Origin of the sequence: Actinomadura rudentiformis, assembly GCF_008923185.1 — a bacterium.
GTDB lineage: Bacteria > Actinomycetota > Actinomycetes > Streptosporangiales > Streptosporangiaceae > Spirillospora > Spirillospora rudentiformis.
Window position 1 is genome coordinate 1 of the sequence record NZ_WBMT01000007.1, and the last position, 230,686, is coordinate 230,686.

Sequence of the window (230,686 nt, forward strand, 5' to 3'; positions counted from 1 at the left end):
ACGGTCTTGGTGATCCCGGCCAGCAGCCCATCCGGCCCGACCAGCGACACTCCTTCAGCCTTGGCCCGCTCGATCAGCTCAGCCGCGAGCTGGACATCCAACCCGCTACCTGTCTCGTCCTCATCGTCGTTGGTCACGCATGATCCTTCCCGGCCGGGGCCTCAGCCCCAGCCTTCCGGATCACCACCCCACCCACACGATCTTTCAGACAGTCCCACGTCGGGAGGAGTAGCAGCAGACTCGGCCGCCATCGCAAGCGGACGGTCATGGTTTCTTGGAGTTACTACGTTGCGGCGGCTGGCGTCGAGGTGGCTGAGGCGACAGCTGGCGACTCGCTAGTGTCCTGAGTCGTTAATTCGTTAGCAGTATGCGGTGAGGGTTTCGAGGATCTCGTTGGCTGTCTTGGTCCACACGAATGGCTTGGGGTCCTTGTTCCATTCGTTGGTCCAGCCTCGAATGTCGCGTTCCAGTTCGACCACGCTGTGGTGGGTGGAGCGGCGCAGTTTCCGGGTGGTGAGTTCGGCGAACCAGCGCTCGACGAGGTTGAGCCAGGAGGCGGAGGTGGGGTGAAGTGCAGGTGGAAGCGGGGATGGCGTAGCAGCCACTTCTTGACCGGTTCGGTCTTGTGGGTGGCGTGGTTGTCCAGCAGCAAGTGAAGGTCCAGGTCCTTGGGCACGGCTGTGTCGATGAGCTTGAGGAACCGTAGGAACTCCTGGTGGCGGTGGCGGCGGTAGTGCTGGGCGATGACCGAGCCAGAGACGATGTCCAGGGCGGCGAACAGACTGGTGGTGCCGTGACGGACGTAGTCGTGCGTCATCCTCGCGGGCACGGTGGGTGCCAGCGGCAACATGGGCTGCGTGCGGTCCAGGGCCTGTATCTGCGACTTCTCGTCCACCGCCAGCACCAGGGCGTTCTCGGGCGAGAGGTAGATGCCCACCACGTCACGCACCTTGTTCACGAACTGCGGATCGGTGGATGGCTTCCAGGTCTGCACGATGTGGGGCTTGAGCCCGAAAGCCCGCCAGATCCGGGAGACGGCCGACTGTGACATGCCGGCAGCCTGAGCCATCGAGCGCGTTGACCAGTGCGTGTCCCCTTCGGCGGCGCTTGATCGAGAGTCTTCGCGATCATCGCTTCGGCCTGTTCATCGGTGATCTTCCGCGGTGCCCCCGAACGCGGCCGGTCCACCAGCCCCTTTAGCCGGTGCGCGGCGAACTGCGCCCGCCACTTGCGCACCGTCTCCCGCAAGACGCCCAGCATCTGTGCGACGTGCGAGTTCGACGCGCCCTCTGCACACGCCAGCACGATCTTCGAGCGCAGCACCAGCGATGCAGGCGCCGTCGGCCGCCGCGACCAGCCCTGCAACACCCGGCGCTCCTGATCGGACAACTCCAGCGGCAACGGCTTTGGACTCGGCATCCACCCACCCCATCAACCAGCCGGACACTTCCAAGTCACAGCATTAGAACGCCTGCTGGTAGTCCTCCAGCATGACGTCGAGACGTTCTCGGAACAGAGGGCGGTCGAGATCGTCGTAAGCGCGTGCCCACAATGGGTGGAGGTCCGGGAGGCGGTGTGCATCCTCGTGGTAGGCGGCGGTGAGTCCCAGAAGAGCGCTCGCCGGGTGGCCCGCGTCGAGCATCCGGCAGGTGTCGGCCAGGATGGTGTCTATCTCCCCGGTGAAGGAGGGGTACTCCTCGCCAAAGGCATCGTTCGGTGCGAGAACGCCGATTCCGATGCCGGACGGATCGGGCTCGTGGCGCCAACCGGCCGGCGGCGCGAGATCGAGCGGGATCTCCACATCGCCGCCGTCGGGGTTCACCCCGTACTCCGGGGTGGGGCGGATGCCGAGTTCGGCGGACAGGCGTGCCACCTGGGTGCGGCGGCGCTCTCCTCCACTGCGCAGAGCGAGGGCGAGTAGAAAGGTGAGGCCATCCAAGGTGTTCCGGCCGATGACGCCCGGCTTTTTGTGGCCGAAGGAAACAACGGGATGGTCGGTGCGCCCGAGTTCCGGCGCTGGGACCGCCCATCCGACGCAGGTGCCGGAGCCAAGGTCCGCGAAGGGCAGGAGTTCGGGTACGGACATGAACGGCACGTAGTGTCGGCGGGACACTTCCCCCGCGTAGCAGTACTCCCACCCCTGAGGCGCGAGGGGTACCGCACACAGATCGAACGGCAAGGCAAAGCTGCCCTGCACGCGGGGAGCGTCGTACAGGCCCTCCTCGTACAGGTCCGTCGTGAGGAATCCCTCCTCCCAGGCAATGTCGACCACTTTGGCGAGTGCGGGCGGGGTGGGGAACGGGAACAGATCGTCGGTCCAGCGTGGTGGCGTCGTCATGGGCGAAGAGTGTCGCAGCCGCGTGTGCCAGTCGGAGAAGCGTACGGCTGAAGCTTCCTCGGAACGACAGCACTGACGCAGGCTACGCAGGACGTGACGCCGAATGCAGCACAACTGAACCGGACAACTCTCGCTGAGAGACCCTCACTGTCTACTGCCAACGAATTAACGACTCAGGACACTAGCTTCTGAGGTGAGCTGCAACCTCGCTGAGGAAGTGGCGGGTGTCTTCGGCGCGTAGGGCTTGGACGCTTAGGGTGTCGATTTCTGCTTTGTAGGCCTCTACGTCGTCCGGTCTGTCTATGAAAGCCGAGCTTGTGAGTCGTTCGAGGTGGACTAGGTCGGAGAGGTGCGGGTTGGCGAATCGGAGGTAGGTGAAGGAGCCGACCTGTTTGGGGTGGGGGACGCTGAAGGGGATTACCTGGAGTTGGACGTTCGGGAGCCGGCTCAACTCGATTAGGTGCTCTAGTTGGGCGTGCATGGTCTTTTCACCGCCGAGCGGGCGGCGGATGACTGCCTCGTCCAGCACGAACCACAGGGTTGGGCCGCCTTGTTCTCTTAGCAGCTCTTGGCGTCTTAGCTTGAGGGCTACCTGGCGTTCGATGTTGTTGGGATCGGCATCTGGATCCTTGGCGGTCTCGACTGCGCGAGCGTAGTCCGGAGTCTGGAGGAGGTCTGGGATGTGGCTTGCCTCGAACCTGCGAATGAGGGAGGCGGCTTCTTCCAGGCCGATATAGGAGTCGAGGCCTGGGGGCAGGATGTCGGCGTACTGATGCCACCAGCCCGGTTTGTTGGATTGGCGGGCGATCGCGAGCAGGGACTTCCGTTCGGACTCGTCGGTGACGCCGTAGAGGGTGAGCAGGTCGGCTACGTCGCGTTCCTTGAAGCTCAGGCGGCCTAGCTCCATGCGACTGATCTTGGAGTGGCTGCCGCGGATCTCGTAACCGGCCTCTTCGGCGTTGATGCCTCGGGCCTCGCGAAGCTGTCGTAGGCGAGTGCCGAGCAGGATGCGCTGGACGGTCGGCCCACCTCGTAGAGGTGACGCCGACTCAACCGGCTGCCCCATGGACTCTCCTGTCGTCGGCCCCAGTGTCTCGCGGACTCACCCAGTTCGGCAGTCATCTTACGATCTGGTGACAGGTGATCGGCGCCTGTGCATTTTTCCCAGGACCTGAATAGGCATGGTGCGGGCCATAATGGTTTCTCTGCCCGCATGGCAATCCGATCGAGTGGTCGAACGATAACCGGACTGTGCGCCTGGGTCCGTGCGGCTGCTCAGCACACCGGCCTCATCATCCTGGTCGCGGTGCTGATCGGAGTTGTGGTGGCGGTCAAGCCGGAACTGGCGTCAGCGTGGCTGTGGTGACGCTGTTGATGAAGATTCTGGGCGAATAGCTACGGGCGGGCCCTAGGGCCCGCCCGTGTTTTGGTCTGGCGCTATGACCTGGTGGCGAGGGTGTCGAGGTAGTGCTGGTTGTACATGATGCCCAGGACGTTGCCGAACGGGTCGACTACGGAGGCGGTGACGAAGCCTTCCCCGTGCTCGGTGATGGGCTGGTATTCGGTGGCGCCCATGGAGAGCAGTTTGGCGAGGGTGCCCTCGAGGTCATCCACGTGCCAGTGCATGACGCTGCCGCCGGGGCCCTTGGCGTCGGGCGGGCCGAAGCGGCTGTCGATCAGGCCCAGCTCGGCCTGGTAGTCGCCGATGCGGAATTCGATGTAGGCCGGGCGGCCGTCGGGGCCTGAACGGTTGAAGTACGGCTTGATGCCCAGTAGCTCGGCGTACCAGTCGGCCGCGGCCTCGATGTCGTCGACCCAGAAGTTGATGGTGGCGAATCCTCGCAACATTTCTTGCTCCCCTCGTTCCTGCTGGTACTCCGTACGTTACGGAGCCTTGTGGAACGTGCGGTTCCTCAAGGGGAAGAGAGTTTTGGTTACGTACGACGCCCAGAAAGTGCGGAGTGGTGGAGGCCCTGGGCTGCGGTGGTGGTGGTCTGGTCGGCTCTGGTGGCCTGGAAAATCTGAGATCGTGAGGGTTCTGGTGCCGGAGCGGGGCGCAATCAACCTGGTCCGGTGCAGTGCGCTGTGAAGTGGACGGTTGCGGCCGGGTTGTTTGATCGCGGCGCTGGCTTTGCCATGGGTGCAGGTAGGCGAGGCGATGGTGCCGTTTGGAGGCGTTGGCGCGACGGTCGGCCGAGTCCGGCAGCGGATCGCTGAGCTTCGCGTGCATTGGCAGCGGTGCAGGTGCGGCGGGAGGCCAAGAGATCGAAGGTCTCGGTTGGAGAACACCCGGAGAAGGGGAAGGAATGTCGGTTGGCGTCTCTCGGGGGTGCGGCCAGCGGAATTCGGGCGGGCTTCGAGGTCGGCGGCGTTAACGACGGTGGTGCGGACGCCCTGACGACCGGCCGTGGCGCTGGGCTGTCGGAGGGCGTTGGCGTTCCCGCACTTGCCGATGCCCTGGGCTGTCCCGGCCGCCTGGACGTCCGTGTCCCGGTCTGTCCGGGCCGGGCGGCAGGCTTCCGGGCCGGGCAGCGGGCTGGCTCCACTGGTCATCGACGGGCCGTCGGGCTGATGCGCGACGGCGAACCCCCTGGAAGGGAGTCTCGATGAGGCCTGTGGTGAAGGCGCTGGTTCCGCTGGCGGTGGCCGGCGTCACGCTGGTGTCGGGCACGGTGGCGTCTGCCTCGATCTCGGCGGCCGACGCGCGTGGGTCTGCGCCGGATCGGCTGGTGGAGGTCGGGCTGGTCGAGGTCGACTCGATCGAGGTCGCCGAGTCCGGTGCCGTGACGCCGATGAACGTCGTCCGCGGCAACTGCGGGAAGGCGTGGCTGTGGATGAGCGATGTGGGCCGGCGCAAGTACAAGGTCAGGACCGGCTTCGAACTGGCCGGAGCTCGCAGGGCCGTCTCCTACAGCTGGCGAGTCCAGGTCAACGGCCCCCGGCGCTGGAGCAAGCGGCACACGTGGGACAGCGGACTGTGGTTCCGTAAGAAGTGGGAAGGCTCGCGGGAAAGCAACGTTCCGCGGGGAGGCATCTACAGCGGCACCGTGGTGGCCGGGGCAGTCGCGCTGTCCAACGGGCGCGCCTGCGCGGCACTGCCCGCATCCGACCCGGCTCGCATCACCTGATCCGCCAACCGCGTAAACCCGACGGCAGGCCGCGCGGCCGCATCGCCTACCGCGTGGTCTGCCGCCGACAAGCGGCTGGCAGCGGCGATCGGCTGCGGCGATCGCCTGCCGCGTGGCTCTCGGCAGGCGCGACGCCCGACGGGAACTGACTCCCGTGGACGCTCAGTCCCACCAGATCCACCAAGTTGGGGCGTCGATCAGGCTGGTCGCGTAGTCGTCGAAGTCTTCATATTCCTGCCTCAGCTTGCTGCAGAAGGCGTAGTGGTCCGCCGCCTTGACGGGCGTGATGAAGGGATCCTCGGACGCGTGTCTCGAAGTGAGGCGCGTAGCGGCGGGATCTCGCGGCGTAGGCGGGCGTTCGGGCCCACTTCGCGGCGCGGGCGGGGCCGTTCGGGCCCACTTCGCGGTGTTGGCGGACCATCGCCGGTGTCGCTTCCACAGCCAGGGCACGGTTCCGTACCTGCCCAGCGCGAGATGATCGTTTTCGCGGCGCGGTGTCGGACCGGGCTCCTACGCTGAGGGTCCATGACCGATCGCTCCCCGCTGCTCCCCGACGAAGACACGCTGGTCGTACCGAACGGCTGGCGGCGCCGCATCCATCCGCGCCGCGGCGGTTCCCCCGGCCCGAAGATCACGCCCGATCCGGCGGCGGAGCAGACCGTCGCCGGGTTCCTCCAGTCTGCCGATGAGGACATCGAGCGCGTGCTCGGCGCCGAGGGCACCGCCCCGGATCTGGCCGCAGCGGCGCGCGCCCAGCTCGCCGGTGAGCCCGATCCGCGCGGCGCCGCCGTCTTGGCTTTGGTCGTTCTGACCAAAGCCAGCTATCCCGGGAACCAGGACGACCTCGTGGACGCGTGGGTCTCCGCGCACGGCGTGGTGTTCGCGGCGTGCGCCCTCGCCGAGTTGTGCGGATTGCAGGAGTCGTACGAGCCGGGGCGCGGCGGGAGGCGGATCGGGAGCGTCCGTCTGGTCGAGCCGGGCAAGCGCGGCGGCTGGCTGCTGCCGGACGGCGCGCTGCGCGTGCGTACGCTGCTGGCCGCCGCAGGCGACGAGGAGTACGCCGAGACGGTCGAGCGCCTCGCCGAGCGCCGTGATGGGTTCATGCAGCGCGCCCTGACCGCCTACCTGGTGCCGACGCGGCAGGACTGGGTGGACGAGCTCTGCCAGGACCACGACGAGGTCGCGCGCGGGTTGATGCTCAGCTCCCTCGGCTCGGCGCACCAGCTCGAAATGCTCGGGGCCGCGGCGCAGCTGACGGTTTCCGACTGCTACTACCCGGAAGTCCTGCGCTCGATGGCGGAGGGCGTCGGCGCGGCGGTCGCGCCGCTGATGGCCGACGCGCTGGACCGGTGGATGAAGTCCGCGCCCCGTCGCAAGGGGCTGCTGGAGGTGCTGGGCGTACTGCCCTCGGACGAGGCGTTCCGGGCGCTGGTCGAGCGCCGCGCGAACAAGCATGTCAGCGCCGAGCTCACCAAGGCGATGAAGCGGTTCCCTGTCCGCGCGATGCGGGAGCTGGCCGCCGCCGGGGCGACCGACCTGCTGGAGGAGCACGTCATCGGCCACCGCGAGCTGGCCGAGGCCGCACTGCCGACGCTGCCCGCTCCCGTCCGGGAAGCGGTCGAAGCCGTGATCGGCGGCTCTGCGTTCATGGCGGAGGCAGCTCCTGGTGACCTTCCGGACCTTCTCGTCGAGCCGCCATGGGCGCGTCCCGAGAAGAAGACCGCCCAGACCGTCGTCAGGGGCCTGACCGTCCCCGGCCAAAGGTCCGTCCGGTGGGACAAGGACGAGCAGTACGGGTGGGCGAACGGCAGAGTGTCGTATCCGACCGCATTGGTCCAAGGAGGCATGGACAACAGCGATACCTGGGGGTTCCCTCCGGTATGTGAACGCGGTCCGCGCTGGGAGAAGCACGTCGAGGACTTCAAGGCCGGGCGACTGAACGGAAGGCTCGAGCTCGGCGTACTGATGGTGGGACCGGACGAGTTGACCCGCCCCCTCCTCTCCGGCTGGACGCTGAACGACCCGAACAGGCACAGCAGCTGTGACATCAAGAACTGGGGCAAGCTCCTGGCGGCCCGGTACGAGCTTGACGCGCTGCCGATCCTGTTCCCCTACGCGAAGGGCGATCCGCAGGCGTGCGGGGGTCTGCTCGTTCCGTTCCTGACCGCCGAGGTGGCGGCGCTGATGGCCAGCTGGCTCATACGGCTCAAGAAAGCCCGAACCCACTCGGAGGCCTGGTTCGCCCGGCACGGGAACGACGCGGTCCCGTTCCTGGTCCCGGATGCCCTCGGCAAGGCGGGGCCGAAGCGGCGCGCCGCGGAAGGCGCCCTGCGCCACTTGGCCGGGGCGAACGGCCGTTCCACTGTCGTCGAAGCGGCCCGAAGCCACGGGAACGAAGCCGCGCAGGCGATCGACACCATGCTCGCTGCCGAGCAGGAGGACCTCCCCAAGCCGCCGCGGCTCCCGGCCTGGGCGGACCCGGCGGTGCTGCCGCAACTCCTCCTGAACGGCGAGCGCAAGGCGCTTCCGGTCTCGTCCGTACGGCACGTACTGGACATCCTGGCGCTGTCCACGCCCGACGAGCCGCACGCCGGTGTGGCCGCCATCAAGGACACCTGCGACACCGCGTCACTGGCCGCCTTCGCGTGGAACATGTTCGAGCGCTGGCGCCAGCACGGCGAACGCTCCGCCGACAAGTGGGCGGTCACCGCCGTCGGGCTGCTCGGCGACGACGCGGCCGCCCGGAGCCTGACCCCACTCATCCACGCGTGGCCGGGTCAGAACGGCCATACCAACGCGGTCGCGGGCGTGGACGCGCTCGCCCTCATCGGCTCGGAAACGGCGCTGATGCTGCTCGACTCCATCGCGCGAAAGGCGAAGTTCGGCGCGATCAAGGAGTACGCGCAGGGGAAGATGGAGGCGGTCGCCGACCGGCTCGGCCTCAGCGGCGAGCAGCTCGCCGACCGGCTCGTGCCCTCCTTCGGCCTCGACGCCGACGGTGGCATGACGCTCGACTACGGGCCGCGCCGGTTCCGCGTGGGCTTCGACGAGGCGCTGCGGCCGTATGTGACCGACGAGGACGGCGCCTGGCGCAAGGACCTCCCCAAGCCGGGCGTGAAGGACGACGCCGCACTCGCCCCCGCCGCGTACCGCGCCTTCGGCGAGCTGAAGAAGGGCGTGCGCACCGTCGCAGCTGACCAGATCAAGCGCCTCGAACGGGCGATGGTCGCGGGCCGCACCTGGACGCAGGACGAGTTCGGCGAGCTGTTCGTCCGGCACCCGCTGGTCTGGCACATCGCCCGGCGGCTGGTGTGGACGTGCGGCGGCGTGCCGTTCCGCCTGGCCGAGGACCGCACGTTCGCCGACGTCGAGGACCGGACGCTCGTGCCCGCTGCCGAGGCCGTGATCGGGCTGGCGCATCCGGCCACCCTGGGTGCGGCGCGGGACGCCTGGATGGAGATCTTCGCCGACTACGAGCTCATCCAGCCGTTCCCGCAACTCGCCCGGCCCGTGTACGAGCTGACCGCCGAGGAGCGCAAGGCCGTGCGGCTGTTCCACTTCGAGGGCGTGAGCGTGCCGTTCGGCAAGGTGCTCGGGCTGACCCGGCGAGGTTGGGAGCGCGGGGAGGTCATCAGCGACGGCGTCGAAGAGTGGATCTCCCGTCCGCTGCCGGACGGCCGCCATCTCGTCGTCAACCTGTATCCGGGCTTCTACAAGGGCGGCATCGACTACAACCCCGAGCAGCGCCTGGATGTGGTGTGGCTGGCCGGGGCGCCCGGCAACTTCCGCGACCGCGACGCGGGCACGTTCGGGGACCTGAATCCGGTGATCGCCTCGGAGATCCTCGCCGACCTCTCCACCGTCACCGAGGACGTCTCTTAGTCGGCTAGGTTCCCCCGTCGCTGGCAAAGGCTCCACGGGCCCCGGGCCCCGGGTCCCGCGTCTGCGGGTCCGGGCCCACCGTCCGCAGGCCCAGCGTCTGCAGGTCCCGGGCCCAGCATCTGCAGGTCCCAGGCCCAGCGGCACCGGGCAGATGGCTGGTGCGTTGGGCTGCGGCGGTCAGTGGTGGTGAGTTAGGGAGCGGCGGGAGACTGGGAAGTCGAAGTAGGTGTTGGGGAAGAGTTCCGGCTTGTACGTGAAGTGCCACCACTCTTCAGGAAGGTTGACGTAGCCCAGGCTTTCGAGGGTGTTCTTCAGGAGGAGGCGGTTGGCGCGCTGCCGGCCCTTGATACGGGGGTTCAGGGTGTGCGACAGGGTGTCGAAGCAGTCGAAGCCGGTGCCCATGTCGACTGAGTTGTCCGGGAAGCGCTTGTCCTTCGGGAAGTAGCACGGGACCAGGCGCTCGCCCGGGCGGTACGGGCGGGTGTGGCGGGCTGGGAGCTTCACGATCGTCAGGTCTACGGTGCTGCCTCGGCTGTGGCCGGACTTCTCGGCGATGTAGCCGTCGATGAAGAGCCGCGACTTGTCGACTCGCGGGTAGAACTCCCGCTTCATGGCCTGGTCGTTCAGGTCCTTGGCCCAGCGCACGAAGTGGTCCACGGCGCGCTGCGGGCGATAGCAGTCGTACACCTTGAGCGTGTAGCCCTTGCGCAAGAGCTGGCGCTGGGCTTTGCGCAGGGCGACGGCCGCTGGACGGGTGAGGATGCAGACGGGCTGGCGGTAGCCGTCGATGCGCTTGCCGATGAAGTTGTGGCGGGTCGTGTAGCGCATCTCCTGGATGATCGTCGGGTCGATGTCTCGCAGGGCGACGAATTCCTTGGGCGCTTTCGGCTCCGGCTTCGCGACGGAAGCCGAGGCGGTCGGGGCTGCGGTGCCCAGGGCCAGCACTGCCACTACGGACGCGGTCACACCACGGAGCTTCGGCATGGCATCTGGATCTATCACGGGGCCATGCCGGGTGACCAGGCCCATCACGTTCTCGATCTTGAAACTTGATCATTTGTCTGGTCTGCTGGCGCGTGGGCGCGATCTTGGCTTACCTCCCGGGAGCATTGATGAGCCGACCTGTCCTCCGCCGAGTCGCCGTGGTGTTCGCGGCTTTGAGCGTGACGTTGCCGATCGCGCCCGCCGTCCAGGCGGCTGATCCACCGGCCGCTCGCGGGGTGGTCGAGGCGCAACACCCCAACGCCAAAGTGGCGACTGCTGCTAAGGAACGGCCGGTCTCCGCTGAACGTGGGGGTGCTCATCGGCGCGCGAGTACGGCGGGCAAGAAGGCTGCCGCCGATCCCACGTACGGCGACGATCAGCTGCTTACGTCACAGACCAACTGGTGGACGCTGAACGGCGCCACGGCTGCCCAGATCCAGTCGTTCATGGACAGCAATGGCGCACGGCCCACCGACATCGTGGCGGAGGGCACCAATTCGAGTGGGGCGCCTACGTTCACCGTGACCATGGTCGCCAACAGCGGCGACTACCGGACCTCGAGTTGGGCCTGGTACTACGGCCTGACGATGGACGGCGTCCATCAGCGCCTGCAGGAGTGGAACGCGCGGCCCGTCTCGGTGCACCGCTACTGGACGACGGACGGCTGGCGCTTCGTGGTCGCCATGGTCGACAACTCCGGCGCCCAAGCGCGGCCTTGGTGGTGGTGGGCGGGTGACCTCTCGTTCATCCAGTCAAAGGTCGCGAGCACAGGCGCTCGGATCACGCGCGTTCGGGAATGGCAGAGCGACACGGGGCCACAGTACGACGTGCTGATGACGCCTGGCAACGTCGGCTGGTGGTACTGGATCGGCGGCAGTCCCAGTCAGATCAACGACCTCGCCAACAGGAACGCCGCGCGGCTCATCGACGTCGATCGCAACGCGGACGGCTCGTTCAACGCCGTCATGGTCGCCGACCCCGGTGGCCGTACGCCCGGCTGGTGGTACGGCTTCAGCCACGCAGAGCTCACCAACAAGGCGCTCCGTACAGGCGGGCGGTTGCTCAGCGCGCAGCGTTACAACGACTCTGGCACTTACCGCTTTGTGGGTGTCATCAACCGCAACGTCAACAGCGCGGATCTGCCTGGCGAGGTCGTCCGCAACACGCTCTCCCAGACGGTGGCTGCCCGCGGCAGCGGTGGCGTGGCGGAGTTCAGGGATTCGAGCAGGGGTACGTTCACGGCCACAGCGGGCAACTCCCCTGGCACGAACGCGCGCTTCCGTACGGCCAGTATCTCCAAGACGTTCGTCGCGACAGAGCTTCTCAAGCAGGTCGCGGCCGGCCGGGTGAGCTTGAACGCTACGGTCGCGCAATATCTGCCGGGCGCGGTGAACGGCGGCGACAAGGTCACGATCCGGATGTTGCTGCACCACACCAGCGGTCTCTACAACTTCACCAACGACCAGGGCGACTTCGCGTCGACGATGACCAAGGCCTGGACGCCGCAGGAACTGCTGGCCATCGTCAACCGGCACGATCCCGTCTTCGCGCCCGGGGCCAAGTACGGCTACTCCAACACCAACTACCTGCTCGCCGCGATGGTGATCGAGAAGGTCACCGGGCTGTCGTACGGCGAGGCCATCCGGCGGGACATCATCGAGCCGCTCGGGCTCAGCGGCACCTCCGTACCGGCCACGACGGTCATGCCGGCACCGGCGCTGCGCGGCTTCTGGACCAATCCCACCAGCGGCTCGCTGATCGAGACCACCGGTCAGAACCCGACCAGGTGGTTCGGCGCGGGCCAGCTCGTGTCGACGGCGGCGGACGAGAACACCTTCTTCCGCTCGCTGCTGCAGGGCACGGTGCTCCCGGCGGCTCAGTTGAGCGAGTTCAAGAGCGGCCTCGTGCACACGGGCAACGGCACGTTGTACGCAGGCAAGGGCATCTTCCGGACCACGCTGTCGTGCGGCGTCAATGTGTGGTGGCATGACGGCCGCATCCCCGGCTACAGGAGCTTCTCCGCCCATACAGAGAACGGCAGCCGCAGCATGACCTGGGCCTACTCCGAACGGGACTACAACTACAACCCGCTGGACGACGAGCTGTTCAACACCGCGTTCTGCTACATCTGAAAGACAAGGCGGCGGAGGGCGCGGGCGTTCTCACGCGGCGGAGGGCGTTCGCCCCTCCCGAAGGGGATGCCCCCAGAGGCGCGCCCTAGCGGCTCCCAAGAAGAGGCTTCCCCTCCGCGGCGCCCTCCGCCGCTGGGCTTCCCCGACCGGGGGCATCGCGAAAGCCCTGGCCCATGGATAAGAGCGGCAGAGCGCGGTGGCAAGCGGATGCGTTCGGCCAGTGGACAACCCATTCGCTGTGCGGACAACTGGACGGCACCCGACCAAGCGGTCAATCTACGGGAAGGGATGCAAGTTGGGTCGGGAGGTGGCCCGCATGGCCGTGTCTTCGACGGTGCCCATGGCGCATACCGAGTTCGCGACCGGTGACGTGGACATGGCGCACGACTACCTGTGCTCGACCTATGCCGACCACGCGCCGCATCTGTCCGGCGACCGCGATCACTTCCGCTTCCGGGCCAGTTCCACTCGTGAGGAACGGTTCGGCGTCGAGTTCATCGCGCAGTCGATGGAGTTGCGGACGGTGGCCGAACCCGTCGGCGACCTGCTGGTTCCGCATGTGCTCAAGGGCAGGCTGGCCGTTTCCACCCGTAACGACGACGTACGCGCCGAGCCCGGAGAAGAGCTCCTCGTCCCGCCGGACACCCGGCTCGCAGTGCGATGGCAAGGGAAAGGACTAGGTGTCCTCCGTCTCAACACCGCCGCAGTGATCAAGTACGCGGGCGAACTCACCGAGAGCCGCGTCCGGTTCCCGCTCTCCCGGCCGGTATCGGCTACGCGGGCGCGGTACTGGCGGTCCGTGGTCAAGCACGTGACCCGGGAGTTCCTCGCCGACCAGGACGCGCTGGCCAGCCCGCTGATCCGTGCGGAGATCTTCCGGCTGCTCACGGCCACCCTCCTCGAGACGTTCCCGGTCGTCATGGAGGAGACGTCGCTGCGCGGGACGGTCGAGCCCGGGGCGGTACGCCGCGCCATCGCGTTCATCGACGCTCACGCGGACACCGACATCAGCGTCACCGAAATCGCCGCGGCCGCACGAGTCGGTCCGCGTGCTTTGCAGGCCGCGTTCCAGAGGCATTTGGGCATCACGCCGACCGCGTACCTGCGCCAAGTCCGCCTTGACCGCGCCCATCTGGACCTGCAGATGAGCGATCCCACCAAGGGCGACACTGTCGCCGCCATCGCCAACACCTGGGGCTTCGCACACCACGGCCGCTTCGCCGTCGCCTACCGAAATCGCTACGGCCGCTCCCCACGCGACACCCTCTTCTCCTGAACGAGCCGCACGCACCTCGCTCAGTCCCTGCACTCACGCGCCGGAGGCTTCTTGGCTGGTCGATGCCCGAAAAATCACGTGCGCGTTGCGGTCCTGATCCGGGTGGCGGCTTAGTGCTCGCTGGAGGCGGACCAGATGTTGATGCCTGAGTCGACCGCGTCCTTGTCGATGGCTTGGAGTTCCTCGTCGCTGAAGGCGAGGTTGTCGACGCAGGCGAGGCTGTCTTCGAGTTGGGCGACGCTGCTGGCTCCGATGAGGACCGACGTGACGCGCTGGTCACGGAGGGCCCAGGCCAGGGCCATCTGCGCCAACGACTGCCCGCGCGAGGCGGCGAGGTCGTTCAGTCTGCGGATGTGCCCGAGGACCTCGTCGGTGAGCATGTCGCCGCTCAGTGATCTGTCGAGGCTGGCTCGTGATCCGGCGGGGATGCCGTTCAGGTACTTGTCGGTGAGCATGCCCTGGGCCAGTGGCGAGAACGCGATGCAGCCGACGCCCTCGTCCTCCAGCGTGTCCAGGAGATCGTCCTCGATCCAGCGGTTGAGCATCGAGTACGACGGCTGGTGGATGAGCAGCGGCGTGCCCATGTCGCGCAGGATGGTCGCCGCCTCTGCCGTCCGTTCCGGTGAGTACGAGGAGATGCCCGCGTACAGCGCCTTGCCCGAACGTACGGCCTGGTCCAGCGCGCCCATCGTCTCTTCGAGCGGCGTCTCGGGGTCGAAACGGTGGCTGTAGAAGATGTCGACGTAGTCCAGGCCCATCCGCTTGAGCGACTGGTCGAGGCTGCTCAGCATGTACTTGCGCGAGCCCCATTCGCCGTACGGGCCAGGCCACATGTCGTAGCCCGCCTTTGTGGAGATGACCAGTTCGTCGCGGTACGCGGCGAAGTCGTCGCGGAAGATGTGGCCGAAGTTGAGCTCGGCGGAGCCGTACGGCGGGCCGTAGTTGTTGGCAAGGTCGAAGTGCGTGACGCCCAGGTCGAACGCCCGGCGCAGGATGGCCCGCTGGGTGTCGAGCGGCCGGTCGTCGCCGAAGTTGTGCCACAGACCCAGCGACACAGCCGGGAGTTTGAGCCCGCTGCGTCCGGTGCGGCGGTACGGGATCCGGTCGTAACGGTCCTCTGCGGCGGCATATGTCATGGTCACGAGTCTGCCACGTGGGCGGTGGTGTGCAGGTGATCGGCCATGTGCTCGCACTGCGCCAGCACTCGTTCGGCAGGGTAGGTGTCCGGATCGCGGAGGTGCAGGCGGAGCAGCTCGTCACCGACCATGTGCAGCAGGTGGATGGTCAGCTCGGGGTCGGGCCCGGTGGGTACGGGGTTCCCGTCGTCCGCGCCCTTGACCAGTTCGATGATGCGGGCACGGCCGACCGCGCGGCCTTGCTCGATGCGTTCGTACAGCTCGGGCGGCCCGCCTTCGGAGGGCATGAGGAACATCCGCCAGGTCGCCGGGTCGGCCGAGGCCGCCTCGATGAGCCCGGCGAGCGCGGCGGTGAACGGATCACGGTCGCCGGACGGGCGCTGCGCGATCACCTTGCTCAGTCCCGCCATGGCCCGTTCGGCCTCGCGGTCGACCAGCGCGGTGAGCAGGCCGGGCAAGCCCTGGAACTGGTGGTAGACCAGGGTGCGGGTGATCCCGGCGGCCTCGGCCACCCGGCCGATGGTGACCGCGGCGAACCCCTCCGCGTCCACGATCGCCCTGGTGGCGTCCAGGATCTGGTCCCGTCGCTGCTCGGCGCTCATCCTTGCCATGAGGTCAGTGCACCACAGGCTCAACGGCCCGACGAACCCGCCGCCGACCTGGGGCGTACGTCGCGCAGGACCTCGACGGCGCGGGCCGCGCTCTGCGCCGCGCCCTCCATCGTGGTCGGCCAGTCGTTGCGGGTCCAGTCGCCGGCGAGCGCCAGCCCTTCGACCTCGGTGCGCTGGCCGGGGCGGATCGTGCCGGTGCCGGGACGGGAGGAGAAGGTGGCGCGCCGCCAGGGCACCACGTGTGCGTGCACGACGTTCGCCTCCCGTGCCTCCGGATAGACCGAACGGAGCGAGGCCATGCAGCGTTCGACCACCTCGGGCCTGCGGAGTTCGATCAGGTCGTACGAGGCGCAGGTGGTCAGGGCGTACAGCCAGCCCGCCTCGCTGCGCCGGCCGTGCATGAGCGTCCGGTCGAAGACCCAGTGCACGTCGGTGTCGAGCAGGGTCTCCCAGGGATGCTCGGTGCCGATCGGACGGTCGAGATAGAGGTTGACCGACATGATCGGGATCGGCACCAGCTCGCGGGTGGCGGCGACGATCGGCTCCGCGCCCGGCACGTCGTCGAGCAGGCCGCCGACGTCCCAGGCCGGGACCGCCATCACGACGGCGTCCGCTTCGATCAGCCCGCCGTCGGCCATTCGCACGCCGTGCACGCGCCGACCGGTCATCCCGGGCACGTGCTGGTCGGTCACCCCGGGCACTTGCCGGTCGGTCATCCCGCGCACTTGCCGGTCGGTCATCCCGCGCACTTGTTGTTCGGTCACCTCGATGCGGGTGGCCTTCGCGCGGAGCCGCACGTCCACGCCGTGCTTGGCGAACGCCTTCTCCGCACCCGCGAGATACAGGGTGTGGAGGTCGACCGTGGGCCACCCGATGCTCATGGCACGCCTCCGATACTTCCGGGTGTTGCGCATGCCCGTCTGGATGGCCGAGGCGAGCGCATGGGCCGAGGCGAGGTGCGGAAGTTCGTTGAGCACGCCGATGGTGACCGGGTGCCAGAGGACCCGGCGCACGGAAGCCGGCATGCCGACGCGGTCGAGCCATTCGTCGACGGTGATCTGGTCCAGTTCGCCGGCCGGGCGGCGGGAGGCGGCGAACAGCTTCGCCTGTGCGGGGATGCTCTTGAACACGTCGCGGACGCTGATCCCGGGTGCCTTGCCCGCAAGGACCTTCAGCTGGTCGCGCGCACGGATGCCGAGGCTGCCCGCCGTGCCGTCCGGCGCACGGACACCCCATTGGTCGGGGAACCGGACGAACTCCCGGGTGCCCACCGAGTCGAGGTACCGGAAGATGTTCGTGTACGAACCCGCGATCACGTGCTGCCCGTTGTCGACCATCTCGCCGCCGGCCGCGTCGAGCGGGAAGCCGAGCGTCCGGCCACCGAGGCGCCCTCGCCGTTCCAGCAGCGTCACCTGGTCGCCCGCTTCGGCGAGCCAGACCGCCGAGGCGAGTCCGGCCAGGCCACCGCCGATCACGACAATTCTGCGTCCACTGCGCTCGGCCATGACGCTCCCTCGCCGGATAAAGTTACAGTTTGTAAGTTTCATACTGTAACTTCGATGGAGCCTTAAGCAAGAGGGTCAGGCAGACTTCTCCCGGCCGCTGTGGCCGTCGCGACCGACGGGGCATCCGCGGGGTACGAGGACCGGATTGACGTTGTCGAGGACGGTCTCCCGGGTGATCACAACGCGCGCGACGTCGTTCCGGCTCGGCACCTCGTACATCATCTGGAGCAGGACCTCTTCGAGGATCGCCCGGGTGGCGCGGGCTCCGGTACGGCGCAGCAGTGCCTGGTCGGCGATCGCCTCGATCGCGCCGGCCGTGAACTCCAACTCGACGCCGTCCAGCGCGAAGAGCCTCTGGTACTGCTTGATCAGCGCGTTCCGGGGTTCGGTGAGGATCCGCGCCAGCGCCGCCCGGTCGAGCGGCCGGAAGGTCGTCACCACCGGGAGCCGGCCGATCAGCTCGGGGATCAGCCCGAACGTCCGGAGGTCCGCCGGCATGACCGCGGTGAGCAAGCCGGCGTCCTTGGCGGCCGGGAGAGCGGCACCGAAACCCGCGCCGCGCCGGTGGGTCCGCCCCTCGATGATCTGTGCCAGCCCGCTGAACGCGCCGCCGGCGATGAACAGCACGTTGGCGGTGTCGATCCGGATGAACTCCTGGCCGGGATGCTTGCGCCCGCCCTGCGGAGGCACGTTGGCGACGGTGCCTTCAAGGATCTTCAACAGCGCCTGCTGGACACCCTCACCGGAGACATCACGAGTGATCGACGTGCTCTCGCCCTTACGGCCAAGCTTGTCGATCTCGTCGATGTAGACGATGCCGGTCTCGGCTCTCGCCACGTCGTACTCGGCGGCCTGGAGCAGCTTGAGCAGAACGTTCTCGACGTCCTCCCCCACGTAACCGGCCTCGGTGAGGGAGGTCGCATCGACGATGGCGAACGGGACGTCGAGCACCCGTGCGAGCGTCTGGACGAGATAGGTCTTGCCAGTGCCGGTCGGGCCGATGAGCAGGAGGTTGGACTTGCCCAGCTCGACGTCTCCCCCGGCACCTCCGGCACCTCCGGCGCTCTTGGCTCGGACGCGCTTGTAGTGGTTGTAGACCGCGACCGAAAGCGTCTGCTTGGCGTGCTCCTGGCCGACGACGTACTGATCGAGATAGCTGCGGATCTCTCTCGGTTTAGGGAGGTTGCGCGGGGTGGCGCCGGACGTGGAGTCGCTGAGCTCTTCCTCAAGGAGTTCCTTGCAGAGCCCCACGCACTCGTCACAAATGAAGAGCTGGCCGGGGCCTGCGATGAGCCGCCTTACCTGTTCCTGGCTCTTGCCGCAGAACGTGCATCTCAGCGGACCACTCCCGCCCCCATTCGTACGCGCCACTCCGGGCCCCTCCTTGATGAACGTGGTCAGAGCGACACAGGGAGCGCTGTTACGCGCCAAGTGCCCGGATCGAGGGCACGAAGCTCTGCCGGATCGGTGCCGGGTGCCAGCGCCAGATCGGGGAAACGTCGCAGGAGCGCGGTGAGGGCCACCTGCGTTTGAACGCGTCCGATGGACGCGCCGAGGCAGAAGTGCGGCCCGTGCGCGAAGCCCAGATGTGCCGGTGTTCCCTGAGGTCGCGTGATGTCCAGGCGTTCCGGATCGGCGAAGACGCGAGGATCCCGGTTGGTGGCCGCCACCGAGACGGTCACCGCGTCGCCCTTGCGTACCGGCACGCCGGAGATCTCGGTGTCCTCGTTCGCGTACCGAGGGATGGTCAGGAGCGTCGAGCCGCACCAACGTGTGAGTTCTTCGACGGCGAGTGGCATGAGGTTGTCGGAGTCCGCCCGCAGCGCGGCGAGCTGCTCGGGATGGGCGAGCAAGGCCGTCATGGCGTTGGCAATGAGGTTGATGGGCGTCTGACCTGCCATGACGAGATGCCAGATCAGCGTGACGAGCTCGGTGTCGGTGAGCCGGTCGCCGCCTTCGGCCTGGGCGTTGATGAGGCCGGAGATCAGGTCGTCGGCGGGCTCGGCCCGGCGCCGCGCGATCGCGGCCTTGGCGCCCTCCATGATCCCGGGGATGGCCTTGGCGAAATCTTCCCCTGCGGCCGCCGCGACGGTCGCCCCGTACGCCCGCCACATCAGCCGGTCGGATTCGGGGATGCCGACCAGGTCGCAGATCACGTCCATCGGCAACGGGCGGGCGAAGTGCGGCAGGAGGTCCAGGACGCCGTCGTCGGCATGCTCTGCCGCCTCGTCGATGAGCCTCTCGACGATCGCCTCGATCCGTGGCCGGAACGCGGCGGCGCGGCGCGGGCTGAAGGCCGGTGAGACGAGCTTGCGCAGCCGGGCGTGCTCCTGCCCGTTCATCTCGGACATCGTGCGCATGTAGGGCACGCAGTCGTCGGGCACGTCGGGCCGCATGAAGCTGGCCTCGTTGATCTCGAACCGCGGGTCGCTCAGCATCGCCCGCGCCTGCTCGTACCGCGTCACCACCCACCACGGCTCCTGCCCCGGCATCAGAAGGCGCGCGAGCGGCGAGCGTTCCCGGGCGCGCCCGTACGCGGCGAACGGGTCGCGGATCACCTCGACATCGGTGAGGTCGATCTCGGGGAGCTCGGCAAGTTCAGGAACGTCCGTACCTGTCACGTACCCTCCTCGGAAATTCAGATGATTTCATCACATGATCTCATCATCTGAATGGTGACGTTATCTTGGATCGCACAGTGCGGCAAACGAGTGCGGCAACAACCGGCGGCAGACAGGGCTGCCATCCGAGCGGGGGACGATGGGACGGCTGACGCGGGCGCAGACGCAGGAGCGCAACCGCACCAAGGTGCTGGTGGCCGCGCGCAAGGAGTTCGCCGAACGGGGATTCCGCGACGCCAAGATCGACAGCATCGCCGATCGTGCGGGGCTGACCCGGGGCGCCGTGTACTCCAACTTCCCCGGCAAGCGGGCCCTCTATTTCTCCGTGCTCGCCGACCTCGCCAACCAGGTCCCGCCGTCGCTCTCCACCGCCGGCCCTTCGGGCTCCGACGCCCCCGCAGCCCTCGGCGCGCCGGGCGTCCGGGATGTCCGGGGCGTCCCGGGTGTCCGGGGCGTCCCGGGTACGGATGGCACGGCGCGCGAGGCGTTGGGCGCGTTCGCTCGTGCCTGGGTCGCCCGTCTGCCACTCACCACCGATGACGCGCACGGGACCGCCAGGCTCGGCAAGGACCTCATGCCGGAGATCGCCGCCGAGGAACGCCTGCAACTGCCGTTCGCGCAGCTCATGAAGCTGAACGCCATCCTGCTCGGGCTCTCCGTGGAAGCACTCGCCCGCACCGACCGCCGCATGGTCAAGATCGCCGAGTCCGTCCTGACGACCCTGCACGGGGTGAGCCAGATGGTCGCCACCGCACCCGGTTTCGTCGAGCCGTTCGACGCGATCAGCGTGTGCGAGCAGCTCGCGGACCTGGAGCTGAGCGGTGGATGGCCGCCTCCGCATATGCCCTGGATCGCTCCGGCGCGCCCCGTGGACGAGCCACTGCCCTGGGTTCCCCAGCCTGCGACGAACGCGACAGACCTGACGTCCGTGGTGGACGCCGTCCGGGCCGAACCCGCGCGGCTTACCGGTGACGGCGTGGTGGCGGTGCTCGGGCTCCACCGCCTGGAGGCCATCGAGGAGGCGCTACGCGCCGTCCCGCCCGGTGTCGAAGTCACGGCCGTCCTGGTGACGAGCGATCCCGACGAGCTCGGGGCACTCGCCCGCTTGGCCGTCGCTGACCTCCGCAGTTGCCTGTGGCAGGCTTTTCCGCCCTCAGCCTGGCCCCGGCTCCAGATCGTGCACGACCCGTCCGGATCCCTGGCCGCTGCGGTCGGCGTGGCGGCCGTCAGTGAAGCGACCGAGGTCGCCGCACGCGTCGAATCCGGCCGGATCATCGCCCAGGCGGACGGCCGGGGCGCCTGCCATGCCGCCGCCTCGTTCGTCCAAGAAAACCGCAGGTCACCCCGCCTTCCGGCGCCTCCGCCGCGGCAGTGACAATGGACCATGGCCCCGTGGGTGCTCCACGTCGACCTCGACCAGTTCGTGGCCGCGGTCGAGGTCCTGCGGCGCCCGGAGTTGCGCGGTCTGCCCGTCGTGGTGGGCGGTGACGGTGATCCGACCGCGCGGCGGGCGGTGGTCAGCACGGCGTCCTACGAGGCGCGTGCGTTCGGCGTCCATTCCGGTCTGCCACTCCGGACGGCCGCCAGGCGATGTCCGCAAGCGGTGTTCCTGCCCGTTGACGCCCCCGCGTACGAGGCCGCGTCGGCGCGGGTGATGGCCACCCTCCGGACCTTCGACGCGGTGGTCGAGGTCTGGGGCTGGGACGAGGCGTTCCTCGCCGCCGAGACCGGCGACCCGGAGGCCATGGCCCGTGAGATCCAGCGCCGCGTACGTGAGGCCACCGATCTCGAGTGCACCGTAGGCATCGGCGAGAACAAGCTGCAAGCCAAACTCGCCGCAGGCTACGGCAAGCCCGCGGGCGTCTTCCGGCTGACCGGCGAGACATGGTTCGGGCTGCTCGGGGACCGGCCCGTGGACGCTCTCTGGGGCATCGGCGGCAAGACCGCCAAGCGGCTCGCGGAGCTGGGCATCACGACCGTTCGGGAACTCGCCGGCACCGATCCCCAGGTCCTCGCCACCGCGTTCGGCCCGACCATCGGCCCCCGGCTCGTCCAGGTCGGCCAAGGCCACGACGACTCCGCCGTAGTCGGCGAACCCTACGTTCCTCGGTCTCGCGGTCGCGAAACGACGTTCCAGAACGACCTGGACGACTGGGCGGACGTGCGGCGCGAGGTAGCCAGGCTGGCGCGTGAGCTGGCGACCGAAGTCGCAGCCGAGCAACGCGTTACTCAGCGGGTCGCCGTCAAGGTGCGCTTCGTCCCGTTCAACACTTACACCCGGCAGTACAAGCTGAAGGCGCCCACCGCCGACCCGGCCGAGATCGAACGCGCCGCCCTGGCCGCCCTCGACCGCTTCACCGAACGTCGAGCCGTGCGTCTTCTCGGCGTTCGGACCGAGTTCGTGCACGATCCTGAATCGGAGCGGCCGTGACACCACGACGGATCTCGGTGGCGCGCCAGACCATGAAGACGAGGAACGCCAGCCCCGCCACCAGATAGCAGTTGGCGACCAGCGTCATCAGCCCATGGAACCCGTACTCCCGCGGGCCGCCGTCGTGCGGCGTCCACCAGAACGGCGCCAGCACAAAGATCACGTAGGCGGCACCGGCGGCGATCCGCGCCTTGCGGCCGCCACGGACGAGCAGCACGAGAGCGGGCATGATCCAGACCCAGTGGTGCGCCCAGGAGATCGGCGAGACCAGGAGCCCGGTCGTGCCGGTCACCGCCGCCGCGCCCAGCCAGTCGTCGTGCCGGGCCAGCACCGCCGCCGCGCCCAGCCCGATCACCGCGAGCGCGACCTGGAGGACGGGATACCAGGCGCCGACGTTGTCGACCCCATTGAGCATCCGGGCGAACGCGCCGTTCGGAGACTGGTTCGAAATGTAGGGAACGCCGACGCGACTGGTGTCGTAAAAAGTCTCCGTCCAGTAGAGCCACGAGGCCCCGGGAGCGACGACGAAACCCAACGCCGTGCAGCAGACAAAGGTCATGCCCGCCGTTATGGCCGCCTTGGTCCGCCCGGCCACCAGAAAGAAGACGATGAAAATACCCGGAGTCAATTTCATGGCGGCGGCCACCCCGACGCCGACGCCCACCCAGCGCGCGCCGCCGTCCCGAGAAGCCCGAAGGACATCGGTCAGCACGAGAGCAAGCAGGATCAGGTTGACCTGGCCCTGGAAGAAGGTCTGGTACATGGGCTGGAGGGCGAGCCCGGCCGCCACGACTCCTCCAACGGTGGCGCGGGAGGCCCGCCAGCCCGCGAGCTTCATGGCGGCGACGCAAGCGACCACGAACGCCGCGACCGAGCTCAACTGCCACAACACCCGGGCGACGACCAAGGGCAGCGTGGCCAACGGCGCGAACGTGACGGCCGCGAAAGGCGTATTGGTGAACCAATGCGCGAGCCCCTGCTCGCGATACAGCCGCTCGTCGTCGAGTACGGCTTCACCGCCCCACATATAGATGTGGAAATCCAGCGAGTCGTACATCACGGAGAAGCACACGATCGCCGCCAACTCGATCGCGAGCACGGCGAATACGAGCCGCCCGTTCCATTTGGCTTCAGTCACGCTGACAACGGTGCGATGAACGACCCGCGTTCCGCGTCGTACCAGTGATCACATTTGGAGCCGTTCCCGCAGCCCACAGGCTTACCGCCACGGAACTAAGCCCACGGGCGTACGACCACAGACCAATGCCGGTACCGGCGACCGCGCGGCTACGATCAGGCCATGTTCGCCGCGTCACGCCCCCTGCTGCCGCGCCGCGTGCCACGCCGTGTGCCACCGCGTGTCCGGGAGACGCTGACCTGGTGCCTCGTCCTCCCGTATCCCGTGGTCATGTACGCCGCGATGGCCAGCGGCCACAACGGCTTCACCTCCGTGGAGATCCTCGCGATCGTCGTTTCCACCGCGGTGGCCGCCGGCCTGCTGCGGCGCAGGCCTCTGTTCGCCCTCGCGCTCCTCCTCGCGGGCTGGTCCCTCGCGTTGGCCGTGATGCAGAACGTGGAGGTCGGCTATCTGGAGCTGCTGATCACCGACCTCGCCGTCGGGTTCGTCGCGGCGACCCGTCCACCCCGCGTGTCGCTCATCGCCGCCGCCATGGCTCTCACGACGCAGACGGCCTCCGCCGCCCTTCTGGCGCCCGAGTCCACGGTCATCGTCCTCGTCACCGTGGCGGTCGTCGCCGTCTGGGCCGCCGGCAATTCGATCCGCGAACGCCGCGCCCACGCCGAGGAGCTCGCCGCCCAGGCCACCGACCAGGCCGTCACCGCCGAACGGCTCCGCATCGCCCGCGAGCTGCATGACATGGTCGCGCACAGCATCGGGGTCATCGCCATCCAGGCCGGCGTGGGCAACCGGGTGATCGACACCCAGCCCGCCGAGGCCCGCAACGCCCTCGCCGCCATCGAGGCCACCAGCCGGGAGACCCTGACCGGCCTGCGCGGCATGCTCGTGGCCCTCCGCCGGGCCGACTCCGGGGCGGCCCCGCTGGCGCCCACCCCTGGCCTGGCCGACCTCGACCGCCTGGCCGCGACGACACTCGACGCCGGTGTCCGGGTCGACGTCCAGCGGCTCGGCAGCCCCCGCCCACTCCCGCCGGACCTCGACCTCTCCGCGTTCCGCATCATCCAGGAGGCCGTCACCAACGTGGTGCGTCACGCGGACACCCCCAGCTGCCAGGTGGTCGTCGACTACCTGGACGGCGCGCTGGCCATCGAGATCACCGACGACGGCCCCGGCCGCGCCGCACCAGGCACCGGCTACGGGATCACCGGCATGCGCGAACGTGTCAGCCTGCTGAACGGCCACTTCGCCGCGGGCCCCCGCCCCGAAGGCGGCTTCCGCGTCGCGGCCCGTCTCCCGGCATGACGATCACCGTCGTCCTCGCCGACGACCAGCCCCTCATCCGCGCCGGGCTCCGCGTGCTCATCGCCGACACCCCTGACCTCACCATCGTCGGCGAGGCCGGCACGGGCGCCGAGGCGGTCGACCTCGCCCGCGCGACACGGCCGGACGTGGCCGTCATGGACATCCGCATGCCCGGCATGGACGGCATCGAGGCCACGCGGGCGATCTCCAAGGACACCCGCGTCCTCATGCTCACCACGTTCGACGACGACGAGTACGTCTACGGCTCGCTCCGCGCCGGCGCGAGCGGCTTCCTCGTCAAGGACATGGCGCTGGAGGAGATCCTCAACGCCATCCGCGTCGTGGCCGCCGGCGACGCGCTGATCGCGCCGAGCGTCACCCGCCGCCTGATCGAGGAGTTCGCCGACCGCCCCGAGCCCACCCCTCGGCATCGTCCCCTGGACGGCATCACCGACCGCGAACACGAGGTCCTCACCCTGGTCGGACGCGGCCTGGCCAACGCCGAGATAGCCGCCGAGCTCTCCATCAGCATGGCCACCGTCAAGGCCCACGTGGCCCGTCTCTTCACCAAGCTGGACGCCCGCGACCGGGTCCACCTGGTCATCATCGCCTACGAAGCAGGCCTGGTCTCCCCACCCCGCGCTTGACCCTCCTGCCCCCTGTCGCCGTCGCCCCTGGCGGTCCACCACTTCCGGAACCGGGAGTCTGACCAGGTGAGGACGTCGCGGGCCGCTTCCGTAATGCCCTGCGCCGTCATGTCCAGGCTGCGTTCGGTGCAGCGGCGGGTGGCCGGGAGGCAGCAGTACAGCGGCGCGTCGTCCAGGGCATGCCAGCCCTTGCGGGCCAGTGCTTGCACCTCCGGAAGCTCCTCGGGCTTGGCGAAAGGCCAGCGCTCACCAGGTTCGATGGCCCGCTTGCCGGTCAGGGCGGCCAACTCGGCGAGGCGTGGCGGGAGCGGCTCGACAGGCTCGCCGTCGTTCGCTGCCGGTGTCTCCATGCCCCAGGGGTCGTTCATGGTTGTCACCTTTCCACCGTTCCGTCCTTGGCCGCTCGCTGGTTCTCGGGGAATGGCGGATGTGAGCAGGCCTTTCGTCCTTGAGGAGGGCTGGTCTAGCCTGACCACCAGGCCAAACGGGAGGATTGCGCATGAACAAGAGCGAACTGATCGAGGCAGTGGCGGCTCGCGCCGGGAGCGACCCGGCCGCCGCACGCCGTCATGTGGACGCGATCTTCGAGACCATCATGGAGAACGTGGCGGCCGGCGAACGCGTGCTGGTCACGGGATTCGGCACGTTCGACAGCCTTGACCGGCCCGCACGCCAGGCGCGCAATCCTCGCACCGGTCTGCCAGTCGAGGTCGCGGCCGCGCAGGTGCCGCGGTTCCGCATCGGGCAGACGTTCAAGAACCGCGTCGCCAACGGCTCTGCGGCCGAGGTCGAGGCCGAGGTGGTCGACGTGCCCAAGAGCTCCAAGGCGAAGAAGGACAAGAAGGCGAAGAAGTCCAAGGACACCGACGGCAAGAAGGCTTCTGCGAAGAAGGCCACGGACACCAAGAAGGCCTCCGCGAAGAAGGCGAAGAAGTCCAAGAAGTCATAGAGCTCGGATGGGAACGCCCGGGGACGAGTCCGGTCATACTCGCCCGCCGGGCGCGGCAGGTCCTTAGAGCTCTTTCAGGTCGACGGCGGCCGCGATGGCCTTGGCACCGGCGTCGTTCGGGTGGATGTGGTCACCCGAGTCGTAGGCGGGACGCAGGGCGTCGGGGTCATCTGGGTTGGAGAGCGCCTTGTCGGCGTCCACCACGGCGTCGAACTCGCCGCTCGTACGGATCCAGTGGTTCACGGCGTCGCGGATGCGCTCGTTCTCGACGGTGTCGAAGTACTCGGCGCCCTTGAACGGGCCCAGTGTGGTGCCGATGATCGTGACGCCGCGGGCGTGCGCCGCCTGGATCAGGGTCCGGTAGCCCTTGATGAGGGAATGCTCGTCCACCACGGGGAACTTGCCGCACGGCCCCATGTCCAGCTCGCGGGTGACGATGTCGTTGACGCCCTCGAACACGATCGCCGTCCGTACACCGGGTTCGTCCAGCACCTCGCGCTTGAAGCGCTTCACGCCCGCCTCGCCGCCCCAGCAGGGATGGTCGGTGTTGAGCAGGTTCCCGCCGATCCCGGAGTTGAGGACGCTCAGCCGCCGGTGCGAAGCCAGGAGCCGTTCGGCGAGTTCGTCCGGGTACCGGATGTTCGTGTGCGGCGTTGTCCCATAGCCGTCGGTCAGCGAGTCACCGAAGGCCACCACCCGTGCCTTTGGCTCGGCCGCCCGACGTGTCCACGCCGCTCAGGAAGTACCAGGCGGTGGTCTTCTCCTCATAGGCCCGGCCTCCCCGGTCGAAGCGCCGGTCGCCAGCCGCACGGTAGGACGTGGTCATCGCGTTCTCGTGGAACGTCGCGGGCCCAGTGGGTTCCGCGAAATACAGCGTGACCGTCACCGATTCCAACGGAGCGGTCCGCAGTCTCGCAGCATCGGACACGGTCTCGCGTCCAGCAGGGATCGTGGTCGCCGTCCGTCCGTCGAACGTCAGCGGACGCAGGGTGCCGGGCCGTACTGCTGCGCCGTTGCCCGCCTTCCCGATCGTGGCCCCGGCGATGCGCAACGGTTTCGTCCCGTAGCGGTTGGACAGCGTGATCCGCACGCGCGAACCACCGGCGGTCAACCGAACAACCTGCCGGACCGACTGACCGTCGAAGCCTTCCGTCGACCAGCCGCCCCCGTCCCTCGGCCACTGTTGACCCGCCTGCCAAGACCCGATCCATTTCTCTGCGGCAGCAGCTTTTCCTGCGGCAGCGGCTGGTTCCGCTGGGAGTGCGAACGTCGCGAACAAGGTTGTCGCAGCGACCAAAGTTGCCAGAGCCTTCATCGTGGTCTCCCATGCTCAGCCCGCTTCGGTTCCTGCGGGCCTCCCTTCCGCTGTCGCGGTTCATGGGGTCAGACCGGGCACGGCGGGAAAAGTCATCGGCGTGCGCCCGGTGCTAACAGGTGATCCGTTGACGATCAAGGATTGACCTTTCGGCTCCCACGATTCACGCTGGGCTCAGCCGACCGGTTGGCTTTCCTGTTCCTCTCTTTCCCCTGCCTCCCCTCAACAGTCCCCCGCATCACAGGAGACCGGATGCTGCCGCGGCGAACCGCCCGCGTGCTGGCCGCCGTGTTGACCATCGGAGTGCTCGTCGGTGTGCCTTTGCACGCCGACGCGTCCCGGGCGGTCGGTACGGCTGTGCGCACGGCGCAGGGCAAGACGATCCCAGCTCCCAAGGACTACTTCGGCTTCGCGATGGGCACGACCGGCAGGCTCGCCGGATTCAACAAGATCAAGCAGTACTTCCGGCTGATCGGTGATCGGTCGGACCGGGTCGACTACCAGATCGCCGACCGGACCACGATGGGCAACGAATATCCGGTGATGTTCGTCAGCTCGCCCAGGAACCTCCGGAACCTCGGCCAGATCGTGCGGGACAACCAGCGGCTGGCCGAGCCGCGCGGCATCTCCGAGCAGGAGGCGCGCAGGCTGGCGCACCGGAGCAAGCCGATCTACCTGATCGAGGGCACGCTCCACGCGACCGAGGTCGGCAACACGCAGGCGCTCGTCGACATCGTGCACCGGTTCGCGACGGAGGACTCGGACTACACCGACGCGGTGCTCGACAACGCCGTGCTGATGGTGATCCCGTCGGCGAACCCGGACGGCCAGCACCTGGTGGTCGACCACTTCGACAAGACGGCGGGCACCGCGTACAACCGCGTCTATCCCGACCTCTACCACCGCTACGTCGGGCACGACAACAACCGCGACTGGTTCATGTTCACGCAGCGGGAGACGCGGACGCGGGTCAGGCTGGAACAGACGTACCGGCCGGTCGTCGGGCACTACATGCACCAGGCCGGGACGGGCGGGCCGCGGCTGTGGGCTCCTCCGTACGACGAGCCGCTGGGCCACGGGGTCGACCCGATCACGCTGCAGTCGGCGACGCTTCAGGGCGCGCATGCCGTCCGGGCGCTGACGGCCGAGGGCAAGAAGGGCATCGGGACGGACGACGCGTACGGGATCTTCTGGAACGCCGACGTCATGGGCTTCTCGACGTTCCTCGGCACGTCGTTGTTCCTGACCGAGATCGCCTCCGCCAAGGACCTCGCGTACCCGTTCACCAGCCCGGATGGCAAACCCCTCGGCCCGCAGAACATGACGGTGCGCATGATGCAGCCGTACGACCAGTCGACGTGGACGCTGGAGCAGATCGTGGCGTACGCGAAGACCGCCGCGTACGCGGGCATCGAGAACGTCGCGAAGAACGGCGAGTCGTGGCTGTTCAACAACCTGTACCAGGTCGCGCGCAATGGCGTGGCGCTGCCGGACGTGGTGCCGGGTGCTCCGTACGCGTACGTCGTGCCGGCGGGTCAGCGTGACCCGTTCGCGGTGCTGGAGATGATGCGGCTGTTCGAGTTCGGGCGGGTCGAGATCGAGCAGGCGGCGGCGCCGTTCACGGCGGGCGGCAAGAGCTATGCGGCCGGCTCGTACGTGCTGCGGACGCGGCAGCCGCTGGGCCGATGGATCGACCAGCTGCTCAAGGTCGACAGGTATCCGGAGAAGGCGGCGCGCAAGTGCGCCGACTGCCCGCTGATCATGCCGTACAGCGAGACGACCGACAATGTCGGGCTGCTGCTCGGCGTGGACGTCGACGCAGTGGACAAGGCGTTCACGGCGCAGCTGCGACGCGTGCAGCGGATCGTCCCGCAGGCTGTGCGGATGCCGAACGTGCCGCGCGGGGCCTATCTGGTCCCACCGGAGTCGTATGGCGTGGCTCACGTGTTGTCGCGGCTGCAGAAGGCGAACGTGCCGGTTTTCCGGACGGCCGAGAAGTTCGAGGCCGGCGGGCGTTCGTTCGCGCCGGGCACCGTGATGGTGCCGCCGTCTGCGGCAGCGCGCCAGACGCTGGAGGCGATCTCGGCCACCACCGGACTCCAGGTGTACGGGACGGACGCGCTGCCGAAGGTGGAGGGCTTCAAGCTGAAGGCGGGAACGCGCGTCGGGCTCGTCCGCGGGGCGAACAACATGCCCGGTGGCTGGATGATGTGGATGCTCGACCAGTACGGCATCAACTACAAGGTCGTGAGCGCCGACGACTACGCGGACCTGCCGGGGCGGTACGACACGATCGTGCTGGCCGACGGGGTATCCAAGACCACGATCGTCAACGGCCTCGATCCCGCCAAGAACCCGCCGGAGTTCGCGTGGGCGCGCGGCGTGGGCGAGAAGGGCTGGTCCGCGCTGGCGGACTTCGTCTCCGGCGGAGGCAACCTGGTCGCGATCGGCAGCTCCTCGCTCACCGCGCGCGAACTGCTCGATCTGCCAGTGGAGAACGCCGCTCCCGCCTCGGTCAACGCCCCGGGCGCCCTCCTGCGCGCCTCGTACAAGCCGACGATCCCGGCCGCCTGGGGCATGCCGGAGAGCTGGCCGGTCTGGTTCAACCGGGACGCCGCGTTCAGGATCCAGGGCAAGGCCGACGTCGCCTCCACGTATCCGGACGACGGGGACCTGCTGGCCAGCGGGTACGCCGCCGGCACGTCGGCGCTGGGCGGCCTGGCCAACATCGCGACCTTCGAGGTCGGCAAGGGCCACGCCACCATCGCCGGAAGCGAGATCACCTTCCGCAGCTGGCCACGTGTGACCTGGCCGATCGTCGTCAACTCCATCTACCACGGCCCGTCCACGCCCGGCCGACCGTAACTAGACAAGCGGTCCAATTGTGATGGAGCCCACATACATGCAGGCTTGCCTGCATGTATGTGGGCTCTTAGCGTCAAGGTGTCTCCGGACCCCACTGGAGGGCACCATGAGCAAGGCTGCCTCCCGTCCACGGCCTGCGGTGACACGGCCTGCGATAAAGCCCCGCAACGTGCGGACGCGCCGGATCGCGTTCGAGTATCCGCCCGAGAAGCTGCCCCGCCACTACGTGAACGGTGACCTGGTGATGAGCCACATCGTCACGGTCCTGTCCTCCCTCTTCCCCGAAGGTGAGGACTACTTCGTCCGGACGGTGCGCAACTACCGCGACCAGATCGACGACCCCGAGCTCAAGAGCCAGGTGGCCGGCTTCATCGGCCAGGAGGTGACGCATGGGCGCGAGCACCGCCAGTTCAACGAGCGGCTCGCCTCGTACGGCTATCCGACCCGGCTCATCGACCGCTTGACCAAATACGGCCTCAGCTTCAACGAGAAGGTCCTGCCCAAGAGCGTCCAGCTTGCCAACACCGCGGCACTGGAGCACTACACCGCGACGCTGGCGGAGGTCCTGCTCAGGGACTCCGAGGCGCAGGCGATGTTCGACGTGGACGAGGTCCGCTCGATGTTCCAGTGGCACGCGCTGGAGGAGAACGAGCACAAGTCCGTGGCGTTCGACGTGTACGAGACCGTCAGCGGCAATCACCGGATCCGCACATGGGTCATGCGCTTCACGACTCTCGGACTGCTGGGCACGCTCATCGCCGGCACCGTCCTGTCGCTGCTGCTCGACCGCTCGACCTACAACCCGCTCCGTCTCTTCCCGAGCCTGCGCAAGCTGCCGCGGTCGCCGTGGCTGCGGCGCGAGGTCATCCGGCAACTTCGCGACTACAACCGGCGCGGCTTCCACCCCGACGACCACGACACCTCCGAGCTGATCGCCGAATGGAAGACCCGGCTCTTCGGAACGGACGGAGCCCTGGCCGACCGCATGAAGGGAGCCGTCTGACCGGCGCTTTCAAGAAAATCACCGCGGAGCGATGAGTTGAGGCGGAGCGCTGTCTCTCTTCCTACCGACAGAACACCTCTGAACGGGAGGCAAGGAAGATGCGCAAGCTGATCGTCTGCAACCTGATCTCGCTCGACGGCTGCTACACGGGTCCGGGCGACGACGTCATGGCGATGCCGTTCGACCATGGCTTCGACGACTACAACGCCGAGCGCCTCCGCGCCGCCGACACGATGTTGCTGGGACGCACGACCTTCGAGGGTTTCCGTGACTACTGGCCGCCGGTCGCCGACAACACCGACGCAGCGCCGGTGGAACGTGAGATCTCGCGCCTCACCAGCGACATCGACAAGGTCGTGGTGTCCGACGCCCTGACCGCCGACCAGACCGGCGCATGGCACAACACCCAGATCGTTCCTCGCGCCGACGCCCACAAGCACCTCACCGAACTCAAGAACGGGCCGGGCCGCGACATCCTGGTCTTCGGCAGCCACATCCTGTGGAAAGACCTCCTGGCCCACGGCCTGGTCGACGAACTCCACCTGATGATCGGCCCCGGCATCGTGGGCGACGGCGTTCGCATGTTCGAGACCCGTCCGCCAGCCTCGTTCCAGCTCGTGGAAACCCGAACCTGGGAGGGCTCCAGCCTCCTCCTCACCCGCTACGCCGTTTCCTCCTGACGGGCGTCGTTCTCCCGGCTGCCAGGTCCCGATCAGCCACATTCTGGCCAAGGACCTGGCAGCCGGGAGACCGTCGGCCAGGCAGCCGCCAGTGCAGCCAGAACCTCAGCGAAGGACGGAGCCGCTCCCCCGACGACCCGGATCGCGCCGGAAGTTTGGCGTGCCGAGCCGAAGCCGATAGGCGTGGCGCCAAGCCGAAGCCCTGAGGCGTGGCGCCGAGCCGAAGCCCTGAGGCATGGTGCCGAGCCGAAGTCCTGGGTGGCGCTGATCGTGCGGCTCAGCTGAGTGCCATGTCGGCGAGGAGGCCGGCGATGCTCTCACCTTCGTCCAGCTCGTCATCGATCTTCACGACAGTACGATCACGACGGTGTTGAGATCGATCTCGGAACTGCTCGTCTAGGTGTCCTTGGCCAGGCCACGTTCCCGCAGCTCGGCCAGGGAGTCGACGTACTTGATCATCAGCCGGGCGAACTCCAGCCGCTCCTGCTCGGGCCAGTCGGCCGTGATGTATTCGAACGCCGAACGCTGGTGCTTGCGGAAGCGGTCCATGAGTTCGGCGCCCTGGGGACTGAGCTGGAGAACCGTACGCCGGCCGTCCTGCTGGGATGCGGCACGAATGAGGTAGCCGGCCTTGATGTTGTCGGTGACCATGCGGCTGGCGACCGAGGGGTCCACGGCCAGAAGCTCGGCGACCGCACCGACGGTGATCTCCTTGTCCGAGTCCCTCGTGTGCTCCAGAACGAGGTTGAGGACGAGGGACCGGCTGAGGTCCTTGGCCGATATCGGATTCTCGACCTCCAGCAACGCGGTGCGCCGGAGCTTGGAGAACGCCGGGCCGACAGCGTCCAGGAGCTCGTCTGCCGTCCTTGGCTCACTCGTCATGTGCTCATCGTATATCCGTGGCCTCCAGAAGACATGTGTTGACTCGAAGATATATGCATGCAAGCATGCACATGTATACGAGCAACTAGGAGACCTCCATGACCATCCTGGTCACCGGCGCCCGCGGCAAGATCGGCCAAGGCGTGATCGATCGCCTCAAGGCCGCCGGGCACCCCGTGCGCGTCGCGAGTGCCGAGCCTTCCGGCGCCGGCGTGATCGAGCTCAAGCTCACCCGACCCGAGACGTTCGAGGCTGCGCTGCGCGGAGTCGACCAGGTGTTCCTCTACCCCGAGCCGGACGGCATCGACGCGTTCGTCAAGACCGCCGAGGCCGCGGGCGTCAGTCACATCGTCCTTCTGTCGTCATCCTCGGTGCTCGGTCCCGACGCCGAAACCGACCCGTTGGCCTTCCACAGCCTCGCCGTAGAGCGCGCCCTGAAAGCGTCCAACCTCAGCTGCACGTTCCTGCGACCCGACGCGTTCGCCAGCAATGCCCTCGGCTGGGCCTACTTCATCGGCCAGAACATGCCGATCCAGCTCGCCTACCCGGACGCGAACATCGCGCCCATCCACCCCGACGACATCGCGGACATCGCCGTCGCCGCCCTGACCGGCGACGCGCTCAGGGGTCGTTCCGTCACCCTCACCGGCGCGCACTCGCTCACCTTCCGCGAGCAACTCGCCGTCCTGTCGAACGTCCTCGACCGCGAGATCCCGGTCGAGAAGATCAGCCACGCCGAGGCCGAGCGGCAGATGAGCCGCTACATGCCCGCCCCGGTGGTCAACTCCCTGCTCGCCCTCTGGGCCGCCGCCACCGAACCCGCCGTCATCGCCGACACCACCGAGACCCTCCTGGGCAAGCCTGCCCGCACGTTCGAGCAATGGGCCCGGGAGAACGCCGCCGCCTTCTGAGGAAAAAATGAAACCCATCGGATACTGGCTCAATCGCACCGACAGCGCGATCACCCGGTACATGGACGACATGCTGGACGACTTCGGCCTCACCCGAGTCGTCTGGCAGGTCCTCAACTCCATCAAGGACGAGACCTCCGACACCGAACTCTTCTCGCTCCTCCAAGCGAACGCCGACGTCCAGACCCTGCAGGCCGCCATCGACACCACGCTGGCCAATCATTGGGCGACACGCCCCAGCCCGGACCGGCTGAGCCTCACCCCCAATGGCCGTGCCCACCTGGCGCAGGTCGCTGAGCACGTCGACGCTTTCCGTGAACGCTCCATGGCAGGCATCTCTCAAGCCGACTACCGCACCACGATCAGCGTCCTAGAACGAATGACACACAACCTAGAATCAGAAGCTCCCAATAAGCCCGCACCATGACCGGCCCGCGGCCTCAATCACCGATCTATGTCACTTCCAGCCGCTCCACGCTTGCTCAGTCTTGAGACCGAGCCAAACGTCCATCCAGAGCTTGGTGCGACCACTGACCGGCTGAAGCCTCCAGGCCCGGTGGAACTCGTGTGACTTGCCACTCCCGCAGACCGAATTGACGATAAGGTCACGCCGCTGGCCACCCACGACGGGCTCCTCGAACCGGTCCGGAAAGCCGCCCTTGTTGGTGCCGTGCGAGCGTCCCTGGCCGAGCAAGACCTCCTCATAGTGCAGTCTCGCCTGGACACAGCCCCTTCCCGTGCTGGTCACCGCGCCCCACACCTTCAACGACGACTCACCAGTGAACCTGTAGTCCCACTCGATCACGCCACGCAACGTGCCGCCCTTGACTTGCACATCCACGTTCCGGCGACCAGCGTAAGGCGCGACCCCGCCGCCCTGGTCCTTGACCGGCGCCTCTCTTCGCGGTGCCCCCTCAGCCCCTGCCGTCAACAACGCCCCAGTGATGATCGCCACCGCTGCCGCACCACACATCGTGAGCTTCTTCATCCATTCCGTCCACAAATCATCATGGTCCGGAAAGTTAATCGGCATGAAGAATGGCGGGCCAGGGTCCAACGGCCCCAAATGGGACCCCAGCCGGAGTGAGGCCCCCATCGCCGCCCGCCTGGGCCCTAGTGTCTCGTGATTCCGCCAGCGTTACTTGATCTTGTGTGGTTCGATCTATCGGCATGGAGATCTCGGTGGAACGGGCCGCCGAGCTGCGGGAGTTGGTGAACAGCCGGGACGTGCCCGCTGACATCGCGACGCGGGCTCGTATCGTCCTGTGGTCCGGCGATGGCCGTCGGCGCAAAGACATTGCCGAGTTGCTCGGGGTCTCGCTGCCGACGGTCGACGGTTGGAAAACTCGGTATGCCGAGCGTGGCGTGGCCGGGCTGGAAGGCGACCGGCCCGGTGGGCCCCGGGAACAAGTACCGGCCCGAGTGCGGGCCCGCGTCATCGCGCTGACACGTATGACGCCACCGGACGGCACGGGTCTTTCGCACTGGTCCACGCGGGAGTTGGCGAAGTATCTGAAGCGGACCGAGAACATCTCGGTGTCCTGGCATTACATCGCGCGCATCTGGCGGGAGCAGAGCCTGAAGCCGCACCGGTCCGGCACTTTCAAGATTTCCAAAGATCCCGCGTTCGCGGCGAAGGTGGCCGATGTGATCGGCCTGTATCTGGCCCCGCCGGGCGGCGCGGTGGTCCTCTCCATCGACGAGAAGACGCGGATCCAGGCACTGGACCGCACCCAGCCGGTGCTGCCGGTCGCCTTCGCGGCGAGCGAGAAACGCACCGCCGACTACGTCCGGCACGGCACCACAAACCTGTTCGCCGCCCTGAACGTGGCCACCGGCGAAGTGCTTGGCGAGTGCAAGCCGACCCGGAACGGCAAGGACTTCCTGGCCTTCCTCAAGAAGGCAGTGAAACCGCACGCTGGGAAGGAGATCCATGTCGTCCTGGACAACCTCTCGACACACACCACTCCGGCGGTCAAGGAGTGGCTGGTCAAGAACCCGCACGTCCACTTCCACTTCACTCCCATCGGCTCGTCGTGGCTGAACCAGATCGAGATCTGGCTCGGAATCCTCACCCGGCAGTCGATCCGCCGCAGCACGTCCTCCAGCGTCAACGTCCTGATCAAGCAGATCCGCGACTACATCAACTCCTGGAACGAGAACGCGAAACCGTTCACCTGGACCGCGACCGCCGGCGAGGTCCTCGCGAAGGTCCGTCTCGTCGCCACCAACGTGCGAAAACTCGTCAATAACAACTCGAACTGACACTAGATCGCATTGGTTTAGCGCGATCAAATTTAGAAAGCGAGGTGCGCCGATGGCCGTTCTCACCGAGTGCGAGACCCGCCTGCTGGCGATGCACGGACAGCTGACGGAAAATCCGCACGTGCAGATTTTCTCTGCCAAGCCGGGTCAGATTATCGAAGAATATGGCGACGTCCGGGAGGCTTTTGAAAAGATCTCCATATGGCACGGAATCTCCCTGGATCATTCTCTCCAGCGATGCTTCGTCCGATTTAATTGGTTCTCCAGTCATTGGCGGATCGAGCGCCCAGGGATCCAGTTGACAGGCGAGTTCACCATTCGCCATATCCTCACATCCATGAACGCCAACGCGCCGGACATCGATTGGGGAGAAACCCCGTTTGAGCGGCAACTCTATTCCGAGCTCCGCGTCATCGATCACCACCCCGGGAGCGGGACGGGAACATTTGCAGCGCTACGCATAAAACCCGATATGCCACTACCGGAGGTCTGGTTTCACGACTTCCGCATTGGGGCATTCAAAATGGACATCGATTACTGCGATTACCTGGCCGCACTGACCATCACCAAGGGAACCTCCGGCTGGCACTACCTTTTCTGTGATGTTTCACTCGGTGACCGTGAATTCAGGCACATTGCCAGTAAACTCGAAGACATGCTTACCGTGTTCTCAGAACTGTTTCCTGAGTATGAATACGCACCCCTAAGAGAACGTCTGGACGAACGGCTCCGCTAGTGTCTCGTGATTCCGTCAGCGGAATCACGAGACACTAGGGCCCACCGCAGCCAAATTCCGCCTTTCAAGTAATCGGCGACCATATCAACCCGCCAGGCGATCACTGACACAACCCTGGCCGCGTCCACCGAACGAAAGGCGAACCCTTCACTTCCAGCCCGCCAACCACGTATGTGCTATCGATACTTTTCCGCCAACCAAACGACTCGGAAACCGGCTGCTACGCAGAGAACCTCGCGATACCGCAATGGGCAGCGGATCCCTCCTGCCGACCATCGCCGACAGCTCACCCGCCATGCTGGAAACGACACGCTACGAGGTGTGGATGAGTATTGGCGGCCACGGTCACCCCCTTTGGCTGGTGCAGTCACCCAACTGCAGATTGGCGCATCATCGCTTCAAACATCGGCGGCAAAGAAGAAGTGGCAGAAACTTGGGGCCTGCGCCTGCCTGGCGGTTATGTGCATCTGTGGGTTACTGCTGTGCCGCTTCGCGGTTGTTCGGCAGCGGTCACCCCTCTGGCTCGGCATCCCCGCCCGAAAACCGGCAGGAACGGGCTAAAGGCCTAAAAGCGGCAGCGATAAGAAGGTAGTCGGGCGGACAAGGCACCTTCGAAAGGCGCAGGTCTCCTGGGGGGCTGATGTTCGGACCTTAAGCCGCGAGGAGCGCGGAGATTTGCGCGACCCCGGCGGTCGCTGGCTATGTCACCGAGAGGCGACCGCGTTTGTCGGTGAGTTGTGACCGCAGGGTGGGTGATGTCGATGAGTTCTGACACCACGCTGGTGGCTACGGTGCGATGATTCGGGTGCTACTCCGCGTGAGGAGGGCGTCGTGACGTCGCAGGCAGACAAGGCCGCGTTGTATGCGGCGATCCGTCGTGACGCTGCCGCGGGGATGTCGGGCCGGGCTCTGGAGCACAAGTACGGCGTTGGTCGGCGGACGGTTGCCAAGGCGCTGAGGTCGGCGTGACACGGGCCGCGCAAGAAGATGATGCCCCGCAAGACCCGGCTGGATCCCTACAAGCCGCTGGTGAATCAGATGTTGCGGGCTGATCTGGATGCGCCGCGCAAGCAGCGGCACACCGTGAAACGGATCTTCGACCGGCTGGTCGACGAGCACGAAGTGGTGGATGTGTCCTACGCGATGGTCCGCGACCATGTCGCGACCCGGCGGAGGGAGATCCGCATTGAGACCGGCCGGGGCCCTTCTCAGGCGTTCGTGCCGCAGTCGCACCAGCCCGGAGTGGAGGCCGAGGTCGACTTCGGGGACGTGACCGTCCGGCTGGCCGGAGAGAGGGTCAAGCTCTGCTTGTTCGCGTTGCGGTTGTCGTATTCGGGCAAGGCGGTGCGCCGCGTGTTCGCCTGCGGTGGGCAGGAGGCGTTCTTCGAGGGGCACGGGTGCTGCCGGTGAAGGCGTATGCGCATGATCTGCGGGAAGAACCTGCTCGCCATCATCTCCGGCCTCACCGCTTGCTCCACCAACAGCGGCACGAACTGTTCGTCATCGTGTCGCTGCTCGACTGCAACGCCGCACGATCTGGAGGACAGCGATGCCGTCTGACCGCGCCGGTCGGCTGGCCGAACACGCCCGAGCCCGCCACGAGCAGGCCCCCAGCGAGCTCAGACGGCGCTGACCGACATGATCAAGACCGGTGAACCCATCACGATCGCCCGCCTGGCTGGCAAGGCTGCAGTGTCGCGGTCATGGATCTACACCCAGCCGGACCTTCGGGCCCAGATCGACCAGGCCCAACAGCACACCCGTCGACCCGTTTCACGAACCTCGACGACCGACAGCCGGGCCGGCGTCGAATCCCTGAGACGTCGACTCGAGCTGGCCCATCAGACACTCACTCGGCTGCGAGCGGAAAATCTGCAGCTCAGACAGGACCTTGCACGTGCTCATGGGCACCTCCGCCAAGCCACAAAGAGCTCTGCGGCACAGCCGTTCTGAACCCTTCGCCGACACACTCGCCGACGGCGGCTATGCGTCGGACAACAACTCTCTGACCAGGGACGTTTTCGCCGCCGTATACGCCTGACGATCATCGGCATACTTCACGGCAAGCTGGCGCTTGAGCTGGGCATAGGCCCGATGCGCAGCCGAATCGGAACCAAGCCGATCCCGGAACGCCAGATACTCCCGCCATTGCAGGCCACCATGCCGCACCGCATGAACGTGCGCGACACGATAATGCGGTCGAGGCTCCAGAACGAACAACCGCCCGATCTCTTCGCCCTTATCGCCACGGAATTCATAACCCAGCGCGGTCACGGCGTCCACAACGTCGACAAGCTGCGCACCTGCAGCCAAGCCGACCGCGATGTCCACGATCGGCTTGGCCGGAAGCCCTGGCACCGAGGTCGACCCGACGTGCTCAACAGCGATCGCCAGAACACCCAGAGCAGGACGCAGTGCCGACGCAAGCTGCTCATACACCTCCGACCAGCCGGGCTGACTCTCCATCACCCGAACCGATCCCTTGGTCAACCCCAGCCAGGCCTCGTCCCACTCGGCAAGCACACGACCATTCTGCCGAACCACGAACACACCGACTCGCCACACCTAGACAGGCCTGCGGCTGTCATGGACACCTGTCCACGACTCACCTCCCCTCCTGCCAGGGAGCCCCCACCACTGCCGGTCGAGATAACCGCCGCCATCGTCGACCGCCTCACCTTCAACGGCACCATCATCGAAACCGGCACCGACTCCTACCGCCTCGCCCAGAGCCGCGCACGCGCCGAACAGAACACGAACTGACCCCCACCACACGCGATCTTCGGTGCTGAATCTCATCGACATTTCGCCCTGTTGATCACCAACTAGAGCCCGAACCCAACGACATCTGCTGCTGGTTCTCGGTGACAGAGCCACGAGGGTGAGTTTCGTCGACGAGGTCAGCGAGACCGTCCAGCTGCCCCGGACGTCGCATCGCTTCTTCGATCCGCCCGACAGGAATCCAGGCCATCGAGGTCGTCGACGACGAACTGGGACGCGGGGCATGCGTCTCGTGAGTCGTCGTTCAGCACCGTGTGCGTATCAGGTGACGGATGCTCAGCGATGGCTGGGCCCGCCGGTCAGTCGATGCCTTCGATGATGCGGAAGTCGCGCTCGACGCCGTCGGGGAAGGCCACCAGCGCCTTCTGGTATGCCTCGCTCTCGTACGCCGCGACGGCCTGTTCAAAGCTGTCGAACTCGATCAGAACGACGCGTTGCGGGATTCCGGCCTCGTGGGCGACGACTCGACCGCCAAGGGACGGGAGGAGGGACAGGACGCGCCCGCCCCCAGCCTGGACAGCCGGACCGGCCAGCTTGTCGTAGGCAGCCAGCCTCTCACGGTCGGAAATGGCGGGGTAGACACTGACCCAGTAGCCCTTAGCCATGGAAACCTCCAGTGTTCGGCCGGACACGTCCGACTTCGAATTGACACTCAGATCGATCGATCCCGCCGACGGGTACTTCGGTCAGTTGAATCGTCATATGCGCAGGTTAGGGCTTGATGTGCGGTCGGGGGAAAGACCGGTACGGGATAGCCTCAGAACGGATCGTTATCAATCGGCGGGGAGGGCACGTGGCGCCGGATACGGTGAGCCTGCGGTACTTCCTGGTGCTAGCGCAGGAGTTGAACTTCACCCGCGCGGCCGCACGGATCGGTATCGCACAGCCCGCTCTCAGCGCCCGGATGCGCCGATTGGAGGCGGAACTCGGTACGGCCCTGCTGGTCCGCAACACGCGTAGCGTCGTACTGACCACGGCCGGTGCGGCTTTGGCGGAGTCCGCGCCGCCCGCGCTGGCGGCGCTGGACCGGGCATGGGGCGCCGCCCGGAGCGCGGCGGCCGGTGAACTGGGCACGCTGCGCATCGGATACAGCCTCAGCGCCGGGGCCGAGACGGCACCGGCCCTGGTGGACAGGCTGATTCGCGGCAACAGCGGACTCGAAGTCGGCGCGGTCCCGATGGCGACACCGGAGATCTCCCCTGCGGTCGCCGACGGCCGCATCGATGCCGGGATCACCCGTGGTGAACAGCCGGGCCGTGGCGTGCGCCGATTCCTGCTGCGGCGTGCGCGCATCGGGGTCCAGCTGGCGCAGCACCATCCGCTGGCCGAACACCCGGAGATCGAGATCGCCGACGCGGCCGCGTATCCGCTGCGACTCCCGGACCGTGCGGCCAATCCCGTGATCCACGATCAGCTGTCCGCACTGTTCCGAGACACCCGACCACACCCCCGATTCCACACGCCCGCAGTCTCTTTCGACATGTCTCAGCGCGACCTGCGCGACGGGGTCACCCTCGCCCCGGCCGGAGAAGCCGCGGCCACGGCACAACCGGCCGGTCTCACCTGGCGACCGCTGCGGGGCGCGCCCAGCATGACGATCCACCTGGTCCTCCCCCGCGAGCAGTCGCCGCTACACCGCCGCATCCGTGCCGTCGCCAAAACCCTGGCGCACGAGTTGCACTGGCTGCCGGACTGACGCGCAAGAGGTCAAGCGAGACGGACGCCCGCGGTGGCGAGGCCGAAAACCTTGCGCCCGGCGGACTTCGCGGTGATGACGACGGCGGTCTTGCTGAATGTCCGACACGACCTCGCTACGCCGGCGGATCAGCATCCGATGATGGCCCCGGGTCCGAGTCGTACACCGCGGCGACGTCCTCGCCCAGCCCGAGATCTCGGCGGATACCGCGCCTTCGCCGACGCCGAACCGGACAAGCACGGGTAACCGGCGGGAACGCCCGCCGTCAACGGCGTCCATGGCGTCGGTCAATGCATAACGCCAACCACTGTTCCATTGCTCCCCGAGGCCGGAACAGAACACGAACTGACCCCCACCACACGCGATCTTCGGCCCGGGCTTCGCCCGGGCCGAATTGAATCTCATCGACATTTTCGCCCTGTTAATCACCAGCTGGTGCCCGAACCCAACGACATCTGGTGCTGGTTCTCGGTGACAGAGCCAGGTCGCCCACCCTCACCCTTCGCGCCTGGCTTAAGCTTCCGCAACCGCAACCGCAACCAACGCGACAGCAAACACACCAAACCCGCAGACGCCCACCAACGGGTCAATTCGGCACCGCTCAACCGCCCACCTCGCTCAGCCGGCTTAACCCCCGACTCATCCGCCCTCAACCACGCACCAACCGGGGGACGGCAATTCAGCCGATCAACCATCAACAACGACTACGGAGACACACTTATCCGGGGCGATGATATCGGCTCGGCCTCCAATTCACCCGTCGCTGAGCAACAAAGCCCCTTGCACAAAACCCCTCAAATCGACATCGGCAAATCGTTGGCCAGATACGGCCGTCAATAACCATCCAACACCTTGCCATATGACTGAACGTGACGATAAAATAACAGCATGGATTCGATTGTGGATCTTTCTACCGCTTCCACCGAGCAACTGGTGGAAGCGTCAGCCACGATCGCCACCCACCTCGCGCAACGAGCCGCTCCGGATTCGGGATCGGCATGCATGGAACTGGCCGAGCAATTGGCCACCGCCATCGACCAAACCGAATACGCACTCGCCGGGTTAATCACGGTGGTGGAGCAGACCGGTGAAATGAAGCACTGGGGTTTCGCCTCCACTCAGGCGTGGTTGCGGTGCCGCATGGGCATGCGCGAAGGCCGCGCCAAAGAACGCATCACCCTGGCCCGGCAACTCCCCCGCCTGCACCGGGTGACCGCGCGAATGGCCACTGGTGGTCTGTCGTATGGGTATGCCGCGACCATCGCCGACGCCGTCCACCGCCTGAGCGATGAGAACTGCGCGACGGCCGAGGACATCCTGCTGCAGGCGACAAGCGAGGGGTTGTCGGCGGGGAAGGTCGCGCGGCTCGGTAACAAGATTCATGACCTGGTGACCGAACGGAACGGTGACGATGGGCCGCCGGAGGATGTGCGGCGTGGGTATGAGCGGTCGTGGCTGGCGGTGAGCCGGTCGTTGGATGGTGGCTGCTATGTCAAGGGCTGGCTCAATCCCGAAGACACCGCCCTCCTGGATGGCACCCTGGCGCCGTTGGCCAAGCCCGCCGGCAGCGACGACCGCCGCGATCTGGCCGAACGCACCGCCGCCGCCCTGACCACCGTGCTGTCGGGCGGGCACCGCAACACCCGCATCACCGTCATCGCCCGCCTGGACACCCTGACCGGGGACGACCAGCCGGGGTGGCTGCGTGATGGCACGCCGATCCCGGCCGCGCAGGTGCGGCGCCTAGCACTGGCCGCCAGGATCTCACCCCTGATCCTGGGCCCGGACCACGAGCCGCTCTACCTCGGCCACGCGGTCCGCATCGCCAGCGCAGGACAGCGCCGCGTCCTGGAAACCCTGTACGACACCTGCGCCGTCCAGGGCTGCGAGGTCCCCGGCTTCTTGTGCGAAGTCGACCACGTCAACGGATGGGCACTCGGCGACAGTCCCACCGACATCGACAAGCTGACCTTGTGCTGCGGGTGGCACAACCGGTGGAAACACACCCACCCCGGCCAAATGCAGATCACCAAGACCGACGGACGCTACCGGTACCGGGCGCTACCACCCGACGGGATCGCCAGATCCAGACAGGGGCCCCCACCGGGCAGAGGCAGCCGGTCACCCGATCCCGACGCCGACCCTTGGCACGACGATCACCTCGCTGCTTGACCACCGCCACACACCTAGCCTGCAGCCCGGCGCACCGCCGCATCGGGCCTACAGGCATGTCCACACCCGCACAATCGCTCTACGGCCCATCGGCTCCTGGAGCGACCCATGTTGGCAAACAGCAACAGGCGTGGCAGCTAACGCACAACCCGACAAGGGCGGCAACCGGTCACCCGATCCCGGCGACAACCCCCGACACGACCCCCTCGCAGCCTGGCCATCCCACATCACAGCCTGCAGCCCGGCGCACCACCACGCCGGGCCTACAGGGACGCCCCCGCCCCGGCACGATCGCTACCAATCAGGTCCGAACCCTCAGCCGCGCTGGCAGCCCTGCCAGCACATCACCCACCTGCGCCACCGCCCAGCAGCAGCACACCATGGCCATCGTCTGCCGTCCCGCGGTCACGAATCGCCCCACTCCGTCAATTCATCCACCGCAAGCTCGGATCTGGCACACATTTCGCGACGGATACTGATCCGTAGTCGAGTGGGCAAGCACGATCATGATCAGGCGCGTAGATCATGGTCTGGGTGTGTTGCTCCCTCATATGGTGGGGTTGAGGTCGAGCTATTCGAGCAGGTGGCTGACCAGGCGAGGATCTGGGCACGGCGGTGGTGGCCTGCTCGAGCTGCGGGATCTCCTCGTTCCGGGTGCACAGCCCTACCGGCGACGGTTGGCCGACACCGCCGTCGGCGGCCGGCGTACGCTGAGCCGGTCCGGCGGCCATTGCGCGATGAGCCGTCCTGCGGCGGACGTTCGGCCGGTCACGGCCGCAGGACCACGCTGCTGGTGGAAATCCTGCGCGACATCGCGGTGGCGCTGGCCGGGCGGGCTGCGCCTGGCCCGCGCACTACAGGTCGACGCTGCTACGGCTGGTCATGGCGATCCCAGACCCTCCCGCGTCCAGCCCGGCGGGTGCTCGGGGTGGACGATCAAGCGCGGTCAAAAGTGCGGCACCGTGGCTCATGACCGGTGTCCCGCTGGAGCTGATTAAGGCGCCATCTCATTTGGTGTGACGGCGGTAGCCTGCCGGTCGTGGAGATGGTCGAACGCTTGGTGCCCGAGGAGTTGTGGGAGTTGTTTCAGCGGGTGGTGCCACCTGCTCCGACGCGGCCGCAGGGTGGTGGTCGGCGTCGGTATGGGGATCGTGAGGTGCTGGCGGCGATCATCTTTGTGGCCACCACCGGCTGCACGTGGCAGCAATTGCCGCTGGTGTTCGGCCCGTCGGGGCCGACGGCGCACCGGCGTTTCACCGAGTGGAGCGCGGCGCGGGTGTGGGCCAAGCTGCACCGGCTGATGCTGGATGAGCTGGGCGCGCGTGGTGAGCTGGACTGGTCTCGGTGCGCGATCGACTCGGTCAGCGTCCGGGCGGCCAAAGGGGGGAGCTGACGGGCCCGAATCGGCTCGATCGCGGCAAGAAAGGGTCGAAGATCCATCTGCTGGTCAACCGTGCCGGACTGCCCTTGTCTGCCGGAATCTCGGCGGCCAACACCCACGACAAGCTCGCCTTGGAACCGCTGTTGCAAGGCATCCCTCCGATCCGCTCATGGCGCGGCCCATGATGGCGCCGGCCAGACGAGCTGCACGGCGACAAGGGCTATGACTTCGCCGACCTGCGGTACTGGCTGCGGCAACGCGGCATCACGCCACACATCGCCCGTCGCGGCATCGAATCCTCGGCCCGGCTGGGCCGACACCGCTGGGTGGTCGAACGTACAGTGTCGTGGCTGAACGGCTGCCGCCGCCTGCACCGCCGCTACGAACGCAAACCAACACTTCCTGACCTTCGTCGGCATCGCCGCCGCACTCATCTGCCACCGCCAACTCACCAAATGAGACAGTGTCTAAGGGCCGCGATGCCGAGCCCTTGGCGGTCTGGCTGATTGCCCATCCTGATGTCGAGGTGATCTGCCGGGGGCCGTTCGGGTGCCTATGCTGACGGCGCCCGCGCCGGAGCACCGGATGCGGTCCAGATCGCCGACCGCTTCCACCCTGGCAGAATCTCGCCAAGGCCGCCGAACGACGCGTCCGCTTCGGCCTGCGCGAACAAGATCCCGCGCCCTCGCCGAAGGGGCCATCAAGCTAAAGTCCGAACCGCCCGAAGCGCCAGAGCCGTGGTTCGCCGAGCAAACCGGCTGGCACCACGCCATGGTGCATGAACTGCTGGCCGGAGGGCATCCGATCCGGGCGATCGTCCGGCATCTGGGGACGGCACACCGTGCAACGCTACGCCCGCGCGATCACCTGGCAAGAGCTGGTCGACGGCCCTGGCAGGCACCGCACGTCAGCATGCTGGACCCGTTCAAACTCCACCTACACCGGAGCGTCGACTCCGGTTGCGGAACTTCGCCGAGCTCTTCCGGGAGATCAGTGCGCTCGGCTACACCGTTCGCCACTACCTGCGAGCAGCGCCCCGCCAAGGCGCCGCTCATCCCGCCCCCGCCGACCGGCTGGCTCACCCGCCATCCCGATTCCCTGACCGAGGCCGAACAGCCCCAGCTCAAGGCCATACTGGCCCGCTGTGTCGGGCTCCAGGCCGCCTCCTCCTTCGCCAAAGGGCTCGAGCAGGACCTCGATGCCGTCATCCAGGCTGCCGTTGGAACTCAGGACCGGCCGAAGGACGCGTCAACCACATCAGAACGATCAAGAGGCAGATGTTCGGGCGGGCTGGCCTGACACTGGTGCGAAAAGGGGTCCTGCTCACTGCCCATGGTGGTTGATTGGGTCAACAAAGGGGGTGCAACCATTCGAGCCGCGCGGGGTTCACCGGACATCAGAGACTTCGATGAACGGGAGCTGGCCGTGATCGCAACGAGTCCAACGGAACCGCTGGGCGCGGATCGACGAGCTCCAGCCGACGCCTGGTCGGTCATGGAGAAGTTCTATGCGGCAGAGGCCGCTTACATCGCCAGCGGTGGATACGGCAAGGCCAACTACGCCGAAGTCGCCGCCTACCTGGATCCCGAGGTCGTTCTGCACCAGGCTCCGGGGTTGCCATTCAGCGGAACGGGGACATGGCGGGGTCACGAGGGCATGGAGCGATTCCTCGCCGCCTTCAGCCAGACCTGGGAATCAATGGAATTCTTGGAACAGCATCACTGGGGCGATGCAGACACCGTGGTGGTGCACAACCGGGTTCGCTTCCGCGCCCGGGCCACCGGCCGCGAAGTGGAAACCCTGATCTTGCAGCTCATCACCGTCAAAGACGGGCGCATGCTCGAATGCCGCCCCTTCTACTGGGACGCCGGCGCCATCACCGATGCCTGCACCCCCACCTGATCCCCAGCGATGAAAGCAAGCGGCGATCAACCACTGTCGATGCATCCCAGCCAGGCCACAACACTCGCAGACCTCGCATCCGTCACGAAATGTGTGCTGGATCCGCAAACTCACACCCACAGGTGGCCGACCATCCCAACAGCCACCACCGCACGTGAGCTCTATCGGGAGGCGGCAGCGCCGGCCTCGCGCACAGCGCGGCAAGCCGTTTCTCCACCACCAAGCGCCACGTCAGCGCGTAGCCCCACCCCTCACCTCGCTGCCGAGTCTGTGCCGCGGCCCTGGCGCACCTGGTTAACGAGCACCTTCCGGGACTGTTGACCTTCCACGACCTCCTGCGCTCCCATGCCACCGAACACATTCACGCCGACCCCGAACGGCCCGCCGCGTTCTGGATCATTACCTGTACACCGCCACCCTGCGCACCGGCATCCATCGGTGGGGGTGACACTCGAAAAGCCAACCATGCGACGGCGTGGGCCTGGTTCGCGAACGAATACCCCGCCTGCTGGCCAGTGAGCGGATGCACGGGTCGCCACCCACGCCTCGTAACTCCAGGGGTTCATCGAACGACGAGGTCACTGGCGCAGCTGGGCCGCCAGCCGGCACAGCGACGATCGGTTCGGACAGGCACCACCCCTTGGCTGCGCATCCCCTCGCTGGGCTGCTTCGAAGAGGCCGCCTCCACTGGACCTGTTCGAGCAGCTTGGTGACCTCGCGGGCCGAGCCACCGTTCACCTGGACTTCGGCCGCTGGCATACCCGTCGTGGGCGCATTCCGGAAAGCCGCGATCACGACCGGCGGGCGCTGGACCTGGTCGTGCCGCCGGATACCGGCTCGGGGAGATCGAGCGCTCAATGATCTGTCAGTACGAGCAGACCCTCGCGTACTCGCGATCAGGAGGGAGAGCGGTGATTGAGGCGAGCGCGCTCCGGTCTGATCCAGGCAACTACCGGCTCTCGCCAAGGTTCCGGCCGGAAAGTGGGCGCGGGCACGGCGTCTGGGTGTCGTCAGAGGTAGTCGGCTATCAGGGTGGCGAACTCTTCGGGGGTTTTGATCTGTACTTCCAGCTTTTCGGCTTTGGCCTTCTTGGAGCCTGCCTTGTCGCCGGCTACCAGGAGGGAGGTGCGGGCGGAGACTGAGGAGGAGGCCTTGCCGCCGGCGCGTTCGATGAGCTCGTTCATCTCGTTGCGGGAGAGATCGGCCAGCGGGCCGGACATGGCGCCGGTCACGACGACGGACATGCCGGCCAGGGGGAGGCCGGCCGATGGTTCCTCGGTGGGGGCGGTGGCGCCGGGTTCGGTCATGGTGAGGCCTGCGGCGATGAGCTTGTCGATAAGGGGTGCCAGCTCGGCGATCTCTTCGACCAGGACGGGGGCCTTTTCGGGGCCGATGCCGTCGACCTGCTGGAAGGCCTCGGCATCGGCGGCGCGGATGGCTTCCATGGTGGCGAAGTGGCGGGCTATGCGGCGGGACATGGAACGGCCTGTGCCGCGGACGCCCAGGGCGCAGAAGACCTTGTTGAGGGGTTCGGCCTTGGCCTGCTCGATGGCGGCCAGGAGGTTGTCGGTGCTGATCTCGCCCATGCGGTCGAGCGCGAGGAGTTGGTCGCGGGTGACGGAGAAGAGGTCGCCGAAGTCGGTGATCAGGCCGGCTTCGACGAGCTGGTCGATGCGGTTTTCGCCGAGGCCCTCGATGTCGAGCTGGTCGCGGCCCACGGCGTAGCGGACGGAGGCGATGGCGTGGCAGGTGCGGCCGCGGACGCAGCGCCAGCGTTTTTGGGAGTCATCGATCGCGTCGCCGCAGCGTGGGCACGTTGAGGGGATGTGGATGGGCGTCTCGTCGCCGGTGCGGAGGTGCGTGACGGGGGCCTCCACGCGGGGGATGACGTCGCCGGCCTTGTAGACGGTCACGTGGTCGCCGACCATCAGGTCGCGGCGGGCGATGTCGCCGGCGTTGTGGAGGGTGGCGTAGGTGATGACCGAGCCGTCGACCTCGACGGGCTCCAGGACGGCGCGGGGGGCGATGATGCCGGTGCGGCCCACGTTCCACTCGACGGAGAGGAGCTTGGTGATCTTTTCGACGGCGGGGAGTTTGTAGGCGACCGCCCAGCGGGGGGCTCGGGAGGACAGACCGGCCTTCTCCTGGTCGGCGGCGAGGTCGGCCTTGATGACGATGCCGTCGATGCCGAAGGCGAGCTCGGCGCGGAGGGCGGCGATCTTGTCTACGTGTTCCCGGACCTGGGTGATGGTCGTGCAGGTGATGGCCCCGGCGGGGGTGGCCGCGCTGGTCTGCACGCCGAGCCCGGCGGCGAGCTCCATGATCTGACTGTGGGGCAGCGTGCCGAGGCGCTCGGTCAGGTCGGCCGGCGAGGTGGGGAGCGGGAGGGCGCCGTAGGCGAAGAAGGTCATCTCGACCTGGTACGGACGGTCCTTGGCGCGGAGGGAGCCCGCCGCGGCACTGCGGGGGTTGGCGAACTCGGGGCCGCCGTGCACGACCCGGGAGGCGTTGGCGGCCTCGAACTGCTCGCGGGTCATCAGCACCTCGCCGCGGAACTCCACGGTCAGCGGCTCGTTCAGCCGGGAAGGGAGGCCGAGGATCGTGCCGATCGCGTGCGAGACGTCCTCACCGGCGGCGCCGTCCCCGCGGGTGACGAGCTGGACGAGGCGGCCGTCGCGGTAGCGAGCCGAGATCGCCAGGCCGTCCAGCTTGGGCTCGACGCTCCATACGGCGACCGGGCGGTCCAGCCTGCGTTCCAGCCCTGCGGCCCAGGAGGTGAGGTCGTCGGCGCCGAAGACGTTGTCCAGGCTGAGCATCGGGATCGTGTGCGGCACGTCGCCGATCACCGCGCCGCCCGCGACCTTGCCGGTGGGAGAGTCGGGCAGCACGTGCTCAGGATGCGCCTGCTCGTAGGCGGCGATGCCGCGCACCAACCGGTCGAACGCGTCGTCGTCCAATGGGGAGTCGCCCTCGCCGTAGTAGGCGGCCGCGGCGGTGATCGCGGTCTGCACGGCGGCGGCGTAGGCAGCCTGATCGTCGATCTCGGTGAACCCCGGAGCGTTCGTCATGACCACATCATGCCGGTTGGGTACGACAATTTGCCCAGGTCGGAGGCCATGCTCAACGTCCCTGGCGGCTGGTGTCCAGACCCGCCCGATCACGCGAATGCGCTGGCCGGCGAAAGGTCGGCAGTACGGTCGTGGCGCAGGGGGACTCATCATGGCCGCTTACCATCGGCGACGGTTTCTGGCTTGTGCGGCGGGGGCGGCGCTTGCCGGGCTCGGTCCGGCGAAGGCCCCGGAGTTGGTCAGTGCGCGCACGCTCTTCCGCTGGGTCGAAGAGATGTCCGACCTCGGCCCGCGCTTCACCGGGAGCCAGGCCCACCGCCGCTATCTTCGCCAGGTTGAGCGGCAGCTGGAGTCGTACGGGTTGAACGTGCGGCGCCATCCCGTTCCCCTCGACCAGTGGGAAGCGCGATCGTGGTCCCTCAAGGTGACCGACGCCGGCGGCCTCACTCACCAGGTCCCGGTGGCCTACTACCGCCCGTACTCCGGGGAGACGCCGGCAGGTGGCGTACGAGGTGGGCTGGTCGATGTCAAAGCCGGTCAGGCGGCCGACTATCAGGGGAAGGACGTTCGCGGCCGGATCGTGGTGGCCGACTATCCGATCACGCCGGGCGGCGCGATCTCCGCTCTCGCGGGCCACCTCAAGCTGGCGCCGGAGCTCAGCGCCGAGAACTACACGCGGGTCTGGCAGGCGACACCGGCGCAGCTCAGCCTCGACCTCGCCAGGCGGAACGGCGCGATCGCGATGGTCGACATCATGGATCTGGCGCCCGAACACGCCCGCGGGCAGTACTCGCCCCATCAGCAGCCGCAGACCGGCCTGCCCACGCTCCACCTCGACCGTGTCCAGGGGCGCCGCCTCCGCGATCTCATGAACGCGGGTCCCGTCACCGCCACCCTCACGCTCAGGGCGTCCAGGAAGAACAGCACGATCGACTACCTGACCGCCGAGCTCAAGGGCGGCGGCGCGCTGCCGGGAGCCATCATGGTCGGGACGCATACCGACGGGCAGAACGCGATCGAGGAGAACGGCGTGCCCGCCATCCTGGCGCTCGCGGGGTATTTCGCGCGCGTGGCCCGGGCCGAGCGACCGCGCGACATCATCTTCGTCTTCTCGCCCAACCACATGAACTCGCACCAGGACACGCCCGATCTGAGCGCGTGGCTGAAGCGGAACGGCGAGATCCGGAGCCGGATCGCGGCGTCCCTCGTTCCCGAGCACCTCGGCGCGCTCGGCTGGGCAGAGGATCCGGCGACCGGAGCGTACGGCCCGACCGGACGATCCGAGCCAGCCGTGATCGGCACCGGCAACAGCGCCGCCCTGACGGCCCTCGCCATCGACCAGGTCAAGCGGGACGGCTTGGAGCGGACGGCGGTGCTCAAACCGTTCAACAACGGTCTCTACGGCGAGGCCACGTACCCGTACCGGCTCGGCATCCCCACTGCGACGCTGATCAGCGGCCCGGCCTACCTCGTCCAGGTCGCCCGCGACGGCCATCTCGACAAGATCGATCCCGGTCTCATGCACCGCCAGACGGTCTTCCTTTCCCGGCTGCTGGCCAGGATGCTCGCGCTCCCCGCCTATTGAGCGCCTGCCTGCCGGGCCTATTGAGCGCCTGCCTGCCGGGCCTATTGAGCGCCTGCCTGCCGGCCTACTGAGGGCCTGCCTGCCGGTGGAACGACGAGAGCACCTCGGCCGCGCCCGTGAGCTCGGGGATGCGGTGCCGGTAGCGCTCCAGCAGGCCACGGTTGACCGCGTCGCCGCCGGGCACGTTGGCGCTGACCCAGCGCGGCGGCTCGACACCGCGTTCGGCAGCGAGATCGTCGAGGTCGGCCAGCAGCCGCGACCAGGCGTACGACGCCAAGATCGTGGACACCGCGGCGGTCCTCGGGGCACCCGCGGGATGGACGACGTCGCCCGGTGGCACGGTCGTGTCGATCACGACCGTGGCGTGGTCAGCGAGCATGGTCTCCGTACGGGCGGCGGCTCGTATCGACGCCTTGGGCGACGTCACCGCGATCACCGGCACGCCCAGCGCCGCGCACTCCTGGGCGATCTCGACCGGGTAGGGGTTGCGGCCGCTCGTCGAGAAGACCACGGCGACGTCCGGCGGGGCGGGCGACGCGGCCTGGACGACCGTGCGGCCGAGCCCCTCCTGCCGTTCGGCGCGGGTGCTGCGCAGGGCGTCCGGCAGCGGGAGCACCGCCGGGTCCCACATCGGCCGCACCAGGGCCAGCCCGCCAGCCCGGTAGAACGTCTCGAAGACGAGCGCGAGTGAATGCCCGGAGCCGGCCACGTGCACGATGCCGTCGGCCTCGACGGTGTCGAGGAGCAGGGCCGCCGCCGTGGAGATCGCCTTCGCGGACCGCGCGTCGAGCTCGTCGAGCAGCGCACGGACCCGCTCAGGGAAGATCTCAGGCATCGGGAAGGGCCCCCTTCAGCTCACCGGCCAGGGCGTCGTGGTCGGCCGCCGCGCGGAGCCGGTCGGCCAGCCCGCCCGAAAGCGCCCGGGCCAGGCGGGAAAGCGAGGCGACGTGCGCGTCCGGGCCGGGGGTGCAGAACGCGAGCAGCAGATCGACCGGGTCGTTGTCCCGATGGCCGAACTCCACCGGCGTGGCCAGCCGCGTCACCGCGACGCCCACTCCCAGCCCGCCGTCCTCGGGACGGGCGTGCACCAGCGCCAGCCCCTTGGTGAGCACGATGTACGGGCCGTTCTGCTCGACGACTTTGACGCATGCGTCCGGATAGTCCGGTCCCGCGACGCCCAGCTCGACCAGCGCGACGGCTGCCTCGCGGACCGCGGCCCGCCAGTCGGCGGCCACCACGGCGTCGCGTGCCCCGACCTCCGTCATACCAGCCATCCCTTCTCGCTGAGCGCCACCCGCAGCTGCTCCTCCAGGCCCTCCTTGTCGAGGAAGTCGCTGATCGTGATGACGATGGGGGCCAGGTCGGCGATCTCGCCGGTGTGCATGCCCTGGCCGATGATGACGTCGGCGGTCATGCCGCGCGCGGTCGAGACGTCGGTGTTCTCCACGCGGGCGTCCACGCCGAGCGCGCTCAGCGCGTCCTCCGCCGTCATCTTCAGCATGAGGCTGGACCCCATGCCGACGCCACAGACGGCGAGCACGTCGAGTCTCCGGTCCAGTGCCATTCTTCACTCCTGTGTGTACGGAGGTGGGTGTACGGAGGCAGGTGTACGGAGGGCCGCTTGATCAGCACGTGCACCGGCAGACTGAGACAAGAATGGTTAATACCTCTTCGCGGGGCAGGTGCCGACGACTGCGAGGGTACGCAGCCATTCCCAAACTGGTCAATACCACTTTCACCGGGGCGGCCGCCTCGCCGGCCACCGGCCCCTCGGGCACCCCTGATCAGATCAGCGATCATCGGGTAGACCGGTATACGTGGTGCAGAACACCGGGAACGTCCGATGAGCAGATACGTCCGATGAGCAGCGTGGATGAGCAGAGTGGATGAGCAGCGTGAACGTCTGATGGGTTCATGGACTGCGCTCAGTCCCCGGCGACGCGTGCTCGTGGGCGGGGTGGTGCTCGCGGTCCTCGCGGTCGCGGTCGTCATGGGCGTCCGGGCCGTGCTGCCCGGAGCCGACGACCGCGAGGTCGCACAGGACCGGCCGGGCCCTGTGCTGCTCATCCCCGGCTATGGCGGCGGTGTGGGCGGCATGCGGATCCTCGCCGAACGGCTGCGCCAGGAGGGGCGCCAGGCCGAGCTCGTTCAGCTGCCCGGGGATGGACGCGGCGATCTGCGGGAGCAGGCTCGGACGGTCGATCGTTACGTGGCCGACGCGCTGCGCGGAGGCGCTCCGTCCGTCGATCTCGTGGGCCACTCTGCGGGCGGGGTCGTGGCGCGGCTCTGGGCCCAGGAGCACGGCGGTGCAGGGAAGGCCCGCCGCATGGTCACGCTGGGTTCGCCACACCACGGGGCCGAGCTCGCCACGGCTGGGTCCGCATTGGGCGTCGCGTGCCCGGCGGCCTGCCAGCAGCTCGTGCCGGGAAGCTCGTTGCTGCGCAGGCTCGGCGACGATGCGCCTGAACGGCCCGCGCTCATGTCCGTTTGGACGACACGGGACGAGACCGTGACACCCCCTACGTCATCACGCCTGAACGGTGACGCCGTCAACGTTGAGCTCCAGTCCATCTGCCCCAGTGCGCGAACCGACCACAGCCAGCTGCCGTCGGATCCTCAGGTCGTCGGGATCGTGCTGCGCGCGCTCGGCACCGGCCCGTTCGAGGCCCCGAAGAGCTGCGGCCCACTCAACTCGTGACGTCGCGGGTGGCGAAGTTGGCCCAGGAAGCCGCCAGCAGGACGCCCACATAGACCGCCTGCAGCGCCAGGCCACGTTCGATGTCCCGCCACAGGATCGGGTCGCGGAAGAAGTCGACCCAGGCCAGCCAGTAGCGAGTCAGGAGATAGGGCTGAACGGACGCCGCCGCGTCCAGGGTCACGAGGACCTGGCTGGTGACGAGGGCCGCGAGCGCGCCCAATGCGGCCGCCAGGGGCGAGTCGGTGAACGTGGAGAGGAACAGGGCCAGCGCACCGACACCGAGCATGGAGAACCCGATGTAGAGCACGGTGTAGGTGATGCGGAGGGCCACCTGGACGTCCGAGAGGCCCGTCCCCGAGACCGAGGTGATCAGCTCGGATCCGGCGAGCGCCGACGCCGGCTCGGTGCCGAAGATCGCGACGCCGATGGCGTACGAGGTGGCGGCGACGGCCACGACCGCGAGCATCACGTACGCGGTGAGCGCGATGAGCTTGGCCACCAGGAGCCGGGTACGCCCCACCGGCCGCAGCAGCAGGTAGCGCAGCATGCCGGAGCCCGCTTCACCCGCGATGGAGTCACCGCCGACCACAGCGACCGACACCGGCAGGAACAGCGGCAGCACCATGGCGAGCGCGGCCGCCGGATAGAGCGAGCCGTTCGACAGGACGGCGGACAGGAAGGTCGGCCCCTCCCCCGGCGGCGGCGCGACCTCGGTGACGCCCAGGAAGATCGCGACGATGGCCGGCAGGCCGCACAGCAGGGCCAGCGACACCCAGGTACGCGGGCGGCGCACGAGCTTGGCCAGTTCGGTGACGATCATTCAAGGAACTCCCGCGACGTGCCCTGCCAGGCGTCCGGTTCCGAGCCCGGGCTGAGGCTCGTTCCCGTGCCCGTGCCCGTGCTCGCGCTCGGGCGGGTCTCGACCTTGCGTACGCCGTCCACGTGCACGCCGGGCCCGTCCAGTTCGGCGGGTTCGGCGGGTTCGGCGTCCAGCCGGTCGGAGCCGGGGCCGGTGGCCTCCAGCACCACGTCTTCGAGTGATCTGCGCTGGACGTGGATCTCGTCGATCCGCAGGCCCTCGCGGACGAGGCGGGCGTTGAGCTCGGCGGCGTCGGCCGTCCGGACCAGCAGCCGGGCGCCGTCCCGGTGCTCCACCCCGCCGTCGAGCAGCGCCACCGCCCGGTCCGCGTCCGGGGTGTGGACGACGACCCGGCCGGTCGGCGACCGCACCTGGCTCATCTCCTCTTCGAGCACCAGATGGCCGCGGTCCATGACCCCGACGCGGGTGCACAGCTGCTCGACCTCACTGAGGAGATGGCTGCACAGGAAGATCGTCGTGCCGTTGGCGTTGAGCTCCTCCAGCAGGTCGCGTATTTCGCGGATGCCCTGAGGGTCGAGGCCGTTGGTGGGCTCGTCCAGCACGAGCAGCCGAGGCTGGTGGAGGAGCGCGGCGGCGAGCCCGAGGCGTTGCCGCATCCCGAGCGAGTACGTCTTGACCGGCCGGTCATCGACGCCGGAGAGCCCGGCCCGGGTCAGCGCCTCCTCGACCCGGAGCCGCCGGGCCTTGCGCGACCCGCCGCCCCCGGGACCGGAGGCGTCGAGGAAGGTGAGGTTGGCCCGGCCGGAGAGATGCGCGTACGCGCCGGGGCCCTCCACCAGCGCGCCGACCTCGCGGAGCACCTCGTTGGTGCGGCGCGGGATGGGCTGCCCCATCACCTCGATCTCCCCGGACGTCGCGTACACCAGGCCGAGGATCATCCGCACGAGCGTCGTCTTGCCCGAGCCGTTCGGCCCGAGCAGCCCGTAGCGGTCGCCCTCCCGCACGTTCAGATCGACCTCGTGCACGGCGGTGATGCGGCCGAACCGCTTGGTCAGCGCCCGTGTGACGATCATGAGATCAGCTCGTTGGCGGCGGTGCGCAGCAGGTCCGGCCGTACCGGCCCCGCCAGCAGGAACGTCCGGCCGATCGCCTCTTCGCGGACCAGGACGGCGGTCAGGACCGAGGTCTGCAGCGCGAGCGCCTCGCCTCGCGACACCGCGAGCGAGCCCGCGCCGGCCGTGCGCGCCGCCTCGAAGACCCGCCGCCCGTAGCGGCCGGGCAGCGGCGCCACGACGAACGACGAGTAGCCGCCCGAGTAGGCCCGGACGCTGGCGATGGACGGCGTGGAGTCCAGCGCGGGACGGCCGGCCAGCGAAGCCGGCATGCGCTCCGTCGTCCGCGAGGCCAGCCGCGCGAGCAGGTCGAAGGTGTCGACCTCCGACGTCCGCACCCCGGGCGCGAACCGCGGCGCCACGGCGGACGCGGCGGGGCGCGCGAAGCGCACGTCGAGGAGCCGGGTGGTCAGCACCGCCCGGCTCCCCCCGCGCGGAACGATCCGTACCTCAAGCGGAACCCCCGTCTCTGGGTCGGCCCAGATGTCCACCGAGCCGATCGTGGTCGCGGAATCGGCGGGCGTCACGCGCAGCCCGGCGGCCGAACGGCCCGCGATGCGGCGCGTGTCCAGGCCGGTCAGGCGGTCGGCCGGGGTGCTCAGGCGCAGCAGCCTGCGGCCGAGATCGGGCGGCATGAGATCGGCGGCGTTCGGCAGCCGGACCGTCTGCGCCCCCTGGATCTTGGTCAGCTGCTCGCTCTCGTAGTCCCAGATCGCCAGGCCGGTCTTCGATCGCAGGAAGTCTCGTTCGCCGGTGGCGGTGACGAGGGCGACGCGCCAGTTCTCCGGCGCGTCGTACCAGACCCGCATGCGAGAGGTGCCGCCGAGCAGCCCCGTCGCGTCGTCCAGGCCCGGCAAGTCAGGGATGCCCAGCGAGCCGGTGCTCTCCGCGAGGCCCTGGTAGGGCCGCTCGGCCGAGCCGAGGATCAGCCCGCGCAGCCGCTGCGGATCGACGTCCGCCCCGGCGACGGGGAACGCGGCGATCGCGAACGGGATCGAGCACAGCGCGGCCACCAGCGCCGTGACCAGAAGCCACCGGCGCCGCGCCTCACCGCGAACCACGCTCACCTTTGCCACCGTACGTCGAGGTTCCCGAAATGCACCGGTCTGAGACGTACTTCCATAGAAGCACCTCTGATGCACTGATCCCGTCATGCACCTAACGAGGCGAGGCCTAAAAGCAGCCTAAAGAGCCGCCCGGCCACCGGACGAGCGGGCACCGGAGGAGTGGCCACCGGACGAGTTGCCACCGGACGGGTGGAGACTGAACGAGCGGAGGACGTCGAGCAGCGCGGCGCGGAGTTCGGCGGCGGTGAGGTCGAGGGCACCGGCACCCGCGAGATGGTCGAAGAGGAGGCCGTCGAGGCAGGCGACCAGCACCGGCGCCTGCCGGGCCGGGTCGGGCGCACCGATGGCGGCGAGCATGTGCTCGGCGAGCAGGCGCGGTCGCGAGCCTGCCTCCACGAAGACCGCCCGGAGCTCCGGCCTGCGGGTCGCCTCCAGCGCCAGCTCGTAGCGGGCGAGCATCCGGACGCGCCCCTTGGTCGTCCAGAATTCGAACAGCCCGGCCGCCGCCTCCGCGACATCGGCGAGATCCGCCTTGCCGGAGAGCGCGGGCCGGTCGGCGAGATCGGCGAGATCCACCTCGACGAGCCGGTCGATCGCCGCCCGCAGCAGCGCCTGGCGGGTCCTGAAGTAGTACGAGCAGGAGCCCTCGGGCAGACCCGCCGCCCGGTCGACCGCCCGGTGGGTCAGCCCGCGCATGCCCGCCTCGGCCAGCGTCGTGATCGCCGCGTCGGCCAGCTGCCGGCGCCTGGACATGGCCTCGGTCACACCCTCACGTCCTCCCTTGAATCGCGGCTCTACAACTGTAGAGTACGGATATCTACTACAGATGTAGAGAGGGCTCGAAGATGAGCGACGCGCAGCCGAAGAGCGAGCGGCGGGGCGGTGGGCGGCAGCGCACCGCGATCGTGGCCGGCGGCGGGATCGGCGGGCTGGCCGCCGCGATCGCCCTGATCAACCGGGGCTGGCAGGTCGACGTCCTGGAGAAGGCACCCGCGTTCGGCGAGGTCGGCGCCGGGCTGTCCCTCTGGCCCAACGGCGTGCGAGCCCTGGACGCGCTCGGCCTCGGCGAGCAGGTCCGGGCGCGGGCGCTCGTCGAGACCCAGGGCGGCATCCGCGACACCGCGGGCCGATGGCTGTCACGCACCGACGTCGAGGAGCTCGACCGCCGCTTCGGCCCGCTGGTGATGACGCACCGCGCCGACCTGCTGGAGATCCTCCGCGACGCGGTGCCCACCGGCGCCCTGCATGTGGACACCGAGGTGGAGGACGTCCGGGTGGACGGCGCGCAGGTCGAGGTCGTGCACGGCGACGGCGTCGCGCGGGCCGATCTGCTCGTCGGCGCCGACGGCATCAACAGCCGGGTCCGGCATGCGGTCTGGCCCGACGCGCCCGAGCCCGTCTACGCCGGTTACACCGCTTGGCGGCTTGTCGTCGACCCGGACCAGAAGATCGACGCGGGCGGCGAGACCTGGGGCCGGGGCCTGCGGGTGGGATTCGCGCCCCTGCCGGACGGCCGGGTCTACCTGTTCGGAGTGGCGAACGCGCCGACGGGACGGCACAGCCCCGGCAGCGAGCTGGCCGAGCTACGCCGCACCTTCGCGACCTGGCATGAGCCGATCCCGGCACTCATGGAAGCCGCGACCGAGGACGCCGTCATGCGGCACGACATCTACGAACTGCCGCCGCTCGCGACCTTCGTCTCCGGCCGCGTCGCCCTGCTCGGCGACGCCGCGCACGCGATGACCCCCAACATGGGGCAGGGCGCCAACCAGGCTCTCGAAGACGCCGTCACCCTCGCCGCGTTCCTCGACCGGAACGCCACCATCGAGTCCGCGCTCGCCGCGTACGACGCGAACCGCCGCCCGCGCACCCAGATGATCGCCAAGCGCTCGCACCGCATCGGCGTGGTCGCCCAATGGACCTGGGGTCCGGCGGTGAGGCTGCGCGAGACCGCCCTCCGGATCATCCCGGCGAGCTCCATGTTCCGCGCCCTGACACCCGTCCTCAACTGGCAGCCGCCGTCCTGACCCGTCCCGCCCGCCTGATCACCATCTCATCCAGAATTTGAGCAGCGTTCACATTTGGGCCTGGCTGGGTGCCGGAACCGCTGGGACGCTGCGCACATGATCTGTTGCAGGCCCAGCCGGCGGGAGTTGTTGCGCTGGAGCGTGGTGGTGGCGGGCGCCTCTCTCCTGCCGGTGACCGATCCTGAGCGGGTGTACGCGGCGGCGGCGCGGTCCGGGGCGGCACGGTCCGGGATGGCACGGGCCGTCGACCTGGAACTCGTCACGCTCACCGAGACCAGCGCGATCCTGACCTGGTACACCGGAGTTCCGGGCACCGACGACGGCTTGGGGCGGATGAAGCCCGCCCCTGCCGACAGCGAGGTGGAGTACGGGACACACCCGGGCCGGCTCACGCAACGAGCCACCGGACCTGCGAATACGCCGTACCACTATGTGGAGATTACCGGGCTGGAGCCGGGCCGCACCTATTACTACCGGGCCCGTTCCCAAGGCAAGGCCGCGAGCGCCACGCCGCTGGCCTTCGGGCAGGCGGCAGGCACGCCCCACGCGTACGGCGTCTTCAGTTTCACGACTCCGCAACCGCCGCCCGGCTCGTTCCTCTTCTCAGTGGCACTCTGCAACGATCTCCACGTCGGTGAGACGGTGGCGGGCCTCGTGGGCCAGCTGCCCTGGATCAAGGGAATCGAGCAGGTCCCCGGCCACCCGCCGTACCCGGAGATCATGGCCAAGGCGCTGGTCGAGGACGCACGGCGGCGCGGAGCGAGCTACCTGCTGGCCGCCGGTGACGTCACGAGCGAGGCGGTGCCGGTCGATGTCGGGCGTGCCAGGACCCTGCTCGACGGCTTCGGGTCGTACGGCCGGGACTACCTTGTCGCCCGGGGCAACCACGACCGGGCCCACGAAGGTGCCGCCCACGCCTCGTGCAGTCCCGGGCAATGGCAGGGCCGCGACTGTTTCCGCGACGGCTTCTTCGTCGAAGGACCGACGTACTTCACGAATGACCTGCACGGCCTCCGCGTCATCGGGCTCGACACGTACGACAAGCCGGGCAACGGCGGGGACTCGGGTGGCCTGGGCAAAGAGCAGTACGCCTGGCTCGAGAGCAGGTTGAAGGACAACCCCGACCAGCCCACGATCGTGTTCGGGCACCACCCGCTCTTCGTGGAGAACGCGCCGCTGGCCATCACCGGCGGACAGTCGATCGAGGCCGGTCAGGCGATCTCGATCCTGCGCGCCTACGACCGCGCGCCCGGCGTCTTCCTGCACCACGCCGGGCACACGCACCGCAACCAGCGCTCGGTCTTCCCGCTCGCGCCCCGGGTCGTGCAGCAGGAGGTCGCCGCGGTCAAGGAGTACCCGGGCGGCTTCACCTTGCTGCGCGTCCACACCGGCGGCTACGCCCTGAACTTCTACAAGACGCGCGGCGACCTCGCACGGGCATGGAGTGAACGCAGCAGGCAGGAACTGTCCGGCTTGTGGCCGCAGCTGTCGCTCGGTAACCGCGTGACCGACCGCAACAGCGTCACCCACGGCGACCTGTCCGGAATCAGCCGCCCACAAAGCCATTAAGTCAGCAATTTTATTCAGGTTGAATAAAACGCCCAAAAAATGTCACGATCCCCGAGTCGTCGCCACCGTCGTCAAGGGGAGAACGTCGTGATCGATTTCTATTCGTCGCAGAGCACATTCACCGATCCGGGCGAGCTGGGGGCATGGATCGACGGCGTCCCAGGTGATCTGGAGGGTGTGCGCCGGGCCGCTGCGCAATTGGTCTTCCACTACTGGGCGCACGGCGACATCACCGAGCACGGCTTCGCCCCCGAACGCCGGGCGGAGATCAATCTGCGGTACGCCGACGTGATGCTGCGCCGCGCACGTGAGCTCAATTCGGCCCCGCCGCCCGCCGACCGGGTCCCGACCGAGCAGCTGGTGGGGTGTTGCCGGGACAACACCGTGCTGTTCCTCACGCTCGCCCGCCACCACGGCATCCCTGCCCGCGGCAGGGTCGGTTTCGCCGGCTACCTCGTTCCGGGCCTGTTCATCGACCACATGATCCCCGAGGTGTGGGACGCCGTGGAGGGACGCTGGCGGCTGGTCGAGCCGGAGTTCCCGGACGGCTACACGCCGCCCGGCGAGGACACTCCCCTCGACCTGACGGACGTTCCCCGGGATCGTTTCCTGGCCGGGTCGGAGGCGTGGGAGTTGTGCCGGGCGGGCAAGATCGATCCGGAGCGCGTCTCGGTCGGTCCCGGGTTCGACCTGCCGTTCCTGAAGTCGTGGCCGTATCTGGTCCACAACCTCGTCTTCGACCTCGCCGCGCTCAACAAGGTCGAGATGCTCCTGTGGGACGGCTGGGGCATGATCGACACGACCGACGCGCCGGATGAGGCCACGTTCGAGCGGATGGACAGGCTCGCCGCGCTCGTCAACGACCCCGCCGTGACGCTCGACCGGATCCAGGCCGCGTACGACGATCCCGATCTCCGGGTGCCGCCGGTGGTCTCCAGCTACCCGCCGCCTGACAACCAGCGGATCCAGGTAAGGCTGCGTTGAGCTGGGCGCACGCCATGATCATTCGAACGTATGTTTGACCGGCTCGGATATATTGGGCGGTATGAACGGAGCCATCCAGGGCCTTCTGCTCGACTGCACCGAGGAGACGGTCGTCGGCGCGCTCGGGGAGTCGGTGCGGCGGACGCATCTTGAGCATGGGGCCTGGATCGACGTGCGGCCCGGCTGGATCTCCGGCTCGGACGCCCTGTTCGAGCGGCTGCTGACGGAGGTGCCCTGGCGTGCCGAGCAGCGGCGGATGTACGACCGGGTGGTCGACGTCCCCCGGCTGCTGAGCTTCTACGACGAGGACGCCCCGCTCCCCGATCCGGTGCTCGACGAGGCCAAGGACGCCCTCAGCGCCCACTACGCGGACGAGCTCGGCGAGCCGTTCCGGACGGCGGGGCTCTGCCTCTACCGCGACGAGCACGACAGTGTCGCCTGGCACGGCGACCGGACCGGGCGAGGCCGGGCCGAGGACACCATGGTCGCGATCATCTCGTTCGGCGCGCCTCGTTCGTTGTTGCTTCGACCGCGCGGCGGCGGCGCGGCACGGCGCTACGGCATGGGCCCGGGCGACCTGCTGGTGATGGGCGGCAGTTGCCAGCGCACGTGGGAGCACGCGATTCCCAAAAGCACCAAGGCCGCCGGGCCAAGGATCAGCGTGCAGTTCCGCCCCCGCGGCGTTCGCTGAAACGACGCCGGAACGGCACTGGAACGGCACTGGAGCGCGCTGGAACGGCGCTGGAACGGCGGCGAATAGGTCACGGTGGCCCCAAGCGCTACTTGCGTGATCTAAGGTGCCCTTGGGTCAATTGACAATTCCAAGGACAGGGGGCCGGTAGGCATGCGCCTGAAGATCGCCGGACTTGCGTTGGTCGCCGGGGCCGTGGTGGCACCGCTCATCTCCTCACCGGCCGAGGCCGCCGCACCCTCGGCGAGCGCTCCGAGCACCGCGGCCACGACGGCGGCGAGAGCCGCTGCGCCGCCCACGCTCTACTACGGCTCCAAGGGCAAGTACGTCACCTACCTGCAGAAGCGCCTGCGGGCGCTTCGCTACGACCCGGGCTCGATCAACGGGAAGTACGGCAAGGACACGCTCTACGCCGTGTGGGCGTTCCAGAAGGTGAACGGTCTCAAGCCCGGCAGCAAGGGCACCGTCGGCAAGGGCACCTGGGCGGCGCTGGCGAAGCCCAAGTCGCCCGTGCGGATCGTCAAGAAGCCGGCCGCCAGCCGCGTGGAGATCTCCAAGAAGCGCCAGCTCGTCGTGGTCTACAAGAACAACAAGGTCTACCTGATCACGCACACCTCGACCGGCAACAACAAGCGTTACTGCTACAAGGGCGAGTGCGACGTCGCGCGCACGCCGGTCGGCAACTTCAAGGTCACCCGCAAGATCAACGGCTGGCGGCACGCCAAGCTCGGCGACCTCTACAAGCCGATCTACTTCTACCGGGGCTACGCGCTGCACGGCTCGCCGAGCGTGCCGCTCTACCCGGCCTCGCACGGCTGCGCGCGCCTGCCGATGAAGCACACCGCCGACCTGATGTTCAAGATCATCCCGGTCGGCTTCCGCGTCTACGTGCGCTGACCCGGAGCCACAAAGCAGCGAGCCACCACCGCATCAAGCACCACAGAACCGAGCACGACAAAGGCCCGTGATCGTCCCAGCGGCGGCCACGGGCCTTTCGCATGGGCCACGCCTACTGGCCCGCCTGCTCCTGACCTGCCTGCTCCTGGCCCGCCTGCTCCATGGCGGCCCGGTCCATGTACATGACCTCCCAGTGGTGGCCGTCGGGGTCCTGGAAGCTGCGGCCGTACATCGGTCCCATGTCCATGGTGTCGCTGGCGGGCGAGCCACCCGACGCCAGCGCCGTGTCGACGAGCCGGTCGACCTCCTCACGGCTGTCCGCGGACAGCCCAATCATGGTCTCGGTGGTCGTCGCGGCGTCGGCGGTCGCCTTCCCCTTGGGCAGGAACCCGGCGAAGAACTGCTCGGTGAGCAGCATGGCGTAGTTGTGTCCCTCGGCGAGCACCAGGCAGGCCGCGTTCTCGTCGGTGAACATCGGGTCGAACGAGTAGCCGAGCTTGCTCCAGAAGGCCTTGGCCTGCTCGAGGTCCCGCACGGCGAGGTTCACGAAAATCATCTGGCCGGCCATGGTCATCTCCTTCACGGCTGCGCTGAGCCGAACGTTGGAACGTGGTGTCGTGGAGGTAGACCATGGCCATTTCGAAAACTCATCGGAGATCAAGCGTCGGATCCGGCTCGCGTGACGGCTCGCGCGGCAGGGCGCGCTCGACGGCCGCGGCCACCAGTGCGTCGATCTCCTTCTCCGTGAAGACGTCCGGCAGCGTGAGCCGCTCCACGATGAGCCAGTTCAGCGCCAGATGCAGCAGGACGACCGTGGTCTCGTCGCCCGGCAGTCCCGAGTCCCGGTGATGCGAGACGTTGGCCTGGACGTCGCGCCGGATCGTTCGCGTGAGGACCTCGCGCAACTCGGGCCGGCGAGTGGCCTCCAGGCGTAGTTCCAGGAGGGCGAGGTATCCCGAGCGGAACGCGGCGACGTTCTCCACGGTGGTGCGCATGACCTCGGTGAGGCGCTCCCTGGTCCGCGGTCCCGCCAGGTTCCGGGTGATCGTGGCCTCGTCCGGCTGGTAGCGCTCGTAGATCCGGCCGCCGACCTGGTTGAACAGGTCGTCCCGGTTGGCGAAGTAGTTCGAGGCCGTACCGATCGGGCAGCCCGCCTCGGCGTCGATGGCCCGGAACGTCAGGCCGCGGGCACCCTCCCTGGCCAGGACCTCGATGGCCGCGTCGATGAGCGCAGCACGACGCTCCAGGTTCTGCCGCATTCCGTCCTCCGTGAATCAAGGGTTGACACCACTACGGGCACAGTACTACGTTCAGACCACTACATCCGAAGCACTTCGAATGGAGTAGCCAGATGCGAAGCCTGACCTACTACGTGGCGAGCACGATCGACGGCTTCATCGGCGGCCCGGACGGGAAGTCCGAGTTCTTCCCCTGGTCGGCCGACATGATGGAGTACCTGAACGAGGGCATGCCCGAGACCGTCCCGACCGCCTTCCGGGCACCCGCGGGCTTGGCGGACGCGGCGAACAGGCGCTTCGACACGGTGCTGATGGGCGCCGGGACCTACCGCATGGGCCTGGAGGACGGGATCATCAGCCCCTGGCGGCACCTGCGGCAGTACGTGTTCTCCGGCAGCATCACGGAGATCGACGAGCCCGGGGTCACGCTGGTCCCGAGCGACCCGATCGGGGCGGTGCGGCGGCTGAAGAACGAGGAAGGCGGGCTCGGCATCTGGTTGTCCGGCGGCGGGAGGCTCGCCGGCTCCCTGCTCCCGGAGATCGACGAGCTCATCATCAAGCTCTACCCGGTCGTCATCGGCGCGGGCATCCCGGTCTTCGCCACCAAAGAGCTCAAGGTCGGCCATTTCGACCTGACCGGCACGCGCATGTTCAGCAACGGCGCGGCCGTTCTGACCTACACCAAGAAGTGAGGAAGCCTTCATGCGAAAGCTCGTCTACTTCATCGGAACGACCATCGACGGCTTCATCGCCGCCCCGGACGGCGACCTGGCCTTCTTCCCGCTCACCGACGACGTCGTGACGTTCCTGAGCTCGGAGTACCCGGAGACGCTGCCCGTCCAGGTCCGCGAGCAGCTCGGGATCGCCGACGCCGCGAACCGGCGCTTCGGCACCGTCATCCAGGGCCGCGCCACGTACGCCCCGGCGATCGAGGCCGGGCTGACCAGCCCGTACCCGCACCTGCGCCAGTACGTGGTCTCGGAGACGCTCACCCCGAGTCCCGACCCGGCCGTGACCATCATCTCCGGCGACGTCACCGGCAAGGTCCGGGCGTTGAAAGCCGAGGAGGGCACCGAGAAGGGCAGGGACATCTTCCTGCTCGGCGGCGCGCGGCTCGCCGGATCGCTGCTTCCCGAGATCGACGAGCTGGTGGTCAAGATCTACCCGGTCGTCGCAGGTGCCGGCATCCCGATGTTCGGCACGGGCTTCTCGCCGCTTTCGTTCCGGCTCACCGGCACGCGTACGCTCGACGGCGGTATGGCCCTCCTCTCGTACGAACGCTGACCACCCGGAATCTCCGGCGGCAATGCGGAGTTGCTCGGACAAAGAGATTGATCGGATGGGAAGAAATGGAGACTGCGCCCATGTCGGACAGCGGCTATGGATGGGACGGCGGCGAACTCGACATCGACGCGTATCTCTCCCGGATCGGGTTCGACGGTGAACGGGCGCCAACGCTGGAGACGCTGCGGGCCCTGCAGCGCGGGCACACAACGTCGATCCCGTTCGAGAACCTGGAGATCATGCTGGGCCGCCCGATCCTGCTGGACCTGGAGAACCTCCAGGACAAGCTGGTCAGGCGCCAGCGCGGCGGTTACTGCTACGAGCACACGATCTTGTTCGCCGCCGCGCTGGAACGGCTCGGTTTCGGGGTGACCGCCCTGTCGGCACGCGTGACCTTGGGCGCGGACGAGATACGGCCCGCGACCCACGCGGTCCTGCGAGTGACGACGGCCGGCGACGACCGGGTGTGGTTGTGCGACGTCGGCTTCGGCAGGGGCCCGCTGGAGCCGATCGAGTTCGCGGACGGCGCCGAGGCGGTGCAGGACGGCTGGCGCTTCCGGCTGGAACGCAGGACCGGCGCGCTGGACACCGACCTGTGGGTGCTCCACCAGTACGGCGGGGAGGGCTGGGTCGACCGCCACACCTTCACACTCAATCCGCAGTACTCGTTGGACTACGCGGTGGGCAACCACTACGTCTCCACGAGCCCGCGCTCACCGTTCACCACCCGGCCGTTCGCCCAGCGGTTCGGCCCGGAGGTCCACCACGTGCTGGACGGGACCACTTGGACGACCACCCGGCCGGACGGCTCCACGCAGACGCGCGAGGTCGAGGAATCGGAGATCCCCAAGCTGCTCGACGAGGTCTTCGGGGTGACGCTCGACGCCGCCGACGCGGCGAGGCTCGGTCAGCCGTCCCTTACGGCCCGGTAGCGGACCCAGACGACCTTGCCGCCCATGGGCATCTGCCGGGTCCCCCACTCCTCGGCGAGCAGGTCCACGATCTCCAGTCCCCGGCCGCCGATCTCCTCGGGATCCGCGGCCCGGGGTGCCGGCAGGTCCGAGGACGGATCCTCCACTTCGATGCCGACCACCCCCTCCTCCTCGGCCCAGAGCCGCAGATCGATCTGCGCGCCCGGGGCCGCGTTCACCGCGTTGGTCGCCAGCTCGCTGACGATCAGCACGAGATCGGGGGTGTGCGCCGCCATCCCCCACATCGACAGATGAAACTCGGTGAGGTCACGCAGCAGGCCGACCGCAGCAGGCACCGCACGCACCCGCTGCTCGAACCGCTGTCCGTCGAGCCCCCGCCGTCCGGTCATGATCGCCATCTCTCCGCCCTCGCGGTCGAGATCGAGAGGCCACGTCGCTCTCGGCGCCTCCCCAACGAGGTGTTTGTGACGCGATCGGCCCCGATGGTCTTTTTCAGTCCGCAGTACGGACGCCACCACGGCCAGGGTTCAACGGTCTCGGGACTCGCCGATGACCTCGGACGACGACCACCGGTCCGCCGGCGGCGAAGTGGCCCCCGGCAGGACGGACGGCTCCGTGTGGACAGACGTCTCCACACGGAGGGACGGCTGGGTGACTGACGAGGGGACGGCGGCCGGCGGCCGTTGGGCGGGCGGCGTCGGCGGCGGCATCGGGGACGACGGAAGCTGAACATGCAGCACGAGGCCGCCCTCAGGGCGGGGCGAGGCGGTCACGGTGCCGCCGTGGGCGGTGGCGGTGGCGCGGACGATGGACAGGCCGAGGCCGGTGCCGCGGTCGGAGCGCACCCGGTCGTTGCCCAGCCGGCGGAACGGCTCGAAGATCGTTTCTGTCTCGTACGGCGGGACCACGGGGCCGGTGTTGGCCACGGTCAGCTCGACCCAGCCGTTGTGGCGCGCGGTCCTGATCCACAACTCGCCGCCCTCGGTGTTGTGCCGGACGGCGTTCTCCACCAGGTTCTGGACGAGCCGTTCGACCAGGACGGGATCACCGGCGGTGGGCGCGGGGTCGAGGCGGCGGTGGGTGGTCACACCGCGTTCGGCTGCCTCGGCGGAGGCCTGGTCCAGGACGTGCCCGGCCACCACGGCCAGGTCGAGCGGCGACCTGTCGACCACGGCGTTCTCCGTGCCCGCGAGCGTGAGGAGGCCGTCGATGAGCCGTTCGTGCCTGGTGTTGACGACCAGCAGCGACTCGCCCAGCCGTTTGACGTCGTCGGTCGCGTCCGGACGGCGCACCGCCACGTCCACCAGCGTCCGGTTGATCGCCAGCGGGGTGCGCAGCTCGTGCGAGGCGTTGGCGACGAACCTGCGCTGGCCGTCGAACGCCCGCGCCAGCCGTTCCAGCATCGCGTCGAAGGTGTCGGCCAGTTCTTTAACGTCGTCGCGCGGGCCCGTGTAGGCGATGCGTTCGCCCAGATGCTGGCTCCGCGTCACGCGCCGCGCGGTCTCGGTGATCGAGTGCAGCGGGCGCAGCGCCCGGTCCGCGAAGATCCAGCCGAGCCCCAGCGCGACCGCACCGACCAGACCGAGGGCGATCGAGCCGTAGGTGAGCAGGGCGTTCAACGTCTCCCGCTGGGTCTGGCCCTCGGCCTCCACCAGGAGCTCGCCGACCTGGTCGGGCCGGTACACGGTTCCCGGTGGCGCCTCCTTGAATTCCCTGACGAACATGCCTTCGGATGGGGGAATCCCCGAGCCCTCCGGCCGGGGGGAGCTGCTGGAGACGAACTTCTCGGACCCTCCGGGGAGGCTGCTCTTGACCAGGAAGTAGGTCAGGGCGAGCAGGACGATGCCGCCGACCAGGAACAGGCCGCCGTACACCAGTGCCAGCCGGACCCTGATCGTGGGCCGGAGTGCCGCGGTGAGCGTCGTCATGGAATTCGGTACCCCACTCCCGGAACGGTCTCGATGACGGGCGGGTCACCGAGCTTGCGGCGCAGCTTCATCAGCGTCACCCGGACGGTGTTGGTGAACGGGTCGGTGTGCGCGTCCCAGACCTTCTCAAGGAGCTGTTCGGCCGAGACGACCTCGCCGTCCGCGCGCATCAGCTCGGCGAGCAGCCCGAACTCCTTGCGCGCGAGCTGCACGTACCGGCCCTCCCGGTAGACCTCGCGACGGGCCGGGTCCAGCTTGATGCCCGCCCGCTCCAGCGTGGGCGGCGCCGCCGGGCGGGCGCGGCGGCCGAGGGCGTGGACGCGGGCGACCAGTTCCTCGAACGCGAACGGCTTGGTCAGGTAGTCGTCGGCGCCCAGCCGGAGGCCCTCGACACGGGCGGGCACCGTGACCGACGCGGTCAGCATGATCACCCGGACGTGCGCGCCGGACTCCACCACCGCCTGGCACACGTCGTCGCCGTGGACGACGGGCAGGTCCCGGTCGAGCACCAGCACGTCGTAGTCGTTGACGCCGAGGTACTCGAGCGCGGCGTCCCCGTCGTACACCACGTCCACGGCCAGTGCCTCGGCCCGCAGGCCCTCGGCTATCGAATCCGCGAGCATGCGCTCGTCCTCGGCGATCAGTACGCGCACGGTCCCCGTCCCTCATGCCACCGGTGTCCGCAGCACAGCCTGCGGCAATCGGCGTAACGCGGGCATAACGCGAAGTGGTTACGGGGGGTTTAACGGCAACCCGCTGAACTTCGGTTCGTCCAGCCGTCCATGAAAGTCGACAAGGAGACGAATCGATGCGGCGACAACTGTTCGCGATACCGGCCCTGTTGCCGGTGCTCGCACTCGGCCTGGCGGCCTGCGGAGGAGACGGCAAGGGCGCGAGCACCTCTCCCACCGCCAAGCAGACCGACGAACTGTCGGCAATGCGGAACTTCGCCAAATGCATGCGTGACAACGGCATCAACATGGCGGACCCGCAGCAGGGCTCGGGCGGCGGCATGGTCACCAGGGTGGAGGGCAAGAAGGGCGACGACGACCCCGGGAAGATGAAGGCCGCCGAGGCCAAGTGCAAGCACCTCATGCCGAACGGCGGGAAGCCTCCCACGCTCAGCCCGGAGGAGGTCACCAAGTTGCGGGCCTTCGCAAAGTGCATGCGCCAGCGCGGCATCAACATGCCCGATCCGGGCGACGACGGCAGGATCGAGCACAAGGTCGAGAGCAAGGGCGGCGCCGGCGTTCCCAAGGAGGAGTCGATCGGCGAGAACCCGGAGAGCCCGAAGTTCCAGGCCGCCGAGAAGGCCTGTGGTCACCTGCAGCCGGAGCGTCCCGGTCAGAAGGGGAACTGACCTTGAACGGCAAGCGGACGGCCTTCCTGAGCGCCGCCTGCGTCGTCGTGATCGCCGGCGCCGGCCTCGCGACGGTCGGGCTGGGCGGAGGCGGCGGAACCCCTGTGGCGCACAGCGGGCTTCCGCCCGCGACCGCCGAGATCGAACGCACCACCCTCACCGAGACCGAGTCGGTGGGCGGGACCCTCTCGTACGGCTCCACGAGCACCGCCTCCACCGCGGGCGGCGGGACGCTGACGTGGCTGCCCTCGCCCGGCTCGTTGATCACCAGGGGCCGGACCGTCTACCGGATCGACAACAAGCCGGTACCGCTGCTGTACGGGAAGCTGCCGATCTACCGGACGATGGGCACCGGTTCTGAAGGCCCCGACGTCACGCAGCTCGAAGGCAACCTGAGCGCCCTCGGCTACAGCGGCTTCACGGTGGACGACGAGTTCAGCTCGGCCACCGCCACCGCGGTGAAGGAATGGCAGGAGGACCTCGGGCTGAAGGAGACGGGCAAGATCGCCCCCGGCTCGGCGATGGTCGCGCGGAACTCGATCCGGGTGGCCGAGCGCAAGGCGAACGTCGGCGACCGGGCGGGCGGCCCCGCGTTCACCTACACCGGCACGACCCGGGTGGTGACCGTGGACCTCGACCTGAAGTACCAGCGGCTCGTCAAGAAGGGCGCGCGGGTGACGATCGAGCTGACCGAGAACGAGACCACCAAGGGCACGGTCTCCAAGATCGGCAAGGTCGCCAAGGAGGGCAGCGGGGAGAACCCGGCGACCATCGAGATCACCATCGCGGTGTCGAAGCAGAAGGCGCTCGGCTCCTACGACAAGGCCCCGGTGGACGTCGCGTTCACCTCCGCCGAGCACGACGACGTGCTCGTCGTGCCGGTCGGCGCGCTCGTCGCGCAGCCCGGTGGCGGCTACGGCGTCCAGGTCGTTCAGGGCTCGACCGTCCGCATGGTGAAGGTCGAGACCCAGGCGTTCGCCGAGGGCCGGGTCGCGATCACCGGTCCTGGCCTCACCGAGGGCATGAAGGTGGGGATCCCGAAATGACCCCGGTCGTGGAACTGCAAGAGGTCACCAAGACCTATCCGGGCGACGTCACCGCGCTGGACCACGTCTCGGTGGCCATCGAGTCCGGCGAGCTCGTGGCCGTCGTGGGCCCGTCAGGCTCGGGGAAGTCGACCATGCTCCATCTGCTCGGCACACTCGACCGGCCCAGTTCGGGCACCGTGCTGATCCAGGGCCGCGACGTCTCCCGGCTCACCGACAGGAAGTTGTCGGCGCTGCGCTCGCGGCGGATCGGGTTCGTGTTCCAGCAGTTCCACCTGGCTGCCGGGGTGAGCGCGCTCGACAACGTCGCCGACGGCCTGCTGTACGGAGGAGTCCCGCCGGCGGAGCGGCGCCGGCGGGCGCGCAGGGCGCTGGAGCGCGTCGGGCTCGGGCATCGCCTCGGGCACCGGCCGCACCAGCTCTCCGGCGGAGAGAAACAGCGGGTCGCGATCGCGCGGGCAGTGGTCGGCGAACCGGCGATGCTGCTCGCCGACGAGCCGACGGGCGCGCTGGACTCCGCGACGGGAACCGGCGTGATCGACCTGCTGCGGGAGCTGGCGGCGGGCGGCACCACGGTCATCCTGATCACCCACGACCGCGACATCGCCGACCTCCTGCCCCGGCAGGTGCGGATGCGAGACGGGCGGATCGAACGGGACGACGCTTGGGCGGAGGTGGCGCGATGAGCCGCAGGCGGTCCGGACGCTCCTCCAAGGACGAGGGCGACGACGTCCCGGCCCGTCTCGCCCCCCGGGACGTGCTCAAGGTCGGCGGCGCCGGCCTGCGCGCCCGGCCGATGCGGGTGTTCCTCTCCGCGCTCGGCATCGCGATCGGCATCGCCGCGATGATCGGCGTGGTCGGCATCTCGACGTCCAGCCGGGCCCAGCTCCAGGACATGCTGGACAGGCTCGGGACCAACCTGCTGACGGTGGGGCCGGGCAACGACTTCTTCGGCGACAGCGCCAAGCTGCCCAAGGAGTCGGACGGCATGATCGGGCGGATCCCCGACGTGTTGTCCGCGTCCGCGACCGGCAAGGTCGACAACGCCAAGGTCTACCGCAACGATCGCATCGACGAGGGCGAGAGCGGCGGCATCAGCGTGCAGGCGGCCCGTCTCGGCCTGCCGTCCACGATCGGGCTGAAGCTGGCCGCCGGCAACTGGCTGAACGAGGGCACGAGCCGGTACCCGGCCGTCGTGCTGGGCTCCGCGGCGGCCGAACGGCTCGGGGTCGGCTCGCCCAATCAGCAGGTCTGGCTCGGCGCCAAGTGGTTCACGGTCGTGGGGATCCTGAGCCCGAACCAGCTCGCGCCCGAACTGGACAGCGCGGCGCTCATCGGCTGGGAGGCGGCGGAGACCCATCTCGGCTTCGATGGCCACCCGACCAACATCTACACGCGGGTGGAGAAGAAGTCGATCGAGACCGTGTGGGGCCAGCTGGCCCAGACCGCCAACCCCGAGTCGCCGAACGAGATCAAAGTGGCCCGGCCGTCGGACGTGCTGGCCGCCGAGCAGGCCACCGACCAGGCGTTCACCGGGCTGCTCCTGGGGCTGGGCGGGGTCGCGCTGCTGGTCGGCGGTGTCGGCGTCGCCAACACCATGGTCATCTCGGTGCTGGAACGCCGGGCGGAGATCGGCCTGCGGCGGTCGCTGGGCGCCACCCGGGGACAGATCAGGCTGCAGTTCCTCACCGAATCGCAGCTGCTGGCCGCCCTGGGCGGAGTGGGCGGGGTGGCCCTCGGCATCGTCGTCACGGCGGTCTACGCGCTGAGCCAGGGCTGGCCGACCGTGGTACCTCCCTGGGCCATGGTCGGCGGTGTCGCCGCGACCCTGCTGATCGGCGGGATCGCCGGTCTCTACCCGGCGATCCGCGCCGCACGCCTCGCCCCGACCGAGGCGCTCGCCACCCCGTGAGGGCCCCGCGATGACCTCAGTGCCCGCGATGAGTTCAGTGCCCGCGATGAGTTCAGCGATGGCCACATGCACCCGGCCGCCCACGCCGGGTGCGCCCCGGCGCTGACGTCCGGCGAAACCCCTCCCCGCCGGCATCAAGCGCGAGCACCCCGGTCCCGCCGCTGAACACGCGGCGGGACCGGGGCGGCTGTGTGCCAGGACACGGCTCCTTACGCAGCAGGGCAGTGGGTGCCTCGGGCGGGCACCTTCAGGTCGGTCAGGTAGCCGTCGACGGCGTTCTCCATGCAGGGCCCCTCGGTGGCGCTGCCATGCCCCCAGCCGTCGTAGGTGACCAGCACGCCCTTGCGGCCGAACTGCCGGGCGACCGACGCGGCCCACTTGTGCGGCGTGGCCGGGTCGTGCGCCGCGTTCACCAGGAGCACCGTCGGGGCCTTGCGCGCGGCCGGCTTCAGCCGATGCTGCGGGTTGGCGGTGGGAGCGCCCAGGCATGAGGCCGTCATGCGGAGGTGCATCATGTACGGCATGTCAGGCGCGGTCTTGTTCATCGTCCGTACCAGCGACGCGTATTCCCGGTAGTTGCGCACCGGCAACCGCCAGTCCGAACAGAACACGGGCAGCGCAGGCGGAAGCGGCGACAGCTTCGGGGGCGGGCCGGACGCCTCGCGCGTCTCCATGTCAACGATGTCCTTCGCCAGCAACGCGAAGTCGGGCCCGTAGAAGGCCCGGAAGGCGACCATGTTGACCAGGTCGCTCGACGTCAGGCGGGAACCGAGCCTGCCTGCCAGCCTCGGCGGGGTCGCCAGCTCGCCACGGTCGGCCTTGGCCCGCAGCTTCGTCCACACCGCGCGGACGTCGCGGTCTCGCAGCGCGCATTCCGCGTTGCCCGCACACCACTTCACGAACTCGTCGAACAGGTCCTGTCCGGACCCTGCGGCATCCCTCAGGAAGGCCCGCGTGGTGGGAACGCTGTGGTCCATCACGCTCTCCAGCACCATCGCCCGCAAATTGCGGGGATAGGTCTCGGCATACAGCGCGCCGAGCATCGCGCCGTACGAGCTGCCGTGGAAGGTCAGCTTCTTCTCACCGAGCGCGACGCGGATGGCCTCCAGGTCGCGGACGGTCTGGCCCGAGTCGAGGTGGTCGAAGATGCCCGCGGGCTTGGTGTTCGCCCGGCAGTCGTCGCGCAGGCGCTTGTTGTAGGCGATGGTGGACTCGAAGTCGGCCTGGCTCGTCATCTTCGGCGACGGCCGTTCGGCGAGCAGCGCGGGCGTGCAGGTCACCGGGCTGCTGAGACCCACCCCGCGCGGGTCGAAGCTGACGATGTCGAACCGGCGGCGGACCTCGGGGCTGAACCGGTCCAGGCCCGTCCCGACCCGTTCGACGCCGGAGTCACCCGGGCCGCCGGGGCCGAACACCAGGGTCCCGGTACGTGTCGCGGCATCGGCCTGACGGCGGGCTATCGCCAGGTCGAACTTCGGACCGTCCGGGCGGGCCCAGTCGATGGGCAGCCGCAGGGTCGCGCACTCGGCGCCCTTCCAGGCTTCCCACTTGGGGTCGTCAGGCGGCTTGCACGAGGACCACTGCACGCCGGTGGTTGCGGCCACGGCCGTCGCGTTCACCTCGGGAGCGGCGCCGGAGGCCGGGCTGACGACGACTCCTGTGGTGATCACTGCAGCGGCGCCTGTGCTCCATATGACGGCACGGCGCCAGGCTTGTCTGGCCTTGGGCATGAACGGTTCCTCCTGAAATGGATCTTGGGGGGCGTTGGTCACGCTAGGCCCGCGATCCGGCGGTGAGAACCGTTCTCAGGGGAGGTTCAGGGTCGCCTCAGGGGTGAACCAGGGCATGTCAGCGCGGCTCGCAGGCGCTGTAGTTGATGGTGCAGCCGGTGGGCGGATCGGTCCGGCCCCGCGCGAGGAACGTCACGGTGTGGCTGGCGCCGTTCGCCAGCGTGCCGCCGTTGACCACGACGGTCCAGCCTTCGCGATGCCACGGGAACGGCCACACAGCCCGCAACCTGGTGTGCCACGGAAGATTGAACGCCAGGCGCCAGCCCTGGAGCGTGGCGCCGCTCCTGTTGGTGACCGTGAAGGTCCCTCGGTACTCCCAGTAGCCGCTGTCGGAGCCCGTGTAGCTGACGGTGACCGGCGGTCCCGGAGGGGCGGTCCTCGGCTCCTGCTTGGGTGGGGTCGGAACCGCGGGCGGGGCTGGGGTCGTGGGCTTGCCCGTAGTCTGCGGCTTCACGGTCGGCGGCGATGCCGGCGACGGCGAGGAGCTGGGTCGCTTTGTCGGCTTGGCGGTCTTGGGCGGGAGCGGGCTCTCCTCGGACGAGGGAGTGGCCGTGGTCGGCAGGACCTCAGGCGCCTCACATCCGGGGGCGTCGCAGGCCTTCAGCGCTTGGGTCCGCGGAGGCCCGTCCTCGTCCCCGAAGACGGCGTTCAGCCCCACCAGCGTGGCCCCGAAGGTCACCACTCCCGCCGCGCCGGCCGCCACGAAGCGCCACGGAGGCTGCCGCCGGTCCCTGGCCCTCCGCCGCCCTGCTCTGCCCTGCCGCCCGGGCGCCCCGTCCGGCCCGGCAGGTCCCTGCGCGGACATGACGGCGCCCGGCATGCCACTCTGCACACCACCCGGCACGGCGCCCGGCACACCGCTCGGGACGGCGGCCGCGCCGGCGGCGGTCCCAGGGCGGGCGACGACCAGGGTGTCGGGCCAGACGACACCCTGGGGATCACGGCCATAGGGCCGCGTGCCTTGCTCTGACATGAAGCCACCCGTTCATGTAGGCCCGCGATCGTGCCGACCCCGCAGCGGCTTCGATCCTCATGGAACTCAGCGCCATGCGGGGCCAGGACGTTACACACCGGGCTGAACATACCGTGGCCTGGCGATTCCTTGATCCAGGTCTGGGCGAAATGCCCTCGGACCAGCGAAAGTAGGCATCCAGCGGGGTCCGGCCCTTCGAACGCAGGGGCCCGCAGCGTCCCGCACCGTCGAGGATCAGCTAGTCCACGGCGGTGGATGTGACCCGTGGCCGCCCCGTCGTAGCGGGCAGCCGGAAGCGCAAATCGGCCTGAGGAGCCCGGTCCACGAGCCGACCCGCCTCAGGGCCGAGCAGGTTCACACACAGTTGATCTCCGGTCGCAGCAGATCGCCCTCCAGGCGGCGGGCGTCAAAGGGGGCCACGTCCACGAACGGCTCACGGCCGAGATAGAGATCGCGGATGACCTCGCCGACCGCCGGCCCCTGGAGAAACCCGTGGCCGGAGAAACCGGTCGCGTAGAGGAAACGGTTCACCCCGGGAGCCTCTCCGATGAGGGCGTTGTGATCCGGGCTCACCTCGTACAGCCCCGCCCATCCCGTCGCGATGCCCACGTCCAGCAGACTCGGCGCCCGCGTGGCCATCGCTTCGCCCAGCCGGGGCAGCCAGGCGTCGTCACGCTCCAGCCGGAATCCGGGGCGCTCGTCCGGATCGGACATGCCGAGCATCAGCCCCTGGCCCTCGCCGTGGAAGTAGAACGTCGTCGCGAAGTCGATCGTGAACGGGACCGGGCGCGGCAGATCCGGCATCGGCTCGGTGAACACAATCTGCCTACGCAGCGGGGTGACCGGGAGGTTCACTCCCACCATGTCGCCGATGGCCGCCGACCAGGCTCCGGCGGCGCACACCACCGCCGACGTCTCGATACGCCCGCGAGAGGTGCGCACGGCCCTGATGCCGTCGCCCATCTCGACGTCCAGCAGCTCGCAGTGGGGCAGCACCCGCGCGCCATGACGCCGAGCACCCGTCGCGTACCCCAGCACGACCGACTCAGGCGTGCAGTGCCCGTCATCCGGGGAGAACGTGGCGGCCAGCAGACCATCCGTCTCGATCAGCGGCGACAGCCGTTTCGCCTCGTCCACCGAGATCATCCGGCTGGGCACGCCCAGCTCGTTCTGCAGCGCGACGCTCTGCTCGAACGCCGCGACGTCCTCGGCCGTCGACAGCAGGAACAGGTAACCGACCCGATGCAGGTCGATCTCCTGTCCCGGACGCTGCCCGAACCGCCCGAACGCCTCCAGGCTGCGCGCCCCGAGCTGGATGTTGACCTCGTCGGAGAACTGCGCCCGCACTCCCCCGGCCGCCTTGCAGGTCGAGCCCGAGCCGAGCTCGTCCCGCTCGATCAGCACCACGTCCACCCCGGCCTCCGCCAGATGGAACGCGATGCTCGTCCCCATCACGCCCCCGCCGACGACCACGACGTCGGCCGATGCCGGAAACTCCACCCGGGCCCCCTAAAGCCGGAAGCCGAGATCGGCGTCGATCTCCAGTACGTCCATCTGCGCCTTCTGGAGGCGGCCCGAGTAGTCCCAGTTCATCGACTGCCAGCGCGTGAACTGGTCGAGCACCCAGATCCCGGACTGCCGGCTCCCGTTGCCCGAACGCCCGTTGCCGCCGAACGGCAGATGCGCCTCGGCGCCCGAGGTCGAGTTGTTGACGCTGACCATCCCGGCCCGGATGCCCCGCCGGAACGTGAAGGCCTTCTTCGGATCCGTCGTGTAGATCGCCGACGACAACCCGTAGCCCGGCGCGTTCGCCAGCGCGATCGCCTCGTCCAGCGTCCGGTAGGTCGTGACCCCCACGATGGGCCCGAACGTCTCGTTCAGGAACAGCTCGTCCTCGGCCGTCACCCCGTCCACGATCACCGGGTGGTAGTAGAGCCCGCCGAGATCTCCCACGAAGCCCTCGCGCGGCTGGCTCTCGCTGATCCGCCCCACCGCGCCCGACCCGTGGACCCGGTGCCGCGCGGGATCGATCCACCCCAGCGACTTCTCGAAGCCGTCCGCGAACCGCTCATTGATCAGCGGGCCGAAGAGGATGCCCTCCTCCATGGGATCGCCGACCTTCGCGGCCCGGGTGGCCGCGTCCAGCGCCCGCACGAACTCCTCGTGCACCGACTCGTGGACGATCACGGTCCCCAGCGACGTGCACCGCTGCCCCGCCGTCCCGAACCCGGCGAACAGGGCCCCCTCCACCGCCAGCTCCAGCTCGGCGTCCTCGGTGACGACCATCGGGTTCTTGCCGCCGAGCTCCAGGCAGGGTGTCTGCAGGTGCCGCCCGCACAGCTCCCCGATCCGCACCCCGACCTCCGTGGACCCGGTGAACCCCACCTTGTCGACGAGACCTTCGCCCAGCGCGGTCTCGAGCCCCCGGAAGGTCTCCGCGCCGTCCGCGTAGACCACGTTCAGCACGCCCTCAGGCACGCCCGCGTGAGCGAAGAGCTCGTAGAAGGCCTCCGCGCACGCCGCCGCGTACTCCGCGGGCTTCCACACCACCGTGTTGCCGCACAACAGCGCCGGGACGATGTACCAGGACGGCACCGCGACGGGGAAGTTGCCCGCCGTGATCACGGCCACCACGCCCACCGGATCCCGGAACGTGAACAGCTGCTTGTCGGGCATCTCCGAAGGCACGGTCTGCCCGTACAGGCGCCGCCCCTCCCCCAGGAAGAACGCGCACGTGTCGGCGATCTCCTGGACCTCGCCCAGGGCTTCCCCGTACGGCTTCCCGACCTCCCGCGAGACGATCTTCGCGAGCCGCTCCTTGTTGGCCTCGACCAGCCGCCCGGCTCCCGCGATCACCTGGCCCCGCACCGGAGGAGGCACATCGCGCCAGGCGTCGTGGGCACGTCGCGCGGCCCGGCAGGCGTCGGCGAACACCCCGGCGTCCCCGAGTCCGACCTCGGCGACCACATCGTCCGGCCGGGCCGGCGACGTGGACACGTAACGATCTGCGGTCGGCCCCACGCGGGACCCGGCGATGATGGAGGAGAGCGTCATGCCCCCAGACTGCGCCCCCGGGCCGCTCCCGCCAAGATCAGAGGGACCACGTTTTCTTACGAAGATATTAAGCATCTCGCGCCCCTCACTACGCCAGCCATAACTGGCAAGATGCGCGATAGGCTCTCCGGACCCTCCGATATCTGGCTTCCCGGGAGATCCCTTGCGCCGCCTCGTTCTCGGAATGCTGACCGCCCTCGCGGTCATGCTCTCGTTGCTCTCCCCGCCCGCACACGCGGCGGCCGACCCGCACATCACCTCCGCGCGGATCTCGATCGCCTCCAACACCACCTGGGTCAAACCGAACGGTCAGGTCACGCTGACCGGCCTCCTCGAGGGGTACGACCAGACGTCGTCGACCTGGATCCCGCTGCCCGGCAAGGACATCGAGTTCTACGTCTCGACGAACACCCCCGAGCGGCCGACGACGACCACCGACGCCAACGGCCGGTACCGCCTGGTCACCGCGGTCCGCGAGACCATGACCTTCGAGGCGCACTGGGCCGCGGACTCCAGCGTGGGCTACGGCGCCACCAGTCCCGCTGTCCGCATCACCGTGCCGACCCGCGTCAAGATCTCGTTCCACGAGTTCCGCTACAGCCCGTACGGCAAGCTCCACGTGGCCGGCTATCTCGACGCCTACCCGCAGAACATCTCCACTCTGCTGCTGGAGTACTCGTCGAACGGCCGCGCCCCCTGGAAGCTGGTCAAGAAGTTCCGCCCGACGGACGGCTCTTCGTTCCGCACCACCACGCAGTGGAACAGCTCCGGCTACTGGCGGATCCACACCAAGGCCAGCCGTGACCATCTGGAGGGCTTCAGCCCGGTCCGTCTGGCCTTGCGCTGGCGTACCGATATCTCCAAGATCAGCGTGTCGCCGGGCAAGGTCCGCAAGAACCGTTACGTCACCGTCCGCGGCACCCTCACCCGCTGGTACAACACCAGGCGCCGCGGCCCCTACAAGGGCCAGAAGGTCGCGATCCTCTTCCGCTTCAAGGGCAAGAAGACCTGGTACCTGGCCGGGTGGGCCAAGACCGACTCCAGGGGCCGCTTCAGCAAGAAGGTCCGCGCCTACGGCGACGGCTACTTCGCCGCCGAGTTCACTGGCGGCGCCGGCACCTTCGCCTCCGGTTCCCCCAACATCCGCTACGTGAACACCTACAAGGCCGGCCTCCTGCCCACCACTCGCCAAGCCGGCCCTTCAGCCCCCGTCTGGACCTCCTGACACCTCGGCAGTACCTTCTGACCATTGCCATCAGGCCCCCGCTCCAACCGGTTGGAGCGGGGGCCTGATGGCATCAGCTCGGCTTGCTTACAGGAACGTTAAGAAGATCGTGGTCTCCTTGCACTTGGCTGGTCCGGGGGATCAGGCCGATGCTCTGAAGCATGTCCACCGATGCCTATTTCGCGGAGACGGTCGCGGCCCTGGAGCCCGTCGCACCGCATGGTCATTTGCCTTTTCCGAGCGAACGATGCCTGGAGCTCTTCGACGCGCAGCTGGGGAGCCGGCATCTCGATCTAGCGGCTCGGTGGTTGCAGTCGCGGGGCCGGGGGTTCTACACGATCGGATCGTCGGGCCACGAGGGGAACGTGGCAGTGGCCGCCGCGACGGGGCCGGGCGATCCGGCCTTGCTGCATTACCGGTCCGGGGCGTTCTTCCTGGAGCGGGCCCGGCAGGTGCCGGGGCATCGGGCCCTGCGGGATGTGCTGCTGGGAGTGGTCGCGGCGGCCGAGGAGCCGATCGCGGGCGGGCGGCACAAGGTCTTCGGCAGCCACTCGCTGGGCGTCATCCCGCAGACGTCCACGATCGCGTCACATCTCCCCCGTGCGGTCGGCGTGGCCTTCGGGATCGAACGGTCGAGACGAGTCGGCGTCGAAAACCCGTGGGGCAAAGAAGCCGTGGCCGTGTGCAGCTTCGGGGACGCCTCAGCCAACCACTCGACGGCCACCGGAGCCATCAACGCGGCTGTGCACTGCGGATATCAGGGATTGCCCATGCCGCTTCTGTTCGTCTGCGAGGACAACGGGATCGGGATCAGTGTGCGCACTCCCCAGGGGTGGATCCGATCCGCGTACGGATCACGCCAAGGGTTGGAGTACTTCGCCGCCGACGGACGCAACTTGGCCGAGGCGTACGTGGTCGCCCAGGAGGCCGTGAAGTTCGTGCGGGAGCAGCGGCGCCCGGCGTTCCTCCACCTCAAGACCGTGCGGCTGATGGGCCACGCCGGGTCGGACGTGGAGTCGGCCTACCGAACTCCGGCGGAGATCGCCGCCGAGCAGGCGGGAGACCCCCTGCTGGGTACGGCCAAGCTCCTTGTCGATCACGGAGTCGCCACCCCGGACGAGATCATCGCCCTCTACGAGACCAAGCGCGACGAGGTCATGGCGATCGCGGCGGAGGTCGCGCAGGTGCCGCGGTTGAGGTCGGCGCGCGAGGTGATGGCTCCTCTGGCGCCGCCCCGGCCCGCGATGACACCCCCGAGCAAGCCCTCACAACAAGCGCTGACGTTGGCACAGTCGATCAACCGGACTCTCGATGACCTGCTGGCGAGCGTTCCGGAACTCCTGGTCTTCGGGGAGGACGTCGCGCGGAAGGGCGGGGTGTACGGGGTGACGCGGGGGCTGCTCAAGCGCCACGGAGCCGCGCGCGTCTTCGACACGCTGCTCGATGAGCAGGCCATTCTGGGACTGGCGCTGGGAACGGGCGTCTCGGGCTTCGTGCCGATGCCGGAGATCCAATACCTGGCGTACCTGCACAACGCCGCCGATCAGCTGCGAGGCGAGGCGGCCACCCTGTCGTTCTTCTCGAACGGGCAATACCGGAACCCCATGGTGGTGCGGATCGCCGGCTACGCCTACCAGAAGGGGTTCGGCGGCCACTTCCACAACGACAACGCCATCGCGGCCCTCAGGGACATCCCGGGGCTGATCATCGCGTCGCCGTCCAGGCCGGCGGACGCGGCGGGGATGCTGCGGACCTGCGTCGCGGAGGCCAAGACCAACGGGCGGATCTGCGTCTTCCTGGAGCCGATCGCGCTCTACCACACACGTGACCTCTACGAGGAGGGCGACGAAGAGTGGCTGGCGGCCCCAGAGGAGCCCGTCGAACTGGGACGCGCCCGTACCCATGGATCCGGCACAGACCTCACCATCGTGACGTTCGCCAACGGACTCCCGATGAGCCTCCGAGCCGCCCGTACCCTGGCCGAGTCCGGCATCAATGCCCGCGTCCTGGACCTCCGATGGCTATCCCCCCTCCCGGCCGAGGACCTGCTCCGAGAGGCACGCGCCACCGGACACGTCCTCGTAGCCGACGAGACCCGCCGCAGCGGCGGCGTCTCAGAGGGCGTGCTGGCAGCCCTGTCCGATGGAGGTTTCGAGGGGCGTACAGCACGGGTGACCAGCGAGGACAGCATCATCCCCCTGGGCGACGCCGCGTACCACGTCCTCCTGTCCGAGACCGACATCGAACAAGCCGCCCGCAAACTGCTACAGGCCACGGACTGAGCGAGGCGGAGGGTCTGGTGCGCGTTCTGAGCCTGTGACGTGCGGGTACCTCCCGTCGAGATGAGCAAGCGCGCGATCTCGTACAGGGATCGATAAGCACCGTTTGGCCTCCCGCTCTTGGCAGTGCGGCGCCGGATCGTGAGGATGACCTTGTATGACCGACGTTCTCCTCTTGTCAGCGGCCGACGTGCACGCGGTGTTCGACGTCGGCACGGCGATCGAGTCGCAACGCGCCGCGTTCACCGCCCTCGGCCGGGAGGAGGCGCTCCTCGCGCCCCGGTCACTGCTGCCCTCCGGCGATGACGTCGCGTTCTGCTACGTCTCCCAGCTGCCGGGGACCGGCCCGGTCGCCAAGTTCGGCAGCGTCAACCCCGGCAACGGCGAGCGCGGTCTGCCCAGCGTCTCGGCGATGGTGACCGTGCTGGACGAGACCACCGGCCGTCCCGTCGCGATCATCGAGGGCACATCGGTCACGACGCTGCGCACGTCCGCCGCGAGCGCGGTCGCCGTGGACCATCTGGCCCGCACGGACGCGTCACGGCTGGCGATCATCGGCTGCGGCGTCCAGGGGCAGGCCCATGTACGGGCGATCGCCGCCGTCCGCACCCTCAGCGAGATCCGCCTCTACTCCCGCACGGCCGCGTCGGCCACGGCGCTGGCGGCCAGTCTCGAAAAGGAACTGGGACTCTCCTTCAACGTCGCCGGAAGCGCCCAGGAGGCCGTCGAAGGAGCCGACATCGTCGCGGCCTGCACGACCAGCGAGCAGCCGGTGGTACGCGGCGCGTGGTTGTCACCGGGCTGCACCGTGATCAGCGTCGGCTCGTTCACGCCCGACCACTCCGAAGTCGACGCCGAGGTACTGGCACGCGCCGCCGCAATCGTGGTCGACGACGTGGCCACCGCGGCCGAACAGGCGGGCCCGGTGGTCAGCGCCCTGCGTGACGGCGACCTGGCCGAGGCCGATCTGCTGCCGCTGGGCCGAGTGACCGCCGGCCTGGCCACCGCCCGGCGCACGCCCGAAGACATCATCTTCTTCAACAGCGTCGGCCTGGGCGTCCAGGACACAGCCGCCGCAGCCAGAATCGTCGACCTGGCCCGCACCAAGCGAGCCGGCACCGTCGTCGATCTGTAAACGAACGCCCAGATCCGCGTTGAGCACCCAGATCAAGGTCAAGCCCGTCCACAGGTCAGCCCGCAGACCGGCGCTGGCCGGCAAGCAGGTTGGCGCGCGGTGGCGCGCGGGTAGGCCCACTGGTAACGCGCAGATTGGTGCGCGGGCCAGCACACAGTTACACGCAGATCGACATGCAGTTTTGCGCCGCCTGGCGCCGAGGCCGACGCACCGATGAGCACCTAGATCGGCGCACGCGATGGCGCGCTGGTGACGTGCGAGTTGGCGCGCAGATTGGCGCGGTTCGCACGGTGGTGAGGTGCAGTCGGCGCGGTGGGCGTTCACCCGCCTTGGAATCGGCGGAAGATGGCATGCAGCAGAACGGCGGTGTGAGGTGTCCCTGGCTATAGGGAGGTAAGCCGTGCCGCAGCCGGATCTGGGGCCGTTCGAGGAGTTCGTCGAACACCGACTGCCCGCGCTCTACCGGTATGCGCGCGTGCTGACCGGCAACCGGCACGACGCCGAGGACCTGGTCCAGGAGGCGCTGACCCGTACGGGCGCGAGCTGGCGGCGGGTACAGCGCAAGGACGACCCCGAGGGCTACGTGCGCATGACGATGGTGCGGCTCGTCGCCAACCGGCGCCGGCGGTGGGGACGCGAGGAGCTGACGCCCGACCCGCCGGACCGGCCGGTCGCCGACCACGGCCTCGACCGGGTGACGGGCGACGCCGGATTCGCGGCGGCGCTGGCCGGGCTGGGCCCGCGCATGCGAGGCGTCCTGGTGCTCCGGTACGTCGACCAGCTCAGCGACCCGGAGATCGCACAGGTGCTCGGCTGCTCCCCCAGCACCGTGCGCAGCCAGGCGGCCCGTGCCCTGGCCAAGCTGCGCACCACCGTGACCGCCGAGGAGGAGTCCCGTGGATGAGTTCGAGCTCAAGGTCGCCGAACACCTGCGGACCGCCGGCGGCGACGAGCGGCCGCCGTCCGGGCTGGGGGCCCGGATCGTGTCCCGGGCCGGGCACCGCCGCCGCCGGCGGCACCAGCTGGCCGCCGCCGTGGCGGTCGGCGCGGGCGCCACGCTGGCCATTCCGGTGATCGTCATCTCCGTGAGGGAGCAGACCTCTCCCGAGCCGAACTCGTCGGTGACCCAGGCGGTCACCGTGTCACCGCAGCCGGCCGTGGCGACGATCTCGCGGAGGCTTCCAGGTGGCGACCGGTTCAAGGCGATGGCGCTTGGCCCGGACGGGACGGTGCTCGGCGGGGCGGTGACCATCGACAGCGACGGCTTCGTCGATCCACGCCCGGGTGTGTGGCAGATCAAGCCCGGCGGCGCGTCGGCGGAGCACGTCTCGGACACCCCGTCCGGGTCGCTTCCGTTCCTCTGGCTCATGGCCGTGGGCGGATCCGGGCGCGTGTGGCCTGAACGCGAGACGCTGAAGTGCCTGCCCGCCGGTAAGAGCGGCCGGGCGAACACTCTCAAGGCACGCTGGGACGGCCGCGAGCCGTTCTTCGCCGGCAAGGACGTGATCGTGTGGAGTGATCCCGACCGTGGCGAGCTGATCGTGGCGAACGGCTGCGAGGGCGAGCCCCGGAGGCTGCCGGTGAAGGCCACGCTGGAGGCGTTCGCCCACCCTTACGCGTTCGTCCGCCCGGGGTCGAGCGGCCTGGTCGAACAGGTGGATGTCCGGACGGGCGCCAAGACCACGATCCGGACGGACGCCGATTCGTCCGCCGTGTTCGGTGCGGGCCCGGACACGCTCGCCTGGGCATCCGGCGACACGCTGACCGTGCACACCCTCCACTCCGGCGCACGCCGGACCGTCCACGGGCTGCCCTACGCACGCAAAGCCGAATACGGCACACGGATCACCGTGGGCGATGGCCTCGTGGTCTATTCGGCGTCCCACCAGGACACCGATTCCGCCCGGTCGCTGGTCTACGACCTGCGCACCGGCAAACAGTCAATGCTCCAGGGCGACGCCTGGGCGTCCGGCGACCTACTCCTATGGCGCGAAGCCGACTCCTACCGCCTCGCACACCGCTGAGGCCCGCAACGCAAGCCGGTGAAGCCTGCCACATACGCCGCTCACAGCCGCTAACCACGCCGCTGAGGCCCACCCCCCACCGCACACGGCCGCCGCGCACGCCGCTAACGGCTGCCGCGCCGCCGCTGAGGCCCGACGCGCATACCGGTGAGGCCCGCCCCGCCACCGATGGCCGCCGCCTCACCACCGCAGACGGCCGCCACGCACGCCGCCGACCACCGCTGGGGGCTGTCTCGCATGCCCATTGACCTGTGCCGCCTGGTCAGTGGGCCTTTCGGGTCGGATCGGTGAGGGCGGCGATGAACGCGGCGGACTCAGCGAGCAGCGCGCGCCAGCGGGTGCGGTCTTCGGGCGTGCCCGTCGCGGGCACCACGACCCATTCGCGCATGCGCCGTCCGCCGAGCACGCAGTTCTCCCCCTCGCCCTTGCCGACCAGCTCGTCCACGCGCGCCGCGGGGACCTTGAGGAAGAGCCGCTCCTTGGACACGAACGCGAACGACTTGCCGTTGAGCTGGAGTGAGTCGCTCTGCAGCATCTTGCCGACGGTGACATCGGGCCGCGTGAGCTGTTCGGCCGCGAGCTCGTCGAAGAGTTCCTGCGCTGTCGGGTTTCCGGGCATGGTCCGAGCCCACCATCCCGTTCGAGAGCAGGTCAAGGGGTGGTGGCGGGCGCAAGGGGTGACACACTCGGAGGATGGAGCTCATGCCTCCGTCCCCCGAGTGGGAGGAGCGATGGGAGCGGCTTCAGATCGAGCTCGACGAGCGGATCCGCAGCTGCGACTGGCCCCTGCTCGCCCTCGCCGAATCCACTGCCCTGCCCGGGCCACGGATGCTCGGCGACGTCTCGATCACGAACGGGGAGTTGCGCGAGGTGGGGTTCTCGTACGGCGATCCGATGCGTTCTGGTGGCCCGCTGATCCAGGTGCAGACGGCATCCATCCCGGCGGGGCGGGACGTATGGCCCGACGACCTGCGCGACCTACTGGAGCAGGAGCTTGATCGGATAGGTGACCGGTCCGACGTGGACGGCCCCGCCGAAGACACGCGACTGGTCGTCGAAGGGGCTGGCCTGTCAGCGGTTCTGGTCAGGGCCGGTGCGCGGTTGTGGGCGGCGCGCTGCGTGTACGAGGGACGCCAGGTGACGGTGACCGCTCGCGACTGGGAGTTGGACGGCATCCGGCTGGTCAAGGTCACCGATCCCGAGGTGTTCTTGAGCGGGCGCCGGGACTATATGACCGCGCTGCGGAGCCGCGTCCCGGCCAGGCCATCGGACCACGCCGGACCTCCAGACCACGCTTCGGAACAGCCTGTCGACGTTGCCAACGCGCATCGGACGCTCGTCCGGGCATGCCTGGAGCAGACGGCTGAGTTCGCGTCCCGAAGCCGTGACCGGGGCCGGGATCGGCGGGGGCGCCGGTTCCGCGGCGTTCTGCCCGAGCGGTACGGCGATATGTGGGATGCGGCGGTGCGGGCGCAGATGCGGTTGTCCGACCAGAGCCGGGAGGAGGCGAACGCGGCGGTCACCGCGCTGGTCAACCAGCTCACCCAACTACAGGAGAAGGCAGTCTGGTTCGCTGACGAGCGACTGCGTGAGGCCGCCGTCACCGAGACGCTGCTGTATTGGAGCGGGTTGACCGAGCGCGTACGCAGCCGGCCAGCCCAACGATCATGGCACCACGCCTGGGCCGTACGGACGACAGGACTCGCACGGCAGTTGGGCGGCACGGAGGCGTCCCCCGAGGAGCTCAGACGGCGGCATCGCGACATCCGCTCAGCCGAAAGCGCCTGGCTCGACGCCTGGACCACATGGGCCACCACCTTCCCTGAAACGTAAGGCCCGCGCCGGCAAACTAACGCCCACATGAGGCCCGCAGGGACGCCCAGTTGAGGCCCACGGTGACACCCAAGTGCAGCCCACGGTGACGCCCAGGTGAAGCCCGCGGCGAGTCCCTGCGGCAAGGCGCACGTGAAGCCCGCGGCGAGGCCAGCGGTGAATCCCTGCGGCGAGGCCCAGGTGACGCACACGGTGGGGCACACGGCGAGGCGCCGCGGCAAGGCCCACGTGAGGCCTGCGCGGCGAGGCCTAGGTGAGTCCCACGGGGAGGCCCGCGGTGACGTTGCCGGTGCCGCCCGACGCAGTGAGGCCCATGTCAGACACGCGGGGATGCTGCGTCGGGGTCAGTCGCTGCGCGGGATGCGGAGGACGAAGCGGGCGCCGCGGGCGCTGTCTTCGATACGGAGGGTGCCGTTGTGGGCGAGGGCGACCTGTCGGGCGATCGGGAGACCGAGGCCTGTGCCCCCCGCGTCGCGGCTGCGGGCGGCGTCGAGCCGGGTGAAACGCTGGAAGACGATCTCCCGGTCGCCGGCCGCGATGCCCGCGCCGTCGTCGGTCACCTCCAGGATCGCCGAGTCCCCGTCCACCCCGACAACGACCTGCATTGTGCTCGTCGCGTGCCGTTCGGCGTTGTCGAGCAGGTTCGTCAGCAGCCGCGCCAGGCACAACCGGTCACCGCGCACCGTCACGCCGGGTTCGAGTTCGGTGACGATCTCCTTGGTCCGCGGCGATCTCGAGACCTCGGCGTCGACCAGGTCGGCGAGATCGACCAGATCGCTGCCTTCCCGGGCTGCGCCGGCGTCGAGCCTGGCCAGTTCGAGGAGGTCGGAGACGATGTCCTGGAGCCGATCGAGACTGGTGAGCACCGCCCGGCCGACCTCCGGCCAGTCGGTGTCATCGGGATGCAGCAGCGCGTCCTCGACCTGGGCACGCGCCGCAGTGATCGGGCTGCGCAGGTCGTGCGAGGCATCGGAGGTGAAGCGGCGCTGCTGTTCGATCGCGGCGTCGAGACGGTCGAGCGTGGCGTTCGCGGCCTCGGCGAGGGCCCTGAGTTCGTCCTGGTTGGGCGGTACGGGCACGCGGCGACCGGACTCTGTCGCGGTGATCTCCGCGAGCTTCGCCCGGATCGCGTCCACCGGGGCGAGGGTCTGGTCCACCGTCCGCCAGCAGCCGACGACGGTGATCAGCACCAGGAGCACCGAGAGGCAGAGCAGGAAGACGACGAGGTTCGAGCTGACGTACCACGGGATGACGTCGCCGGCTGCGTAGATCGTCCAGTCCCCGTCCGGCTGGTAGACCCGGAACGCCACCACCTGCATGCAGCCCTTGAGCCCGGCCGGCGGGCAGAGCATCCGGATCGTGTAGACACTCTGCTCGGAGGGCTTGAACGAGGCGATCGGCGGGTGGCCCTTCAGGTTGGCGGACAGCGAGACGACCTGGTCCTTGGCGTTCAGGACCTGCAGCCCGGCCGTCTCACCCCGTGGCAGCACCGCCGGCAGCCGGTCTCGCTTGATGAGATGCACCACCTCAAGGGCCGCGGAGATCGTCTTCTCCCGTTCGAAGTCCTCCACCTGGCCGCGGACGCCGAGAAGCACGAGCATGCTGACGCCCCCGCAGACCAGGGCCGCGATGGCCCCGGCTGTCAGCGTCATGCGCACCCGGATGGACCATCGCCGTTCGCCGACCACTCGACCTCCCGAGGGTGAGACAACCACCCTGCAGGCAGGCCTGCACCCCGACCTCCCCACATACCGACCAGGAGAAGGCAAAGAACCGGTTCGTCACCTGGTCACGAGGGATCACTCGCCGCGAGGGGTCAGACGAGCGCCGTTCCGATGAGCCCTTCGCGGGTGACCAGCCGGGTGAGGGCCTCGTCGTCCAGATCCGCAGTCCCGTCCGGCCGGCGTGGCAGCACCATGTAACGCGCTTCGGAGTTGGAGTCCCAGACCGCGATCTCCAGCTCCTCTGGCAGCTCCAGCCCGAACTCGGCGAGCACAACGCGCGGCTCGCGGACCACGCGGGCCCGGTAGGCATGGCTCTTGTACCAGGACGGGGACGGCCCGAGCAGCGCCAGTGGATAGCAGGAGCAGAGCGTGCAAACGACCACGTTGTGCACGGTGGCGGTGTTCTCGACGACCCTCAGCTGGAAACCCTGGCGGGCGGGATCGGCCGAGCCGACCCCGAGCTCGGCGGCGGCCGAGTTGCCGTCGGCGAGCATCCGTTCCCTGAACGCCGGGTCGGTCCACGCACGTGCCACGAGCCGTGCGCCGTTCATGGGCGAGGCGCGTTCAAGGAACTTGGTGAGGTACGCGTCCAGATCCGCGTCGGTCGTCAGCCCTGCGGCGACGACGCGTTCTTCCAGCCTGCGCACCCGCGCCGCGACCGGCAGATCGGCATGGCTCTCGGAGTTGCCTCCCTCAGCATGGCTCAAGGTACGACTCCCAGAGGTCGACGGCGACGGTATGGTCCCCGACGCCCCACAGGTCGCGTGCCGCGAACCGTACGACATGGACGGTCTCCACACGCGGCGGCTCGATCCCGCGTGCCCGGTCGTCCGGCAGCGGCGCGGCACCGTGCGAGTGAACGATCTCGCCCAGCTGACCGCGTACATAGCGCGGGACTCTGGTGTGATGCTCGGGATCGACGGCGCGTACGCGGACCCTGTCGCCCAACGTGAACGCGGCGGACGAGGGCTGGTCCTGGGCCTGAGGCAAGGCCGCCCGTGGATCAGGCAAGGCCCTTCGCCTCCAGCAGGTCTTCGATGGCCATGAGCCAGCGCTCGTAGTAGGACGTGCGCAGGTAGGTCTCCGGCGGGATGCGTTCAATGGCGTCCCGGAACTCGTCCACGTTGTACGCGCCGGCGCGCAGGAGCACCGAGCTCAGCGCGAAGACGCGGGCCTCCCAGGCGGCATGGAACGCGGGCTCGCCGCCCACGACCACCGGTACGGGACCGAAGCCGAGTTGCCCGCCCATGTCGTGCACCCTGCTCATGCCCCGACGCTAACCGTCGAGATCTCCCACCGGAAGGCCCGTCGTCGTGTCCCTGGTTTGTCGTATACGTGGTCTGTCGTGTAGCTGGTCTGTCGTGTCCCTGTCTGTCGTGTCCCTGTCTGTCGTGTCGATGGCCTGTCGTAAAGTCGGTCCGTCGCGTGGCCGGTCAGTCGTGTCACCGGTTAGTCGTGTCACCGGTCTCTTGTGACGCCGGTCAGTCGTGTGGCCGGTCCGTCACATGGCCGGTCCGTCGTACGGCCGGTCCGTCGTATGGCTGGTCTAACGTTCGCGGAGGACTCGGTTGAGTACGTCGGGCTTGTTGGTGATGATGCCGTCCACACCGAGCTTGAGGGCGCGGCGCATCTTGGCGGAGTCGTCGATCGTGTAGGTGAAGGCCTCCATCTTGTAGCGATGGATGCTCTTCACGTAGGAGGCGGTGAGGCCCGAATATCGCGGGTTGATCTGGTCGGCCCACCGGGAGAGCGCGGGCAACTGGGCGGTCGACGGCCTGCCGAGCAGCCCGATCGGCACTTTCGGAAGGAGCCGGTTGAAGCGGCGCGCGGAAGTGAAGTCGAACGACTGGACGATGAGCCGTCGCTCTCGTGGATCGTGCCGGAGCCACGAAGGGTTGCGGAACAGCTCGTGCGCGATGCGGCGTTCGATCCCGGGATAGCGGCTGGGCGCCTTGATCTCCAGGAGCAGGCCGAGGCCGCTGTTCCTCATGACACGCAGCGTTTCGCCGAGGGTCGGCACGCGCTCGCGCCTGTATCTGGAGCTGAACCACGAGCCCGCGTCGAGCCTGCGGATCTCGGCGAGCGTGAAGTCGGAGACCCGCCACGGTGACCGGCCCGGGAACACCGACTCCACGTTGGTCGTACGGGCCAGCGTGGTGTCGTGCATGAGCACGAGCTTGTGGTCCTTGGTCTCCTGCACGTCGATCTCGAAAAGATCGGCGCGCTTCGTCCGGGCCAGTTTGGTCGCGGCGATCGTGTTCTCGGGAGCGGCAGCGGAAGCACCACGGTGTGCGACGTTGGCGATCTTGCGAGTGGCCTTCGCGGCGTTGGCGGCCTTGGCCACTCTGGCGGCGTTGACCGATGTCGTCTGCGTTGCGGGTGTCGCGGGAGCGTTGGCGGGGGTGGCGTCTGCGGTAGGGAGCGGGAGGGTCGTGGCGGCCACGGCGGCGGCGAGGGGAAAACCGAGCCGTTGGAACATTGTCACCTCGAACAGGGAGAGGAACCGTCCCTGTCAAGTTTTGTTGCGCACGATGAAAGCGAAGTAACAACGCGATAGCAGGTCGTGTACTCCTGGTGACCTTATTTGTCTGACTGATCCGATACCGACCCCGGCGATTCGGGTGACTCGGGAATTTCAGAGGATTTACGTGTTTTGGGGACTTGGGTGCGCGAACGAGCCCCGGCTTCATGGCTCGCGCGGATCGCCCGCCGCAGCCGCCTCCGAACGCGGGGTCTCCGGAACCGCCGCCGGATCCGTTCGCTCTCGACGGCGCCCGGTGCGATGACCTTGGGCAGGAGGGGCAGTCGGGGCGCGGCCAGCCGCGTCGGACGGCTCCGCCCTCGCAGAGTCACCGACTCTCCGAGGTCCCATTTGTCGGCCTCGGAGAGGTGCGCCAGCTCAAGCACGGTGCCCGAGGCGAGGACGCGGCCCGGCGCGACCTTCGCCAGGTCGCTGAGGCGCGCGGCCTCGTTCACCGGGTCGCCGATGACCGTGTATTCGAAGCGCTGTTCGGCACCGATGTAGCCGGCGACGACGGGCCCTGCCGATACTCCGATCCCGGCGTCCACCTGCGGGACCTCCGTACGCAGCCGGAACGACAGCTCGCGGGCGGCGCCCAGCGCGGCACCGGCCGAGTCCTCCACGTCGGTAGGCGCGCCGAAGATGGCGAGCGCGGCGTCACCCTCGAACTTGTTGATCCATCCGCCGTGGCCGTTGACCGTCTCGACCACGACACCGAAGAACTGGTTGAGCAGCGTCACCACCTCGTCGGGCGCGTGCGTCTCGGCCAGCCGCGTCGAGCCCGTGAGGTCGACGAACAGCACCGAGACCTCACGGGTCTCACCGCCCAGTTCGACATGGCCGTTCTCCAGCGCGAGGCCCGCGACCTCTTCGCCCACGTGCCGTCCGAACAGGTCACGCAGGCGTTCGTGGTCGCGCAGCCCGGTGACCATGTGGTTGAACCCGGACTGGAGCTGCCCGACCTCGCTGGCGTCGTACACCTCGATCTCGGTCTCCAGATCGCCGCGTTCGACCCTGGCCATGCCCTTGCGCACGGTCTTGATGGGGTCGGCGATCGCCTGCGTCGCCAGATAAGTGACCGCCATGCCGACGAGCAGCGCCGTGCCTCCCAGCCCGAGGATGGTGATCGCCAGCTGGGTGGTGCCGATGCCTCCGGCGGCGAGGGCCCCGATGGCCACGCAGACCAGCCCGAAGACCGGTATCGCGGTGCCGAGGGCCCAGGCCAGCATCACCCGCGTCGTGACCCCGGGAAGCTTGACCCAGCGTGGATGCTCGGTGGTGAGGACGAGCGCGGCCGCCGGTCGCAGCAGCCGTTCGGACAGCAGATAGACGATCGTGCACGTGGTGGCGGCGCCGAGAAGGGACGTGAGCCCTGTCTTCACCGCGAGCCGGACGGTGAACATCACCAGGTCCAGGACCGCGATGCCGAGCGCGCCGAGCGCCCACAACGTCCCCATCACGAGCGTCACCCGGAGCGGTCCGAGCAACACAGCGCGCCGCTGCTGCCGGTCGGGCGTGCCACCCTCCCGTACGAGCCGTACGACCGGACGCCACAGCCGGAAGCCGAGCGCCAGCGCCACCGGAACCGCGAGCACCGGATAGCTGAAGAACGCGATCACGTTGACCAGCCGGGCGTGCGTGAGGTCACTGTCGGACATCGGCGGGTCGGGCACCACGAACAACGCGAACAGCAGCACCACCAGCGCCCCGACCACATTGGCGACGCCGACGACGCAGAGAAGCACCCACCGCACGCGGACTTCGAGCATCGTGCGCGGAACGCTGGGGAGAGTGTCCAACCGGGCACCGAGCCTGCGTGCCACCGCCTTGCCCGTCACTGTCACCGCCTCGCCGGTCGCACCACACCCCGGTCACAACACAGGACGATCTCACGATAGAACGCAAAGCCCGCGAACACCCTGGGGTTATGACCACCGTCACAGAGAGTACAGAGGGTATAGCGGTATAATTGCGGCTATGAGTTGTTCTGGCGCCGGTCCCGTGGGGATCTGGTTCTACTGACCTCCCGCGCTGACGCGGCGTTCTGATTGCACGCGTCGGGCGCGGTCGAGCATGCCTGCTCTCAGCATGACCACGCGGTGCATCGTGTCGTGTCGCGTCCCCTTCGCCCCGCTGCCGGGACCTCATTTTCTTCGCATCCCTTAGGCGCGCCTTCGAACCACGCCCTGTGGTATCCGTACGCGCCGTGAGATGTCCGTACGCGCCCAGAGGTGTCGCACCGGCCCGGTGAGCGGGATCAGTCCTGATCAAGGTCCCTTCCTGGCCCTGCCCTGCCTGCATGGCAGAGGCGGCCGGGAGCAAGCATCTGGAGGTCGACACCATGACCCGCCACCGCCCACAACACACCGAAACTTCCCAGCTCAGCCTCAAGGACGTAACGAAGGCGTACGAGGGCCGAGTCGTACTCGAACACGTCACCCTCTCTGTACGCAGCGGCGAAAAGGTCGGTGTCATCGGAGAGAACGGTTCCGGGAAGTCCACGTTGCTCCGGCTGCTGGCCGGCGAGGAGAAACCCGACACCGGAGACATCACCGTCATGGCCGCTGGCGGCGTGGGCCACCTAGGCCAGACGCTCGACCTGGCGCCCGAGCTAACCGTGGCCGACGCGATCGACCATGCCCTCGCCGACTTGCGCGAGCTGGAACAACGCATGCGAGAAGCCGAAGCCACCATGGCCGACGCGTCTCCAGAGGAGATGGCCGCATACGGCGACCTGCTCACGGCGTACGAGGCACGCGGAGGATACGAGGCCGACGCCCGCGTAGATGCGGCGATGAACAACCTCGGCTTGGCGCACATCACCCGCGACCGCGTACTGGGCAGCCTGTCCGGCGGCGAGCAGTCACGGCTAGGGCTGGCCTGCGTCCTGGCAGCCGCACCCGAACTCCTTCTACTGGACGAGCCGACCAACCACCTAGACGAGCAGGCCGTGACGTGGCTCGAAGGGCAACTCCAGGCACACCGGGGCACCGTCGTCACGGTCACCCACGACCGAGCGTTCCTCGAAGGTTTCGCAACCGCGATCCTGGAGGTCGACCGGCATACCGTCACCCGCTACGGCAACGGATGGAACGGCTACCTGACCGGGAAGGCCGCCGCTCGCCGACGCTGGGAACAGGAGTACGCGGAATGGCTCAGTGAGATCGACCGGCAGACCCAACTGGCCGAGTCCGGCGCCGAACGACTCGGATCGCTAGGACCGGTCAACCGGGAACAGCGCATGTCGGGTCGCCACCGCCGTTCCCACGAGGGCGGCGTGTCCGCCCTGATCCGCAACGCCCGCGAACGCCTGCAACGTCTCCACGACAACCCAGTCCCACGCCCGCCAGACCCGCTCCGTTTTACTGCCCAAATTGAGGGCGGCAAGGGCGACGGGCTCACCGCAGAACTGACGGAGGTCAAGGTCTCCGGCCGACTGGACATCGAGGAGTTCAAACTCGCGCCAGGCGAACGGATGTTGCTCACCGGCCCGAACGGCGCAGGCAAAACAACGCTGCTCCGCGTCCTGGCCGGGGATCTGGCCCAGGACCACGGCAAAGTGAAGCGGCCAAAAAGAATCGGTTACCTGCGCCAGGAGCTACCAATCGAAAAGTCCCGGCGCAACGTCCTAGCCCTCTTCGCCGAAGGCCTCCCCGGCACCGCCGCCGACCACGCCGACACCTTGCTAAAACTGGGCCTCTTCCGCGAAGAAGACCTGGAACGACCAGCATCGGCCCTATCCATCGGCCAGCGCCGCCGCCTAGAACTGGCCCGCCTGGTAACCCGTCCAGCAGACCTCCTGATCCTGGACGAGCCCACCAACCACCTATCCCTTGCCTTGATCGAGGAACTAGAAGAAGCCCTCGACTCGTACAAGGGATCGCTGCTGGTGGTCTCACACGACCGCCGCTTCCGGAGCGGATTCACCGGCACTCGCGCAGAACTACGAGAAGGCCGCCTAGCCGCCTGACCAATCGGGGCGCCCCAACAAACATCACCGGGGCGCCCCACACCCCCGCCGACCAGCCCCACAGCCCTTCGGAGACGCCGCGACGACAAAACCGCACCCCCAACGCCTTCAGTCAGTAATTCGTGGATCTACCACGCCACGCCTCACGTTGCCCCCGCTCCAGCAACCCGCCACGTGGCCGCGCCCAAGCTGATCAGCATCCGAGGTCCCGGCACCCAGACGATCAGGCCGCTGGGCCGGTCGCTCCCAGGCGCAGCGGCCACCGCCTCCGCCGCCACAACGGCCAACCACCGCTGCCACCCAACCTGATCAACAAGCGCGAGGTCAGCTGGCTTTGGCTCTTGGCGACGACGCATCATCGCCTCCCTGTTCCAGACCATCCGCGTGTACTTCTACCTCGGAGTACCTATCGGCCCCTGACTCAACAAGCTGGAGTGGTGCGGAGCGACCTGAGGCGGCGAAGCCACGCCCGACCGTCTTCAGGCACACCGATGGGTTGGCCGCTGCGGCTCCGTGGGTGTCGATCAAGGGCGCGCTAGATCCGCAACCCGGTGGCGTGCCCGTTCCTTAAAGCACGCACCACCAACACGTGCTCCGTGACGACGCAGGCAAGATCAGGTCCCCGGCCTCCGCGCCGCCCGCCTGCCCGGAATCAAGTTGGCGCCCACCTCAGCCATCGCGTATGCTCTCGGACGTCGCCAAGAACGGCCCAGCCGGTCAGGAGACACCACCAGAGCAGCTAAGCTCTGACAAGCAAGGTCCTGTGGAGCAGTTAGGAGTGCTCGCCACCCTGTCAAGGTGGAGGCCGCGGGTTCAAATCCCGTCAGGACCGCCAGGCGCGTACGCGCGTCATGGGCAGGTAGCTCAGTCGGTACGAGCGTCCGCCTGAAAAGCGGAAGGTCGGCGGTTCGACCCCGCCCCTGCCCACCTCTCCAAGCAGCCCAAACGCCCCGGAGTCACCAGACCCGGGGCGTTTTTGACGGCGACCGGACAGCAGACGGTCACCCTGCCCAGAACTCGGGCGCCTCCCGGTCATCCCCACGCGGGGTTGCTACCTCGGCCCATGTCAGGCTCGGTACGCTCCTAGGGAGCGAGGAGGCCCAGATGACCGCGCAACCGCACGACTACGGTTCTGGCAACACGCCCATGCCAGAGAAGAACCTGCGTGCCATCCGTGCCGCACTTGTGGTCGCCCAAGACCGCGAAGCGTTCGATACCGGGCTCAAGGCCGTCCTTGACGAGGTCCGCGTCAGCCTGGATCTCGCAGCGCTGAACGACTTCATCCACCGCTGGTGGATCACCGCCTGCGACTCCACACGGGATGCAGAGGGACGTCGCCGCATGCATGCACAGGCCGGGCGAGCACTTGCCGGCGAGCCACTCCCGCAGGGAAGGCCATGGCGCGAGGTCCTGGCCGAGCGCGAAAGCGGACGGTAGGTGTATCAGCTCATCCTCGACCTGATCGCCGAAGAGCAGATCAACACAGTTCCCGAGGAAGCGCTGGGTCCCCTCGCTGAACTGTTCACGCTGCTGGAAACTGCACCATGGAGCGGACACTCTTTCAACCCGTCCAACCCCCGCGCCAACATGCTCACTCACACCTTCGGCGAACGCGGATTGGCAACCTACATCGTCCTGGAAGAGCAACGAGAGGTATACCTCATCCGCGTCGAATGGGCGTGATCCCACGGCCGAGTGTGACGGCAACGGCGGCCACCAACCAGCACCGCGAGCGCACCTCAGGCGCCGTCTGACCTTGGTGGACGGGACGGCGGCAGGGCAGTGGCCACTTCTGAAAAGCGGAAGGTCGGCGGTTCGACCCCGCCCCTGCCCACCTCTCTAAGCAGCGAAAATGGCCTCTGACCAGCGCTTACGCGGTCGGGGGTCGTTCTCGTCTGTCCGGCTGTCACCGGCGGTTTGCGGTTGATCGTGCGGAATACGTGCGGAACTCAGTCGCCCCTGAGTGCCTGCTCAATGCGCCGTTTGCCTGCCTCGTCCTGGCCCTCGATGCACTTGGCGTAGACCCGGAGCAGCACCTCGACACTGTGGCCGGCCCACTCGGGTACACCGCCGTTGAGCCAGGTGGACACGCACGCGTGGCGAAGGTCGTACGGGCGTTTGGCGAGCGGCGAGGCGTACTCGGCCTCGCTGAGCGCCGTCTGGCGGGCAGTGTCCCATGCACGCCGATAGGTGATGCTGGCCAGTTCACCGCCGCTCGACATCGCCCACGCGACGCACCGAACGCGAAGATTAGACCTCAAATAGCGGGCTGAGCAGTTGCGTGGCGGTCATCAGCGAGCCTTTACGCATTTCCGAAATATCGCCAGGGGCAGCTCCCGGCGAGACGCAACACCACGACCTGGGTCGGGAATGCTAGCCACGCTACGACTGCGGACGGTCTGCGCGCGAGAACGTCGATGCACGCAGGGCTTTAGTTCTCAGGAGAAGGGAGAGGACCGGACCACATACGCCGGAGCTTTTCCAGCTCCTGAGTCATGCGCATCACGCGGGCGGTGGTGTAGCGAGCGTTGGACATTGTGGAGCAGTAGAGGGAAAAGAGCCTCACCTGATTCGAACGTGAGCGGTCGGGGGCCCGCCCCTTCAGCACGACGACCGGCCAGTCGCCGCCGGGCGAGGGGTCAAGTCTGGATTCCCGGGTGATCTCCGAGATCTCTCCCCAGGGAATGAAGCAAGTCCGCAATAAACCGTGATGTGTGAGCCCCTGCGGTGTGGCCACCACTCTGGCCGTGACAGCCCGGACGGCTGGCCACTGCCCCACCAGCACCACGATCACCACAAGGACGTTCGTTGGGGCACCGGGCAGGGGGAGGGCGTCGACCACGGCGCATACCAAGCTCATGAGCATTTCCACGATCAGGACCACGAGCAGACGAAAGGAAGGGCTACGAAAGGTCCGGCGCATCGGCTTACGGTAACCGGGGCCGGTGACCGACACCAAGAACAGATCTACGCCTTCGGCTACCTGCTCCGCTCTGGAACCATTGGACAGCGGAGCGCTGATCGTGCATGGGCGTAGGGCCCTCTTAGGTATGGGACGCCGACCCTCGATAACGTACCGTCGGTGCATGAATGGCCGACATACTTTTGAAGGCTCCGGCATCGATGAGGGCGCCATGGCCCAACGCGATCGTGAACTTGCCAATTGGATCGAGACTCACTCTCAGGCGTTGACGGCTGCGGCAACGACCGCCCTCGCCCACGCCCGTGAGCTTCGGACAGTGCTCCCCTACAGCGAGACGTTCTGCGACTTGCTGGCCGAGGCCTCCACTGACCCGCACGGCATCTATGCCACAGCCCAGTTCGCCATCCCACTCGCCCGCGCTTCCGAGGTATCCGAGACCACCCGCGATGCCCTGCAAGCGCTCGCAGACATCTGGGAGGCGGGCCGCCTCGCCGCGAACCTGCACCCGGACAGGTGATCCTCCAGATCCGGCCACGCCCACCCATGCCCAGAGCTGACAGCAACGACTGCCCCTAATAGCACTCCCGGCGACGCTCGCAGGAGAGACGACGACACTCAGGTTCTGGCCCGAGGGTGAGACAGTTGGGCACGGCGGCGCTGTCCGGGTGGGTGGTCAGCGGACCTGGGGTTACAACCGTTTGGTGCGGATCTGGCGGAACGCGACATTGCTGGTGTGGGCTTGGAGACCGATGTAGCCGGATGATGTCTTGGCCGACGCCGGAAGGCCGCGGTCCAGGTATTTGTCAGCTGGCTTGGTGAAGGACGTGACCGGCAGGTGGGCGGTCTGTTGTCCGGCCTGTACCTCGCCCAGGCTGACGGTGTAGGCGTCGCCGACCACCTCGATCTCGAACTCGTACCACTTGTCGGGCTGGAGCACGGGCCCTGGGCTGTACTTCTGCTCCACCGGCTCGGCCAGCCCGTTGATCGTCTGGCCGGTGGGGATGTCATAGAGGGCGCCCGTGCGGTGCTTCTCGTAGTAGAACGGGCGGCCTTGCTCGTCGATCTGGACCTCGAAACCGGTGGTCACGGCTACCCAGGCGGGGTTGCCGGCTGCGCGAGGCTCTCGCCGGTTCACCTCGTCCCACCGGGCGTGTGGATACCGGAAGCGCAGGAGCACCCCTGAGTTGCTGGTGGCCTTGCCGAAGGCGTCCACGGGCCCGGGCAGGCGGAACTGGAGCCGCAGCACGAAGTCGTTGAAGGCCTCTGCGGCGTAGAACAGGATGCCGTGGTCGTCGCCCGGTTGGGCGATGAGGAGGCCGTCTTGCAGCCCGAACGCGCCGGACCCGGCGTTGCGCCAGCATTGGAAGGTGTTGGTGATGCCGTCGAACAGGTAGCTGAAACCGGGCTCGGGTTGGGGCGGGGCGGGCACCTTGATGAGCTGTCGGCGGTGCGCCGTGCAAGGGCCACGCCGGACAGCATGGGGTTGGGCGAGCCGGTGGTGGGCAGCAGCGCGGGGCCGACGGCATAGAGGTTGTCCAGTTCCCAGATCCGGCCGGTCGGGTCGGTCACTGAGGTGGCGGGCTCGTCGCCCATCCACAAGGTGCCCGCCTCGTGGTGGGTGGAGGACAGGGAGTCCTGGCGCAGGTCACGGCTGGGCACGGTGTCTTGCCAGTGCGCGTTCTGCGCGTCGTTGGGACGTGAGAGGTATTCGATCGGGCCCAGCTCGGCGAAGGAGGCGGCGAGCTGGTCGGTGCTCAGGCGGGGTCTCGTCCTAGCAGGATGGCGCGGCGGGTGTATTCGTACAGGCCGTCGAACAATGGCTGGGTAGTACTCACGCAGTAGAGACCGCAGCCCGTTAGATGCGCGAGTGCATCGCCACGTCACGTCCTGGCAGGCGCGGGCCAGCACCGCATGGAGCGGACGAGTTCGAGATCGGCCGGCAGCGGCCGATGCACGTGCGCATCGGTGCGCAAGATGTTGACCAGCACCATCGCGTCGGCGCGGTCAGACTTCTTGCCGGAGGACGAATAGCGCTCACGGTAACGGGCGACGGCCATCGGGTTGATTGAGTGGACCTTGCGTCCTGTGGCACACAGCGCGGCGGCCAGGAGGCTGCGTGGCGTCTCGGTCGCCACCGGGATCAGCTCCCAGCACCGTCGCCAGCGTCGGCCAGCATCTCGTTGAAGCCCTCAACGGTCTCGGCGATCCGGTGCTTGGCGACCAGGGCGCCGTTTTCGTCGACTAGCGCGACGTCATGGTGGTTCCCGGACTAATCATTGCCGCCTCAAGCTCGTCCTCCGGGATCGTTTTCAGGCAGGTCAGGCCCTTGACGGGGTCACACGGCGCCCTAATGGAAAGGCTCGCTGGCCCCACAGCCCGGGGGACTCGGCCGCTGTGGCGTTCCAGGGGAGGAAGACCCCCCCGGATCGCCCTCCTCGCGGCGGGCGGGCCGGACCAGGTGCGAGTAAAGGCTGGCGAAGAAATCCGCTCCGGCAGGCCCCTTGTCGGTGACCCGACGGTGCCGGGCCCAGGTTCAGCAAGGCTGCGCGACCTCATCGGCGCGTTCGAGCCCGGGTTACCTCCTCGCTCAGCAGACCCTTGATGATTTCTGCCCCGTACACCAGATCATGCTGGCAGTTGCGCATTGGAGAAGTCCCCACAGGTGCCGCTCGCCGGGTGGATTCGAAATCCAGAGCCTTGGGCTTGTTTGGCGGAAGATAATTTGGGAAGTCGCCTTCTCCAGGCTGCTGTCAAACGAGCCATGGGAACGAACCCTCAAATGAGGTCTTGACAGACGATCATGGTCGACAGATGATCATCTCACCCAAGATCCCCCGAAGGGAGCTCGAAATGCGAATGGTGGGCAATCGAGTCCTGTCCATGGCGGCTGCGGCGATTACAGTGGTTGTGGCGCCTGCTGTGATTTCCATTCCGAGCGCAGCGGCAGACGAGAAGGGCGCCGAAATCATGGCCTCATGCAGGGACGTGGCGCCGCATATTAGGCGAGTAATCGTCGGCAGGGCCAAGGTGCACACCAGCTATTCTGGGTCATCCAGGGTAATAGCCACGTGGTCGTCCCGTCAGCTTTTCCGTGTCGACAGGCGTTGCGTTAACGATGCCGGAAACCTGTGGTGGCACTCGGACTGCTGCACTGGCGTTAAAGGCTGGATCTGGAACGACTATACAGAGTTCGCCGGATACAGTTAACAGAGCTCGCCCAGCGATCTGTGGCTGTAGATCGCAGCCGCACTTCGCCTGGTGAGCCATAAATCGGTAATTCGTCGCTGGTCCCCGGCCTTGGCCCGGCGGGGAGTCGGCTCCAGACCAAACTGGCGCTTGAGCGTCCAGACGATCGCCTCGACACGCCGCCGCAGCCAGGTGGAAAAGAGCCCCGAATCATCCTCGCTGGCGCCCAACTGAACCGCACGGGCGGTCAGGTGGGTTGGGCCGCCCGAAGCAGGGGCTTCGTAGCCTATGCGAACCGGAGAACCTTTCGCGCGAATCGGTCTGTAACAGCGTTTCGCCGTTCGCGCGAAAGGGCACTCCGGACCGAGGCTAAGGCGGAGTGCCGAAGGGCCGTTCTGTCTTGGGAACGATGGCGAGGACGACAGCAACAGCGGCGCACAACCCCCACCCAAGGCACATGCCAGCAGCTCCATATGCATGGAGAACGCGGTGGGCGTTGTGCGTTGCTATTCCTGAAAGTCGAAAGGTCGGCGCTTGCTGGCCCCTCGTAGGCTTCCACGCATGTACCGCCCGAGCGCACGTTTCAGACGCACCAGCGCAGAGCGACAGGACCAACTGCTCTCGTGGGACCGGGATGACGTGGCATTTTTTGCCGCTGGAGCCTGCCACATCCTCGCATGCGCCTTCATGGAAACCTATCCGGATGCCGGGCTTCGCCCCTGTCGGGCCACGCGAGACGAGGGAAGCCAGCCACGTTCATGTCACGGATGGCACGTGGGCATTCGATCAAGTCACCTTAATTTGCCCCGTAAATTCTGGCGTTAACTGCCTCCTCTAGAGACATTCCATCCGCTTCGTCCATTCTTTCGAAGATGCTGTAGAGGAGCGCCAAGGCCCCTACGCCCAGAAGCGTCTGCTTTTGCTTGTGATCGACAAGATCATTGCTGGGATTGGCGATACTGCGAAGTGTGAGTCCATCGACGATCGCCGCTAGCAGGTTGGCGAAGTCGTCGATTTCCACCCCTGGACGGAGCTGGAGGCCACGCGCTCGAGCCATGGCGCGATAAATCTCCTTCCAGGGTTCCAGGAAGGTTGCATAACCACCCCGGATGCCCTCAGTGATCACTTTATCGCCTTCAGCGGTGATCATGGCCGCGTAGCGAAGACGTGAGCCTGGCAGGTTGATGGCATCTCGCATGTTGAGGTAGGCCAGAGAGTGCACGGCGCTGACGAAGTCCGGACCTGCAAACAGATCCTCCGCCCCCGCAGCCATCTTTCTTGAGTAATCAGCTGCGTGGTGGCCGTGCCACAGTACGAACTGGATCAGGTCGGCCAGGAAATCCGACTGCGACTTCCATCTGTCTCTCATCGCGCCCACCGTTCCTTGCTTAGGGAAAGGGGGTGGATTATTTGCCACCTCGGCTACGACGGCGCGCTGGCTCAGGAAACTAAGGAGTGGACGTGTGATGGAGTTCTCGTCCTCGGGGTCGGTCGGTGTGCGCTCGGAATCGGGGCCGAGATGGCGACTGGCAAGGCGGATGGCTGCCACCAGGTAGGCCGATGTCACCGGGTCGTTGGCCAGTCGGTGCCGACTGGAGGGAGACCGTCGATCCAGATGTGTGATTACGGATGACATGTCCTGATTGTATGGAAATGGAAGGTCTTGATGGATCTTGCCCTGGCAGTCGCCGCCATCGCTCGTCATAGCTCAAGTCTCGCGCAATACTTTCGTTGTATGCCTCGAATTCACCGACTTCCGCGCACGTGCGCGCCTTTGAGTGAGTGGACGAGCACAAACGTTCGAGACAGCACCTCCGTCGGCCCCCTAAGAAAGGGTTATCAGTCCAGTGGGGTGCCGGACCGGTCATGGGCCGGCACATAGCAAGGAGGCCGAGCCCGCATGAGGAGTGGGGAAGGTTCCGGCGCCTGGCGAAAGGCGTGCGGCGAGTCCGCCGCCTGTGTGGAAACAGCGTCGCTGAACTCAGGCATGGTCGGGGTCCGAGACAGTATGGATCCGGGCAACCACCTGGAGATCTCCGCCGACCGTTGGCAGCTGCTTCGGGAAAGGATCAAGAAGGGAGAGTGCGATCTCCAGCCGTAATTGACCGGACAGAGGGCCGCGTGGCCGGCTGGCGGCAAGGCCGACCAGCCAGGCCGCGTGGATCGCAGGCCCAACCGCCAAGCTAGCTGGGCTATGACTGGCCAGGGCCGATGGTTCGGGATGAAGAGGCGACACCAAGGACAGGCCGGATTGAGCGCGTCGAAGCAGGGACTTCGCAACCCTAGCCGCCGCGCGCCGGACCACTCGTTCGCGTGAATTTGTCTGTCACACCGCTCGACTGCCCCGGAATGCGGGGTGGCGACAGGCCAGCGCGTGTTGTAGTACGTCGTCGTCCAGCGCGGCACGCCTCACGCTGGCCATCGCCGGGCTGGCATTCGTGCTGTACGCACTGCTCCTGGTCGTCCTCACCCTGTGCGCACGGAGGGGACACCAGTGATCACTTTTCTGATCATCTGCGCCGTCGCAGGCTTGCTCATCGTTTTCACGTACACGCTCGGGATGTACCTCGAGTGTGCCGGGCGCCCGGATCGGCCCACGAGCACCGATGACGATTTCACTGTCGTCTTCCTGGTGCCGTGCCTGAACGAAGAGCGCGTCGTAGGGGCGACTCTGACGCGCCTGATCAATTTGCCTCTGCCGGACAGCCTCATCGTCATCGTGGACGACGGTTCCGATGATGAAACGGCGGCCGTCGTCGGCGAGTTCACCGATCCGCGGGTCCGGCTGCTCAGGCGTCACCTGCCCGACGCCCGCCTAGGCAAAGGCGAAGCCCTGAATCATGCCATCCGATTCCTACTGGACAGTGAGATGCGGCAAGGAGGTGCGCTCAGCCACCGAGCCGCTGACAGGATCCTCGTCTGCCTGCTGGACGCGGATGGCCGCCTCGACGAGGAAAGCGTGGCCGTGGGGCTTCCCTGCTTCGCCGACCCACGAGTCGGCGCTTTGCAAGTCGCCGTGCGCATCGGAAACCGGGCACAGAGCATTCTCGCGCGACTGCAGGACATGGAGTTCGTCGTCTTCACGCACGTGTTCCAACGCACGCGGAGTCGGCACGGCTTCGCGGGACTCGGCGGAAACGGACAGTTCGCGCGGCTCAGCGCACTCCTCGCCATCGGCGACCGCCCGTGGTCGAAAAGCCTGACCGAGGACCTCGACCTCGGCGTACAGCTCGTTCTGTCCGGCTACCGGACGATGTACGTCCCGCATGCGACCGTCCACCAGCAGGGCCTGGTCAGCCTGCCCAAGCTGGTACGGCAACGCACTCGATGGTTTCAGGGCCATCTCCAGGCGTGGCGGCTCATACCGGCCGTGGTCGGCCGGGCGTCCGGCCGCGTCGCGGCAGATCTGCTGCACGTCCTGTTCAGCCCGCTGCTGATCATTGTCGCCTCGTTCATGATGGCCTCGCTCGGAGCGTCGCTCGTCGCGGCGGCGTCCTCGCAGGCCGTTCGCGAGCAACTGTTCCAGCCGCAGCCGATCATGTCGTGGTACGTGCTCACGTTCGCTCCCGCCTTCTTGTTCGGCCCTGTCTACGCACGCGTGAGCGGCGATCACCGGCTTCTGGCGGGGCTGGCCTACGGCCACCTCTTCATCTTGTACAACCTGGTGTGGTTCGCGGCAGGGTGGTGGGCGCTCTGGCGCATGGCGATCGGGCGGCATGGCTGGCACAAGACCGAGCGGCTCACCGAGGACGGCGCATTGCACGGACCGGTCCGGTAGGCCGACGGCACCGCATGACGCCATGTCGCGTGACGGAGCACGCCACTGCACGGGCCGGAGTGAAACATCACCGACCTCAAGCGTTGACGGGACCCGGGGAGACGCTCTGGTCTCACTGATGGAACGAGCCGCAACGGCAGATGGCTCCGGGTGGTCACCCGGAGCCATCTGTGCCGAACCAGCTCCCTGTAGGAAGCGAGCTTTCCTAGATGAGTCGCCCAGAGCGGGACCGAGTCATCACGCCAACCCCGATGGAGGGCGGGTGATGGTCAACGGTGTCCGCTGAACGCCGTCAGCGGCGCGCGCGCAGGTATTCCTCCCAGGTGCGGATGGGCTTCACCTTCGGGCCATCGTCCTTGCCGCGGTTGGCGAGCCCGTTCAGGCCGAGGTAGTAGTCACCGACCTGGTGCTGGGCCGGGGTGGAAAGGTCGGTGTCGTTGAGGGCGGTGGCGTGGATGTGCCACGGCCAGTTGCCCTGCCTGGGGCTGCGCACCCATGCGGCGAAGCCGACACGGCGCAGCTCGCGGACGACCTTGGTGCGGGTGGCGGCGTTCATCCCCTTCACCGAGATGTCGACGACGCCGCCGCCGTCGTGGGTGCCCTTGGACGTGGGGTCACCGCCGGGGTTGTACGAACCCTGGTCCAGCACGATCTTGCGACCGCCGAGCAGCCGGCTCGCCTCGGTGAGCATCTTCTTCGTACGGGTGTTGACGACGTAACGGCCATACTTCACCCGGGCACCCGGGACGATGACGTGGTTGAGCTTGAAGCGGCCGGCCCCGAGCTTGGTGAGCGACGCCTTGCCCGGCAGGCCGTTGGCGGCGACGCCCTTGTAGCCGAGCGACTTCTGGTACTTGGTGAAGGCGGTGACCGTCGTGGTGCCGTAGTGACCGTCCACGTACTTCGCGGCGAGCAGCTTCTTGTCGCGCAGCGCCCGCTCAACGAGGAGCACGCTGGCCTTGGCGCCCGGGGTGAAATTGTTGTTGGGCCGCCGCGGGTCGATCTGGGCCGCCTTGACGGTGGCTTCCATGTTCACGCTCGGAAGGGCCTTCGCGTCGGCCGTCGGCGCCACCGATGTCTCGGACGCTCCAGCCGTTCCGGCCAGGGAAGCGAGCAGGCCGGCCGACACGAGGGCAGCGGCGTATGTGGAAAGCTTCATCATTTCTCCGGGTTCCAGTGAAACTTCGGGGGCGATGGCCACGGCCAAGTCCACCGGATTGATCACCGATGCACAAGAAGATCAACATTGTCCAACCAGCTCCGGACGAATCAGGCTGCGTCCGGCCAGGTCTGGATAATTTCGGCCTGGGCGTTCACAGGCCCGTGCCGACCTGGACGAGATGTGTTTCTCACTGACCAGCGTGCTGCCGGCGCACCATCTCGTTGATCCAGATGGGCGCGAACGGAGATGTGCAGCCCGGGGAGGTCGGGTAGTCCTTGAGCACCTCCAGGCGCTCACCGATGGCGAGCGCACGGGCGCGGTGCTCGGCGTGCTCGATCCCGATCTGAGCCAGGCAGTGGTTCATCGCCCACTGCAGGCGATCCGGGGCGTCTCTCATCTCCGCCTCGATGACGTCCAGCAGCCCTGCGAGGTCGAGCCCCTCGGGTTTCTTCGCCACTCGCTCGGTGGTCAGCGCCCAGCCGGCACTCGCAACCACTGGATCCGGATCGGCGACCCAGGCCACGCGCAGCTCTTCGCAGTGCCGGTTCTTCTTCACGACATAGTTCACGAGCCAGTCGTGCACCTTGGGTGTGCGCGCCTCGCGGACCATGGCGTCCAACTCGTCACGCTCGAACGCCTTGGGGCGGCAGATCAGGAGCGCCAGCAGTCGCGCCGCGGTGTCATCGGTCTCCCAGAGCTGACGCGCGAGTTCCTGCTGGGTCTTCAGCCGCTTGGCAAGCGCCCGCAGCTTGCTGAGGTTCACACCGTGATCGTCACCGTGCTTCTCGTTCACCTCGCGCGTCCTGGGGTCTTCAAGCGCAGCCAGCTCGGCCATCACCTCGGTCAGCGTCATCTCGGCCACCCCGACCTCCTGTCCGTCATGTGCGAGATTCAACCTAAGACCGGCGCTCTCGGAATGACAGCAGGTAGCCGAACACGATTGCCGGAGACGCACACTGGCCGCAGCGTCCGAGCGGAACGCATAAGCAGCATGGACTGCTGCTATTGCTCCACGAATACGACAGGGCACCGCGACCAGGAATCAGCGCCACACCGCGCCGTATTGCGAGTTGTGCGACCGCTGCGCGGACTCTCATAGGAGTGTCAGGACCTTGGTGACTATGCGGTCGACCGAGAGGCCGTAGCGTTCGTGGAGGGTGGGGAAGGCGCCGATGGCCAGGAACTCGTCTGGGAGGGCTATGGGCGTGACCGGTTTGGGGGTGCCGGCGAAGGCCAGTGCGGAGGCGACGGACTCGCCCAGGCCGCCGATCACCGAGTGGTTCTCCAGCGTGACGATCAGGCGGTCGCGGGCGGTTTCTCGGGCGATCGTGTCCAAGTCGAGGGGTTTGACGGTGGCGGCGTGGACCACGGCGGCGTCCACGTGGTGGTGGGCGAGGCGTTCGGCGGCGTCCAGCGCGCGCATGGTCATCAGTCGGCTGGAGATGAACAGCACGTCGGCGCCGTCGCGCAGGCGGGCGGCGCGGCCGAGTTCGAAGCGGTAGTCGTACTCGTCCAGGACCGTGGCCACCTCGCCGCGCAGCAGGCGCAGGTAGGACGGGCCGGGGGCGGCGGCGAGGGCGGGGACGGCCTGCTGGATGTCGACCGAGTCGCAAGGGTCGACGATGGTCAGGCCGGGCATGCCGCGCAGGATGGCGATGTCCTCGGTGGCCTGGTGGCTGGGGCCGTAGCCGGTGGTCAGGCCGGGCAGGCCGCCGACGACGTTGACGTTGAGGCCGGGTTCGGCGATGTCCAGGCAGAGGAAGTCGTACGCGCGGCGGGTGGCGAAGACCGAGTAGGTGGAGGCGAACGGGACAGGAAGCAGCCGAGTGGAAGGCCAAACGCCAGGTCCCGTTCCCTGTCCTCGTCGGCCGCCGGGGCACCCCGCACAAGATGATCGGCCTGGGCAGAAAGGTCTTCGGCTCGATGCAACAGTCGGGCAGCGTCCTCATCGATTCCCAGGGCGTCATTCGCCACGCCCACGGCGCCACCATGCCCACCGGCGGCTACGACAAGAAAGGCATCACCGCCGCCGTCCAGGACCTCCGCGCCCACGCATGATCTGAAAGCTCATGCTCTGGGCGCCCAGTAGGCCTGGGCCGGCTTAGACGTTCAGGCTTCGGAGCCTAGTTCGGGGAGGTTCTGCGCGAGCGGCACGAACTCGGTCACCGACAGGAGCCCGTTGTTGTCAGTGTCGTACTCGGCGAACAGCGCCTTGACGATGCCCGACAGGTCATTGACCTCGGCTGCGGGGAACATTCCCGCGATCGCAGCAGTCACCTCGTCCACGGTGAGCTGGCCATCCCCATCGGTGTCGTAGCGAGCGAACACCGCCTCGTACTGATCGGACATGATTCCCTTCCGCGCAGGCGACCGTGGTCCTGATCGTAACCACTTCCCGATGGTGGCCGTCGGTTTTGCGCCTGGTCGCTCTTCAGCTCACCGCTTTCTTGACGAGCGCGGCGATCCTTTCCTCGTCTTCGGCGGACAATCCGACCAGGGCGAAGGAGGTCGCCCACATGGTGCCTTCGTCGAGGTTCGCGTCCTCGTTGAAACCCAACGTCGCGTAGCGAGTCTTGAACTTCGCCGCGCTTTGGAAGAAGCAGACGACCTTGCCGTCCTTGGCATACGCGGGCTGGCCGTACCAGGTTCTCGGCGAGAGCTCCGGTGCGGTGGCCTTGATGATGGCATGGATCCGCTCGGCCATGACGCGGTCCTCTTCCGGCATCTCGGCGATCTTCTCAAGCACCTCGCCTTCCTTGTCCGCCTTGGCCCCGCGGCGAGCGCTCCGTACCTCTTTGGCGCGCTCCTTCATCGCGGCTCGCTCTTCGTCCGTGAAGCCCTCGGTCTCCTCCATCGCAGATCCCTCCGTGCAGGTCCTGATGACGACTCAGATGCTAGGGAGCCGCACTCGGAGGTGGCTTCTCCGAAACTGACCGGTCGGCTCAACACCAGATGATCAAGCCTGGTTCGCCACCAGCATGTTCCAGATCGCCAGGAGTTGCGCGGGTCGGCGGATCGTGGCGGGAGCGTTCTGGTCACACAGCCACGGCTGGCACAGGCCCGGCTAGGAATTCCTAACCGGGCCTGTCTCAATCAAACACCGGCTACCGAGCGGATCCACGAACGGTTGTAGGGCACGCTTCCATACTGTTGTGTCGACCGGCCGTCGGCTGTGGAGGCCACACCGACCTGCTGGCCGCTGTAACGCTGTGGGCCGCCCGAGTCACCGCTCCAGGCGTTCCCCGTGATCCTGCTGCTACATACGGCCTGGCCGCCGTAGTAGTCACGGCACGTCGTGGACGTCACACGGACGTCCGCGCACTTCAGCTGATCCGAGGTGGGGCCGTTGTAACTCGTACGACCCCAACCGCAGATCTGGTTGGTCGAGCCGACCGGCGGGTTCGTACTGGCGAGCTGGGAGAACGTGGTGTTGTACGCGCTCGACAGCCGTACCAACGCCAGGTCGCCCTGGGGCGAAACCTGGTAGCCGCTGGTGGCCATCGTGGTGGCGCGCGACCGGTGGACGCTGCCGACGCGGACCGTGATGCCGCTGCTGACGCAATGCCGCGCGGTGAGGACCCAGGTCGGGGCGATGATGGTTCCTGAGCAGGTGAACGATCCGTTGCTGCGGTAGATCGAGGCCGCCCAGGGGGCGTTGGTGACCGTGCCGCCGCCGATGATGGGCGGGGCGGCCTTGGTGGACGGGCGGGGCTCGGCCGCTGTGGCGGGGAGCGCCATCCCGAACAGCAGGGCCAGAATGGCCCCTGCCACGGTAATGGTACGGCTGGGCATGCACAGCTCCTTTGTCGAGGGGTGTGTGCAGGAGCCCCATGAAGATAGATCTGCGATCGAGCCCTGTGACCTCTTCGGCGCCTCTCGGATTTTCACTGTGAACGGCTCTGCCTCAGAAGGCGCGCGCGATGGCGACGCTGCATCCCGCCCCATCGTGGTGGTTTCCTGGCGATTCGTCGGGCATGGCAGATATGCGACCACCAACCAATAGGAGGAACCGCAATGGAGTTCCTGCTGGTGCTGTGCTTGCCCAGGGACGCCGAGACGGCCCACCTGACACGGGAGGTGCTGGACGCGTCGCTCACCACGCTCGGCGTGGACGAAGGCATCTGCGACGACGTCAACCTGGCCCTCGGAGAGGCGTGCGCGAACGTCATCCAGCACGCCGATCCGAGCGACGAGTACGAGGTGCGTATCCGTACCATCGGATCGCGATGCCGGATCGAGGTCGTCGACACCGGCCGCGGCTTCGACGCGGTGCAGCTGGAAAAGGCCGCCGCGAACGCCGCCGTGACCGCCGAGCACGGGCGCGGCCTCCAGATCATCGACGCCCTCGCCGAGAACCTCCAGATCGTCAACCGCCGCCAGCACGGCGCGATCATCCGTTTCGAGATCCCCCTCAAATGGGAGCCCGGATCCCCCGGGGAGATGCTGGCGGCCACGGCCACCTGTGGTTAACCGGCCTCGGGCAGGGCAGGGCGACCAATACGGGTACCCCCTGCCTTGCTTGGAGGATCAGCGTGGATCCACTACCCGAAGCGACGCTTTCCTACTGGGTCGACAGCGCACCTGGCCCGTCCAACAGTGATTGGCCTCCGCTGCCTGACGAGGCCGACGTGCTCGTCCTGGGCGCCGGGATCGCCGGCCTGACGACCGCCTACCTGCTGGCGCGCGCGGGCCGTTCGGTGACCGTGCTGGAGGCGGCCCGGATCGCCGAGGGAGTGAGCGGCCACACCACCGCCAAGGTCACCTCCCAGCACAATCTGATCTATGCCGACCTGACCAGGCGCTACGGGCATGAGAAGGCCCGGCTGTACGGGGAGAGCCAGCAGGCGGCGCTCGGCTGGATCGCCGCCCAGGTGGGAGAGCTCGGCGTCGACTGCGACTTCCGGCGTCGCCACAACCACGTCTACGCCGAGGATCCGTCCTATCTGGACACCTTGCGGAGCGAGGCCGGGGCCGCCGACGAGCTCGGGCTTCCCGCCGAGTTCCTCCCTGAGGTCGACCTGCCGTTCCGCGTCGCGGGCGCGGTCCGGTTCAGGAACCAGGCGCAGTTCCACCCGCGCAAATGGCTGCTGGCGCTCGCCGAGGCGATCATCGAGGCGGGCGGGCAGATCCTGGAGGGAGTCAGGGCGACCGGACTCGGCCGTACGGACGAATCCCTCGTGCACACCAGCGCCGGCGACATCCGGGCGCGCGATGTCGTCGTGACGACCCACTATCCCGTCTTCGACAGAGGGGCCTATTTCTCGCGGCTCATCCCGAAGCGGGTCCTGCTGATGGCGGCTCCGGACTACTCGGGCACCTTGTCCGAAGGCATGTACATCGCCGCCGACACTGGGCATTCGATGCGTACGACGCCGGACGGCACCGGCGGCGAGATGCTCTTGCTCGGCGGCGCGGGATACCACCCGGGCGAGGAGCCTGAGGTCGAGGAGCGGTTTCGCAAGCTGGCCGCCTGGGGCGACGAACGTCTGAAGGTGAGCCGCTTCAGCCACCGATGGGCGACGCAGGACAACAGCAGCATCGACAGGCTTCCCTACATCGGCCGCTACCACCCGTTGGCCAAGCACCTGTGGGTGGCCGCGGGGTTCGGCCTGTGGGGGATGACGAACGGGACCGTGGCCGGACTGCTGCTCGCCGACCTGGTCAACGGCGGCGACAACCCCTGGTCGCGGCTGTACGATCCGGCACGCCTCAACGTTCGCCAGTCGGCGTCCAAGCTCGCCAGTCTGGGCCTGAAGACCGGCCTCCACTACACGGCGGACTACCCGAGGGCCTTCGCCCCCGGCGACAAGATCGCGGAACTGCGCCCCGGCGAGGGCGCGGTCACCCATGTCGGCCGCCATCCGGTCGCCGCCCACCGTGACGCCGAAGGACGGCTGACGGCGGTATCGGCGGTCTGCACCCACCTGGGCTGCCTGGTCGCGTTCAACGACGCGGAACAGACCTGGGACTGCCCGTGCCACGGCTCCCGGTTCGCCGTGGACGGCTCCGTCCGCCACGGCCCCGCCACCAAGCCCCTGAAACCCATCAAGATCGACGACGTGCCTCCACCCGATGAGCCTCCATCCGATGCGCCTTCACCCGACGCGATTCCACCCTCAGCGCCTTCCCCCGAGACCCCTTGAAGGGCATCACGCGTCCAGATGGGGCGGTGTGGTGGCGGCCGGCAGCCGGACGATGAAGGTGGCCCCCGCCCCAAGCCGGCCCTCCGCGGTGATCGTGCCGCCGTGCCCGTCCACCACCTCCCGGACGAGGGCCAGGCCGAGACCGAAGCCCCCGGGACCGCCGACGAACCTGGTGAAGAGCCGTTCAGTGCCGCGTGGATCGAAGCCCTCGCCGTCGTCCTCCACCGTGAGCGTGACCATCGGCCCGCCCGCCAGGTCCAGCCGGATATGCCCGCCTGCACCGGTATGGCCGAGCGCGTTGTCGAGAAGGGCAGAGATCACGCGGCGCAGCGCGGATTCCGCCCCGAGAACGACGTGGTCGCCGGGCCCCTGCCGCTGGACCTCGATCGTCACTCCGCGTGCCTCGGCCCGTGCCGCCTCAGCCACGGCGAGTTCGTCCGCGAGCGCGGCGAGGTCGACCGGTCGGCACGGCCGCTGCGTTCGCGCGAACTGCGCCGACAGCAGCAAGTCCTCCACGACCTCGCCGAACTGGCGGGTCCCGGCGACCAGCCGATCCACTTCCTCCGTCACGTCCTTCCCCTGACGCAGCCGGTGGGCGATGAGCTGCGCGCGGGTGTGCAACCGCGTCAATGGCGTACGCAGCTCGTGGCTGGCATCCGCCACGAACCGCCGCTGCCGCACGAGCGCCTCCCCCAGCGGAGCGATCGCCCGCCGCGCGAGCACCTGCCCGATCAGCAGCGAGCCGAGCAGGCCGCTGACCTCCGTGACGGCCAGCGTTTCCAGGAGCCGTCGCCTCTCCGCGTCCTGCTGCCGCAGGTCCATGACCGCTTGCACCACGGCGTCCCCGCGCCGCTCGGTGTGCACGAGGTAATCGTGCCCTCCGATCTCGGCCCGGTCACCGATCACGCTCTGCTCGCCGCGGGCGACCCGTCTCAGATCGGGCGTGAACGGCAGCTCCGGCGGGGCGCCAGGGGAACGGTGGACGGCGTTTCCACGGACTTCGACGAGCCAGACGCAGCACGGCGGGTTGGCTACGCGCGCGCCGCGTGTCGCCGCCGCGAGGTCGCTGCGCGCAGCGGCGTCCTGGCCGCTCACCGTGACGGTGTAGACCAGGGCCCCGGCCAGCGCGACGACCAGGGAGATCACTCCGGCGATCTGCAAGGTGATCATCCGCCGGGTCCGCAGCAGGAGGCGGCGTTCAGGATCGGAGTGGTCGCCGCCGTTCACAGCTCGCCCACGCGGTAGCCGACGCCCCGCACGGTGCGCACCACGTCAGGACCCAGTTTGCTGCGCAGGTAGTAGACGTAGGTGTCGACGATCGACTCGGCCCGGGCGCCGTCGAACACACCGTGTCGCAACGAGGCACGAGTGTGCACTTGCCGGGGGCGGACGGCGAGTGCGCGCAGCAGACGGCACTCCTGGCCGGACAGCGTGACGTTCTCACCGGTCGGCATCCGTACGACCTGGCCTTCGGAGTCGAGCCAGCCGTCGCCCAGCGGCAGCAGCAGCGCCTGGTCGAGATTGCGGCGGTGCAGGGCCCTTACACGGGCCAGCAGCTCATCGACGTCGAACGGTTTGACCAGGTAGTCCTCGGCGCCCGCGTCCAGCCCGGAGACCCGGTCGGCGACGGTGCCGAAGGCGGTGAGCACCAGGGCCGGGACCGTCACGGCCTGCCGGCGCAGGCGGCGGATGAGCTCCACGCCGTCGAGCGCCGGCAGGCCGCGGTCGATCACCATCGCGTCGTACTTCCGCGTCAGGCCCAGGTGCAGCCCGCGCTGCCCCTCCAGGGCCAGGTCCACGGTGTATCGGTGTTCGGTGAAGAGGTCGACCAGCATCTGCCCGAGGTCGCGGTCGTCCTCGACGATGAGCAGCCGCCGAACGGGCCGGTCGGCTGATCCCGATGTCGCGGCCACGCGTCAACGATCGCATCCGGCGTCCTTGGACCGCCAGAGATGGGGCAATTGTGGACAATTCGGGAGATCATTGAACCGGTCCGGCGACTGACACGTCCGGCGACGGCTCCTGGGCGGGCTCGCGCCGTTCGGGACCCCGGCCGGGTTCGAGCCGTTCCGGCAAGGCCAGTTTGTAGAGGGGCAGGGCGCTCCCCGTCGTGATGATCGCGACGAGCACGAGCATGGCGAACAGCTCCTGCGTGATCATGCCGTGGAACAGGCCGATGTTGATGAAGATGAGGATCATCAGCCCGCGCGCGTTCATGAGCGCTCCCACCGCGTACGACTCGCGCCAGCTGAACCCCATCGCCCGCATCGACCATGCGCAGCCGAAGTACTTTCCGGCGAAGCCCGCGGCCATGATGGCGAGGAACGCCAGCAGCATGGTGCCGCCCGAGATGCCGCCGAGGTCGGTGTTGAGGCCGGAGAACGTGAAGAAGACGGGCAGGAGCAGCGTCGAGACCACGCCCATCATCCGGTTGTGCAGCGCCTCGCGGAACGCGGGATCGCGGGGCATGGCCAGCCCGGCGAGGAATCCGCCGAACACCGCGTACACCCCGATCCAGTCGGTGAGCCAGCCCGCCATGAGCGGCACGAGGATGACAACGTAGATCGCTGACGGCCCGAGATCGCCCGTCCTCGCGAACTCCCGGCCCAGCGGCCGCAACAACCGGCGGACGACGACGAGCATGAGAACGGCGAATCCGGCGGTCAGCACGATGGTCTGCAGCGCGTCGTCCAGCCCCGACCCCAGGTGCACGGCGGTCAGCACGGCGAGAAGGCACCACGCGAGGGCGTCGTCCACGGCGGCTGCGAGCAGTGACAACCGTCCCGGCGGGGTGTTCTCCAACCCTCGCTCGTACAGGATCCGCGCAAGCATCGGGAACGCGGTCAGCGACAGGGCGCCTCCGACGAAGAAGGCGAACTCCACCCGGCTCACGTCAGGCCGCGACAGCGTGCCCCACAGGAACAGCCCCGCGCCGACGCCCAGGGTCAGCGACGGGATGACGCCTGACGCCGCCAGCAGCCCGGCCCGGCGCTCCTCCCCCGGCACTCGTGCGCCGTGATCCAGCCCGGCGCCGACAAGGAACATGTAGAGCGTCAGCCCGATCGTGCTCAGCACGTACAGGATCGGCCTGACCTCGGCCGGGAAGATCGCCTTCTGCGCCTCCGGGAAAAGCGCGCCGAACAACGTCGGGCCGAGGAGCACGCCGGCGACCATCTCGCCGAGGACGCGCGGTTGCATCACCATCAGGGCCAGGCGGCCGCAGATTCCGGCCGTCAGCAGGATCACGACGATGGCGGGGAAGACCTTGAGCATCAGCTCGAGGTTGGGGTCACCGCTGCTCGCGACGGCCTGGGCAAGTGGGGGCATGGGGGATCTCCGCTCCTGAGGTTCCTGAGAAGTGGCGTTCGCAGAGCCGCAGGCGGCGTGCGTGCAGGACCATGGCGGTGCCGAGGACAAGCTGGACGAGGCTGCGCCAGACGTCCTCCCACCGGTCGCGCAGCCGCATGAGCATCAGAGCCGGGCGGTACAGCAGAGTCGGGCGGGCCGCGGAGACCTGGCCGTCCCGCGGGATGAGCAGGGCAGGTCCACGGTTGGGCAGCGACCGGGTGTGCGAGGCGGATGTGGTGAGCACGTAGCGGCGAAGGATCTCCCGCGCCGCGACGCGCATGGTGATCGGCGCCATCCGCCAGGCCGGGCAGGGCCGGTTCGCGGCGACGCCGAACGGGATGTGGTTCACGTCCCGGCCGCTCGTCCGTACCGACGACCACCGGTCGGGATCGAACCGGTCGGGATCGGTGAAACCCTCGCGGTGGATCCGGGGATAGTCGAAGCACACCACCGACCCCTCGGGAATGCGGACCCCGGTCCCGGTGAGCTCGATGTCGTCTGTGGTGACGCGGTGGGCGATGCCGAAGAGCGGGTAGAGCCGCAGCGTCTCCGCGATCACCTGGTCGAGATAGTGATCGTCATCGTCGGCGCGCACCTTGTCCTGTAGCTCGGGACGCTGGGCGAAGACCATCAGCAGGTGCGCCATCGCCTCCGACATCTGGACGACCGCGGTGTTGAAGAACGTGCCTTGCAGGTAGAACACCTGCTCCCTGGCCGACAACCCCTCCGGGAGCGGGCACCGCACCTCGTCCAGCCGTTCGGCGAGGTACGCGGTCAACCGGTGGCGCTTGTCCATATGCCGCAGCCCGCAACACTTGAGCGCGGTGACGACGTCGTTCGCGTTGCCCACGATCAGGTCGCGTGCCTCCGGGGGGCAGGGCCGGCCGAACACGAGCTCGTAGTAGAACGCCGCCCAGACCGGCATCATCAGGTCACGCAACCGGACGAGCTCCCGGCCCGCCCGCACCTCGCTCGCGACGCATCGGCGGGTGAGATCTTCAGCCTCCCTGCGCCGGACGGCCAGGAAGGCGCGCGTGGCCTTGGCCACGGCGTCGTACCGTTCCCCCGCCTCCAAGTGCTCCTGGTGGACCTCGGCTCCAGGCGACAGCCAGTACCAGAACAGATCCGACAGTGCGGCTCCCTTGCTCCGGCCACCGGCCGCCGGATGGGAGTAGAGCTCCTTGAACTGCTCCACGCCCACCAGGTCCCCGGGGACGGTGATGGCTGCGTCCCCGTTGATCCGGGCGAAGACACGGACCCGCAGCGCCACGATCCGGCCGGGCAGCCACCACGGCAGGCTCACCACGGCGGCGATGAACGCACCGGCCGATCCCGCCTTGATCAGCATGGCCGTCGCACCATGCCCGGATCGAGGTCGTGCACGGACGCGCAGCCGCACAGCGTGAGGGCCTGCTCGATCTCGGCGCGCAACAGCTCGAGCACCCGGCCGGCGCCGCGTTCGCCGTCGGCCGCCAGGCCCCAGATGACCGGACGGCCGACCGCCACCGCGTCCGCCCCGAGCGCCAGCGCCTTCAGCACGTCGGTGCCGCGCCGCACGCCTCCGTCGAGCAGCACCGGGACGGCGCCGCACACCGCGGCCGCGATCTCGGGCAGCATCTCGATGGTGGCCGGGGTGGTGTCGAGCTGGCGCCCGCCGTGGTTGGAGACCATCACCGCCGCGGCGCCGTGCAGGATCGCCGTGCGGGCGTCCTCCGGATGCAGGATCCCCTTGAGGACGATCGGGAGCGCGGTGATCTGCCTGAGCCGGTGGACGTGTTCCCACGAGATCGAGGGCGACATGACGATCGGCCGGACACCGGCGTCCCCATCCCGCAGGTTTTCGCAGCACATGCCGTCCGGCAGGTCGTCGAAGCCGTGCCGGAGCTCGCGTTCGCGCCGCCCGCGCGCCGACGAGTCGACCGTGACGACCAGGGCCCGGCAGCCGGCCGCCTCCGCGCGCCGCACGATCGATTCGGTGAACGCCATGTCCGGCTGGATGTAGAGCTGGAACCACAACGTCGCCTCGGGCGCCGCCGCAGCCACGTCCTCGATGGCGACCGTCGACGCCATGCTCACGATCATGATCGTTTCGGCCGCGGCGACCGCCCGCGCCGTCGCGCGTTCGCCCTCGGGATGGGCCAGCCGGTGGAAGGCGGTCGGGGCGACCAGCACCGGCATCGAGGCCCGGCGGCCCAGCAACGTGACGTCCAGCTGGCGCTTCTCGGCCCCCCGCAGCACGCGCGGCAGCAGCGCCAGCCGTCCGAACGCGGCCTCGTTCGCCCGGAGCGTGACCTCGTCACCGGCGCCTCCGGCGAAGTAGTCGTAATGCGCCGGATCCAGCCGCTCGCGCGCCAGGGCCTCGAACTCACGCAGGCTGAACATGGCGGGCGAAGAAGACGCGCAGGGGCTCGACGTGCACCTCCTGGGAGGTCCACTCGTTCTCCAGGTTCTCCGTGATGTGGTGAACGACCGGCGGCGCACCCCCGAGCGGGTGATACCGGACCACCGGATGCAGATAGTGGCCCTCGGCCGCCCGTGCGGCGTCGTTCTGCCGGATCCGGCCTACCGCGATGTCGAACGGATCGACCTGGTCGTGCTCCGGTCCGTACTCAAGCGTGATCCTGAAGCACCCGCCGTCGTGCGGGACCGGCGGGTCGAGATCGACCGGCACCTCTTCCAGGTAACGCGCCGCGCTCTGCCCGTCCAGGACGATGACGTCGCCCAGCAGCCCGAACTGCTGCCACAGCGCCGAAGTGCGGTTGACCCGTTCGATCACCGCGGCCGCGAGCGCCTCCGGCGTCGCCGGAAGCTCGCGGGACGGCCACGCGACACCGTGGTAGCGGTGCTCCATGATGCGGTGCAGCGCGCGGACGCCGTACCGGAAGCCGTGGATGAACCCGCTCGTGCCGTGCTTGAAGTCGCGGGACTGCGTGATCGTCCCGGCGAAGTAGAGATCGGGGACGTCGGTCGACTCGTACGCGGGCGTCACCGCCGGGAACCTGTCCTGGATCGTCAGCGCGGGGCGGCAGCCCGCCTCAAAGATCGAGCTGTCGAACCGGAAGCCGGTGCACACGATCACCCGGTCGTACGGGATGTCCTTGGTGACCTCGTTGGCGCGGGCGAAGCTCACCGTCACCAGATACGTGCCGTCCGCCTGCCGGTCCACACGCTTCACGTCGCCGTCGAGGAGCGCGTTCTGGGACTTGAGCTGGTACGTGTCGAGCAGGCCGTTGTTGACCGCGCGGAGGTGCCCGACGTAATGGGTCCGCCATGCCATGCGGACGGAGTTCGGACCGGCGACATGGATGACCGCGGCCGTCTCGATCAGGTTGTCCGCCGTCTCGAAGGCCGAGTTGCCCTTGCCGATGATGAGCACCCGCTGGTTGATGTAGTCGGCCGGATCGATGGACGCGGTGCCGTAGCCGTCGGCCATCTCGATGCTGGGGATGGCGGGGATGTTGGGCTGGGTGACGCCGGTCGCGACGACTAGCCGCCGAGCCTCGTACGTCCTGCCGTGCTGGTCGGCCACCTGGAAGACGCCCGTGTCCGCGGCACGGTCGATCTGGACGGCGCGCGTGTCGTAGACCACCGGCAGATCGCAGGCGCGGGCAAAGTCGCCGAGGTATCTCACCATGTCGTCCGCGTGCGGGAAGTACCGGTCGCTGTAGCGCGTGAACAGCAGCTCAGGGTCGTCCGACAGGAGCGAGTTCCAGTCCATCCGGAGGTTGAGCTCCGGATCGTCGTAGCCCGTGTACTTCTTGTTGATCGAGATGAGGGTGCGGTGGCGGGGGAAGGTCTTGAAGAACATGCCCGGCGCCGGTCCCGCTTCGAGGATCAGATGGCTCCGGTCGGCGCGGGTGAGGAAGTACCCCAGCTGGAGCCCCGCGGGACCTGCACCGATCACCAGATAGTCCAGGGTGTTGTCCGGCACGGTCGCCTCCGTGGGAGCGATGTGGTTGAACAGACAACCTCAATGCTCGCGGCGAATCCTCAGAGAACGATCAGAAAGCAGTGTGGGATCAGAAAGCAGGGCCGCCTTGTCGGGCTTGCCGCTGGCGGCGACCGGCACCCCGGACACGGTCGTGATCGTCTGTGGCACGCTGTCGGCGCCGAGCTCGGCGCGCACCAACGCGCGGAGCGCCTCGCGGTCCGGCTCCCGCCCGTCCACCGGTACGACGAACGCGTGGACGGCCTCGCCCGCCCGATCGTCCGGCGCTCCGACGACGTAGGCCTCCATGACGTCCGGATGGCGGGCCAGCGCCACCTCGATCGGCCCCGCGTACACCACCATCGCGTTCACCATGATCGCGTCGCGGGTGCGGCCGGTGAGATACAGGAATCCGTCCTCATCCAGGTGACCGAGGTCGCGCGTACGCAGCCAGCCGTCCCGCAGGGTGTCGCGGGTCTCCGCCTCGTCCGCCCAGTAGCCCGCCATCAGGTACGGGCTGCGCACATGGATCTCACCGTCCCGCAGGCTGATCTCCACACGCGGATGCGGGCGGCCGACAGAGGCCAGAACACCCTCGGGCCCGCGTGCAATATCTCCAGGAGTGAGCATCGAGATCGAGCCCGCCTCCGTCTGCCCGTACCCCTGGTAGACGACCGGCCCGAGCCGCCGCACCGCCGCCGCCAGCCGGTCCGGGCTGAGCGGCGAGCCCGAGACCATGAGCCCGCGCAGGCTGCCGACGTCCACCGGCTCGTCCCTGAGCACCTCCAGCATCCCGTGCAACCTCGGCACGGTGATGATGGAGCCGGTGATCCCATGGCGTTCGATCGCGTACGGGAACAACGGCCGCCCGTCCTCCTCGGGGATCACGGCCGTGCCCTCCCCCAGCACGCACAATGCCAGGAACTCCATGACGACCATGCTGGCCAGCGTCCCGAACACCATGTACCGCTCGAACGCACCGGCGAGCTCCCGCGCGACCGGCGACCACAGCCGCGGCTGCCATGCCCAGTGCTCACCCAGCGCCCGATAGGTGATCGCGCACCCCTTCGGCCGCCCGGTGCTGCCGCTGGTGAAGTTCAACGCGGCGACACCATCCGGACGGGCCGTCACCTCCACCGGCAGCCGTTCACCGGCACATTCCTCAAGCGGCATGACCGGAATCGTCCCGGCCGCCGCGAGCAGCTCCGGCGTCGCGGTCGAACGATCCACGACAAGGGCCTCGACACCCATCCCGAGCACATGGGCGAGCTGCCCCGCCGCGTAGCCGGGCCGTACTCCCACCACCCTGCAACCCAGCACATGCGCACCCATATGCACAGCGAAGGCCTCGGGCGAGACGGCCGTGCAGATCGCGACTCCCTGTCCCGGCCCCAACCCGGCCTCGCGCAGCGCGTTCGCCCAACGCCAGATCAGCTCCAGCAGCTCACCCCGCGAAACGCTCCGGTCACCCTGCTCGAAGACCGTCCTGCCAGGCGAACTCCGCAGCGCATCAAGAACAGACCCTGGAAAGCCCACACCGTCCATCGTTCAGCTCCATTGCCACGGCGGTCATATCGACATACAACCGGCTCATCACCCCGCAACGTAGACGGCGCAGATCAGAAGAGGATCAGATGTGAAGGTCATCGGCGCGGGCTTCGGCCGGACGGGCACGAGATCGTTGAAGGCGGCGCTGGAAACGCTGGGATTCGGGCCCTGCTACCACATGTCCGAGGTCATCGCCGAGCCGTCCCGGGTGCGCCAGTGGCTCGACATCGGCGAGGGCCGCGCGTCCAACTGGGACGAGGTCTTCGCCGGCTACCAGTCGGCGCTCGACTGGCCCGCGGCCTCCTACTGGCGCGAGCTGGCCGAGCACTATCCCGACTCGAAGGTCATCCTGACCGTTCGAGACCCGGCGAAGTGGTACGCCAGCGTCAGCGAGACCATCTTCGCCAGCGCGCTCGCCGAACGGCGCTCGCTCCCGCTCCGCCGCCGGGTGGTCCGGTGGCTGGTACGCCGCCGTTCCCCCGACTTCGCCCTCTACCCGCGCATGGCCAAGGCCACCGTCATGGACCGGGTCTTCGACGGCCGGATCGACGACCGCGACCATGTCACCAAGGTCTTCGAACGCCACATCGCCGAGGTCAAGGCCACGATCCCGCCTGAACGGCTGCTGGTCTTCGAGGCCGGCGACAGCTGGGCCCCGCTGTCCGCGTTCCTCGGCGTGCCCGTCCCCGACGAGCCGTACCCCCAGGTCAACGAACGCGCGGCGTTCCGGCGCAAACGGCCCCGGAGGCTGCTCAGCCTCATCGTCCGCGGCCGCTGAAGGCGCGCGACCAGGCCCGGCGCCAGGCCCATGGCCACGTTGATCGCCAGATCGGTGGCGAACAACATGAGCCCGCCCACGAGCAACCGCTCCAGCCCGGCGGTGTCCGTGACGGACGAAGCCGCGAGCAGGTCCCACCAGAGCTTGACCGACCAGGCCCCCAAGCCCAGCCGCAGCGCAGCCCGTCCGATCACCACCAATGCGTCCATGCCATGCAGACTCGGCGGACCCCCTGACACTCATCGCACAACGCGCTGACGATTTCCCCCCGACCGCTGACAGTCGCGCGTATGCGAGAGGATGGCGGCATGGGAAAGGTCACCGCCACAGCAGAGAAGACGCTCACCGCCGGTCCGGAGAAGGTGGTCGCCGCGCTCAGCGACTACACGGGCGTCCGGAGCCGGATGCTGACCGAGCACTTCAGCGAGTACGAGGTGCGGGAAGGCGGGCAGGGCGAGGGCACGGTGGTGCACTGGAAGCTGGCCGCGACCAAGAAGCGCGTGCGTGACTGCCTGGTCTCCGCCACCGTTCCGAGCGAGCACGCCCTGGTGGAGCGGGACGCCAACTCCTCGATGGTCACCACCTGGACCGTCACGCCGCAGGCCAACGGCTCCCGTGTGCAGGTCGAGACGACCTGGGACGGCGCGGGCGGCGTCGGCGGATTCTTCGAACGCCGCTTCGCCCCCGCCGGCCTGCAGCGCATCTACGAGGCCCAGTTGGCCAAATTGGAGACCGAGCTCTCCTGACAAGGCCTGTTCGCCAGAGCTCCCGGACGACGCGTCAGAGCTGCCAGACGACGGGGAGGGTCTGGGCGCCGCCCTCCGCGGAGTAGTCGTGCTTGACGTCAAGGAGCTCGCCCATGCGGGCCTGCCAGACGGTGTTGATCTCCAGGCGGCCGACCTCGGCGAGCAGCCGGTCGTAGTCCTCGCAGTCGATCACGTGGAAGAGGTCGAGGCCGCTGCGCCAGATCGTCCACTCGCGGGCGCCGGCGGCACGGATGGCCGCGGTCAGCTCGGGCGGGACCTCGCGGTGGGCGGCCTCGTACTCGGCCTCCTTGCCGGGGCGCAGGCGGGTGTGCAGGGCGACGCGCATGGATCTCCCGTATCAGGTCAGCTTGGCGAGCAGTTGGTGACGGGCCCTCGTGAGATGGAACGCGAGGGCCTCGTCGGCGCGGTCGGGCGCGCCGTCGGCGATGGCGTCGAGGACGGCCTGGTGCTCGTCGGCGATCTCGGTGATGCGGAGCAGCTCGTACGCCTGCACCTGCGCCATGCAGAGGCGCATCTCGGCCATGATCGAGCTGTGGACGCGGCTGAGCCGAGGGCTGCCGAGGGCGTCCACGAGTGACCGGTGGAAGCGAACGTCGGGTTCGACGATCGCGGTGCTCGAACCGCCGGGCTCGCCCAGCGTGCGGATCTCCGCCTGCGCCTCCAGGGCGGCGGGCGGGACCAGCCTCTGCTGGGCCAGCTCGCGCATGACCTGGCGTTCCAGGAGCGTCCGGGAAAAGTAGAGATCGGCGACGTCGGCCGCGTCGAAGACCGGGACCCGGGCGCTCTTGTGCGTGCCGCGGCGCAGCAGGCCCTCGCTGACGAGCCGTTCGATGGCGGCCTTGGCGGTGGGCCGGGCCACCTCGTACTCCCCGGCGACCTCGGTCTCGGTCAGCACGGTGCCACCGGCCAGCCGCCCGTCGAGCATGCGCTCGCGAAGCTCGCCGACCAGCGCGTCGACCAGCGACGTCGCCTGCAACCGCCTTCCCACAGCCCTCACCGGAACCACCCTCTCAACGGACGAGCTGCGCTCGATGCCCGCCTCCGTTCCGGCCGGATTATTCCATAAGCACACTTGACTGCTCTGCGTACTTGTCTTACAAGTATACGAATCTCATTCTGGAACGCTACACAGCGGGCTCCCAGCTCCAGGAGGTTTCGTGTACCGCCAAGTCCTCGACCCGCTCGCCGGGTCGCTGGCACTTTCCGCGCTCTGCGCGGCGGTGCCACTGCTCACCCTGTTCGTGCTCCTCGGCGTCTTCCGCGTCAAGGCCCATATCGCGGCGATCACCTCGCTGGTGCTGGCCGTCGCCCTGGCCGTCGGCGTCTGGGGGATGCCGCTGTCGCAGGGCCTGTCCGGCGCGGCCGAGGGCGGCTTCTACGGGCTGTTCCCGATCCTGTGGATCCTGGTGAACGCGCTGTGGATCTACCGGCTCACCGAGATCACCGGGTGGTTCGGCGTGCTGCGCCGCTCGATCCGCACGGTGTCGCCCGACCAGCGCATCCAGGGAATCCTCATCGCGTTCTGTTTCGGCGCGCTGATCGAGGCACTGGCGGGCTTCGGCACTCCGGTGGCCATCACCGCGGTCATGCTGATCGCGGTCGGCATCGACCCGATCAAGGCGGCGACCGTGGCGCTGGTCGCCAACACCGCGCCCGTCGCGTTCGGCAGCATGGGTGTCCCGCTCACCACGATGGCGGGCGTGACCGGGCTGCCGCTGGAGGACCTCGGCGCGATGGCGGGCCGGCAGACCCCGGTGATCGCCGCGTTCATCCCGCTCGTGCTGGTCTTCCTGGTGGACGGCAAGCGCGGCGTCAGGCAGACCTGGCCGGTCGCCGTCGTGGCCGGTCTCGCGTTCGGGGTCGGCCAGTTCCTCGCCGCCAACTACGTCAGCGTCGAGGTCACCGACATCATCGCCGGTGTCGTCGCGGTGGTGGCGGTGCTCGGCTTCCTGCGCGTCTGGACGCCGGGCGAGATCCAGCAGGGCACGCAGGTGCCGGCCGTCGCCGGTGGGTCGGTGGACAGCGAGGCCGAGGGCACGGCGTTCGACGCCGAGATGCGGCGCCGGGAAACCGGAGAGGGCAGCGCGCTCATGGCGTTCGCCCCGTACCTCATCATCGTGGCGCTCTTCGCGTTCACCCAGCTCGGTCCGATCAAGGACTGGCTGGCGACGAACGGCGTCCACCAGTTCACCTGGCCGGGGCTGGACGTCGTGTCGCCGTCGGGCAAGCCCGCGAGCGCGATGACGTTCAAGCTGGAGCACCTCAAGGCGGCGGGCACGATCCTGCTGGCCGCAGGCCTGATCACCATGGCGCTCTACCGTGTCGGCCCGGGCCGGGCGGTACGGGCGTACGGCGCGACCCTGCACCAGCTCCGCTGGACCGTCGTCACCGTCATGTCGGTCCTCGCGCTGGCCTGGGTCATGAACCTGTCCGGCCAGACCGCCACCCTCGGCACCGCGCTGGCGGAGTCCGGCGAGGCGTTCGCCCTGCTCTCGCCGATCGTCGGCTGGCTCGGCGTCGCGGTGACCGGCTCGGACACCTCGGCCAACTCGCTGTTCGGGGTGCTCCAGGTGACGGCCGCCAAGGAGACCGGGCTCGATCCGGTGCTGCTCGCCGCCGCCAACTCCACCGGCGGCGTGCTCGGCAAGATGATCTCGCCGCAGAACCTGGCCGTCGCCGCCGCGGCGATCGGCATGGCCGGCAGCGAGAGCACGATCTTCCGCCGTGTGATCGGCTGGAGCCTCGGCCTCACCGCGGCGTTCGCCGTGTTCATCTACCTGCAGTCCACGCCGGTCCTCGGCTGGATGACCATCTAACGGAAGGAGACGGTGGCCGTGCGTGTCATCTGTGCCCCTGACAAGCTGCGCGGCTCGCTTGATGCCGCCGAGGCCGCCGCCGCGCTCGCCGCCGGGGTCCGCGCCGCGGGCGGCCGGCCCGTCGAGCACCCGCTCGCCGACGGCGGGGAGGGTTCCCGCGGCACCGTGCAGGAGGCGCGCGGCGGCACGGTCCTCGATGTGGAGAGCGTGGACGCGTTCGGGCGTCCCTGGCGGGCCAAGACCGGCCGCCTCGACGACGGCACCGCGATCGTCGAGGCGGCCGAGGCTGTCGGCTGGGGGGCACTGGCCGAGGGCGAGCGCGACCCGATGCGCGCCTCCAGCGCCGGGCTCGCCGCCCCGCTCCTGGCCGCCGCCGGTGACGCACGCCGAGTCGTCGTGTTCCTCGGGGGCACGGCCACCATGGACGGCGGTACCGGCCTCCTCGCGGCCCTCGGCGCGGAGATCCTGGACGGCGAGGGACGGCGGCTGTCAGGGAGCGGGGCCGACCTGGCCCGCGTTCACTCCATCGATCTCGCGCCCGCCCGGGAACGGCTGAAGGGCGTCGAGCTGCTCGTCGCCGCCGACGTCGTCAGCCCCTTGTACGGCCCGAACGGCGCGGCCCGGGTCTTCGGCCCGCAGAAGGGCGCCGATCCGGACATGGTCGAGGTGCTCGACGATGGCCTGCGACGGCTTGCCCCTCTTCTGGGCGTCGGCTCGGGACGCGGGGACGGGGCGGACGCGGCGCCCGGCGGTGGAGCGGCCGGCGGGCTCGGTGCCGCGCTGCTGGCCCTCGGAGCCCGGATGAAGCCCGGCGCGGTCCTGATCCGGGAGCTGACCCGGTTCGATGAACTCCTGGTCGACGCGGACCTGTGTCTCACCGCCGAGGGCAAGGTCGACGCGAGCACCGACGCGGGCAAGACCATCCGCGCGGTGGTCGACGCGTGCGCCGAGGCCCAGGTGCCCTGCGTCGTGCTCGGCGGCACGCTGACGGCGGACGCCCAGCGGCTGTACGAGCGCGGCGCCACCGCCGTGCTCTCCGTTTCCCCAGGTCCGCGCGACCTCGACACCGCCCTCCGGGAGGCCGGATCCGACCTCACCGCGACCGCCTACGCCGTCTGCCGCATGATGCGCCGAAACAGGCCGGGGTCCGGCTGAGCCGGGGTTGGGGTCTGGCCGCCGGCGGCACGACGCGTACGCTCGAAGCCAGAGGCGCGGTGCACGGGAGCCGGGGCAGGAGGTCACCATGAACCAGTCCGGCTGGCAGCTCGGCGAGTCGACCGCGGCCGGGTACGAGCGGCATCTCGTCCCAGGGATCTTCGCTCCGTGGGCGGAGCGGCTGATCGCCCTGACGCCGCCCCGGCCCGGCGAACGGGTCCTGGACGTGGCGTGCGGGACCGGGATCGTGGCGCGGACGGCGGCGCGGCGGATGGAGGACCGGGGCCAGATCGTGGGCGTGGACCTCAACGAGGAGATGCTCCAGGTCGCCCGTGCCGTGTCGGGAGAGATCAGGCCCCACATCGAGTGGCGGCAGGGCGCGGCGGGTGAGCTGCCCTTCCCGGACGAGTCGTTCGATCTGCTCTACTGCCAGCAGGGCCTGCAGTTCTTCCCCAACTGGGACGCCGCGCTCAAGGACATGAACCGGCTGCTGGCACCCGGCGGCCGGCTGGCGCTCGCGGTCTGGCGGACGATCGACTACAACCCCGGCTTCGCCGCCTTCGTCGCCGCGCTGGAGAAGCACGCGGGTCCCGAGACCGCGTTGATCATGCGTTCGCCGTTCGCGGTACTGCCCCAGGACGATCTGCGGCAGATGGTCTCGCGCGCGGGGCTGACGGACGTGCGGATGCGCATCGCCGTGGGCTCGGCGCGGTTCGACTCGGCGGGCGACCTGATCGACAGGGAGGAGCAGAGCTCCCCGCTGGCCGGCCCGCTCGGCGACCTCGACGCCGCCACCCGCGAGGCGCTCCGCACCGATCTCGAGGAGCGCTTGGAGCCCTGGACCGATGACGACGGGGTGATCCTGCCGCTCCAGAGCCACTTCATCACCGCCCGCCGATGAGGATTTTGTCAGCCGACTGACAAAACCGGCGAAAATTATCAAGGTAAGTGAATAGCGCGCCGGCCCGGCGGGGCCCGATCGTAGGTGCCTTTCCGGGGCCATGCGTGGAGGTGTCGCGTGACAGAGGGGTCCGAGGCGCGTTCGTACGACTACGACGTGATCGTGGTCGGATCCGGGTTCGGCGGCAGCGTGGCGGCGCTGCGCCTTGCCGAGAAGGGCTACCGGGTCGCGGTCCTCGAAGCCGGACGCCGGTTCGACGAGAGCACCCTGCCCAAGACGTCCTGGCGGCTGCGCCGCTATCTGTGGGCGCCGCGCCTCGGCCTGCGCGGCATCCAGCGCATGCACCTGGTGGGCGGCAAGGCGGGCGTGCTCGTGCTGGCCGGGGCGGGGGTCGGCGGCGGCTCGCTGGTGTACGCCAACACGCTGTACGAGCCGCTCGACCCCTTCTACACCGACCGGCAATGGGGCCACATCACCGACTGGCGGGATGAGCTCGCGCCGTTCTACGACCAGGCCAAGCGCATGCTGGGCGTGACGCTCAACCCGCTCGTGACGCCGGCGGACGAGGCGATGCAGAAGGTCGCCAAGCGCATGGGCGTGGGTGGCACCTGGCATGCGACCCCGGTGGGCGTCTTCTTCGGTGACGACAGGACGACCCCGGGCGAGGAGACCGACGACCCGTACTTCGGCGGCGCCGGGCCGCGGCGGAGCGCCTGCACGGCCTGCGGCTCCTGCATGGTCGGCTGCAAGGTGGGAGCCAAGAACACGCTCGTCAAGAACTACCTGTACCTCGCCGAGCAGGCCGGGGTGCAGGTCCTTCCCGACACCACGGTCACCGGGATCACGCCCATCGACAACAACGGCGACAGCAACGGCGACGGCGGCGGTTACGAGGTCGAGATCGTACGGACGCAGGCCATCCCCCTCCGCGGGCGTCGCCGGTTGACCGCCGAGCATGTGGTCCTCGCCGCCGGAACGTACGGCACGCAGCAGCTGCTCCACCGCATGCGGGCGAGCGGCCGTCTGCCCAACCTCTCCTCCCGCCTGGGCGAGCTGACACGTACCAACTCCGAGGCCCTCCTCGGCGTCGAGCGCATGACAGGCTGGCACCGCAAGGGCGACGTCGACCACAGCACTGGGCTCGCCATCACCTCGTCGTTCCATCCGGACGACAAGACCCACATCGAGCCGACCCGATACGGACCCGGCGACAACCTGATGGGCCTCATCCGGACCCTGCTCATCGACGGCGGCGGCCGCGCCCCGCGCTGGGCCAAGTTCCTCGTCGAGGCGCTCCGCAAGCCGGGGCTCATCGTGCGCGCGCTCTCGATCCGGGACTGGTCCAAGCGGACGATCATCGCGCTGGTCATGCAGACGGCCGACAACTCCATCACCGTCACCCAGAAGAGGCGCGGACTGCTCAGACGCCGCCGGCTGACCGCGCAGCACGGCATCGGCGAGCCCAACCCCACCTGGATCCCCATCGCCCACGACGCGGTACGGCTGCTGGGCGAGGAGCTGGACGCCCAGCCGGGCGGCACGTGGTTCGACCTCTTCAACATCCCGACCACCGCCCACTTCCTCGGCGGCTGCGTCATCGGGGACTCACCCGACACCGGAGTGATCGACCCGTACCACCGGGTCTACGGTCACCCGGGCCTGCACATCGTGGACGGTTCGGCGGTCACGGCCAACCTGGGCGTCAACCCCTCGCTCACCATCACGGCCCAGGCGGAACGCGCCATGGCCCTGTGGCCCAACCGGGGCGAACGGGACGCGAGGCCCTCGCTCGGCTCGCCGTACGAGCGCCTCGCCCCGATGACACCACGGCACCCGGCCGTCCCGGCGCACGCCCCCGCGGCCCGCCACCAGTGACCAAACCCGCCGTTATCAAACCGCAATAAACATTTCGCCTCCCACCGGCATCTCATGATCAGTATTGGCCCGAACGGCTGAGGGAGATCTGGGTGCGCGGTAGAGCCATGGTCATGGCGCTGGTCGTGGGACTCGCCACGGCTGCCTGCGGGGGCGGCGGGGACGACGGCGCCAAATCGACCAGCCAGGGCGGTGCGGACGGCACGCCCAAGCTGACCATCACCCCGGCGCACGGGAGTGGCAACGCCCGGCCGGACGCGGGCGTCTCGATCACGGCGGCGGGCGGGACGCTCAGCCAGGTCGCCGTGAAGCTCAAGGGCGTCGACGTGCCGGGCACGCTGTCGCCCGACAAGACCAGCTGGCGTTCGACCTGGACCCTCGTCCCGGGCGGCCGCTACCAGGTCTCGGCGACCGCGGCCTCGCCGAAGGGCAAGTCGACCACCGCCACCGCCGCGTTCCGCACGGTCAAGAACACCGCCGCCACCAGGATCAACAACGTGGTCCCGAGCGCGAACGAGACGGTCGGCACCGGGATGCCGATCTTCATCCAGTTCACCAAGCCGGTGCCGGAGAAGGCGCGGGCCGCGGTGGAGCGCGCGGTCGAGATCCGCTCGACCATTCCGACCGAGGGCGCCTGGCGCTGGCTCGCCCCCGGCGAGTCGTTCAACGGGCTGCCCTCCCTGGTCTTCCGGCCGCGCCAGCCCTGGAAGCCGCGCCAGAAGGTCTCGGTCACCGTGCACTACGCCGGACTCAAGATCGGCGACAACGTGTTCGGCGACAAGGACATCACGCGCAAGTTCCGGATCGGCGATTCGCACACCGTCACGATCAACTCCAAGACCCACCGGCTGGTGGCCAAGAAGAACGGCCGTGTGGTGCGCAGCTGGGGCGTCAGCCTCGGCAAGGGCGGCGAGGTCGTGAACGGGGTCGACCGGCTGCTCACCACCAGCGGGGTCCACCTGACCATGGACCGCAGCCGGATGGAGCGCATGATCTCGCCGGGCAAGAAAAAGGGCGATCCCGGCTACTACGACGAGCAGATCCCGTGGGCGACCCGCATCTCCAACAGCGGCGAGTACATCCACCAGGGCATGTCCGAGCACTACTGCCTGGGCAGGAACAACTGCAGCCACGGCTGCGTGCGTTCACCGGCGGACGACGCGAAGTGGTTCTACCACTGGTCCTACCGCGGCGACCTCGTGACGATCACCGGTACGGCCCGTTCCCTGGAGTGGTGGAACGGCTGGGGCTACTGGCAGATGCCCTTCTCCAAGTGGATGCAGGGCGGCGTCCTGAAGCAGCCTGTGACCACTGCCCCGCTGACCTGATCAGGGGTGGTTAGCCTGGGCCCGTGACCATCGAGCTGCGGGTGCTGACGCGGGTGGTCTGCCGTGAGCAGGAGATCTCAGGCTCCCGATTGCGCGGTCTGCTCGCGCTCCTCGCCGGTGAGCCGCGAAGCGGGCTGAGCGCAGCCCGGCTGGTGGAGGAGCTCTGGCCGGACCAACGGCCCGAGAACCCGCACAAGGCCCTCCAGGTCATCGTGTCGCGGGCGCGGGCGCAGCTGGGCTCCGACCTGATCGAGAGCACTCCGAACGGCTACCGGCTGGCTCTCGACGAGGACCGGATCGACGCGGCCGCAGCCCTGCGGCTCTCCTCCTCGGCCGTACGGCTCGCGGATGCCGGCGACCACGAGGGGGCACTCGGGTGCGCCGAGGAAGGGCTCGCACTCTGGGAAGGGGCCGTCGAGGACACGTCCTTCGATGACCCGGTGTCGGCACTGCGCGAGGAGAGGCGCTCCGCACGGCGGTCGCTGGCGCGCGTGCGAGCGTTGTCGCTGTCCAGGCTCGGGCGGCGGGCGGAGGCGATGGAACCGCTGACCGAGCTGGCCCGCGAGCATCCGCGCGACGAGGAGGTGCTGGCGGAACTGCTGCGGTGCGAGGCGGCGGCGGCCGGACCCTCCGCGGCGCTGGAGAGGTACGAGGCGTACCGGCGTGACCTGCGCGACGAGCTCGGCACCGATCCCGGGCCCGGCCTCCAGGCGCTGCAGCGGGAGTTGCTGGAGGAGGAGTCGCCGCCGGTCCGGCACGGCGTACGGTTCGAGCCGAACCCGTTGCTCGGCCGCGCCGGCGACATCGCGGCGGTCACGAGGCTCCTGCGGACAACCCGGGTCATCTCGATCGTCGGAGCGGGCGGTCTGGGCAAGACCCGCCTGGCGCACGCCGTGAGCCGTGAGACCGAGCACCGCGCCGTGCACTTCGTTCCCCTCGCCGGCGTCAGGACGGATGCCGACGTGGCCGCAGAGGTCGCGTCGGCCCTCGGCGTAGGTGACTCCTGGAGCTTCACGGGGCGGACCTCGACGGAGGCGCTCACCGGCATTCTGCGTGCGCTGGGCGCCGGCTCCGTGCTCCTCGTGCTGGACAACTGCGAGCAGGTCATCAACGGCGTCGCCGACCTCGTCCATTCGCTGGTGTCGATGGCGCGGAACCTCCAGGTACTCACGACCAGCCGTGCCCCTCTGGGCCTGTCGTCGGAATCGGTCTACCTCCTGCCGGAGCTGGACCTGCCCACGGCCATCGAGCTTTTCGAGCAGCGTGCGCGGGCGGTACGTCCCGATGTCGACCTGCCGGGCGACGACGTGATGGAGCTGTGCCGGCATTTGGACGGGCTGCCTCTCGCGGTGGAGCTGGCGGCGGCGCGCGTCCGCGCCATGTCCGTGGCCGAGATATCCCGCCGCCTGGCGAATCGTTTCGCCGTGCTGCGAGGCGGCGCGCGGGACGCGCCGGAGCGGCACCAGACCCTCTACGCCGTCGTGGACTGGAGCTGGAACCTCCTCTCCCCGGGCGAGCAGGCCGCGATGCGCATCCTGTCGATCTTCCCGGACGGCTTCACGGCGGACGCGGCACGGCGGCTGCTCGGCGACGGCGACGATGACGAAACCGGAGAAGTCTTCGACGTACTGGAGCACCTGGTCGACCAGTCGCTCCTCAAGGTCACCGAGTCTCTGGCGGGCATGCGCTTCCGGATGCTGGAGACCGTGAGGGAGTTCGGCGCGGAGCAGCGGGACGCGGCCGGGGACACGGGCCGGGCGCTGGAGGGCTTTCTCGCCTGGGCTCGCGACTTCGGCGCGGCCGAGCACGAGGTGGTCTTCGAGGCGACCGTGGTGGCGGCCTCCGTCGAACGTCTCCGGGCCGAGCAGGACAATCTCCTGCAGGCACTGCGGCACGGCTTCGACCGGTCCGACGGCGCCACCGTCGCGGCGGCGTTCGCCGTCCTCGGCGGGATGTGGCTGGTCGAGTCGAAATTCACCCGGCTGGCCGAGCTCGCCGGGAGGAGCGCCCAGGTGCTCGCGTCCTACCGGCCCGAGCCGGGTCTCGTCGACGTCACCCGTACCGCGCTGGCGATCTGCGCGGTGAGCGCCTTCATGCAAGGGCCGCACGAGCTGCGCTCGCTGGCCGCGCTGCGGCGGCGGTTCCCGCCCGCGCCGGCCGGCACTCTGGTCGGCGCCCTCATGGTCGTGCTGGCCACTGCCCCCGGCATGCCGGGCCACCGTGCCCTGGACCAGCTCTGCCAGAGCGATGAGCCCCTGCTGGCCGGCGTCGCCAATCTCTGGGCGAGCTACGTCTCGGAGCACGAGATCGACGTCGAAGGGGCGCTGGCGGCCGCTTACCGGGCGCTGACGGCGTTCGAGCGGGCTTCGCACCCATGGATGCAGTTGCAGTGCCATTCCCGGCTCGCCGAGCTGTCGGCCCAGGTCGAACGGTGCGAGCAGACCAGGCATCACGTGCGGGCGGCGTTGGAGGCGGCGAGGAGGGTGCGGCCCGAGCCCGACGTGGACGGCTTGGGCCTCGGGCTGGTGCAGACCGACCTGCTGTGCGGCGATGTCGACGAGGCGGAACGCCGGCTGGATGCGGTGACGCACGATTCGGAGGAGAGCTTCGGGGTCCTCCCGGCCATGCTCAGCCTGCGGGCCGAGATCAAGCTCATTCGCGGTGACATCGAGACGGGCCTGCGCCTGTGGCGGATGGCCGTCGAGGAGTGGGAGCGCAGCCTCCAGCCGATTTACGAGAACGTGCAGGCCGGCCGGGAACCGTGGAGCATGGAGACCCTGGCGGCCGCCGTGATCGCGCACGCCCACCACCGCCGGCTTGACCTCATTCCGGAAATCGTCGCGGATCTGCCAGCCCGCGTGGCCGCGCTCATCGCCGACCCCGTGCCGAACGCCCCGTCGTACCTCGTCCAGTTTCCGATCTGGGGCGCGGGCCTCCTGGCGCTCGCGATGGTGGACCTCGACCGCGGGACGCGCGAGGGCGACGCGGCCGCGGTGCGTTCCGGCGTCCGGATGGTCGCGCTGGCCGAACGGTTCTGGTTTTTGCGGCGCTTCCAGCCGACCATGTCCTCCGCCCGCGCCCGTCGCGCCGCCGAGGAGGCCGACGGACCGGCGTACGCCGACGCGGTGTCGGAGTACGCCGGTCTCGAACGGAACGAACTGCGCGCCGTCGCCTTGAACGCGATCAAGGACCGTCCCCACGGCCAGGGCACGCCTAGCGCGTCGGCTCGCGGTTGAACTGGCTGCGCGACCAGAGGAAACAGAGCACCGTGATCCCGGTGCACCACGCCACCGCGATCGCGGCGTTGTTCCCGATCGGCGTGCCGAGGAGCAGCCCGCGCACGGTCTCGATGACCGGCGTGAACGGCTGGTATTCGGCGAACCAGCCCAGCCAGGACGGCATCGAGTCCGTGGGGACGAAGCCGCTGCCGAGGAACGGCAGAAGCATCAGCGGCATGGGCGTGTTGCTGGCGGTCTCGGGGCTGTCGGCCTTCAGCCCGAGTCCGACCGCGAGCCAGGTGATGGCGAGCACGAACAGCGTGAGCACACCGATCACCGCGAGCCACTCGACCGGCCCCGCGTTGGGCCGGAAGCCGACCAGCAGGGCGACGCCGAGGACCACCGCGACACCCAGCATCGTCTGGATGACGGCTCCGACCACGTGCGCGGTGAGGATCGCCGGGCGGAAGATCGCCATCGTGCGGAGCCGGGCGATGATGCCCTGGGTCACGTCCGTCGCGACCAGGACCGCCGTCGCGGTCGCCGTGCCGACCACGGAGAACAGGAAGACCCCCGGGGTCATGTAGTTGACGTACGACTCCCGGCCGCCCCCTCCGGCGAGCCCGTCGCCCAGGGTCGCGCCGAACACGTAGACGAAGAGCAGCAGGAACACGACGGGCATGCCGATCAGCACCAGCGTCATCGACGGGTAGCGCAGCATGTGCTTGAGACTGCGGCGCAACATCGTCGAGGTGTCACGCACGGCGTACTTCATGGTGCTCATCGCACGTCCTCCTTGGGCCGGCCGGTCAGGGACAGGAACACGTCGTCGAGATCGGGCTTGTGGATCGACAGGTCGACGACCTCGACCGACTCGGCGTCGAGTGCGCCGAGCAGGAGCCTCAGCGACTTCACGTCACCGTCGCTCGGGACCTGCAGCGTGAGTTCGTCCTCGGCCTGCGGCACCCCGCCGAGGACGCGGGCGGCCGCCTGGAGCCCGTGCGCGTCGGCGAACTTCAGCCGGACGTGCCCGCCCGGCACGAGGCGCTTGAGCTCGTCCGCGGTGCCCTCGGCGACGAACCTGCCGTGGTCGAGCAGCGCGATCCGGTCGGCGAGCTGGTCCGCCTCCTCCAGATACTGCGTGGTCAGGAAGATCGTCACACCGTCGGCGACCAGCCGCCGGATGATCTCCCACATGGCGCGCCGGCTGCGCGGGTCGAGACCCGTCGTCGGCTCGTCCAGGAAGATGATCTCGGGGTCGCCGATCAGCGTCATCGCCAGGTCGAGCCGCCGCCGCATGCCGCCCGAATACGTGGCGGCGGGCTTCCGGGCCGCCTCCATCAGGTCGAACTGGTCGAGCAGCTCCGCGACCCGCGGCCGCACCCGCCGCTTGTCCAGGTGGTAGAGGTCGCCCATCAGGCGCAGGTTCTCCTCGCCTGTCAGCAGGTTGTCGACCGCCGAGTACTGCCCGGTGACGCCGATCGCGGCGCGGACGCCGTCGGGGTCCACCGCCAGGTCCCGGCCCGCGACCCACAGCTCGCCGCCGTCGGAACCGATCAGGGTGGACAGGATCTGCACGGTGATGGTCTTGCCTGCGCCGTTGGGACCGAGCAGCGAGAAGATCGTTCCGCGTGGGACGTCGAAGCCGATCCCGTCGAGCACGACCTTGTCACCGAACGACTTGCGCAGACCGGCCACATGGATCGCCGTTTGCGAAGAGTTCGAATTCATGACCCGAGCGTGCGGGCGCCCGGTTTCACGGCGGTTTCGCGCCTCCGCAGCCCTGAAACCGGGCCTTCAGTCGGCGTGCTCGACGGGGATGACGTACGAGAGCTCGTACCGGTCGACGGGCACCACGAGGTCGGCTGTCTCCACCGGGCGTTCTCCCGCGTAGGTGCGCTGGACCACCATCATGATCGAGCCGAGCGGCTCGGCGAGCCGCTCGACCTCGTCGGTCAGGATCGCGCGCGCCGTGACGATCTCGGTGACCCGCGTCACCTCGACGCCGATGAGGCGCATGCGGGCCACGACTCCCAGGCCGGCGTGCGGCCCCTTCTCTGGGAACATCACCGGCGTGCCGCGCGTGATGGCCAGCGGCTCCCACGAGGTGGACGTCATCACGGGCTGGTCGTCGGCCAGGAACACGTACCGGGTCCGCATGACCGGGTCGCCCGGGGCGATGTCGAGCCGTTCGGCGATCGCGGGCGTCGCGGTGGTGGTCTCCGAGGACGAACGCCAGGTGCTGGCGCGGCCCTGCGCCTCCATGTCCGCGGCGAAGGGTGAACCGCCGCGATCCTCGCGGTACCAGCTGCGTGAGAGCCGCCGGACCTCGGGACGGGCGCGGACGAACGTGCCCGCGCCCGGTCTCGCCTCCAGATAGCCCTCGGCGATGAGCAGCCGGACGGCCTCGACGGCCACCCGGTCGGAGACCCCATGGTCATGGGCGAGCTGGTGTCGCGAGGGCACCCGGTCGCCCGGCGCGAGGTGCCCGTCGACGATCTGCCGTCGCAGATCGTCGGCGATGCGCAGGTAGGCGGGCTGTGACAAGGCGACTCCGAGCGGCCGGCCGCGGACTGTTCCGCACCAAGCTTGACAACCTGAGTACCCAGGTTCAAGCTGTGTACTCAGCTTACCGAGCGTCAGCATTCGATCGCGCGGAGGTGCCTCCCATGGAGTGGACTCTGACCTACCCGGGTCTACCGGCCATGGTGCCCGCAGCCCGAGCGTTCGTCAGGGCGATGCTCGAAGAGACTCCCCGCGCCGAGGACGTCGAGCTCGTGACCTCGGAACTCGTGGCCAACTCCCTCCGCCATACACCCGCGGGCCTGAGCGGCGGGACGTTCACCGTGGCGGTCACCGTGCGTCACGGCTGGGCCCGTGTCGCCGTCACCGACTCCGGCTCGGGCGACTGGCGGCATGCCGCCAGCCGCCCCGGTGACGATGAGGAGTACGGCCGCGGCCTCCTCATCGTCGAGGTCTGCGCGGACAAGGCCGGTCACGATGTGGCCGAAGACGGCCAGACCATGTGGGCCGAGTTCACCTGGCGCATCCGCTGAACGGCCATGGCCCCTTCGGCGGCACTCACCTCAGTACTCCTTGAGTGGGAGGTCGTTGATGATGCCGGCCGCTTCCTGAAAGTCGGGCACGGCCACATCCAGCTCGACGTCGCCGCCCATGTCCACGGCCGCCTGGGCCTCGACGCGCGCCTTGTTGGTGTAGGCGAGCTCCTGGTTGCACCGCACGTACTCGCGCAGCTCCCGCTCGTACGCGGCGAAAGCCCGCACATGGTCGCCGCCGGCGGCCTTCAGCTCGCCCGCCAGCACGTACGCCGCGACCATCGCCATCGTGGTGCCCTGGCCGGACAGCGGCGAGCCGCAGTAGGCCGCGTCACCGAGCAGCACGACCCGGCCATCGGACCAGGTGTCCATGTGGATCTGCGCCATGGCGTCGAAGTGGAAGTCCTTCGCCTCCCACATGTACTCCAGCATCCGCGGCAGTTCCCAGCCCTCACCGCCGAGACGGTCGGCCAGGATCCGCTTCTGCGCGTCGATGTCGCGGTGGTCGTAGTCCAGCGTCTCCTCGGTCTCGAAGCCCAGGTAGACGCGGCATTCGGTGTTGTCACGAACACTCATCACGCCGCCGCCCCAGGACCCGCCCGGAACCTGGTGGAACATCTGCCAGCGATCCAGCTCCAGGTAGTTGGGCATGCTCCACACCGACAGGTAGGTCCCCATGTACGTGATGTAGTCCGTCTCCGGGCCGAACACGAGCCTGCGGGTGTTGGAGTGCAGCCCGTCGGCGCCCACCACCAGGTCGAAGGTCCGCGGCTCGCTGTTCCTGAACGCGACGCGGACGCCGTCGCCGTCCTGCTCGATCGCGGTGATCGAGTCGCTGAACAGGTACTCGACCTTCCCGGCCGACTCAGCCGCCGACTCCGCCGCCGACCCGGCCGCCGACTCAGTGGCCTCGGCCATGATGACCGACAGGTCGTCGCGGAGGATTTCGACGTCCGGGCTGTCCAGGTCGCCGCCGGTGATCGTGCGCTCGGTGGTGCTGAACAGCTCCTTGCCGTCGGCGTCCACCATCGACATCCCGCGCATCTGGACCCGCCGGTCGCGGATCTCGTCCAGCACGCCCATCCGCTCCGCGACCTCCAGCGCCGGGCCTCGGACGTCGATCGCCTGCCCGCCGACACGCAACGCCGGGGTCAGCTCCACGATCGTCACGTTGAATCCGTACCGGACCAGCCAGTACGCCAGGGCCGGTCCGCCGATGCTGGCACCGGAGATCAGCACATCGCGGTTCTTCATATCGACGCGGTTCTTCATTTCAAGCTCCTCGGTCAGGTGTCTCTCGCTCGATGGGCAGAGACTCGCTGGCCGTGCTGACCGGGAACGCACCGCCCGCTGACCGTGACTGACCGCGGCTGACCGGCTGACCGCGGCTGACCGTTGCTGACCGCGGGGCTAGAGGACGGCGTCGAGGTCCAGGCGCGCCAGCTCGGCTCGGGTGGAGACGCCGAGCTTGGGGAACGCGTTGTAGAGGTGCTGGCCGACCGTCCGCGGGCTGATCAGCAGTTGCGCCGCGATGTCCCGGTTGGTGGCGCCGGTCGCCGCGAGCCGGGCGACCTGCAGCTCCTGCGGGGTGAGGGAGGCGGCCGCCTCGACCTTCTGCTTGCGTGAGGCGGCTCTGTCTCCTGCTGCGCGGAGCTCTTGCCGGGCCCGCTCGGCCCACAGCCGTGCGCCCAGGCGTTCAAAGCTCTCCAGCGCGTTGCGGAGCGGTGTACGGGCCTCGCGCTTGCGGCGACGGCGGCGCAGCCACTCGCCGTAGGCGAGCCAGGTCCGTGCATGCTCGTACGGCTGGTCGCTCTTCTGGTGCAGGCTGAGGGCCTCCATGAAGAGGGCCTCGGCGGAGTCCGCGGGCGCGAGCATCGCGCGGCAGCGCAGCAGGATCGCCACGGCCCACTCCTCCTCGGAACCCGCCGTCCACTCCTCGACCTGGTCCAGCGGCCCGCGGGCGGCGTCGAGACAGTCGATGTGCATGGCGGCGTCGACCAGGTCGGCGACGCTCCGACTGGCGACGAACGACCAGCCTCGCCAGTGCTCACACATCCGGTCAAAGGCCGCACGGTGCCGTCCGAGACCGAGGTCGAGCAGCGCGAGCGCCCACTGGCCGCTGAGCACGCTATGCGGGTACTGGTGGTCCTCGCCGTACCGGATGCCCTCGTTCGCCAGGGCACGGCAGCGTTCCTCGTCCCCTTCGAGAGCGGCGAGCCAGCCGAGCCAGCTGCTGAAATGCGCCGTGATCGGGCGGTGCCCGGTGTCGGTCGCCAGTTGCAGCCCCTCGGCCGCGGTGACCGCGGCGATCTTGTGACGGCCCAGCAGGATCTGCGCGTACGCGAGGTGGTGGAGGCCCACGGTGAGGTGCCCGATCTGCCCCGTGCCGCGCCAGTCGGCGACCATGGCGGAGGCGAGCTGGTGGACCAGCGCGGGGTCCTGACCCGCGATGAGCAGCAGCTGGGCGGTGAACTGCCGCAGCCAGTCGGTCTTCGGCACGACGTCGCGCGCCTGGGCGGCGAACGCGCGCAGCAACGGGTACGCACCGGGCACGTCGTCGCTCCCCAGGCGGGCGAGCGCCTCTACCGCGCCGATGTACGGGACGACCGGGTCGTCCGGGGGCAGCCGCAGCTCCCGGAGCTGCGCGACGCCGTCGGCGACCGCCTCGGCGTCGGCGCCATGCCAGGCGTTGTGCACGCCGATCACCAGGAGCTTGCCGGACCAGCCCGGATGCACCTCGGCGACCTGCCGTGCTCCGCAGATGAGCGCCCGTCCCGACTCGCGCGGCGAGCCGGACTCGAACTCCACCAGCCCGCGCACGACGGCCAGCAGGGCGTGGTCGGCCGGGTCCTCGGCGGCCTTCGCGAACCGGTCGGTCAGCTTGGCGGCACGGTCGAACTGGCCGGCGTCGGTCGCCGCGAGGGCCGCCGCGGCACCCCGGCGGACCACATCCCTGGGGTCGGTGGTGAGCTGCGCGGCACGCTCGTAGGCGGCGACCACGGCGGCGTGCCCGTTGCGTTCGGCGGCCCTCCGCGCGGTGCGTTCCAAAAGGTCGGCGACCTCGTCATCGGGACCGGTGGCGGCGGCGGCGAGCTGCCAGGCACGGCGGTCGGCGTCCTGGTCCTCGTCCCAGGCACGGGCGAGGGCCTGGTGCGCGGCGCTGCGTTCGGCCAGCACGGCACGCTGGTAGGCGGCCGAGCGCACCAGCGGATGGCGGAAGCGCAGCACGCCCCCGGTCACCGTGAGCAGCCCCGCCCGCTCGGCGGGCTCGATGGCGCCGACCGGGATCGCCAGCATGCGCGCGGCGCGCAGCACGACACCGATCTCCCCCGAGTCGTCGGCCGCGGCGACCGTGAGCAGGCTGCGGGTGCGTGCCGGGAGCGCCTCGATCTGGCTGACGAACGCGCGTTGCACGCGGTGGCCGATCGGCAGCGGGCTCACCGGCGACCAGCCCTCGTCGGCCACGGAGCGCGGCAGCTCGATCAGGGCCAGCGGGTTGCCGCCGGCCTCGGCGAGCACCCGGTCCCGCACCTGCGCGGGCAGGTCCGGTGACAGGTCGGCGAGCAGGGCGGCTGCGTCCTGCTCGGCGAGCCCGGCGACGCGCAGCTCCGGGATGCCCCGGATCGGCACCACCTCGGGGTCGTCCCGCTGAGCGAACACCAGGACGACGCCCTCACTGCGCAGCCGGCGGGCGGCGAACACCAGCGCCTCCACCGACGCCTGGTCGACCCATTGCGTGTCGTCGACGAGGCATACGAGCGGCCTGTCCTCGGCAAGGTCGGACAGCAGTGTCAGCGTGGCCAGCCCTACGAGGAACCGGTCTTCGCCCGGTGCCGCCGCCCCGCCCCGTCCTCCGCCGAGCGTCCCGACGAGCGCGCCGCGCAGCGCGGCCGCCTGCGGTGCCGCGAGCTCGCCCAGCCGGTCGTCGAGACGGCCGTCGTAGGCGTTCAGCAGGAGGTGCAGCCCGGCGAACGGCAGCTCCGCCTCGGTCTCGGTCCCCACCGCGCGCAGCACCCGCATCCCGGCGGACTCCGCGGCCCTCGCCGCGTGGTCCAGAAGGGCGGACTTGCCGATCCCCGCCTCGCCGTGGACGCAGAGCGACCCGCTCTGGCCCTGCCGCGCTCCGGCCAGCAGCCGGTCGATCGCGGCGACCTCCGCCTTCCTGCCGTACAACACCACACCACCCTAAAGAGGTCCCTCAGGAGGTATCTCCCTCAGGGGCCACTTCCGTTCCATCTGGAATGGAGCATTCCGTTCTGCTATACTGGGAGCATCACGAAGCGGGACGACAGAGAGGCCGGAACGATGAGCGACGCGACCCAGTGGACGGTTCTGAACGAGGCGCACGAGATCCTGCGTGCGGCCGTCCGGGGAGTTCCTGCCGACGCCTGGACCAAGCCGACCCCGTGCGCCGACTGGAACGTCACCCAGGTGCTCCAGCACGCCGCAGGCGACCAGCTCGGGTACGCCTCGTTCATCACCGGCGGGCCGGGACCGGAGGACAACCCCTTCGCCCCATCGGGCACGCTCGCAGACAGTCCTGAGGCCGTCGTGGAGAGTGCGATCCAGGCCTCGGCCGCCGCCTGGTCCACCGTCGCTGAGGACGCGGCGGAGGTGCCGGTCCCGATCCCGCCGAACACGATGTCCGCCGAGATCGGCGTCGGCGCCTGCGCGCTGGACGCCGCGGTCCACGGCTGGGACATCGCCGTGGCCACGGGCCAGCCGTCGCCGCTCACCCCTGAGCTGGCCCGTGCGCTCATGCCCGCCGCTCAGGCGACCATCACCGAGCCGATCCGGCAGTACGGCATGTACGCCGCGCCACAGGAGGCTCAGGCGGGCGACGACGATGTGGCGGCGCTGCTTCGCTTCACCGGCCGCAACCCCGGCTGGACCGCCTCCTGAGCCGGAACCAGGCCGCCTGAGCCGGGCTCAGGCGGCCTGGTGATCCGCGAGAAGGCACGGGATGGATCACGGGGTTCCGGTGAGGTCGTCGGGGACCTGCGGGAGGACGTTCTCGAAGTAGTCGAGGGCGGCGGCCATGGTCCCGACGTCCTTGCCGGATCGTTCGGACATGAACCAGCGGTGATCCAGGACCTCCAGGAAGATCTCCACCTCGTCGAGCCTGCCGCGGAGCTCGTCGGGGATCGACTGGACGACCAGCTCGTAGACCTCGGCCAGCCACCGGTTGGACGCGACCACCTCGGGGATCGGATGGCCCGTCTCCCGTTCGAGATGGGCCCGGAAGGCCGCGATGTCGTTGAGCAGGCGGCGGGCCTGGTTCTCCTGGGCGTCGATCCCGGTGCGGGTGTAGAGGATCCGGCGGTGATGACCGGGCTCGGCGACACGGGTGCGCACCCGCATGCGAATGGCTTCACCGTCGGCACCGCCCTCGACACCGCCCTCGGTGCCGACGGCGGCGTCCGTGTCGGCGTCGACCAGCTCGACCTCGTCGACGTCGAAGCCGAGCTCGTTGATGCGGCGCAGCCGTTCGGCGATGCGGTACTGCTGGTCGTCCGGGTGCAGGGACTCCTCGCGGGTGAGCTCGTCCCACAGCCCCTCGTACCGGCGGACCACGTCGTCGGCGACCTCGACCGGATCCACCTCGGGCGGGAGCTGCCCGGCGGCGAAGAGGTCGAAGAGCTCACCGGCGATGCGTTCGCGCGCGAGGTCGACGTCGTAGTGCCGCTGCCCCTCGCTCAGTCCCGACGGATGCAGCTCGGCGGTCTCGGCGTCCACGTGGTACGCCGCGAAGGCGCCCGCGTCGAACCGGAACAGCGTGTTGGACAGCGAGCAGTCGCCCCACATGAAGCCCGCCAGGTGCAGCCGCACGAGCAGCTCCACCAGGGCGTCGAGCAGCCGGTCGGTGGGATGTTGCCCGCCGCGCGGGTTGGCGAAGAGCGACCGGTACGAGATGGCGTGGTCGAGGTAGCGGGTCACCAGGATCGCGTCGAGATCGGGGCCGCGGTCGACGACGGCCCCGACCGCCTCGACCGCGGGCAGCCCGAGCTCGTGGAGCCGCCGCAGCAGGCCGTACTCGCGGCGGGCCAGCCGTTCGTGCAGCTCCTTCAGCGCGTAGAGCGTCCCGCCTTCCGCGACGAACCGCACCACGTGCCGTGACAGGCCGCGCTGCCGGATCTCCACCAGCCGCTCGTCGGTCCAGTGCTCCAGCGGCAACCGCCACGGCAGGGTGAGGAGCCCCGCTGCCGCCTGCCCCGGTGGCCTGAAGACGAAATGCATCAGGTCAGTCGGGGCTGGTGGGAGGCTCTTGGTCGGGTTTCGCCTGTGTCGCGCCGTTACCGGCCTGGCCGGTCGGGGCCTGGCCGGCTTGGGCTTGGCGCTGCCGCAGCCGGGCCTGTTCGGCCTGGCGGCCCAGTGCCGCGACACGTTCCTCGTCGCGGGTGAGGTTCTCGCCGGTCGCCGGGTCGAAGATGTGCGCCCGGCTCGTGTCGATCCACAGCTCGGCCTCCTGACCCTCGCTGATCATGCTGGCCGGGTCGAGCGCGACGACGGCCTGCGTGCGCAGCTGGTCGCTGTCCAGTTCCCGGGACAGGTCGCGCAGCTGGGCGGCCAGATCCTCAGGCGCCTCGTACGGCACGTAGGCGTACAGCTCGTTGCCCAGCCACTCGGTGACGTCGACGTGCGCCTGGACGACGGTGCCGCGGGCCCGCTTCTCCTCGCTCACCAGGGAGGCGTCCTCGAAGTGCTCCGGCCGGATGCCGACCAGCACCACGTCGCGGTCGCCGATCTCGGCAGCCGTGATCTTGTCGGGCAGGCCGAAGCGCCCCAGCGGGGTCTCCAGGAACGTGCCCTCCGCCGAGCTGTCGAGCGTGGCGGGCAGGAAGTTCATCGACGGCGAGCCGATGAACCCGGCGACGAAGAGGTTGGCGGGCTCCTCGTACAGCTCGCGCGGGCTGCCGACCTGCTGGAGCACGCCCTTGCGCAGCACCGCGACCCGGTCGCCGAGCGTCATCGCCTCGGTCTGGTCGTGCGTCACGTACACGGTGGTGACGCCCAGCCGCCGCTGGAGGCGGGAGATCTCGGCGCGCATCTGCCCGCGCAGCTTGGCGTCCAGATTGGACAGCGGCTCGTCGAACAGGAACGCGTCGGCCTGCCGAACGATCGCGCGCCCCATCGCCACCCGCTGCCGCTGCCCGCCGGACAGGTTGGCGGGCTTGCGCTCCAGATGCTCGGTCAGCTCCAGCAGCTCGGCGGTCTCGGTGACGCGGCGGCGCACCTCCTCGTCGGGCTTCTTGGCGAGCCGCAGCGGGAACGCGATGTTCTCGAAGACGGTGAGGTGCGGGTAGAGGGCGTAGTTCTGGAAGACCATCGACAGATTGCGCTGCCGTGGTGCGACCTTGTTGACCACCCTGTCGGCGATCTTCATCTCGCCGGAGGTGATGTCCTCCAGCCCGACGATCATGCGCAGCAGCGTGGACTTCCCGCAGCCGGACGGGCCCACCAGGATCATGAACTCGCCGTCCTGCACGTCCAGGCTGACGTCGTTCACGGCCGGGAAGCCGTCGCCGTACTGCTTGACGATGTTCTTCATGGTGATGGCGGCCATGGCTACCCCTTCACTGCGCCGGACGTCAGCCCGGCCACGATGCGGCGCTGGAACAGCAGGACGATGACCACGACCGGGATGGTCACCACGACGGCCGCGGCGCAGATCGCCGTCGTGGGCTGCTCGAACTGGGAGGCCCCGGTGAAGAACGCCAGCGCCGCCGGGACCGGGCGGGCGTTGTCGGTCGAGGTCAGCGAGATCCCGAACACGAAGTCGTTCCAGCAGAAGAAGAACGTCAGGATCGCCGCGGTGAACACCCCGGGCGCGGCCAGCGGCACGATCACCTTGCGGAACGCCTGCCAGGTCGTGGCGCCGTCGACCTGCGCGGCCTGCTCCATCTCCCACGGGATCTCGCGGAAGAACGCCGACAACGTCCAGATCGCCAGCGGCAGCGCGAACGAGATGTAGGGGATGATCAGGCCCGGCCACGTGTCGTACAACCCGATGTTGCGCCACAGGTCGAACAGCGGGCCGACCAGCGAGACCACCGGAAACATCGCGATGGCCAGCGCGAACGACAGGATCGCCCGCTTTCCGGGGAACTCCAGCCGGGCGATCGCGTACGCCACCAGGGTCGCGAACGTCACCCCGATCACCGTGGCGATCAGCGAGATGCCGATCGAGTTGATGAGCGCGGAGGTGAAGATGCTGGTGTCGAAGACGGTCTCGTAGTTCTGCCAGGTCCAGTCCTTGGGCAGGAAGCCCTTGACGTTGCCGACCTCACCCGGCTGCTTGAACGACAGCGACACGATCCAGAGCGTCGGGAGAAGCGTCCAGAGCAGGATCAGCAGCGCGCCGATGAGCCACAACCATCGGGAACGTGCGGTGTCCATCAGCGTTCTCCCCTCGCCTGCGCCAGATCCACCCGGAAGCCCTTGATGAACACCGCCGCGATGAGCACCACGGACAGGAACAGCAGCACGCCGACCGCGTCACCGAGCCCGATGGCCGTGCGCGTGATCGTCTGCCGGTACGTCAGGAACGACAGGCTCTCGGTCTGGTTCTGGCCCGCCGTCATCACGAAGATGCTGTCGAAGATCCGCCAGGCGTCGAGGGTGCGGAACAGCACCGCGACGAGGATGGCGGCCTTCATGTTGGGGATGGTCACCCGCCACAACCGCTGCCAGGCGGTCGCGCCGTCCACGGTGGCCGCCTCGCCGAGGTCGCGCGGCACCTGCGCCAGCCCGGCGAGCAGCAGCAGCGACACGAACGGCGTGGTCTTCCACACCTCGGACAGGATGATGACCGACAACGACGACCAGCGCCCGGTGAACCAGGCGTAGTCGCCGAGCCCCAGCCATCCGTTGACGAATCCCGAGTTGAGGTCGAAGGCGTACCGCCAGGCGAACGCCGAGATCACGGTGACGATGCCGTACGGGATGAGGATCGAGGTCCGGACGGTCCGCCGCATGAAGATCGCGCGATGCATGACCATCGCGAACGCGAACCCCAGCACCAGCTCGATGCCGACGGTCACCGCCGTGACGAAGAACGTGGTGAACACGTCCTGCCAGAACAGGCCGTCGGTCAGCGCGGTGACGTAGTTGCCGAACCAGACGAAGCGCCGGTCGTCCGGAGCGGTCAGCCGGTAGCTGAACATCGACAGGTAGAGGGCGTTGAGCAGCGGATACGCGGTGACCAGCAACATCACCACGATGGCGGGGGCCGAGAGCAGCAGCCCCAGGCGGCGCTCCGCCTTCGCCCGGTCGGTGATCTCTGCCCGGCCGGTGCCCGCGGGAAGCGGTTTGTCCACGGTGACGGTCATGGTTCTCTCCTGTGACTCATGGCCGTTCTGTTCTTCATGGCCCTCCTCCGGTCACAGCAGCCGCTGGTCGCGCAGCACCTTGGGGATGAAGTCGTCGGTTTCCTTCGGCGTCGTGTTGGGGTTGACCGAGGCCGGCGGATGCCACTTGCTCTGCACGCCACTGGACACGTCCGGGTAGTACGGCGTGATCGGGCGCGGGGCGGCGGCGTTGATCGAGTCGCGGATCAGCGTGGCCATCGGGAACTGCTTGACGATCTCGGGGTCGTCGAAGACGGCCGGGCGGGCCGCCGGGTTGCCCTCGGCGAGCATGTAGGCCTTCATGTTCGGCTCGCTGGTGATGCACCGGGCGGCCTCGACTGCCTCGTTCTCGTGCTTGCCGTACGCGCCGATGCCCAGGCTGATGCCGCCCAGCGGCGGCTTGCTCGGCTGGCCGGCCGTCACCTGCGGGTAGCGCGCCCAGCCGATGTCGGCGGGGATGCTCTTGTCGATGACGCCCGCCTCGGCGTCGGCGAGGTCGGCCGCGTAGATGTACGGCCAGTTGATCATGAAGCCGCCGCGGGCGGCGTTGAAGGTGTTGCGCGCCGGGTCCTCGATCTCGGTGGACAGCGTCGGGCTGGCCGCCCTGGACCGTGCCAGCTTGGAGATGATCGTCGCCGTCGCCCGGCCCGCCGGGCTGTCGAAGTCGACGGTCGCGTCCGAACCGCGTTCGGGGTTGGTGATGATGCGGCCGCCCGCGGAGGCCATGAGGGCGCTGATCCACACCATGTAGCCCTCGTACTTGTTGCCGGTGACCGCGACCGTGGTGTTGCTGCGCAACGCCGCGTCGATCAGCTTGTCCCAGGTGAAGTCGGCGGCGGTCGGATCGACGCCGGCCCTCTTGGCGGCCGACTTGCGGTACCAGAGGAGCTGCGTGTTGGCCCAGAAAGGCGCCGCGAAGAGCTTGCCCTCCCACCGAGCGTTCTCGACCGACGCGGGGAAGACGCCCTGGGTGAACTGCGCCTCCTCCGCCGAGGTGAACGGGCGGAGGAATCCGGCGTTGGCGGCCTCCGCGATGAACACCGGGTCGAGGCTCATCAGGTCGAGGCCGGAGTCCTTGGCGGCGAGCCGCCGGACGAGCTGTTCGCGTTGCTGGGTCGCGTCGTTCGGCAGCACCGAGGTCTTGATGCGGTACTTGCCGTTCGCGGCCTGGGTACAGGCCGCGGCGAGCTTGGCCTGCCCGCCGTTGTCGGGGTTGGTGTACCAGGTGAGGCTCGGCGTCCCGCTTTCACTGCCACAGGCGGTCAGTCCGCCCGCCAGCAGGACCAGCGCCACCGAAGCGCGCACCGGGCCCGCACGGCTTGTCCGGCTCCTGCGGTCCCGCCGCCCTCCCCCGCGTCGTCCTCGTCCGGCCCGTGCTCGCTCGACCTTGCCCATCAGGCCTCCCGAAGCTCCGCTCGACCTGCGCGGACTCGCCTCTCCGAGGCCGCGGCCGAGCGGGCGGATTGATCTCCACTCAAACACCGGTATTGGAGGCTGTCGAGCACGGATGCATGACAGGTGAGTAAAGGGCAACCCAAAAGACACGTTTTTCACATAGGCATCAGGCGTGATTCAGGCACCACGGGCGAGGCCTTGGAAGCACGGAAAAATTGCGGCGTGCTGGTCACCCGGGGACCCACCGGATGGCCAACACGCCGCAAGTCGAGAGGGACTGTCGAGAGGGAACTCAGGCCTTAGTAGCCGCCGCCGTAGCCGCCGCCGTCACCGCCACCGGCCTTGGTGGTGATCTTCTTGCCCTCCGGGGAGACGGCCCACCAGACGTTCTGCACGGCCTGGCCCTTGGTGTCGCCGGCCTTGGCGTCCTTGGCGAAGTAGTACATGGGCCAGCCGTTGATGAGGAGCTGGCACTCGCCCGGCTTGCCGTCCTTGCGCTCGATGAAGCTGATCAGGCTCTTGTCGACGCCCGAGACCTTGAGCTTCTTGAAGCCGTTGAAGCGCACGATCGGCCACTTCGCACGGCAGTCGCCGAAGCAGTTGCTGACCTTCGGCTTGTCCTTGTCGAACCGGTACATCGTGCGGCCCTTGCCGTCCGTCACGATCATGCCGAGGGCCGGATCCTGGCGCACCTTGATGGTGGTCCAGCCTGCCCAGCCGCCCCCGCCTTCGCCGCCGCCCTCGTTCTGCTGCGGCGGCTGGCTCGGCTGCGCCGCGCCGGCGCCGGCCTTCTTGCCCGTGGGCGCGGCGGCGTACCAGGTGCCCTGGACTCCCTGCCCCTTGGCGTCGCCCGGACTCTGGTCCTTGGCGTACCGGTAGAGCGGCCAGCCGCCGAGCGTGACCTGCCACTGGCCGTCGGGGCGCTTGACCTTGCCGACGAGGTTCTCGTCGACGCCCTTCACCTGGACGGCCTGCTGGCTCGCCATCACCGGCGGCCAGGCCTGCGCGCACTGATCCATGCAGGTGGAGGCGGGGGGTCTCGCTGTGTCCTTGTCGAATCGGTAGAGCGTACGGCCCTCGCCGTCGGTAACGACCTTGCCGAGCTTGCTCACGCTGGCGACCTCCAGCGCGGCGGCTGCCGCGGGCGCCGCAGGCGCGTTGGCCGGAGCCTGCGGTTGCTGCGGTTGCTGCACCTGTTGCGCCGAACCGGCCGAAGTGTTCTGCTGTTTCCCTGCCGTCTCCTGGCCACAGGCCGTGAGGAGAACTCCAGACGCGGTCAGGGCGGCCGCCGCGGGGATCGCCCAGCGTGGGAATTGCATGTCGTGCCCTCCATGTCAGTCGCTTTCGCTCGAGGCGGAGCAGCCGCACCGCTCTCCCCGGATCGAGGGGCAGTACGGGCGTGAACGGCGAACGGGTTCAATGCGTCAGAGTTCGAACAGGCAGGAACGAGGGGAGCAGGACTGTGACCACGGCGAGGAGGCCGGACGAGGAACCCGTCAATCTGACCAAGGCGCCGTCCGAGGGCCCCGCCCAGGCGTTCTCCGCCGTCCCGGGGCCGTCCTCGGCTCCAGCCCGTTCCGCCGCACCGCCGCATTCCGCCACCACGACGAGTTCTGCCGCCCCGACGGGTTCCGGCGCGCCGGCGCGTTCCTCGGTCCCGGCGGGACCGGCCTGGATCGTTGTCCCGGCCCGGATCGTCGCGCTGGTGATCGTGCTGCCGATCCGGCTCGTGTACGACCTGCTCGTGGTCGCCGGTCGCGGCCTCAAGGCAGGTTCGAAGGGCGTGTTGTGGGCTTTGGCCTGGCCGTTCCGGCAGCTCTACACATGGCTGCTGCGCCCCCTTGGCCTGGGCATCGCCGCCGTGGGCCGGGCCATCGGTATCGGGCTGGCTTGGGCAGGATCCGGGCTGGCCTGGCTGTTCAACGTCACGATCGTGAGCCCGCTCGGCTGGCTGCTGAACGTCGTCGTGCTCGGCTTCCTGCGGATGTTCGGCCGGGGCAGCGGTCGCCTCGGCCGCTGGTTCTACCGGACGGTGCTCGCCCCGATCGGCCGCTTCTCCGCGTACGTGGGCAGGGGCGTCGGCGCGGGACTGCTCGCGACGTGGCGGGGGCTCCTCTGGCTGCTCAACGTCCTCATCGTCGCCCCCCTGAGCCTCGTCGGCGGCGGTCTCAAGTGGCTCCTGGTCGGCGCCGGTCACGTGATCGCGTACATCGCGAAGGGCGTTGCCACCGGCATCGCATGGTTGTTCGCGGTGCTCATCGTGCTGCCGCTGGCGCTGCTGTGGCAGTACGTCCTGCGCCCGCCTCTGGCCGGTCTCGCGTGGCTGTGCCGGCTGATCGGCTCCGGTCTCGCCTACGTCGGCCGCGGCATCGGCACCGGGCTCCTCGCGGGCTGGCGCGCCACCGCGGGCGCGCTCGGCTGGGCCTGGCGCATGGCGGGCCGCATCCTGCGCTGGCTGGGCCGCGTCCTCTTCGTGATCCCCGCGCTGGCGATCTGGAACTACGTTCTCAGGCCTGTCCTCCACGGCCTCGCCGAAGGCGCCCGCATGGCCGGCCGTTTCCTGCGCTGGCTCTGGAACGCCCTCGTCGCCGACCCGGCTCGCTGGGTTCGCAACGCCGTGCTCCGTCCCGCCAAGAACGTGGTCCGCGAGACCTGGCGGATCACCGTCCGCGAACCCGCACGCTGGATGAACGCGAGCATCATCGCCCCCGTACGCCAGACCGGCCGCGACGTGCGCCTCCAGCTTCGCCGCTCGTTCCGCCGGACCTGACGAACCGCCGGACCTGACGAAAAGGATCCGGCCTGTCGGCGCGCTGATTTCGGCGGCTGACTGGTGCGGTGATGCCCCCTGGGCCGGGCGCGGAGGACGCGCCCGGCCCAGGGGCCTCGGGTCATGCGTTGGAGCCGGTTTCTCCCTGCTCGTCCGCCGGACTCTGCTGGGCGCGTTCTTGGAACTTGCGCAGCAGTTCCTCCTTCTGGGCGACGGGGTCGTTGCCCGCGGGGGGCATTGATCCCGGCTTGCCGCGGAGGGACTTGCGCGAAAGCTTGCGGCGCTGCCCGCCTACGCCCAGCAGGCCATTTCGGCCACGGCTCTTGGACATGGTGGTTCTCCCGTCTGACAGGTGTGCGATGACATGCGTGCACCCATGTCCGACCCGCGCGGGAGTGATCTTCGGCGGCCGTCGTGTGTCGTGGACGGCGGCGCCGGCGTGATCAGCTGCTGATCGCGACACGGCCGGACCCGGCCGTGCGGCGTTCGCGGACCACGCGCTGCGGAGTGGGCCACCACGCGGTGGCCCAGGCATTGACCAGCATGTTCGCCAGCGTCGCATCCCCCGGCGCACGGGCTCAACCGATTTATTGAGACAATCGTCCGCGATGTACAAACTGCTGTTCACCCAGGTCATCGCCCGCTTCGTGGACGCCGAGACGGCGCACCACACGACCATGCGGGGGCTACGGGCCATCCAGAAGGCGGGTGCCGCCCCGCTGATACGCAAGGTCCTGGCGCCACGCGATCCCGCGTTGACCGTGCGCGCGTTCGGGCTGGAGTTCTCCGGGCCGCTGGGGCTGGCCGCCGGGTTCGACAAGGACGCCGTGGCGTACGAGGCGCTCGGCGCGTTCGGCTTCAGCCACGTCGAGATCGGGACGGTGACCGGGCAGGCGCAGCCGGGCAATCCCAAGCCCCGGTCCTGGCGGTTGCCGCCCGACCGCGCCGTCATCAACCGGATGGGCTTCAACAACGAGGGATCGGCGGCCGCGGCGGCCCGGCTGCGGAAACGGCGGCCGGGGACGATCGTCGGCGTCAACATCGGCAAGACCAAGCTGGTGCCGGAGGCGGAGGCCGCCGCCGACTACGTGACGAGCACCGAGCGGCTGGCCCCCTACGCCGACTACCTCGTGGTGAACGTGAGCTCCCCCAACACGCCCGGTCTTCGTGACCTGCAAGCGGTCGAGCACCTGCGACCCTTGCTGACCGCCGTGCGGGAGGCCGCCGACCGGGTCACCCGGCACCGGGTCCCGCTGCTCGTCAAGATCGCCCCCGACCTCGCGGACGACGACGTGGACGCCGTGGCGGACCTCGCCCTGGAACTGGGCCTGGACGGGATCATCGCCACCAACACCACGATCGGACGGGAAGGGCTGGCAAGCGATCCCGAGCTGGTGAAGGAGACCGGCGGGCTGTCGGGTGCGCCCCTGAAGGAGCGTTCGGTTCAGGTGCTCCGGCGCCTGCGGGCCCGCACCGGTGACCGGCTGGTGCTGATCTCGGTCGGTGGCATCGAGACCGCCGACGACGTGTGGGAACGCCTCCGCGCTGGGGCGACCCTCGTCCAGGGCTACACCGGAATGATCTATGGCGGCCCCCTGTGGGCGTCCCGCCTCAACCGTGACCTCTCCCGCCGCCTGCGCGGCAGTGCCTACCGGACCGTCGCCGACCTGGCGGGCGGCTCCCGTTCAACGAGCTGAGCCGTCCCCGAAACAGACCAGCGGCATTTAGGCGAATGGTCGGCTTGCTCATTTTAAATGGCAGCTGCGCGACGCGATTTTGATCACCACGACGGCCATTTCAATCCTTCTGACCAGGGATCTTCCCCTATGCGGATGATCTAATCGGCGCTCGGCCGGCGCAATGCGAGAACTTTTCTTTGCCTTCCGGCGACGGGGGCTATGGTGTTCCCAGACTCGAATGGCGGCACCGTGCAGGTATGTCCGTTGAGACGATGCCGCGCACAGTGATCATCCGTGTCGCGGCCACGCTGGCAGTCGCCCTGCCGGCGATCGTGCTCCGGCTGCCGGGGATCCATGTGGCACCGGTGGCGGGGATGATCGTCTTCGGGGCGGGCGTGCTCGCCGCGGCCGTGGTGCTGATGTGGGCGGCCGAGACGGCGCGCGCGGACATGTCGGGGGCGCTGGCGCTGGCCCTGCTGGCGCTGATCGCGGTGCTCCCCGAGTACGCGGTGGACCTCTATTACGCGTTCCGCGCGGGCTCCAAGCCGGAGTACACCGCGTACGCGGCGGCCAACATGACCGGCGCCAACCGGCTGCTCGTCGGTGTCGGCTGGGCGCTGGTCGTGCTCTCGTTCGCACTCGGTGCGCGGCGGCTGGCCAGGCGCGGCGAGCCGGTGCCGGAACGGCGCGACGTGCACCTCGCCGGACACCACCGCATCGAGCTCGGGTTCCTGGCCATCGCGGCGGTCATCGCGTTCATCCCCGCCCTGGTCCGTGAGATCGGCTGGTACGTCTCCGTCCTGCTCATCGCTCTCTACATCGCCTACATCGTCCGGATCGCCAGATCCGGCGCCGAGGACGTCGAACAACTGGTCGGCGTCCCCGCCGTGCTGGTGAAACTGCCCACGAAAGAGCGCCGCGCGGTGACCGGGGGCGGCTTCCTGCTGGGCGCATTGATCATCTTCGCCTCGGCCGAGCCGTTCGCCGAGTCGCTGGTCGAGGCGGGCGGGAGCCTGGGCATCGACGAGTTCCTGCTCGTGCAGTGGCTGGCGCCCCTGGCCTCCGAGGCGCCGGAGCTGATCGTCGCCGTCGTCTTCGCCTGGCGGCTGCGCGACAACGACGCGATCGGCACGCTGCTGTCCAGCAAGGTGAACCAGTGGACGCTGCTGGTCGGGAGCCTGCCGCTGGCCTACAAGGCCGGCGGTGGCGACTGGTCCCTCCCGCTCGACTCCCGGCAGACCGAAGAGGTGCTGCTGACCGCCGCCCAGACCGTGCTCGGCCTGGCCATGCTGATCGACCTCTACTTCAGGCGGGCGGAGGCGGCACTCCTGTTCGTGCTGTTCGCGATCCAGTTCGTGCTGCCGGGCGAGACGGCCCGGCTGTGGTTGTCGATGGTCTATCTGGCGATCGGTTTCTCGATCCTCATCATCCGGCACCGCGAGCTCGAAAAGTCGATGGCGATGGTGGTCGCCCCTCGGAGAGTCAGGCGATCTCGAAGAAGCCATCGGCGATGAGCTCGGGCAGGACGGCGGCCGCATGCGCCCGTACCTGGCCGGGATCCATCTCGGTGAGCTGGGCGATGGCCGACAGCAGGGGTTCCAGCGGCAGCGAGCCGTCGCAGACGCCCGCGAGCCCGGCCTCGACCGTCCCGACCCCTGCCGCGCGGTGCAGCCGATCGGTCTGCCGAAGCAGGATCCGCTCCGGATCCTCGGCTCCGGGAGGGCCGATCTGCTCCTGGACGATGCCGGCGGCGGTACGGAGCGACAACCGGGCCAGGGCGCCCTCTTGTGCACAGGCTGTGGAAAACTCTTCGGCTTCCCTCAACCCGGTGAGGACCCGGTCCACATAGGCCCCGACAGGCTGCTCCACGGCATGCCGCAACTCTTCGATCCGCGCGACGGGCCGGGCCGCGTCCGCCGTGCGCCGCAAGGTGATCCAGCCGAATCCGATCCCGGTCACCTGCTGCCGCTCGAAGTACTCCAGCCACGCGTCGTACCGCGCCGCGTACTCGGGCGTCCCGGCCTCGACCGAGTCGCGCAGCCAGAGCTCGCAGTACTCGGCCGGATCCTGGACGTCGCGCTGCACGACCCAGGCGTCACAACCCGATTCGCGGATCCACGCGCCGACGCGCTCCTCCCACGGCACACCCTCGATATGCAGCCAGTTCGCCAGCAGCTGGCACGTGCCGCCCTCGTTCAGCAGTCCCGGCCCCTCAACGACCAGCCGGCGGCAGAACTCGTCGCCGTGCAGCCCCGATTCGCGGTAGACGAAACCACCCTCGGGCGGCGCGATCACGAACGGCGGATTGGAGACGATCAAGTCGAACGTCCGGTCCCGTACCGGCTCCAGCAGCGACCCCTGAAGGGCCTCCACCCCCTCGACCCCGGAGAGCGCGAAGCTCAGCGCCGACAGCCGGAGGGCCCTCGCGTTGACGTCCGTCACCGTGATCGCGCGTGGCTCCAGCTCCGGCGCCAGATGCACGGCCTGAACGCCACATCCCGTACCAAGATCAAGCACGTTGTCCACAGGCCTGTGGACAACCAGCCGCGCCAAACTGCCGGAGGCACCTCCCGCTCCGACCACATGATCGGGCTTGAGAGGGACACCGGCCCCAGGCCTCGCCTTGAGATCGGACACCGCGTAACCGACATGGCCCAGGCCGCGCACCGACTCCAGCGGCTCGACATGCACCAGGGCTCGCAGCTCGCCACCGGAACGTTCCGCGAGCCCCAGCGCGACGAGGTCGTCGGCCACATCCTTCAAAGCGGCCTCGTCGACCGCCACCTGCAACCAGAACAGCCGGGTGAAAGCCTCCAGCGGCGACCCGCCACCCGTGGCCCGCAACGCCGGCACGATCTCGTCCCGTGCCAGCGCCCCGCCTGCCACCGGGCCGAGCAACTCCCGTACACCCGCGACGGTGTAGTCAGCGAAAGCGCCGCGAACGCGGCTCAGCGAATCAGACACCCGCCCTATCCTGCCCGCCGGCGGTCAGCGGAGGCACCGCCAGCGGAAATACCGCCGACGGAAATACCGTCAGCGGAAGTACTCGATCAACCCTGTGACGAAGGATTCGGCGATGCGCTGCCGGAACGACGCACTCGACAGCTTGGCCGCGTCCCCGGGGTTCCTCATGTTGCCGGTCTCGACGAAGACCTTCGGCACCGTGGACAGGTTGAGCCCGCCCAGGTCGTCCCGGGAGTCAAGGGCGTCGGTGCCGATGTAGGTCGAGTACGGCATGCCTGTGTCCTTCCGGTAGGCGTCCCGGAGGGCCTTGCCGAGCTTGCGCGACGCCGGGACCATCGAGGCGTTGTGCCCCTTGACCGTCAGCGGCTCGATCACGTGGAAGCCATGGCCGCTCGCCGGACCGCCGTCCGCGTGCACCGAGATCGCCGCGTCCGCCTTGGCGCGGTTGCCGATGGCGGCACGCTCGGTGATGCACGGCCCCACCCCGGTGTTGTTGTTCCGGGTGAGGACGACCTTGGCGCCCTTGGCCCGCAACAGCTTGCTGAGCCGGGTGGACACGTCCCAGGTGAAGGCCGCTTCGCTGTAACCGGCCGCCGTCGCGGTGCCCGTCGTGTCACACGCCTTGCGCCCGTTCCCGATGCTGACCTGCCGGTTGATGATCTCCGGGTGCTTGGCGTTACCCCCGTTGTGCCCCGGGTCGATCACGATGACCTTGCCCTTGAGCGAGCCCGTGCCCCTGACTTCCTTGGGCGCCGTGGAAGCCCCGGAAGGAGCCGCCATGGGCGGCTGCGCGGTCTGGCCACCGGCCTGACCGTCCTTGGTGGACGAGCCACCATCGCACGCGGTGAGGGCCGCCAGGCACAGCACCAGGCCCATCGCGCCGCTTCGGTGGAATAGCAAGACTCGTCCCCCTGTGATTTCTTCGTTACCAACCCTGTCAGTCTGCACATCAGCATGGGTTCGTCAAACGAAGTCCGCACAAATGCGGACGCGGCCGTGCCCCCGCACGGCCGCGTCCGCGAGTCAGCGGAGCAGGTCCTCCTTGCCGAGGAGCGCGGCGAGAGCGCGCGCCTCGTCCGCGTCGAGGCCCAGCACCACGCGGGGTCGTCCCCACGGATGATCGATCGAGTGGGCCACGTAGCTGGCGACGGACTCCGAGACCTGTTCGGCCAGTCCCCGCGCATGTCGCCATTCCGACCACGCGCGTTCCAACTCACTAGCCGCGCGCTGCGCGCACGACACCAATTCCGGATCACGCACGGAATGAAACCCCCCTGGGTGAACATGGTCCTTCTCCGTGTCCACTCGGCAGAGTCACCGGGCCGGCCCGGTGATGGGGCCGGAAACCGGCCTGGTCATGGGTCGGAGTCCGACCCGTCATGCGGTTGCCCCGACCCGCCGAACGGTGCACCCATTAAGACCCCACGAACGCCCTGCGGGCCGCCGATTACGGCAGGCTTGGCCAGCCCCTTACCACTTCAGGCCATTGATCGACCTCCCCAAGACCACCCGATCATCCCGACCGGCCGTCACACGGGGGCCAGGCCCGTGGTGGAGCGGACCACCAGGTGGGGGACCACCAGGTTTTGGCGGGCGGCGCGGGCGGGGTCGTCGATGCGGGCGGTGAGGAGTTCGGCGGCCACGCGGCCCATGTCGCGGCGGGGCTGGTCGACGCTGGTCAGGGAGATGTGGCGGATGGCGGCCAGGTGCGTGTTGTCGTAGCCGACGACCGAGAGATGTTCGGGAACCGTGAGCTCCAGCTCGTCGGCGGCGGAGAGGGCCCCGGTGGCGACCAGGTCGTTGGGGGCGAAGATGGCGGTGGGGCGGGGAGTCCTGGTGAGAAGGGCACGGGCGGCCCGGTAGCCGCCCTCCTCGGTGAAGTCGCCGGCCTCCACGACGACCTCGCCCGCGAGGCCATGGCGTTCCATGGCCTTCTCGTAGCCGGCACGGCGGTAGCGGGCGGTGGTCGAGGGCGCGCCTTCTATGTGCGCGATGCGGCGGTGGCCGAGTTCGACGAGATGGTCGACGGCGAGGCTGGCACCCAGTTCGTCGTCGTCCACCACGATGTCGACGCCGGAGACGTCGCGTTCGCCCACCACCACCACCGGGACGCTGGCGGCGGCTTCTTTGAGGGAGTCGGGGACGACGCTCAGGAGAACGAGGCCGTCGACGCGCATCTCCAGAAAGGCCTCTACGGCCTCGGCTTCGAAGAGGGGGTCCCAGCGGCCGCTGCCGACGAGCATCCGGAGGCCCTCGCCGTGCAGGCTCTCTTGCAGGCCGTCCAGGAACTCGGCGAAGAACGGGTTGTGCAGGTCCGCGACGATGGCGCCGATGAGGCGGGTACGGCCCTCCACCAGGCTGCGGGCTACGGCGTTGGGCCGGTAGCCGAGCTCTCGCGCGGCCTGGAGCACCGCCTGGCGGCGGCGTTCGCTGACGTGCGGCGATCCGCGCATGACGAGGGAGACGAGCGACTTCGAGACACCGGCCCTCTCGGCAACGTTGCGGATGGTGGGCTTGGGGGGCCTTACATCACCAGCTGACATGGCACTCCGTCCGGGGGGCCTGCAGGACCTGCCGCCAGGGCGCTCCGAGCCCTTTGGCACGGGACGGAACGCCCTCCCCACTCGGGGGGAGATGCCATGATGCCTCGCCTTCACCCCAAATCGTCGCAACAGTGAGTAACGGGCAGCCGCCAATGCCAGTTCTTGCCTGTGGTGTCCTGGATCACAGGGCGGAACCGTCCCCAAACGGCCCCCGGTGGAGGCCGCCCGCACCGACCCGCCCCCCGCGCTCGGATACGCTGCCCAAGTGGGAGATCGTGCAGTGGCAGGCGGTAAGGCAAGGGGTGGGCAGGGTTCCGCCCCGGCTCAGCAACGCGGCAGGCGCCGGCTGAGCGTCGACGAACGCCGCGACGAGCTGATCGAGGCCGCGCTGGAGCTGTTCAGCACCAAGTCGCCGGAAGACGTCTCGATCGACGACGTCGCGGCGGCGGCCGGCGCTTCCCGCGCGCTCGTCTATCACTACTTCGGCGGGAAGTACGAGCTCTACCTCGCCGCGCTGGGCAGTGCGGCCAAGCAGCTGTCGGTGCTGCTGGAGCCCCCCACCGAGGGCACGCCGCTCGAACGCCTGAAGATCTCACTGAAGCGCTACTTCGATTTCGTGGAGAGCCACGCCCCCGGCTTCACGGCGCTGCTGCGCGGCGGACCCGCGGACCGTTCGGGGGAGGTCGGCGAGATCGTCGACGGCATCCGCCAGCTGCTGCTGGGCCGGATCCTGCACGCGATGGACGTCGAGATCCCCACCCCCGTCCTGCGCATCACGCTGCGTTCATGGATGGCATCGGTCGAGACCGCCGGCCTGGACTGGCTGGAAAACCGGGATGTATCCCGCGAGGAGCTCGAGCGCCTGCTGGTCGATCACCTGGTGGTGCTGATGCATGTCGCAGGCCAGCACGAACCGGCGATAGCAGCACTCTTCGACCGGCTCGCCCAAGAAGAAATGCCCGAGGACTGAGCGCGCCCGGAGACCGGACCCTCCCGAACCGAGAGCTAACCCCCGCACCGACCGGAAGCTGAGACCTGCACAGACCGGAGACCGGCCTGCGCGGACGGAGCTACGGCCCGGATGGGCTGGAGACTGGCCTGGATGGGCCGGAGACTGGGCCTGAACCGACCGGGGAATGTGGCCCGGGCGGAAGGCCCGCATGGAACCGGGGCTGTGGCCCGCACGGACGGAATGTCCCGCTCGCATAAGCGCGAGCGGGACATCCAGCTGAACGGTGCGCGGTCCAGGACGGCGATTCTCGGATGATCACAGCCCTGGACCTTCGCCCAGGGGGACTCTGAACGGGACATCGACCCACTGCCGGGTGCGAGGTTGTTCAGCGGCCTCCTGGTCGCCCCCCAATATTTCACTGTGTGCGCCCGGCGAGCCCCCACTCGCCGGCCGGAGTGCCTTACTCCGAGCGCTGCTGCGGGATACCCGCCAGCAGCGCACGAACCTCAGCCTCGCGGTAGCGCCGGTGACCCCCCAGGGTGCGGATGGACGTGAGCTTTCCGGCCTTCGCCCACCGCGTGACGGTCTTGGGGTCGACGCGGAACATCGTCGCCACCTCTGCCGGCGTCAGCAGGGGCTCAGCCTCTGGCGTACGTGCTGACATTTGTGCGGCCTCTCCTCCGTGGACCGATGACAGCGATCCTGCGATTGATCCTCGCGCGGTCACTGATGTCCCCTATGGCCCGAAAGAGCCACTATGACATCACAACGTGTAACCTTGCCACCACTCAACGCAACAAGCAAGTCCCTGAGCGTAGTTGCGTGTTCAGTGGCGACTGGGTCACGCTGCGTGATTCTAGCGACACGTATAGTCGTATCGCGCGCAGATTCGGGAAATTTGTTCAGTTCGCCGATTCAAGGGCGCGTACAGGCCGCCAGCGGGCGAGGAGACGCTTGTACATCGCGACCGCCAGCTCGGCCTCACCGCGTTCCATCGCCTCGAGGGCGACTCCGACCTCGGCCACCGACTCGTCGGCGCGCAGCGTCCGGTCGTCCAGGAGATGGACCAGCCCGCCATAGTCGAGCTCGACCAGGGCGCCGGGGTGGAATCCGCCGAGCCACCGGCCCAGCGCGTCCACCTGCCCGGCGGCCAGCACGGTGGTCTCGCCGGTCCCCTCACCGAGGGTGTCGCGGACGATGCGGAGGGCGGCGGTGACTCGGCGCCGCGCCTCGGCCATCGCCGTGACGTAGATGAGGGTACGCGTCACAGCCGCCGTCGCAGGCCCACGACCTGGGTTTTCCCCGAAGCACGTCGTGGATTTACGTTCGTCCCCGGCGGGCTCGCCCAGCAGCAGGCAACGTTCCGTCTGGCCGAACGCGACGAACCAGGCCAAGGGGACATGCCAGGTACTGGACAGGATGTGCGGCTGCAGTGAGCGGCCCGTGGCCTTCCAGCGTTCGAACTCCTGCTCCACCTGGTCCGCAACCTCCGACGGCACGAACGCCTCGGACACCCCCGCCGGGAGCGTGGCGCGGAAACGGTCGAACGCCAGCCACGAGCGGAGCCGCGTTTCCCAGGGGCACACATAGATCGTGTCCGCCGACCGCCGCACATAGGCGTTCCGACTTTCCCGTCCGGGCACCGGCTCCGGCGGGAAGGCGGCCAGCCGCAGCGCGGCCTCGCGATGTTCGGCACCCAGCGCGTGGATTCGCCGGGGGCGCCGCCGGGAGTCGGCGTAGGCCGTCCACAGGGTCCGTTCCGGCTCCGGAAAGGCTGTCACCGGTTCATAAACCCGTAGGTATGCGGCGTACGGAAGCACCACCGCATCGTGGCATGAGCCCGGCTCGGACACTGTTCCGACAACCCCACCGAGATCCCGGTGTTACCTGGAGACTCGCCCGTATCGCCCTGTCCGGTTCTAGTCTGATCCTTAAGACTGAGAGGAGGGCACTACCGTGCCTAACGTCTTCGGGTCGCCTCACAAGGGCACAGAACCCCGACACGAGCAGGTCGTCTTCTGCCAGGACGAGGCCAGCGGCCTGCGTGCCATCATCGCGCTCTACTCCACCGCGCTCGGCCCTGGGCTGGGCGGCACCCGCTTCTACCCCTACGGGTCGGAGGAGGAGGCGCTCGCCGACGTACTGAACCTGTCCCGCGGCATGGCGTACAAGAACGCCCTGGCCGGGCTGGACCACGGTGGCGGCAAGGCCGTCATCATCGGCGATCCCAACACCGACAAGTCCGAGGCTCTGCTGCGCGCGTACGGACGGTTCGTCCAGTCGCTGAACGGCCGCTACTACACGGCCTGCGACGTCGGTACGTACAGCGAGGACATGGACATCGTCGCCCGTGAGAGCCGATACGTGACCGGCCGTACGGTCGCACACGGCGGTGCCGGCGACTCGTCCATCCTCACCTCGTACGGGGTCTACCAGGGCATGCGCGCCGCCGCCGAGCAGGTCTGGGGCAGCCCCACGCTCCGTGGCCGCAGGGTCGGCGTCGAGGGCGTCGGCAAGGTCGGCCACCGCCTGGTCGACCTGCTGCGCGAGGACGGCGCCGAAGTGGTGATCTGCGACGTCAGCGAGGCCGCCGTCGGACGGGTCCTGGAACGGCATCCCGGGGTCGAGGTCGTCGCCGACAACGACGCCCTCATCCGCTCCGAGATCGACGTGTACGCGCCGTGCGCGCTGGGCGGATCCCTCGACGACGACACCGTTCCGATCCTGAACGCCAAGATCGTCTGCGGGGCCGCCAACAACCAGCTGGCCCACCCCGGCATCGAGAAGCAGCTGGCCGACCGCGACGTCCTCTACGCCCCGGACTACGTGGTCAACTCCGGCGGTGTGATCCAGGTCGCCGACGAGATCGAGGGCTTCAACTTCGACCGCGCCAAGGCCCGGGCCACGGGGATCTTCGACACCACTCGCCAGATCTTCGTCCTGGCCGCCGACGAGGGCGTACCCCCCGCCGTCGCCGCCGACCGCCTGGCCGAGCAGCGCATGTCGGCCGTAGGCCGGCTCCGCGGCATCTGGCTCAGCTGAAAATTCTTTCGTCTCCGTGACACCGGCCGCCGGGCCGACAACTTTTCGGCCCGGCGGCCAAAGGCCCGGCTCACTGCTACCGGGGCCCGGCGGCCAAAGGCTTGGCCGACACCTTCTAGGCCCGGCAGCAAGCCTGGTCGGCACCTTCGGCCCGGCGACCCACGCCGGTCGGCGGCGTGGGGTCGGGCTCCCGAAACCGGTCAATGGCCAGGCCCTGGGGCCGCCAATGGCCGGCCCTGGCACCGTCAATGGCCAGCCCTGGCGCCGTCAATGACCGGGCTCCGGCGCCGGCAATGACCAGGCTCCAGTGCCGTCAATGACCGGCCCCAAGAGCCGCCAAGGGCTGGGCCCTGGGAGCCGCCTAGGGCCAGGCTCCGGGGCCATCTAGGGCCAGGTTGCTGGAGCCGTCAATACAGCGTGTCGCCCCAGGTCTGTGAACTTGGAATCACCCGATACACTGGGGTTCTCCGCAGTGAGCGTGCCGCCACCGGACTGACGATGTACCGAGCCGGGCGCAAAACGGGTACGGTTGTATCCGTGACTGAACCATGGCTCATCAGGCACCGGTTCGTGTGGTGGACGCGCGCGTTGATGGGCCCACGAAAGCCCTGACCATCGAGGGGGTCGAGCCAATGGGTCGCGGCCGAGCCAAGGCCAAGCAGGTGAAGGTTGCCCGTCAGCTCAAGTACAACAGCGGCAACACGGACCTCGACCGCCTGAAGAGTGAGCTGGGAGTCCCCGACTCGACGGAGACCGACCCGTACGACGAGCTCGCCGACAAGTATGCCGACTACGCCGAGGAATACGGCGCCGCTGAGGACGACCGCAAGGACGGGACCTCCGGCTGACCCTCGGGATGAGCTGTGCCCGCAAGCGAAGCTTGCGGGCCTTCTCGTGTCCGCCTCCCGCTCACATCCCTGATCAGGGGGTCGCGAGCGCCTGCTGGACGCCGGTTTCCGGCCGTCCGAGGAGCTTGGGGTCCCTGGGGACGGCCAAGTCCCGCACGGCCTTGATCATGGCGAGGGGTTCACGGACGTAGCCCTTGACGGTGGCGTCCTGGCGAGCGGCCATGCTGTCGTCCCCCACGCCGAAGGCTTCGAGGCCGGCGGCGCGGCAGAGGGCCACGGCGCGGGGCAGGTGGAAGTTCTGGGTCACCACGGTGAGCCGTTCCACCTGGAAGATGCGCTTGGCGCGGGCACAGGAGTCCCACGTGTCGAGTCCCGCGAAATCTCGGACGATCTTGTGTGCAGGCACGCCGTGGGCGGTGAGGTAGTCGCGCATCACGGTGGGTTCGTCGTAGCCCTTGACCCGGTTGTCGCCTGAGACGAGGATCACTTTCACTTTGCCGCGCCCGTAGAGGTCTGCGGCGGTGTCCAGGCGGCGGGCCAGGAGGATCGACGGCTGGCCGCCCCAGATGCCCGCGCCCAAGACCAGGGCCACCGGGGTCTCCGGAACGTTCTCCGGTGAGTGCCGGTGGCGAGCCGTTTCCGCGTACGCCCAGCCCAGTGGCGCCATGACGCCGTACACCAGCAGGGCACCGAGAATCGACAGGGGCAACGCGAGGCGGCGCAGGCGAACAAGACCGGCCCAGGCCAGCGCACGAGAGATCATCACACTCATGTGACGCCTGCGCGTCAGACGAGGTTCGCGGCGCCGCCGCCCTTGGTGATCTCGCCGAGAACCCAGGCGGGAACGCCACGGTCGGCCAGACTCCGTACGGCGTCGTCAGCAGCCTCCGGGGCCACGATCGCGGCCATGCCGACACCCAGATTGAACGTCTTGTCCATCTCGGCCTGCGGGACCGTGCCGTACGCCTGGAGCGCCATGAAAAGCGGCGGAACCTCCCAGGAAGACCGCTGGAGAACGGCATCGGCCGTCGGAGGCAGCGAACGGGCCAGGTTGGCCGTCAGGCCGCCACCGGTGATGTGGGCGAACGCACGGACCCCTCCCCCGCGCACAAGGGCCAGACAGTCCTGGGCGTAAATGCGCGTGGGCGTGAGCAGCTCCTCGCCGAGCGGGCGGGAGAGATCGGCCAGCTGGGTCTCCAAGGCCAGATCGGTCGTCGCCAAGATGTGGCGAACGAGCGAATACCCGTTGGAGTGGATGCCCGAGGACGCCATGCCGATCACGACATCACCGGGCTTGACCCGGTCCGGGCCAAGGATCTCGTCCGCCTCCACGACGCCTGTCCCCGCGCCCGCGATGTCGAACTCGTCGGGCTGCAGGAGGCCCGGATGCTCGGCGGTCTCGCCGCCGATCAGCGCGCACCCGGCCAGCGCACAGGCGTCCGCGATGCCGCCGACGAGGTCGGCGATGCGCTCGGGGACGACCTTGCCGCAGGCGATGTAGTCGGTCATGAACAACGGCTCGGCGCCACAGACGGCCAGATCGTCGATCACCATGCCGACGAGGTCGTGCCCCACGGTGTCGTACACACCCAGTCGGCGGGCCAGATCGACCTTGGTGCCGACCCCGTCGGTCGACGTCGCCAGCAGTGGCCGGCGGTACTTGAGGAACGCCGACGCGTCGAAGAGCCCGGCGAAGCCGCTGGCGTCGTCCACGACCTCGGGCCGCCGCGACCGCGCCACCCGCGACTTCATCAGCTCAACGGCCCGCTCACCAGCCGCGATGTCGACCCCGGCCGCCTCATAGGACGTCACTTGGCGACACCTTCCAGCAGGTGCTTGCCGCGGGCGTCCTCCTCGACCGGGATCGGGTAGACCCCGTCGAAACAAGCCCGGCAGAGCCGGTCCTTGGCGATCTGAGACGAGGCGATCAGCTCGTCGAGCGAGATGTATCCCAGCGAGTCGGCCCCGATCGAGTCACGGATCTCCTCGACCGACAGGTTGCCCGCGATCAGCTCGGCCCGGCTGGCGAAGTCGATCCCGTAGAAACAGGGCCAGGCCACCGGCGGGCTGGAGATCCGCACATGCACCTCGGCCGCCCCCGCGTCCCGCAACATCCCCACGATGGCCCGCTGGGTGTTGCCACGCACGATGGAATCGTCCACCACCACCAGCCGCTTGCCCTCGATGGCCTCGCGCAGCGGATTGAGCTTGAGCCGAATCCCCAACTGCCGGATGGTCTGGGAGGGCTGGATGAACGTGCGCCCCACATAAGAATTCTTGACAAGCCCCTGCCCGTACGGGATCCCGGAGGCCTCCGCATACCCAATGGCAGCCGGCGTCCCCGACTCGGGCGTGGGGATCACCAAATCGGCTTCGACCGGATGCTCACGAGCCAGCCGCCGCCCGACTTCCACCCGCGTGGCCTGCACACTACGCCCAGCGATACTCGTATCCGGCCGGGCCAGATACACATACTCGAACAGACAGCCCTTAGGCCGCGCCTCCGCAAATCGCTCCGACCGCACCCCATCCGCGTCGATCGCGATCAGCTCGCCCGGCTCGATCTCCCGCACGAACTGCGCGCCCACGATGTCGAGCCCGGCGGTCTCCGACGCGACGACCCAGCCCCGTTCGCCCAGACGCCCCAGCACCAACGGCCGGATGCCCTCAGGATCCCGTGCCGCATAAAGCGTGCTCTCGTTCATGAAAACAAGCGAGTAAGCCCCCCGCGTCACCGGCAGGATCTCCCGCGCCGCAGACAAGGGCCCGCCCTCACGGGTCGCCAGCAGCGCCGTCAAAACCTCTGTGTCACTGGTCGCGGTAAGCACCCCGTCGGGCAGCTTGGCGGCCAGCTCAGGCGTGTTGATCAGGTTGCCGTTATGGGTAAGGGCCAGCCCACCTGCCCCGGTGGAACGGAACGTGGGCTGCGCGTTCTCCCAGGTCGGGGAGCCCGTCGTGGAGTAGCGGCAGTGGCCGACGGCGATGTGGCCGCGCAGCGTGTTAAGGATCGACTCGTCGAAGACCTGAGCCACCAGGCCCATGTCCTTGAAAACGACAATGCGGGACCCGTCGCTGACCGCGATCCCCGCCGATTCCTGCCCACGGTGCTGCAGCGCGTAGAGGCCGTAGTAGGCGAGCTTGCTCACCTCAGCCCGGCTCGCCTCCCCCGGCGGCACCCACACGCCGAAGACCCCACAGGCATCCTGCGGGGAGCGGTCGGAGGGGTCGATGTCGTGGCTCAGACGTCCATCACGGAGAGGCACGTACCTCAGTCTAGATGCCCTCCTCACCTGCTCCGATCAGCGCATCTCCTTAACCGACCTTTACTCGCCGAAACGGCTGGCCGGGACTGCGGCACGGGAGTGTGAGGGAGTACACCGGGGAGGACTCCATGACGATGCCGGGCTACCAGACCTACTCGCCGCCGGCGCCGCCTGAGCGCAAGGGGCTGGCGGTCACGTCACTGGTGCTCGGGGTCGTCGGCCTGCCCGCCCTCCTGCTTTGCGGCCTCGGGCTGGGCCTGGCTGCGGTGGGGCTGCTTGTGGGGATCATCGCGGTCTCGCGGGGGGCCGGGCGGAGGACTGCGATCATGGGGGTCATCTGCTCGGCTGTGACGCTTGTCATAGGGGGGATCGCGATCTTCTTCCTGCTCAGCAAGGCCGCTGAGTGCGCCGATCCTGAACGGTATCCCGATGAGTCGGCGCGGAGGGGGTGCGTCGAGCGGGAGTTCCCGTTCGCCCGGCACACCGAAACGCCCTGATCAGCGCAGGGCGCGGATGGCCTCCTCGTCCAGGGCCGACGCGTACACCCGGACGTCGTCCAGCAGGCCGGTGAAGCCCGGCTTGCCGGGTTCGCCGCCCAGGTAGATCGGGCCGGCCGGTGTGACGACGGCGTGCTCCAGCGGGACGGCCACGTCGAGCTTGCCGTTGATGTAGAGGAACATCCCGTCGGTGTCGACCACCAATGCCACGTGCGTCCAGTCGCCCCCGGTCAGGACGGCGCGGCTGTCCATGTACTCGGGGCCTTTGACCGTGAAGAGCTGGACGCGCAGCCGCTGGGCGTCGGGGTAGAGCCACATGCCGATGCCGCGGGCGTCGTGCTCGGCGACGGGCTTGTAGAACAGCCCGCGCCAATCGCCGGTCGGCTCGGCGCTCACGTTGACGAAGAAGGCCAGGCTGAAGCCGAAGACCTGGCTCAGCACGAGCTGCGGCGCCGCCTGGACGATCGCCCGTCCGTACCCGTCCAGGGACAGCGCCTCACCGTCCCTGCCGGGCACGATCTCGGCGCCCGCGTCCAGGGCGGCCGGCGGTCCCGCGCCGGTCGTGTCGTTCACCCGCGACCCGTCGATATCCTCGACGTCGAATGTCCAGTTCGCGATGAGCATGGCATCACCTCCATGCCGTGCCCCCACGTTTCCAGCGCACCGCCGTCGGGGCAAGACCCGAAAGCAGTGCCTCAGTCGAGAGGGAGTGGGAGGTGGGCGGAGAGGTCGGCTCGGGAACCGCTGGCGCGCACTTTGCCGCTCTCCAGCGCATCCGCCCAGCTCAGGCGGTTGGTTGCGAGCGAAATCCAGGTGATCGCATCCATCTCCACCACATTGGGTGGCGTTCCCCGGGTATGGTGCGGGCCGTCGATGCACTGCACCGCGGCATGTGGTGGGACCCGGACCTCCACCGAACGGCCGGGCGCGAGCTCGGCGAGCCGGTCGAGCAGGAACCGTACGGCCCCCTTGACGACCGGCTTGGCGGGCTCGGTGACGCCGGCGTCGTAGGCCGCCAGGACGGTGTCGAACGCGGTGCGGCGGAGCGATCGGGGTTCGTCGTCGCCGGTATGGGGATCGAGCCCGAGCTCGGCACGCTGCTCGTCCAGAACGGCACGGGTTAGGCGGGTACGCGACATTGACACCGAGGTTATCGCGTGACTTTCGGTGGTCGTCCGGCCACCTCACCCGCCACAATCGGACTTCACCCGGTAAAAAGGGACCGGTGCCGACGCGGGGGCGAAGAGCAAGGATCGGGGGGCCGGCCGGGACGGGGTCCCGGCGGGAGATACACGGAGGTTCGTTAGATGGCCGAGGCTCTGCCCCTGCAGCCCGGTGATCCGCAGCGTCTCGGCGACTACGAGATCACCGGCCGGCTTGGCGTGGGCGAACAAGGCGCCGTCTTTCTGGGCCGCAGCCCGGCCGGCGGCACCGTCGCGGTGAAGCTCCTGCACCTGCGGCTGAGCGGCGAACCCGCCGCACGGGCGCGGTTCGCCGGCGCGTTCGCGTCGGCCCGGCGGGTCAGCGGATTCTGCACAGCCGCGATCATCGACGCCGATGTGGAGAGCGACCGCCCGTACGTGGTCAGCGAGTACGTCGCCGGCCCCTCCCTGCACCAGCTGGTCGCCGAGGAGGGCCCGCGCGGCGGCGCGGTGACCGAGCGGCTGGCGGCCGGCATGGCGATCGCCCTCGCGGCCGCGCATCGCGCCGGAGCGGTGCATCACGACTTCAAGCCCGGCAACGTCCTGCTTGGCAGGGACGGGCCACGGGTCACCGATCTCGGTGTCGCGCGGGCGCTGGAGGCGGTCACCGCCGCCCCGACTGGCCGCGTCGCCGACGATCCTTGCTACAAGTCCCCGGAGCAGTTGCGCGGGGTGGGCATCGGCCCGGCCGCGGACATGTTCGCCTGGGGGGCCACGCTGCTGTTCGCGGTGACGGGGTCGGCCCCGTTCGGGGAAGACTCCCAGTCCGAGGTGATGCAGCGGATCGTCTACGACGAGCCTGACGTCTCCGTGCTGCCCGAGTCCCTGCGCGAGGTGGTGGGCGACACCCTGGCCAAGGAGCCGGAGGACCGGCCGACGGCGCGCGACGTCCTCGATCGCCTGCTCGGCGAAGACGGGACGCTGGCCGGCCGCCTGCCGGAACGGATGGTGGCCGAGGGCCGCGGTCTCGCCGAGGGCACCGCGCCGATCCCCGGTCTCTCGTCGATCGGGTCGCCCGCGCAGCAGCCCCAGCCCGCCATCACGGTGCGACCGCCGATCTCCGTTTCGCCCGCCGTACGGAACGAGATGGAGGTCACACGGAACGAGATGGAGGTCACAAGACCTGAGCGTCCGGCCGCTGCCTGGGTCGCGCAGGCACCTCCGGCTTCACGGTCCGAGGAGGCCACCCAGGCCATGCCTGCGCTCCCGCCATCTCCGGCCGGGGCGCCTCCGGCCGGAGGCGCCCCGGCCGGAGCGGCCCCGGCCACTCCGTCATCACCGCCTTCCTCCCCGGGCCCCGCCGAGTCCCCTGGACGGATGCCGCACCTCATCCCGGGCATGGACACCGGCGCCCAGCAGCTTCCGGACGACCGGCACCAGCACACGGCCGTTCTGGCTGCTCCCCCGGTCTCCCGCAGACCACGGATCCCGAAGTTCCGGCGACCCGACAATCACGTGCTCGGCGTCGCGGCCTCCCTGACCATCGGCGTCCTGGTCGGCATCGCGATCATCGCCCTGGTCCTGTGGCCCCAGCTGAACGGCGACTCCGGCGAGCAGCCGCAGGCACGGCCGGCGAACGACGACCGGCCGGTGTCGACGATCCCCGAGAGCTTCGCGGGCACCTGGAAGGGCACCGCTGTCAACGCCAGGAGCGCCGCCTCGTTCTCGATCGAGGTGACGTTCCAGGTCGGCGGCAAGGTCGCGCAGGCCCGGTTCAACAACTGCGTCGGCACGCTCGCGCTCACCAGCGGGACCACCCAGCGGCTGGAGATGTCCCTGACCGTGGCCAAGCCGTGCACGAGCGGCAGCGTGCGGGTGGTCCGCCAGTCGGACGGCACGCTGCAGTACATGTGGATGCACCAGGCGGGCGCCAACCCGGGCTACCAGGGGAAGCTCAAGAAGAACTGATCGGCCGCTTCCAGCCCAGCTCGACCGAATTGTCTGGTCTAGCTGCAGATATCGCTATGGATCCAATAAGGTACCGCCTTGTCGGTTCCCCCTGGATCATGGTCGCCGCGCCCGTGCCCCCCGCTCGTGGCCGCGACAGAAGGAGTCCCTCGTGCGGGCTGTCCCCCGAAGGCTGCTGATCACTGGCTCGATCGCGGCCTGCGTCGGCGCCGCCGCCGCGTTCCCCGTGCTGGCCGCCGACCCCGACGAACCCCTCGTTCAGGTCACCGCCGCCGAGGGCACGCCGATCCCCGGCAAATACATCGTGACGTTGAAGAGCGGCGCCTCGACCGCCGACGCCGCGCAGCAGGTGAAGGCCGCCGCGGTGGAACGGTTCGACGGCGTGCTCAACGGCTTCGCCGCCAAGCTCGACTCCGCCCAGCTGGAGAAGCTCCGCCGCGACAGCCGCGTGGCCGCGATCGAGCAGGACCAGATCGTGAAGATCAACGAAAGCGGCACACAGCGGCGCCCGCTGCCATGGGGACTGGACCGGATCGACCAGCGCAACCGCCCGCTCTCCGGTTCGTTCCGCTACAACACCGTCGCCCGCGGGGTCCATGCGTACGTCATCGACACCGGAATCGACGTCAAGCACCCCGGGTTCGAGGGACGCGCGTCGATCGTCTGGAAGGCCGCGCAGTACGCCGACGGCACTGACTGCAACGGCCACGGCACCCACGTCGCGGGCATCATCGGGTCGAAACAGTACGGCGTCGCCAAGAAGGTCAAGATCCGGGCGCTGCGGGTGCTGGGCTGTGACGGAACGGGTCCGATGTCCAACGTCGTGGCCGCCGTCAAATGGCTGCGCAACCACGCCGCCAAGCCGTCTGTGGCGAACATCTCGGTCGGGGGGGCCAGGTCGCGGGCGCTCAACATCGCCGTCTTCAACCTCTCCAAGTCCGGGGTCTTCGTCGCGGTCGCGGCCGGCAACGACAACAAACCCGCCTGCAACACCTCTCCTGCCGGAGCCGCCGGGGTCGTGACGGTCGGCGCGACCAACGCCTCCGATCGCCGGGCGAACTTCTCCAACTACGGCAAGTGCGTGGACATCCACGCGCCGGGTGTGGGTGTGGCTTCCACCGTCCCCGGCAGGGGCCGCGAGGTGCTCGACGGCACCTCGATGGCGACTCCGTACGTGGCCGGTGTGGCCGCGATGTTCCTTGCGGGCCACCCCAAGGCCAGCTTCACCAAGGTCGAGAGGTGGCTGAAGACCAACGCGACCTCAGGGCGCATCAAGGGTCTCCCCACCGGTACGCCCAACAAGCTTCTGTTCAAGGCCAAGCTGTGAACCGACTCACATAGGATGACCCGGCTCCCATGTGGCGCCCTCGTTCCGGGACTCGCAGCCATCACACCCCCGCCAGGGGTTTAATCTTGGCGAGGCAACGAACAGTTCTTTAAAGTTCATTGGCATTCGGTCGGTGACTCGCCTCGACAAGACAGGCAGGCTGGCCGAACCCGCCGAGTCCCGCGACATGCCACGCGGGAACCGGGGACCCACATGCCGGACCTTCCAGGCTCAGTCCTGGGCGGCCCGGCCGGGGTGAATCCGGATCCGCACCCAGCGGACCCGATAGGGCTGACTCCCGGCCCGAACCCGTCAGCTAACCCGGTAGGCGATCGAGGAGAGGAGATACGTGGAGACCCCCACCTCCACCCGCTGGCGCCTGACACGGCTCGCTCTGGTAGCCGTCGTCGGCGTCGTACCGCTGGTCGCGAGTGCCACGGTCACCGGTCCATCGGCGCAGGCCGACCCCGGCGACAGCGGTCGCCTGACCAAGCTCAACAAGCAGATCGAGCGGCTGGACAAGGCCTACGGCGGCGACCTGGCCAAGCTCAAGGACACCCAGCACGAGGTCAAGGAGGCCCTCAAGAAGGCCCAGGACCTCAAGGAGGACCTGACCGTGGCCCGCGGGCTGGTCGCGCAGATCGCCGCCTCCCAGTACATGACGGGCGGCGCCGACCCCTCCGTGGCCGTCCTGGCCAACAACGACCCCTCCACGTATCTCAGCAACGCCTCCCTGGTCAGCCACGTGGCCCAGAACCAGGCCGCCAAGGTCCAGCAGATCCAGCAGCTGGTCACCCAGCAGGAGCAGGCCAAGGTCGAGGCGCAACGCAAGGTCAAGCAGCTGGAGAAGCAGATCAAGGACCTCCTCGAGGAGAAGGACCGGGTCAAGGCGCTCCTGAAGAAGTACAAGCCCGAGTCTCCGAGCTCCGGGATGAACGGGGTCACCCCCCGTATGAAGAAGGTCCACGACATCCTGGACGTGGAGTTCGGCCCGTACCCGATGATCGGCTGCGTGCGCTCCACCGGCGACCCGCAGGACCACGGCACCGGCCACGCCTGCGACTTCATGGTCACCACAGGCGGCCGGATGGCCACCGGCAGCGCCCAGACCCTGGGCGACCGCACCGCCGCCTACGCCATCGCCAACGCCAGCAAGCTCGGCATCAAGTACGTGATCTGGCGCCAACGCATCTACGACATGCGAAGCCCCGGTTGGAAGGGCATGAGCAACCGAGGCGGCAACACCGCCAACCACTACGACCACGTCCACATCTCGGTCTTCTAGTAAGGGGACGAATAGCATCTGATGCGCTATTCGCACCGTTGAAGAAGGCGTCTGGCCTGGCTGGGAGTCCGCTTCGGACACCTCGCACCAGGGCGGGATGGCGACTGTCTCCTGTCCTTTGACGTGGGATTTCTTGGATTGGGAACCCGCACCTCGCATTGGATGCGACCATCTCGCGTTAGATGCGAGCGGGTGTTGTGGGTGAGACGGGTCCCGATCGAGGGTGCTGCCCATCTGGTCCTTGCGGACGGCGTGGTGCCGCTGCATCCGGCCGAGGCGGTGTTCGATGCGAGGCTGGTGGGCTGGGAACGTCAGCAGCGCAGCAGACTGCTCATGGTCTCGACGATCAAGTCGCGGGTGGATCTGGTGCGGCGGTTCGCCGCGTTCACCGGCACGTTCCCGTGGGATTGGCTGCCGGGCGATGTGGAGCAGTGGACCGACCCCTGGGCCTCTATCGCCGGAGGAAAATGGGCCCGCTACCGGCCGCCAACCAGCTGATCAACTCAATCCACCGCGATCAGTATCCTCAACCCCTGCCTGAACATGCCGGATTTCTCTGCTCGTGCTGCGGGCAGCACCACGACGAACTGCCCATGAGATTCGCCGCACCGGCTCCTGACTTCTGGACACCGGAGCTGGCAGAGGATCCGGAGAGCGACTGACCTCCGACACCTGCGTGATCAAAGGTCAGGTGTTCTTCCTTCATGGACTGATCGAGATTCCGGTGACCGACACGGGCGAGGTCTTCAGCTAGGGCGTCTGGGTCTCGCTCAGCCAGGACAATTTCACCCGCGCCCTGCAGCTCTGGAACACCCCAGGCAGACAGAACGAGCCTCCCTACTTCGGGTGGCTGTCCACCAACCTGCCGCTCAACTCACCCACGACCATAGAGCTCAAAACCAACCTGCACACACGCCCGATCGGCGAACGCCCCTTCATCGAACTCGAACCCACCGATCACCCGCTGGCAGTCGAACAACGCACGGGCATCACCCACGCCCGGATCCAGCAGATCGCCGAACTCCTGCTCCACCCCGAACAACAGCCCTAACATCACCCAGCCGGACCATGCACATCCATTCACGCCATCAGAAAAAAGGTTCCTCCGCCACCAACCTTCTAGGCGCGCAGCGCCCTGGCGTGAGCAGTGAAGCGCAATCCGGCTTGACGTGCATCCGGGCTTGACGTGCATCCAGCGGAACGCGCAAGCCGGGCCGAACGGCAGGCCGACCTTGACGTGCATCCAGGCTGAACACCCAGGTCGGGAGGAACGCGCAGGCCGGGCGAACGCGCGGACCGGCCTTGACGTGCATCCAGATGGAACGCGCCGGGCCTGGGTGAACGCGGGGCGGGCTGAACGCGTGGGCCGAGCTTGACGTGCACCTGGGCTGAACGCGCAGGCCGAGCGGAACGCGATGGGCGGGCTGAACGCGTACGCCGGGCTGAACGCGAGGGGCGGGCTGAACGCGTAGGCCGGGCTGAACGCGTGGGCCAGGCTTGACGTGCACCTGGGCTGAACGCGCAGGCCGAGCGGAACGCGATGGGCGGGCTGAACGCCTAGGCCGGGCTGAACGCGTGGGCCAGGCTTGACGTGCACCTGGGCTGAACGCGCCGGCCGAGCGGAACGCGAGGGGCGGGCTGAACGCGTGGGGCGGCTGAACGCGTGGGCCGGGTTGGACGTGCATCGGGGGTGGACGTGGAGCAGGTGGTGCCGGGGGTGGCAGAGACCCGGCACCGCCTGATGACGCGCTGTGCTCGCGCTCGCTAGTCCCACAACCTGTCGAAGAGCCAGAAGTTGTGGTGGTACCAGGAGCCGTGGTGCCTGTCGTGGTGCCAGTGCTTGTGGTGACAGTGCCTCTTATGGTCACAGTGCTTCTTGTGCCAGTGCTTCTTGTGGTCACAGTGCTTCGTGTGCGAGTGCTTCTTCTGCGAGCGCTTCTTATGGACGCGTTCGCCGTTGTAGTAACCACCGTGGCAGAAGTAGCCGTTTCCGACGGCCGACACCGAGCCACCGGCCTTGACGCAGCGCCAGGCGGAGACACCGGTCCCGGCACTGGCCGTCCCTGCGCAGGCCAGCGAGACCATTGCCATCGCAACGCAGGTGGCTACCAGCATGAGGAGACGCTTCACAACACCCCCCAATCACCTTTCGTAAGCGCATCGCCACCAACCGTCACGTTCATGCCCTCGCCAAGTCACCAGAAACCCCCAGGAAACAGGCAGACACGGCGAGCGCCCGGCACCTCGCGGGGCCGGGCGCTCGGTTGGTTCGGCGGGTCAGCCGGCGTAGCTGGGGAGCGTGCGCTCGTGGGCCTCGCGGAGCTCCGCGAGGGGGATGGAGAACAGCTCCTGGGCGTCGCCCTGGGTGGAGAAGGTCAGCGAGTCACCGCCGATGACGCCGATCTGGGTGACCGGGACGCCGGCCTGCTCGCAGAGGGCCGCGAGGCGGGCCTCGCCGCCGGGGCGGATCGCCACGACGGCGCGGGCCACGGACTCGCTGAACAGGGACACGAACGGGTCGCCCGGCAGTGTGATCTGGGCGCCCAGGCCGCCGCGCAGGCAGGACTCCACGAGGGTCTGGGACAACCCGCCGTCGGAGAGGTCGTGCGAGGCCGTCAGGAGCCCCTCGCGGGCGGCGTTGACCAGGACCGAGGCCAGCGCGGCCTCGGCCGCCAGGTCGACCAGGGGCGGCAGGCCGCCCAGGTGGTTGTAGACCACGTGGGCCCACTCGGAGCCGCCGAACTCCTCGCGGGTCTCGCCGAGGAGGGCGATCGTGGCGCCTTCGGAGGTGAACGACATGTTCACGCGGCGGCGGACGTCGTCGTGCACGCCCAGGACGCCGATGACCGGGGTCGGGTTGATCGGTGTGGTGCCGGTCTGGTTGTAGAACGACACGTTGCCGCCGGTGACCGGGATGCCGAGGTACTGGCAGGCGTCGGCCAGGCCCTCCACTGCGCGGGCGAACTGCCACATGACGCCGGGGTCTTCAGGAGACCCGAAGTTGAGGCAGTTGGTGACCGCCAAGGGCCGGGCGCCCGTTGAGGCTACGTTGCGGTAGGCCTCGGAGAGCGCGAGCTGGGCACCGGCGTAGGGGTCGAGGCGCGTGTAGCGGCCGTTGCCGTCGAGGGAGAGGGCGATGCCCAGGCCACTCTCGTCGTCGATGCGGACGACACCGGCGTTTTCAGGCATGGCCAGGACCGTGTTGCCGAGGACGTACCGGTCGTATTGCGAAGTCACCCAGGTCTTGCTGGCCAGGTTGGGAGAGCCCGCGAGCCAGAGGATGGTGTTTCGCAGATCGTCGGCGTTGGCCGGACGGGCCAGGCGCCCTGGCGTGTCGGCCTGGAGTGAGCCGAGGTCCGCGGGCGGCTCGTACGGCCGCTCGTAGACCGGGCCCTCGTCGGCGGCGGTGCCCGGCGGGATGTCGACGATCGTCTCGCCGTGCCAGGTCATCACCAGGCGGCCGGTGTCGGTGACCGCGCCGATCACGGTGGCGGGGATCTCCCACTTGCCGCAGATCTCCATGAAGCGGTCGACCTTGTCCGGCGACACGACCGCCATCATGCGTTCCTGCGACTCGCTCATGAGGATTTCCTCGGGGAGCAGCGTCGCGTCGCGCAGCGGTACGGTGTCGAGCTCGACGTGCATGCCGCCGGTGCCGGCCGCGGCCAGCTCGGTGGTGGCGCAGGAGACGCCCGCGGCGCCGAGGTCCTGGATGCCGACCACGAGGTCCTCGCGGAACAGCTCCAGGCAGCACTCGATGAGGAGCTTCTCCATGAACGGGTCGCCGACCTGCACGCTCGGGCGCTTGGCCTGTGACTCCTCGTCGAACGTCGCGGAGGCGAGCACGGAGGCGCCGCCGATGCCGTCCGGGCCGGTGCCGGCGCCGAACAAGATCACCCGGTTGCCGGGGCCGGGGGCGACCGCGCGCTTGATGTCCTCGTGCTTCATCACGCCCACGCAAAGCGCGTTGACCAGCGGGTTTTGCGCGTAGCAGGCGTCGAACACGGTCTCGCCGCCGATGTTGGGCAGACCGAGTGAGTTGCCGTAGCCGCCGACTCCGGCCACCACGCCCGGAAGCACCCGGTGGGTGTCGGCCGCGTCGGCCGGGCCGAAGCGCAGCGAGTCCATGACGGCGACGGGACGGGCACCCATCGACATGATGTCGCGGACGATGCCGCCGACACCGGTGGCCGCGCCCTGGTAGGGCTCGACGTAGGACGGGTGGTTGTGGGACTCGACCTTGAAGGTGACCGCCCAGCCGTGGCCGACGTCGACGACGCCGGCGTTCTCCCCCATGCCGACCAGCAGCGCGTCGGTCTTGGGCGCCTTGTCACCGAACTGCCGCAGGTGCACCTTGGAGCTCTTGTACGAGCAGTGCTCGCTCCACATGACCGAGTAGATCGCCAGCTCGGCCGAGGTGGGGCGGCGGCCCAGGATGCCGCGGACCCGCTGGTATTCCTCGTCCTTCATGCCGAGCTCGGCGAACGGCTGCGGCCGGTCCGGCGTCGCCACGGCGGTGGCGACGGTGTCGGTCTCGTGGACGACGGGCGGGGTCATCGCCGACGGCGTGCGGACCGCGGGCTGCTCACCCGTGTCGGAGGCCGGAACGGCGGTCTCCTCGGTCGTCGCGGCGGCGACCAGAGCCGCGTCGGCCTCCGACATCACGCCACTCTGCGAGCCCGCGCCGCCTTGCGAAGCCGCGCCTGCCTGCGAGACCGGATCGCCATGCGGGCCCTGCGAAGCCGTGCCGCCCTGCGAAGCCGTGTCGGCCTGCCAACCCGCGTCGCCTTGCGAAGCCGCGCCGCCCTGGGATCCCGCGCCCGCCTGCGAGGCTGGATCAGCCTGCGAAGCCGCGCCAGCCTGCGAAGCTGCGCCGCTCTGCCAACCCGCGTCGCCTTGCGAAGCCGCGTCGCCTTGGGAACCCGCGCCAGCCTGCGAGGCCGCGCCGCTCTGCGAGGCTGCATCAGCCTGCGAGGCCGCGTCGCCCTGCCAACCCGCGTCGCCTTGCGAAGCCGCGCCGCCCTGTGATGCCGCGCTGGGCTGAGAGGCGGCGTCGGCCTGCCAGCCCACTCCGCCTTGCGAAGCCGCGCCGCTCTGGGATGCCGCGCCGCCATGCGGAGCCGTGCCGCTCTGCGAGGCCGTGTCGGCCTGCCAGCCTGCGCCAGCGTGCGAAGCTGCGTCGCCTTGCGAGCCCGCGCCGCCCTGCGAAGCCGCGCCAGCCTGCGAAGCTGCGCCGCTCTGCGAGGCCGCGTCGGCCTGCCAGCCCACTTCGGGCTGCGAGCCTGCGCCGGACTGCTGGGCCGCGCTGGGCTGCGAGGCCGGGTCGCCTGGCGCGGCTGAGGTGGATTGTGAGGGGTTGTCGCCTTGGGGGGTGGCGGAGTTGGGGGGCTGGGCGTTGGCCAGGCCGGTCAGCGCGGCTAGCGCCTCGTTGGGGGCCTTTGGCTCAGCCGGGGCCTGCGCCTGGACGGGTTCGCCCGACTCCTGTGCGGGGGGCGTCTCGGCCCTGGCTTGGGAGAAGGCTGCGGCGGCCTCGGCGGTGAGCTCCACCGTCGGTCCGGCCGGCGGGATCGGGATCCCTCCGGCGGGTACGGCGGGGATCGGGCCGGTGCCGGTCGCGGCCTCCGCTTCGGCCTCCTCGGCGAGGGCCTCGAAGGCTTGGGTGACGGAGGGGTCGACGGGCTGCAACTCCGGGTCGTCGGCGTCCGACTTGAGGTCGGCGAGCCACTCGAGGCTGGGCTCGTCCCGTCCCTCCGGGGAGCCGGGCGGCTGCTCGCTCATGCTCTGCTTTCCGTTGCGCGGCTCGCTCATGCGTCGACCAGTTTCTTGACGATCGAGGTGAAGAAGCCGAGCCCGTCGGTGGACGGGCCGGTCAGGGACTCCACGGCATGCTCGGGGTGGGGCATGAGGCCGACGACGTTGCCTGCCTCGTTGCGGATGCCGGCGATGTCGTTGATTGAGCCGTTGGGGTTGACGTCGAGATAGCGGGCCACGATGCGGCCGCTCTCCTCCAGCTCGTTGATGGTGGAGGGGTCGGCCGTGAAGCGGCCGTCACGGTTCTTGACGGGGATGACGAGCTCTTGGCCCTCGCGGTATTCGGAGGTCCAGGAGGTCTCCGCGTTCTCCACCCGGAGCCGCTGGTCGCGGCAGACGAAGTGCAGGCCGGCGTTGGGCAGCAGGGCCCCCGGCAGCAGATGCGACTCGCACAGCACCTGGAAGCCGTTGCAGATGCCCAGCACGGGCAGGCCGTCGCCCGCGGCGGCCACCAGCTCGGTCATGATCGGCGCGAACCGCGAGATCGCCCCCGCCCGCAGGTAGTCCCCATAGGAGAACCCGCCGGGCAGGACGACGGCGTCCACGCCTTGCAGGTCGTGGTCGGCGTGCCACAGCGCCACCGGCTCCGCGCCGGCGAGTCGTACGGCGCGTGCGGCGTCCCGGTCGTCAAGCGAACCAGGGAAGGTGATGACCCCAACCCGGGCAGCGTCCATCTCTTCTGTTCCTCCGAAAAGAGGGCGGCCGGGACAGACGGCGTTGCCCGCCGGTTCCAGCCCCCTGGCGGGGTGCCGCCCCGCCTCGCGATGCGCGCCTGGATCCCCCCGCGCGCGTACCAATCTACCCGGCGCTGTGCATGAGCTGGTGCTCGAGGCGGCGGATCAGCGCTTCATCGCGCCAGGTCAGGCGCTTCTGCAGGTGAACGACCGTGCCCGCGTCCGGAACGGACTCGATGTTGAGGTCGTCGACCAGCGCCCGCATGATCTTAATCCCGCGTCCGGATTCGCTCAATATCCCGCGATCCTCGTCGGAGTCGGCCTTTCGGAGCCCCCGGCCCCAATCCATGATCTTCAGGACGCAGGCGTCGTCGTCGACGCAGCCGATCACTTCGTAATTGCCGCTGGAGCGCGCGTGCTGGATCACATTCGTGCACGCCTCGGAAGTGGCGACGAGGATATCCGCGACACAGTCGTCGGAAACGCCGAGTCCGCGCAGCGCGTCGCCGAGGACGCGGCGAATCACCGGGATGCTGAGTGCCTCGCGGGGTAGCGCGAGGGAGAACTTCATGTCCACCGGCCACCTCGTGTCATTTCCAGGCTCCCCTGGCCGACCCCGTGTGCGGGTCGCTATGGACGACTCGACGCAGCTAAGACTTCCCCGGCGATTACTTCCGTAATCGTTACACTGGCGGGTCTTTCTCATGAACCCTGGATGTCCACGCAGGCGGGCGCCGGGATTGCGCGTTTCCGCTTAAGGTCTAGACCTTTGGACCGCGCCAACTGTGTCAATCATCACACTCTTGCCGCTTCGCCAATTTCGCGGTCATTCGCCGATTGACTCCTGTCGCGTGCACAGGCGGTAACGCCTCTACCCGACTCTGTGAACGCCGGCCTCAGAGAACGCGGACTTCGTAACTCTCGATGACCGGATTGGCCAGCAGAGTTTCAGCGATCTTGTTCGCCTGCTCGAGTGCGGCCTCGTCCGCGGGCCCGTCGAGCTCGAGCTCGAACCGCTTGCCCTGCCGGACGCCCACGACCCCGTCGAACCCCATCTGCGGGAGCTTCCTGGCGATCGCCTGGCCCTGCGGATCGAGGATTTCCGGCTTGAGCATGACGTCGACGACGACACGCGCCACGACCGCCCCCTCACTGATCTGCTCTTTTCCGTACGGCTGAAGCGTACGGCACCATTACCTGTTGCGGCCCATCGCCCTGGCTGGTTGGCCATACCCTCGTTGCCGCACCCAGATCCCAGTCCCACCCGCCTTCTCAACGGAGCCGTCCCGATGAACATCGAGGAGCTGTCACCGCAGGAGCGCCGTCTCTGGGAGGCGTTCCCGCGCGGCGAGTCCGTCGATCTGTCCAGCCCCGATCCGGCGCAGAACGATCCCGCCTTCTCCGAGCACTGGGGGCAGGAACGGCTGGTACGCGCCGAGGTGCTGGTCGCGCTCCTGGCCGGAGCCATCGACCCGGAGCCCGGCCAGGTCGCGGCCGTACGGCTGACGGGTGCGCGGATCCTCGGGGCGCTCAACCTGGGACACGCCGAGGTGACCGTTCCGCTGGCCCTGACCGGCTGCTCGTTCGACGAGCCCCCGCACCTCTACTGGGCGAACATGAGCAGCGTCCACATGATGCGCTGCCGCCTGCCCGGACTGGTCGCCTCCGGTACGCGGATCGACGGCCACCTGTGGCTGGAGGGCAGCCGCGTCTCCAACGGGCTGTGGCTGGACGGGGCGCACATCACCGGCATCCTCAACATGTCGGGTGTCCACCTGATCAACCCGGGTGGAGACGCGCTGCTGGCCGACCGGCTCACCGTCGACGCGAACGTCTACTGCGACCGGGACTTCATGGCGAACGGCGAGGTGCGCCTCCCCGGTGCCCATGTCGGGGGCCAGCTGATCTTCCGGCAGGCCCGGCTGCACAACCCCTCCGGGGCCGCCCTGTACGCGAGCCGGCTCGACGTCGCGGCCAACGTGTTCTGCGACGGGGGCTTCTCCGCGCAGGGCGAGATCCGCCTGCGCGGCGCCCGCGTCGGCGGTTACCTGTCGTTCGTCGGCGCCGAACTCTCGCATCCGGAACGGACCGCGCTCAACGCCGATGATCTCTCGGTGGAGACCGACGTCTACTGCTCCGACAAGTTCTCCGCCGACGGCACGGTGAGCTTCGCCGGAGCCCACGTCAACGGCCAGCTCAGCCTGCGCGGCGCGAAACTCAAGAACCCCTCCGGAACGGCCCTGAGCCTCCAGCGGCTGCAGGCCGAGGAGGTCCTCCTCACCCCGGCGGAGCCGATCGAGGGCACCGCGGACATGTCGTTCGCCAAGATCGGCCTGCTCCGCGACGACAAGACGACCTGGGCCGCCCGCCTCCAGCTGGACGGCCTGCAGTACGAGACGCTCGACCCGCCGATGACCGCCCGCGAACGGCTCGACTGGCTGCGCCGCGACACCGACGGTTACGCACCCCAGCCGTACGAACGGCTCGCCCAGGCCTACCGGACGCTCGGCCTGGACGCCGACGGCCGCTCGGTCCTGCTGGCCAAGGCGCGTGACCGCCGCAAGACGCAGGGCCTGCCCCGCAAGATCGTCGGCTGGGGCCAGGATGTGCTGGTCGGCTACGGCTACCGGCCGTTCCGCGCCGCGAGCTGGCTGGTCGGGCTGCTCGCGTTCGGCACGATCGTCTTCTCCCTGCACCAGCCGGCGATTCTCAACGCCGACGACACTCCGCACTTCAACCCGTTCTTCTACACCCTCGACCTGATGTTGCCGATCGGCGACCTTGGCCAGGAACGGGTGTTCTCACCCGACGGTGTCTACCAGTGGATCGCCAACTTCCTGGTGATCTCGGGCTTCATCCTCGGCCTGACCGTCGCCGCCGGCGCCACCCGGGCCCTGTCCCGCGAGTGACCGGTCCGCGAGTGCCCGGCCCGCGAACGGTCGGCCCGCTAACGGTCGGCCCGCGAGTGACGGTGTGCGTTCGCGACAAGCTGACTGGCCACGCTGGGAGGCCCCTGCGGCCCATGCCACACGCGCAATCCGGTGGGTCGCGCCATCGGCTGGGTAGGACAGCCGTAATCGGGGACTTGCGTCCCTGGGTGTGATGTCTGCCACGATGGCATTAGCGGCATTCGTCCCTTTACCTGGGGGCCGATGTCACTGACGCCGGTCGGACCGCGGCGATCCCGCGAGCCGGCCCCGAACGAGGAGTGTCATCGATGACGATTGACTCCGTGCGCGGCGCGCCCGACACCCCCGAGCTCGCCCAGCCGGACAGAGACGGGACCGAGCTCATCCAGCTGCTCACCCCCGAGGGCGAGCGGGTCGAGCACCCGGACTACCCCCTTGACCTCACCCCCGACGAGATCCGCGGCCTGTACCGCGACCTGGTGATCACCCGTCGCATCGACCTGGAGGCGGTCGCGCTCACCCGCCAGGGAGAGCTCGGAATCTGGGCGTCGCTGCTGGGCCAGGAGGCCGCCCAGATCGGCTCCGGGCGGGCCCTCACGGCCAACGACATGGTCTTCCCGACCTACCGCGAGCACGGCGTCGCCTGGTGCCGCGAGGTCGAGCCCCTCAACCTCCTCGGCCTGTTCCGCGGCGTGAACCACGGCGGCTGGGACCCGGCCGAGCACGGTTTCCACCTCTACACGATCGTGATCGGCAGCCAGACGCTCCACGCCACCGGCTACGCGATGGGCATCCAGCGCGACGGTGTGCTCGGCACCGACAAGGCCGGCGCCACCATCGCCTACTTCGGCGACGGCGCGACCTCCCAGGGCGACGTGAACGAGTCGTTCGTCTTCGCCTCGGTGTTCAACGCCCCGGTGGTGTTCTTCTGCCAGAACAACCAGTGGGCCATCTCCGAGCCCCTGGAGAAGCAGTCCCGGATCCCGCTCTACAAGCGCGCGCAGGGCTACGGATTCCCCGGGCTCCGGGTGGACGGCAACGACGTGTTCGCCTGCCTGGCGGTGACCCGCAAGGCGTTGGAGGCCGCCCGTACGGGACAGGGCCCGACGCTCGTCGAGGCCTACACCTACCGGATGGGCGCCCACACCACGACCGACGACCCCACGCGCTACCGGCTCAAGGCCGAGGAAGAGGCGTGGAAGCTCAAGGACCCGATCGAGCGCGTCAAGGCGTACCTGGTCCGCAACGAAATGGCCGACACCGCGTTCTTCGACGACCTCGACGCCGAGGCCAAGAAGTTCGCCACCGAGCTGCGCAAGGCGTGCCTGGCGCTGCCCGACCCGCAGCCGCTGGCCATGTTCGAGAACGTCTACGCCGACAAGCACCCGCTGATGACCGAGGAACAAGAGCAGTTCGCCGCCTACCTGGCGTCCTTTGAGGGGCCCGTGGTTTCGGAAGGAGCAGCTTCGTGACGCGGTCGACGGCGCAGGCGCAGCCTGCGGGCAACCTGCCTCTGGCCAAGGCCCTCAACGAGGGCATGCGCAAGGCCATGGAGAACGACCCCAAGGTCCTCGTCATGGGCGAGGACGTGGGCAAGCTCGGCGGCGTGTTCCGGGTGACGGACGGGCTGCAGAAGGACTTCGGCGAGGAGCGGGTCATCGACACCCCGCTGGCCGAGTCGGGCATCGTCGGCACCGCGATCGGCCTCGCCCTGCGCGGCTACCGGCCGGTCGTGGAGATCCAGTTCGACGGCTTCGTGTTCCCGGCCGCCGACCAGATCATCACCCAGCTCGCCAAGATGCACATGCGGTCGCTGGGCGCCCTGCAGCTGCCCGTCGTGATCCGCATCCCGTGCGGCGGCGGCATCGGCGCGGTCGAGCACCACTCCGAGTCGCCGGAGAACTACTTCACCCACACCGCCGGGCTGCGCGTGGTGGCGTGCTCCAACTCCGCCGACGCGTACACGATGATCCAGCAGTCGATCGCCTCCCCGGACCCGGTGATCTTCTTCGAGCCCAAGCGACGCTACTGGGACAAGGCCCCCGTGGACGTCGAGGCCGCCCCCGCCGACTGGCGCCCGCTGCACGACGCGCACGTGGTCAACCCGGGTGAGCACGTGACCGTGCTCGCGTACGGGCCTTCGGTGAAGACCTGCCTGGAGGCCGCCGCGGCCGCCGCCGAGGAGGGGCGTTCGCTGGAGGTCATCGACCTGCGTTCGCTCAACCCGCTCGACATCGACACCGTCACCGAGTCGGTCAACCGGACCGGCCGCTGCGTGGTCGTGCACGAGGCGCCGGTCTTCTCGGGCTACGGCGCCGAACTGGCCGCGCGCATCACCGAACGGTGCTTCTACCGGCTGGAGTCTCCGGTGCTGCGGGTCGGCGGGTTCTCGACCCCTTACCCGCCGTCCCGCCTCGAGGACCACTACCTGCCCGACCTCGACCGCATCCTGGACGCGGTCGACCGGACCTTCGCCTGGTGACGCCGATGACTGACCGTAAGCAGTTCAAGCTGCCCGACGTGGGCGAGGGCCTGACCGAGGCCGAGATCGTCAAATGGCACGTGCAGCCCGGCGACCAGGTCGAGGTCAACCAGACCATCGTGGAGATCGAGACCGCCAAGGCGATCGTGGAGCTGCCCTGCCCGTTCGAGGGCGTGGTGGCCGAGCTCATGGTCACCGAGGGCGACACGGTGGACGTGGGCGTGCCGATCATTTCGGTGGACGTGGCCGCGGAGGGTGAGGACACACCGACCTCGGCCGTCGCGACGCCCGTGTCCGAGCCCCCGGCCCAGCCCGCGGCCCTGCAGCAGGACATGGTGCCCCGGGTCGAGGAGCCGGGGATGGTCGCCCCGGACGAACCCAAACGCCAACCGGTGCTGGTGGGGTACGGGGTCAAGCCCGGCGCCACCAAGCGCCGTCCGCGCAAGCCCTCCCACGACCCGGCCAGTGCGACTCCGGCCGCGTCCTCTGCGGCTCCGGTGGCACCTCCGAAACCCGCTCCCCAGCCCGTACGGGAGGAGCCGGCCAGTCATCCACAGCCTGTGGACAAGCGAACCCTGGCCAAGCCGCCCGTGCGCAAGATGGCCAAGGACCTCGGGGTCGACCTGACCACCCTCACCGGATCGGGACCGCGCGGCTCCATCACCCGCGACGACGTCCAGGCCGCCCTCACCGCCACTCCCACCCAGGTCGCCCCGGCGCCGGCGGCGGCCACGGCTCCGGCTGCCCCTGGTGTGCGCGAGGAGCGGATCCCGGTCAAGGGCGTGCGCAAGAGCACCGCCACGGCCATGGTCAACTCGGCCTTCACCGCGCCGCACGTCACCGAGTTCCTGCAGGTGGACGTGACCCGCACGATGGAGACCGTACGGCGACTCCGCGATCTTCCCGAGTTCGCGGAGGTCAAGGTCTCGCCGTTGCTGCTCGCCGCGAAGGCGGTGCTCACCGCCCTCCGCCGCAACCCGGGCGCCAACGCGTCCTGGGCCGAGGGCGACTCCGGCGCCGAGATCGTGGTCAAGAACTACGTGAACCTCGGCATCGCCGCCGCCACCCCGCGCGGGCTCCTGGTCCCCAACCTCAAGGAGGCGCAGGACCTGTCGCTGCCCGAGCTCGCCAAGGCGCTGAACGGGCTGATCGAGACGGCACGGGCGGGCAAGGCGTCCCCGGCCGACCTCTCCGGCGGCACGTTCACGATCACCAACATCGGCGTCTTCGGCATCGACACCGGCACCCCGATCATCACCCCGGGCGAGGCGGCCATCCTCGCGTTCGGGCAGATCAGGGACATGCCGTGGGTGTACGAGGGTGAGCTGGCGATCCGCAAGGTCTCCACGCTCGCGCTGTCGTTCGACCACCGCATCATCGACGGCGAGCTCGGCTCGCGGGTGCTGCGCGACATCGGCGACATGCTCGAAGACCCGATGCGCATGCTCGCCTGGAGCTGATCGCTCCCCGGCAAGGACACGCCAAGGACCGTCCCGGACTCCACCGGGGCGGTCCTTGTCACATTCCGCAGGGGAACCCGATTGATCGTTCCTGCATCTGATGTGACGTCCAGAACGGACGATTTCATTGTGTCTTGTGAGTCGAGGGAGACATCCGTGAACAAACTGCGCCTCGCCGCGGTGGCCATGGCCACGGGCGCCGTCGTCGCGCCTCTGGTCGTCGGCACCGCCGCCGCCCAGGCCGAGACGACCGCCGCCCCCACCGCTCAGGCGACCCGCGCGGTCGGGGACCTGCTCAAGCCTGGCCAGATCCTCAAGCCCGGGCAGTACCGCAAGTCCCGGAACGGCAAGTACCGCCTGATCCAGCAGAAGGACGGCAACCTCGTCCTCTACAAGGGCCGCAAGGCCCTGTGGAACACCCTCACGGCCGGGCACAAGGGCGCCTTCACCGCCATGCAGAAGGACGGCAATCTCGTCGTCTACAAGGGCCGCAAGCCGCTCTGGGCCGCCAACCCCGGCCACCACCCCGGCGCCTTCCTGGCCGTGCAGAACGACGGCAACCTTGTGATCTACAAGGGTCGCAAGGCGATCTGGTGGCGCAACATTTACATCGGCACGCTCGTGTCGCCACAGCGGCTCAACCCCGGACAGGCCGTCCTCTCACCCAACCGCAAGTACACGTTCATCCAGCAGACCGACGGCAACCTGGTCCTCTACAAGGGCCGCAAGCCGCTCTGGGCGACCAACCCGGGCCGCCAACCCGGCGCGTTCACGATCATGCAGTCGGACGGCAACCTGGTGACCTACAAGGGCCGTAAGCCGCTCTGGGCCGCCAACCCCGGCCACCACCCCGGCGCCTTCCTGGCCGTGCAGAACGACGGCAACGTCGTGATCTACAAGGGCCGCAAGCCGCTCTGGTGGACCGGCACCACCGGCCGCTGAGCCGGCCCTGACCGCCTGCCACCCTGAAGACCAGGCCTGCCCCGGTCATGAAGGCAGGTGGCACAGACAGGTGGCACAGACAGGTGGCACAGGCAGGGGGCACCCTCGGCCGTCGCGCGCGGACGGCCGGGGGCGTCCGGCACAACGGACATCCGGCACAGTGAACACCCGACACAACGGACATCCGGCACGGTAAACGTCCGGCACAGAGACGATCAGACCGGCGGCGGGTTGTCCCCGTTGTAGAGGCGGTCTCGGTTGCTCTCGCGATTGTGCTCGCTGCGCTGCTGCATCCGCACCATCATGAGCAGCTGCAACGCGAACGAGACACCGCCGACGATGATCAGGATGACCCCGACCACATGGATGTCGACCGGATCCTTCATCGCATCCGCGCGGATCGCGAACTTGAGGATCAACCCGAGCGTGATCGTGAAAACACTGACGCCGACACCCATGTGACCTCCGCCAGACGATCCGTTGTCGTGCTCTTTAATTATCCGCTCGGCTCGTACATCACACCCGGTTTGATCGTCGCATCCGCAGGAACTACTGGACGGGCACGTTGTTGACCTTGCCGAAGGGGCCGCCGTCGAAGACGACGGTGGTGAGGTTGCCGGGCGGGGCAGGGATGTAGACGAACGCGCGGCTCGGCTGGTTTTGCGCGGTGCGGTACGTGGCCCGGCCGGGGTCCACGTACACGGTGGCCTCACCGGCCGGCTGGCCGACGCGCACCGCGCGATAGATGTCCTTGCCGTCAGGGCCGACGATGGAGAACGATGTGAACGCGCCGCCCGCGTAGTCCTTGTGCGGGTAGGCCGCGTTCGCCGGCGTCGTTCCCGGCCCCTCGCTCACCAGGTCGAACACCGCGACGATGTACGCACCGTCCCGGTAGAACGGCTTGACGTCCAGCCGCCGTTTCTCCGCCCCGAAACGCCCGTAGCGGCTGGCCACGGTCTTGCCGTCCTGCGCCCGGAAGGTCGCGGGCTGCACGGTGCCGCCGCGGCTGCCTGCGGGTGCCGTCGTGGTCGAGGTCGTGCCCTGAGTCTCCTGCCGGACGACGTAGGAGATCTCCACCCGGCGGTTGCGCGCACGGGCCTGCGCGTCGTCCTTGTCGCCCTCCTTGGCGATCAGAGCCGTCTCGCCCTTTCCCTGGGTCGAGTACCGGTAGCTCTCGCCGAGCCGGGTCTTCAGCTCCTTGGCGACGGCTTCGGCGCGTTCGCGGGAGAGTTTGAGGTTGTGGTCGTCGGCGCCCTTGCTGTCGGTGTGGCCGGTGATCGTGAGCGGCTGCTTCGCCGAATCGGCCTTCGCCTTGATCTCCTGCGCCGCCTGGTCGAGCACCGCCTTGGCGCGGTCGGACAGCTTGGCCGAGTCGACCGCGAAGAGCACGTCGGTGCGCAGGTTGACCGTCACGTCCGAACCGCTGGACGTGACGTCCCTGATCTCGCCCTCGGTGATGTCGTAGAGGTCGACCGGGTTGGCTTCGTCCGGCTGGGCGCCCGAGGCGGGCGACGACGCGACGCCGGTGACCGGGACGCCGGTGTACTCCCCCGCGGTGCCCGGGGTGAGGGCGGTGACCCTTGTGACGGTCTGCGGGATCGCCGGGTATTCGGAGATGAGCTCGCGGGCCACGTTCGGCTGGAACTGGACGGCCGTGTTCGGGCTGACCGGGCGGTACAGCTTGCGGCCGACCGGGTCGATCAGCGGAACGGGGAACGCCATCGACTTGGCGGCGCTGTCCAGGGAGGTGACGCTGAGCCTCAGCACGGACTTGGTGCCCTGCCGTTCGACCCCTCTGATCTCGACTCTGGCGTGCAGCGCGTCGCCTCCGCCGAACCAGCCTTCCTTGACGAGGCCGGTGCCGGTCTGCGGCTGCGTGGAGGTGGACGAGGCCACCCCGGGTCTGGCTTGCGGCGGCTCCACCTTCTGCGGCGGCCCCGAATCCGTACAACCCGCGGCCATGAGGACCAGCCCGACAAGCGGAAGAACGAGGGGAGCAGAGAGCCTGCGGGCCGACATCGAGTTCTCCGTCCGGTGGGGGCGCGCCGACGGTACCGCCCAACCTTAATGACCACTCGCCCGCCATTGAAGCGCGCCCTCAAATGAGCCAATCCGAAGCGGGCCGTTCCGGAGCGAGCGGATCCCGAAGCGAGCCGTTCCGGAAGCGAGCGGCCCCGCCACCACAGGGGTGACGGGGCCGGCTCATCCAGTCCGCGGGAGACGGATGGGTGTGGGGGTGCGGATCTAGAACGCCTCTTCCGGCAGGTCCATCACGTCGAGTGTGGTGCTCTCGGTGATGACGCGCTCGGCGGCGATCTTCGGCAGTACGGTCTGCGCGAAGAACTGCGCGGCGGACACCTTGCCGGTGTAGAAGTTCTTGTCGGTGTCGGAGATGTCGCCGCCGGACAGCTTGCCGAGGGCGATCTCGGCCTGGCGCAGCAGCAGCCAGCCCACGACCAGGTCGCCGAGGGCGAGCAGGAAGCGGCTGCTGTTGAGGCCGACCTTGTAGAGCTCCTTCGGGTTCTCCATGGAACCGAGGGCCCAGCCGATCATCGGGTTGAGGATGCCCTGCACGTCCTCCAGCGCCTTGCCCAGCAGCGCCCGCTCGTTCTTCAGGCGGCCGTTGCCGGCGTCGCTCGCCGCGAACGCCTGGATCTCACCGGCCAGGTGCTTGAGGGCCTCGCCGTTGTCCCGGAGGATCTTCCGGAAGAACAGGTCCATGCCCTGGATGGCCGTGGTCCCCTCGTACAGGGTGTCGATCTTGGAGTCCCGGATGTACTGCTCGATCGGGTACTCCTGCAGGAAGCCCGAGCCGCCCAGGGTCTGCAGCGACTCGGCGCCCAGCAGCGCGTACGCCCGCTCGGAGCCGAAGCCCTTCACGATCGGCAGCAGCAGATCGTTGATCTTCTCGGCGAGCTCGTCCTTGCGGCCCTCGTGCTCGGCGATCTGCACCGCGTCCTGGTAGGAGGCGGTCAGCAGGACCAGCGCCCGCATGCCCTCGGCGTAGGCCTTCTGGGTCAGCAGGCTGCGCCGTACGTCCGGGTGGTGGGTGATCGTCACTCGCGGCGCGGTCTTGTCGGTCATCTGGGTGAGGTCGGCGCCCTGCACCCGCTCCTTGGCGTACTCCAGCGCGTTGAGGTAACCGGTGGAGAGGGTGGCGATGGCCTTGGTGCCCACCATCATCCGGGCGTACTCGATCACCATGAACATCTGCTTGATGCCCTCGTGCACGTCGCCCACGAGGTAGCCGATGGCCGGGTGCTTCTCGCCGAAGGTGAGCTCGCAGGTCGTGGAGACCTTGAGGCCCATCTTCTTCTCGACGTTGGTGACGTAGGCGCCGTTGCGCTCGCCCAGCTCACCCGTCTCGACGTCCACCAGGTACTTGGGCACCAGGAACATCGACAGGCCCTTGGTGCCGGGACCGGCGCCCTCGGGGCGGGCCAGCACCAGGTGGAAGATGTTCTCGGACATGTCGTGCTCGGCCGAGGTGATGAAGCGCTTGACGCCCTCGATGTGCCAGGTGCCGTCGGGCTGCTGGACGGCCTTGGCGCGACCGGCGCCGACGTCGGAGCCGGCGTCCGGCTCGGTCAGCACCATCGTGGCGCCCCACTGGCGCTCCAGCGCCAGCTCGGCGAACTTCTTCTGCTCGGGGGTCCCGATGTTCCACAGGATGTGGGCGAAGCCGGGCCCCGAGGAGAACATGTAAACGGCCGGGTTGGCGCCCAGCACCTGCTCCGCGATCGCCCAGGTGAGGCTGCGGGGGGCGCCGATGCCGCCGAACTCCGGCGACAGGTCGACGCGGTACCACTCGGCGTCCATCCAGGCCTTGAAGGACTTCTTGAAGCTCTCCGGCATCGTCACGTCGCCGGTCGCCGGGTCGAACGTGGGCGGGTTGCGGTCGGCGTCCTCGAACGAGTCGGCAAGCGGGCCCTCGGCGAGACGGTTGACCTCGTCGAGCATGCTCCGCACGGTGTCCTCGTCGAGCTCCGCGTAGGGACCGCTGCCGAGCAGGTCCTGGCGGTTGAACACCTCGAAGAGGTTGAACTCCAGGTCCCGGAGGTTGCTCTTGTAGTGCCCCATAAGTCGAACCCTTCCTTCACCCCCAGGGCTACGCCCCACCGCCCCCAGGGTCGTCAGATCCTGTGGCGCCGCGCGGACCCCGCTGCACGTACTGGTCAGTAACTCCCCATCATGCTACCCGCTGGTAACCGGTGACAACCCACCCCGAACGCCCGATTTCACCCGCTCTGGATCACACCGGGATTCGCCGACCTGCAAAACGTGACACAACTCACACGTGATGTTCACGTAACTCTCGAACGAGATTCGAGCAACACTCGATAAACGGACACTCACATCGTGACGCGACTTCAAGGCCCAAAGACCGCATCGCCCCACCACGCCAATGTTTCGGCCGCGTGTCGGAGAACGGTCCAGCTGATTGCCAGTACCCCACCCTGGGTCCTTTTCCGTTAATGACGGAAGCCGATCAGCAACAAATCGGCAACGCACTAGGGCTTCGTTCCAGGAGTGGCCAGATGTGGCAATTGTGGAACCGCCACGAGGCACTCCACTCTTACGGGGTTGGCTCGGGGCAGCTGGGGCGCAGGGGTGTGCGCCACCTCCCCCGATGCCGTCCAAGGGGAGAGGGGACGCAGTTGTCGGCTGTCACGGGGTGGCTGAACGATGCCTGGGAGACGATCCAGGACGCCACAGCCGGGGGCGATTGGCGCAGGTTCATACCGCTCGGCTTCGCAGGCCTGCTGGTGTGGTCGCTCTGGCTCTACAGAGTGATCTTGTCGCGTATGGACAAGCCGGTCGTCAACAATTTCCGCACCACGGTCTCGGTGGTCGTGCCGTCCTATCGCGAGGATCCGGATATCCAGCTGAAATGCCTGGAGAGCTGGCTCGCGCAGAACCCGACCGAGATCATCATGGTCGTCGATGTCGGCGATCTTGAAGTGCAGCGGCGGCTCGCGGAGGTCAGCGATCCGCGGCTGGAGGTGCTGGTCTACGAGCATTCCGGCAAACGTTCCGCGCTGGGCGTGGGCATCCGCGCGGCGCGCAGCGAGCTCATCGTGTTCGCCGATTCCGACACCTGGTGGCAGCCCGGCCTGCTGGACGCGGTCCAGATGCCGTTCGAGGACCCGCAGGTCGGCGGCGTCGGCACGCAGCAGAACGTCTACCAGCGCACCACCAGCATCTGGCGAAGGATCGCCGACTGGCTGGTCAACCTGCGTTACTACGACTACGTGCCCGCCATGGGCAGCAAGGGCGGCGTGGCCTGCCTGTCCGGCCGCACCTCCGCGTACCGCCGCTCGGTGATCCTGCCGGTCGTGGAGAACCTGGAGAACGAGTTCTTCATGGGCCGCCGCTGCATCGCCGGTGACGACGGCCGCCTCACCTGGCTCACGTTGTCGCAGGGCTACAAGACCGTGCACCAGTCGTCCGCCCGTGCGGTCTCGATGTTCCCCGACAGCTTCAGCGCCTTCGTCAAGCAGCGCGTGCGGTGGAGCCGCAACTCCTACCGCTGCTACCTGACGGCCCTGTGGAAGGGCTGGCTGTGGAAGACGCCGTTCGTCACCAAGGTCACCGTGCTGCAGATCCTGCTCACCCCGGTCACCATGGGCGTCACGCTGGCCTACCTGGGCTTCAGCCGGATCCTGGACAACCTGCACCCGCTGGGCATCGCGCTGGCGATCGGCTGGGTCATCCTGGGCCGGGGCATCCGGGGCTGGTCGCACCTCAAGCGCCACCCCGGGGAGGTCCTGCTGCTGCCGCTGACGGCACTCGTGATCATCATGATCTCGCTGCCCATCAAGCTGTACGCGTTCATGACCATGAACAAGCAGGGCTGGCTGACCCGCACGTCCGACCAGGTGGGCGGCGCAGGCCAGAACGCCCAGTCGCTGCAGGGAGTTGCGTGACGTGGGGCCGCGCTACTCGCTGAGCCACTCGCCGCGTCACTCGCTGGGGCTGGGCGCGGCGCTGGGACTGGCATCGGCTCTCGGCATCGGGCTCCTGGCAGGCTCTGCCTCGGCCGGCTCAACAACCGACCCGCAAACCAATGCGCAAACCACACCGCAGGCCGCCCCGCGGAGCGACTACGTGAAGCAGGCGGCGCTGGTCGATCAGGAAGACCAGCGGATCATGCAGACGCGGTCCGTGCTCGCGGCGATCCTGCAGATCGGCGGCAACGCGACCGCGCAGTGGAAGCGGCCGCAGCTGTTCGGCTCCGCCCACGGCAAGACCCTGGTCCTTCCGCCGTCCATCAGCGGCAAGGCCTACACGGTGGCCGATCTGGAGAAATACGGCGGCAAGTACTTCCGGAAGCAGTCCGACGGCTCGTACCTGCTGGGCGTGCACGTCTTCGTCGCCGACGGGGCCGAACTGGCCCTCCGCGATCCCACGGGGCCGCTCGTCATCCGGATGGGCAGCCTGCCGGGGGCGTTCAGCTCGATCATCAGCTTCGGCGGCAGCATCAAGGTGGAGGGCACTCCGCAGCAGCCGGTCCAGATCACCAGCTGGGACCCGCGGCTCCGCCGGCCCGACACCGAGGTGTCCGACGGGCGCGCCTACATCCGTGCGGTCGGCGGCGACTTCAAGATGAAGCACGCCGCGGTGTCGCACCTCGGCTTCTACTCCGGCCGTACCGGAGGCATCGCCCTGACGGGGACCGACCGGCCCGCCAGCGCCGTCAAGCGGCTGAGCAAGGAGCAACGGCACGCGGCCAAGCAGCGCCGGCTGCAGAAGAACAAGGAGGGCACGGCGAGCGGCGGCGGACCGGGCGATCTCGAGACCGAGCAGCCCCGCGGCACGGCCACCCACTTCCCGGCCGCCGACCTGGTCACCGGGGCCATCGACCACAGCACGATCAGCGGCGGCGCGTTCGGGCTCTTCGTCTCGGGCTCCAACCAGACGCAGATCACCGACAACGAGATCCAGAACAGCCTGGTCGACGGGCTGGTCCTGCACCGGTTCACCAAGAACGCCAACGTCCGCGACACCAGGGTGACCGGCAGCGGCGGCGACGGCTTCGTGTTGTCGCGCGCCACCGAGAAGATCCGGGTCAACGACTGTGTCGCCGAACGCAACAAGGGCAATGGCTTCACGGTCAACGGCCAGCCCCTCGCCGAGGGGCCCTCGGCCTCCGGGGAGTCGCTGGAGCGCTTCGGCGACAGCTCGGTCAACAACAGCCTGGCCAAGGACAACGGGCGCTACGGCGTCGAGCTGCTGGGCGGCGACAAGCTCGCCGTGCAGAACAGCAAGATCATCGGTGGCGCGATGGGCATCGTCGTCCGGGACGGCGCGTTCGGCACCCAGATCTCCGGCAACCAGCTGCTCAGGCAGAGCGAGCAGAGCATCGCGCTGCGCGACGGCGTCCGCGAAGCCAGCCTGGCGGGCAACACCGTGGTCGGCGCCCGCACCGGCATCTACCTGCGCAACGCCAGCGGAACTCTCGTGGGCAACGTGGTGCAGGGCGCGAGCGCGCACGGCATCACGCTGGTCGGTGACGCCAAGGGCTCGCAGGTGCGCAACAACACCCTCAGCGGTTCCGGCACCAGCGCCGTGAGCGACTCACCTGCCCACGGCAAGGTGAAGCGCACGGACAACAACATCGAAGGGTGGAACGACACCGCCTCGGTGTGGACCAAGGCCAAGCGTTACGCCAAGCCGATGAACCTCATCTGGTCCGCCATCTTCGCGCTCGTGGTCCTCTCGATGCTCCGGGCGCGTGGCAACGGAGGACTGCGCATCCAACGCACCGGCGTCCATCCGTACGAACTCCAGCGCCCGCTGGAAGAGCGGCCGGCGGTCAGGTTGCCCCGCCGCGTCGAGGCCGCCGCCAGGGCCGCGGCGCAGGCAGTCTCCCACCGGCTGCCCGGCTCCCCTCCGCTGCCCGGCTCCCATCACCACCTGCCCGAAATGCTCGGCTTGAGCGGATCTGATCTGGTCCGTGCATCGACGAAGCAGACAGCCCCCCGCCCCGAAGGAGAAGGGGCTTGAATGGAAGAGCACTCGGGGGATCCGGCTCGCCCCAAAGCACCGCCGGCACCGTCGCTGGACGAGGCGCCACCCCGGAAGCCGCGCAAGGGCAAGGTCCTGACGACCGTGCTCGTTCTCGGTCTCGCGGGCGGCGGGACGTACACCTACGCGCAGTACGTCGCCGATCGTACGCCCGGCCTGCCCGCGGTCAACGACGTGGATCCCGAGGCGGCGCGCCAGCAGGCCACGCTCGTCGACGCTGAGGACCTGCGGGTCATGCAGGTACGCGCCAAGCAGGACTCTGACTTGGCGGCTGGCGGCTCCCAGGCTGCCCAGGCCCGCCAGCCGAGGATCCTCAGTTCCGCCAATGGACGGACGCTTGTGCTGCCTCAGCGTCGCCAGCCCTACTACGTCCAGGAGCTGGCGCGACTGGCAGGGCCAGACTTCCAGCGCCAGAGCGACGGCTCCTACCTGCTGGGGGTCAACATCTTCCTGGCGGGTGGGGGCAAGCTGATCCTGCAGAGCGCCTCGGGGCCTCTGACCATCCGGATGCGCAGCGTCCCGGGCTCGTTCGTCTCGATCGTCAGCGCGGGCGGGAGCGTCCGGATCAACGGATCGGCGCAGAACCCGGTGCGCTTCACCAGCTGGAACAGCGAGACCCGCAAGCCCGACACCCAGGTCGCCGACGGGCGCGCGTACGTGCGCGCCATCGGCGGCGAGTTCACCATGACGTACGCGCGGATCTCCGACCTCGGCTTCTGGAGCGGGCGGACCGGCGGCATCGCGCTGACCGGTTCCGACCGGCCCGACACGGCCGCCGAGCAACTGCCGGGCACGGGCGGCGTCCGCAGCGGCATCCGGCTGCCGAACGGGGAGAACGACACCACCACGGGCGGCCGCGAGGAGATCGAGGTCACCCCGGCGGGCGTGGACAAGGCGCGCCCCGCCGGCTTCTACGTGCCAGCGGCCAACCTCGTCACGGGCACGATCGACCACACCACGGTCTCGGGCAACGCGTACGGGATCTTCGTCACCGCCTCCAACCAGGCGCAGATCACCAACGTCTCGATCACCGGCAGTCTCGTGCACGGCGTGCTGCTGCACCGGTTCGCCAAGAACGCGGTCATCGAGAACACCACGGTCACACGCAGCCGCGGCGACGGCTTCGTGCTCTCGCGCGGCACCGAGGGCGTGCGCGTCACCGACTGCACCTCCGACGGCAACGGCGGCAACGGGTTCACGCTCAACGGCCAGCCGCTAGCGGACGGCCCCTCCGCCTCCGGGGAGACGATCACGGCGTTCGGCCACAACGTGGTGAGCGGCGCGACGATCAAGAACAACCGGCGGAACGGGGTGGAGATCCTCGGCGGCGACACCGTGCAGGTCCAGAACAGCCGGATCAGCGGCGGCGACATGGGCATCGTGGTCTGGGACCGCGCCGTCCGGGTCCAACTCGTCGGCAACCAGGTGGACCGGCCGCGGCGGCAGGGCATCGTGCTGCGCGACGGCGTCAACGGCGGCTCGGTCTCCGGCAACATCATCACGGGCGCCCAGACCGCCCTGTACCTGCGGGACGCCGCCACCACCGTCAGCGGAAACACCGTGCAGTCGGCGCACCGGCATGGGCTCACGCTCAAGGGCAACGTCGCCGGCACGCGGATCGCCGGCAATACGCTGAGCGGTTCGGGCCTGAGCGTGATGGACGTGGACCTGGCTAAGGGCCGCTACACCAGCGTCAACAACAACGTCGCCGGGTGGCATAAGACCGCCGGCTTCTGGACGTGGGTGAAGCGCGTGTTCAAGCCCATGAACGTCATCTGGTTCAGCGTCTTCATGCTCGTGGGCATCTCGATGTACCGGTCGCGGACCACCACCGGGCTCCGCATCGGCCGCCGGGGCGTCCACCCGTACGCGCAACAGGCGAAGCTCGAGGAACGCCCCGTACGCCGGCTGGAACGCACAGGAGTGAACCAGGGATGAAGTCCAAGCTCGATCTGAAGTTCATCGTCGGGCTGGCGGTCGGCGCGGCGCTCATGGCCGTTCTCGCGCTCTTCGTGGCCGGCCTGGACGACGACGGCGAGAAGCCCGGCACCACCGCGGGCAACGAGAAGACCGGCACGGGCGGCGCACCAGGGGCGGCACCCGAGATCACCGAGCGCGGAGGAGGGGATGACGGTGACGGAGGGGGCGGCGCGCCCTCCGGTGAACCATTCACCCTTTCGGTGCCCAGCGGTCCGGGGAAGGTCGCCTGCCCCAGCCCCACCAAGACCGTCGGCGACGCCAAAGAGTTGCATCAGGCACTGGGCTCCGCGCAGCCAGGCGACGTCATCAAGATGAACGTGGGCACCTACGAGGGCAAGTTCGTGGCTCAGGCCTCCGGGACCGCAGCCAAACCCATCTTCCTGTGCGGCGACCAGGGCGCGGTGCTCGACGGCGGCGGGGTCAAGAAGGGTTACGCGTTCCACCTCAATCAGGCAAACCACTGGCGGCTGGTCGGGTTCACCGTGCGCAACAGCCAGAAGGGTGTGATGGCCGACACCAGCAACGGGTCGATCATCCAGGGGCTGACCGTGCACGAGATCGGGGACGAGGCGATCCATCTGCGCAACTTCTCGACCGGCAACACGGTCCAGTACAACAAGATCTACAACACCGGCCTGCGCCGCGAGAAGTTCGGCGAGGGCGTCTACCTGGGCACCGCCGAGTCCAACTGGGAGCAGTTCTCCGGCGGCAAGGTCGACAAGAGCGACCGCAACGTGGTGCGCGGCAACGTGATCCGGGCGACCGCCGAGGCGATCGACATCAAGGAGGGCACCACCGGCGGCCGCATCATCGGCAATGTCTTCGACGGCTCGAAGACCGGCGGCAGCAAGCACAACGACTCGTGGATCGACGTCAAGGGCAACGGCTACGTCATCGAGGGCAACAAGGGCGTCGGCACCCCGATGGACGGCTTCCAGACCCACGAGATCGTCGACGGCTGGGGCACCGGCAACACGTTTCGCAACAACTCGATCGATCTCGCCGGCGGCAGGGGCGTCGGCATCAACGACACCGCCGGCGGCAACAGGATCGCCTGTGACAACGAGGTCAAGGGTGGCCGGCTGACCAAGAAGGACACGTGCTCATGAACGAAACCCCGCGGCCCGCGGCCGGGCTGCCGCGCCTCACCGTGATCGGCACCGGCTATCTCGGCGCGACCCATGCGATCTGCATGGCCGTGCTCGGCTACGACGTCCTCGGCGTGGACGTGGACGAACGGAAGATCGCCAGACTCGCCTCCGGTGAGGTCCCGTTCTTCGAGCCGGGCCTGCCCGAACTGCTGGCCAAGGCCCTCGAATCGGGACGGCTGCGGTTCACCACCTCGTTCGCCGAGGCCGGCGAGTTCGGCGACGTGCACTTCCTGTGCGTGGGCACCCCGCAGCAGCCCGGCTCGGACGCCGCCGACCTCACGTACGTGGACGCCGCGGTCCGGTCCCTGGCACCGCATCTGAACCGGCGCACCCTCGTCGTCGGCAAGTCCACCGTCCCAGTCGGCACGGCCACGCGGCTGACCGGCGTCCTGCAGGAGCTGGCTCCCGCCGGGACGGATGCGGAGCTCGCCTGGAATCCCGAGTTCCTGCGCGAGGGCTTCGCCGTCGACGACACGATGCGGCCCGACCGGCTGGTCTTCGGCGTCGCCTCGGCGTGGGCGGAGGAACAGCTGTACGCCGCGTTCCAGCCGATCCTGGACCTGGGCACCCCGGTCGTGCGGACCGACCTGGCCACCGCGGAGCTGGTCAAGGTGGCGGCCAACTCGTTCCTCGCCACCAAGATCTCCTACATCAACGCGATGGCGGAGGTGTGCGAGGCGGTCGGCGCCGACATCAAGGACCTGGCCGACTCGCTCGCGCTGGACGACCGCATCGGCGGCAAGTTCCTCAAGCCCGGCCTGGGCTTCGGCGGCGGCTGCCTGCCCAAGGACATCCGGGCGTTCGCCCACCGCGCCGAGGAGCTCGGCGTGGGCCAGGCCGTCGCGTTCCTGCGCGAGGTCGACGACATCAACCGGCGGCGCCGGGCCCGCACGGTCGACCTGGTCCGCGAGCTGCTCGGCGGGAAGATCTCCGGCGCCCGGATCGCCTGCTGGGGCGCCGCGTTCAAACCGAACTCCGACGACATCCGCGACGCGCCCGCGCTGGACGTGGCACGCACAATGCACGGGCTGGGCGGGCGGGTCCGCGTCTACGACCCGGCCGCGCTCGACAACGCCCGCCGTGCCTTCCCCGAGCTGCGGTACGGGGAGAGCGCGCTCGACGTCGCCGAGGACGCCGACGTCGTCGTGCTCCTGACCGAATGGGCCGACTTCCGCGAGGTCGCCCCGGACGCCCTGGCCATGGTCGTCAAGCACAAGCGCATCGTGGACGGCCGGCACGCGCTGGACGCGACGCAGTGGCGGGAAGCAGGCTGGGAGTACCGAGCCCTGGGCCGAGCCTGAGGCCGGCTTGCCGAGGACCGCGCCCTGCCCATCTGGCCGCTACCGGACCGGCTCCTGGCCGTTACCGGACCGGCGTGGGCAGGGCGATCCTCATGCGCCGCGCACCTGCGGGAACGTAACCTCCCGTACGGGCGTCTAGTGGACGAGGGCGTGATCACACCCGTCATCGCGCCCGTCACGGGAGGGGAACCCACATGGTCTTCAAGAAGCTCTTGCAGGCGGCAGGCGTCGGCGGTCCCGAGGTCGAGACCGTCCTGCACAACCCCAACACCACGCCGGGTGGCACCATCACCGGAGAGGTCACCATCCTCGGCGGCAAGCACGACTCCGACATCATCGCGGTCAACCTGGCGCTGAAGACCCGCGTCGAGGTCGAGTCCGGCGACAACGAGTACACCTCCAACCTGGAGTACGCCAAGCTGCCGATCGCCGGCAGCTTCCGGCTGGACGACGGCGCCCGGCACACCGTCCCGTTCCAGTTCCCCATCCCGTGGGAGGCGCCGCTCACGCACTTCTACGGGCGCGCGCTGCACGGCACCACCGTCGGCCTCGCCACCGAGCTCGAAGTGGCGCGGGCGGTCGACGCGACCGACCTGGACCCGATCGCGGTGCACCCGCTGCCCGCGCAGGAGCGCATCCTGAGCGCGTTCGCCAACCTCGGCTTCCAGTTCCGCAACGCCGACTGCGAGAAGGGCCGCATCTGGGGCGTGCACCAGGAGCTGCCGTTCTACCAGGAGGTCGAGTTCTACCCGCCGCAGCAGTACGCGCGCGGCATCAAGCAGCTCGAGGTGACGTTCGTCTCCTACCCCACCTCGATGGAGGTCGTGCTGGAGCTCGACAAGCGCGGCGGCTTCGTCTCCGAGGGCCACGACGCGTTCGCCCGGTTCACCGTGGACTACGCCACCGTGGAGCACACCAACTGGGAGCAGCAGCTCGACGGCTTCCTGCAGCAGGCCGGCCGCCGGCGGGGGTTCTTCTAGATCGCCGATCGCACCGCGCAGGTGACCCACGCACTTGATCGCGAAGGGGATCCACCATAGAAAGTGAGTCCGTGGCCGAACCCCCCGGATTGAGCGCGACCGAACGCCGGATCTGGCGTGCCTTCCCGACGGGAGCCGAGGTCGTCCTCGGCGACGATCTCCCCGCCGGGCCCGACCCCGACCGCATCGTGCGCGCCGAGATCATCACACAGCTGCTGCTGGGCGCGTGCGAGACGCGTGAGGGATTCGTGTCGGCGGTCCGCCTGCGCGGCGCGTACATCATGGGCCGGATCGACGTGACCGGCGGGACGGTGGAGCACGAACTGCGGCTGGAGTACTGCCGGCTGCTGGACGCGCCGAAGTTCGCCAACTGCACCACCCGCCAGCTGCGGTTCTCGGACTGCCGGATGCCGGGCTTCGACGGCGGCGGGCTGCACGCCGACGGCTACCTCAGCCTGTCCCGGTCGGTGGTCGAGGGTCAGGTCAGGTTGCCGCGCGCCCAGCTGACCGGCGGCTTCCGGATGAACCACACCAAGATCACCGAGACCGATCCGGCGAAGTGGGCGCTGTTCAGCGGCGGGCTGGTGGTCGACGTCGGCTTCTTCGCCCGGGACGCCGAGATCACCGGCGGGATCCGGCTCGTCGGCGCGCGGATGAGCGGCGGCCTGTTCATGGAGGGCGCCGTCCTGCGCAATCCGGGCCGCCTCGCCCTCGACGGCCAGAACATGATCGTCGACGACGCCGCCGAGTTCAGCCGCGGGTTCCGCGCTGAGGGCACGATGCGCTTGCGCGGCCTGCGGGTGAACGGCACCCTCTCGTTCTCCCGCGCGTTCCTCGATTCGGGCGATCCCGCGCGCATGGCAGTGCACGCCAGCCATATGCACGTCGATGAGTTCATCCTCTGGCCGGAGGAGCGCATCAAGGGAACGGTGAATCTTTCGGACTCCCGCGTCGGCGTTCTGATGGACTCGCCGGACATCTATCCCGAGAAGGTCTGGCTGAACGGCCTGGTCTACGACACGCTCCAGGGCGGCGAGTTCAAGGACCGCCTCAACTGGGTGGATCGGGACAACCAGTTCCACCTGCAGCCGTACGAGCAGCTCGCCGCCTGGTATCACGCCATAGGCCACGACAACCTCGCCCGCCGCATCCAGCTGGCCAAGCTGCGTGCCCGCCGCCGCGCCCTCAACCCGATCGGCAAGGCGTGGAACGTCCTCCTCGACTGGACCGTGGGCTACGGCTACCGCCCATGGCTGGCGTTCGCCTGGTTCGGCACCCTGGTGGCGGCCGGCACGACGGTCTTCTCGATCCAGCATCCCCGGGGGATCAAGCAGCCCGCCGAGCAGCCCGCGTTCCACGCGTTCGTCTACACCCTGGACCTGCTGATCCCGATCGACACGTTCGGCCAGCAGCAGACGTTCGACCCGGTCGGCTGGTCCCGCTGGGTGGCCTATGCCCTGATCGCGGTCGGCTGGGTGCTGGCCACCGCGCTGATCGCCGGGGTGACCCGCGTTCTGCGCCCGAACTGACCACCGAATCACCTGGATCCGCGAGAATGGGGCCCCATGGGCACCTATATGATCACCGGCGCGACCGGCGGCATCGGCAAGGCGGTCGCGGAGCTGCTCCGCGACCGGGGCCACGACCTGATCCTGACCGGCCGCTCCCCCGAACGTCTCGGCACGCTCACCAAGGCGCTGGGCAGCGGCGCGCACGCGCACACGCAAGTGATCATCCGGGACCGCGACGGCGCGCCGGGCGCGGTCCGCACCTCGACGCCCGAACGCGCCACGATCCAGACGATCGCCCTCGACCTGGGCGAGCCACGCCGCTTGGAGGCCGCCCTGGCCGAGACCTCCATGCCCGACCGGCTCGACGGCGTCATCCACAGCGCCGGAGTCGTGGATCTCGGGCCGGTGGCGGAGCAGGACGCCGACCACTGGATCGACCAGCTCATGGTCAATCTGGTCTCGGCCGCCGAGCTGACCCGCATCCTGCTCCCCGCGCTGCGCGCCGCGAAGGGGCACGTCGTCTTCGTCAACTCCACCGCCGGGCTCCAGGCCAACCCGAACTGGTCCGCGTACGCGGCGAGCAAGTTCGGGCTCCGGGCCCTCGCGGACTCGTTGCGTGCCGAGGAGACGGCGCTGCAGGTCACCACGGTCTACCCGGGCCGTACCGCCACCGGGATGCAGCAGAAGGTCCGCGCCCAGGAAGGCCAGCCCTACAACGCCTCAGACTTCGCCGACCCGACGTCGGTCGCACGCGGAGTGCTCGCCGCCGTGGAAATGCCGCGCGACGCCGTGGTGTCCGACATCACCATCCGCCCCAGCTGACCTGGCGGTCAGTCAGCTGGCCTGGCGGTCAGAGGATCGGCGGCGGAGGGTCCACGAGGCCAGGACGCCGCCGATCAGGCCGAAGAGATGGCCCTGCCACGAGATGCCGGGATCGCTGGGCAGGACTCCGACGATGATGCCGCCGTAGAGCAGGACGACCCCGATCGCGATGGCGATGTCGAGGAGCCGGCGTTCGAAGAGGCCGCGACCCAGCAGGTAGCCGAAGTAGCCGAAGATCAGGATGCTGGAGCCGAGGGTGTTGGCGGAGCTGGTGAACCAGACGCCGAGACCGCCGGCGACGATGATGATCAGGTTGGCGGCCAGGAACTTGCCGATGCCGCGGGCGGCGGCGAGGAAGCCCAGGATGACGAACGGGACGGTGTTGCCGACCAGGTGCTCGAACCCGCCGTGCATGAACGGGGCGGTGAAAATGTCGGGGAGGTCGTCCACGTCGTGGGGCTGGATGCCGTAGGTGTCCAGCGCGCCGTTCGTCGTGTAGTCGGCGATCTCGAGGACCCACATGACCGCGGTCATGGCGCCGACCAGTGCGAGTGCGGAGACGGCCCGGGCGCCATGGGTCGCCAGGCCTTCGGAGCGATTACGTTGGGGGACCGCCGGATAACTCATGTGTTCCGCCCGTGATCGTGACCCTGCCGTCAACAGTTGAACGTTCGACCGCCCCGGTTGGTGCCCCGGACGTTCTTCTTCATACCCGTTGGACGTAGCGACGGCATTCGGTTTCGGCCATATTGGGCCAATGCGCGCTGTGGTGTGTGAAGAGCTGGGCTCGGTGGCCGTATCCGAGACCAAGCCTCTCGAAGCGGGGCCAGGGCAGGTCGTCATCGCGGTCGAGGCGGCCGGGGTCAACTACGTGGACGGGCTCTTCGTCCAGGGCAGGTACCAGATCAAGCCGTCCCTTCCTTTCGTGCCGGGGTCGGAGGTGGCGGGCACGGTGGCCGCCGTCGGGGTGGACGTCACCGAGCCCGCAGTCGGGACGCGCGTGCTGGCCGGCTGCGGTCTCGGCGGTTTCGCGAGTCACGTCGTGGTGCCCGCGGCCGCGACGGTGCCGATCCCGGACGAGCTCGATGCCGCACGGGCCGCCACGTTCACCCAAAGCCACTGCACGGCGCTCTTTGCCCTTCGCGAGCGAGGATGCCTGAAACCAGGCGAGAACGTCCTCGTGCTCGGCGCCGGAGGAGGCGTTGGGTTGGCGGCGGTCCAGGTAGCGAAGGCGCTCGGATCGAAAGTGCTGGCTGGGGCCTCGACCGAGAGCAAACGCGACGCAGCCCTTGCGGCGGGAGCCGACGCTGTGGTCGACACGTCCACGGAGGGTCTCAAGTCCACCGCGCGGGCCTGGTCGGAGGGCGGGGTCGACCTCGTGTACGACCCGATCGGCGGCGCGCTGGCGGGTACGGCGCTGCGAGCGCTCAGGGAGAACGGCCGCTATCTGGTCATCGGCTTCGCGTCGGGCACCATCCCGTCGCTGCCGCTCAACCAGGTATTGCTGCGCAACCGGGCGGTGGTCGGCGTCGACTGGGGTGCGTGGTCGATGACCAAGCCGCTGGAGCAGCGCGCGCTGCTGGAGGAGCTGCTCGGATACGTGCGGGACGGGCGGCTCGATCCGGTGCCGCCGCGCACCGAACCGCTGGAGGCGGCGGGGCAGGTGCTGGACGACATACTCAGTCGCAGGGTCGTCGGCAAGATGGCGCTCGTGCCCTGAACCGGCCATCCTTTTGGTCTCCTTTTCAAGATCGTTAAGCCTTACCGTGTGGGCGAGCTCACTTCCACATTGGGAGGCCGCGTGAAGCTCCGTCCCCCTGTCCTCCGCAGACTCGCGTTCACGGCCGGTGCCGCGATCCTCGCGCTGGCGCCGACAGCGGTCCTTGCCGCCGACGCACCACCACCGTCCAAGGTCCTGTCCCGCTACGAGACCGCCGCCGCGGGCAATGTCGTCAGCCGCGACTGCGGCTACAGCACCAAGGCGCCCAACACGACGAACCAGGCTCTGTGGATCTTCTGCGACTCGGCATGGAGCGGAACGTCCTCGGGCTTCTGGCTGGGCGTCACGGCGGCCATCGGCTCGTACACCCCGGGACAGGTCCCCACCACGCTGACCGAGATCCCGACCCCGACCGCACCCATCAACGCGCCGAGCAACCGTCCGCCCTCCGGCCTGCTGCCCGTGCCGTCCGGGCTCGTGCTGCCGAACGGAGCCAACTGCCAGGTGCCGGGCTCGTCCTATCCGGCGTCATGGGCGTCGGGTGTGGCGCAGCAGCCGTCCGGCAGCGCCAAGGTGCTCCTCCCCTACGCCGACGTCTGCGTCCACGGCGGCGGGATCACCACCGAGCGTTTCGGCCTGGTCGAGTACAACCCGTCGACCAACACCCTGAGCGGCCAGAAGCAGGTCTTCTCGTCCACCTCGCAGCTGCCGTTCCAGAAGATCCTCGGCTCGCCGATCTTCTCCGGCGGCTACCTCTACCTCTTCGGCTACATCTGCGACTCGCAGGCCTTCGGCGCCTGCGGGAGCGGCCGTGTCACCCTCGCCCGCGTGAGCGCGACCGCCTCCTCGTGGGGAACGGGGTCCAACTACCGCTACTGGACGGGGTCCGCGTGGTCCGCCGACCACAACGCCGCGACCTCGATCCTCCCCGGCGCCAAGCCCCTGGCGGTGCACGCCGAGGACTTCGGCGCCCTCGGCAAGGGCTTCGTGATCGTCGAGCAGATCGACATCGGCGGGAACTTCCGGATCTGGCGCTCGAACTCGCTCACCGGCGGCTGGAGCGTCACCCGTACCGGCACGGCGCCGTGCGGCGACCAGCAAGGCCTCGACCTGTGCCGGGCGTACTTCGGACACCCGGCACTCAGCACCTCGAGCAATCTTCTGATGTCCTACTACGACCCGGCCAACGACCACGTGAACGTGATGGCGGTTCCGTGGTAGACCAAGCCGAGTAGCTCAGGCCGCCTGCTCGTGCTCTTCGACGTCGTCGCGTACGGAGATCACGGGCAGGCGGTGCCGCGCCGGGGCGTCGGCCCGGCGGCGCAGGTGCCGGCGCTCCTCGGGAGTCGTCCCGCCCCAGATCCCGTCCGGCTCGCCGACCTTCAGCGCCCAGGACAGGCAGTCGGCGGTCACCGGGCAGTTGCCGCAGATCTCCTTGGCCTGGCGCTGCTGCTCCTGGAGCACCTCGGCCGAGTAGCCGATGGGGAAGAAGAGGTCCGGGTCGGCACCACGGCAGATGGCGCGGTCCGTCCAGTGGTCCTCGTTGGTGGCTTTCATGACACGCCTCGCGGAGAGTCGGGGTGGTTGTCCACTCAACGTAGTACTACAACCCGTAGTACTACAAGCCAAGGTGACTTTTGCTACACAACGTCCGGATAGCCTGGTGCCGTGCACCGTGAAGTCACCTTCCGCGCCGCGACCAGGGACGATGTCCCCGAGATCGTGCGCCTGCTCGCCGACGACCCGCTGGGCGCCACCCGCGAGACTCCCGGCGATCTCCCCGACGCGTACTGGAAGGCCTTCGACGCGATCGAGCACGATCCCAACAACACCCTGATCGTCGCCGTCATCGGCGACGCCATCGCCGGAACGCTGCAGCTGACCTACATTCCCGGCCTCACCTACACCGGCGGCGAACGCGCCCAGATCGAAGGCGTCCGCGTAGCCTCCGAACAGCGCGGCCACGGCGTCGGCCAGGCCATGATCGGCTGGGCCATCGACCAGGCCCGGGCCCGCGGCTGCCGGGTGGTGCAGCTCACCACCGACCGCCAGCGCCCCGACTCGATCCGCTTCTACCAGAAGATCGGCTTCCGCCCCTCCCACATGGGCATGAAGTTCCACCTGAAGGACGCCTGATCCCTCGCGATCGAGCTTGTCACGCCCGTTTGCCCAGCGCAGCCTTCCGACCGCGCATCTGCGTCGCCGTGCAACAGTTCCACCCCTGACGGCGTCCAGGTCGTGAAGGGAGAGATGCCAACGTGGACGAGGCCTATGAGAATTTCGTGGCCGGCCGCGCGCAGGCACTTCTGCGCTATGGCTATGTGCTCACCGGTAACCCGCACGACGCCGCAGACCTGGTCCAGGACGCGCTGATCAAGCTCCGCGGCGCCTGGCCGCGGGTGAAGAACCAGACCAATCCTGAGGGCTATGTGCGGACCACGATGGCCCGCCTGCACATCTCGATGTGGCGCAGGCGCCGCCGCGAGACGCTGACCGAGGCCGTCCCGGAACGTTCCTACGAAGATCCGGCTCCGCTGGACGACGCCCTCTGGCAGGCCCTCGGCACGCTGCCCCGCAGGCAGCGGGCCGTGCTCGTCCTGCGGTACTACGAGTCCCTCCCCGACGAGGAGATCGCCTCATATCTCGGCATTTCCCGCGTAACGGTCCGCTCCCAGGCCTCTCGCGGCCTTGAGAAACTCCGCGCCGCCTGGGATCCCGCCGACGTTCTCGAACGGAGCGAGCGATGAACGACGTGAACCTCGAAGAAGCCCTCGCCTCGAGCCTCGCTCGCCACGCCGAGCGGGCCCCGCGTCCCCCGGCCGACCTGTCGCGCCAGGTGGCCGTCAAGCATCGCCGCCGCCGGGTCACCCGGGTGACGAGCGCCGCCACCTCCGTTGCGCTGGCCGTCGCAGCCCTGACCTTCGGCATCCAGGGGCTCGCCCGGGAGGACCGAGACCCGTCCCTGATCAACCCCGCCGTCGTCACACCCAAGTCCAAGCCGATCGAGAAGCAGTGGCCCGGCGCGGTCCAGCAGATCCCCGCCAAGCTCCCCGACGGCACCCGCTTCACCCCGGTGGACTATGTCAACGACACGACGCTGGTGATCGCCACCTGGCGTTCCAGCAGTGTCGCATCGGCCCTGTTCACCTATGACCTGACGACCCACCGCACCGTCAAGCTCGCCTTTCCCGTCCAGTCCCCCAAGGTCACCGCGACGCACGACTTCACGGTCGGGTCCGGGCGCGTCGGCTGGCTGAGCAAATCCAAGAACAGCACGGAGATCTGGACGGCTCCCGTGTCCGGCGGCCCGGCGGCCAAGCTGTACACCGGCCCGGTCTTCCCTGCGGCGGACGTCTCCAGCCTGACCCTCACCGGGGATTCCGCCTACTGGAGCCTCACCACGGGCGGGGTCTTCCGCGCCGCCCTCGCCGGAGGTGCCGCGCAAAAGCTTCCCGGCACCGATCGCATGAGGCTGATGTCATGGCCGTGGGCGGGCGGTCCCGCCTATGACGACGGCGGCAGCGCCATGGCTGCGGACGCCCCCCTCCAGGTGGCCTACAAGGACATTCGCAACCTCGTCACCGGCGAACGCCGCTCGTTCACCCCCGAGGTCAAGAGGCGCTGGACCTGCGCCGTCACCTGGTGCGTCGACGAACGCCGGGCCAGCTCACGTGACGGCCGCCGCATCGTCCGGCCCTCCTCCGGCCACATTTTCAACGGAACCGCCTGGGGCCCGGCCCTCGACCGATTCGTCACCATGCATGGTGACGGCCCAAGCATGAGCGAGACGTCCCAGCAGACTCTGATCGACTTGGAGACCGGCAAGGGCGGCACCTTCAGCCTGCGCAGGGGTGACGGCGCCCCTCTCCTCGACGGTGGCCGTCTCCACTACTACGCCCGCGGCACTTCGTACCTACTCGTCGATCTCTCCAAGATCTCCTGACCGGTGACCAACTCGCGGGCATGACGACGCCCCGGCCCTGGGGAACTCAGGGCCGGGGCGTCATCTCCCCCCAACGCTCGGCGGGCCTCCGGGGGCCGCGGAGGCGGCGCCGAGCGCGCCGGAGCGGGTCGCCCTAGAACCGCACCACGGGCTTGATCGTCGTGCCCTGGTGCATGTCCTGGGCGGCCTGGTCCAGGGCCTCCAGCGGGTAGTACCGGACGAGCTTCTCCAGCGGCAGCCGGCCCCGCCGGTGCAGGTCGACCAGCTGCGGCAGCAGGGTCTCGGGCTCGCCGTCGCCAAGCGTCACGCCGACGACCTTCTTGCCGGTGAGCATGCCCTGGACGTCCAGGGACACCTCGGTGCCCCCGGGCGGGGCACCGACGATCGCGCAGGTGCCGCGGGCGGCGAGGGTGTCCACGGCGGTGCGCAGCACGCCCGGGTTGCCGGTGGTGTCGACCGTGTAGTCGACGCCGCGTCCGCCGGTGAGCTCCATCAGCGTCTTGGCCGTGTCCACCCAGCCCACGTCGAGGGTGTGGGTGGCGCCCAGTTCGGTGGCCAGGTCCAGCCGGTCGGGCACGCGGTCGATCGCGAAAATGGCCTTGAGCGGCAACTGGGCCGCCGCCATGATCGCAGCGAGGCCGACCGCGCCGGCGCCGAACACCGCCAGTGTCGAGCCCGGCGCGGGGTCGAGGATGTTCCATACCGTGCCGAAGCCGGTCTGGACGCCGCAGCCGAGCGGTGCGAGGACCTCCAGCGGGGCGTCATGGTCCACGCGCACGACGCTGCGCTCGTCGGCGAGGGCGTGCCGCGCGAACGAGGACTGCCCGAAGAAGTGCCCGCCGAGGGGGTCCCTGCCGCGGTACACCGTGGGACTTCCGTCGTCGCGGGCGCCGCTGATCAGATTGCTCGGCAGCCAGGTGTCGCAGTACGCGGGATGCCCGTCACGGCAGGCCACGCAGTGCCCGCACGAGGTGAAGCTCAGCAGCACCTTGTCACCCGGCTTGACCTTGGTGACGCCCGTGCCGACCTGCTCGACGACGCCCGCGCCCTCGTGCCCGAGGATGCCGGGCAACCGGAACGGGATGCCGCCCGCCCGTACGGTGAGATCGGTGTGGCAGAGCCCGGCGGCGACCATGCGAACCAGGACCTCGCCTGCGCGCGGATCCTCAACGGACACCTCGTGCACCGTGAACGGCGCCCCCGGCTCCTCGACGATCGCGGCCGTGGTGGTGATCATGTCGTTCCCTTCCTGACAAGCGTCATGCGAGCGAGACCACGACGGACTTGGTCTGCAAGTACTCCTCAAGCCCCTCGGGTCCGTTCTCCCTGCCGTAGCCCGACTGCTTGTAGCCGCCGAACGGCATCGCGACGTCCAGGACGGCCCACGCGTTCACCCAGACGATCCCCGCCCGCAGCGCCGCCGCGACCCGGTGGGCCCGGCCGATGTCGCGGGTCTGCAGGCCTGCGGCCAGGCCGAAGGGGGTGTCGTTGGCGAGCCGGACGGCCTCCTCCTCGGTGTCGAACGGCTGCACCGTCAGCACCGGCCCGAAGATCTCCTCCTGGACGTACGGCGAGGACTGCTCCACGCCGGCCAGCACCGCCGGGGCGACGAAGAAGCCGCCCGAGCCGGCCGGCACCGTCCCTCCCCCGAGGACGCGCACGCCCTCGGCCTGGGCGCGGTCCAGATAGGACCGGACCTTGGCCAGGTGCTTGGGACCGGCCATCGGCCCGACCACTGTGCCCTCCGCGAAGGGGTCGCCGACGGGGATGTGGGCGCACGCCTGGCCGAGCGCCCCGACCACATCCTCGTAGACGGGCCGTTCCACCAGCAGGCGGCTGCCGGACATGCAGAACTGCCCGGTGTTGAACACGAACGCGGAGACCGCGGTGTTGATCGCGGCCTCCAGGTCGGCGTCCGCGAAGATGATGTTGGCGCCCTTGCCGCCCAGCTCGACGGTGACCTTCTTGAGGTTCTGGGCGGCCGCCTGGGCGACCAGCCGGCCCACGCCGGTGGAGCCGGTGAACGCGATCTTGTCCACCCGGGGGTCGGTCACCAGCGCCTGCCCGGCGACGGCGTCGCCGGTGACCACGTTGTAGACCCCGTCGGGCACGCCCGCGTCGCGCAGCACCTCGGCCAGCCGCAGCGCGGTCAGCGGGGTCTCCTCGGCGGGCTTGTGCACGATCGTGTTGCCGGCGGCCAGGGCGGGGGCGATCTTCGTCGAGGACAGGATGAACGGGAAGTTGAACGGGGTGATCGCCGCGACCACGCCGATCGGCTCCCGGCGCGTGTAGGCCAGCGCCGGCGCGGTCGTGGGCCGGGCGGCGCCCTCCAGACCGGCGGCGAGGTTGCCGTAGTACTCGAAGGTCTCGACCACCGTGGGGATGTCGACCGTCCGGGTGAACATGACAGGCTTGCCGACGTCCAGGGACTCCAGCTCGGCGAACTCCGCCGCGCGGGCGCAGAGGATCTCCGACGCCCGCAGCAGGATCCGCCCGCGTTCCCGGGGATGGAGGCTCGCCCATCCGCCGTCGTCGAAGGCGGTGCGTGCCGCCGCGGCGGCACGGGCGGCGTCCTCCGGGCCCGCGTGGGCGACCGTGGTGATGGTCGCGCCGGTCGCGGGATCGAGGATCTCGCGCGTGGCGCCGTCCGCCGCCTCGACCCATTCGCCGCCGATGAAGAGCCGTCCCGGTGCCACGTCGACGTCCCGTCCCCTGGGAACGCTCGCCGACGTCTCAGTCGCCGTCATGTGTCGTCCACCTCCTCCGCCTCCGCGGTCAGCCGCGATCGGCACTGAGGGGCAGGTTCACACACCTGACATATGAGGGAGATGCGTAGAACTACCCCTGCGGGTACCTGTCCGCGTGTTCAGAGCGGGCGCGCTGCTCGGTCACCCACGCGGCGATCTGGGTCCGGGCGGTGAATCCCAGCTTGGCCAGGATGCGCTCGACGTGCCCGTCCACGGTGCGGGGCGACAGCACCAGCGACTCCGCGATCGCCCGGTTGCTCCGGCCCTGCGCGACCAGGTCGGCGACCTCGCGCTCACGCGGGGTCAGCACCATGCCCGGCTCGCCGTCGGAGGAGGCCGCGGCCTTGGGCTCCTCGTTGAGCGCGTGGGCGATCGCCTGCGCGACGGTGAGATTCTCGGTGCCCGCGACGGCCGCGCGGTACTGGCTGTCGCGCAGGGCCCGCCGCGTCGCCTGCTCGCAGCGGGCGTGGTGCGCTCCCAGGTGCGGGCCGAACGCGTCGATCGTCGTGCCGACCTTCCGCCAGATGGAGTCCGCCGCGCCGAGCAGGTGTGCGGCGCGGGTGAACTCCGCCTGCGCGGCCGCGAGCCAGGCCAGCAGCTCGATCATCAGCGCGGCCCCGACATGGTCGTTGAAGCCGCGCTGGATCGACAGGGCCTCGCGGGTCTGCTCCGTCGCGGCGGCCGGGTCACCGCGCTGCCAGGTGTCGAAGCCGAGGACCCACAGGATGTACGAGCGGACCCAGCGTTCGCCGCACTCCTGGCTGATCGCCAGCGCCTGGTCGCACGTCGCCGCGGCCCGTTCGAGCTCCCCCGCGTGCGCCAGCGAGATGGCCAGCTGGAACATCGACATCAGGGAGCCATGTGTGTTGCCTGACTCCCGCAGGCTCACGACGGACTTCTCGAAGCGGGCGATCGCCTCCGGCAGGTCGCCCTCGAACAGCGCCGCAGTGCCGCGCAGGCTGGTGGCGACCGCCCGGGCTGTCCGGTCGTCCACCTCCTTGGCCAGCGCCTCGCATTCCTCAAGCCGGGAATTGGCGATGTCATGATCGCCCTGCAGGAGGGAGACCCAGGCGGCCACCCACAGCGCCGTGGTCCGTTCCGCGACCGGCTGGCCGGGAAGGTCCAGCGCCCGGTCGACCCAGCGGCGGCCCTCGGGGAGGAAGCCGTCGGCGTACCAGTGCTGCCGCAGCGCCGCCGTCATCAGCAGCGCGGCCTGCGGGCCGTCCGGATCGGACATGCACAGCTCCAGCGCGGCGCGCAGGTCGCCGTGGTCGGCCCGCAACTGCGCCAGGGCCGCCTCCTGACCGGGACCGCACCATCCGTCGGCCACGCGCTGGGCGCGCGCCAGGTAGAAGTCGCGGTGCCGCCGCCGCAGCGCGGCCTCCTGGCCTGACTCGGCCAGCCGTTCCCGCCCGTACTGCCGGATGGTCTCCAGGAGCCGGAACCGGACCCCCGCGTCACGGTGCTCCCCGATCACGATCGACTGGGCGACCAGCTGATCGACGAGGTCGACGATGGACGCGGGCTCCAGCCCGTCTCCCGAGCAGATGCCCTCCGCCGCGGGCAGGTCGAACCCGCCGGAGAACACCGACAGCCGCGTCCAGAGCAGCCGCTCCTGCTCCATGCACAGGGCGTAGCTCCAGTCGATCAGGGCGCGCAGGGTCTGCTGCCGGGGCAGCGCGACCCGGCTGCCGCTGGTCAGCAACGCGAACCGGTCCTCCAGCCGGTCGACGAGCTCCTTCACCGACAACACCCGCAGCCGCGTCACGGCCAGCTCGATCGCCAGCGGGATGCCGTCCAGCCGGGCGCAGAGCCGGGCCACGGCGGTGTGGTTCCGCTCGGTGACGGCGAAGCCGGGATGGACGGCCGCCGCCCGCTCGGCCAGCAGGCTCACGGCGTCGTACTGGCCGAGCGCCTCGGCGTCCACGGCGTGCTCAGGATCGGGCATCGACAGCGGCGGCACCGTGAACAGGTGCTCGCCGGTGATCTCCAGCGGCCGCCGGCTCGTGGCCAGCACCCGGACGCCGGGCGCGGCGCGCAGCAACCCGTCGGCGAACGCCGCGCAGTCGTCGAGCAGATGCTCGCAGTTGTCCAGGATGATCAGCGCCTGCCGGCGCAGGAGGAGCTCGGCCACCTTCTCGGCCGGCGGGCGGGTCGACTGGTCCAGGACTCCGACCGTGTTGGCCACGGTCTGGGCCACCTGCGAACCGTCCTCCAGGGCGGCCAGGTCGACCAGCCACACGCCGTCGGGGAAGGACCGGCGGGACTGGGCGGCGGCCTCCAGGGCGAGACGCGTCTTGCCCACGCCACCGACGCCCGTCAGCGTCACCAGCCGCGAGACCGACATCAGCCGGCGGACCTCGGTGATCTCGCGTCGGCGTCCCACGAAAGTGGTGACGGCGACCGGCAGGTTACCCGTCGGAGCCGGTGCGGTCATGAGACATACATCATACGGACCGCGTCGTTGCGATGGCCAATGAAACACGTTGGTAAACCCAGGTCAGGACATCGTCAGGGAGACGTCCGCCGGGACCTCCGGGCGGGACGGCCCATCCCGCCCGGAGGTCCGGATGAGTCACTGCTCAGCCGCGTGCGTCGCGGAGGGCCTTGATCACATTGCCGGCGCTCACGGCGAGCACGCCCAGGGCGGCGACCGTGTAGAACGAGTCCAGCACCGTGACGTCCGCCAGGAAGGCCGAGGAGAAGAACTCCTTCTGGTAGACGATCCAGGCCAGTGGCAGCGCGAAGACCGCCGTGGCGCCGACGTACCCGGCGACCAGCGGAAAGGTCCAGCGACGTGTGCCGATCCAGACCACTTCGATGGCCACCAGCCCGGCGAGGCCCGCGAGAACGGGCCAGATCCAGCCCGACCACAGGGCCGGGTCGAGCACCTGCGCCCGCTCGCCGGAATCGGTCCGGAAGGGCTCCGCCACGTGCTGCCAGACGATCAAACCGATCAGCAGCACGTTCCATGCCACCGACAGCCCCGCCGCAAGTCCTCCCTTGTCCGGCTCCCGGAGCTCGGGCAGGTCGTCGGGGGTCCAGGTGTCCACGGCGGCACGTTGCGGAATGCGGTCGATCAGGGCGAACACGACGGTGAGCCAAGCGAACATCTGGGCTCCCACGACGAGCGCGGTGCCGATGCCCGTGCCGATCGCGGAGCCGGCGTCGTTGTCGTCGAGAACGTCGAGCACCACGGAGACAGCGGTGATCAACGGCAGCACGGTCCACAACAGCAGCTTCAGCAGGCGCATGTACGCCGGGTAGAGACCGGACCCGATCAGCGCGAGCGGCCGGCCCGAGTAGCAGGCGGCCAGCCGGAGCGGGTCGCCCATCTCGGTGAGCACCTCGCGCTCGGCCGCGCCGCGTCCCTCGATGGTGTCGGCGATCGTCGTGCGCAACTCCTCGGCGATGTCGTCTCGCTGCCCGGCGGGAATTCGCCGGACCACCTCTTGCACATAACGTTCGGTCAGGGGGGTCATCAGTTCTCCTTGGTCAGTTGTGAGATCGAGGCGACGAGGTCGTTCCACTCGCGCACCAGGCCGTCGCGCACCTCGGCGCCCTGCGGGCTGACCCGGTAGAACTTCCGCGGCCTGGATTCGTCGGTGTTCCACTCGCTGGTGAGCAGGCCCTGCTTCTCCAGCCGGCGCAGTAGGGGATAGAGCGTGTTGCCGTCAACGGTGACCCCGGCATCGTTGAGCGTCTCCAGGAGCGCGTAGCCGTACTGCGGCTCACGCAGCAGCGCCAGGCAGGCCAGCACGACAGTGCCGCGCCGCAACTCCTGCGCCTGGCTCAGGATCAGTTCTTCAGAGGACACGTGTCACACGATACTGTGTGCCACACACTATTGTCCAACGACATACCAATGGCCATCACACACCAAGCCATTGGCCATGCGTGAGACCCGACTCCCGGGCGTCTTCCGTTAGGGATCTCTACTTTTGCTGTTCATCTGGCCGTGGAATGCTGGCTACCTGGGCGTGAAGGAGCAGCATGGCCGTAAAGCACCTTGAGGTCGAACGCAAGTACGATGCCGAGCCGGAGTTCACCGTCCCCGATCTGGCCGGGCTTCCCGGAGTCACGGGGGTCAGCGCGCCGGAGACACACCACCTCGTCGCCACCTACTTCGACACCGACGATCTGCGTCTCGCGGCGCACGGCATCACGCTCCGGCGGAGACGCGGCGGCTCGGACGCGGGCTGGCATCTGAAGATCCCGGCGGGCCCGGACAGCAAGAACGAGCTTCGCGCTCCCCTGGGGCGGGCCCAGGTCGTACCGGCCAGGCTGGCCTCGCTGGTCGCCGCCTACACGCGGGGAAAGCAGCTGTCACCGGTCGCCACGCTGGAGACCTCGCGGACGGTGTTCCACCTGCTGGGCGAGAACGGCGGGGCCCTAGCGGAGATCGCGGACGACGCCGTGACCGGGCGGGTGGTGGCCGGTGATGCCGCCGACCAGTCCTGGCGGGAGATCGAGGTCGAGCTCGCGGCGGGTGACGCCGTCCTGCTGAAGGCCGCGGGCAAGCGGCTCATCAAGGCCGGTGCGCGCAAGGCCGAGTCGTCGTCCAAACTCGGGCGGGTACTGAACGGGGCGATCCAGCGGCCGGCTCCTGCGGAATACTCGGGGACGGCCGGGGACGCTGTGCTCGGCTACCTGCGCGAGCAGGTGGCGGCCGTCCTGAAATGGGACCCCAAGGCGCGGCTGGCCGAGGACGACGCGGTGCACCAGATGCGTGTGGCGACGCGCAGGATCCGCAGTGCGCTGCAGAGCTACCGGGCCATCCTCGACCGCGAGCACACCGCTCCACTGCGGGAGGAGCTCAAGTGGCTCGCGGACGCGCTGGGCGAGGTCCGCGACCTTGAGGTCCTGCGGATGCGGTTCACCGACCGGCTGGAGGAGATCGGCGAGAGCGCGCCACAGAGCTGGCTGACGGAGATCGGACGCCAGGAGGCGGCGGCCTACCGGCGGCTCAACGTGACGCTGAAGCAGCCTCGCTACTTCGCCCTCCTGGACTCGCTTGAGGCGCTGGTCACCGATCCCCCGCTGACGGATCGGGCCGGGCGCAAGGCCTCGAAGGAGCTGCCCGGACTGGTCATGCGGATGTGGAAGAAGCTGGCCAGGGCATACGACGAGATCGTGAGCAGCGACGATCCCGAAGTCGCTCGGCACGAGATGCGCAAGGCGGGGAAGCGGGCCCGGTACGCGGCGGATCTGGCCAAGCCGGTGCTCGGCAAGCCCGCCATGGAGACCTCCAAGCGCGCCAAGAAGGTGCAGGAGGTGCTCGGCGGCTACCAGGACGGCATCATCGCCATGGAACACCTCAGAGGCGCCCACGCCCGTACGACCGACACGTCGGAGGCATTCACGCTCGGTGTCCTCTATGGCGTCGAGCAGTGCGAGGCGAGGGCCACGATCGCCACTCTCGCGGAGACCTGGAGGAACACCCCCGAGCCGTCCTTCTAGTCGCCTATGGCCTTGGTGATGCGATCGACGTCGCCGCGTTCGGCCGGTGGCAGCGGCACGCCGACCGACTCGCGCAGGGCGGCCGCTTCCGCGAGGAGTGCGGCGGCGTCGGCCGGACGGCCCGCCAGAGCTTCGGCTCCGGCGAGGCCTTCCAGCGCGAGCGCCACCGCTCGTGGATCGCCGTTATCCCGCGCCACGGCGAGGCCTTCCTGGTGCAGCGAACGCGCCGCGTCGGCGTCACCGCGCAGCTCGGCGACGAAGCCCAGCTCGGCGAGGGCGAGGGTGATGCCCGGGGCGTAGCTCACCTGGCGTTCCCACTCCAGAGCCTGGCGCATGTACGACTCGGCCGCGTCGAGGCGACCGGCGCGTCGCGAGGCGAGCGCCAGGCCGGTGAGCGCGAACGCCTCGCCGGGCTTGTAGCCGTGTTCGGCGGCGAGGCTCCGGCCGCGCTCGTGCAGCCGTTCGGACTCCGCGTAGTCCTCCGCCAGCAGGGCCAGTCGGCCCAGGCCGGAGGTCAGTAGAGACACCTGCAGCCGGAGCCCCAGTTCCTCGGCCAGCCGCAACCCGTTCCGGAGGAGATCGGCAGCGCGCGTGTGGTCACCGGTGATCTCGGCGTGCTTGCCGAGCAGCTCGGTGGCACGGGCCTGTCCCCAGCGTTCGCCGAGATCACGGAAGACCGACAGACTCTCGCTCCCGGCACGTTCGAGGCCTGCGATGTCGCCGCTCACCAGCGCGAGGTTGGCCGTGGTGGCGAGCGCGGCCGCCTCACCCCATCTGTCGTCCAGGCGGCGGAAGACCGGTAGGGCCCGGCCGACCAGCAGAGCGCTGGTGGACACCTCGCCCGCACCCAGCAGCACTTCGCTGAGAAACCACTCAGCTCTCGCCCGGCTGCCCGGGTCGGCGATCCGGTCGTACGAGCCGGGTACCGCCCGGATCGGCTCGACGGCACCCGAACCTCGCCGGCCCAGCAGGTCCAGTCCGGTCCGCCAGGCCTCGGCGAGCGCGTGTCCGGCGGTGTCCTCGGCTCCAAGGGACAACGCCCGCTCCAGTGCGCGCCGCCCCTCTCCGATGCGCCCTCGCACGAACCAGTACCAGGCCAGCGCGTTCACCAGGCGCAATGCGACATCCGCCTGGCCGTCCCGCACGGCCTCGTCCAGGGCGCCGCGCAGGTTGGCGTGTTCCGCGTCCAGCCGTTGGAGCCATCGCCGCTGCTCAGGGCCTCGCAACCGCGCTTCCGCCCGTTCAGCCAACGCGGTGTAGTAGTGAACGTGCCGGAGCTTGACGCGGTCGATCTCACCCGCTTCAGCCAGTCGCTCCAACGCGTAGGCGGAGACCGATTCCAGCAACCGGTAGCGCGGGCCGCCCCGGCCTCCGTCCGCCATGACGACCATCGAACGGTCCACCAGGCGGGCCAGCACCTCCAGGACGTCCTCCTCGCCGCACACCTCTTCGGCGGCCTCCAGCGTGCAGCCCTCAAGGTGCACCGCGAGCCGCCGCAGCACCACCCGTTCCGGCTCGGACAGCAGCTCCCAGCTCCAGTCGATCATCGCGCGCAACGTCTGCTGCCGTGCCGGACCGCCGCGCCGCCGTCCCGCGGCCAGCACCCGGAACCGGTCGTCCAGCCGTTCGGCGAGCTCGTGCACGCCCAGCGCCCGCACGCGCGTGGCCGCCAGCTCCAACGCCAGCGGGACGCCGTCCAGCCGCCGGCAGATCGCCGCAACCGCCCGCGCATTGTCGCCGCCGAGCTCGAAGCCCGGCGACGCGGCGGTCGCCCGCGCCACGAACAGCCGTACGGCGCTGAATCGCAGGAGCGCTGCAGGCTCGGCCTCGGCCGGGGAGTGGGGCAGTTCCAGCGGCGGTACGGCCTGCACCACCTCACCGGCCAGGCCGAGTGGCTCCTGGCTCGTCGCGAGGATCCGGACGCCGGGCGCCGCCCGCAGCAGCAGCTCACTCAGGTGCGCGACCGGATCGATCACGTGCTCGCAGTTGTCCAGAACGAGCAGCAGGGCCCGGTCGCGCAACGCCTCGGCAAGCCGCCCCGAAGGCTCGATCGGGCGGCTGGCCTGCGGCAGTCCGGGAGCGGCGTCGTCCCGGATGCCGAGCGCGGCGGCGACCGCCTCGGCCACGTCGTCCATCGACGGCGACGTCCCGTCGAGACCGGCCAGCTCGACGACCCACACGCCGTCGGGTTGCTCGTCCACCAGCCGCGCGGCGCTCTCCAGGGCCAGCCGCGTCTTCCCGACCCCGCCGGGCCCGATCAGCGTCACCAGCCGCCCGGCGTCCAGCAGCGCCCGGACCTCCGCCACCGCCTCGTCGCGTCCGACGAGCTCGCTGAAGGCAGCCGGGAGGTTGGTGCGAGGCCCGGGCGAGGAGTTGGACTCCGTTGGCGGGCCGGCAGTGGCCGGGCCGGCGGTGGGCGCGGCGGCGGTGGGCGCGGCGGCGGCCAGCTGCATGGGTGCCGCGTTCAGGTCAGGTCGTTGTTCGAGGATCGCCTGGTGAAGCGCGGCGATGCCGGGCCCTGGATCCAGTCCCAGCTCGTCACGCAGACGATCTCGCAGCTCCGCGTACGTCTCCAGGGCCTCGCTCTGCCGCCCCGCGCCGTAGAGAGCCCGCATGTACGCGGCGCGCAGCCGTTCACGCAACGGATGGCGAGTCACAAGATCACCGAGTTCGGCCGCGAGGGGCCCGTGCTCGCCGCCGATCGCCAGCCGCGCCTCGGCCCGTTCCTCCTCGGCGGTGAGCCGCTGTTCCTCCAGCGACGCGACTCCGGCTCGCACGAACTCCTCATCCGCGAGATCAGCGAGCGCCGCGCCCCGCCACAAGGCCAGCGCGTCGGTGAGCAGGTCAGCCTTCAGCCGGGGGTCCGGCGTCGCCCGCGCGCGGGCCAGGAGCGCGGCGAACCGCGTGGCGTCCACCGCGTTCTCGTCCACCCGCAGCAGATAGCCCGCGGCCCCGGACACGACCAGTTTCCGGCCTCCGGGCTCGGCGTCCTCCAGCGCCTTGCGCAGCTGCGACACCTTGACTTGCAACGCCCCGGCCGGATTACGCAGCGGCTCGTTCCCCCACAGGTCGTCGATCAGCCGGTCAGGCGACACGGCCCGCCCGTCCTGGAGGAGCAGATCGGCGAGCAGCGCCCGGACCTTCGCCCCGGGCACGGTGACCGGGTGGCCCGCCGCCGTCCACACCGCGAGCGGCCCGAGCACCCCGAATCGCATGGCGCCACGATAACGGCCGGTGGAAAGCGTTCCGTAAGAGGTCGGTAAGCGGCCCCCTGCACTCTCTGATCCACCGGCAGAGTGAAGGAGGGACACGATGTCCGAGACCCGCCCACTGCGCACCGCGATCATCATCGGCAGCACCCGCGAGGGCCGCTTCGCCCTCACGGTGGCCGACTGGTTCGCCGGCCTGGCCGCCCGCCGCGCCGAACTGGAACTCGACGTCATCGACCTGGCCGAGACCCGTCTGCCGGACACGCTCGGCGAGATCGACGGGACCGAGCCCGCCGCCGTACGGGCGCTGGCTCCCCGCCTCGCCGCCGCGGACGCCTTCGTGGTGGTGACGCCCGAGTACAACCACAGCTTCCCGGCGCCGCTCAAGACCGCCATTGACTGGTACGTGGACGAATGGAGGGCCAAGCCGGTCGGCTTCGTCTCCTACGGCGGCACGTCCGGTGGCCTGCGCGCGGTGGAACAGCTCCGGCAGGTCTTCGCGGAGCTGCAGGCCGTCACGATCCGGGAGACGGTCAGTTTCCACTCCGTCTGGAACAGGTTCGACGAAGGCGGGCAGCCCATCGACGCGGCGGGCGCGGCGGCCGCCGCCGACGGCCTGCTCGACCAGCTCACCTGGTGGGCTCGCGCGCTGCGCACGGCCCGCACCGAACTCCTCCAAGCAGCCTGATCCCGTAGCGACCCCCGCCTGATCCCGTAACGACCCTGAGGAGCTTGCGATGACCTCCGCATCCGTTCAGCCACCCACCTGGAACAAACCGCTCGCCCGCAAATGGCCGGGCCTCGCCTTGGCCCTCCTGGCGTTCTCCAGCCTGATCACCTCGCTGGACTTCACGGTCGTGTACGTCGCGCTGCCCGACATCGCGCGGGAGGTCGGTCTCTCCGCGCACACCACGCAGTGGGTGGTCAGCGCCTATGCGATCTTCTTCGGCGGCTTCCTGCTGCTCGGCGGGCGGTCCGCCGATCTGCTGGGACGCCGGCGCATGTTCGTCCTCGGAATGATCCTCTTCGGCGGCGCGTCGCTGCTCGGCGGCCTGGCCACCTCGCCCGCGACGCTCATCGCAGCCCGCGTGATCCAGGGGGTCGGCGGGGCGGTGTTGTTCCCGGCCACGCTCTCCCTCGTCGCCACCAGCTTCCCCGAGGGCAGGGAACGTGTCCGGGCGCTGGCGGTGTGGGCCATGGCCGGTGCGGGCGGGCTCAGCCTCGGGGCCCTGCTGGGCGGGGTGCTGACCCACGCGTTCGGCTGGCAGGCCGTGTTCCTGGTGAACGTGCCGCTGGTCGTCATCGGGGCCGCGGCGGCGTTCGTGTTGCTGAACGCCGACGGGACGCGCGAGCGGGGCCGAAGCTTCGACCTGCCGGGAGCGTTGACCGGCACGATCGGCGTGACCCTGCTGGTGTTCGCGATCGCCCAGGGCCCGGAGTCGGGCTGGGGCGACCCGGCCGTCCTCGTCGCCGGAGCCCTGTCGATCGTCCTGCTCGCGGTCTTCCTCGGCATCGAGGCCCGCAGCAAGAGCCCGCTCATGCCGCTCCGCCTCTTCCGTAACCGCAACGTCCGCGCCGCCCTGTTGGTGATCTTCGTCTTCGGCCTGAGCATGCAGAACATCGTCTACTTCCTGACGCTCTACTTCCAGGGCGTGCTCGGCTACTCGGCACTCCAGGGCGGGCTCGCCTTCCTGGGCCTGTCGGTGGTCATCGGCGCCGGCAACTTCCTCGCCGAGCGCCTGATCGTCCGCATCGGCAACCGGCCCACCCTGATGATCGCCCTCCTGCTCGGCGCAGGCGGCGGTGTCCTGCTGGGCGCCGGGATGGTGGCGAACGGCTCGTACTGGACCGTGCTCGCCGGGATCCTGGTCTACGGCCTCGGCATGGGCACCATCTTCCCGACCATGTTCGGCGCCGCCGGTACCGGAGTCGCGGCCGAGGAGCAGGGCACCGCGGGCGGCATGGCCAACACCGCCCTGCAGATCGGCACGAGCGCGGGCCTGGCCCTCCTCGTCGGGGCCGCCAACTCGGACCTGGGCGATCTGACGGGCGAGGCGCTCCGCGTCGCGACCGCGGACGGGCTGCGCGCCGCGGTCTACATCGCCGCCGGATTCACCCTGCTGGGCCTGCTCGGCGCACTGGCACTGCCCAAGCTCCGGACCAGCCCGACAGCGCCTGCCACCCCGATCACGCCTGCGGTAACGCCCGCCACCCCGGTCACGCCTGGCACGCCGACTGACAGTGCGATCAATGGAGCAGCCGTCTGACGAATTCCGGACTCGCCGCGGAACCCCCATCGCCGGTTCGGCCGGCGGTGGGGGTGTGGCGTTCCAGGGCGGCGATGGAGGGCCCGCCGGCACCGTCAGTCGTGATGTGCGCGACCCAGAAGGACCCCTTGCGCAGGCTCGGATCCTCGGGGACCTTCTCGCCGAGGCGCTTGCACAGCCCGGTGACGAGATCGGACACGACCTCGCCGTGCGTGCACACGATGGCCGGAGCGCCGTCGTCCACCAGCTCGAACAGCCGGTCGCACGCCTGCTCGGCACCGGTGGCGCCGACCGTGAAGGCCTCGTCGGTGACGACCTTCACCGCATCCTTCCGGGCGTACGGCAGGAGCGTCTCCAGGCACCGCGCCGTCGCCGAGCTGATCAGCCGTGCCTGCCCGAACGAGCGCAGAAGCCCCGCCAGCAGGGACGCCTCGGCACGCCCGCGCTCGTCCAGGGGACGGAGCTCGTCGGGCCCCCTCCACTCGCGCTTCTCCCCTGCCGATCCGTGTCGCAGGATCACCAGCGGCCACGTGTCCGGTGGACCCGCTTCGAACTCCCGCAGCAGATCCACGTCGTGCGAGTAGCTGAGCCGTTCGTAGGCGTCCGCGATCGGCAGCCACTCCAGCCGGTCGACCTCGTCGTTCGGCGTGAACGGCGCGTCCGCGTCGGCCGACGTGGGTGACGTGGGCGACGTGGGCGACGCGGCACGGGCCGTCCAGTAGTCAACGCGCTTGGTCTTGCCGTCCTTGGGATAGGAGCTCGTCGGCAGGCGGCGGCCGAGCCGGGGCACGACCCCGGTCTCCTCCTCCACCTCGCGCACCGCGGCGCGCAGGGCATGTTCGCCGTTCTTGAGCTTGCCCTTGGGGAACGACCAGTCGTCGTACTTGGGCCGATGGATCAACGCGACTTCGGTGCCGTCCGGGCCGTCTCGCCACAACACGGCGCCGGCCGCGCGGATCACGTCCTCGCCCTTCCGCACGTCGTCCTTCTCGCTGTCCGGCGGGTCAGGATGTCGCATCCACGGTCCTCCAGCGCCGGCTCTTCACCAGATGGCTCTGGATGTCCAGGAGGTTGTCGTCGGTCATCGCCGCACGCCGCGTCCATGTGCCGTCACCGTCCAGCCACCACGCCTGGGTGCCGTCGTCCATAGCCTTGTCGAGCAGCCCCACCAGATCGGCACGCTGCGTCCGTTCGGTCACCCGCACCAGGGCCTCCACGCGCCGGTCGAGGTTGCGGTGCATGAGGTCGGCGCTACCGAACCACACCTCAGGCTCGCCGCCGTTCTCGAACGCGAACACCCGCGAGTGCTCAAGGAAACGGCCCAGGATGCTGCGCACCCGGATGGTCTCCGAGAGTCCCTCGACGCCCGGCCGCAGCGCGCAGATGCCGCGTACCCAGATGTCGACCGGGACACCGGCCTGGGAGGCGCGGTAGAGCGCGTCGATGACCACCTCGTCGACCAGCGAGTTGCACTTCACCCGTACCCGGGCCGCCCGTCCGGCCCGGTGGTTCTCGATCTCCCGCTCGATGCGCAGCACCAGCCCGGACCGCAGGCTGTGCGGCGCGACGAGCAGGCGGCCGTAGGAGTTCTGCCGGGAGTATCCGGTCAGGTGGTTGAAGAGGACGCTGACGTCCTCGCCGATCTCGGGCTCGGCGGTGAGGAGGCCGAAGTCCTCGTACAGCCGGGCGGTCTTGGGGTGGTAGTTGCCGGTGCCGATGTGGCAGTAGCGGCGCAGCGTGCCGTCCCGTTCCTGCCGTACGACCAGGGCGAGCTTGCAGTGCGTCTTCAGCCCGACGAACCCGTAGACCACGTGGCAGCCGGCCTTCTCCAGCTCGCGGGCCCACGCGATGTTGGCACGCTCGTCGAAGCGCGCCTTGAGCTCCACCACCACCACGACCTGCTTGCCCGCCTCGGAGGCGCTGATCAGCGCCTGGACGATCGGGGAGTCGCCACTGGTGCGGTAGAGCGTCTGCTTGATCGCCAGAACGCCCGGGTCGGCCGCGGCGTCCTCGATGAAGCGCTGCACGGTCGTGGTGAACGAGTCGTACGGGTGGTGCAGGAGGATGTCACGTTCACGGATCGCCGCGAAGATGCCGGCGTCCTCCGGGATCGCCTCCTTCGACGGCACGAAAGGGGGGTACTTCAACTCGGGCCGGTCCAGGTCCGCGATCGCGGCCAGCCCGGCCAGGTCGAGGGGGCCGTCCACCTTGTAGACCTGGCCCTCGTCGATGGTGAGCTCCTCGATGAGGAGTTCCAGCACGGCGTCGGAGATCGATTCTTCGACCTCCAGCCGGACGACGGGCCCGAAGCGGCGGCGCAGCAGCTCGCGTTCGAGCGCCTGGAGGAGCCCTTCGCTGATGTCGTCGTCGATCTCCAGGTCCTGGTTGCGGGTCACCCGGAACGCGTGGTGCTCGACGACCTCCATGCCCACGAACAGCTGGCCGAGATGCGCCGCGATGACGTCTTCGAGCGGCGTGAAGCGGTTGGGCGAGGCCTCGATGAAGCGGGGCAGCACCGGCGGCACCTTGACCCGCGCGAACATCCTGGCCTCGGTCTCGGGGTCGCGCACTATCACTGCGAGGTTGAGCGAGAGGCCGGAGATGTAGGGGAACGGGTGGGCGGAGTCGACGACCAGCGGGGTCAGCACCGGGTAGATGCGGTCGCGGAAGAGCCGGCGCAGCCGCTCCTGTTCGGTCTCGGCGAGGTCGGCCCACCGGAGGATCTCGATGCCCTCCTTGGCGAGCGCCGGGCGCAGATCCCCACGGAAGCACTCGGCGTTCCGGAGCATCAGCTCGTGGGCCACGGCGGCGGTGCGTTCCAGCACCTCGCGGGGCTGCCGGCCGCTGGCGGACTGGACCGCGAGACCGGTGGCCATCCGCCGGGTCAGGCCGGCGACCCGCACCATGAAGAACTCGTCGAGATTGCTGGCGAAGATCGACAGGAAGCGCACCCGTTCCAGGAGCGGCAGCTGCGGGTCCTCGGCGAGCTCCAGGACACGCTGGTTGAAGCGGAGCCAGCTCTCCTCTCGGTCCAAGAACCGGTCGTCGGGTAGCGACTCCTCGTTGAGGGGGAAATGTCCTGGATTGACGCTCATGTTCTTAATGTTCCCTGGCCAAGATGAACAGCAGTCGAACGGACGTATGGGCTCATAGTCAGATATTCCGATCATGCCCCCGGTTCCCGATGATCACTCGGTCATCGGGACACCGGCCCGTTCAACCGCGAACGGCGGCCAGGCCCGCACCACGGGCACATCACCTGCCATTGTCCCCTATCGGGTCAAACAACACACTCCGCCAGATAAGAGACTCGCCGTTGACGGGTCCGTGACCTGCGCATACCCGGGCCCGTTCTCCGTCCCTCCGAAACCGCCAGACCCGTTAGGACCCCGGCACAGCGGGTATCCGAAGGGACTGATCGAGGAGGAGACCGATGAGCGATATGACGAGCGCGCCGACGTCGGAACTCGTCAAGCAGCTGAGCGAGCAGAGTGCCCAGCTCGTCCGCGAGGAACTACGTCTGGCCCAGCTTGAGCTACGGCAGAAGGGGAAGAGCGCGGCCCAGGGCGCCAAGATGTACGGCGGCGCCGGCATCACGGCTCTCTACGGCGGCGGTGCGCTGATCGCCGGAGTGATAGCGCTGCTGGCGCTGGCCCTGCCCGTCTGGGCGGCCGCAGTGATCGTTGCCGCCGTCCTGTTCGTCGTGGCGGCCGTGCTCGCGCAGCGGGGCAAGAAGGAGATGGCCATGGCCACGCCGCCCAAGCCCGAGCAGACCGCCGAAAGCGTCCGGGCCGACGTTCAGGAGATCAAGAACAGGGGCCACCGATGAACGAGCGCAACCAGGATCTCAACGCACAGCGGGAACGCACCGAACAGGCCCGCAACGACCTGGGCGCGACGGTGGGCGAGCTCGCCTCGCGCACGGACGTCAAGGCACGGGCACAGCAGAAGGCCGGAGAGCTGAAGGAACGTGCACGCGAGGCGACACCCGAGGCCGCCACCAAGGCCGCCGAGCAGGTCCGCAAGCGCCCAAGGCCCGTGGCCGGCGCAGCCGCCGCAGCAGCCGTCGCCCTCATCATCGCCCGCCGCGCCCTGCGCAACCGCCAACAGCACACCCGCCGCACCTCGGCCCGCCGCATCATGGGTCGCCGCCGCACCATGGGCAACCGCATCATGGGCCGCCGCCGCATCCCAGGTAGCCGCGCTCTGGGTGGGCGCCGCGGCATAGGTGGCCGTGCCTCGCGCGTGGCCAGCAAGGCCAGGCAACGGGGCATCTCCCGGCCGTTCCGTAAAAAGTAGGGCCTGAAACGGCGCCGGCGGGGCAGGCGCTGGTGTGCGGATGCTGCGTTCGACCGCGACTGCGTTCGACCGGGGCTGGTTCGGCCTGGGCTGGTTCAGCCCGGCCGGTTCGGCTGAGAACGGGGTCTGCGCGGCCCTGCTTAGCCGGGTGTGCGGCCCTGCTTAGCCGTGTGCGGATGGGAGGACGCGGCCGCTTCGGCATCGCGGTGGGTGGTGTGCCGGAGGCCTGGTCCTCCGCGTACGCTGCGAGAACATGACCGCTGGACTGTTCGTGTACGGGACACTGCGTTTCCCGGCTGTGCTGGAGGTCCTCCTCGGCCGTGTCCCGGATCTGGCCCCGGCGACCGCCACCGGCTGGCGTGTCCGGGCGCTTCCCGGCGTCGTCTATCCCGGCCTCGTCGCGGATCCGGAGTCTGTCGCCGAAGGTCTGCTGATGACCGGGCTGACCGCTGCGGAGCGGCGGCTGCTGGACGAGTACGAGAGTGATCTCTACGAGCTGGTGTCGCTGTCTCTCGATGACGGCCGGACCGCGTGGGCGTACGCATGGAAGGACGCCACCGAGCCGTACGACTGGGACCTGGCGCGTTTCACCGACCACGACCTGGCCACCTATGCCGAAGGTTGCAGATTGTGGCGGCAGGCGTACGACACGACGTGACCTAATTGTTAAAAATGTGACAATTCCGACCTCCCAAACTCGTCCGTCAGCCACTTCTGACTCGGGGGCGGTCAGATGATCCTGGACCGTCAGAGGCACAGGCACCGCGCTCCCAGGGAGGTCCAGATGGGCGAGCCCCCGACGGCCGCCTGCCGTCCACTCACCGAGATCTCGGCCGAGCTCGCCGAGCCACTCCGCCCCCACCTAGAGGCCGCCGCCGAAGAGATGGTCCGTGAGATCAAGGCGCTCGTACCGGAGTACGCCCGGCCGACAGAGAGCGCGTACGGACAACGCATGCAGTGGGCGGTCACCGAGAGCGTCCGGCAGTTCGTGGAGGCCTTCGGCAACAAGGACATCTCCTGGACCACCGTGACCGACATCTTCGTCGGCATCGGCGCGTACGAGGCGCGCAAGGGCCGCAGCCTGGACGGCCTGCAGAGCGCGATCAGGGTGAGCGGCCAGGTGGCCTGCCGCCGCTTCATCAAGGAGGCCCAGCGCCTGAACTGGTCGCTCCAGACGCTCGGCGAGATCACCGAGTCGCTGTTCGTGTTCCTGGAGAAGATCGCCGGGGCGGCTGCCCGCGGCTACGCGGAGGCGCAGGAAGTGCTGGCCACCGAGCGGGAACGGTTCCGCTGGCGGCTGCGGGACCTGCTCGTCGTCGATCCGCCCGCCAGCCGCGAGGCCATCAGCGAACTCGCCAGGCCGGCGCGCTGGGATCTGCCTCGCACCCTGGCCGTCATCGCGGTGCGGCCGCCGGAAGGGTATACGCCGCCCGTGCTGCCTCCGGCGGTCCTTGCCGATTGGCACGGTCCGAGCCCGTATCTGATCGTGCCCGACCCCGACGGCCCCGGGCAGGACCGGCTGATCGCCTCCCTCGTCCGCGGCTGCCAGGCGGCCGTGGGGCCGACCGTCCCCATGACGCGCGGCGCGCTGTCGCTGCGCTGGGCGAGCCAGGCGCTGCGGCTCATCGAACGCGGCGTTCTGCCGGCCAAGGAGATCGTCCGCTGCCTGGACCATGTCCCCACCCTGGTGACGGCGATGAGCCAGGAGCTGATCGACGTCGCGCTCCGGACCCGGCTCGCCCCGCTGATGGACCTTCCCGTCCATCGGCGGGAGCCGCTCGCCCGGACGCTGCTGACCTACATGGAGTGCCACGACAACGCGGTGGCGGCGGCCGAACGGCTGCTGGTCCACGAGCAGACCGTCCGCTACCGGATCCGGCGTCTCGAGGAGATGTTCGGCGACGATCTCTACGAGCCGGACAGGCGGGTCGAGCTCCTCCTGCTGCTGCACACGTGGATCCGCATCCGTTCGCCCGAGGAGGCCGCCGCCGCCCCGGCCGAGTCCGCGTGAACGTTCATCGGAAGGCGTCGGCGTGCGCGGCCGCCCACTGCGCGAACGTCCGCGGGGCGTTCCCCGTGACCTCGCGCACGGTCGGCAGAACGTGGGATTCGTCGAGCTTGCCGTCGGCGTAGAAGGTGAAGAAGGCCTCCACGTACTCGACCGGCATGGTGGCGAGCATGTCTTCCCGCGCCTGGGCGTTGGTCTGCCCTTCGAAGCGCAGCTCACGCCCCAGCACCTCGCCGAGGATGCGGACGCGGTCGGCAGGCAGCAGCGGGTCCGGGCCGGTCGGGTTGTAGACGTTGCCCTCGTGGCCGTCTTCCAGCAGCGCCTCGGCCGCCACCGCTGCGATGTCGTACGGATCGACCATCGCGATCCGTACATGCGGAAAGGGCGCCCGCACCACGTCGCCGCCTGCGCGGATCTGCGGGGCCCATTGCAGGGTGTTGGACATGAAGCCGCTGGGGCGCAGGAGAGTCCAGGGCACGCCGGACTCCCGTACGGCGCGTTCGGACTCGTGCATATAGCGGGAGATGACGTTCTTGGTGTCGGAGGCCAGCACCGCGCCACCTGAGAGGAGCACGACCCTTCCCACTCCGGCACGGTCGATCTCCGCCAGCAGCCCCGGCATGTCCGCGTACCCGCTCAGCAGGAAGACGCCTTCCACTCCTTTGAGCGCGCCCGTGAGCGACTCGGGATGGTCGAGATCCCCGCCGACCGGCTCGGTACCGGCCGGCGCCTTCCCCGGATCCCGTACCAGCGCCCTGACCGCCATCCCGGCCTCGGCCAGCCGCCGCGCCAACTCCCCGCCGACGTTTCCGGTCGCACCCGACACCAAGATCACAAGGACGTCCCTCCATTGGAACCACGATCATCCCGAACGTTCCACAGACCCCGGCCGCGGTCGAGCCCTTTGATCACCTTTTCGACACTGGAAACACTTCCGGCAGTTAAGGTGCCGTTCAGGCGTTCCCGGGGCTCAAATGTCAGACCTTCGGGTAATGATCCGTGGTATGAGCAGAGACTCCCATCCGGGGTTGCGGTGCCCGCATTGCCAAACGGCTCTCACGCTCGTCCCCGCCGCGGGGAGCCAAACCACGACCGTCCCGTCCCCCACGCCTTTCGCGCTCATCCGCGAAGAGGCATCTCCGCCGCCTATCGCCGAGGTCCTGGCCCCTTATGCGGGCCGTGTAAAAGACACCACCACGGCCTTGCGAGGCGCAGCCAAGGTCCGTGCCAGCCTCGACAGGGCACGGCAAGCCGGATCGCAACGCCGGACGACGCAAAAGGCAGCCCGCCGGGCCTTCCGCAGCGCCTGAGCCGCGCGGAAGCACGCCCAAGCGGGCATTGCCCTGCTCGCCGTTCCTCGTTCCGCGTTCCTCGGTGGATCCAGGAACGTGTCAACGCTGGGCGATCGGCTTGTCGACGGGGGTTTCGGGCGCCGGCCGGCTCGCTGTGCCGCCAGGCCCCGGCTGGCTCGCTGTGCCGCCGGGCGGGTGTGGCCCGCGGCCGGCGGGGATCGTCACCCGGACGGTCGTGCCCGCGCCAGGTTCAGAGAGCAGGTCCGCCCGCCCGCCATGGGCGGCGGCGATCGCGGCGACGATCGGAAGGCCGAGTCCCGCCCCGCCGGAACGATGCTCGGCGCGGTGGAAACGTTCGAACGCGCGGGCGGCGTCCTCGGCGCTCATGCCCGGCCCCCGGTCGGCGACCTCCAGCATGACTCCGTGGGGCGTACGGGCCGCACGAACGGTCACCGACGTGTCGTCAGGCGTGTGCACCCGCACGTTGGCCAGCAGGTTTGCGAGCACCTGGCGGATACGGGCCTCGTCCACGAAGGCGGGCAGGGACTTCGGCACGTCCACCTCGTACGAACGATCCGGCGCGACGGCTGACGCGTCCGCGACCGCGTCCCGGACCAGGGTGGCCAGGTCGGTCTCGGCGGGCTGCAACGACTGCCCACGGTCGAGACGGGCCAGCTCCAGCAGATCGCCGACGATCCGGTTCATCCGCTGCGCCTCCTCCTCGATGCGGCGCATCGCGTCCGGCAGTTCGTCGGGGCCGAGCGCGCCGTGCCGGTAGAGCTCCGCATACCCCTGGATCGTCGTGAGCGGGGTACGGAGCTCGTGTGAGGCGTCGGCGGCGAACTCCCGCACCCGGGCCTCGGACCGGCCGCGCGCCCAGAACGCCTGCTCGATGCGTTCCAGCATCACGTTGATCGACGCGGCCAGCCGGCCGACCTCGGTGCGCGAATCCGCGTCCGGCATGCGTGCCCGCAGGTCGCCCCCGGTGGCGATCCCGTGCGCGGTCTCGGCCATCCGCCCCAGTGGCAGCAGCCCGCGCGCGATCAGGTGCCGCCCCAGCAGCGCCAGCAGCCCGATCAGCGCCGTCGCGCTGGCCAGCTCGGCGATCACCAGGTTGCGCACCTCCGAGTGGATCTCGTCCAGCGGTGTCGCGACCACGATCAGATTGCCGTTGCGGGGGGCGGGGCGGGCGACGGCGCGCATGTCCGCGAGCGAGAACGGGTCGAGGGTGTACGAGCGGTCATGGACCCCCGCGAACCCCAGCCGCTGTACCTCGGCGACGGCCGGGGCCGGATCGGGTTCCTGATCGCTGAGCACCCGGATCCGGTTGTCCGGCGTCACCG

At 68.9% G+C, this 230,686-nt stretch carries 201 protein-coding genes, 2 tRNA genes, 5 pseudogenes and 1 riboswitch (1 of these 209 cut by a window edge); of the genes and pseudogenes, 102 read left to right on the forward strand and 106 right to left on the reverse strand.

Going from position 1 to position 230,686, the window contains the following annotated elements; all coding sequences use genetic code 11:
- Positions 1-359: 359 nt before the first annotated feature.
- The 4 genes and pseudogenes from F8566_RS15685 to F8566_RS15700 form a co-directional block, all read right to left on the reverse strand.
- Positions 360-1,419, reverse strand: a pseudogene (locus F8566_RS15685) (IS630 family transposase).
- A gap of 43 nt (positions 1,420-1,462) precedes the next feature.
- Positions 1,463-2,338 carry a hypothetical protein gene (locus tag F8566_RS15690; protein WP_151560989.1) on the reverse strand — a complete coding sequence of 292 codons (876 nt, stop codon included), beginning with the start codon at positions 2,336-2,338 and terminating at the stop codon, positions 1,463-1,465.
- Positions 2,339-2,519: 181 nt separating this feature from the next.
- On the reverse strand, positions 2,520-3,404 hold the full coding sequence (locus tag F8566_RS15695; protein ID WP_151560990.1) for a helix-turn-helix domain-containing protein: 885 nt from the start codon (positions 3,402-3,404) through the stop codon (positions 2,520-2,522).
- A 371-nt stretch (positions 3,405-3,775) separates the two neighbouring features.
- Positions 3,776-4,186 carry a VOC family protein gene (locus tag F8566_RS15700; protein WP_151560991.1) on the reverse strand — a complete coding sequence of 137 codons (411 nt, stop codon included), beginning with the start codon at positions 4,184-4,186 and terminating at the stop codon, positions 3,776-3,778.
- Between the two features lie 758 nt (positions 4,187-4,944).
- On the opposite strand from F8566_RS15700, the gene F8566_RS15705 reads away from it, so the two are divergent.
- Together F8566_RS15705 and F8566_RS15715 are read left to right on the forward strand one after the other, a co-directional pair.
- Positions 4,945-5,466, forward strand: coding sequence for a hypothetical protein (locus F8566_RS15705; protein WP_151560992.1), 522 nt, complete (start codon positions 4,945-4,947; stop codon positions 5,464-5,466).
- A 525-nt stretch (positions 5,467-5,991) separates the two neighbouring features.
- Positions 5,992-9,348, forward strand: coding sequence for a DUF4132 domain-containing protein (locus F8566_RS15715; protein ID WP_151560993.1), 3,357 nt, complete (start codon positions 5,992-5,994; stop codon positions 9,346-9,348).
- Between the two features lie 177 nt (positions 9,349-9,525).
- Here the strand turns inward: F8566_RS15715 and F8566_RS15720 are convergent, their stop codons facing one another.
- Positions 9,526-10,314 (reverse strand): M15 family metallopeptidase, encoded by a 789-nt coding sequence (locus F8566_RS15720; protein ID WP_225993218.1) that lies wholly within the window; start codon positions 10,312-10,314, stop codon positions 9,526-9,528.
- Between the two features lie 146 nt (positions 10,315-10,460).
- Between F8566_RS15720 and F8566_RS15725 the strand changes: the two genes are divergently transcribed.
- Together F8566_RS15725 and F8566_RS15730 are read left to right on the forward strand one after the other, a co-directional pair.
- Entirely contained in the window at positions 10,461-12,464 is a 2,004-nt protein-coding gene (locus F8566_RS15725; RefSeq protein WP_151560995.1) for a serine hydrolase domain-containing protein, read from the forward strand.
- 316 nt (positions 12,465-12,780) lie between these two features.
- On the forward strand, positions 12,781-13,740 hold the full coding sequence (locus F8566_RS15730; protein ID WP_151560996.1) for an AraC family transcriptional regulator: 960 nt from the start codon (positions 12,781-12,783) through the stop codon (positions 13,738-13,740).
- A gap of 110 nt (positions 13,741-13,850) precedes the next feature.
- Here the strand turns inward: F8566_RS15730 and mgrA are convergent, their stop codons facing one another.
- From mgrA to F8566_RS15755, 5 genes are read right to left on the reverse strand one after another with little or no spacing between them, the layout of a single operon-like run.
- Complete coding sequence (gene mgrA / locus F8566_RS15735) at positions 13,851-14,876, reverse strand: L-glyceraldehyde 3-phosphate reductase (RefSeq protein ID WP_151560997.1); 1,026 nt, start codon at positions 14,874-14,876, stop codon at positions 13,851-13,853.
- Positions 14,877-14,878: 2 nt separating this feature from the next.
- Positions 14,879-15,487: a TetR/AcrR family transcriptional regulator gene (locus F8566_RS15740; protein ID WP_151560998.1), complete on the reverse strand. Its 609-nt coding sequence runs from the start codon at positions 15,485-15,487 to the stop codon at positions 14,879-14,881.
- A gap of 20 nt (positions 15,488-15,507) precedes the next feature.
- Positions 15,508-17,034 carry a hydroxysqualene dehydroxylase HpnE gene (hpnE, locus tag F8566_RS15745; protein WP_151560999.1) on the reverse strand — a complete coding sequence of 509 codons (1,527 nt, stop codon included), beginning with the start codon at positions 17,032-17,034 and terminating at the stop codon, positions 15,508-15,510.
- A gap of 33 nt (positions 17,035-17,067) precedes the next feature.
- Positions 17,068-18,363 (reverse strand): ATP-dependent Clp protease ATP-binding subunit ClpX, encoded by a 1,296-nt coding sequence (gene clpX / locus F8566_RS15750; RefSeq protein ID WP_151561000.1) that lies wholly within the window; start codon positions 18,361-18,363, stop codon positions 17,068-17,070.
- Positions 18,364-18,389: 26 nt separating this feature from the next.
- The gene (locus tag F8566_RS15755) at positions 18,390-19,613 is read right to left on the reverse strand and encodes a cytochrome P450 (RefSeq protein WP_151561001.1); all 1,224 of its coding nucleotides are present in this window, start codon (positions 19,611-19,613) and stop codon (positions 18,390-18,392) included.
- A 139-nt stretch (positions 19,614-19,752) separates the two neighbouring features.
- Here F8566_RS15755 and F8566_RS15760 point away from each other — a divergent pair, with 139 nt between their 5' ends.
- Both F8566_RS15760 and F8566_RS15765 read left to right on the forward strand, forming a co-directional pair.
- A complete protein-coding gene (locus F8566_RS15760) occupies positions 19,753-20,988 on the forward strand; it encodes a TetR/AcrR family transcriptional regulator (protein ID WP_151561002.1) in 1,236 nt (411 codons plus the stop codon).
- A 9-nt stretch (positions 20,989-20,997) separates the two neighbouring features.
- Positions 20,998-22,044 (forward strand): DNA polymerase IV, encoded by a 1,047-nt coding sequence (locus tag F8566_RS15765; RefSeq protein WP_151561003.1) that lies wholly within the window; start codon positions 20,998-21,000, stop codon positions 22,042-22,044.
- Here the strand turns inward: F8566_RS15765 and F8566_RS15770 are convergent.
- Positions 21,968-23,182 carry a glycosyltransferase 87 family protein gene (locus tag F8566_RS15770; protein WP_151561004.1) on the reverse strand — a complete coding sequence of 405 codons (1,215 nt, stop codon included), beginning with the start codon at positions 23,180-23,182 and terminating at the stop codon, positions 21,968-21,970. The genes F8566_RS15765 and F8566_RS15770 overlap by 77 nt on opposite strands.
- Positions 23,183-23,344: 162 nt before the next feature.
- Here F8566_RS15770 and F8566_RS15775 point away from each other — a divergent pair, with 162 nt between their 5' ends.
- The gene (locus F8566_RS15775) at positions 23,345-24,484 is read left to right on the forward strand and encodes a sensor histidine kinase (protein ID WP_151561005.1); all 1,140 of its coding nucleotides are present in this window, start codon (positions 23,345-23,347) and stop codon (positions 24,482-24,484) included.
- The gene (locus tag F8566_RS15780) at positions 24,481-25,131 is read left to right on the forward strand and encodes a response regulator (RefSeq protein WP_151561006.1); all 651 of its coding nucleotides are present in this window, start codon (positions 24,481-24,483) and stop codon (positions 25,129-25,131) included. The genes F8566_RS15775 and F8566_RS15780 overlap by 4 nt, the downstream gene beginning before the upstream one ends.
- On the opposite strand, the gene F8566_RS15785 is transcribed toward F8566_RS15780, so the two are convergent.
- Entirely contained in the window at positions 25,095-25,499 is a 405-nt protein-coding gene (locus tag F8566_RS15785; protein ID WP_151561007.1) for a hypothetical protein, read from the reverse strand. The two genes, F8566_RS15780 and F8566_RS15785, sit on opposite strands and share 37 nt — an antisense overlap.
- Positions 25,500-25,630: 131 nt before the next feature.
- On the opposite strand from F8566_RS15785, the gene F8566_RS15790 reads away from it, so the two are divergent.
- The gene (locus tag F8566_RS15790; protein WP_151561008.1) at positions 25,631-26,080 is read left to right on the forward strand and encodes an HU family DNA-binding protein; all 450 of its coding nucleotides are present in this window, start codon (positions 25,631-25,633) and stop codon (positions 26,078-26,080) included.
- A gap of 63 nt (positions 26,081-26,143) precedes the next feature.
- Here F8566_RS15790 and F8566_RS51180 read toward each other — a convergent pair whose 3' ends face one another.
- Positions 26,144-26,773 carry an SGNH/GDSL hydrolase family protein gene (locus F8566_RS51180; protein WP_264159320.1) on the reverse strand — a complete coding sequence of 210 codons (630 nt, stop codon included), beginning with the start codon at positions 26,771-26,773 and terminating at the stop codon, positions 26,144-26,146.
- Positions 26,760-27,170 carry a hypothetical protein gene (locus tag F8566_RS51185; protein ID WP_225993220.1) on the reverse strand — a complete coding sequence of 137 codons (411 nt, stop codon included), beginning with the start codon at positions 27,168-27,170 and terminating at the stop codon, positions 26,760-26,762. The genes F8566_RS51180 and F8566_RS51185 overlap by 14 nt, the downstream gene beginning before the upstream one ends.
- A gap of 477 nt (positions 27,171-27,647) precedes the next feature.
- Between F8566_RS51185 and F8566_RS15800 the strand changes: the two genes are divergently transcribed.
- From F8566_RS15800 to F8566_RS15810, 3 genes are all read left to right on the forward strand, one after another.
- Positions 27,648-30,260, forward strand: a complete 2,613-nt coding sequence (locus F8566_RS15800; protein WP_151561009.1) for a M14 family zinc carboxypeptidase — start codon at positions 27,648-27,650, stop codon at positions 30,258-30,260.
- A gap of 169 nt (positions 30,261-30,429) precedes the next feature.
- On the forward strand, positions 30,430-31,263 hold the full coding sequence (locus F8566_RS15805) for a metal-dependent hydrolase (RefSeq protein WP_225993221.1): 834 nt from the start codon (positions 30,430-30,432) through the stop codon (positions 31,261-31,263).
- 98 nt (positions 31,264-31,361) lie between these two features.
- Positions 31,362-31,943, forward strand: coding sequence for a dihydrofolate reductase family protein (locus tag F8566_RS15810; protein WP_151561011.1), 582 nt, complete (start codon positions 31,362-31,364; stop codon positions 31,941-31,943).
- A gap of 396 nt (positions 31,944-32,339) precedes the next feature.
- Here the strand turns inward: F8566_RS15810 and F8566_RS15815 are convergent, their stop codons facing one another.
- The gene (locus F8566_RS15815; RefSeq protein ID WP_151561012.1) at positions 32,340-32,825 is read right to left on the reverse strand and encodes a MarR family winged helix-turn-helix transcriptional regulator; all 486 of its coding nucleotides are present in this window, start codon (positions 32,823-32,825) and stop codon (positions 32,340-32,342) included.
- 98 nt (positions 32,826-32,923) lie between these two features.
- Here F8566_RS15815 and F8566_RS15820 point away from each other — a divergent pair, with 98 nt between their 5' ends.
- Positions 32,924-33,736 (forward strand): NAD(P)H-binding protein, encoded by an 813-nt coding sequence (locus tag F8566_RS15820; protein WP_151561013.1) that lies wholly within the window; start codon positions 32,924-32,926, stop codon positions 33,734-33,736.
- Between the two features lie 7 nt (positions 33,737-33,743).
- The gene (locus F8566_RS15825) at positions 33,744-34,163 is read left to right on the forward strand and encodes a MarR family winged helix-turn-helix transcriptional regulator (protein WP_151561014.1); all 420 of its coding nucleotides are present in this window, start codon (positions 33,744-33,746) and stop codon (positions 34,161-34,163) included.
- A gap of 30 nt (positions 34,164-34,193) precedes the next feature.
- On the opposite strand, the gene F8566_RS15830 is transcribed toward F8566_RS15825, so the two are convergent.
- On the reverse strand, positions 34,194-34,724 hold the full coding sequence (locus F8566_RS15830) for a hypothetical protein (protein WP_151561015.1): 531 nt from the start codon (positions 34,722-34,724) through the stop codon (positions 34,194-34,196).
- A 182-nt stretch (positions 34,725-34,906) separates the two neighbouring features.
- On the opposite strand from F8566_RS15830, the gene F8566_RS15835 reads away from it, so the two are divergent.
- The 4 genes and pseudogenes from F8566_RS15835 to F8566_RS52940 form a co-directional block, all read left to right on the forward strand.
- Positions 34,907-36,001, forward strand: a complete 1,095-nt coding sequence (locus F8566_RS15835; RefSeq protein ID WP_151561016.1) for an IS630 family transposase — start codon at positions 34,907-34,909, stop codon at positions 35,999-36,001.
- 52 nt (positions 36,002-36,053) lie between these two features.
- Complete coding sequence (locus F8566_RS15840; RefSeq protein ID WP_151561017.1) at positions 36,054-36,737, forward strand: hypothetical protein; 684 nt, start codon at positions 36,054-36,056, stop codon at positions 36,735-36,737.
- A 987-nt stretch (positions 36,738-37,724) separates the two neighbouring features.
- A complete protein-coding gene (locus tag F8566_RS15845; protein WP_225993222.1) occupies positions 37,725-38,147 on the forward strand; it encodes a hypothetical protein in 423 nt (140 codons plus the stop codon).
- 213 nt (positions 38,148-38,360) lie between these two features.
- Positions 38,361-38,690: pseudogene (locus F8566_RS52940) on the forward strand (DUF6262 family protein); the annotation flags it as partial.
- 30 nt (positions 38,691-38,720) lie between these two features.
- Here the strand turns inward: F8566_RS52940 and F8566_RS15850 are convergent.
- Positions 38,721-39,260 (reverse strand): GrpB family protein, encoded by a 540-nt coding sequence (locus F8566_RS15850; protein ID WP_151561018.1) that lies wholly within the window; start codon positions 39,258-39,260, stop codon positions 38,721-38,723.
- Positions 39,261-39,323: 63 nt separating this feature from the next.
- Here F8566_RS15850 and F8566_RS52635 point away from each other — a divergent pair, with 63 nt between their 5' ends.
- Positions 39,324-39,500 carry a hypothetical protein gene (locus F8566_RS52635; RefSeq protein ID WP_318836411.1) on the forward strand — a complete coding sequence of 59 codons (177 nt, stop codon included), beginning with the start codon at positions 39,324-39,326 and terminating at the stop codon, positions 39,498-39,500.
- Positions 39,501-39,817: 317 nt separating this feature from the next.
- Here the strand turns inward: F8566_RS52635 and F8566_RS15860 are convergent, their stop codons facing one another.
- Positions 39,818-40,123 (reverse strand): DUF1330 domain-containing protein, encoded by a 306-nt coding sequence (locus tag F8566_RS15860; RefSeq protein ID WP_151561019.1) that lies wholly within the window; start codon positions 40,121-40,123, stop codon positions 39,818-39,820.
- A gap of 188 nt (positions 40,124-40,311) precedes the next feature.
- Between F8566_RS15860 and F8566_RS15865 the strand changes: the two genes are divergently transcribed.
- The 5 genes and pseudogenes from F8566_RS15865 (at position 40,312) to F8566_RS15890 (ending at position 46,669) form a co-directional block, all read left to right on the forward strand.
- A complete protein-coding gene (locus tag F8566_RS15865) occupies positions 40,312-41,214 on the forward strand; it encodes a LysR family transcriptional regulator (RefSeq protein ID WP_151561020.1) in 903 nt (300 codons plus the stop codon).
- 888 nt (positions 41,215-42,102) lie between these two features.
- Complete coding sequence (locus tag F8566_RS15875) at positions 42,103-43,386, forward strand: HNH endonuclease signature motif containing protein (protein ID WP_151561021.1); 1,284 nt, start codon at positions 42,103-42,105, stop codon at positions 43,384-43,386.
- 1,045 nt (positions 43,387-44,431) lie between these two features.
- A pseudogene (locus tag F8566_RS15880) lies at positions 44,432-45,226 on the forward strand (IS5 family transposase).
- Between the two features lie 534 nt (positions 45,227-45,760).
- A complete protein-coding gene (locus tag F8566_RS15885) occupies positions 45,761-46,066 on the forward strand; it encodes a hypothetical protein (RefSeq protein ID WP_151561022.1) in 306 nt (101 codons plus the stop codon).
- 33 nt (positions 46,067-46,099) lie between these two features.
- Complete coding sequence (locus F8566_RS15890; protein ID WP_225993223.1) at positions 46,100-46,669, forward strand: nuclear transport factor 2 family protein; 570 nt, start codon at positions 46,100-46,102, stop codon at positions 46,667-46,669.
- Between the two features lie 1,010 nt (positions 46,670-47,679).
- Here F8566_RS15890 and ligA read toward each other — a convergent pair.
- A complete protein-coding gene (gene ligA / locus F8566_RS15895) occupies positions 47,680-49,737 on the reverse strand; it encodes an NAD-dependent DNA ligase LigA (protein ID WP_151561023.1) in 2,058 nt (685 codons plus the stop codon).
- A 151-nt stretch (positions 49,738-49,888) separates the two neighbouring features.
- Here ligA and F8566_RS15900 point away from each other — a divergent pair, with 151 nt between their 5' ends.
- Complete coding sequence (locus F8566_RS15900) at positions 49,889-51,322, forward strand: hypothetical protein (protein ID WP_225993224.1); 1,434 nt, start codon at positions 49,889-49,891, stop codon at positions 51,320-51,322.
- 64 nt (positions 51,323-51,386) lie between these two features.
- Here the strand turns inward: F8566_RS15900 and F8566_RS15905 are convergent, their stop codons facing one another.
- From F8566_RS15905 to F8566_RS15915, 3 genes are read right to left on the reverse strand one after another with little or no spacing between them, the layout of a single operon-like run.
- Positions 51,387-52,157: a sugar isomerase domain-containing protein gene (locus tag F8566_RS15905; RefSeq protein WP_151561024.1), complete on the reverse strand. Its 771-nt coding sequence runs from the start codon at positions 52,155-52,157 to the stop codon at positions 51,387-51,389.
- Positions 52,150-52,587, reverse strand: a complete 438-nt coding sequence (locus F8566_RS15910) for a PTS sugar transporter subunit IIA (RefSeq protein WP_192809694.1) — start codon at positions 52,585-52,587, stop codon at positions 52,150-52,152. Before F8566_RS15910 ends, F8566_RS15905 begins: the two co-directional genes overlap by 8 nt.
- Positions 52,584-52,886 carry a PTS sugar transporter subunit IIB gene (locus F8566_RS15915; protein ID WP_192809695.1) on the reverse strand — a complete coding sequence of 101 codons (303 nt, stop codon included), beginning with the start codon at positions 52,884-52,886 and terminating at the stop codon, positions 52,584-52,586. Before F8566_RS15915 ends, F8566_RS15910 begins: the two co-directional genes overlap by 4 nt.
- Positions 52,887-53,195: 309 nt before the next feature.
- On the opposite strand from F8566_RS15915, the gene F8566_RS15920 reads away from it, so the two are divergent.
- Entirely contained in the window at positions 53,196-54,020 is an 825-nt protein-coding gene (locus F8566_RS15920; protein WP_225993225.1) for an alpha/beta fold hydrolase, read from the forward strand.
- Here the strand turns inward: F8566_RS15920 and F8566_RS15925 are convergent.
- From F8566_RS15925 to F8566_RS15940, 4 genes are all read right to left on the reverse strand, one after another.
- Positions 54,010-54,840, reverse strand: a complete 831-nt coding sequence (locus F8566_RS15925) for an ABC transporter permease (protein WP_151561026.1) — start codon at positions 54,838-54,840, stop codon at positions 54,010-54,012. The genes F8566_RS15920 and F8566_RS15925 overlap by 11 nt on opposite strands.
- Entirely contained in the window at positions 54,837-55,913 is a 1,077-nt protein-coding gene (locus tag F8566_RS15930; protein WP_151561027.1) for an ABC transporter ATP-binding protein, read from the reverse strand. Before F8566_RS15930 ends, F8566_RS15925 begins: the two co-directional genes overlap by 4 nt.
- The gene (locus tag F8566_RS15935; protein ID WP_151561028.1) at positions 55,910-57,019 is read right to left on the reverse strand and encodes a hypothetical protein; all 1,110 of its coding nucleotides are present in this window, start codon (positions 57,017-57,019) and stop codon (positions 55,910-55,912) included. Before F8566_RS15935 ends, F8566_RS15930 begins: the two co-directional genes overlap by 4 nt.
- 117 nt (positions 57,020-57,136) lie before the next feature.
- Positions 57,137-57,784 (reverse strand): TetR/AcrR family transcriptional regulator, encoded by a 648-nt coding sequence (locus F8566_RS15940; RefSeq protein ID WP_225993226.1) that lies wholly within the window; start codon positions 57,782-57,784, stop codon positions 57,137-57,139.
- 80 nt (positions 57,785-57,864) lie between these two features.
- On the opposite strand from F8566_RS15940, the gene F8566_RS15945 reads away from it, so the two are divergent.
- The 5 genes from F8566_RS15945 to F8566_RS15965 all read left to right on the forward strand — a co-directional run bounded on the left by F8566_RS15945 (position 57,865) and on the right by F8566_RS15965 (position 63,187).
- A complete protein-coding gene (locus F8566_RS15945; RefSeq protein ID WP_151561030.1) occupies positions 57,865-59,046 on the forward strand; it encodes an FAD-dependent monooxygenase in 1,182 nt (393 codons plus the stop codon).
- A gap of 96 nt (positions 59,047-59,142) precedes the next feature.
- Positions 59,143-60,615 (forward strand): purple acid phosphatase family protein, encoded by a 1,473-nt coding sequence (locus F8566_RS15950; RefSeq protein WP_151561031.1) that lies wholly within the window; start codon positions 59,143-59,145, stop codon positions 60,613-60,615.
- An 87-nt stretch (positions 60,616-60,702) separates the two neighbouring features.
- Positions 60,703-61,599 carry a transglutaminase domain-containing protein gene (locus F8566_RS15955; protein ID WP_151561032.1) on the forward strand — a complete coding sequence of 299 codons (897 nt, stop codon included), beginning with the start codon at positions 60,703-60,705 and terminating at the stop codon, positions 61,597-61,599.
- 61 nt (positions 61,600-61,660) lie between these two features.
- On the forward strand, positions 61,661-62,290 hold the full coding sequence (locus F8566_RS15960; RefSeq protein ID WP_151561033.1) for an alpha-ketoglutarate-dependent dioxygenase AlkB: 630 nt from the start codon (positions 61,661-61,663) through the stop codon (positions 62,288-62,290).
- A 153-nt stretch (positions 62,291-62,443) separates the two neighbouring features.
- A complete protein-coding gene (locus tag F8566_RS15965) occupies positions 62,444-63,187 on the forward strand; it encodes a L,D-transpeptidase family protein (RefSeq protein ID WP_151561034.1) in 744 nt (247 codons plus the stop codon).
- Positions 63,188-63,299: 112 nt separating this feature from the next.
- On the opposite strand, the gene F8566_RS15970 is transcribed toward F8566_RS15965, so the two are convergent.
- Together F8566_RS15970 and F8566_RS15975 are read right to left on the reverse strand one after the other, a co-directional pair.
- Positions 63,300-63,755 carry a VOC family protein gene (locus tag F8566_RS15970; protein WP_151561035.1) on the reverse strand — a complete coding sequence of 152 codons (456 nt, stop codon included), beginning with the start codon at positions 63,753-63,755 and terminating at the stop codon, positions 63,300-63,302.
- Between the two features lie 79 nt (positions 63,756-63,834).
- Positions 63,835-64,446 (reverse strand): TetR/AcrR family transcriptional regulator, encoded by a 612-nt coding sequence (locus F8566_RS15975; protein ID WP_151561036.1) that lies wholly within the window; start codon positions 64,444-64,446, stop codon positions 63,835-63,837.
- Positions 64,447-64,538: 92 nt separating this feature from the next.
- Here F8566_RS15975 and F8566_RS15980 point away from each other — a divergent pair, with 92 nt between their 5' ends.
- The 3 genes from F8566_RS15980 (at position 64,539) to F8566_RS15990 (ending at position 66,641) form a co-directional block, all read left to right on the forward strand.
- The gene (locus F8566_RS15980; protein WP_151561037.1) at positions 64,539-65,117 is read left to right on the forward strand and encodes a dihydrofolate reductase family protein; all 579 of its coding nucleotides are present in this window, start codon (positions 64,539-64,541) and stop codon (positions 65,115-65,117) included.
- 10 nt (positions 65,118-65,127) lie between these two features.
- Positions 65,128-65,709: a dihydrofolate reductase family protein gene (locus F8566_RS15985; protein ID WP_151561038.1), complete on the forward strand. Its 582-nt coding sequence runs from the start codon at positions 65,128-65,130 to the stop codon at positions 65,707-65,709.
- Between the two features lie 65 nt (positions 65,710-65,774).
- Positions 65,775-66,641, forward strand: coding sequence for an arylamine N-acetyltransferase family protein (locus F8566_RS15990; protein ID WP_151561039.1), 867 nt, complete (start codon positions 65,775-65,777; stop codon positions 66,639-66,641).
- On the opposite strand, the gene F8566_RS15995 is transcribed toward F8566_RS15990, so the two are convergent.
- The 3 genes from F8566_RS15995 to F8566_RS16005 all read right to left on the reverse strand — a co-directional run bounded on the left by F8566_RS15995 (position 66,617) and on the right by F8566_RS16005 (position 69,222).
- Positions 66,617-67,030, reverse strand: coding sequence for an ATP-binding protein (locus tag F8566_RS15995; protein ID WP_225993227.1), 414 nt, complete (start codon positions 67,028-67,030; stop codon positions 66,617-66,619). The two genes, F8566_RS15990 and F8566_RS15995, sit on opposite strands and share 25 nt — an antisense overlap.
- Before the next feature lie 138 nt (positions 67,031-67,168).
- Positions 67,169-68,569, reverse strand: coding sequence for a sensor histidine kinase (locus F8566_RS16000; RefSeq protein ID WP_151561040.1), 1,401 nt, complete (start codon positions 68,567-68,569; stop codon positions 67,169-67,171).
- A complete protein-coding gene (locus F8566_RS16005) occupies positions 68,566-69,222 on the reverse strand; it encodes a response regulator transcription factor (protein WP_151561041.1) in 657 nt (218 codons plus the stop codon). Before F8566_RS16005 ends, F8566_RS16000 begins: the two co-directional genes overlap by 4 nt.
- A 155-nt stretch (positions 69,223-69,377) precedes the next feature.
- Between F8566_RS16005 and F8566_RS16010 the strand changes: the two genes are divergently transcribed.
- The 4 genes from F8566_RS16010 to F8566_RS16025 are packed head-to-tail and all read left to right on the forward strand — an operon-like array spanning position 69,378 to position 72,887.
- Positions 69,378-69,929 (forward strand): hypothetical protein, encoded by a 552-nt coding sequence (locus tag F8566_RS16010; RefSeq protein WP_151561042.1) that lies wholly within the window; start codon positions 69,378-69,380, stop codon positions 69,927-69,929.
- 2 nt (positions 69,930-69,931) lie between these two features.
- Positions 69,932-70,975 carry a peptidoglycan-binding protein gene (locus F8566_RS16015; protein ID WP_225993228.1) on the forward strand — a complete coding sequence of 348 codons (1,044 nt, stop codon included), beginning with the start codon at positions 69,932-69,934 and terminating at the stop codon, positions 70,973-70,975.
- Positions 70,972-71,661: an ABC transporter ATP-binding protein gene (locus tag F8566_RS16020; RefSeq protein WP_151561043.1), complete on the forward strand. Its 690-nt coding sequence runs from the start codon at positions 70,972-70,974 to the stop codon at positions 71,659-71,661. Before F8566_RS16015 ends, F8566_RS16020 begins: the two co-directional genes overlap by 4 nt.
- A complete protein-coding gene (locus F8566_RS16025) occupies positions 71,658-72,887 on the forward strand; it encodes an ABC transporter permease (protein WP_151561044.1) in 1,230 nt (409 codons plus the stop codon). The genes F8566_RS16020 and F8566_RS16025 overlap by 4 nt, the downstream gene beginning before the upstream one ends.
- Before the next feature lie 209 nt (positions 72,888-73,096).
- On the opposite strand, the gene F8566_RS16030 is transcribed toward F8566_RS16025, so the two are convergent.
- The 4 genes from F8566_RS16030 to F8566_RS16045 form a co-directional block, all read right to left on the reverse strand.
- Positions 73,097-74,617, reverse strand: coding sequence for an alpha/beta hydrolase (locus F8566_RS16030; protein WP_151561045.1), 1,521 nt, complete (start codon positions 74,615-74,617; stop codon positions 73,097-73,099).
- 118 nt (positions 74,618-74,735) lie between these two features.
- On the reverse strand, positions 74,736-75,650 hold the full coding sequence (locus tag F8566_RS16035) for a cellulose binding domain-containing protein (RefSeq protein ID WP_151561046.1): 915 nt from the start codon (positions 75,648-75,650) through the stop codon (positions 74,736-74,738).
- 354 nt (positions 75,651-76,004) lie between these two features.
- Positions 76,005-77,150: an NAD(P)/FAD-dependent oxidoreductase gene (locus F8566_RS16040; protein ID WP_151561047.1), complete on the reverse strand. Its 1,146-nt coding sequence runs from the start codon at positions 77,148-77,150 to the stop codon at positions 76,005-76,007.
- Between the two features lie 9 nt (positions 77,151-77,159).
- Complete coding sequence (locus F8566_RS16045) at positions 77,160-78,704, reverse strand: aldehyde dehydrogenase family protein (protein WP_151561048.1); 1,545 nt, start codon at positions 78,702-78,704, stop codon at positions 77,160-77,162.
- Positions 78,705-78,867: 163 nt separating this feature from the next.
- On the opposite strand from F8566_RS16045, the gene F8566_RS16050 reads away from it, so the two are divergent.
- The 5 genes from F8566_RS16050 (at position 78,868) to F8566_RS16070 (ending at position 85,367) form a co-directional block, all read left to right on the forward strand.
- Positions 78,868-79,929, forward strand: coding sequence for a hypothetical protein (locus F8566_RS16050; RefSeq protein WP_151561049.1), 1,062 nt, complete (start codon positions 78,868-78,870; stop codon positions 79,927-79,929).
- 161 nt (positions 79,930-80,090) lie between these two features.
- Positions 80,091-82,211, forward strand: a complete 2,121-nt coding sequence (locus tag F8566_RS16055) for a thiamine pyrophosphate-dependent enzyme (RefSeq protein ID WP_151561050.1) — start codon at positions 80,091-80,093, stop codon at positions 82,209-82,211.
- 154 nt (positions 82,212-82,365) lie between these two features.
- Positions 82,366-83,343, forward strand: a complete 978-nt coding sequence (locus tag F8566_RS16060; RefSeq protein WP_151561051.1) for an ornithine cyclodeaminase family protein — start codon at positions 82,366-82,368, stop codon at positions 83,341-83,343.
- A 400-nt stretch (positions 83,344-83,743) separates the two neighbouring features.
- Positions 83,744-84,247 carry a SigE family RNA polymerase sigma factor gene (locus F8566_RS16065; RefSeq protein WP_151561052.1) on the forward strand — a complete coding sequence of 168 codons (504 nt, stop codon included), beginning with the start codon at positions 83,744-83,746 and terminating at the stop codon, positions 84,245-84,247.
- Complete coding sequence (locus F8566_RS16070; protein ID WP_151561053.1) at positions 84,240-85,367, forward strand: hypothetical protein; 1,128 nt, start codon at positions 84,240-84,242, stop codon at positions 85,365-85,367. The genes F8566_RS16065 and F8566_RS16070 overlap by 8 nt, the downstream gene beginning before the upstream one ends.
- Before the next feature lie 262 nt (positions 85,368-85,629).
- Here F8566_RS16070 and F8566_RS16075 read toward each other — a convergent pair whose 3' ends face one another.
- On the reverse strand, positions 85,630-85,986 hold the full coding sequence (locus F8566_RS16075) for a hypothetical protein (protein ID WP_151561054.1): 357 nt from the start codon (positions 85,984-85,986) through the stop codon (positions 85,630-85,632).
- Between the two features lie 74 nt (positions 85,987-86,060).
- Here F8566_RS16075 and F8566_RS16080 point away from each other — a divergent pair, with 74 nt between their 5' ends.
- A complete protein-coding gene (locus F8566_RS16080; protein WP_151561055.1) occupies positions 86,061-87,200 on the forward strand; it encodes a hypothetical protein in 1,140 nt (379 codons plus the stop codon).
- A gap of 344 nt (positions 87,201-87,544) precedes the next feature.
- Here F8566_RS16080 and F8566_RS16085 read toward each other — a convergent pair whose 3' ends face one another.
- The 6 genes from F8566_RS16085 to F8566_RS16105 form a co-directional block, all read right to left on the reverse strand.
- Positions 87,545-88,852: a sensor histidine kinase gene (locus F8566_RS16085; protein ID WP_151561056.1), complete on the reverse strand. Its 1,308-nt coding sequence runs from the start codon at positions 88,850-88,852 to the stop codon at positions 87,545-87,547.
- A 164-nt stretch (positions 88,853-89,016) separates the two neighbouring features.
- A complete protein-coding gene (locus F8566_RS16090) occupies positions 89,017-89,631 on the reverse strand; it encodes a nitrile hydratase subunit alpha (protein WP_225993229.1) in 615 nt (204 codons plus the stop codon).
- Entirely contained in the window at positions 89,618-89,935 is a 318-nt protein-coding gene (locus F8566_RS51200) for an SH3-like domain-containing protein (protein ID WP_225993230.1), read from the reverse strand. Before F8566_RS51200 ends, F8566_RS16090 begins: the two co-directional genes overlap by 14 nt.
- Positions 89,928-90,191 carry an SH3-like domain-containing protein gene (locus F8566_RS51205; RefSeq protein WP_225993231.1) on the reverse strand — a complete coding sequence of 88 codons (264 nt, stop codon included), beginning with the start codon at positions 90,189-90,191 and terminating at the stop codon, positions 89,928-89,930. Before F8566_RS51205 ends, F8566_RS51200 begins: the two co-directional genes overlap by 8 nt.
- 279 nt (positions 90,192-90,470) lie before the next feature.
- Positions 90,471-91,403 (reverse strand): glycerophosphodiester phosphodiesterase, encoded by a 933-nt coding sequence (locus F8566_RS16100; RefSeq protein WP_151561058.1) that lies wholly within the window; start codon positions 91,401-91,403, stop codon positions 90,471-90,473.
- A 101-nt stretch (positions 91,404-91,504) separates the two neighbouring features.
- Entirely contained in the window at positions 91,505-93,283 is a 1,779-nt protein-coding gene (locus F8566_RS16105) for an adenylate/guanylate cyclase domain-containing protein (RefSeq protein WP_225993232.1), read from the reverse strand.
- A gap of 503 nt (positions 93,284-93,786) precedes the next feature.
- Between F8566_RS16105 and abc-f the strand changes: the two genes are divergently transcribed.
- From abc-f to F8566_RS16130, 5 genes are all read left to right on the forward strand, one after another.
- Positions 93,787-95,415: a ribosomal protection-like ABC-F family protein gene (abc-f, locus tag F8566_RS16110; RefSeq protein WP_151561327.1), complete on the forward strand. Its 1,629-nt coding sequence runs from the start codon at positions 93,787-93,789 to the stop codon at positions 95,413-95,415.
- 757 nt (positions 95,416-96,172) lie between these two features.
- Positions 96,173-96,250, forward strand: a tRNA-Asp gene (locus tag F8566_RS16115).
- Positions 96,251-96,268: 18 nt separating this feature from the next.
- Positions 96,269-96,342 (forward strand) — tRNA-Phe (locus tag F8566_RS16120).
- A gap of 177 nt (positions 96,343-96,519) precedes the next feature.
- The gene (locus tag F8566_RS16125) at positions 96,520-96,852 is read left to right on the forward strand and encodes a DUF6247 family protein (protein WP_151561059.1); all 333 of its coding nucleotides are present in this window, start codon (positions 96,520-96,522) and stop codon (positions 96,850-96,852) included.
- Positions 96,853-97,098, forward strand: a complete 246-nt coding sequence (locus F8566_RS16130; protein ID WP_151561060.1) for a hypothetical protein — start codon at positions 96,853-96,855, stop codon at positions 97,096-97,098.
- A 266-nt stretch (positions 97,099-97,364) separates the two neighbouring features.
- Here F8566_RS16130 and F8566_RS16135 read toward each other — a convergent pair whose 3' ends face one another.
- Both F8566_RS16135 and F8566_RS16140 read right to left on the reverse strand, forming a co-directional pair.
- On the reverse strand, positions 97,365-97,637 hold the full coding sequence (locus tag F8566_RS16135; protein WP_318836413.1) for a site-specific integrase: 273 nt from the start codon (positions 97,635-97,637) through the stop codon (positions 97,365-97,367).
- 209 nt (positions 97,638-97,846) lie between these two features.
- Positions 97,847-98,299 (reverse strand): PH domain-containing protein, encoded by a 453-nt coding sequence (locus F8566_RS16140; RefSeq protein ID WP_151561061.1) that lies wholly within the window; start codon positions 98,297-98,299, stop codon positions 97,847-97,849.
- A 202-nt stretch (positions 98,300-98,501) separates the two neighbouring features.
- On the opposite strand from F8566_RS16140, the gene F8566_RS16145 reads away from it, so the two are divergent.
- On the forward strand, positions 98,502-98,855 hold the full coding sequence (locus F8566_RS16145; protein WP_151561062.1) for a hypothetical protein: 354 nt from the start codon (positions 98,502-98,504) through the stop codon (positions 98,853-98,855).
- Positions 98,856-99,026: 171 nt separating this feature from the next.
- Here F8566_RS16145 and F8566_RS16150 read toward each other — a convergent pair whose 3' ends face one another.
- The 4 genes and pseudogenes from F8566_RS16150 to F8566_RS16160 form a co-directional block, all read right to left on the reverse strand.
- A complete protein-coding gene (locus tag F8566_RS16150) occupies positions 99,027-99,767 on the reverse strand; it encodes a 3-keto-disaccharide hydrolase (RefSeq protein WP_192809696.1) in 741 nt (246 codons plus the stop codon).
- Positions 99,768-99,805: 38 nt separating this feature from the next.
- A pseudogene (locus tag F8566_RS52945) lies at positions 99,806-100,246 on the reverse strand (GMC oxidoreductase); the annotation flags it as partial.
- Positions 100,219-100,473, reverse strand: a complete 255-nt coding sequence (locus tag F8566_RS51215; RefSeq protein ID WP_225993233.1) for an IS110 family transposase — start codon at positions 100,471-100,473, stop codon at positions 100,219-100,221. The pseudogene F8566_RS52945 and the gene F8566_RS51215, both read right to left, overlap by 28 nt.
- A 1,847-nt stretch (positions 100,474-102,320) precedes the next feature.
- Positions 102,321-103,229 (reverse strand): hypothetical protein, encoded by a 909-nt coding sequence (locus F8566_RS16160; RefSeq protein WP_151561064.1) that lies wholly within the window; start codon positions 103,227-103,229, stop codon positions 102,321-102,323.
- 195 nt (positions 103,230-103,424) lie between these two features.
- Here F8566_RS16160 and F8566_RS16165 point away from each other — a divergent pair, with 195 nt between their 5' ends.
- Together F8566_RS16165 and F8566_RS16170 are read left to right on the forward strand one after the other, a co-directional pair.
- Positions 103,425-103,625, forward strand: a complete 201-nt coding sequence (locus F8566_RS16165; RefSeq protein ID WP_151561065.1) for a DUF397 domain-containing protein — start codon at positions 103,425-103,427, stop codon at positions 103,623-103,625.
- Between the two features lie 393 nt (positions 103,626-104,018).
- Positions 104,019-105,302, forward strand: a complete 1,284-nt coding sequence (locus F8566_RS16170; protein WP_151561066.1) for a glycosyltransferase family 2 protein — start codon at positions 104,019-104,021, stop codon at positions 105,300-105,302.
- A gap of 292 nt (positions 105,303-105,594) precedes the next feature.
- On the opposite strand, the gene F8566_RS16175 is transcribed toward F8566_RS16170, so the two are convergent.
- The 3 genes from F8566_RS16175 to F8566_RS16185 all read right to left on the reverse strand — a co-directional run bounded on the left by F8566_RS16175 (position 105,595) and on the right by F8566_RS16185 (position 108,286).
- Positions 105,595-106,527, reverse strand: coding sequence for a peptidoglycan-binding protein (locus tag F8566_RS16175; RefSeq protein ID WP_225993234.1), 933 nt, complete (start codon positions 106,525-106,527; stop codon positions 105,595-105,597).
- Positions 106,528-106,651: 124 nt separating this feature from the next.
- Positions 106,652-107,317, reverse strand: coding sequence for a DNA alkylation repair protein (locus F8566_RS16180; RefSeq protein WP_151561329.1), 666 nt, complete (start codon positions 107,315-107,317; stop codon positions 106,652-106,654).
- A gap of 240 nt (positions 107,318-107,557) precedes the next feature.
- Positions 107,558-108,286 carry a transketolase family protein gene (locus tag F8566_RS16185; protein ID WP_151561067.1) on the reverse strand — a complete coding sequence of 243 codons (729 nt, stop codon included), beginning with the start codon at positions 108,284-108,286 and terminating at the stop codon, positions 107,558-107,560.
- A 68-nt stretch (positions 108,287-108,354) separates the two neighbouring features.
- Here F8566_RS16185 and F8566_RS16190 point away from each other — a divergent pair, with 68 nt between their 5' ends.
- Positions 108,355-108,522: a hypothetical protein gene (locus tag F8566_RS16190; protein WP_225993235.1), complete on the forward strand. Its 168-nt coding sequence runs from the start codon at positions 108,355-108,357 to the stop codon at positions 108,520-108,522.
- 51 nt (positions 108,523-108,573) lie between these two features.
- Here F8566_RS16190 and F8566_RS16195 read toward each other — a convergent pair whose 3' ends face one another.
- The 3 genes from F8566_RS16195 to F8566_RS16205 all read right to left on the reverse strand — a co-directional run bounded on the left by F8566_RS16195 (position 108,574) and on the right by F8566_RS16205 (position 110,256).
- The gene (locus tag F8566_RS16195; protein ID WP_151561068.1) at positions 108,574-108,813 is read right to left on the reverse strand and encodes an EF-hand domain-containing protein; all 240 of its coding nucleotides are present in this window, start codon (positions 108,811-108,813) and stop codon (positions 108,574-108,576) included.
- A gap of 82 nt (positions 108,814-108,895) precedes the next feature.
- Complete coding sequence (locus tag F8566_RS16200) at positions 108,896-109,318, reverse strand: iron chaperone (RefSeq protein ID WP_151561069.1); 423 nt, start codon at positions 109,316-109,318, stop codon at positions 108,896-108,898.
- A gap of 239 nt (positions 109,319-109,557) precedes the next feature.
- On the reverse strand, positions 109,558-110,256 hold the full coding sequence (locus tag F8566_RS16205) for a S1 family peptidase (RefSeq protein ID WP_151561070.1): 699 nt from the start codon (positions 110,254-110,256) through the stop codon (positions 109,558-109,560).
- Positions 110,257-110,478: 222 nt separating this feature from the next.
- On the opposite strand from F8566_RS16205, the gene F8566_RS16210 reads away from it, so the two are divergent.
- Together F8566_RS16210 and F8566_RS52260 are read left to right on the forward strand one after the other, a co-directional pair.
- A complete protein-coding gene (locus tag F8566_RS16210; RefSeq protein WP_151561071.1) occupies positions 110,479-110,934 on the forward strand; it encodes an ATP-binding protein in 456 nt (151 codons plus the stop codon).
- A gap of 62 nt (positions 110,935-110,996) precedes the next feature.
- Entirely contained in the window at positions 110,997-112,607 is a 1,611-nt protein-coding gene (locus tag F8566_RS52260) for an FAD-dependent oxidoreductase (protein ID WP_264159322.1), read from the forward strand.
- A 6-nt stretch (positions 112,608-112,613) separates the two neighbouring features.
- Here the strand turns inward: F8566_RS52260 and F8566_RS16220 are convergent, their stop codons facing one another.
- The 7 genes from F8566_RS16220 to F8566_RS16250 form a co-directional block, all read right to left on the reverse strand.
- Positions 112,614-113,834, reverse strand: a complete 1,221-nt coding sequence (locus F8566_RS16220) for a sensor histidine kinase (RefSeq protein ID WP_225993236.1) — start codon at positions 113,832-113,834, stop codon at positions 112,614-112,616.
- Positions 113,831-114,520, reverse strand: coding sequence for a response regulator transcription factor (locus tag F8566_RS16225; RefSeq protein ID WP_225993237.1), 690 nt, complete (start codon positions 114,518-114,520; stop codon positions 113,831-113,833). Before F8566_RS16225 ends, F8566_RS16220 begins: the two co-directional genes overlap by 4 nt.
- Positions 114,521-114,587: 67 nt before the next feature.
- Entirely contained in the window at positions 114,588-115,934 is a 1,347-nt protein-coding gene (locus F8566_RS16230) for a cation:proton antiporter (protein ID WP_151561073.1), read from the reverse strand.
- The gene (locus F8566_RS16235; protein ID WP_151561074.1) at positions 115,897-117,303 is read right to left on the reverse strand and encodes a cytochrome P450; all 1,407 of its coding nucleotides are present in this window, start codon (positions 117,301-117,303) and stop codon (positions 115,897-115,899) included. Before F8566_RS16235 ends, F8566_RS16230 begins: the two co-directional genes overlap by 38 nt.
- Complete coding sequence (locus tag F8566_RS16240) at positions 117,297-118,337, reverse strand: alpha-hydroxy acid oxidase (protein WP_151561075.1); 1,041 nt, start codon at positions 118,335-118,337, stop codon at positions 117,297-117,299. The genes F8566_RS16235 and F8566_RS16240 overlap by 7 nt, the downstream gene beginning before the upstream one ends.
- On the reverse strand, positions 118,321-119,886 hold the full coding sequence (locus F8566_RS16245; protein ID WP_151561076.1) for an NAD(P)-binding domain-containing protein: 1,566 nt from the start codon (positions 119,884-119,886) through the stop codon (positions 118,321-118,323). The genes F8566_RS16240 and F8566_RS16245 overlap by 17 nt, the downstream gene beginning before the upstream one ends.
- A gap of 39 nt (positions 119,887-119,925) precedes the next feature.
- Positions 119,926-121,428 (reverse strand): class I adenylate-forming enzyme family protein, encoded by a 1,503-nt coding sequence (locus tag F8566_RS16250; protein WP_225993238.1) that lies wholly within the window; start codon positions 121,426-121,428, stop codon positions 119,926-119,928.
- Between the two features lie 91 nt (positions 121,429-121,519).
- On the opposite strand from F8566_RS16250, the gene F8566_RS16255 reads away from it, so the two are divergent.
- Both F8566_RS16255 and F8566_RS16260 read left to right on the forward strand, forming a co-directional pair.
- Positions 121,520-122,209: a sulfotransferase family protein gene (locus F8566_RS16255; protein WP_151561077.1), complete on the forward strand. Its 690-nt coding sequence runs from the start codon at positions 121,520-121,522 to the stop codon at positions 122,207-122,209.
- A 308-nt stretch (positions 122,210-122,517) separates the two neighbouring features.
- Positions 122,518-122,955, forward strand: coding sequence for an SRPBCC family protein (locus tag F8566_RS16260; protein WP_151561078.1), 438 nt, complete (start codon positions 122,518-122,520; stop codon positions 122,953-122,955).
- A 34-nt stretch (positions 122,956-122,989) separates the two neighbouring features.
- Here F8566_RS16260 and F8566_RS16265 read toward each other — a convergent pair whose 3' ends face one another.
- Positions 122,990-123,301: an L-rhamnose mutarotase gene (locus tag F8566_RS16265; RefSeq protein ID WP_151561079.1), complete on the reverse strand. Its 312-nt coding sequence runs from the start codon at positions 123,299-123,301 to the stop codon at positions 122,990-122,992.
- Positions 123,302-123,313: 12 nt separating this feature from the next.
- The gene (locus F8566_RS16270) at positions 123,314-123,973 is read right to left on the reverse strand and encodes a GntR family transcriptional regulator (RefSeq protein ID WP_225993239.1); all 660 of its coding nucleotides are present in this window, start codon (positions 123,971-123,973) and stop codon (positions 123,314-123,316) included.
- Positions 123,974-124,133: 160 nt separating this feature from the next.
- On the opposite strand from F8566_RS16270, the gene F8566_RS16275 reads away from it, so the two are divergent.
- From F8566_RS16275 to F8566_RS16300, 6 genes are all read left to right on the forward strand, one after another.
- Positions 124,134-125,792, forward strand: coding sequence for an L-lactate permease (locus F8566_RS16275; protein WP_151561080.1), 1,659 nt, complete (start codon positions 124,134-124,136; stop codon positions 125,790-125,792).
- A gap of 12 nt (positions 125,793-125,804) precedes the next feature.
- A complete protein-coding gene (locus F8566_RS16280; protein ID WP_151561081.1) occupies positions 125,805-126,947 on the forward strand; it encodes a glycerate kinase family protein in 1,143 nt (380 codons plus the stop codon).
- An 88-nt stretch (positions 126,948-127,035) separates the two neighbouring features.
- Positions 127,036-127,848, forward strand: a complete 813-nt coding sequence (locus F8566_RS16285; RefSeq protein WP_151561082.1) for a class I SAM-dependent methyltransferase — start codon at positions 127,036-127,038, stop codon at positions 127,846-127,848.
- Between the two features lie 117 nt (positions 127,849-127,965).
- On the forward strand, positions 127,966-129,723 hold the full coding sequence (locus F8566_RS16290; RefSeq protein WP_151561083.1) for an FAD-dependent oxidoreductase: 1,758 nt from the start codon (positions 127,966-127,968) through the stop codon (positions 129,721-129,723).
- A gap of 92 nt (positions 129,724-129,815) precedes the next feature.
- On the forward strand, positions 129,816-131,051 hold the full coding sequence (locus F8566_RS16295; RefSeq protein ID WP_225993240.1) for a L,D-transpeptidase: 1,236 nt from the start codon (positions 129,816-129,818) through the stop codon (positions 131,049-131,051).
- A gap of 23 nt (positions 131,052-131,074) precedes the next feature.
- A complete protein-coding gene (locus F8566_RS16300) occupies positions 131,075-134,287 on the forward strand; it encodes an ATP-binding protein (protein WP_151561084.1) in 3,213 nt (1,070 codons plus the stop codon).
- Here F8566_RS16300 and F8566_RS16305 read toward each other — a convergent pair.
- The 3 genes from F8566_RS16305 to F8566_RS16315 form a co-directional block, all read right to left on the reverse strand.
- A complete protein-coding gene (locus F8566_RS16305; RefSeq protein WP_151561085.1) occupies positions 134,265-135,053 on the reverse strand; it encodes an ABC transporter permease in 789 nt (262 codons plus the stop codon). The two genes, F8566_RS16300 and F8566_RS16305, sit on opposite strands and share 23 nt — an antisense overlap.
- Positions 135,050-136,000: an ATP-binding cassette domain-containing protein gene (locus F8566_RS16310; protein ID WP_151561086.1), complete on the reverse strand. Its 951-nt coding sequence runs from the start codon at positions 135,998-136,000 to the stop codon at positions 135,050-135,052. Before F8566_RS16310 ends, F8566_RS16305 begins: the two co-directional genes overlap by 4 nt.
- Before the next feature lie 66 nt (positions 136,001-136,066).
- Positions 136,067-136,816 (reverse strand): GntR family transcriptional regulator, encoded by a 750-nt coding sequence (locus tag F8566_RS16315; RefSeq protein WP_225993241.1) that lies wholly within the window; start codon positions 136,814-136,816, stop codon positions 136,067-136,069.
- Positions 136,817-136,938: 122 nt separating this feature from the next.
- Between F8566_RS16315 and F8566_RS16320 the strand changes: the two genes are divergently transcribed.
- Positions 136,939-137,325 carry an ATP-binding protein gene (locus tag F8566_RS16320; protein WP_151561088.1) on the forward strand — a complete coding sequence of 129 codons (387 nt, stop codon included), beginning with the start codon at positions 136,939-136,941 and terminating at the stop codon, positions 137,323-137,325.
- Positions 137,326-137,355: 30 nt separating this feature from the next.
- On the opposite strand, the gene F8566_RS16325 is transcribed toward F8566_RS16320, so the two are convergent.
- Together F8566_RS16325 and F8566_RS16330 are read right to left on the reverse strand one after the other, a co-directional pair.
- A complete protein-coding gene (locus tag F8566_RS16325; protein ID WP_225993242.1) occupies positions 137,356-138,597 on the reverse strand; it encodes an FAD-dependent monooxygenase in 1,242 nt (413 codons plus the stop codon).
- A gap of 138 nt (positions 138,598-138,735) precedes the next feature.
- Positions 138,736-141,501, reverse strand: coding sequence for an ATP-binding protein (locus F8566_RS16330; RefSeq protein WP_192809697.1), 2,766 nt, complete (start codon positions 141,499-141,501; stop codon positions 138,736-138,738).
- A gap of 129 nt (positions 141,502-141,630) precedes the next feature.
- Here F8566_RS16330 and F8566_RS16335 point away from each other — a divergent pair, with 129 nt between their 5' ends.
- Positions 141,631-142,227, forward strand: coding sequence for a TIGR03086 family metal-binding protein (locus F8566_RS16335; protein ID WP_151561090.1), 597 nt, complete (start codon positions 141,631-141,633; stop codon positions 142,225-142,227).
- Positions 142,228-142,293: 66 nt separating this feature from the next.
- Here the strand turns inward: F8566_RS16335 and F8566_RS16340 are convergent, their stop codons facing one another.
- The 6 genes from F8566_RS16340 to F8566_RS16365 all read right to left on the reverse strand — a co-directional run bounded on the left by F8566_RS16340 (position 142,294) and on the right by F8566_RS16365 (position 149,386).
- Complete coding sequence (locus tag F8566_RS16340; RefSeq protein WP_151561091.1) at positions 142,294-143,562, reverse strand: DUF4032 domain-containing protein; 1,269 nt, start codon at positions 143,560-143,562, stop codon at positions 142,294-142,296.
- A gap of 4 nt (positions 143,563-143,566) precedes the next feature.
- Positions 143,567-144,889 carry an ABC transporter ATP-binding protein gene (locus F8566_RS16345; RefSeq protein ID WP_151561092.1) on the reverse strand — a complete coding sequence of 441 codons (1,323 nt, stop codon included), beginning with the start codon at positions 144,887-144,889 and terminating at the stop codon, positions 143,567-143,569.
- A gap of 2 nt (positions 144,890-144,891) precedes the next feature.
- A complete protein-coding gene (locus F8566_RS16350; RefSeq protein WP_151561093.1) occupies positions 144,892-145,722 on the reverse strand; it encodes a carbohydrate ABC transporter permease in 831 nt (276 codons plus the stop codon).
- Positions 145,722-146,654, reverse strand: coding sequence for a carbohydrate ABC transporter permease (locus F8566_RS16355; protein ID WP_151561094.1), 933 nt, complete (start codon positions 146,652-146,654; stop codon positions 145,722-145,724). The genes F8566_RS16350 and F8566_RS16355 overlap by 1 nt, the downstream gene beginning before the upstream one ends.
- A 51-nt stretch (positions 146,655-146,705) precedes the next feature.
- Complete coding sequence (locus tag F8566_RS16360; RefSeq protein ID WP_225993243.1) at positions 146,706-147,977, reverse strand: extracellular solute-binding protein; 1,272 nt, start codon at positions 147,975-147,977, stop codon at positions 146,706-146,708.
- 389 nt (positions 147,978-148,366) lie between these two features.
- Positions 148,367-149,386, reverse strand: coding sequence for a hypothetical protein (locus F8566_RS16365; RefSeq protein WP_151561095.1), 1,020 nt, complete (start codon positions 149,384-149,386; stop codon positions 148,367-148,369).
- A 143-nt stretch (positions 149,387-149,529) separates the two neighbouring features.
- On the opposite strand from F8566_RS16365, the gene F8566_RS16370 reads away from it, so the two are divergent.
- Positions 149,530-150,837: a hypothetical protein gene (locus tag F8566_RS16370; RefSeq protein ID WP_151561096.1), complete on the forward strand. Its 1,308-nt coding sequence runs from the start codon at positions 149,530-149,532 to the stop codon at positions 150,835-150,837.
- Between the two features lie 121 nt (positions 150,838-150,958).
- Here the strand turns inward: F8566_RS16370 and F8566_RS16375 are convergent, their stop codons facing one another.
- Entirely contained in the window at positions 150,959-151,168 is a 210-nt protein-coding gene (locus tag F8566_RS16375) for a DUF6243 family protein (RefSeq protein ID WP_192809699.1), read from the reverse strand.
- Positions 151,169-151,445: 277 nt separating this feature from the next.
- Here F8566_RS16375 and F8566_RS16380 point away from each other — a divergent pair, with 277 nt between their 5' ends.
- Both F8566_RS16380 and F8566_RS16385 read left to right on the forward strand, forming a co-directional pair.
- Positions 151,446-152,534: a quinone-dependent dihydroorotate dehydrogenase gene (locus F8566_RS16380; RefSeq protein WP_151561097.1), complete on the forward strand. Its 1,089-nt coding sequence runs from the start codon at positions 151,446-151,448 to the stop codon at positions 152,532-152,534.
- Between the two features lie 239 nt (positions 152,535-152,773).
- Positions 152,774-154,030, forward strand: coding sequence for a sodium:proton exchanger (locus F8566_RS16385; protein ID WP_225993244.1), 1,257 nt, complete (start codon positions 152,774-152,776; stop codon positions 154,028-154,030).
- Here the strand turns inward: F8566_RS16385 and F8566_RS16390 are convergent.
- The 4 genes from F8566_RS16390 to F8566_RS16405 form a co-directional block, all read right to left on the reverse strand.
- Positions 153,999-155,480: a DUF7059 domain-containing protein gene (locus F8566_RS16390; protein WP_151561098.1), complete on the reverse strand. Its 1,482-nt coding sequence runs from the start codon at positions 155,478-155,480 to the stop codon at positions 153,999-154,001. The genes F8566_RS16385 and F8566_RS16390 overlap by 32 nt on opposite strands.
- Before the next feature lie 69 nt (positions 155,481-155,549).
- A complete protein-coding gene (locus F8566_RS16395; RefSeq protein ID WP_225993245.1) occupies positions 155,550-156,380 on the reverse strand; it encodes an N-acetylmuramoyl-L-alanine amidase in 831 nt (276 codons plus the stop codon).
- 123 nt (positions 156,381-156,503) lie between these two features.
- The gene (locus tag F8566_RS16400) at positions 156,504-156,740 is read right to left on the reverse strand and encodes a hypothetical protein (RefSeq protein ID WP_151561099.1); all 237 of its coding nucleotides are present in this window, start codon (positions 156,738-156,740) and stop codon (positions 156,504-156,506) included.
- 269 nt (positions 156,741-157,009) lie between these two features.
- On the reverse strand, positions 157,010-158,023 hold the full coding sequence (locus tag F8566_RS16405; protein ID WP_151561100.1) for a LacI family DNA-binding transcriptional regulator: 1,014 nt from the start codon (positions 158,021-158,023) through the stop codon (positions 157,010-157,012).
- Positions 158,024-158,288: 265 nt separating this feature from the next.
- Here F8566_RS16405 and F8566_RS16410 point away from each other — a divergent pair, with 265 nt between their 5' ends.
- Entirely contained in the window at positions 158,289-158,993 is a 705-nt protein-coding gene (locus F8566_RS16410; RefSeq protein ID WP_151561101.1) for a TetR/AcrR family transcriptional regulator, read from the forward strand.
- A gap of 442 nt (positions 158,994-159,435) precedes the next feature.
- Here F8566_RS16410 and bldC read toward each other — a convergent pair whose 3' ends face one another.
- A complete protein-coding gene (gene bldC, locus F8566_RS16415) occupies positions 159,436-159,639 on the reverse strand; it encodes a developmental transcriptional regulator BldC (protein WP_012850682.1) in 204 nt (67 codons plus the stop codon).
- A 238-nt stretch (positions 159,640-159,877) separates the two neighbouring features.
- Positions 159,878-160,756, reverse strand: coding sequence for a hypothetical protein (locus F8566_RS16420; RefSeq protein ID WP_318836414.1), 879 nt, complete (start codon positions 160,754-160,756; stop codon positions 159,878-159,880).
- 175 nt (positions 160,757-160,931) lie between these two features.
- Between F8566_RS16420 and F8566_RS16425 the strand changes: the two genes are divergently transcribed.
- Together F8566_RS16425 and F8566_RS16430 are read left to right on the forward strand one after the other, a co-directional pair.
- Positions 160,932-162,017, forward strand: coding sequence for a Leu/Phe/Val dehydrogenase (locus tag F8566_RS16425; protein WP_151561103.1), 1,086 nt, complete (start codon positions 160,932-160,934; stop codon positions 162,015-162,017).
- Between the two features lie 632 nt (positions 162,018-162,649).
- Entirely contained in the window at positions 162,650-162,865 is a 216-nt protein-coding gene (locus F8566_RS16430) for a DUF3073 domain-containing protein (RefSeq protein ID WP_151561104.1), read from the forward strand.
- A gap of 73 nt (positions 162,866-162,938) precedes the next feature.
- Here the strand turns inward: F8566_RS16430 and F8566_RS16435 are convergent, their stop codons facing one another.
- Genes F8566_RS16435 through purF form a run of 3 tightly spaced genes read right to left on the reverse strand, consistent with a single transcriptional unit; the run spans position 162,939 to position 166,128 of the window.
- Positions 162,939-163,628, reverse strand: coding sequence for a SanA/YdcF family protein (locus F8566_RS16435; protein WP_225993246.1), 690 nt, complete (start codon positions 163,626-163,628; stop codon positions 162,939-162,941).
- A gap of 23 nt (positions 163,629-163,651) precedes the next feature.
- Positions 163,652-164,677 (reverse strand): phosphoribosylformylglycinamidine cyclo-ligase, encoded by a 1,026-nt coding sequence (gene purM / locus F8566_RS16440; RefSeq protein ID WP_151561106.1) that lies wholly within the window; start codon positions 164,675-164,677, stop codon positions 163,652-163,654.
- Positions 164,674-166,128, reverse strand: a complete 1,455-nt coding sequence (gene purF / locus F8566_RS16445; RefSeq protein ID WP_151561107.1) for an amidophosphoribosyltransferase — start codon at positions 166,126-166,128, stop codon at positions 164,674-164,676. Before purF ends, purM begins: the two co-directional genes overlap by 4 nt.
- 128 nt (positions 166,129-166,256) lie before the next feature.
- Here purF and F8566_RS16450 point away from each other — a divergent pair, with 128 nt between their 5' ends.
- Complete coding sequence (locus F8566_RS16450) at positions 166,257-166,625, forward strand: hypothetical protein (RefSeq protein ID WP_151561108.1); 369 nt, start codon at positions 166,257-166,259, stop codon at positions 166,623-166,625.
- Here F8566_RS16450 and F8566_RS16455 read toward each other — a convergent pair whose 3' ends face one another.
- Together F8566_RS16455 and F8566_RS16460 are read right to left on the reverse strand one after the other, a co-directional pair.
- Positions 166,626-167,249 carry a LamG domain-containing protein gene (locus F8566_RS16455; protein ID WP_151561109.1) on the reverse strand — a complete coding sequence of 208 codons (624 nt, stop codon included), beginning with the start codon at positions 167,247-167,249 and terminating at the stop codon, positions 166,626-166,628.
- Positions 167,250-167,320: 71 nt separating this feature from the next.
- The gene (locus F8566_RS16460; protein WP_151561110.1) at positions 167,321-167,764 is read right to left on the reverse strand and encodes a sterol carrier family protein; all 444 of its coding nucleotides are present in this window, start codon (positions 167,762-167,764) and stop codon (positions 167,321-167,323) included.
- Positions 167,765-167,932: 168 nt separating this feature from the next.
- Between F8566_RS16460 and F8566_RS16465 the strand changes: the two genes are divergently transcribed.
- The 5 genes and pseudogenes from F8566_RS16465 (at position 167,933) to F8566_RS16485 (ending at position 173,398) form a co-directional block, all read left to right on the forward strand.
- Positions 167,933-169,735, forward strand: coding sequence for a serine/threonine protein kinase (locus F8566_RS16465; protein ID WP_151561111.1), 1,803 nt, complete (start codon positions 167,933-167,935; stop codon positions 169,733-169,735).
- A gap of 151 nt (positions 169,736-169,886) precedes the next feature.
- Complete coding sequence (locus F8566_RS16470) at positions 169,887-171,062, forward strand: S8 family peptidase (protein WP_151561112.1); 1,176 nt, start codon at positions 169,887-169,889, stop codon at positions 171,060-171,062.
- Positions 171,063-171,223: 161 nt separating this feature from the next.
- Positions 171,224-171,409: riboswitch (cyclic di-AMP (ydaO/yuaA leader) on the forward strand.
- A gap of 2 nt (positions 171,410-171,411) precedes the next feature.
- Positions 171,412-172,347: a coiled-coil domain-containing protein gene (locus F8566_RS16475; RefSeq protein WP_151561113.1), complete on the forward strand. Its 936-nt coding sequence runs from the start codon at positions 171,412-171,414 to the stop codon at positions 172,345-172,347.
- Positions 172,348-172,548: 201 nt separating this feature from the next.
- Entirely contained in the window at positions 172,549-172,845 is a 297-nt protein-coding gene (locus F8566_RS16480) for a hypothetical protein (protein WP_192809700.1), read from the forward strand.
- A 193-nt stretch (positions 172,846-173,038) separates the two neighbouring features.
- Positions 173,039-173,398: pseudogene (locus F8566_RS16485) on the forward strand (DUF2199 domain-containing protein).
- 713 nt (positions 173,399-174,111) lie between these two features.
- On the opposite strand, the gene F8566_RS16490 reads toward F8566_RS16485, so the two are convergent.
- The 5 genes from F8566_RS16490 to purS all read right to left on the reverse strand — a co-directional run bounded on the left by F8566_RS16490 (position 174,112) and on the right by purS (position 179,971).
- Positions 174,112-174,462, reverse strand: a complete 351-nt coding sequence (locus tag F8566_RS16490; protein ID WP_151561114.1) for a hypothetical protein — start codon at positions 174,460-174,462, stop codon at positions 174,112-174,114.
- Between the two features lie 162 nt (positions 174,463-174,624).
- Complete coding sequence (purL, locus tag F8566_RS16495; RefSeq protein WP_151561340.1) at positions 174,625-176,904, reverse strand: phosphoribosylformylglycinamidine synthase subunit PurL; 2,280 nt, start codon at positions 176,902-176,904, stop codon at positions 174,625-174,627.
- A gap of 1,247 nt (positions 176,905-178,151) precedes the next feature.
- On the reverse strand, positions 178,152-178,832 hold the full coding sequence (gene purQ / locus F8566_RS16500; RefSeq protein ID WP_151561115.1) for a phosphoribosylformylglycinamidine synthase subunit PurQ: 681 nt from the start codon (positions 178,830-178,832) through the stop codon (positions 178,152-178,154).
- A 124-nt stretch (positions 178,833-178,956) separates the two neighbouring features.
- Positions 178,957-179,403, reverse strand: a complete 447-nt coding sequence (locus F8566_RS16505; protein WP_151561116.1) for an ATP-binding protein — start codon at positions 179,401-179,403, stop codon at positions 178,957-178,959.
- Positions 179,404-179,728: 325 nt separating this feature from the next.
- The gene (gene purS / locus F8566_RS16510) at positions 179,729-179,971 is read right to left on the reverse strand and encodes a phosphoribosylformylglycinamidine synthase subunit PurS (RefSeq protein WP_151561117.1); all 243 of its coding nucleotides are present in this window, start codon (positions 179,969-179,971) and stop codon (positions 179,729-179,731) included.
- Between the two features lie 150 nt (positions 179,972-180,121).
- On the opposite strand from purS, the gene F8566_RS16515 reads away from it, so the two are divergent.
- The 5 genes from F8566_RS16515 (at position 180,122) to F8566_RS16535 (ending at position 186,625) form a co-directional block, all read left to right on the forward strand.
- Positions 180,122-181,741 (forward strand): AsmA family protein, encoded by a 1,620-nt coding sequence (locus F8566_RS16515; RefSeq protein ID WP_151561118.1) that lies wholly within the window; start codon positions 180,122-180,124, stop codon positions 181,739-181,741.
- A 308-nt stretch (positions 181,742-182,049) separates the two neighbouring features.
- Positions 182,050-183,213 (forward strand): pyruvate dehydrogenase (acetyl-transferring) E1 component subunit alpha, encoded by a 1,164-nt coding sequence (gene pdhA / locus F8566_RS16520; protein WP_151561119.1) that lies wholly within the window; start codon positions 182,050-182,052, stop codon positions 183,211-183,213.
- Entirely contained in the window at positions 183,210-184,223 is a 1,014-nt protein-coding gene (locus tag F8566_RS16525) for an alpha-ketoacid dehydrogenase subunit beta (protein WP_225993247.1), read from the forward strand. The genes pdhA and F8566_RS16525 overlap by 4 nt, the downstream gene beginning before the upstream one ends.
- A 5-nt stretch (positions 184,224-184,228) precedes the next feature.
- The gene (locus F8566_RS16530) at positions 184,229-185,683 is read left to right on the forward strand and encodes a dihydrolipoamide acetyltransferase family protein (RefSeq protein WP_151561120.1); all 1,455 of its coding nucleotides are present in this window, start codon (positions 184,229-184,231) and stop codon (positions 185,681-185,683) included.
- 156 nt (positions 185,684-185,839) lie between these two features.
- Positions 185,840-186,625 (forward strand): hypothetical protein, encoded by a 786-nt coding sequence (locus F8566_RS16535; protein WP_151561121.1) that lies wholly within the window; start codon positions 185,840-185,842, stop codon positions 186,623-186,625.
- A gap of 215 nt (positions 186,626-186,840) precedes the next feature.
- Here F8566_RS16535 and F8566_RS16540 read toward each other — a convergent pair whose 3' ends face one another.
- The 3 genes from F8566_RS16540 to F8566_RS16550 form a co-directional block, all read right to left on the reverse strand.
- Positions 186,841-187,083, reverse strand: coding sequence for a DUF6458 family protein (locus F8566_RS16540; protein ID WP_151561122.1), 243 nt, complete (start codon positions 187,081-187,083; stop codon positions 186,841-186,843).
- A 91-nt stretch (positions 187,084-187,174) separates the two neighbouring features.
- On the reverse strand, positions 187,175-188,644 hold the full coding sequence (locus F8566_RS16545) for an OmpA family protein (RefSeq protein ID WP_151561123.1): 1,470 nt from the start codon (positions 188,642-188,644) through the stop codon (positions 187,175-187,177).
- A 225-nt stretch (positions 188,645-188,869) separates the two neighbouring features.
- Complete coding sequence (locus tag F8566_RS16550; protein WP_151561124.1) at positions 188,870-190,705, reverse strand: acyl-CoA dehydrogenase; 1,836 nt, start codon at positions 190,703-190,705, stop codon at positions 188,870-188,872.
- A gap of 578 nt (positions 190,706-191,283) precedes the next feature.
- On the opposite strand from F8566_RS16550, the gene F8566_RS16555 reads away from it, so the two are divergent.
- The 8 genes from F8566_RS16555 to F8566_RS16590 all read left to right on the forward strand — a co-directional run bounded on the left by F8566_RS16555 (position 191,284) and on the right by F8566_RS16590 (position 202,398).
- Positions 191,284-192,552, forward strand: coding sequence for a glycosyltransferase family 2 protein (locus F8566_RS16555; protein ID WP_225993248.1), 1,269 nt, complete (start codon positions 191,284-191,286; stop codon positions 192,550-192,552).
- A 1-nt stretch (position 192,553) separates the two neighbouring features.
- Positions 192,554-194,632, forward strand: a complete 2,079-nt coding sequence (locus F8566_RS16560) for a right-handed parallel beta-helix repeat-containing protein (RefSeq protein WP_151561126.1) — start codon at positions 192,554-192,556, stop codon at positions 194,630-194,632.
- Positions 194,633-196,591 (forward strand): right-handed parallel beta-helix repeat-containing protein, encoded by a 1,959-nt coding sequence (locus tag F8566_RS16565; protein WP_151561127.1) that lies wholly within the window; start codon positions 194,633-194,635, stop codon positions 196,589-196,591. It begins immediately after the preceding gene.
- On the forward strand, positions 196,588-197,742 hold the full coding sequence (locus F8566_RS16570; protein WP_151561128.1) for a right-handed parallel beta-helix repeat-containing protein: 1,155 nt from the start codon (positions 196,588-196,590) through the stop codon (positions 197,740-197,742). Before F8566_RS16565 ends, F8566_RS16570 begins: the two co-directional genes overlap by 4 nt.
- Positions 197,739-199,085: a UDP-glucose dehydrogenase family protein gene (locus tag F8566_RS16575; protein ID WP_151561129.1), complete on the forward strand. Its 1,347-nt coding sequence runs from the start codon at positions 197,739-197,741 to the stop codon at positions 199,083-199,085. The genes F8566_RS16570 and F8566_RS16575 overlap by 4 nt, the downstream gene beginning before the upstream one ends.
- Positions 199,086-199,279: 194 nt before the next feature.
- Positions 199,280-200,065, forward strand: coding sequence for a sporulation protein (locus F8566_RS16580; protein WP_151561130.1), 786 nt, complete (start codon positions 199,280-199,282; stop codon positions 200,063-200,065).
- A gap of 71 nt (positions 200,066-200,136) precedes the next feature.
- Entirely contained in the window at positions 200,137-201,594 is a 1,458-nt protein-coding gene (locus F8566_RS16585; protein WP_151561131.1) for a hypothetical protein, read from the forward strand.
- 36 nt (positions 201,595-201,630) lie between these two features.
- The gene (locus tag F8566_RS16590) at positions 201,631-202,398 is read left to right on the forward strand and encodes an SDR family oxidoreductase (protein ID WP_151561132.1); all 768 of its coding nucleotides are present in this window, start codon (positions 201,631-201,633) and stop codon (positions 202,396-202,398) included.
- 12 nt (positions 202,399-202,410) lie between these two features.
- Here the strand turns inward: F8566_RS16590 and F8566_RS16595 are convergent, their stop codons facing one another.
- The gene (locus F8566_RS16595) at positions 202,411-203,025 is read right to left on the reverse strand and encodes a rhomboid family intramembrane serine protease (RefSeq protein ID WP_151561133.1); all 615 of its coding nucleotides are present in this window, start codon (positions 203,023-203,025) and stop codon (positions 202,411-202,413) included.
- 130 nt (positions 203,026-203,155) lie between these two features.
- On the opposite strand from F8566_RS16595, the gene F8566_RS16600 reads away from it, so the two are divergent.
- Positions 203,156-204,118, forward strand: a complete 963-nt coding sequence (locus tag F8566_RS16600; RefSeq protein WP_151561134.1) for an NADPH:quinone oxidoreductase family protein — start codon at positions 203,156-203,158, stop codon at positions 204,116-204,118.
- 81 nt (positions 204,119-204,199) lie between these two features.
- Positions 204,200-205,339, forward strand: coding sequence for a hypothetical protein (locus tag F8566_RS16605; RefSeq protein WP_151561135.1), 1,140 nt, complete (start codon positions 204,200-204,202; stop codon positions 205,337-205,339).
- Between the two features lie 15 nt (positions 205,340-205,354).
- Here F8566_RS16605 and F8566_RS16610 read toward each other — a convergent pair whose 3' ends face one another.
- Positions 205,355-205,675 carry a WhiB family transcriptional regulator gene (locus F8566_RS16610; RefSeq protein WP_151561136.1) on the reverse strand — a complete coding sequence of 107 codons (321 nt, stop codon included), beginning with the start codon at positions 205,673-205,675 and terminating at the stop codon, positions 205,355-205,357.
- 111 nt (positions 205,676-205,786) lie between these two features.
- Here F8566_RS16610 and F8566_RS16615 point away from each other — a divergent pair, with 111 nt between their 5' ends.
- The 3 genes from F8566_RS16615 to F8566_RS16625 all read left to right on the forward strand — a co-directional run bounded on the left by F8566_RS16615 (position 205,787) and on the right by F8566_RS16625 (position 208,061).
- Positions 205,787-206,254 (forward strand): GNAT family N-acetyltransferase, encoded by a 468-nt coding sequence (locus F8566_RS16615; protein WP_151561137.1) that lies wholly within the window; start codon positions 205,787-205,789, stop codon positions 206,252-206,254.
- Between the two features lie 122 nt (positions 206,255-206,376).
- Positions 206,377-206,865 (forward strand): SigE family RNA polymerase sigma factor, encoded by a 489-nt coding sequence (locus F8566_RS16620; RefSeq protein ID WP_151561138.1) that lies wholly within the window; start codon positions 206,377-206,379, stop codon positions 206,863-206,865.
- Positions 206,862-208,061, forward strand: coding sequence for a hypothetical protein (locus tag F8566_RS16625; RefSeq protein WP_151561139.1), 1,200 nt, complete (start codon positions 206,862-206,864; stop codon positions 208,059-208,061). Before F8566_RS16620 ends, F8566_RS16625 begins: the two co-directional genes overlap by 4 nt.
- 133 nt (positions 208,062-208,194) lie before the next feature.
- Here the strand turns inward: F8566_RS16625 and F8566_RS16630 are convergent, their stop codons facing one another.
- The 5 genes from F8566_RS16630 to F8566_RS16650 all read right to left on the reverse strand — a co-directional run bounded on the left by F8566_RS16630 (position 208,195) and on the right by F8566_RS16650 (position 214,625).
- Positions 208,195-209,298, reverse strand: coding sequence for an NAD(P)-dependent alcohol dehydrogenase (locus F8566_RS16630; RefSeq protein WP_151561140.1), 1,104 nt, complete (start codon positions 209,296-209,298; stop codon positions 208,195-208,197).
- A gap of 22 nt (positions 209,299-209,320) precedes the next feature.
- A complete protein-coding gene (locus F8566_RS16635; RefSeq protein WP_151561141.1) occupies positions 209,321-210,808 on the reverse strand; it encodes an aldehyde dehydrogenase family protein in 1,488 nt (495 codons plus the stop codon).
- Between the two features lie 91 nt (positions 210,809-210,899).
- Positions 210,900-213,245 (reverse strand): ATP-binding protein, encoded by a 2,346-nt coding sequence (locus tag F8566_RS16640; protein ID WP_151561142.1) that lies wholly within the window; start codon positions 213,243-213,245, stop codon positions 210,900-210,902.
- A gap of 145 nt (positions 213,246-213,390) precedes the next feature.
- Positions 213,391-214,290: an HAAS signaling domain-containing protein gene (locus tag F8566_RS16645; RefSeq protein ID WP_151561143.1), complete on the reverse strand. Its 900-nt coding sequence runs from the start codon at positions 214,288-214,290 to the stop codon at positions 213,391-213,393.
- The gene (locus tag F8566_RS16650; RefSeq protein ID WP_151561144.1) at positions 214,290-214,625 is read right to left on the reverse strand and encodes a PadR family transcriptional regulator; all 336 of its coding nucleotides are present in this window, start codon (positions 214,623-214,625) and stop codon (positions 214,290-214,292) included. Before F8566_RS16650 ends, F8566_RS16645 begins: the two co-directional genes overlap by 1 nt.
- A 176-nt stretch (positions 214,626-214,801) precedes the next feature.
- On the opposite strand from F8566_RS16650, the gene F8566_RS16655 reads away from it, so the two are divergent.
- Positions 214,802-216,268 carry a CYTH and CHAD domain-containing protein gene (locus tag F8566_RS16655; RefSeq protein ID WP_151561145.1) on the forward strand — a complete coding sequence of 489 codons (1,467 nt, stop codon included), beginning with the start codon at positions 214,802-214,804 and terminating at the stop codon, positions 216,266-216,268.
- Here F8566_RS16655 and F8566_RS16660 read toward each other — a convergent pair.
- Positions 216,265-219,483, reverse strand: coding sequence for a BTAD domain-containing putative transcriptional regulator (locus F8566_RS16660; RefSeq protein ID WP_151561146.1), 3,219 nt, complete (start codon positions 219,481-219,483; stop codon positions 216,265-216,267). The two genes, F8566_RS16655 and F8566_RS16660, sit on opposite strands and share 4 nt — an antisense overlap.
- A 97-nt stretch (positions 219,484-219,580) precedes the next feature.
- Here F8566_RS16660 and F8566_RS16665 point away from each other — a divergent pair, with 97 nt between their 5' ends.
- On the forward strand, positions 219,581-220,165 hold the full coding sequence (locus F8566_RS16665; protein WP_151561147.1) for an NADPH-dependent FMN reductase: 585 nt from the start codon (positions 219,581-219,583) through the stop codon (positions 220,163-220,165).
- 49 nt (positions 220,166-220,214) lie between these two features.
- Positions 220,215-221,744, forward strand: a complete 1,530-nt coding sequence (locus tag F8566_RS16670) for an MFS transporter (protein ID WP_151561148.1) — start codon at positions 220,215-220,217, stop codon at positions 221,742-221,744.
- On the opposite strand, the gene F8566_RS16675 is transcribed toward F8566_RS16670, so the two are convergent.
- Positions 221,725-222,762 (reverse strand): NUDIX hydrolase, encoded by a 1,038-nt coding sequence (locus tag F8566_RS16675; RefSeq protein ID WP_151561149.1) that lies wholly within the window; start codon positions 222,760-222,762, stop codon positions 221,725-221,727. The two genes, F8566_RS16670 and F8566_RS16675, sit on opposite strands and share 20 nt — an antisense overlap.
- Positions 222,749-224,839: an RNA degradosome polyphosphate kinase gene (locus F8566_RS16680; protein ID WP_151561150.1), complete on the reverse strand. Its 2,091-nt coding sequence runs from the start codon at positions 224,837-224,839 to the stop codon at positions 222,749-222,751. Before F8566_RS16680 ends, F8566_RS16675 begins: the two co-directional genes overlap by 14 nt.
- A 338-nt stretch (positions 224,840-225,177) precedes the next feature.
- Here F8566_RS16680 and F8566_RS16685 point away from each other — a divergent pair, with 338 nt between their 5' ends.
- The 4 genes from F8566_RS16685 to F8566_RS16700 all read left to right on the forward strand — a co-directional run bounded on the left by F8566_RS16685 (position 225,178) and on the right by F8566_RS16700 (position 228,054).
- Positions 225,178-225,573, forward strand: a complete 396-nt coding sequence (locus F8566_RS16685; protein ID WP_225993249.1) for a phage holin family protein — start codon at positions 225,178-225,180, stop codon at positions 225,571-225,573.
- Entirely contained in the window at positions 225,570-226,043 is a 474-nt protein-coding gene (locus F8566_RS16690) for a DUF3618 domain-containing protein (RefSeq protein ID WP_151561151.1), read from the forward strand. Before F8566_RS16685 ends, F8566_RS16690 begins: the two co-directional genes overlap by 4 nt.
- Positions 226,044-226,296: 253 nt before the next feature.
- A complete protein-coding gene (locus F8566_RS16695; RefSeq protein ID WP_151561152.1) occupies positions 226,297-226,701 on the forward strand; it encodes a gamma-glutamylcyclotransferase family protein in 405 nt (134 codons plus the stop codon).
- A gap of 126 nt (positions 226,702-226,827) precedes the next feature.
- Complete coding sequence (locus F8566_RS16700; RefSeq protein WP_151561153.1) at positions 226,828-228,054, forward strand: PucR family transcriptional regulator; 1,227 nt, start codon at positions 226,828-226,830, stop codon at positions 228,052-228,054.
- A 4-nt stretch (positions 228,055-228,058) separates the two neighbouring features.
- Here the strand turns inward: F8566_RS16700 and F8566_RS16705 are convergent, their stop codons facing one another.
- Together F8566_RS16705 and F8566_RS16715 are read right to left on the reverse strand one after the other, a co-directional pair.
- Positions 228,059-228,886 (reverse strand): NAD(P)H-binding protein, encoded by an 828-nt coding sequence (locus tag F8566_RS16705; RefSeq protein WP_151561154.1) that lies wholly within the window; start codon positions 228,884-228,886, stop codon positions 228,059-228,061.
- A gap of 556 nt (positions 228,887-229,442) precedes the next feature.
- A protein-coding gene (locus F8566_RS16715; RefSeq protein WP_151561156.1) for a sensor histidine kinase crosses the window boundary here: on the reverse strand, positions 229,443-230,686 show its 3' portion. It continues 214 nt past the right edge of the window; 1,244 of the gene's 1,458 nt are visible here — the last part of the coding sequence; its start codon lies off the right edge, out of view — the gene reads right to left on this strand; the stop codon is at positions 229,443-229,445.

Excerpts from the sequence above, each read along its gene's own strand:
- F8566_RS15690 (WP_151560989.1), bottom strand. The coding sequence starts at position 2,338 with ATGACGACGCCACCACGCTGGACCGACGATCTGTTCCCGTTCCCCACC.
- F8566_RS15695 (WP_151560990.1), bottom strand. The coding sequence starts at position 3,404 with ATGGGGCAGCCGGTTGAGTCGGCGTCACCTCTACGAGGTGGGCCGACC.
- F8566_RS15700 (WP_151560991.1), bottom strand. The coding sequence starts at position 4,186 with ATGTTGCGAGGATTCGCCACCATCAACTTCTGGGTCGACGACATCGAG.
- F8566_RS15705 (WP_151560992.1), top strand. The coding sequence starts at position 4,945 with ATGAGGCCTGTGGTGAAGGCGCTGGTTCCGCTGGCGGTGGCCGGCGTC.
- F8566_RS15715 (WP_151560993.1), top strand. The coding sequence starts at position 5,992 with ATGACCGATCGCTCCCCGCTGCTCCCCGACGAAGACACGCTGGTCGTA.
- F8566_RS15725 (WP_151560995.1), top strand. The coding sequence starts at position 10,461 with ATGAGCCGACCTGTCCTCCGCCGAGTCGCCGTGGTGTTCGCGGCTTTG.
- F8566_RS15730 (WP_151560996.1), top strand. The coding sequence starts at position 12,781 with ATGGCCGTGTCTTCGACGGTGCCCATGGCGCATACCGAGTTCGCGACC.
- mgrA (WP_151560997.1), bottom strand. The coding sequence starts at position 14,876 with ATGACATATGCCGCCGCAGAGGACCGTTACGACCGGATCCCGTACCGC.
- F8566_RS15740 (WP_151560998.1), bottom strand. The coding sequence starts at position 15,487 with ATGGCAAGGATGAGCGCCGAGCAGCGACGGGACCAGATCCTGGACGCC.
- hpnE (WP_151560999.1), bottom strand. The coding sequence starts at position 17,034 with ATGAAACTTACAAACTGTAACTTTATCCGGCGAGGGAGCGTCATGGCC.
- F8566_RS15760 (WP_151561002.1), top strand. The coding sequence starts at position 19,753 with ATGGGACGGCTGACGCGGGCGCAGACGCAGGAGCGCAACCGCACCAAG.
- F8566_RS15765 (WP_151561003.1), top strand. The coding sequence starts at position 20,998 with ATGGCCCCGTGGGTGCTCCACGTCGACCTCGACCAGTTCGTGGCCGCG.
- F8566_RS15775 (WP_151561005.1), top strand. The coding sequence starts at position 23,345 with ATGTTCGCCGCGTCACGCCCCCTGCTGCCGCGCCGCGTGCCACGCCGT.
- F8566_RS15780 (WP_151561006.1), top strand. The coding sequence starts at position 24,481 with ATGACGATCACCGTCGTCCTCGCCGACGACCAGCCCCTCATCCGCGCC.
- F8566_RS15785 (WP_151561007.1), bottom strand. The coding sequence starts at position 25,499 with ATGAACGACCCCTGGGGCATGGAGACACCGGCAGCGAACGACGGCGAG.
- F8566_RS15790 (WP_151561008.1), top strand. The coding sequence starts at position 25,631 with ATGAACAAGAGCGAACTGATCGAGGCAGTGGCGGCTCGCGCCGGGAGC.
- F8566_RS15800 (WP_151561009.1), top strand. The coding sequence starts at position 27,648 with ATGCTGCCGCGGCGAACCGCCCGCGTGCTGGCCGCCGTGTTGACCATC.
- F8566_RS15810 (WP_151561011.1), top strand. The coding sequence starts at position 31,362 with ATGCGCAAGCTGATCGTCTGCAACCTGATCTCGCTCGACGGCTGCTAC.
- F8566_RS15815 (WP_151561012.1), bottom strand. The coding sequence starts at position 32,825 with ATGACGAGTGAGCCAAGGACGGCAGACGAGCTCCTGGACGCTGTCGGC.
- F8566_RS15820 (WP_151561013.1), top strand. The coding sequence starts at position 32,924 with ATGACCATCCTGGTCACCGGCGCCCGCGGCAAGATCGGCCAAGGCGTG.
- F8566_RS15825 (WP_151561014.1), top strand. The coding sequence starts at position 33,744 with ATGAAACCCATCGGATACTGGCTCAATCGCACCGACAGCGCGATCACC.
- F8566_RS15830 (WP_151561015.1), bottom strand. The coding sequence starts at position 34,724 with ATGAAGAAGCTCACGATGTGTGGTGCGGCAGCGGTGGCGATCATCACT.
- F8566_RS15835 (WP_151561016.1), top strand. The coding sequence starts at position 34,907 with ATGGAGATCTCGGTGGAACGGGCCGCCGAGCTGCGGGAGTTGGTGAAC.
- F8566_RS15840 (WP_151561017.1), top strand. The coding sequence starts at position 36,054 with ATGGCCGTTCTCACCGAGTGCGAGACCCGCCTGCTGGCGATGCACGGA.
- F8566_RS15845 (WP_225993222.1), top strand. The coding sequence starts at position 37,725 with ATGATGCCCCGCAAGACCCGGCTGGATCCCTACAAGCCGCTGGTGAAT.
- F8566_RS52635 (WP_318836411.1), top strand. The coding sequence starts at position 39,324 with ATGGACACCTGTCCACGACTCACCTCCCCTCCTGCCAGGGAGCCCCCA.
- F8566_RS15860 (WP_151561019.1), bottom strand. The coding sequence starts at position 40,123 with ATGGCTAAGGGCTACTGGGTCAGTGTCTACCCCGCCATTTCCGACCGT.
- F8566_RS15875 (WP_151561021.1), top strand. The coding sequence starts at position 42,103 with ATGGATTCGATTGTGGATCTTTCTACCGCTTCCACCGAGCAACTGGTG.
- F8566_RS15890 (WP_225993223.1), top strand. The coding sequence starts at position 46,100 with ATGGTGGTTGATTGGGTCAACAAAGGGGGTGCAACCATTCGAGCCGCG.
- ligA (WP_151561023.1), bottom strand. The coding sequence starts at position 49,737 with ATGACGAACGCTCCGGGGTTCACCGAGATCGACGATCAGGCTGCCTAC.
- F8566_RS15900 (WP_225993224.1), top strand. The coding sequence starts at position 49,889 with ATGGCCGCTTACCATCGGCGACGGTTTCTGGCTTGTGCGGCGGGGGCG.
- F8566_RS15905 (WP_151561024.1), bottom strand. The coding sequence starts at position 52,157 with ATGCCTGAGATCTTCCCTGAGCGGGTCCGTGCGCTGCTCGACGAGCTC.
- F8566_RS15910 (WP_192809694.1), bottom strand. The coding sequence starts at position 52,587 with ATGACGGAGGTCGGGGCACGCGACGCCGTGGTGGCCGCCGACTGGCGG.
- F8566_RS15915 (WP_192809695.1), bottom strand. The coding sequence starts at position 52,886 with ATGGCACTGGACCGGAGACTCGACGTGCTCGCCGTCTGTGGCGTCGGC.
- F8566_RS15920 (WP_225993225.1), top strand. The coding sequence starts at position 53,196 with ATGAGCAGAGTGGATGAGCAGCGTGAACGTCTGATGGGTTCATGGACT.
- F8566_RS15925 (WP_151561026.1), bottom strand. The coding sequence starts at position 54,840 with ATGATCGTCACCGAACTGGCCAAGCTCGTGCGCCGCCCGCGTACCTGG.
- F8566_RS15930 (WP_151561027.1), bottom strand. The coding sequence starts at position 55,913 with ATGATCGTCACACGGGCGCTGACCAAGCGGTTCGGCCGCATCACCGCC.
- F8566_RS15945 (WP_151561030.1), top strand. The coding sequence starts at position 57,865 with ATGAGCGACGCGCAGCCGAAGAGCGAGCGGCGGGGCGGTGGGCGGCAG.
- F8566_RS15950 (WP_151561031.1), top strand. The coding sequence starts at position 59,143 with ATGATCTGTTGCAGGCCCAGCCGGCGGGAGTTGTTGCGCTGGAGCGTG.
- F8566_RS15960 (WP_151561033.1), top strand. The coding sequence starts at position 61,661 with ATGAACGGAGCCATCCAGGGCCTTCTGCTCGACTGCACCGAGGAGACG.
- F8566_RS15965 (WP_151561034.1), top strand. The coding sequence starts at position 62,444 with ATGCGCCTGAAGATCGCCGGACTTGCGTTGGTCGCCGGGGCCGTGGTG.
- F8566_RS15970 (WP_151561035.1), bottom strand. The coding sequence starts at position 63,755 with ATGGCCGGCCAGATGATTTTCGTGAACCTCGCCGTGCGGGACCTCGAG.
- F8566_RS15975 (WP_151561036.1), bottom strand. The coding sequence starts at position 64,446 with ATGCGGCAGAACCTGGAGCGTCGTGCTGCGCTCATCGACGCGGCCATC.
- F8566_RS15980 (WP_151561037.1), top strand. The coding sequence starts at position 64,539 with ATGCGAAGCCTGACCTACTACGTGGCGAGCACGATCGACGGCTTCATC.
- F8566_RS15985 (WP_151561038.1), top strand. The coding sequence starts at position 65,128 with ATGCGAAAGCTCGTCTACTTCATCGGAACGACCATCGACGGCTTCATC.
- F8566_RS15990 (WP_151561039.1), top strand. The coding sequence starts at position 65,775 with ATGGAGACTGCGCCCATGTCGGACAGCGGCTATGGATGGGACGGCGGC.
- F8566_RS15995 (WP_225993227.1), bottom strand. The coding sequence starts at position 67,030 with ATGACCGGACGGCGGGGGCTCGACGGACAGCGGTTCGAGCAGCGGGTG.
- F8566_RS16000 (WP_151561040.1), bottom strand. The coding sequence starts at position 68,569 with ATGACGACGCTCACCGCGGCACTCCGGCCCACGATCAGGGTCCGGCTG.
- F8566_RS16010 (WP_151561042.1), top strand. The coding sequence starts at position 69,378 with ATGCGGCGACAACTGTTCGCGATACCGGCCCTGTTGCCGGTGCTCGCA.
- F8566_RS16020 (WP_151561043.1), top strand. The coding sequence starts at position 70,972 with ATGACCCCGGTCGTGGAACTGCAAGAGGTCACCAAGACCTATCCGGGC.
- F8566_RS16025 (WP_151561044.1), top strand. The coding sequence starts at position 71,658 with ATGAGCCGCAGGCGGTCCGGACGCTCCTCCAAGGACGAGGGCGACGAC.
- F8566_RS16030 (WP_151561045.1), bottom strand. The coding sequence starts at position 74,617 with ATGCCCAAGGCCAGACAAGCCTGGCGCCGTGCCGTCATATGGAGCACA.
- F8566_RS16035 (WP_151561046.1), bottom strand. The coding sequence starts at position 75,650 with ATGTCAGAGCAAGGCACGCGGCCCTATGGCCGTGATCCCCAGGGTGTC.
- F8566_RS16045 (WP_151561048.1), bottom strand. The coding sequence starts at position 78,704 with ATGACGCTCTCCTCCATCATCGCCGGGTCCCGCGTGGGGCCGACCGCA.
- F8566_RS16055 (WP_151561050.1), top strand. The coding sequence starts at position 80,091 with ATGTCCACCGATGCCTATTTCGCGGAGACGGTCGCGGCCCTGGAGCCC.
- F8566_RS16060 (WP_151561051.1), top strand. The coding sequence starts at position 82,366 with ATGACCGACGTTCTCCTCTTGTCAGCGGCCGACGTGCACGCGGTGTTC.
- F8566_RS16075 (WP_151561054.1), bottom strand. The coding sequence starts at position 85,986 with ATGCCCGGAAACCCGACAGCGCAGGAACTCTTCGACGAGCTCGCGGCC.
- F8566_RS16080 (WP_151561055.1), top strand. The coding sequence starts at position 86,061 with ATGGAGCTCATGCCTCCGTCCCCCGAGTGGGAGGAGCGATGGGAGCGG.
- F8566_RS16085 (WP_151561056.1), bottom strand. The coding sequence starts at position 88,852 with ATGACGCTGACAGCCGGGGCCATCGCGGCCCTGGTCTGCGGGGGCGTC.
- F8566_RS51205 (WP_225993231.1), bottom strand. The coding sequence starts at position 90,191 with ATGAGCAGGGTGCACGACATGGGCGGGCAACTCGGCTTCGGTCCCGTA.
- F8566_RS16100 (WP_151561058.1), bottom strand. The coding sequence starts at position 91,403 with ATGTTCCAACGGCTCGGTTTTCCCCTCGCCGCCGCCGTGGCCGCCACG.
- abc-f (WP_151561327.1), top strand. The coding sequence starts at position 93,787 with ATGACCCGCCACCGCCCACAACACACCGAAACTTCCCAGCTCAGCCTC.
- F8566_RS16125 (WP_151561059.1), top strand. The coding sequence starts at position 96,520 with ATGACCGCGCAACCGCACGACTACGGTTCTGGCAACACGCCCATGCCA.
- F8566_RS16135 (WP_318836413.1), bottom strand. The coding sequence starts at position 97,637 with ATGTCGAGCGGCGGTGAACTGGCCAGCATCACCTATCGGCGTGCATGG.
- F8566_RS16145 (WP_151561062.1), top strand. The coding sequence starts at position 98,502 with ATGAATGGCCGACATACTTTTGAAGGCTCCGGCATCGATGAGGGCGCC.
- F8566_RS16160 (WP_151561064.1), bottom strand. The coding sequence starts at position 103,229 with ATGACGAGCGATGGCGGCGACTGCCAGGGCAAGATCCATCAAGACCTT.
- F8566_RS16165 (WP_151561065.1), top strand. The coding sequence starts at position 103,425 with ATGAGGAGTGGGGAAGGTTCCGGCGCCTGGCGAAAGGCGTGCGGCGAG.
- F8566_RS16180 (WP_151561329.1), bottom strand. The coding sequence starts at position 107,317 with ATGACGCTGACCGAGGTGATGGCCGAGCTGGCTGCGCTTGAAGACCCC.
- F8566_RS16190 (WP_225993235.1), top strand. The coding sequence starts at position 108,355 with ATGATCGGCCTGGGCAGAAAGGTCTTCGGCTCGATGCAACAGTCGGGC.
- F8566_RS16195 (WP_151561068.1), bottom strand. The coding sequence starts at position 108,813 with ATGTCCGATCAGTACGAGGCGGTGTTCGCTCGCTACGACACCGATGGG.
- F8566_RS16200 (WP_151561069.1), bottom strand. The coding sequence starts at position 109,318 with ATGGAGGAGACCGAGGGCTTCACGGACGAAGAGCGAGCCGCGATGAAG.
- F8566_RS16205 (WP_151561070.1), bottom strand. The coding sequence starts at position 110,256 with ATGCCCAGCCGTACCATTACCGTGGCAGGGGCCATTCTGGCCCTGCTG.
- F8566_RS16210 (WP_151561071.1), top strand. The coding sequence starts at position 110,479 with ATGGAGTTCCTGCTGGTGCTGTGCTTGCCCAGGGACGCCGAGACGGCC.
- F8566_RS16230 (WP_151561073.1), bottom strand. The coding sequence starts at position 115,934 with ATGCCCCCACTTGCCCAGGCCGTCGCGAGCAGCGGTGACCCCAACCTC.
- F8566_RS16235 (WP_151561074.1), bottom strand. The coding sequence starts at position 117,303 with ATGCTGATCAAGGCGGGATCGGCCGGTGCGTTCATCGCCGCCGTGGTG.
- F8566_RS16240 (WP_151561075.1), bottom strand. The coding sequence starts at position 118,337 with ATGTTCAGCCTGCGTGAGTTCGAGGCCCTGGCGCGCGAGCGGCTGGAT.
- F8566_RS16250 (WP_225993238.1), bottom strand. The coding sequence starts at position 121,428 with ATGGACGGTGTGGGCTTTCCAGGGTCTGTTCTTGATGCGCTGCGGAGT.
- F8566_RS16260 (WP_151561078.1), top strand. The coding sequence starts at position 122,518 with ATGGGAAAGGTCACCGCCACAGCAGAGAAGACGCTCACCGCCGGTCCG.
- F8566_RS16265 (WP_151561079.1), bottom strand. The coding sequence starts at position 123,301 with ATGCGCGTCGCCCTGCACACCCGCCTGCGCCCCGGCAAGGAGGCCGAG.
- F8566_RS16285 (WP_151561082.1), top strand. The coding sequence starts at position 127,036 with ATGAACCAGTCCGGCTGGCAGCTCGGCGAGTCGACCGCGGCCGGGTAC.
- F8566_RS16305 (WP_151561085.1), bottom strand. The coding sequence starts at position 135,053 with ATGAGCACCATGAAGTACGCCGTGCGTGACACCTCGACGATGTTGCGC.
- F8566_RS16310 (WP_151561086.1), bottom strand. The coding sequence starts at position 136,000 with ATGAATTCGAACTCTTCGCAAACGGCGATCCATGTGGCCGGTCTGCGC.
- F8566_RS16320 (WP_151561088.1), top strand. The coding sequence starts at position 136,939 with ATGGAGTGGACTCTGACCTACCCGGGTCTACCGGCCATGGTGCCCGCA.
- F8566_RS16325 (WP_225993242.1), bottom strand. The coding sequence starts at position 138,597 with ATGAAGAACCGCGTCGATATGAAGAACCGCGATGTGCTGATCTCCGGT.
- F8566_RS16335 (WP_151561090.1), top strand. The coding sequence starts at position 141,631 with ATGAGCGACGCGACCCAGTGGACGGTTCTGAACGAGGCGCACGAGATC.
- F8566_RS16340 (WP_151561091.1), bottom strand. The coding sequence starts at position 143,562 with ATGCATTTCGTCTTCAGGCCACCGGGGCAGGCGGCAGCGGGGCTCCTC.
- F8566_RS16345 (WP_151561092.1), bottom strand. The coding sequence starts at position 144,889 with ATGGCCGCCATCACCATGAAGAACATCGTCAAGCAGTACGGCGACGGC.
- F8566_RS16350 (WP_151561093.1), bottom strand. The coding sequence starts at position 145,722 with ATGGACACCGCACGTTCCCGATGGTTGTGGCTCATCGGCGCGCTGCTG.
- F8566_RS16355 (WP_151561094.1), bottom strand. The coding sequence starts at position 146,654 with ATGACCGTCACCGTGGACAAACCGCTTCCCGCGGGCACCGGCCGGGCA.
- F8566_RS16365 (WP_151561095.1), bottom strand. The coding sequence starts at position 149,386 with ATGCAATTCCCACGCTGGGCGATCCCCGCGGCGGCCGCCCTGACCGCG.
- F8566_RS16375 (WP_192809699.1), bottom strand. The coding sequence starts at position 151,168 with ATGTCCAAGAGCCGTGGCCGAAATGGCCTGCTGGGCGTAGGCGGGCAG.
- F8566_RS16380 (WP_151561097.1), top strand. The coding sequence starts at position 151,446 with ATGTACAAACTGCTGTTCACCCAGGTCATCGCCCGCTTCGTGGACGCC.
- F8566_RS16385 (WP_225993244.1), top strand. The coding sequence starts at position 152,774 with ATGTCCGTTGAGACGATGCCGCGCACAGTGATCATCCGTGTCGCGGCC.
- F8566_RS16405 (WP_151561100.1), bottom strand. The coding sequence starts at position 158,023 with ATGTCAGCTGGTGATGTAAGGCCCCCCAAGCCCACCATCCGCAACGTT.
- bldC (WP_012850682.1), bottom strand. The coding sequence starts at position 159,639 with ATGTCAGCACGTACGCCAGAGGCTGAGCCCCTGCTGACGCCGGCAGAG.
- F8566_RS16430 (WP_151561104.1), top strand. The coding sequence starts at position 162,650 with ATGGGTCGCGGCCGAGCCAAGGCCAAGCAGGTGAAGGTTGCCCGTCAG.
- F8566_RS16435 (WP_225993246.1), bottom strand. The coding sequence starts at position 163,628 with ATGATCTCTCGTGCGCTGGCCTGGGCCGGTCTTGTTCGCCTGCGCCGC.
- F8566_RS16450 (WP_151561108.1), top strand. The coding sequence starts at position 166,257 with ATGACGATGCCGGGCTACCAGACCTACTCGCCGCCGGCGCCGCCTGAG.
- F8566_RS16455 (WP_151561109.1), bottom strand. The coding sequence starts at position 167,249 with ATGCTCATCGCGAACTGGACATTCGACGTCGAGGATATCGACGGGTCG.
- F8566_RS16460 (WP_151561110.1), bottom strand. The coding sequence starts at position 167,764 with ATGTCGCGTACCCGCCTAACCCGTGCCGTTCTGGACGAGCAGCGTGCC.
- F8566_RS16465 (WP_151561111.1), top strand. The coding sequence starts at position 167,933 with ATGGCCGAGGCTCTGCCCCTGCAGCCCGGTGATCCGCAGCGTCTCGGC.
- F8566_RS16490 (WP_151561114.1), bottom strand. The coding sequence starts at position 174,462 with ATGCTGGTAGCCACCTGCGTTGCGATGGCAATGGTCTCGCTGGCCTGC.
- purL (WP_151561340.1), bottom strand. The coding sequence starts at position 176,904 with ATGACCCCGCCCGTCGTCCACGAGACCGACACCGTCGCCACCGCCGTG.
- purQ (WP_151561115.1), bottom strand. The coding sequence starts at position 178,832 with ATGGACGCTGCCCGGGTTGGGGTCATCACCTTCCCTGGTTCGCTTGAC.
- F8566_RS16505 (WP_151561116.1), bottom strand. The coding sequence starts at position 179,403 with ATGAAGTTCTCCCTCGCGCTACCCCGCGAGGCACTCAGCATCCCGGTG.
- F8566_RS16515 (WP_151561118.1), top strand. The coding sequence starts at position 180,122 with ATGAACATCGAGGAGCTGTCACCGCAGGAGCGCCGTCTCTGGGAGGCG.
- pdhA (WP_151561119.1), top strand. The coding sequence starts at position 182,050 with ATGACGATTGACTCCGTGCGCGGCGCGCCCGACACCCCCGAGCTCGCC.
- F8566_RS16530 (WP_151561120.1), top strand. The coding sequence starts at position 184,229 with ATGACTGACCGTAAGCAGTTCAAGCTGCCCGACGTGGGCGAGGGCCTG.
- F8566_RS16540 (WP_151561122.1), bottom strand. The coding sequence starts at position 187,083 with ATGGGTGTCGGCGTCAGTGTTTTCACGATCACGCTCGGGTTGATCCTC.
- F8566_RS16545 (WP_151561123.1), bottom strand. The coding sequence starts at position 188,644 with ATGTCGGCCCGCAGGCTCTCTGCTCCCCTCGTTCTTCCGCTTGTCGGG.
- F8566_RS16550 (WP_151561124.1), bottom strand. The coding sequence starts at position 190,705 with ATGGGGCACTACAAGAGCAACCTCCGGGACCTGGAGTTCAACCTCTTC.
- F8566_RS16565 (WP_151561127.1), top strand. The coding sequence starts at position 194,633 with ATGGAAGAGCACTCGGGGGATCCGGCTCGCCCCAAAGCACCGCCGGCA.
- F8566_RS16570 (WP_151561128.1), top strand. The coding sequence starts at position 196,588 with ATGAAGTCCAAGCTCGATCTGAAGTTCATCGTCGGGCTGGCGGTCGGC.
- F8566_RS16575 (WP_151561129.1), top strand. The coding sequence starts at position 197,739 with ATGAACGAAACCCCGCGGCCCGCGGCCGGGCTGCCGCGCCTCACCGTG.
- F8566_RS16580 (WP_151561130.1), top strand. The coding sequence starts at position 199,280 with ATGGTCTTCAAGAAGCTCTTGCAGGCGGCAGGCGTCGGCGGTCCCGAG.
- F8566_RS16590 (WP_151561132.1), top strand. The coding sequence starts at position 201,631 with ATGGGCACCTATATGATCACCGGCGCGACCGGCGGCATCGGCAAGGCG.
- F8566_RS16595 (WP_151561133.1), bottom strand. The coding sequence starts at position 203,025 with ATGAGTTATCCGGCGGTCCCCCAACGTAATCGCTCCGAAGGCCTGGCG.
- F8566_RS16600 (WP_151561134.1), top strand. The coding sequence starts at position 203,156 with ATGCGCGCTGTGGTGTGTGAAGAGCTGGGCTCGGTGGCCGTATCCGAG.
- F8566_RS16610 (WP_151561136.1), bottom strand. The coding sequence starts at position 205,675 with ATGAAAGCCACCAACGAGGACCACTGGACGGACCGCGCCATCTGCCGT.
- F8566_RS16625 (WP_151561139.1), top strand. The coding sequence starts at position 206,862 with ATGAACGACGTGAACCTCGAAGAAGCCCTCGCCTCGAGCCTCGCTCGC.
- F8566_RS16630 (WP_151561140.1), bottom strand. The coding sequence starts at position 209,298 with ATGATCACCACCACGGCCGCGATCGTCGAGGAGCCGGGGGCGCCGTTC.
- F8566_RS16635 (WP_151561141.1), bottom strand. The coding sequence starts at position 210,808 with ATGACGGCGACTGAGACGTCGGCGAGCGTTCCCAGGGGACGGGACGTC.
- F8566_RS16640 (WP_151561142.1), bottom strand. The coding sequence starts at position 213,245 with ATGACCGCACCGGCTCCGACGGGTAACCTGCCGGTCGCCGTCACCACT.
- F8566_RS16645 (WP_151561143.1), bottom strand. The coding sequence starts at position 214,290 with ATGACCCCCCTGACCGAACGTTATGTGCAAGAGGTGGTCCGGCGAATT.
- F8566_RS16655 (WP_151561145.1), top strand. The coding sequence starts at position 214,802 with ATGGCCGTAAAGCACCTTGAGGTCGAACGCAAGTACGATGCCGAGCCG.
- F8566_RS16660 (WP_151561146.1), bottom strand. The coding sequence starts at position 219,483 with ATGCGATTCGGGGTGCTCGGGCCGCTCGCGGTGTGGACGGCGGCGGGC.
- F8566_RS16665 (WP_151561147.1), top strand. The coding sequence starts at position 219,581 with ATGTCCGAGACCCGCCCACTGCGCACCGCGATCATCATCGGCAGCACC.
- F8566_RS16670 (WP_151561148.1), top strand. The coding sequence starts at position 220,215 with ATGACCTCCGCATCCGTTCAGCCACCCACCTGGAACAAACCGCTCGCC.
- F8566_RS16675 (WP_151561149.1), bottom strand. The coding sequence starts at position 222,762 with ATGCGACATCCTGACCCGCCGGACAGCGAGAAGGACGACGTGCGGAAG.
- F8566_RS16680 (WP_151561150.1), bottom strand. The coding sequence starts at position 224,839 with ATGAGCGTCAATCCAGGACATTTCCCCCTCAACGAGGAGTCGCTACCC.
- F8566_RS16685 (WP_225993249.1), top strand. The coding sequence starts at position 225,178 with ATGAGCGATATGACGAGCGCGCCGACGTCGGAACTCGTCAAGCAGCTG.
- F8566_RS16690 (WP_151561151.1), top strand. The coding sequence starts at position 225,570 with ATGAACGAGCGCAACCAGGATCTCAACGCACAGCGGGAACGCACCGAA.
- F8566_RS16695 (WP_151561152.1), top strand. The coding sequence starts at position 226,297 with ATGACCGCTGGACTGTTCGTGTACGGGACACTGCGTTTCCCGGCTGTG.
- F8566_RS16700 (WP_151561153.1), top strand. The coding sequence starts at position 226,828 with ATGGGCGAGCCCCCGACGGCCGCCTGCCGTCCACTCACCGAGATCTCG.